The following is a 230686-nucleotide window of genomic DNA, read 5'->3' as shown; positions in this document are numbered from 1 at the left end:
GCGCACCGTGGAGCTGGTGGACACCATTCGGCAGCGCGTGCCGGGTATTGCATTGCGCACCACCCTCATTGCCGGACACCCCGGCGAAACCCAGCAGGACTTCGAGGACCTCTACAACTTTGTGGAGGAAACCCGCTTCGACCGGCTGGGCATCTTCACTTACTCCCACGAGGACAACACCCACTCCTACACCTTGGAAGACAACGTGCCCGACGAGGTGAAGCAGGACCGCGCCGACCAGATTATGGAGCTGCAGCAGGGTATTTCGATGGAGCTGAACGAGGAGCGCGTGGGCCAGACTTACAAGGTGCTCTTCGACCGCAAGGAAAGCGGCTACTTTGTGGGCCGCACCCAGTACGACTCGCCCGAGGTGGACAATGAAGTGCTGGTGCCCGCTACCAAGGATACCTACGTACGCCTCGGCGACTTCGCCCAAGTGCAGATTACGGAAGCTTCCGACTTCGACCTGTACGGCAAGCTGGTGTAGTTTTTTTAGCTGTTAGCTACTAGCTGTTGGCTGTTGGCTGGTAATAGGCGTAGGTGCCTGGCCAGTTGACAGCCAATTGCTTTTAAGGGTTTTGCCAAGTCTGGAAAGCTGTCAGCCAGTAGCTAAAAGCCAACGGCTTGAAAAAGCTCAGTTACTTTGTGGCCGCTGGCCGGTTATAGCCCGATACCTCTCCTCTCGTATGTCCGTCACGACTCTTTCGTACGCCGAAACCGGCGCGTTTTCCCCTCTACTGACCGATTATCTGGCCCAGGCTCCCGCCCTACGGCCCTTCTTTCACCGCTTTCCTACACTGTCGGCTTTTGCGGAGCAGATACAAGAGAAGCAGGCCAGCTACACCACTGAGGCCCGGCAGCGGCTGGTGCAGGAGTTGCGCGGGCAGTACGCTGCGCTGCCCACCGTGCACCCGGCGGTGCAGGCCAACCTGGACCTGTTGGAGAAGGACACAACGTTCACCATCACCACCGGCCACCAGCTTAACCTGCTCACTGGCCCGCTATACTTCATTTATAAGATTGTAACGGCCGTGAAGCTGGCCCGCCAGTTGAAGGAGCAGTATCCGCAGTACGATTTTGTGCCAGTGTACTGGATGGCTACTGAGGACCACGACTTTGCCGAAATCAACCACCTGAACCTGTTCGGGAAGAAATACGAGTGGAACGCCGCCGAAACCGGCGGCCCCGTAGGCCGGCTGCCGCTGGCCGGGCTGAAGGAAGAATTGCTCGACCAATTGCCCGCCGATGTGCCCGCCCCGTTCCGGGAAGCCTACGAGCAGTCGAGCACATTGGCGGAGGCCACCCGTCGGCTCACCCAGAGCCTGTTCGGAGAGTATGGCCTGGTGAGCTTAGATGCGGATGCGCCGGCGCTCAAACAGGTGTTGGTACCGGTGCTGGAGCAGGAAATTCAGGCTCAGGCTTCCAACCAGGCAGTGCAGGCGGCCAACGCTCAACTGGAGGCGGCCGGCTACAAGCCTCAGGTGTACTCGCGCCCACTCAACCTGTTTTTCCTTACTGATGCAGGTAAGCGGGAGCGGCTGGAGTACGACGCTGCCCAGGATTGCGTGCAGATTACGGTGCGCAACACCGGCCACTGCCATACCCAAGCCGAGCTACTGGAGCTGGCCCGCCAGCACCCTGAGCAGTTCAGCCCCAACGTGGTGCTGCGGCCCTTGTACCAGGAGCTGCTGCTGCCTAACCTGTGTTATATTGGCGGCGGGGCCGAAGTAGCGTACTGGTTTCAGCTAAAAGGTGTGTTTGCGCAGAACAACGTACCATTCCCCATTCTGCTGCCCCGCAACTCAGCCCAGTACATCGGCAAGGCCAATGTGAGCAAGCTGCGCAAGTTGGGCCTTACTTCCGTGGATGTTTTCCGGCCGCTGCCGGAGCTGAAAAAACAGGTGGGCTCCGCGTTGGGGCAGGAAGAAGTGAGTTTACAGGCTCAGCAGCAGCAAATGGCCACCGCATTTCAGCAACTGTCGGAGTTGGCCCAGCGCCTCGACCCGACGCTGGTAAAAACGGTGGCTGCCGAGCAGCAGAAAGTGGCCGGCATTGTGCAGGGGCTGGAAAAGCGCCTGAGCAAAGCCGCCGAGGCCAAACATGAAACTGCCTACAGCCAGCTCACCACCCTCAAGGACAAGCTGATGCCTGGGGGCCATTTGCAGGAGCGCGAGGATAATATCATGAGTATCCTCATCAACAACCCCGGCTTTATCGGTCAGCTTCTGGATGCTTTTGACCCGTTGGCCCTGGAGTTTACGGTGCTGGAAGAGGAGTAAGCTCGCGGCCTCATCCAGCACGAGCCTTTGCCCGCTTCATTGCACTGGATGGAATAGGCGCCGCTTCTGCCTCACCAGTGTATATGCTTGCTCGTCTTATTTCTTTATCCGGAGTTCCTGCCACCCGTGACCTGTCTTTTGGTCTGCTGAAAGACCGGAAAGTAGCTGCTGCAACCCGCTTTGCCTCGCCCATGCTGAAAGCCGACCTCCGCCGCGCCGCCCTGGCCCGCCGCCGGGCCCTGACTGAAACAGCAGTTGTCGGGCGGAGTGCTAAGCTCTGGCAACAGTTGCTCAGGGAGTTTCCGGTGCGGGACTGGCACTGGCTGCACGTGTTTCTGCCGATTTCGCAGCAGCGTGAGCCCGATACCTGGGCCCTGATTCATCGGGTGTGGCAGGAGCAGCCGCAGCTGCAGCTGGCCGTGCCCGTGGTGCAGCCGGACGGCCACACGCTCCACCATTTTCACCTGACGCCCGCAACCCAGCTAACAGAAAGCCGCTGGGGAGTGCCGGAGCCAACAGAAGCCTCGGAGGTGCAGCCGGAGCAACTGGATGCGGTATTGATTCCTCTGCTGGCCTTTGATGAAGGTGGGCACCGCGTCGGCTATGGCAAAGGTTTCTACGACCGTTTTCTGGCCCAGTGTCGTCCCAACGCCCTGCGGATTGGCGTGAGCCTGGAGCCGCCGGTGCCCCGCATAACCGACGCCTGGGAAGGGGATGCGCGCCTGCACGCTTGCCTCACGCCGGAGCGGGTGTGGTGGTTTTAAGCGGTTCGTGGTCTGGCCACCAGCTTTGTCAGGCGAATGCTCGCCCATAAAGCAGTTAGCAGCAAAATGCTGTGTAGCCCCCAGAGCATCCAGAGCACACCCGATAACGGAGCAACAGCCGTAACCGGGCTAGGGGAAAGGGGCGGATAGATGGTGAAGCGGGTGTTGACGCCTGCAATGCACAGCAGTAGTTCCAGCCCTACACTGCTCCCGGCCAGTAATACGAGCAGCGGCTTACTCTCCCTGGCCTGCCGCTTCAGGCTGCTGGCTGCCAGCACCAGCAGAAACGCGAGGGTCAGCAGCAAGATTTGGCCGGCATAACTCCCTACTACAACATACGTGTTGTGCATCTGAATATCGAGGGTGGCTTGTAGAGCCGTCTTGCCAAGCAATAGCCACAGCAATAGCACCCATAAAACCAGGCTGAAACAAAGAAGGCGGGGAAGTTTGCGCATGCAAGCGAAGGATACTCCGGTGCGGTGTACCGGTGGGGAGAATGAGGGTGAAAACGATTGCAAGAATAACCACCCGCCCGGCAGATACAATACCCGGCCAGTGTATAGCGTTGCCTGCATACAACCGTATTTACCTAACCCCAACATCGTTATGGCCAACCTCCAAACTGCCGTCCCCGCCGCCCGTGGTACCAAGCCTCGCGTCAAGAAACATGCTTTCCACCTCGATATGACCCCGATGGTAGACCTGGCCTTTCTGCTGCTCACTTTCTTCATGCTAACCACTACCTTCAGCAAGCCCACCATCATGGAAGTAGCCATGCCTGACCCGAAAGGGAAAACGGATGTGCCGGCTTCCGGGGCCATGACGGTGCTGCTGGATAAAAACCACACGGTGCATTACTTCTACGGCCTGAACTCTGAAGCCGAGCCTGCCCAGTTGCACACCACTTCATTCGGGGCTGGAGGGCTACGGCAGGCGCTGCTGTCCTTCCGCCCAAAGAACGGTATGGTACTCATCAAAGCCTCCGATAAAGCCGCTTACCAGAGCATGGTGGATGCCTTGGATGAGATGAACATCACGAATACTAAAAAGTATGCGTTAGTAGATATTAACCCCGCCGACGAACAACTGCTGGCTCAGGTGCGCTAGTTACTAGTAGAATGAAGGCGAAAGACAAAGGCCACCGGCTTTCTACAAGAGAAGCCGGTGGCCTTATTACTTTCCGTGGGGGGCACTTTCGGGGGTGGCTGCTGCTACGGGTAACTTAGCAGCAGGTTTTTTTCGGGAGGTGGCCGCTTGACCGGCGCGGCGCTGAGCCGCCAGCACCTCGCTGAGGGAGGACAACGTGACTTTCATATAAAAGCAGTGTAAGTGGATAATGCAACATGCAATAGGTAGTGTAGGAGTAGCGTAGTACCGGCAAGATACATAAACAGAGCAGAAAATCAGCAGCTTGCCCGCGAATCTGCTTGTTATTGCCGGGCAGTGGTCTCCAGTTTGATGATGCGGGCCTGCCCCCAGGGTGCCACGCTGATTTGCACGCGCATAGCCCGGCGCTGGCGTAGCTGCCGGCTCATCGTTTCGGGCACGTAGTACCGCTCCAGGCCGTAGCGCAGGCGCACGCCGCGCCGCCACACGGCCTGCACCGACCCGCGCAACACTACCTGTGACCCTTGAGTAGCCGGGCGCTCCGGGTAGATGGCTGTAGCCGCGTAGGTGCCATCAGCGGCCGGGGCCAGTAGCACGTAGGCGGCCTGCTGGCGGCGGGGGGGCGTGCTGCCCCGCCACAGCTGCCCCGGCAGCTCGTTGATTTGGTAGCGTAGGTTCAGGTAGTCGCCGTACAGCAGGTCGCGGGGGTCAACGGGCTGGGTGCTGAGCCAGAGGGTACGGCCCAGGGCGGCGGTGGCGTAGCCCGCTGCCGCCACGCCCAGCACAAACAGCACCTGGGCCGCCACCAGCCACTGCAGCCAGCGGCGGCGCTTGGGCTCGGGCAGCTCAGGCAGGGGGCTAGAGAAAGGAGTTTTCGGTATCATGGCTGGGGAGGAGTGGAGCCGGCAAACGTGCGGGCGGCCCGGCGGCGTAGTCCCCACCAGATACCCAGCAGCAGCAAGCCGCCCAGCAGGAAAAACAACGACTTATCCATGAAGCCCCAGGTGAGCTTGAAGTAGGCCACGGCTGTGGTAAGAATGAACAGCACAGTACCCAGTGTCACCCGGTCGGGGTTCTGCTCCTGGTGGGCCCGCACCAGCACCGAGCCAGAGTAGGCGTACAGCACCACCAGCGTAGCCACGGCCAGCGGCAGGCCGCCGGTAAAGTAAAAGCCGGGCAGCAGCAGTAGCCAATCGGTGAGGCTACCCAGCCGGCCCCGCTGCTGCTTGCCCACCGCCGATAACACGGCTACGCCGGCCAAAGCTGCCACGTAGGGCACCATAGGGGCCCGCAGCTGCCCAGCGTAGATATCCGACTCCCCGAATAAAGCCAGACCCAGTGTAAACAGAAAGGCCGCTACCAACGGCGGGCCCTGCAAGGCGCGGCCAGCCGGCCGGTTGGGCTGCCAGTCGCCGAGAGTATACACCAGCATGGCCGGGATAAAAAACCAGGTGATTTTGACGTGCAAATGGTTGATGAGCAGCGCCGCCTGCCACAATAAGCCCGTGGCCAGCACCCCACCCAACAGGGCATCGGGGCGGCGCCACCAGTAGTAGCCCAGGCCCAGCGCCGTGCCCACGGCCGTGAGGTAGCTGAACGCGCCCAGTTGCCCGGTGTTGTAGCCCTGCACAATGCCACTGATTACGGCCGTCATCAGAAACAGCAGGCGGCTGCGGTAAAGCCAGGTGAGCCCCATGCCCGCCACGGCCCAAGCCAGCAGCCCCGTCAGATCATACCCGATAAGCTGGTACAATTGACTGGTAAGCACGATGCTGGCCCCGAACAGCACGAGGCCCAGCGCCACCAGCCCCATACCCAAACTCAGGTTGCCGCGCCGCCGGAAATATTCGCCCCCGGCGTACGCGGCGCACAAGGCCCCGAGCAGCAGTGCCAGGCGCACCAGCTCGGGCAAGCCCTGCCAGTTGGCCGCCACAATACTCAGCGCGCTCAGGCCTACCAGCAGGCTGCCCAGCAAAGGCAACAAGCCCACGGCGGTGGCATCGGTGGGGTAAAGCGCCAGCAGCTGCTCCCGCTGCGCTTCCGAAATGAGGCCTTTCTGCACCCACTCGCGCCCGTCGGTTTCCAGTAGTTTTCGGCTCATAGGGCGGGCAACTTACGCAGGATGCCGGAAATTAAGCTAGCGCCAGATTAGTTAGGACTGATAATGTACCAGCTACTGGCCGAGTTAGGCTGGCGGTACCACGCCGCGTGCCCGGAGGTGCAAAAGCAGCCCAGGCACTGCGTATACTGCCATTGGTGCCGGCAGTTTGGGCATTGGCCCGCCGTAGAAAACGTGTCCCAGGTATGGCCGCAGCTGCACTGCCACTCCTCGCCCCCGGCGGGCTGCCAGTTGCACTTGGGGCAGGCAATGAAAAGGCGGAATCTTCGGCGGGGCATGTAAAGCAGCGGTTGCAATAAGCGGAAAATCAGGTTGGGGCAGCTGGCTTAGCTACGCTTCCAGGCCCGGGTCATTTCGCGCTTGCCAGGCGGGCCGGGTATTTTCTCCACCAGCCAACCGGCCGCCAGCAGGCTCCGCTTGAACGAGCCTTTGGCGCAGTAGCTGACCAGGCAGCCCCCCGGGGCCGCCGCCGCGTACAGCTGCTGAAACACCTCGTCCGTCCACATATCAGGCTGCTTCTCGGGGGCGAAGGCATCAAAATAGATAACGTGGTAGGTATCGTTAGGCAGGGGCGTGGTCTGGAGCTCCCCGGCCATTTTCATCAGCACAAAGTGCGGCGTCAGGGCCACCGGCCGGCCCCAGGCGGCGGCGTGCAGCTGCTGCTGATAGTCCAGCAGCTCTGGGTCGTGGAGGTAGTTCTCCGTGCCCAGTTGGCCCACTATTTCCCAGGGCAGCGGGTGCTTTTCAATGGTATCGTAGAATACCGGTTGGGGGGCTGAGTGGCTGCGTTCCAGGGTCAGTAAGGCGTTCAGGCCGGTACCGAAGCCAATTTCCAGCACCCACACCGGCTCCGTGGCCGCTTCCAGGGCCGACTCCAGCCCAGCGGCCAGGTACACGTGTCGGGCCTCCTGCACGGCGCCGTGAGTACTATGGTAATGCTCATTCAGGGCAGGAACAAAAAGGGTGCTGGAGCCATCGGCCGTAGCACGCACTTCGACGTGGGGCGTCGTCATAAAAGCAGAAGTAATACAGGCCGGAATCTACGGCATCGGTGCCCGCATACTGGCCGGGCACTATAGCCCAATATACGCCGGATTTGGTGTAAACCCGCTGCCGTTGTTGGGTGTACCTTGCCGGGCATTTCATCCAACTGCTGCTCATGGCCCGAATTAAGATTGCCCTGCCCGAATCCTTCTCCGTGACGGTGGAGTTGCCCCTGCGCATCACCGACCTGAACTACGGCGCCCACCTCGGCAATGACGCCCTGATTAGTCTGTTGCACGAGGCCCGGGTGCAGTTTCTGCGGGAGATGGAGCTTACCGAATTCGACCCGGCTACCAAGCAGGGCCTCATCATGGCCGATTTGGCGGTGGAGTACAAGGGCGAGGGGTTTTACGGGGACGTGCTGCGGGTGCAAATGGCCGCTACCGACCTGCACAAGTACGGCTTCGACGTGGTGTATCAGGTGCAGACCACCACCGGCCGCCCCATTGCCCGCGCCAAAACCGGCATGCTCTGCTTCGACTACACCGCCCGCAAGCTCACCGAATTACCAGCCGAAGCCGCCGCCCGCCTGCGGAGCGGTGAATCAGTGAATTAGTGATTTAGCGAGTTGGTTGGTCGTCTGGAACTGCTTGGGATAGATACTGCCGAACAGAAAACGCACTAAGTCACCACTTCACTAACTCACGACTCACCACCCGGCACTTTTTTCATTCTCAGCGGGTTGAGGCACGTTCCCGGCTTGAAGCGTAGGGCTTCGGCGGCCGGTGTTGTATCTTTGCAGTATGATGATTGATTTGCCCGTAGTTTCCAAGCGCGACATCCGCAAACTCACCCCCGACGAGCTCAAGGCCTTTATGGTGGAGCACGGCGAGAAGCCCTTCCGTGCCAAGCAGGTGCTGGAGTGGCTGTGGAAAAACACGGCCGGCACCTTCGAGGAGATGAACAACATCAGCCTGGCCACCCGGGAGCTGCTGGCCCGGCACTTTGTTATCAACGGGGTGCAGGTACAAAACCACCAGCTCAGCAACGACGGCACCATCAAATCGGCCTTCCGCCTCTATGATGGCAACATTGTGGAGGGCGTGCTCATTCCGCACGATACCCGCATGACGGCCTGCATCAGCTCCCAGGTGGGCTGCTCGCTCACCTGCAAGTTTTGCGCTACCGGCTATATGGACCGCAAGCGTAACCTCGATGCGGCCGAAATCTACGACCAGGTAGTACGCATTCGGGAGCAGTGCGAGGCCCAGTACGGCACGCCGCTTACCAACATTGTGTACATGGGCATGGGTGAGCCGCTGCTGAACTACGCCAACGTGGTAAAAAGCATTGAGCGCATCACCGCCCCCGACGGCCTGAACATGGCCCCGCGCCGCATCACGGTGAGTACCGCCGGCATTGCCAAGATGATCAAGAAGCTGGCCGACGACGGCGTGAAGGCCAACCTGGCCTTGAGCCTGCACGCGCCCAACGATGCCAAGCGCAACGAAATCATGCCCATCAACGAAGCCAACTCCCTGGCTTCGCTCAAGGATGCGCTCCAGCACTACCACCAGGTAACGGGCCGCAAGGTGACGTATGAGTACATCGTATTCGAGAGCTTCAACGACACGTTGCAGGACGCGGAGGAACTGTTCCAGATTTCGAAGTGGATACCCTGCAAGGTGAACCTGATCGAGTACAACCCCATCGAAAACGCCGACTACATCAACACCGCCGACGATAAGCTCACGGCCTTCCACAAGTACCTGGCCGACCGGGGCGTGCAAACCAACATCCGCCGCTCCCGGGGCAAGGATATTGACGCCGCTTGCGGGCAGCTAGCCGTGAAAGAGAAGGCAGAATCGGTGTAAAAACCAAGCCATTAAGACAGAAAGCGCGGCGACCAACTCTGGTTGCCGCGCTTTCTGTCTTAATGGCCTAGCCGTGTATTAGGTTATTTAATTCGCCCAAAGCGGTAAGCTACTTCTGCATAGGCTGGGTAGATGGAGCCTATCTCAGTACCATAGATAAACCCTAAGCTGCCACTGATGCGGCTGGCCGCTACGCGCGTACCAATTAAGCCAGCGAAGCCCCCGTCGTAAAAATAGGTTTCGTTCAGCAAAGAGAAACGGCGGGAGATGCGGGTACTACCACCGAGCATCACTATCGGAGTGGTTTCAGAGCTTTCGCCCGCGAAGCCATAGCCTAACCCCAGCGTAGCATTGTTATCGGCAGTGCCGTAGGTGGCTACACCATACCCGATACCAGCTCCGCCGCCATCGGTTCCGAAGCCAAAAGCGCGGGCATACAGTACTCCGGCTCCCACATTAAACTTCTCCGCGACAGGGATGCTCACCTTGGGCGTTACAGCCAAAAAGTTGGCTCCTAGCCCAGGAATAAGTGGAAAAAGCACGCCCACCGAAAAGTTATCGGTTATACCATAGTTGGCACCTAGCAAAATGATGTCAATGTTCTGAACGTATCCCTCGCCCTTGCGGAGGTTGCGCGCGGTAGGGCCAAAAAAGAGGCGGGTTCCATTACCCACAGGATCATAGCCTCGCTGAACCTGGCTGGCGGATAACTGTGAGAATTGCCGAATGGTAGCTCGCTGAATAGTTATCTGACCAAGATCTTTAGTTTGAAACACTAACTCAGTCGGCCGACTCTCAACCAGTATTCCAACAAAGGAAGTGCCGGAAACCAGTTCTACAGAGTAGGATTGCCCTACTATTTCGGCGGGCCCCTGCGCAGCAACAGCTCCGGTACTAGCTGCAGTGGTGCCAGAAACCGCCGCCAGCCCAAGTTCCCGGACGCGCACCTCAATGGTTTCGCGGATGGCAGCAAGTTCGGCTTTCGTAAACGGCCGCAATACGGAACGGCCGTCGCGGAACTGGGTAATAAGCGTTACAGTGCTATCAGAGCTCTGACTTTGTTCAAACCGGGCCTCTGTAAAATTATCGGCGCTGTAGTACGGAAAAAGGCCGAAAGTAATTTTTTCCTGGCGGTCAATGGTTGGGCCAACTACTGGGCTGACAACATATGTACGGCTAGTGGATTGTTGTGCGTAAATGGAACTACTGACCACACCAAGCAGGAGGGTAAGCATGGTTTTTGATGCCCGAAACATAAAAATAGGGAGGAGAAAAGAGAAGCTCTAACATACCGTTTTATCTATACAGTTAGCAAAGAGTATAGCCAAATAAAACACGCAGAATTCAGGCTTTTCAGCTGAGGCAATGATGCACCTCATAGCACAAAAAAGGCTTGCTGTATGCCTACAGCAAGCCTTTTTATGTGAACTAGGGTAGTGAAAAAATGACTTTACGCTTTCCAGCGGCCCTTGGCGCGGGGGCGGCCGGTGGCAATTTCCTCGTGGCTTTCCCCCTCGGGCACCTCCCGGGTTTCAATGCGCACGGCGTGGGCTTTAGGCTGTACCCGTTGCCCAAAGGCATCAGCAAATTCCTGGGTAAACTCGGCCCCGAAAAAAATGATGAGGGCCGAATAGTTTACCCATACCAGCAGAATAATGGCCGAGCCCGCCGCCCCGAAGGTGGAGCCTGGATTGGCTTGGGCAATGTAAAACGCAATCAGGTACTTGCCCAGCATGAACAGCAGCGCCGTGATAAACGCACCCACCCCCACGTCGCGCCAGCGGATAATGGCATCGGGCAGGAAGCGGTAGATAAGGGCAAACAGCAGGGAAGTAATGAACAGGGAAAGGCTGAAATCAATGAGCTTGAGCAGGAATACCGTTATTTCCGGCATCAGCCGCTGCAAGTAATCGGTGAAGAAGGAGAGCGTGGCGCTGATAACAAACGAAATGAGCAGGAGCAGGGCCACGCTCAAAATCAGGCCAAACGACAGGAGCCGGTCACGCACGAACTGCCAGATGCCGTTGCGCGGCTTCACCTTCAGGTTCCAGATGTCGTTGATGCTTTCTTGCAGTGTTACGAAAAAGGTAGTAGCCGCGAAAATAAGCGTTCCAACCCCAATGACGGCGGCAAACCCGCTCCGTTCCTGCTTATTAAATTCGTTGATGCTGTCCTGCATGAACTTCGCCGCGTCGGGCCCCACCAGGCCCTTCATCTGGGCGTACACCTGGCCGGTAATAGCCTCGGTACCGAATACCGTGCTGGCCGTGGTAATGACGATGATGAGTAGCGGGGGCAGCGAAAAAATAGTGTAGTACGACAACGCCGCCGCGTGCCGCAGGGAGTTGTTGGTCATAAATTCGCTGGCCGTCATCTTGAGGATGTTCAGGACGTCGGAAAGCTTGTAATGCGTAGCCATGGGCGCGGGATTCGGGGGCGAAAGGTTGCTGCTAGTACGGGCTGGGTAGGCGTGGCGTTTGGTTGAGCTCGACAGAACTTCCGCGCGTTTGGGTTGGCCAATGGCGGCGGCCCTTACTTTTGCAGGTCCCAGCGCAGGGTTTCAATGGGGGCTTTGCGCAGGGCCTGGGCCAGCTCCTCATCATCCCGAAACTGCAGCTGAGCCAGCACCGTAGCCTCCACGCTTACCGAAAAATGCGTTTCGCGGAAGGGCCAGGGCTGTACCTGCACGGGGCCGGCCTCGGCCGGGCGCAGTACCTCGTAGCGGCGGCCATTGGGGCCGTGATAAATTTCCAGGGCCCGGCCCATTTCCGGTAGCTCCTGACGGCACAAAATCAGGCTGAGCCGGTCGCACCAGTGCAGGAGCGTATAAGCTTGGTCGGCCTCGGCCTTTTTGAGCTTCAACTCGCGCCGCCAGGTTTTCTGGCAGGCTAGCTGCTCATCCAGGAAGCTGTCAATTTCCGCCTTCTGACCCCGCAGACTCTCGTACAGCGTGCTCAGGTGCAGACTGGTAAGCAAGCTCCGCCAGCGCCCCTGAAAGCGAGCGGCGCGCATCAGGCGGGTGGCCTGCTCCAGGGAAAATTCCTTCATGGTGAAGTTGGCTGGGGCCCCGGCGGGCGTGAGGCCGTAGTGCCCGGTCCAGTCGGCCTGCTCATCATCGTGCTGGGCGGCGGCGGCCAGCAGGCCCACCCACCGGTCGGGGGGCAAAAACGCGGGCCACTGATGCAGCAGCTGCGCCGCCAGTAGCGCATGAGCTTGCTGGTAGATAATCTGCCAGCCGGTAGGCACGTAGTTGACAATCATGGGGAGGGCGGTATCGGTTCTTGCTCAGAAACGCACGGCTTGCCCGGAGGTTGGCCGGGGCAGCCAAAAACGAAAACGCCCCACCGGAGAGGTAGGGCGTTTTCGTTTTTGGCCAAGACCAGGAATCAGGAAGTGGCAGAAATATCGGCTGCGGCCATACGTTGCAGGAATTGCTCAGTCCAATACGCATCCAGGCCAACTTCAACCATACCGACCTGAAATAAACCGGGTGTGTATTCGGTTTCGCTCAGGGAAGTTGCCTTAAATGGCTCTGGTTGCTGCAGCAATTCAATATGGCTGTACGGGATTCTGACCAGGGAAGAAAATCCCATGTTGTTGCGGATGACGACATCCTGCGCATCAAAGCCAATCTGCAGTACATCGTTGTACCATATCCCCCCAATAAGGGCGTAGAATGGGACCATGCGCAACATGCCATGCGAGCTTTCATACTGGTCCAGCAACTGTGCCCAGCCGGCCTGAAATGGATTGGCAGAACGCACGTTGCCGTAGTAGCGCCGGATAATGGTACGAAAAAACCAATATATCAGGTAAACAGCGCCGGCATTAAGGGCCAGTCCAACCAAGAAGCCCATAACGCCCATACTACTTCAGCACCACGGCTTCCTTCAAATGCAGCAGCATGTCGTCGGTCATTTTATCCAGCGTGAACTGGGGCTGCCAGTTCCAGTCCTGGCGGGCCTTGCTGTCGTCGATGCTGGCGGGCCAGGAGTCGGCAATCTGCTGGCGCTGGTCGGGCTGGTAGGTTACCTGGAAATCGGGGTAGTGGCGCTGGATGCTGGCGGTAATTTCCTCGGGGCTGAAGCTCATGGCGCCCAGGTTGTAGGAGCTGCGCACCTTAATGTTGTCGGCGGGGGCGTGCATCAGGTCCAGGGTGGCTTTTAGCGCGTCGGGCATGTACATCATGGGCAGGTAAGTGTCCTCCTTGAGGAAGCACTCGAAGTTCTCGCCGGCCACGGCTTTGTGGTAGATGTCCACGGCGTAGTCGGTGGTGCCGCCGCCGGGCAGGCTCTTGTAGCCGATGAGGCCGGGGTAGCGCAGGCTGCGCACATCCAGGCCGTGCTTGCGGAAGTACCACTCGCACCACTGCTCCCCGGCCAGCTTGCTGATGCCGTACACCGTGTTAGGGTTCATGATGGTGAGCTGGGGCGTGTTGTGGCGGGGGGTATCGGGCCCGAACACGGCTATGCTGCTGGGCCAGTATACCTGCTTCACGCCCAAGGCCACGGCTGCGTCCAGCACGTGAAACAGCCCGTCCATGTTCAGCTGCCAGCCAAACTTAGGGTTCTTCTCGGCCGTGGCCGAGAGCAGCGCCGCCAAGTGATACACCTGCTTGGGCTTGTACTGGCGCATCACTTCTTCCAGGCGGTTTTTATCCAGCACATCCAGCAGCTCGAAGGGGCCGGCCTGGGCGGTTTCGGCATCCTGGGGGGGGCGCACGTCGGCGGCTACCACGTTGGAGGCCCCGTACAGCTGGCGCAGCTCGTGGGTCAGCTCCAGGCCCAGCTGTCCGCCGGCGCCAATAACGAGGATGGTGTCGCCGGAGGTAGTAGCGGCGGAAGTGCTGGATGTAGCCATTCGGGAGGGTGGTGAAGAAAAAAGGGTGGTAGAGGAATGCAAAGATACGGGGCCAGAGGGCTTTCGGTAGTCCCCCAGAATGCAGGGCAAACGCACCGCACCTGGTATCTTTGGGCTCCACGGGTTATTCTCCTTTTTTGAAAGCTATGCGCTATTGGTTTCTGCTGATGTTGAGTGGGTTACTACTGCAAATTGGGCCGGTAACTGCTCAGCCGGTGGCGCGACCGGTGTACCGCAACCTGGTGATGGAGGGCGGCGGCATCCGGGGCGTAGCCTACGGCGGGGCCCTGGAGGAGCTGGAAAAGCAGGGTGTGCTGGCTGGTTTGCAGCGGGTGGGCGGCACCTCGGCCGGAGCCATTCAGGCGGCGCTGCTGGCCGTGGGCTACTCGCCCCAGGAAATTACCGCCGTAGTGAACAACACGCCTATTCAGCGTTTCAACGATGGGCGGTTCCTGTTTATCGGGGGCAGCCACCGCCTCACCAAGCAGTTTGGCTGGTACCGCGGCGACGCCCTCACCCAGCACATGCTGCAGCTGGTAGCCCGCAAAACCAACCGCCCTAACCTCACGCTGCTGGAGCTGCACCAGCTGGCCCAGCAGCAGCCCGGCCGCTTCCGCGACCTATACACCACCGGCACCAACCTTACCCAGCAGCGCGTGCAGGTGTTCAGCTACGAAACCAACCCCAGCATGCGCGTGGCCGATGCCGTGCGCATCAGCATGAGTATCCCACTCTACTTCCGGGCCGTACTGCTCGATGCGCGGGGCAACGTCATCCAGGGCAAGCCCCAAAAAGGTCAGCCCGTGCAGGTGCTGGTAGATGGGGGGCTGCTGGCCAATTACCCCGTGGAGCTGTTCGACCACCCGCGCTACCTGCCAGCCCAACTCTCGGCCTCCACCACCCCCGATGCTAGCGGCCACGTCTACAACCCCGAAACCCTGGGCCTGCGCCTAGACCGGGCCGAGCAGATTGCCTGCGACACGCTGCCCACCGGCCGCCAGGAACTAGCCCCTTATGATATCAACGGCTTTTCCAGCTATATCGGGGCCCTGTACAACCTCACCGAGGAAACCCTCAACCCCACCCGCGCCCAGGACTGGCCCCGTACTATCAGCATCAACACCGAAGGCTTCGCCCCCAAAATCAAGCGCATGCCCGACGCCGACAAGCAGCGCCTGATGGCCAGCGGCCGGCGCGGCGTGCAGGCGTTTTTCGGGCGGTGACCCCACCCCCGGCCCCTCCCCTCCGGGAGAGGGGTGCCAGACGCGAGTCCAATAGGTCTTTGAACGCACCCCTCTCCCGGAGGGGAGGGGCCGGGGGTGGGGTGAAACGGTTTACCTTTGCCACGCAACCTCCCACTCACCAAGTTACTAACTCACAACCTCACCGATGTACACCACCCTTCAGCCCGACCTGCAGCAGCAGCTCCAGGAAATCAAAGAAGCCGGCCTCTACAAGAAAGAGCGGGTAATAACCTCCCCCCAGGGCGCCGAAATTGAAACGCAGGAAGCGGGGGAGGTGCTCAACTTCTGCGCCAACAACTACCTGGGCCTGTCCTCGCACCCCGAGGTGGTGAAGGCCGCCAAGGAGGCCATTGACACCCACGGCTACGGCATGTCGTCGGTGCGCTTCATCTGCGGTACCCAGGATATTCATAAGCAGCTGGAAGCCAAGCTGGCCGAGTTCCTGGGCACCGAGGATACCATTCTGTACGCGGCCGCCTTTGATGCTAACGGCGGGGTGTTCGAGCCCTTATTCAACGAGCAAGACGCTATTATTTCCGACGCGCTGAACCACGCCAGCATCATTGATGGCGTGCGCCTGTGCAAGGCCCAGCGCTACCGCTACAATCACAACGACATGGCCGACCTGGAAAAGCAGCTCCAGGACGCCCAGGCCAAAGGTACCCGCCACCGCATCATCGTCACGGATGGTTCGTTCAGCATGGACGGCACCATCGCCCAACTCGACAAAATCTGCGACCTAGCCGATAAGTACGAGGCCCTGGTGATGATTGACGAGTGCCACTCGATGGGCTTCCTGGGCAAAACTGGCCGGGGCACCCACGAGTACCGCAACGTGCTGGGCCGCGTGGATATCATCACCGGCACGCTGGGCAAGGCGCTGGGCGGGGCCATGGGCGGCTTCACTTCGGGCCGTAAGGAAATCATCGACATGCTGCGCCAGCGCAGCCGCCCTTACCTGTTCAGCAACACCCTCGCGCCCGCCATTGTGGGTGCTAGTCTGCGGGTACTGGAGTTGCTCACGGAAAGCACTCAGCTCCGTGACCAGCTCGAAGAAAATACCAAATACTTCCGCGAGAAGATGACGGCCGCCGGCTTCGACATCAAGCCCGGGGAGCACCCCATCGTGCCCGTGATGCTCTACGATGCCAAGCTGGCCCAGGAATTCGCCGCCAAAATGCTCGATAAGGGTATCTACGTGGTGGGCTTCTACTTCCCCGTAGTGCCCAAAGGCCAGGCCCGCATCCGCGTGCAGCTAAGCGCCGCCCACACCCGCGCCCACATCGACAAGGCTATTCAGGCGTTTATTGAAGTAGGCCAGGAGTTAGGCACCCTCAAGGACCGGAGCGCGGCCCAACCCGAAGGCGGCCAGGTAGTGACGAACACGCCGTAATTCAGAGGTGTCATTCCAAAAGCAGAGGCCCCACAATCAAGATTGTGGGGCCTCTGCTTTTTATTGATTCAGGTCTCGCATAGCCTGTACAAAGCGTAGAAACCTTAGTTTATGGTTACAGGTCGGACAAACTTTATCGAGTAATGCGGTCGGCTGATTCAGCTTGGCTATATACTCAAAGTTTTCGAACTGTAGCCTTTCGCTCTTCTTGAAACCAAAGTATTTGGGAATGTAACTACTAAAGTCCACAGTACAGAAGTCACACAGCGTGAGGCTTAGTCCCTGGTAAACTGAGTAGGTGATGTACGAGTGCCGGCTCGCCTGTAGGTGTTCCAACTCAAGTGGTACCATACTGCCACAGTCGTCACAAGGAGCGCATAGGCGCACTTCTAATGGGCTAAAACATAAAGGGCATTGTTCAGTCGTAGTCCGGGCCATGGGGTTGCTATAGGGCTTGTTTACGCCGCTACTTCCTTCGTAGCACCAGCCGCAGCCGGTTTGGGAGCCATATCGAACAGGAATTCGTTGAGGCGGGCGCGCAGGTCGGCGGGGGCCAGGTTGCGGAATACTTCCCCGCCCCGCACCAATGAAATCTGGCTGGTTTCCTCGCTCACTACCAGCACAATGGCGTCAGTTACCTCAGTGAGGCCGATGGCGGCGCGGTGGCGCAGGCCCAGGGCCGCCGGCACATCGGGGTTTTCGCTCACGGGCAGAATGCAGCGCGCCGCTTTGATGCGGCCGTTGCTGATAATCACGGCTCCGTCGTGCAGGGGGCTGGTTTTGTTGAAGATGCTCAGGAGCAGACGCTTGCTCACGGCGGCATCCAGTAGGTCGCCGGAGTCGGCGAAGAACTTCAGGTCGGAGGCCATGCTGAAGGCAATCAGAGCCCCGGTTTGCTTGCTGGCCAGGCTTTTGGCGGCCTCAATAAACGGGGTGATGTTCATGCGCTCCTGCTGGGGCTCCCGCCGCCAGGAAAACATGCGCAGGCGGTTGCCGAAGCTGGTAGCCTTGCCTACGTTCAGCAAAAACCGTCGAATTTCCTGCTGAAACAGAATGATGCCGGCCAGTACGCCCACACTCATAAACTGCCCCAAAATGCTGGTGAGCAGCTCCATGCCAGCCGCCTTCACCACCAGGTAAAACAGGTACAGGGACATGAAGCCCAGAAAGACCTTCAGGGCCACGCTGCCGGTCAGCAGTTTGTAGAGCTGATAAAACAATACCGTGACCAATAGCACGTCCACGACGTCTATCCAGCCAATGCGCAGGAAGCCGATGCCGAAGGAGCCTATCACGGGAAAAGGTCAGGAAAAGTATTGAGTACCAGTTGAATGGTTTGCGCCGCTTCCGCCACATCGTGTACGCGCAACAGGCGGGCCCCGTTCAGCACGGCCATGGTGTTTACGCTCACGGTGCCGGCCAGGGCGGCCTCAGGCGTGAGGCCCAGGGGCTTGTACACCATACTTTTGCGCGAAAGGCCGGCGAGTATCGGCAAGCCTAGAATGTGCAGCTCCCGCAGCCGCCGCAGCAGTTCGTGGCCCTGAACCGGCGTTTTGGCAAACCCGAAGCCGGGATCCAGCACTACGTCGGTCACACCATGCTGGCGCAGCTCCGTGAGCTTATCCCGGAAGTAGCGCACCAGCTCCAGCACTAGGTCGCCCTCGTAGTGGGTGAGCTGGGTCATAGTGGCGGGCGTGCCGCGCATGTGCATCAGGATGTAGGGCACTCCCAGGCGGCCGGCGGTGGGCAGCATCTCGGGGTCCAGCTGGCCCCCGCTCACGTCGTTGAGGATGTCGGCCCCGGCGGCTACGGCCGCGGCGGCCACCTCGGCCCGAAAGGTATCCACGGAAATGAAGGCCTGCGGGAAGGCTTGGCGCAGGGCGGCCACGGCGGGCAGCAGGCGGCGCTTTTCCTCTTCCACTGCAATATCTTCGGCGCCGGGGCGGGTGGAGTAGGCGCCCAAATCCAAGATGGCCGCGCCGGCCTCCAGCATACGGCCGGCCCGCTGCAGCAGCTCATCCTCGGAGGCTACGCGGCTGCCTTGGTAAAACGAATCGGGAGTCAGGTTCAGGATGCCCATCACCTGCGGGCGGCGCAAATCCAGCACCCGTCCGCCGGGGCAGCGTAGCGTCAGCCTCGGGGAAAAGCACGTATCTTGCGGGGCCTGGAACATGGCAGTAAATATTAGGAAAGGCCGTCATGCTGAGCGCAGCCGAAGCATCTCTACCGCTTCGGTGCAGTAGCATTGACTACCCTCGGTAGAGATGCTTCGGCTGCGCTCAGCATGATAAAAGGGCGAAGAGCAACAAAATAGCCGCAAAAACTTGGAGAATCAAACCCAGCTTGAGTATAACCGGGTAATTGCCCAGTGCCGGACGCTGTTTCTGGCCAAAACCCACGACTACGGCACGGCCTGGCGCATCCTGCGGCTGCCCTCCGTTACCGACCAGATTTACATCAAGGCCCAGCGCATCCGCAGCATCCAGGAGAAAGGTACCCAGCTGGTGGCCGATGGCGTGGAGGAGGAGTTTGTAGCCATCATCAACTACTGTGTTATTGCCCTGATGCAGCTGCGCCTGCCCGCCGATGCTCCGCTGGAGCTGGAGCCCGCCGCCGTGGCCGAGGCCTACGATGCGCAGGTGGAGGAAAACCGCCAGCTGCTCTTCGCCAAAAACCATGACTATGGCGAGGCCTGGCGGCAGATGCGCATTGAAAGCATCACCGACATTATCCTGATGAAGCTGCACCGCACTAAGCAGATTGAGGATTTGGGCGGCCTCACCCGGGTTTCGGAAGGCGTGGAAGCCAATTACCGCGACATGCTAAACTACGCCGTGTTCGTACTGATAAAAATGGGACTTGGGATGAGTAAGGTAGCCGCCGAATAGCGGAGTAAGTAGCTTCCGACCATACATTTGCGTAGTAGCCTCAGCGCATTCATTTCAACCTGTACTCTCCATGTAGGCCGGGCGTAACCGAGCATTTCCTCCGCTACGCCGCTACTCTCGTTACTCACCGCCGTTCATGAAACTACTCACCCGCATCTGCTGGCTGCTGCTGGGCATCGTGTTTATCTTCTCGGGCCTCGTGAAGCTCAACGACCCCATCGGCACGGCCCTGAAGCTGGAAGAATACTTTGAGGTATTTGCCAAGGACTTCGGCTCCTTCTTCAGCGTGTTCGTGCCGCATTCCCGCACGCTCAGTTTGGTGCTTAGCTCCCTGGAAGTGGTGCTGGGCGTGGCCTTGCTGCTGCGCTGGATGCTGCGCAAAACCCTGTGGGTACTGCTGGCCCTGCTGGTGTTCTTTGGGTTCCTCACCTTCTACTCAGCCGCCTTCAACAAGGTAACCGACTGTGGCTGCTTCGGCGACTTTATCAAGCTCACACCCTGGGCCTCATTTACCAAGGACATGGTACTGCTGGCTCTCTGGGTGGTAGTATTCCTGAACCAGCGCTATCTGCGCCGCGTGTTTGCCAAAGGTACTACCGGCGTCATGTACATCACCATTGCCTCAGCGGTAGCGGTGGGTATTGGGGTGCGGGCACTGGGCCATTTGCCTTACTTCGATTTTCTGCCCTACAAGATGGGCAATAACATTCCCAAGCTGATGAAGCCCCAGGAACAGGCCAAGTATCAGTACGTGATGGAGCGCAACGGCGAATCCAAAACCTTTGCCGAATACCCCACCGACTCCACCTGGAAATACAAGAGTATGGAAGTGCTGAACCCCGACGTGAGCAAGCCGGTCATTACCGACTTCTCCATCTTCGACGCCGACGGCACCGACCACACCCAGGATATTCTGAAAGGCAACAAGCTGCTGCTCATCGTGCAGAGCACCCAGTCGGCCGACCGGGACCGGTTCAAGGATATCAACAAGCTGATGACGGAAGCTGCCAAGTCGCGCAAGCAGATTCAGCCGCTCATCGTCACCAGCAGCAGCCCCCAGGAGTTTGATGCCTTCCGCCACGATGTGAACCTACCCGGCACCTACTACTTCGCCGATGCCACAGTGCTCAAATCCATGATTCGCTCCAACCCCGGCTTTATTCTGCTCCAGGATGGCACCGTGAAAGGCAAGTACCACTACCACGACATCCCGGAAACCAGTAAGCTGGAAGAACTGCTCTAGACTGGTTTCTCGTTACTGGTTTTTTGTTTTTTGACTTTTAAGCTGCCTGATAAAGCAGATTGTCGGCAGAAAGCTAGTGCGAAAAACAAAAAACCATTAACCAAAAACCAATGATTGGTTTTATCCTCAGTCGGTTGTGGCAGGGCGCGCTGGTGCTGCTGGGCGTGGCTCTCACGGTGTTTTTTCTGTTTCAGGTGCTGCCCGGCGACCCGGTAGCCCTGCTGGCCGGCCAACGCTCCGATGCCGCTACCCGCGCCGCCATTGCCCAGGACCTAGGCCTCGACCAGCCGCTGCCGGTACAGCTGCTGGGCTACCTCAATGATGTGTCGCCGGTAGGCGTGCACCCGCGCGACTCAGCCGGAGTGGCGAAATACGGCGGCCTGCAAGTGCTGCCGTTGGGCGCGGAGAAGGCCCTGGTGCTGAAAACGCCCTACCTGCGCCGCTCTTTCCAAAGCAACAAGGAGGTGCTGGATATATTGCTCGACCACTTTACCGGCACGCTCTGGCTGGCGTTGGCGGCTATGCTGCTGGCGGCAGTGGTGGGCATCGGGCTGGGAATGCTGGCGGCCCTGCGGCCCCACTCCTGGCTCGATAGGGTGCTGGTGTCTACCTCGGTGCTGGGTATTTCGGTGCCGTCTTTCGTGGCCGCCATTCTCATTGCCATGACATTCGGGTTTTACTGGAGCCGCTGGACGGGCCTCAACCTCACCGGCCAACTCTTCGAAACCGACCCGTTCACTGGTCGCCATCTGGTGCTGAAAAACCTGTTGCTGCCGGCCTTTGCGCTGGGCGTACGGCCCCTGGCGGTTATCGTGCAGCTCACCCGCTCCTCCATGCTCGATGTAATGAGCCAGGACTATATCCGCACCGCTCGGGCCAAGGGTCTGTCAGGTTACCGTACTGTGCTGGGGCACGCCCTCAAAAACGCGCTGAACCCGGTTATCACGGCCGTGTCGGGGTGGCTGGCTTCCTTGATGGCCGGGGCATTTTTTATTGAGTACATCTTCAACTGGAAGGGCTTAGGCACCGTAACCCTGCGCGCCGTCGAGAATCTGGATTTTCCGGTAGTCATGGGTGCTACCATCTTCATTGCCGCCTTGTTTGTGGTGGTGAATATTGTAGTCGATGTGCTCTACGCCGTGCTAGACCCCCGCGTGAAGTTGGGGTAACTTATGAACGCGGGAAGTAATGTGAGAAATGGGAAAAATGTGAGGAATGTGGGAATTACATGCACCCTTTTTTCGCCACTTATCATTTGTCACATCCCCTCCTACATTCCTCATATTCTCCACACATTTTCTCTATGCGCCTCTACCTGATTGGCATGCCCGGTGCGGGCAAAACCACCCTGGGCCGGGCGCTGGCGGTGGCCAACGAGCTGCCCTTCCTGGACCTGGATGAGGAAATTGTGCGCCGAGAGCAGCGGAGCGTATCGGAAATATTTGCCCAGGACGGGGAGGAGTATTTCCGCCAGCGGGAGGCCGATGTGCTGCGGGACGTGGTAGCGGAGCACCCGCGCGTGGTGCTGGCTACCGGGGGCGGCACTCCCTGCTACCACCATAACCTGGACGTGCTGTTGGCTACCGGCCTCACGCTTTATCTCGCCGTGCCGGTGCTGGAACTCACGCGCCGGTTGCTGGCGGCGGCGGCCACCCGTCCGCTGCTAGCCGCCCTCCCCGATGCCGCGGCCCTACAAAACCGCCTCCACGAAACCTTGGCCGCTCGTCAGCGGTTCTACGACCGTGCACCGCTGCGCTGCACGGCCCCTACCTGCTCGGTAGAAGCCGTGCAGCAGATGCTGGCCCGGTACCAAGCCTCCGCGTAATAGAGGAGCTGTGGGGCCAGGTATTTGCGTGAGCGTGTGTATTTTTGCGTCTTCATCATTCCTGTACTGGTATGAATTCAACTTCCGAAATTCCGGAAACCCGTTCTGTTGTAACGCCGGCTAAGCCTGCCGAAGCCATCAGGCCCAAGCACAAAGGCTCGGCCCGACTGTTTGAAAACCCTGTGCTGGAGCGTCTCACGCACACGCACATTGCGGGGCCACTTAGTATTTTCTTCGCCGTGGCGGCCGTGAGCCTGTACTACAGCCTGAGCCGGGGCTTGCTGACGGGGCTGTCGGCGTTTGGCCTGTTTCTGGGTGGCTGGTTTCTGTTCACGCTGGTCGAGTACCTGATGCACCGGTTTCTCTACCACATGAATACGGACACGCCCGGTAAGGCCAAGTTTCAGTACACCATGCACGGTGTACACCACGAGTTTCCGAAGGATAAGACCCGTCTGGCCATGCCACCCATCCTGACGGTGTTCGTAGCCTCCTTGCTGTTCTTCATTTTCCGCTTTACCCTGGGTAACGCAGGCTTTGGGGTGCTGGCGGGTTTTGTGTTTGGGTACGCGCTGTATTTATTTGTGCATTACGCCATTCACGTATACGCCCCCCCGAAAAACTTCCTGAAATTCTGGTGGCACCACCACGCCATGCACCACTACCGCCAAGATGAGGTAGCATTTGGCGTGAGCACCACTATCTGGGACCATATTGTGGGTACAATGCCAAGTAAAAAATAGAATATTTCAGCGTTTTGCTGATTGTGAAAAGGGCTTCGGAAGAAGCCCTTTTTTATTTAGTGGTTTATATATACTTGATGTGAAGCTAACTAATAGCAGGTTAAAGAGGAATACAGTAGATTTGCGGTGCTGTTCTCGAATAGGACTTCAGCGGTATACCAATTCTGCTCCTTTTTCTTGCTATGAAACAACTCTACCCTTTTCTACTGGCGTTAGGTACGCTAGGCTTCGTGCAGCCTGCCGTCGGGCAAATCAATTTAGCCTCTGTGGCCCCGTACACCGAGAACTTCAACTCCCTGGCCGGTAAAACCACCTTTTCCAGTAACTCAACCATTCCCGGAGTGTACATCCAGTACGGTACGTACCAGAATGTGCCCTGCGTCGCCAACGACGGCTCTACTACCACTGCCAATTTCTATCATTTTGGAGCCTCCGGCGACGCTGACCGGGCCTTGGGGGGAGTGGCTTCCTTTGCTACTACCGGCACCGGCTACGTAGCCATGCGCTTCAAAAATACCACCGGTGCCGTCATCAAAAATCTGGGGGTATCCTTCGCCATGGAGCAGTGGTACAACTCCGGCCGGCAGGACGATGCTCAGGTTTCCTTTGATTACCGCACCAGCACCAGCGCCATCACCTCGGCCACCACGGGTACTTGGACGAATGTGCCCACCCTGAACGTGGACGCCCCCTCTACCGCTACCGTAATTGACAACAAGAACGGCAATTCCTCGGCCAACCGCCGGACCCGTACCTACACCATTCAGGATGTGAACCTGGCCGCCAATAGCGAAATAATGCTGCGGTGGCGCTACGAGTTGAACAACGATACCAACGGCAACGGCCTTTCGGTGGATGATGTGACGGTAACCCCCGAAACCAATGTGTTCTACTACAGAGGCACCGGCAACCTGAATACTCTGGCCAGCTGGGCACCCAATAAGGATGGAAAGGGCACTGCCCCTGACAACTTCACCACGGCCGGGCGCACCTATTACATCCTCTCTGAGGTAAAGAACGACCGGATTGCGGCCAACTGGACGGTAAGTGGCACAAACTCTAAAATTGTGGTGGGTGATGGCACGACGGCCGCCTACTTGCTCATTCTGAACGGCGGCGGTAATGGCATTTCCGGAACTATAGATGTACTGGATAATGCCACCCTGGATATCCAGCGCGGCGGCGGGCAGGTGCCCGCCCTGGGCCGCATAGCCAACAAGAGCACGGTGAAATATGTGCGCGACGGCGGCAAGACTGAGCTGAGCAGCCTGAACTACGGGAACCTGGTGGTGGATGGTACCAGCGAGAAGCTGCTCACCGGCAGCACCATCATCAACGGTGACCTCACGCTGAGCGGCGCCTCCTACCTCACACTGGGCGGCTACGACCTCACAATTATCCGGGGTGGTAAAATACTGGGTGGCGACAACAATACCTTTATCCGTACCGACGGCTTGGGCACCCTTAAGCAAACGGTGTTGGCCGATGGCGTTGCCGTGAAGTACCCAGTAGGCACCGGCACCACGTATACCCCCGCTTTCCTAACCCAGACGGCTGATCGGTCGGAAGACGTATTCAGCGTACAGGTGAAGAACGAAATGTTTCCTAGCTACACGGGCCGCAACGGCAATGGGGTAGCCACTCGTAACCGCAACGTAACCCGGACGTGGTTTGTGGAAGAAGAAGTAGCCGGCAACTCCGATGTAACCTTGCAGCTGCAGTGGCCCGCTTCTGCACATATGTCCAATTTTACGCCTGCCCAAGCCCGACTGGAGCACTACAGCACTACCACCAACCAGTGGGACCCTGGTATAGCTACCACGGGTGCAGTTACCAACGATAGGGGAACCACATATTCCATTAGTCGCGGCGGTATCAAAAGCTTCTCGCCCTTCGCCGTATCCTCGCGGGTTGGTGGGCCATTGCCCGTACAGTTGGTCGGCTTCTCGGCCCAGCGCGCCAGCTCAGCGGTAGTATGCAACTGGCAGACTGCCCAGGAACTCGCCAACGACCGTTTTGTGGTGGAGCGCAGTGCGGATGGTGAGAAGTTTGAATCCGTTGGCACTGTGGCCGGGCGGGGTACCACCGCTACCAGCCAACACTACCGGTTCACCGATACCCAGCCGCTGGCTACAGTGGCCTACTACCGGTTGCGGCAGGTAGATACTGATGGTACGCAAACTCTGTCGCAGGTCGTGGCCGTATCGGCGGCGGCCGGCTCCGTACAGGCCTGGATAACCCCCAACCCTGGTACCGGGCATTTTCAACTACAAGTGCCCGTGGCTGGCAGTGTCACGCAGGCTGAAGTGCTGAACGTAGTTGGGAAAACCGTGCAAATTGTGGGAGCGAACGGGCAGATTCACCTGGAGAACCAGCCCGCAGGTATATACCTGGTGCGCCTGCGCACCGCAGCCGGAACCAACGTGCTGCGCTTGCTGAAGCAGTAACCCATTACTTTTTAAAACAGCAAAGGCCGCTCACCTATTGGAAGCGGCCTTTGCTGTTTATATGGGCTAGAAATTAGGGGCGGCGGAAACGGTTGATGACAAACCATACCAGCAGAACCACCAGAAACACACCAATGATGCCCGTCCAGGCACCAGCTTTGAAAACAGTGGCAATGGCGTCGCAGCTACTAAGGGAGAAGGTGAGCAGCACCAGCAAAGCGCCAATAACGGGGAAGCGAAAGGTATTCATGGCAAGGCAGGAGAGAGGAACACGCAGCACCGGACAGCCCGGTACCACTAGTACGTACTGTGTTAGCCGGAAAAAAGTTAAAAGTTAGCTTTACCAGCCCGTCGTCACGAAATCAGTTAGCCTGCTGTCTCCCCCAATTCAATGGAGTGGGTGTATCACTTGAAGGCAACCGTAAGCGTGCGGCTCATTGTTTCATTAGGAGCATTACCTACCATAGCACTGCGCGCTGCAGAAACAAACGCAAAAAAGCCCGGTAACAGACTATTGTAAAGTCTACTACCGGGCTTGTGCGCTCCCTCCTGGGCTCGAACCAGGGACCCTCTGATTAACAGTCAGATGCTCTAACCGGCTGAGCTAAGGAAGCGGTTATGGCGGCGTTTTCTGCCGTTGCTGGTGCAATATTAGACCAAAGTTTTCGAAGGTCCAAACATGTGTTTTGAAATTTTTACGACAATTTCACTAATTGGTGATTGTCAAAGTGTTGCCGGAAAGTGCAGTTGAATATTGGCGTAAGGCCCGGGAGGCAGGGCCTCCTTGGGGCTGGCCCTGCAAGCTAAATTGAGAGTTGCAACATGCGTCATAGAGGCGCAGGAATGGCTCCACTTTCACCCGGGCGCAGGTATCCTGCGGCTGGTAGGGGCAATTCCGCTCGAAGGCCAGGTAGGTATTTGCGTTCTGCCGCACTACAATAATGCCTCGCACGCCACCTTTCACATATACTGCCCCGTTATCAAAGCGCAAGTTGCTGTTCTGTTGATCCGTCAGAAAAAGCACTTCATTCACGGCAGCTAGCGGAATCTGAGGCTGTACATCACCCGAGGATGAGCAGGCCGTGAACATACCAGCAGTAACAACCAAAGCTGCTAAGGCCAGGCCGATGCGGGAGAATGATACTAGCATACGAAACAGGAAACGGGTACGGGCAAGTAAACGAGCAGGCAACGGAAATAGTGCGGTGCCAAGGAGTCCAGAAAAACGCAAGCCGGTTGCAGGAGGTCAACTTCTGCAACCGGCTTGCGTGCCTTGGCTAGACAGTGTGCTTATTGCGCGCTTTCAAACTGGCGCAGAAAGCGGGTGTCATTTTCCGTGAACAGGCGCAGGTCTTTGATCTGATATTTGAGCATGGTGATACGCTCAATGCCCATACCCCAGGCATAACCCGAGTACCGCTCCGGGTCGATGCCGGACTGCTCAAGCACGGCGGGGTCTACCATACCGCAGCCGCCAATTTCAACCCAGCCGCTGCCTTTGCAGATGTTGCAGCCCTTGCCTTTGCAAATCAGGCAGGTAATATCAATTTCTGCGGAAGGCTCGGTGAAGGGAAAGAACGAGGGCCGGAACCGCACCTGCATATCACTACCGAACAACTCCTGCACGAAGTAGTACACTGTCTGCTTCAGGTCGGCGAAGCTCACGTTTTCATCCACGAACAAGGCCTCCACCTGATGGAACATCATGTGGGCCCGAGCCGAAATAGCTTCGTTGCGGTACACCCGGCCCGGCATGATACTGCGAATGGGCGGTTTCTGCGACTTCATCACGCGTACCTGCACGGGGCTGGTGTGGGTGCGCAATACCCACTCGGCTTCGCCCGGCTCCCGGTGCACGAAAAAGGTATCCTGCATGTCGCGGGCAGGATGGTTTTCGGGAAAGTTTAGGGCGGTGAAGTTGTGCCAGTCGTCCTCAATTTCGGGTCCCTCGGCCACATTAAAGCCGATCCGAGCCAGAATCCGCACAATTTCTTCCCGCACCAAACTCAACGGGTGACGGGTGCCCAGGGCCTGGGGTACAGTGGGCAGGGTGTAATCAAAGGTCGGGTCGGCGGGGGCGTTGGAGCTGGCTGCTTCCAGCTCTTGCTGGCGCTGCTCAAACCGGGCCTGGGCCAGCTGCTTCAGCTGGTTAAGCTCCTGGCCCACGGCCCGCCGGTCTTCCTGGGGTACGGTTTTAAGCTGATCAAACAGGTCGGCTAACTGACCTTTACGGCCGGTGTAGGCAATGCGAAACTGGTCGAGCTGCTCGGCAGTAGCAAGGTCGAAGGCATCAATTTCCGCCCGTACGCGGGCAATGGTATCCTGCATCATAGCACAAAGGTAAGTTGATTACGGGTTGTTGCTAAAAGCCCCACTGGTAGACTCGTGTTTTAGGCGTTTTACCCGCAACTAAACGTCATTTCAGGCTCAAAACAGCCCGGGCAATCATGAATTTTCCGTTCCAAGCCGGTGGCTGCAAAAGTTGGTACGGTTGCTGCAAAGTACCCAAACACAACCGGCACACAGTACTGGACGTGGGGCGCCACCCGTCAGTCGGCCGTTGGCAGTAGCCCGCGGCCAAGTGGGCACAAGTATCCACCTTTCTTGCTTTGTACTCCGATGAAACGGTTTCTCTTCGCTGCCGCTGTTGCGGCGGCCTTCCTCAGCGCGCCCCAGGCCCAGGCTCAAACAGTAAAAAAAGCGCCGGCTTCCAAAGCGGCTAACAGCAGCGCGGCGCCAGCTGCCGATGACGATTGGGGTTGGACGACGGGTGCACCGGCTCAGCAGGAAGTATCGGGGTGGGAAGTGCGGGGTGCTGAAACGCCCACCGTAGCAGCCTCCGACAGTGACCCGATGATGCAGTCATCGGGGGTGCTGGTGGCACCGGGTATGAGCTCTTCTCCCTACCGGGGTACCAGCACCGACTACCACGGCCGCCCCGTGGTGAAGGCTAAATCCAAGCGCCCCCGCTCAGTAGACGTAGCCCAAGAGGACCCCATGATGCGCTCTTCGGGGGTGATGTTAGCTCCCGGTATGAATACTGCTCCCCACCGGGGCGTGAGCACCGACTACAATGGCCGACCCCTGCGCAAAACCTCCGCTAACACCACCGTCACGTCCCAGCAGCCCACTGACAACTCAACAGTAGCGGCTGGCTGGTAACTCGCCTCCTGTCAGATAATTTGATCTAAGGTGAACCAACTGCCTGTTCCGCTTGGCTGCGAGCGGGCAGTTGGTGTGAGTAGCAGGGTACTAGCATCAGGCGAAACTGCTAAGTTTCTACTATGACCACAACCTGCTTTTCCTCGGTGGTCGTAAGTATACCGAAAGCGAATGGCCGAGCGTTAGCCCTGAAAATGTGCGTAAGCGCCGGAGAGTCTGTTGGTTGCTTTTTTGTAGCGGCTACCGGGAACTTACTACCGACGCTTACGTTTGGGCAAAATATGAAGCGGGGGTTTTGGGCCCGCGCAGGGTGCCGTACCTTTGCGGTAAGAAGCTGCTAAATATTCCGTTTACCATGACTCGACAATTCCTCCCGCTCCTGCTGCTAGGTGGCGTACTGATAGCAGCCCCAGCGGCTGCACAGAAAAAAAAGGCCGATGACGGCTGGGGTTCTTCCGATGGTTGGGGCGCTCCGGCGGCCAAACCTGCGGCCAAGAAAACCACTACTACTGCTACCAAAACGGCTACTAAAGCAGCTGTAGCGCCAGTTGCTGAGCCGGTTGCGGCCCCAACTCCGGCCGCTGCCCCAGCAGGTGGCGAATGGGGTGCCAGTGGCTCGGCCGCTGGCGGCGGAGCAGCTGCCTCTGCCCCCGAGCAGCCAATTGGCGCTAGCCTGGCTCCGGGTTTCTCGGCTGCTCCTTCGCGCCGCGTAACCACCGACTATCGGGGACGCCCCTTGGCCCCCTACATCCGTCGCTCAGTGCGCGCCTCTGACCCGGTTCCGCCTACGCCTGCTCCCGCCCCTATTGTAGCTCCCGAGCCTGAGCCCGCTCCGGTAGCCGCTACCCCTGCCCCGGCTTCCAAAGCAGCTAGTGCTAGCGCTGCCACCAAAGCAGGCGGTGCCGGCACCACGGCTACCAAAAAAACGGCTGCTCCGGTGAAGAAAGCTGCCCCCAAGAAAAAGGCTGATGACGGTTGGGGTAGCGGCGGCAGTGGCTGGTAAGCCACGGGCCTGCTCTGCTTGCTAGCTTCAGCACCTGAACATAAAATCCCCGACCGGCACTGCCGGTCGGGGATTTTATGTTCAGCTCGACTAGGAACTAAGCTTCTACTTCTTCCGCCGTTAAAACGGTTTCGGCTACGGGCTGGGCGCGGTAGTAGAGGGTGCTGCAGTTGGTGGGGCGCAACACCTCCTGGGCGGCCGCTTGCACTTGGGCGGGCGTTACGGCCTGTACCTTGGCGCTTTCTTCATTCACCAAGTTGGCGTCGCCGAGAAGCTTACTAAAGGCCAGATTCATGGCTCGGTTCAGCAGCTCTATCTCACTAAACACGATGCTGACCTCCGCTTGATTCTTTACCTTCTCCAGCTCTTCAGCCGGAACCTCAGTGGCACTTAATTCAGCCAACACGGCTTCTACGGCAGCGTCAGCTTCTTCCAGCGTAACGCCGGCATTCAGCTTGCCACTCACCACTAGCAAACCTGGCTCCAGGGAGCCCATTACCGAGGCCGACAAAGAGTTGAACAACGGCCGCTCCTTCACCAATTGCTGGTACAGGCGGCTCGATTTGCCCCGGCCCAGCACGTCAGACAGCAAATCGGCGGCGTGATAGGCGGCCTCACTCCGGCCAGGCATGTGGTACACCTTATACAGCGCCGACAGCGGAACCTCGGCGGTTATTTCCAGGAAACGGGCTTCTTCCTGACGGGGCTCCGGGGTAAGGTTCCGGTCGTAGCGGATGCCGCCCGGAATGGGCCCGAACCACTTTTCGGCCAAGCGCTGGGCTTCGGTCACTGTCACGTCGCCGGCTACTACCAGAATGGCGTTGGCGGGCGAGTAGTGCTTGGCGAAAAAGTCGCGCACCTGCTGCATGGTGGCGTCTTCGATGTGCGCTACTTCCTTGCCGATGGTGGCCCACTGATAGGGGTGGTGCTGGTAGGCCAGAGGGCGTAGCTTCAGCCAGACGTCGCCGTAGGGCTGGTTGAGGTAGTTCTGCTTGAACTCCTCCACTACCACCTTGCGCTGCACTTCCAAACCATTTTCGGAGAAAGCCAGGTTCAGCATCCTATCCGATTCCAGCCAGAAACCGGTTTCCAGGTTGGCAGCGGGTAGGGTGAGGTAGTAATTGGTAATGTCGGGGGAGGTGAAGGCGTTGTTTTCGCCACCTACCAGCTGCAACGGCTCGTCGTAGCTGGGAATATTCACTGAGCCCGAAAACATCAGGTGTTCAAAGAGGTGGGCGAAGCCGGTGTGCTCGGGGTTCTCATCGCGGGAACCTACGTTGTAGAGCACGTTGAGCACGGCCATGGGGGTGCTGTGGTCTTCGTGCACAATGCAGCGCAGGCCGTTGGCAAGGGTGAATTCTTCGAAATGAATCATGCAGGGGAAGTCGGGAAGGAAACGGCCGAATGGGCCGGCAAAGTACACAACCGGACGCCCGAAACAGAAGTTTCCGGCTTTCGGCAGCTGCTATACGAGGCTTACTTACAAAGTAGCCCGCACGCCCACCAGAAACGTGCGCGCCACTGGGTACGCGCCGACATCCAGCCCAGCCTGCTGGTTGTCGGAGCCGGCGGAGCTGACGTTGGGGTCATAACCCCGGTATTTCGACAGCACCAGCAGGTTCTGGCCACCCAGCCAGATCTGCACGTTGCGGGCCTCCTTCTCCCATACTTTGTAGCTGAACGTGAGGGCCGATAACCGCACGTGGTTGCCCGATTGCAGCGTATAGGAGCTGAATACTGGTAGATTGGTGCCCGCTACCGGCACATCCGTATCGGTATGCGTGGGCGTCCATCTGTCCAGCACCCGGCGGGAGGCATTGGTGAAGCCGCTAGTCGCATCCAGAAATTGCAGGGTAGTGTTGTACATCTGGTAGCCAAACATGCCATCGGCCTGCAACTGCGCCTCAAACCGGCCCAGCGTGAGTTGCTGGCTGAAGCTGACTAACTGCCGGGGCAAGCCGCTGCCCAACGGTTGCCGATCCAGCGGGTCGATTTGTCCATTACCGTTCACATTCTCGTAGCGCGGGCTGCCGGTAGCATCAAGGCCCTGGGTGCGGTAGCCGTAAAACGTACTGATGGGTTGCCCATCGAGGGTGCGCTGGTAGGGAAAAAAGTACGAGGTGATACTACTGGTTTCAAACCGGTTACGGTTAACGGCGGCGGCCAGCCGGCTGGTACCCTGCAGCTTGCCGGCCTGCCAGTGGCCTTGTAGCGTCAGCTCCAGCCCGGTGTTGTGCAGGTAGTCCTGAGTAGTTCTTGGCGACGTTAGCAGGCCCTGTGTGTGCACTGTGCTAGTAGTGCGACGGGCGTAAGCCTGGGCCGTTACAGTAAGGTGGCTGTTGAAAAGACCGGCTTCAACGCCTGCATCCACCTGCCGGGTAAGCTCGGGCAGAGCCAGAGGTAATATCTGTACAAGACCACCCTGGCCCGGCACTAGAATCTGAAAGTAGTTACGGCCGTAGTGGCCCGCCCCTGAAGCGCGACCCCACCCCACCCACACATCCAGTGTACTGGGAGCTGAGGTCCAGAAGTTTTCCCGGGCCGCGTGCCAGCGCACCTGGGCCCCCGGGAGCCAGGCCCACCGGTTATCCGGGGCAAAGGAGCTCGCGCCGTCGCGGCGGAGGGTGGCTTGCACCTGATACCGCTCATCAAATGTGTAGCCAGCCGTAAGCTGGTAAAAATCCTGGCGGGCCTGGACGGTGCTGACGTTTCCGCTCAGGCTGGCCGGCTGGCCCACCATAAAGTCAGCTTGCTCGGAGGTAGTATACTGGGCTTGACGCATGGCTTCCAGGCGGGCCGTAACTGCGTGCCGGTCCTCCCTAAAGCGGCGGATAAAACTGAGCGCCGGATTGAGCACCCACTGGCGATAAGAAGCAGTAAACAGGCCCTGTACAGAGCTTGAGGGCGTGCCGAAGTATGGCTGATAGGAGCGGCTGCGAAGCGTAGCGCGCTCCAGCCCAACCCGCCCATCCAACGCCAGGCCCCCGCCCAAGTCGTAGTGGGCTAGGGCCTGAAGCAGCAGCCGGCGGTGCGTGGGCGTTTGGTAGTCGGTCTGCGCTAGGCGCATCGGGTTGGTAGTGGTAGGCGTGGCGGGCTCGAAGTCGGAGGGAAGGGTAGGCAGGGCAAACAAGGTTGCTGGCACCACGTTTGTCGTTGGCACCCGCTGCTCCACCTGAGCCAGACCACCACTTGCCTCCAGGCGCAGCCGCTGGCCTATCTGCTGCGTGAAGGCAGCCCGGGTGGAGTAGCGGCGCAGCCGCGAGTTTAACACCACGCCCTGCTGGTTCAAATAGTCGGCCCCGAGAGCGTAGCGAGTAGCGGCGGTGCCGCCCGTCAGGCCTACATAATGCTCCTGCACTGCCGCCGTACGCAGTACCTCTTGTTGCCAGTCGGTGCCGGTACTCAGGGCTGCCAACTCTGCGGCCGAATAGCGGGGCGGGCGGTTGTAGCGCTGCTCGGCATCGTTGGCGAGGGTAGCAAGCTCTCGGGCATCCAGCAGCTCGTAGCGGTTACGGGCCTGCTGCACCCCGCCGTAGCCGGTGTAGCGCAGGCGCGGCTTACCGCTGGTGCCCCGCTTGGTAGTAATGCGAATCACGCCGTTGATGCCCTGGGAGCCGTACAGCGCGGTTTCGTAGGCCCCTTTCAGCACTTCCACCTGCTCGATGTCCTCACTAGGAATGCTCAGCAGCGGGTTCACATCCAGCTCCTGAGCCTCGGCCGGCACCACGCCCCCGAGCGAGTTGCTTGCATTCGGCCGGAACGTGTGCTGAAATACCGGTACCCCATCCACCACGTACAATGGCTGGGCGTTGCTGGCCAGGCTGGCCGCCCCCCGAATCCGCACCGCTACCTGCGCCCCCGGTGCGCCCGAGTATGGCGTGGCCTGCACTCCGGCTACTTGGCGGAGTTGTTCTTGGATGGGGAGGAAAGGGAGGATTCGGTGGTAGCTCGATATATATTGAACAGTTGGACAACGGTAAGTAACGCGCATTACAGAATCCGGCACAACCACTTCAGACAGCCGGACGGTATCGGTCTGCTGGGCTAGGGCGGGGAAGGAGAGCGGCAGCAACAGGCCGAAGGAGTAGAGTCGAATCATGCAGATAGGATAGGGCCGGGAATTGGGCCCCGAAGATAGATGCCGCGTGCCTGCCTATTCCACAAACCGGCGGCTATAATTTCCCATCCGGCCCAAACCCGTACTTTTGGCCCCACCCACCACACTCAGCCGATTCCCGATGCACTTCGACCGGAAAGACTACTCGAACGACACCCTGCTCCACCTCTACCAGCATCTGCTCAAGCCCCGCATGATTGAGGAGAAAATGCTCATTCTGCTCCGTCAGGGCAAGGTGAGTAAGTGGTTTTCGGGTATTGGGCAGGAGGCCATTTCGGTGGGCAGCACCCTGGCCCTAGATTCGGACGAGTACATTTTGCCCCTGCACCGCAACCTGGGCGTGTTCACGGGCCGCAACGTGCCCCTCGACCGGCTGTTTGCCCAGTGGCAGGGCAAAACATTGGGCTTCACCAAGGGCCGGGACCGGTCGTTCCACTTCGGTACCAACGAGCACCACATCGTGGGCATGATTTCGCATCTGGGGCCGCAGCTGGCCGTGGCCGGCGGCATTGCTTTGGCCGATACGCTGGAAAATCGGCCCAAAGTAACCGTGACGTATAGCGGCGACGGCGGCGCTTCGGAGGGCGACTTCCACGAGGCCCTAAACGTGGCCGCCGTGTGGCAACTGCCGGTCATCTTCATCATCGAAAACAACGGCTACGGCCTCAGCACCCCCAGCAACGAGCAGTTCCGCTTCCGCTACTTTGTGGATAAGGGCCCCGCCTACGGCATGGAGGCCGTGCAGGTAGATGGCAACAACGTGTTGGAAGTGTACGACACCGTGCGCCGCCTGGCCGAAGACCTGCGCCAGAACCCCCGCCCCGTGCTGCTGGAGGCCCTCACCTTCCGCATGCGCGGCCACGAGGAAGCCAGCGGCACTAAGTACGTGCCCCAGGAGCTGTTTGAGCAGTGGGCCCAAAAAGACCCGGTGGAGAACTTCGAAAAGTGGCTTCTGGCCGAGGGCATCCTCGATGAAGAAGCCCGCATGCGCTTCCGCGAAACCATCAAGCGCGAAATCGAGGAAGGCCTGCGCCTGGCCGACGCCGAGCCCATGCCCACGGCCTCGGAGCAGGAAGTAACGGATATGTACGCGCCAGTGGGTGAGCTGAGAGACGAGAGCTTAGAACTTAGAGCTCCGGAAACGGCTGGTGTAGCTGTTTCGCCTCTTAGTTCTAACTTCTCAACTCTAAGTTCTACAACTGACAAACGCTACGTCGATGCCATTTCGGACGGGCTGCGCCAGAGCATGGAGCGGTACCCCGAGCTGGTACTCATGGGCCAGGATATTGCCGAATACGGCGGCGTATTCAAGATTACCGATGGCTTCGTGGCGCAATTTGGCAAGGGTCGGGTGCGCAACACGCCTTTGTGCGAGTCGGCCATTGTGGGGGCTGGGCTGGGCCTGAGCATCAAGGGCAAAAAGGCCATGGTGGAAATGCAGTTTGCCGATTTCGTGACCTGCGGCTTCAACCAGATTGTGAACAACTTGGCCAAAAGCCACTACCGCTGGGGCCAGAATGCCGACGTGGTGGTGCGCATGCCCACTGGCGCCGGCACCGCCGCCGGACCCTTCCACTCCCAAAGCAACGAGGCCTGGTTTACCCACACGCCCGGCCTGAAAGTGGTATTCCCCAGCAACCCCGTGGATGCCAAGGGCCTGCTCTGCGCCGCCTTCGAAGACCCCAACCCAGTAATGTTCTTCGAGCACAAGCTCCTCTACCGCAGCCTCTCGGCGCCCGTGCCGGATGCCTACTACACCACACCCATCGGCAAGGCCGCACTGGTGCGGGAAGGTCAGGAAATGAGCATCATCACCTACGGCGCGGGCGTGCACTGGGCCCTGGCTGCGGTAGAGGAGCTGGGCGTGGATGCCGATATCCTGGACCTGCGCACTTTGCTGCCCTGGGATGAAGACGCCGTGCGCCAGACGGTGGAGAAGAACGGCCGCATCATCCTGCTGCACGAGGACACCCTGACCGGTGGCCTGGCCGGCGAAATCGGGGCCTGGATTGCCGAGCATTGCTTCCGCAGCCTTGATGCCCCCATTCTGCGCGTAGCGTCCCTGGATACGGCCGTGCCCTTCGCGCCCCCGCTGGAAAAGCAGTTCCTGCCCCAGCAGCGCCTCCGCGAAGCCATTGAGAAGCTGCGCAACTACTAATTGCTGTCATTCCGAGCGGAGCGAGGAAGCTGGATTTACGGCACCTATGAAGCAACCCAGCTTCCCCGCTCCGCCCGGAATAACAGATGGCCGGCCGGCATTCCGTACTTTGCCGCTCTAATCTGCTGCCCGGCAGAACCCTCGCGTATCATGAAATTACCCGGTACTTTTCGCCGCTTTTGTTTACTGCTGCTGGCTGCAGGATGGTTACTGGCGGCCCCGGCCTGCCACAGCTACCGGATTCCGAACCCCCAGGGACCACCGCAGCCCAAGGTAAAAAAGGCTAAAACCCCGGGCAATGAATCGGCCGATGGGCGGGCCCTGGACGTAGAGAAGGAGGCAGTAAAAACCCAAAAGAATAGCTACGACAAGAATGGCTTGCTGAAAAAGCCCAAAATGGAGCGCCGTCGCCTCAAGCATAAAGTAGGGCAGCGCAAGTTCCTGGGTTTCACGCTCCCCTTCTAACTTGGTGCTGTTCAGGTAAGTTGCTGTTACGTAGTTTGCTAATTGTTCACCGTTTCACTCAGTATATATGCGTTACTTCTTATTCTGTGTGGCAGTAGGGCTGAGCTTGGCCAGTACTCCGGCCCTGGCCCAACTGGAGTCTACCAACCCTGCTCAGCAGCGCGTGGCCAACCGCAAGGCGCTCCGGGATGCTGAAAAATTCAATGCCCGCTACAAAGACTCGCACCTGACCGTGACCAAGCCTGAGCTAAAGCATCAGGGTGGGGGCAAGCAAGAGGTAGTAGCACCGCCACCCGGCCAGGATAGCTACCGTTTCGATCGGGCCGGCGCGCCCCGCGTAAGCGAACCATCCCGCGTCAATTTGCGTCTGCGGAAGAAGCGCGCCGCCGCGCAGTAATTTTCACCGAACCACTTCCGCCCATGGCACCCTGGCAACCCCTCACCGAATCTGAGCAACTCACCGACATCGTTCGGGAGTCCTTTGAGCAACCTGTCCTGATTTTTAAGCATAGTACCACCTGTTCCATCAGCGCCATGGCCAAAGGCAAGGTGGAGCGCCAGTGGGCCGATGCCGGCCTTGATAACGCCAAGATATACTACCTGGACTTGCTGCGCTTTCGGCCCATTTCGCAGGAAATAGCTCAGAAATTCAGCATTCACCACGAGTCGCCGCAACTCCTGCTCATCCAAAACGGCGAATGCACCCTCGACTCCTCCCACATGGGCATCAAGCTCAGTGAGGTGAAGGAACTAGTGAAATAGTGAGATAGTGAGTTTAACGTTCTGTTGGCTCTCACTGCGCAAGTGGCGCAAGTAGCACCGTCAAAACGTCGAACTCACCAGTTCACTATTTCACCATTTCGCTACTCGTACAGGAACCGAACTTCCTGGTGTATTTCCGGGTTCAGGCTAAGTGCCACCGGGCAGGTACGGGCAGCATTTTCGAGGGTGGCACGCTCTTTTTCGGAGAGGGTAGCCGGCAACCGAAATGTAAGGTCAATCTGCCCGATGCGGCGCGGCTCGGCCACCATGTGCTTGGTTACTTCCCAGGTTACACTTGTTAGGTCCACCTCTTGGCGGGCGGCTACGATGCCCATTATCGTCATCATGCAGGAGCCCAGCGCCGAGCATACCAAGTCAGTGGGGGAGAAGGCCTCCCCCCGGCCGTGGTTGTCCACGGGGGCGTCGGTGAGGATGGTATTGCCCGAGGCCAGGTGAGTGGCTTCAGTGCGTAGGTTTCCGGCGTAACGGGCAGTGGCTGTGCTCATGTCAGGTTGAATTAGGTAAGCAGGGTATGCATGTAAATTTACGTACTTTCGGCAGGGTTGGCGGCTTGTTGCCGCTGAGCCGGTATTTTATTTCCCGTCCTTCTATTCCGACTCAACCTGTGCGTACTCTGCTTGTTTTCGGTGGTGGCCTGCTGGCGGCCGTATTGGGCCTCGCGCCCCAAGGCCAAGCCCAGCAACTCAAGCAAACCCTGGCTTCCAACAACGATGAGCCCTCCTACCGGAAGGAGCTGATTTACGGAGTAAACTTCAACACGCGGGGCGGCCTGATTGGCGGGGCCACGGTGCGCTCCACCAAGCTACTTAACCAGGATTGGGCCCGTTTCTGGAGCATTGATCTGGTGGAAGTAAAACACCCCAAGGAGCAAAAATCCGGTACTTTCTACGGGGGCGTTATCGTGCCTGGCAAAAGCAACTACTTCTTCGTGGCCCGGTCCTCCGTGGGCGTGCAGCGGGTCATTTTCCGTAAAGCTCCCGATTCGGGCGTGCAAGTAAACGGGTTGCTGAGTGCCGGGCCATCCATTGGCTTGCTGCTGCCCTACTATATTACCTACAACTACACCTCTGATCCGCAGGTGAACCCCACCGATTACCGGAACGAGCAGTTCGACCCGCAGATTCACGAGGAAAGACGGATTATAGATCGGGCACCGCTGTTTTCGGGCGTCAGCAATACCGATGTACAGGTAGGAGCCCACATTCGGGGGGCGCTGAGCTTTGAGTATGGCCGCTACCGCGACGCCGTGGCTGGGGTAGAAGTAGGGGCACTAGTAGAAGCCTACACCAAAGCCCCACCTATCATTCGAGCCCGAACTCTTTCGGATGAAGCTCTAAATGACCGTTTTTTGCCTTCCGTGTACCTCACGGTATACCTCGGAAGCCGCAACTAAAACAGGTACCAAGCATCAAAAGCCCCGGCCAACGTCCCTATCCGGAACTTGGGCCGGGGCTTTGGGCTGAACGAAGCATCCGGGAAACCTCTTACCGGCTGGAATTGTCTTAGCAGTGGACTATTCCGCCACGCATTCCCCTTACCTTTGCAGCATGGATGAACTGTTGCTGACTCTGCCCATCATTCAGCCCGAAGCAGTAGCCCCTGTGGCTCCTGCCAAAGCGCGTAAGCCCGACTGGCTACGTGTGAAGCTGCCCGTGGGCCCGGCCTACGCCAACGTCCGCCGCCTGGTGGACGAACACAAACTGCACACTATCTGCGAATCCGGCAACTGCCCCAACATGGGCGAGTGCTGGGGCGCGGGTACGGCTACCTTTATGATTCTGGGCAACGTGTGTACGCGCTCCTGCTCGTTCTGCGCCGTGGCCACCGGCCGGCCCAATGAGTATGACCTCGACGAGCCCCGCCGCGTGGCCGAAGCCATTCAGCTGATGGGCGTGAAGCACGCGGTACTTACCAGCGTGAACCGTGACGAGCTGAAAGACCGGGGTGCCAGCGTGTGGTATGAAACCGTGGTGCAAACCAAGCAACTCAGCCCCACCACCACCATCGAAACACTGATTCCGGACGTGAAGGCCAACTGGGCGGCGCTGGAAACCATGATTGCCGGTGGCCAGGAAGTAGTATCGCACAACATGGAAACGGTAGGCAGTCTCTACCGCCTCGTGCGCCCCCAGGCCAAGTACGACCGGAGCCTGGAGCAGATCCGGCGCACGAAGGAAGCCGGCAAGCGCACCAAATCGGGCATTATGCTGGGTTTGGGCGAAAAGCAGGACGAAATGTACCAGGCCATGGATGACCTAGTGGCTAACGGCCTCGATATTCTGACCCTGGGGCAGTATCTGCAGCCCACCAAGCGCCACATTGAGGTAGCCGAGTTCATTCACCCCGACCTGTTCGCCCACTATAAGGAAGAAGGTCTTCGCCGGGGCCTGAAATACGTGGAAAGCGGCCCGCTGGTGCGCTCCAGCTACCACGCCGAGCGTCACGTGAACGTACCCATCTAGCAGCGCGCTGGCAAGCACACGGCTTTACTACATTAACTAAGCCCCACTTCTTTCTCAGAGGTGGGGCTTTTGTGTGCCGTCAGCCTTGCCTCAGAGGCGGTGTGAGCGAACCAGTAGCTTTGAATGCAGACCGTGTGTGCCCACCGGCAAGGCGGGCACCAGATACCGCTGTACAGCTGGGACAACTATGGGCATAAGAGTTTTCTGTTCTGAGGCAGAATGCGCCGTCTTACTTTTTACGCCACCTAGCCAGACGTCCGTGCGTGAGACATAAAAAAAAAGGGACGCTGCTTTACGCAGCGTCCCTTTTTTAGATACGATAAGCTGATTCTTATCGGCTGGCCTGTTCGGCACCGGGCGGGTAGTTGCCCAGAATGCTGGTGACAATGCGCTGCACCTCGGTTTCGGAAATGGTTTGCTGGTCGACCTGAGCTTGGCCCTGGCCACGCCACGCCAACTCCTTGCGCTTCACATCCACAAAATCGAGGATAACGGTACCGGCTTTGTAGTCGGTCACGTAGCCGCCCCGGTTATAGAAGCCGCCGTAGCCGTAGTAGCCATAGGGGTAACCGAAAGGACCATACGGCGAGTTAGTGGCTCGCTGCTTATCCTCCACGCGGGCACTATAAGCTACGTACACATCGGGGTTTTTATCAGAGTACGTCAGGCCTTTCTGAGCCAGCTGCTGCTCCACGGCCGAGCGAATACGCTTATCCAGAAACGACTCGTACCCCTTGGCCGGGCCGCCTTCGGTGTCAATAGGCTGCGTTGGGTACCACGACCAGGTTTTGTAGGCCCGGAAGTTTACGGAATGATCAAAATCGGAGGTAACGCCCACGCGTGCGGTGGATGCGCAGCCGCTGACGCCCAGCAGCAAGCCCAAACCAAGCACCGAGAGGGCCAGCGGACGGGCTAAAAAACGGGAAATGCGGTTCATATGGAAAGGAATCAGAGTGAAAAACAAGCCCTTGGCAAGTCGGCAGACCAGCAGAGCGCCCGTGGTAGTTTAACGTACCCGCCGGCCTGCTCGTTCCCCTGATAAACGCTGCAAGCGTAATATTTATTGAGAATAACTAGCCAGGGAAAGTCCCTGGCATCTTAAAATCTCCCTATCTTTTGCAAAGCAAAAAACCTGCCCCTGCATTCATGAAAAAAACTTTACTCCTCCTATCTGCTCTGGGTATGCTGGCTTCCTGCAGCGCTTCCAAAGATGAAGCCCGCTCCAACCGTACCTCTACCACACCTGTAGCCCACAATGCCGTGGTCGAATGCATCCTCTACGATGGCATGACCAAAACCTCCCAACAGCTCGCCACCATCAACTCGGGTACAGAAGTGCAGGTGATGGACACAGTGGATGCCCACTTCCTGAAAGTGCGCGTAACCGCCGCCGGCAAAACCCAGAACGGCTATATGTACCGCACCTGCTTCAGTAAGTAGCAGATTAGTGCCTGTGCAGTAATTGGCGCCAGAAAATAAAGACCCAAAAAGAAAAGCCTCACCGTAACCACGGTGAGGCTTTTCTTTTTGGAATAAGGTTTACCCACTAATACGACGGGCCCTTATCAGTCGGCACCAGTTGCTCTTCAGCATCCACGTACTGCTCGATGGGCGTGCAGGCGCAGATGAGGTTCCGGTCACCGTAGGCCGAGTCGATGCGGGAAACGGCAGGCCAGAACTTGTAGGCGCGGGCGTACTCGGTGGGGTACACGGCCTGCTCGCGGGTGTAGGGGCGGGTCCAGTCGTGCACCAGTACGGTGGCAGCGGTGTGGGGCGCGTGCTTGAGCACGTTTTCCTTGGCATCGGCGCGGCCGGCTTCTACCTCGGCAATTTCCTTGCGGATGCTCACCATAGCCTCAATGAAGCGGTCCAGCTCCTCCTTGCTCTCCGATTCGGTGGGCTCAATCATGAGCGTGCCAGCTACCGGAAACGAGACGGTGGGGGCGTGGAAGCCGTAGTCCATCAGGCGCTTGGCAATGTCCTCTACCTCAATGCCGGCCTTTTTGAAGTGGCGGCATTCCAGAATCATCTCGTGGGCGCAACGGCCGTTGGCACCGGTGTACAGTACGGGGTAGTGCTCTTCCAGCTTTGCCTTCAGGTAGTTGGCGTTGAGAATAGCCGTTTCAGTGGCCTTCTTCAACCCTTCGCCACCCATCATGCTGATGTAGGCGTAGCTAATGGGCAGAATGCTGGCCGAGCCCCAGGGGGCCGCCGAAACCGCGCCGCTGGTGCGGCCGTCGGCATCTACCACCACGTGGCCGGGCAGGTAGGGAGCCAGGTCCTTCACCACGCCGATGGGGCCTACGCCGGGTCCGCCGCCGCCGTGGGGGATGCAGAAGGTTTTGTGCAGGTTCAGGTGGCACACGTCGGCCCCGATGGTGGCGGGGGAGGTGAGGCCCACTTGGGCGTTCATGTTGGCACCGTCCATGTACACGCGGCCACCGTGCTGGTGAATCGTGTCGCAGATGTCGATGATGGTTTCCTCGTACACACCGTGCGTGCTGGGGTAGGTCACCATCAGGCAGCTCAGCTTGTCGGCGTACTGGGCCGCTTTGGCCTTCAAGTCCACCACGTCGATGTTGCCTTCCTCGGTGCTCTTCACCACCACTACCGTCATGCCAGCCATTACGGCCGAGGCGGGGTTGGTGCCGTGGGCCGAAGCCGGAATCAGGGCCACGTTGCGGTGCTGGTCGCCGCGGGCATCGTGGTAGCCTTTGATGGCCAGCAGGCCAGCGTACTCGCCCTGAGCACCCGAGTTGGGCTGCAGCGAAACAGCATCAAACCCGGTTACTTCGCACAGCCAGGCTTCCAGGTTCCGGAAGATTTCGGCGTAGCCCTGGGCCTGCTCACGCGGGGCGAAGGGGTGCAGACCGCCAATTTCCGGCCAGGTCACCGGAATCATCTCGGCGGTGGCGTTGAGTTTCATGGTGCACGAACCCAGCGAAATCATGGAGTGAGCCAGGCTCAAATCCTTGTTTTCCAGCTGCTTCATGTAGCGCAGCATCTCGTGCTCCGAGTGGTGCGAGTTGAAGATGGGGTGCGTGAGGTACTCGCTCTTGCGAATGAGCGCCTCGGGCCAGGTTACTTCCACCTCAGTGGGCTGGGCTACCTGGCGCACGTCGCGGCCCAGCACTTTGCTGAACACGGCCACAATGTCCTGCACATCCTCGGCTTCGGTGTTCTGGTGCAGGCTGATGCCCACGCGGGGCGTGCCGTGCTCCTCGAAGTAGCGGAAGTTGATGCCGGCGGCTTCGGCCTCCTTGCGGATGGCGTTCTGCAGCTCCTGGCTTTCCAGCTTGATATCCAGCGTATCGAAATAAAACTGGTTGCGCTGGTCGAGGCCCAAGGCGTGCAACTCCATTTCCAAGGTGCGGGCTAGGGCGTGGATGTTGCTGGCAATCTGCCGTAGGCGCTGGGGGCCGTGGTACACGGCGTACATGCCAGCCAGCACGCTCAGTAGCACCTGCGCGGTGCAGATGTTGCTGGTGGCTTTTTCGCGGCGGATGTGCTGCTCCCGGGTCTGCAGGGCCATGCGGTAGGCCTTGTTGCCGGCCGCGTCGATGCTCTGGCCAATAATACGGCCGGGAATCACGCGCTTGAAGGCATCCTTGGTAGCCAGGAAACCAGCGTGGGGGCCGCCGTAGCCCATCGGTACGCCGAAGCGCTGAGAGTTGCCCACCACGGCATCGGCGCCCATTTCGCCGGGAGTTGTGAGCAGGGTCAAAGACAGCAAGTCGGCGGCTACGGTCACGAACAGGTTGTTGTCGTGAGCCTTGCTGATAAAGTCGGTGTAGTCGTACACGGCGCCGTCGGCGGCGGGGTACTGCAGCAGGGCCCCGAACAGCGTCTCGTCGGTGAGGTCGAAGCTGCGGTGGTCCCCGATAACAACCTCAATGCCCAGGGGCTCGGCGCGGGTGCGCACCACGTCAATGGTCTGGGGCAGTACCTGCTCGGAAATGAAGTAACGGTTGGCGTTTTTCTTCTTGCTCAGCGAGTGGAACATGTGCAGCGTTTCGGCGGCGGCGGTTCCTTCGTCGAGCAGGGAGGCGTTGGCAATTTCCAGGCCCGTGAGGTCAATTACCATCGTCTGGTAGTTGATGAGGGCTTCGAGACGGCCCTGGGCAATTTCGGCCTGGTAGGGCGTGTAAGCGGTGTACCAGCCCGGGTTTTCCAGAATGTTGCGCTGGATTACGGCCGGGAGCAGGGTATCGTGGTAGCCCAGGCCGATGTAGTTTTTGAACAGCTTATTCTGGCCGGCAATGCCCTTGAACTTCGCCAAAAAAGCCCGCTCCGTGAGGGCAGCGGGCAGGTTCAGCGGCTTTTTCAGGCGAATGGCGGCCGGCACGGTTTCATCGATGAGCTGGTCAATCGACTCCACGCCGATAACGCGCAGCATGTCGGCTACGGCAGCTTCGTCGGGGCCGTTGTGACGGTCCACAAACACATCGGCGGGCTTGGTCTTCAGCAACATAAAGGGAAGGGTGAGGGTGGCAATGCAAGCGGCCCCAACGGAGCCCCTACAAAGGTAGCGCGAAAAGGCTTCACCCTTAAACCGATAAACGGGCAAATGTTTCGCCTAAGTCGTTGAAACCCGAACTCAACAATTTTCCGCAGATTTAGCCACCGAAACCCACCCGTTCCCACCGCATGCGTCCCATTACCATTGGCCTGATCCGCGAAGGCAAAACCCCGCCTGATAAACGCGTTCCGCTCACCCCTAAGAAATGCACTGAGGCCGAGGCCCGTTTTCCCGGCCTGAAAATAGTGGCCCAGGAAAGCCCCATCCGCTGCTTCTCCGACCAGGAATACCGTAACCTGGGCCTGGAGGTGCGGCCCGACGTGTCGGACTGTGACATCCTGATGGGGGTGAAGGAAGTGCCCGTGGCCCAGCTCATTCCCAACAAAACCTACCTGTTCTTCTCGCACACCGTGAAAAAGCAGCCGGCCAACCGGGAGCTGCTGCGCCAGGTGCTGGCCAAGAATATCACCCTCATCGACTACGAAATGCTTACCAACGAGCAGGGGGAGCGAATTGTAGCCTTCGGGCGCTGGGCCGGCATTGTGGGCGCTTATAACGGCCTGCTGACTTATGGCCGCAAGCATGGCCTCTACGAGCTGAAGCCGGCTTACGAGTGCGTGGATATGGAGGATATGCAGGAGGAGTTCTTCAAGGTGAAGCGCCTGCCACCCATCAAAATTGCCGTGACCGGCACCGGCCGCGTGGGGCAGGGGGCCGTGGAAGTGCTGGATATGATGGGTATTCGGCGGGTGAGCGTGTACGATTACCTCTACCACGACTTCACGGAGCCGGTGTACTGCCAGCTGCGCAGCTCCGACTACAACCGCCGCCGCGACGGCCGGGTGTGGGACACCCCCGATTTCCACCGCAACCCCCACGAGTACGAAAGCACCTTCCAGAACTTTCTGCCCGTAACCAATTTGCTCATTGCCTGCGCCTACTGGCACCCACAAGGCCCCCGGCTGTTCTCGGAGCACGACACCCGCCGCTCCCATTTCCGCCTCGATACCATTGCCGACGTGACCTGCGACGTGGACGGCTCCATCCCGACCACCAAGCGCAGCAGTACCATTCAGGAGCCCGCCTTCGACTATAACCCCACCTCCAGCGAGCTGGAGCCTGCCTATGCCCGGCCTGATAATATCACTATCATGGCCGTGGATAACCTGCCCTGCGAGCTGCCCCGCAACGCCAGCCGGGACTTTGGCCGCCAGCTTATCGACAACGTGTTGCCCCACTTAATGCACGAGGGCGGCGACGCCGTAATTGAGCGCGCCACCATTGCCCGCAACGGCCAGCTCACGGAGCGGTACCAGTACCTGCAGGATTACGTGGCGTAGCTCTGCTTTTATCATTCGTGGCTTGAAAGCAAACAGCGCGTCTTTCTGCATAAATTGCGGAAAGACGCGCTGTTTGCTGTCGTAGGTAATCCTATACGCGAGGTAAAATGGGGTATTTAGCCTGCACCAGCATATACAGGCCGTAGCACATCAGCCCCAGGGCTACTATGCCCAACACCGCCGGGCCCATAGTAGCCAGCAGGTCGAAGGCCTCATCGGTGGTGCCCACGGCGGCGGCCTGGTGCTTACGGCCCGCTTGTAGCAGGAAATAGCCAAGGATAGCCATTACAATACCCCGGGCCGTGTACCCGAGCTGCCCGATACGATATACCGTGTTTTGCTGACCCGCCGGAATATCGGCGCTGTTCACGTGTTTGTGGAAGGAGCCGGAGTAAGCCTTTACAATCTGGTAAATGCCGACGCCAATGGTAATTAGCCCAGCCAGCATAATAATCCATTCGCCGGCGGGCCAGTTGAGGATGCGGGCAACCAAGGTTTGTTGGCTGTTGCCGCCCTCACTAGCCGAGCCTTTCAGGGCTAAATTAGCCGCGTACCAGGCCAAGCTAGCATACAACAGGCCGCTACCCGCATAAGCCAGGCGCCGCCCAATGCCCTTGGCCCCGGAGCCTTTATTTTCGGTGTCGCGCAGGGCCTGCGTAAAACGCCACACAATGTAGCCCAGCAGCCCGAAGGCAATGAGGCCAAGCAGAACGGTGCCGCCGGGTAAGCTCTGCAGAGTCTGGACGGCCTGCTTTTTATCGGCGGTTTGGCCACCCTGCTGGCCGGTAGCTGCCAGTAAGGCCAGCAGGCCCATCAGTAGATATACGGTGCCTTTGGCCGCGAAGCCAAAGCGGGCCAATGCCCGGATACCCGAGGAGGGTGAAGTAGGCAGCGCTGCCTGAACAGAGGAAGAAACAGACATAATAAGACAGGGTTAGGGGAGAGGAGTTTCTGCCTTACGAAGTTTGGGCGCTAAAGGCTGAAGCGTGCCCCGCCCAGCAAGCCCGGCGGCCGGTACAAACGGGCTCCACGACGAATAAATGGCTGATTTTCGGGTAAATTCAGCGTAAGCAGCGGCTTATTGCGCATGGTGGCATCATCCAGCAGCAGCTGCTCCAGGTTGCCGCCGGGGCGCACGTAGGGTATGAAAAACCGGTCAGCTAAATCGGCAATAAGCTGGTTGCGGATGTTGGCCGTTTCCTGCGTCACGGTCATAACGTTGGGCTCGAAAGGGGTGATAAACAGCAGGCGGCCCAACTGTATATCCCGCTCGTAATCCAGGGGCATGGAGGGTTGAATTCCCCGGCCCAGCGCATACACAATGGGCTGCTGAACGTCGCGCCGCAGAAACCGAAAAATGCTTTGTTCAAGCCGCGAATGAAAACCTGATAGCACGCAGTAGCCCAGCTGCCGCTGTTCCATCGCCCACAAATAGGCTACACGCTCAATACTAAGCGGGTAGTCGCGGGAGCACAGAAAAGCCGTTTTGGGCAGCCGCAGCAGAGCAGTATTCCCCAACGTGCGAACATCTTTTGCTAGAGTAGTCATGACAAACTGAAGTAGCCAAAGCTATGCATAACGCGGGGTTGTGTGCCGCCAGGGGCTGATAGGGGTGTAAGTACTCAAAAAAGGCCTGACACCATGCGGTACCAGGCCTTTTTTGAGTTTTTTTGGACCACTACTTTCTCAAGTAGCTTGTGCGCTTAGAAGGTGCGCTGGAACCAGTGTTTGATATCGTCAATGGTTTCGCCGGTCTTGTGCTGCAAGCGGCCGAACCACTCGTCCTGCTGGCCTTCCTGGTAATCCAGGTCGTCGTCGGTGAGGTTGCCCCACTTCTGCTTGGCTTGGCCTTTGATTTCGTTCCAGTTGCCCCGAGCGCGCAGCTCGGTCGAGTCGTTGATGCCGTTGTTATTAGCGTCCATGGTGGGTAGGGTGTAGGATGAAAGTGTACCCGTTGTACGGCGGAGCTTGGCGGCAGGTTATCAACGGCTGATGAAAGTTACATGTGATGAACACCAATTACGCTTATGATTACTACTACAAATACCACCATAGTACCGAGCCCGGCTCCAAAGCCGCCCGCTGCACTGCCAATTTTCTTGTTCTGAGCTTGGTGCCGGTAGCCTGCTACATAGTTGGGGTCTTTGAGCAGAGCGGGGTCGGGTACCCGAAAGTTCTGTTCCTTGGGCGGGGTCAGGCTCACGGCCGCACCCGTTGCCACTCCTCCTAGGCCCCCATATCCGGCGGTAACTATGGTAGCTCCATATGTACCCCAGAAAGCCCCCGGCGCCTTAAAGTAGGCGCGGGCATCGCGCCGGCCCTGGGTATACGCAGCCTCCTTGGTGAGGCCGGGCAGTGGTGGAGCAGTTGCCTGACGCTGAAATACATCCTTGGTGCCATTTGGATACCGAATCAGAAAGATCTGCGTGGCGGCTACCCGGAGCGTGTCGGCCGAGGAACTTAGGTAGGTAACCAGCTCGGGAGTGATGGTCAGCACTTTGCCGGTCAGCTCCTCCCCATTGCTCAGCAAAATTACGTCCTGGGAAGAGGCCCGCATAGTCAGCAGCAGGCCGCAAAGCACGAGTAAAAAACGGCGCATATCGTAAAAGGTAGAATGGTAGATTTGGAATGTGCGGCTGCTAGCGGGTACGGGAGTTGAACCCAAACAGCAAGCTGAACCGGGCGCCCCCGTCGCCGGGCACCACGGCAAAGTTGACCGGGAAGTTGATGCCGTTGCTGCGGAAGGAGGTGCCCACGGCCAGCGCAATGTGCGCCCCCGCCGGCGACACGTTCGGGCCTAAGCCAAACTCTACGCCCTTTGGACCTCTGATGCCAATGAGAGCATTCAGGCTAGGCAGAAATTGGCCTTGCTCCAGGCCCCCGATGAGCGGTACAACCTCCAGCAAGCCCGAGGTGCCGTTGGGCATTCGGAAAATGCGGGTTTCAAACTGCCAGCCAAACTGGGTCAGAAATGGGTTTATGTTCAGTTCCCGATTGGCTTTGTCGGCTACTCCGCCCGCCAGCACCGTAATGCCCAGGCGCGGGCCGTTGAGGTGAATATCCTCGTAGGCCGGGGCCTCGTCGCCGGGCACCATAACGGCCGTTGCCGACCCGGTAGCCGGTCCGGTAGCCGGCGCAGTGGCGGGTACGCTGGAAGGGAGGCTGCCGCCCAGCATTTCCTTGGTGCCATTGGCATAGCGAATCATAAACACGTCGTTGCGGCGCACGGTAATCAGGGGGCCATCGGGGTTATCAGTGCGCTTGTACCGTACCTCGGTGGGCGTGATTTCAAGTACCTTCACCTGCACTTCTTCGCCGGTGGTTTTGGTAAGCAAATCCTGAGCATGCGCCGCAAAGCCGGCCAACAGCAAAATCAGGGACAGGAGTAAACGGTTCATATGCATAAATAGCCGAGTGATGAAGACGTTTCGAAGGTTGCATATTCAGCGGTATTGCCCTAACCATTTTCTATATAGCTCAGACTATATGGGTGCGGTTGTGGTAGGGGTAATTGGTTCATTGATAAAGTTATAGGGGATATTATTCAGACTTATGAAGGGCTTGGCTTGGGTTCTACAAACAGCCCTTCTATATTACCGCTATGGATGACTTGCGGACCACGCTAAGCACTTTCTCGGCCGATGACCGCAAGGACTTCCGGCAGTTTATTCAGCGGCAGCGCCGCAAGCAAAAGGGCCGCATGGATGTGCGCCTCTGCGACCTGCTGCTGCACCAGAAAGAGTATGCCACCGAGGAGTTGCTGGCCCGCCTCTACCCCGAGGAGCCCAATGCCGTGGCCTATTACGCCCTGCGCAAGCGCCTGATGCGCCACCTCACCGATTTTCTGCTGCTGCGCCAGCGCCAGCAAGACCCCACGGCGGCCTCCTCGGTGCGGGGGTTGCTCACCCTGGCTCAATACCTGTTTGAGGCCGGAGTAGGCCGCCTGGCCTGGAACATGCTGCGCAAAGCCGAGAAACTGGCCCAGCAAAACGAGCAGTATGAGCTGCTGAACACGGTGTACAACCTGCAGATTGCCCAGGCCGGCAGCAAGCACGCCGACGACCTGCCGGACATTATTCGGCGGCGCAACCTCAACAAGAAAGCCGCCGATGAGGAGGAGCGCGCCAACATTGCCGATAGTCTCATCCGCCAGCGCCTGCGTGAGGCCCGGGTGAAAGGCCGGGCCGGCGAGTCGTTTGATGGGATTCTGGGGGAAGTGCTGCGCGAATACGATTTGCAGGAAGCCTTTGCCCGCCGGCCCGCGTTGCTCTACCGGCTCATGTCCATTGCCCGCGCGGCCATGCTCGTGCGCCGCGACTACCTCACCTTCGCGCCCTTCGTGATACGGTGCTACCGCCTCATGGAAAAGCGCCACGGCTTCTCGCCCGCTCACCGGGAGGCGCAACTGGGCCTGCTCTACATGATTGCCCACGCCCTGTACCGAACCCGCCGGTTTCAGGAATCAACGGAATACCTGGAGCAGCTGCGGGTACTGCTCGATGAGGGTTCCCGACTACGGGGTGCGGCTTACCGGGCCCGCTACACGTTCCTGCTGGCCGCCAACTACGCCTTCCTGCGCCGCAACGCCGAAAGCATTCGGCTACTGGAAGACGTGTTGAAAACCACGCTGCCGCCCCGTGAGCAGCTGACGGCCCGGTTGGGCCTGGGCTTCCACTATTTCGCCGAAGGCCAGTTTCAGAAGGCGAACCAAGTGCTGCTGGCCATTGGCCGCACCGACCATTGGTGTGAGCAGGAAATGGGCGTAGAGTGGGTGCTGAACCGTAACATGGGCGAAATGCTGATTCAGCTGGAGCTTGGCAACCCCGATCTGGCCCTGAACCGCCTGCGCGCCATCGAGCGGCTCATCAAGGAGCGTTTCGGGCCCGATGGCGGCGGCTACGCGGCGGTGCTGGGCTACCTGCAACTGGTGCGCGACATCATTGAAAACCCCGATGCGGCCCGCTCCCCGGAGCTGGCAACCCGCGCTACGCAGCTGCCCGCCTTCGTGCCGCTGGAGCAGGAAGACTTGCAGGCGCTGAGTTTCTACAGTTGGTTGAAGGCCCGCATTGAGCGGCGGCCCTATTACCAGGTTCTGTTGGAGCTGGCTGGGGCAACCGAAACGCCGGGAGTTGCCTTGGCCTGAGAACAGACTGCTGCGGCATGAAAAAGCCCTGCCTGTAACCAAGCGGGGCTTTTCTGTGGCCCTTACTACAGGCCGGGTACTGCGCTTACTGCTTTTGAGCAGCGTTGATTTCGGCTTTGGCGTCGCCAGCGGCTTCCTCGGTGGCGGTAGCGGCTTTGTTGGCGGCCTCTTTGGTTTCGGCGGCAGCCTTATCGGCGGCGGCTTCGGTAGTGGCGGCGGCCTGCTCACCAGCGGCTTCCATTTTCTGGCCGGCGTTTTCTACGGCATTATCGGTAGCCGTGGAGGCGTTATTGGCCTCAGCAGCAGCGGCATCAGCCGTGTTTTCGGCGGCAGCTTCAGCATTTTGCTGGCCTGACTCAGTGCAGGAGGCAACCGAGAAGGTAACGGCCGTGGCCACGAAGAGGGATTTAAACAGAGTTTTCATGAGACAGCAAAAAAGTAGGTTATGAATGTGCCACGCTAGCAAGTGGTTCGGGATTTAATAGCCGTTGTGCTTCGAAGGTAACCCGGCCGGATATACAGGATTTTGGCCTGCTTGGGGTGGCTAACTTTGCCGGCCAGCCAGCGTATGCCCGGCTACATTTCTCTGCTTACTTGCTACTTATTCATGCTGTGTATTCTGCGCCCGGCGCTGTTTTCTCTGGCGTTACTACTCCCTTTCGCTGGCTGGGCCCAGGCCAACGACGGCTTCCAGCGCCGCGACGGGGCCATGTATCTGTTGCGCAATGGGCAGGTTCGGCCCATGCCGCAGGATGTGCACCTGCCCAACGGCCGCCTCATTACCCGCGACGGATTTATAGTACAGCGGGACGGGCGCCGCACCGAATTGCGGGACGGGCAAGGGTGCACATTGCTGGGTGAACCCACCGCGGTAAGCCGCACCCCAGCGGGGCAGCTGCAGCTGGCGGGCCCACCGGCATCCATTCCGGCCCGGCAAGTAATAAGGCAATCTGGCACTAGCTGGAAAGGCTGGTGGCGGGGCCGGGGTAAGGGGCACGGCAAGCGCAAGGGTAAAAAGCACGACGATTGAGCCATCGGCTGAGCTTGCCACCCGAGTATTCGGCCCTGCCTCGGGCGTTATTCCTTCACTTCCTCACCGTTGCGGTTCAGCCAGAAGCTTCGGCCGTTCTGCACTACTCTGGCCCGTCCTTGCTCATTAAAATCGGTGGCACTGGCGTAGCGGCCGAAAGGGGAAGTGCCCTCAGTTGTGTCGGCTAAATAAGCGGGGGTGATGAAGGTGAATTGGCCGCCGGTTTTCACCCGGGCCAGCTCTTGCTGGAAGGAGTAAGCCTCCTGGAAAATAACTGGGTGGGCTGGTTCTTCGGGCCCGCTGATGTAATGCCAGCCCCGATGGTCGAGCACGGCCGCCCGGCCCTCCGCAAAGTCGCGGGCGGCGTAGTAGTAGCTGCTAAACTCCTCGCCCTCCTTGGTCAGAAACGTGTAGATGCCCCCCATTCGGGCCCGGGCATACCCATCGGCGTAGGGGTAGAGGGCATCATAAGCCGGGGGTATCACCTCTGTGCCATCTGCCTGCACAAATCCGAAAACGCCTTCCTTTTCTACTACCGCCCGCTCTTCCTGAAACGCGCCGATGCTGGTGTACTGGGCGGGCAACAGCGTGTCGCCATCAGCGGCCAACAAGCCAGTACGGCCGTTTTCGGTAAAGCTGACGGGATTTTCTGAGCGGCTGCAGCGCCACAACACCAGCATGAGCAGCACGGCAACTACCGCTCCGCCGGCCAGCAACGGCACCCGGGAGCGGCCTCCTGCTAGCGTAGGCAGGCGGGCTACCTGCTGCAGAAGCCGCCGCCGAACCACCGGCCACCACCGCAGCCACCGGGCCAAATTGCCGGCAACGGCACTGCTCGGCCGGCCAACCTGACCGCGCACTCCGGTGTTCACAGGCTCTGCCGCCCGCTTAGCGGCGGGTGTGGAAGGTGCCGGTTGTACTGGAACAGCAGGGGAGGTATGAGGCTGCGGCGGAGTGGGAGCAGTAGAAGGAGGAAAAGCAGCAGGGGCTGCCGCAGGAGTAGCCGTGGCGGCTGCGGAAGAGGCAGCCGGGGCAGTGGCCAGCCGCTGAATCAGGTTTTCGAGCTGCTGAATTTTCTGACCCAGCTCTTGGTTGCGCGTTTCCAGCTCTTGGCGGTAGGTGTGCATGGAAGATTCCAGCACATCTTTTTCGCGCTTTTCGGCGGCTAGCTGCGCCTGAATATCGGGCGCTTCGGGGGCTACGGGTGCGGCACTGAGCTGCTGCTGCAGTTGGCTGATGCGCCGCTCCCGCTCTGCTTCCCGGGTAGCCAGGGCACTAAGCTGCTGCTGCAGATCCTGCTGCATTTGGGTCCGCAGGTTTTCCAGATCCTGCTTTTCCTGATTCCGGGCATTCAAGTCGATTTCGTAGCCTGAGGAGGTGCGGTCCAAGTGGTCAAGGTCTTCGGCCCCCAGCCAGCGCCATAGCTGCCCCGCTTTCTGCCGCAGCAATCCACTGGTCCCGGGCTGTTCTGGGGTGCTGGCCGCTGCACTGGCTCCGGTAGCTGGCAGCCATTCAACTTCACTCAGCAGAGGCTCCAAGTCAGCTTCCGTCAGCTCAATTTCCGGGGTGGTCAGGCGGGCCAGGCGACGGGTAAACTGGGTAGGGTCGGGCAGCAAATGAAACTGGGAGGCGGTGGGCACCGTGGCCATATGATTCTCCACTTCCGGTCCAAACCGAACCGGCGCCCCAAACAGTACCAAGCCACTGATAAACTGTAAGTTGGCAGCGTCGGCCGGCAGGTAGTGAGCAAGCCAGTCGGCCAGGGCGGCGCGCTGCCGCTCAAACCGCCCAAATGGGTTTAGTGCCCCGTTCGGTAGCTCCAGCGGCGTGCCATCCAGGTACCACATGCCGGCGCGCAGGTCGGTCATGGTCAGCAGCCCTCCTTGCGGTATCAGTTGCACCAGGGTAATGCTGCGCGGCCGCAGAATAAGGGCATCCAGAAAGTCGGGGGTACCCAGGTCAACGTTACCAAGCAGCACGGTGAAGGCCACCGCAGTATCCGTTTGCAGGGCGGCGGCTACGGCTTCAAACTGCTGCCGACGGGTAGGGGAGGTGAACGGTGCCGAAAGGTAGGTGTGTAACATAAGGAGCGGCCCGGGCGGGCAGAAACTGGCCCGGCTGGAATGGACGGGGTTGTACGGAACGCACCGGCACAGGATGTGCCAACTTTTCCGCGCCCAGACAAGTATAGCCGTTTGCGCTTAGTCGTACCTTTTTCGTTACTCCTTGCCTTCATACTCATGGATTCTACTGCCTCCACCCCGCAGCCTACCCCCACCCCCACCATACCGCTTGATGTCACGGATCAGCAAAATTCTGCCCTCCTCGAGGACACGCTGAACCTGCTCAATGCCGGCGCCCCCGATAAAGCCGGGCAGCACGGCCTGGCCGAAATAGACCGGTGGACGGAAGTGCTGCGGGCTTCTGAGCGGCCCGGCTTGGCTAAAATCATTCAGGAGCTTGTTACCCTGCGCCGCCAGCTCGATGCTACTGACACTCAATCTCATGACCTGGCGGAAACCCTAGCCACCCTGGGGGCTGAAACCTCGAAAGTAGCCGATGAAACCTCCGATGATTACCGGGGGCCTCTCACGCAGCTGGGCAAACTACTCATCAAACTGGGCTCTTCCCTTTCCCGGTAACGTTTCCTGCGTTCCGCACAGCAAGGCCCCGGCTACCAAGCGTAGTCGGGGCCTTACTGTGCGGGCCAAAAACAAGTAGCGGGTGGTTGAGTATTTATGGCCAGGTTGCAGCGGGCGTTGCTACCCGCGCTGCCAGCCCCCTACTTTTGCAGTTCCAGCCCAGCTACTATGTCCGAAATTCAGCCCCGCGCCGCGCTTACCCTCTACGACCCATTTGAAGGCATGCAGTTCAGTATGCACCGGTGCTTTTTGTGCGGCAACCCCACAGCCCCCCCCCAGGATACCGTGCCCGTATTCGCCGATTGGCTGATGACGCGCTACGGCCTGCGGGAGCGGCAGATTAAGCTGCTGGATATGAGTATTGTGCAGTACCAAAACCTGCGCATTGCCTGCTGCCCTACCTGCCGCACGCAGCACGTAGAGCCGCTGGAAGCCCGGGTGGAAGCGGCCGCCCAACAAGGTATCCGGGGTTTCCGGCAGTTGGATGATCAGACGCTGTTTTTGTGGCTGGGCAAGATGTTCTACGGCGTACTGGTAACGGAGCTGCTCACCGAAATGGATCCTCTGGCCAAGCCTCAGTACCCGCTGGCCGAAAATGCCCAGCTACTCCGGCGCTTCCAGGCATTCTATCAGCCGCTGCAAGCCCTGCGCGTGCCTATGGAGTACGAAGATTTCGTGCCCGGCTCCCTGTTTATTCTGGAAGCCGACCCCGCCCAGGACGAGATGCCCTTCGAGTACGACGACGACCTGAGCACTATTGCCTTCAGCATCAAACTCGATGAAACGGTGCTGGTGGCCTGTCTGGTCGATAATGGCATTATTCGGCAAGCCATGCGGCGGGTGTACCAGGATGCCTACCGGCCTTTGCATCCGGTGCAGGTGGCCGAGTTTAAAGCCCGCGTGTACTACGCGGCCTATCTGCTCAATGTAGTGCCCGATTATTACCCCCGGCCCGTAAAGCCCGGCGACCAGGAGGTAGTGATGGACACCCTAATTGATGATGTTACCGGGGATATTTTTAACCCCTGGGAAAATAGCGCCTACGCCCAGTCGCTGCTGGAAATGTGGAAGCGGTGGCAAATTCCGTTGGAAGAAATTGTGCGCAATCCGGCTGAGCCGCTCACCTTCCTGTATGATGCGGAGGGGCAACCACAGGTAGTAAAGCACTACCCGGAGGCCAACAAAGCCGGAAATAAGTAGGAAAGCCGCCTGGGTTAACCAGCCTGCCAGACGGGCTCAGGAGCAAGCTTGCTGATGCGGATATCGGGCCAGCGGCCTTCGAGGCCATTTTTGCATTCCCGCTCATTCACCAGCACATCCACGCAGTGGCGGTGGCGGCGGTTCATGGTGTCATGAATAATATAGACGCCGTCGAGGTCGTCGGAAATACCGCGTACTTGCACCTTCTCGCCGTAGCGGAAGGGGCCGCCCCACTTGTCAAGTAGGTCGCGGGAAACAGCCAGCCAGCGGGTTTTGCTGGAGTGGCGGGTCGGAATGATGGAGCCATCGGCGGTTTCCATCGGGGCGTCATCCGTCTGGCCGACTTCAGGCCAGTAGGTAGTTGCGGTTACCCGGTACGATAGGGTTTTGGGAGCCTTTTTCAGGGCTACAACCGGTAGAGCAACAGATACCGGGCGGGGGCTCAAGCTGGCTACCGTGGAAGGTAAGGCCAGGGCAGGAACAGAAATAGTGCGGGGTGGGAAGAGGAAGGTCAGTAAGAATAACGCAATGGACATGACGTTTGGGTTCGTGGACTCTCGCTGATTGTCCGGAGAGAATGGACAGCCGGCCCGACTCGGCTAGTGGGTAGGGGCGCCATCCGCGTTAGCAGACTATTGAGGCCCTTTTAGGTATGGTCAGCGGCAAGAATAGCCGAAAACAGTCGTAAAAAGCAATAAACCTTGCTTGAATATAGACATATTATATAATTTATTGCACTTATAAAATGATGTCATTTTGGAGGGCTCAAAGGTACAGCTTTTTTTTAAACTGAGTTTTTACGCAATTGCTAATAATTTTAGTTGAATTAATCATAGTAATGGCAATAGTCTGGCCCCATACGCAAAGACTAGCTAGTAGGTTTTGAAGGCGGCAATGAGCGGTCAGAACTCTGCATCCGGGTACTCGTATGCCAAGCAGGCAATGCCCAACCGGCTACGCCATAGTGTTCTGTTTCTCCTGACCAACTCTTCTAATGACTTTTCCTTTCATCAGTCGCAAGCTGACCGCCACCTTGCGCAACTCGGGTTTTGTAGCCACCGTTTTGCTCGCCCAAGCCTGCAATTCGCCCTCTTCCCAAACGGCTTCAACTTCTGAAACCCCAACCGACTCCACCCAAACGGCCGCACCCGTGGCGCCAGCCAACTCGCCGCTGCAGGTAGTGGCGCAGTTCCGGGAGCCGCAGATGGTAGGCGTGGCCGTGCTACCCGATGGCCGTGTATTTGCCGACTTTCCGCGCTGGGACAACAACCCCGTAAACCCCGTGGCCGAAGTGTTGCCCGACGGTTCGGTGAAAGGCTACCCCGACGCCAACTGGTGCGCTTGGAACGAAACCGTGAAAAACGAGCCCCAGAAACACTGGATCTGCCCGCAGAGCGTGCACGCCGACAAAACCGGCATGCTGTGGGTGCTCGACCCCGCCTCACCCGGCATCAAGGGCACCGTGCCCGGTGGCCCCAAGCTGGTCAAAATTGACCCCAAAACCGACAAGGTGGTGCAGAACATCAGCATCCCGGAAAGCGTGGCCCCGCGCAAGTCCTACCTCAATGACGTGCGCATCGACACCCAGAACCAGTACGCCTACATCACCGAGTCGGGGGTGGGCAGCCTAGTGGTGGTGGATTTGAAGTCGGGGAAGGCGCGCAAGCTGCTGGCGGGCCACTCTTCGATGATGGGCGACACCACGCTCAACATCAAGGCCGATGGTAAAGAGCTGATTGATGCCACCGGCAAGCGGGCCCAGTTCAATGCCGACGGCATTGCCCTGAGCCAGGATATGCAGTACCTCTACTGGAAGCCCCTGACCAGCTACACCCTGTTCCGCATCAAGACGGCCGCCTTGCGCAACCCGGCCCTCTCGGATGCGCAACTGGCTTCGCAGATTGAGGACCTGGGCAAAGTGCCCGCCTCCGACGGTATGGAAATCGACGCGGCCAATAACTTGTATTTGAGTGCTTTCGAGGATCATTCCATCAAGCGCCGCACGCCGGCCGGCAAAATCGAAACGGTGGTGCAGGACCCCCGCCTAGAGTGGCCCGATACGTTTGCCTTCTCCGGCGACGGCAAGACGCTGTACGTGACCACCTCAGCCATCCACAAAACGCCCACCTGGAACAAAGGGGTGGGCAAGCAGGATCAGCCCTACTACATCTTCAAAATGGCGCTGAAGTAGTAGCACAGCAGTAGCGCGAACTGCACAGTTCGCGTCCCCGCACCATTACAACGGTAATCGTTCTGGGGCGCGAACTGCACAGTTCGCGCTACTGCGTGCCCGGCGCACACACTGAAAGTCGTTCCTGCTTGACGGGAGCGGCTTTTCTATTTATTTAATAGATTGGACATCGATACCGCTCATAAACAGCTAAACAGAATCATCTTGTTGATTACAAGGTTTATTTGTACATGCGCATATCAGTTTTTACTTCCTGATCAGGCTATTTACCTTTACCCCCGACACTACCAGCTCCCACCGCATGGACGCCAACTCTTATATCGCCAACGCCCACGGCGACTACCTCGACAACCTGTACCAGTCTTACAAGGCCGACCCGCAGTCGGTAGATGCGAGCTGGCAGAAATTCTTTGAAGGCTTCGACTTTGCGCAGCAGTACCCCGAGGGTGGTATTCCGCAGGCTGACGGCGAAGGTGTGCTGACTACGCCCGCCAGCACCAACCAGGCCGGTGCCATCCGGGCTGTGGATACGGTAGCGGCCGACAAGGAAACGCAGGTGCGCAACCTCATTCACGCCTACCGCAGCCGCGGCCACCTGGTGGCTAAAACCAACCCGGTGCGTGAGCGGAAGGACCGTAAGGCCCGCCTAAGTATTCAGGATTTCGGCTTGAGCGACGCTGACCTCGATACCAAATTCAAGAACGGTGAAGTGCTGGGCTTGGGCTCGGAGGCCACATTGCGCGAGATTGTAGCCGCCCTACAGAAGGTGTACACCCGCACCATCGGCTTCGAGTACATGTACATCCGCGACCCGCAGGTGCTCGACTGGTTCCGCGAGAAAGTGGAGAAGGACTCGCTGAGCTTTAACCCCAGCATCGACTATAAGAAGCGCATCCTCAGCAAGCTGAACGAGGCGGTGGTGTTCGAGAACTTCCTGCACACCAAGTTTCTGGGGCAGAAGCGTTTTTCGCTGGAAGGTGGCGAAACCACCATCCCGGCCCTCGACGCAATTATTAATAAGTCGTCGGAGCTGGGGGTGAAGGAAGTAATGATTGGCATGGCCCACCGCGGCCGACTGAACGTGCTGGCCAACATCATGGGCAAAACTTACGAGCAGATCTTCTCGGAATTCGAGGGAACTGCCGTACCGGATTTGACTATGGGCGACGGCGACGTGAAGTACCACATGGGTTACTCGTCGGAGGTGGAAACGGAGGGTGGCCGCAAGGTAAACCTGAAGCTGGCCCCCAACCCCTCCCACCTGGAGGCGGTAAACCCGGTGGTGGAAGGCTTCGTGCGCGCCAAAATCGAGCACCAGTACGGCGGCGACTACCACCAGATTCTGCCCATTCTCATCCACGGCGACGCGGCGCTGGCCGGCCAGGGTATCGGCTACGAGCTGACCCAGATGTCGTTGCTGGAAGGCTACCGCACTGGTGGCACGCTTCACTTCGTGATTAACAACCAGGTAGGCTTCACCACCGATTTTGAGGACGCCCGCTCTTCTATCTACAGCACAGACCTAGCGAAGATCATCGACGCGCCGGTGCTGCACGTGAACGGCGACGACCCCGAGGCCGTGGTGTTTGCCGTGCGCCTCGCCACCGAGTACCGCCAGCAGTTCCACGCTGATATCTTCATTGATATGGTGTGCTACCGCCGCCACGGCCACAACGAGTCGGACGAGCCCAAGTTCACGCAGCCTACGCTCTACAACCTCATCAGCAAGCACCAGAACCCCCGCGAGGTGTACAACGCTATGCTGGTGCAGCGCGGCGACGTGGATGCGCAGCTGGCCCAGCAGATGGATAAGGAGTTCCGCGACACCCTGCAGGCCCGCCTGGATATGGTGAAGCAGAAGCCGCTGCCCTACAACTACCAGCCCCTCGAAAACGAGTGGCGCACCCTGCGCCGCAGCAAGCCCGAGGACTTCGAGAAGTCGCCGGAAACCGGTATCAGCGAGGAAGTGGTAGCCAAAGTAGGCAAGGCCCTGACCACGCTGCCCGAAGGCTTTCGCCCCCTGAAGCAGATTGAAAAGCTGATGGAGGAGCGCAAGAAGATGTTCTTCGAGACGCGCATGCTGAACTGGGCCGCCGGCGAGCTGCTGGCTTACGGCTCCCTGCTCGACGAGAAGCACATTGTGCGCGTAAGCGGCCAGGACGTGCAGCGCGGCACGTTCTCGCACCGCCACGCCGTGTTGCACGATGCCGAAACCTCGGCCCCGTACAACTCGCTCAACTACATCGGCGAAGGCCAGGAGAAGCTGAGCATCTACAACTCGCTGCTGAGCGAGTACGCGGTGCTGGGTTTCGAATTCGGCTACGCCATGGCCAACCCCACAGCCCTGGTGATTTGGGAAGCCCAGTTCGGCGACTTCGCCAACGGTGCCCAAACCATGATTGACCAGTTTATCGTATCGTCGGAGAGCAAGTGGCAGCGCATGAATGGCGTGGTGCTGCAGCTGCCCCACGGCTACGAAGGCCAAGGTCCCGAGCACTCCAATGCCCGCCCCGAGCGGTTCCTGCAGCTGGCCGCCGAAAACAACATCATCGTGGCCAACATGACCACGCCGGCCAACTTCTTCCACGCCCTGCGCCGGCAGCTGACCTGGGAGTTCCGCAAGCCGCTGGTGGTGATGTCGCCGAAATCAATGCTGCGCCATCCGCTGTGTGTGTCGCCGGTAGAGGAGTTTACCTCCGGCAGCTTCCGCGAAGTGCTGGGCGACGTATACGCCGACGCCAAAAAGGTGAAGCGCGTGCTGCTGTGCTCGGGCAAAGTGTACTTCGATTTGCTGGACGAGCAGCAGCAGTCGGGCCGCACCGACGTGGCTTTGGTACGCTTAGAGCAGCTGCACCCCTTCCCCAAAAAGCAGCTCGATGCCGAACTGGCCAAGTACCCCAAAGCCAAGGTGTACTGGGTACAAGAAGAGCCCGAGAACATGGGCTACTGGAACTACCTGCTGCGCTTTATGCGTCGGGAGCTGGAAGATGTTATTTCACGTAAGCCCTCGGCCTCGCCGGCTACCGGTTACAACAAGGTGCACGTGAAAGAGCAGAAAGAGTTGGTAGCTCGTGCCTTCGATAAACCCCGGGAAGCCGTGGCCGATGACAACATCAAAGCCACCAACGAAGTAGCTAAGAAGACAGATTAGCCGTAGCGCGAACTTTGTAGTTCGCGTATCTCTGTGTTCTTTCAACAATAGTTCAGGAGCCGCGAACTACAAAGTTCGCGCTACACCCACCGAAACCCTTCAAAACTCCCACTCATGGGTCTGGAAATTAAAATCCCCGCCGTTGGTGAATCCATCACCGAGGTTACCATTGCCAAGTGGCTGAAAGCCGACGGCGACACCGTGAAGCGCGACGAAATTCTGGCCGAGCTGGAATCCGACAAAGCCACGTTTGAACTGCCCGCTGAAGCTGACGGTGTGCTGAAAATCCGGGTAGCGGAAGGTGAAACCATCGGTATTGGGACTACCATTGCAGAAATTGACGGTGCTGGTGCGGGTGCTTCGGCTCCTGCCGCTGAGGCCCCGGCTGCTCCAGCTGCCGACCCCGTGAGCAAAGGCGAGGAAAACCCCAAAGCCAGCGACCAGGCCGGCTATGGCGGCCAACCTGAGGGTGGTGCCGCCTCTGGTACTCCTGCTACCCCAGCTGCCGGTAATGGCGGTGGCGGAACCGTAGAAATGACGATTCCGGCCGTAGGCGAATCCATTACGGAAGTAACGGTGGCCAAGTGGCTGAAAGAAGACGGTGCCCAAGTGCAGCGCGACGAAATCATTGCCGAGCTGGAATCGGATAAGGCTACATTCGAGCTGCCCGCCGAAGGCACCGGCACCCTGCGTCACGCCGCCAAGGAAGGCGAAACTATTGGCATCGGCGCTACCATTGCCCGCATCGAGGGTAGTAGCGGTGCCGCTGCTCCGGCTGCGGCACCTGCTGCCGCGCCGGCCGCTAGCCAGGCTGCTCCCGCTGCTGCAGCTCCGGCCGCTTCGGCATCAACCAGCTACGCTACTGGCACGCCTTCGCCGGCTGCCGGCAAAATTCTGGGTGAGAAAGGCATCAACCCGGCCGATGTACAAGGCTCAGGTCGGGACGGCCGCATCACGAAGGAGGACGCTCAGAATGCCCAGGCCAAGCCTGCTGCGCCAGCTCAGGCCGCTGCTCCGGCTAAACCGGCTGCCCCTGCTGCAGCGCCTCAGGCTGCTCCGGTGGCCAGTGGTAACCGGGTACAGCGCCGGGAGCGGATGAGCAACCTGCGCAAGACGGTAGCCCGCCGCCTGGTGTCGGTGAAAAACGAAACGGCCATGCTCACCACCTTCAACGAGGTGAACATGCAGCCCATCATGGACCTGCGCAACAAGTTCAAGGACAAGTTCAAGGAGAAGCACAGCGTAGGCCTCGGCTTCATGTCGTTCTTCACCAAGGCCGTGTGCGTGGCCCTGAAAGAGTGGCCCGCCGTGAATGCCCAGATTGATGGCACCGACATCGTATACAACGACTTCTGCGACATCAGCATTGCCGTATCGGCCCCCAAAGGCCTAGTGGTACCGGTAATCCGCAACGCCGAGGAGTTGTCGTTTGATGGTATTGAGAAGGAAATCGTGCGCCTGGCTACCCTAGCCCGCGACAACAAGCTCACCATCGAGCAGATGACCGGTGGCACGTTCACCATCACCAACGGCGGCGTGTTCGGCTCCATGATGAGCACCCCGATCATCAACGCCCCGCAGTCGGCCATCCTGGGTATGCACAACATCGTGCAGCGCCCCATTGCCGAAAACGGCCAAGTGGTAATCCGCCCGATGATGTACCTCGCCCTGAGCTACGACCACCGCATCATCGACGGCCGTGAGTCGGTGTCGTTCCTGGTGCGCGTAAAAGAACTGCTCGAAGACCCAACCCGCCTGCTGCTGGGCGTGTAAGCGTCAAGAATTTTGACTACGCGTTTGCCGTCTTTTTCACGTGTGTTTGCACCGTGAAAAGGACGGCAAACGTGTGTTTGGGCTATCTATTTTTCACAAGTATGTACGATTTGACAGAGTTGCAGCAACACTTGCAGAATAACTGGCAAGTAGAAGCCAAACAGATGTTATGGCCAAGTGGGCCTACTGAGAAGCTGGATGCCGCTTTCCGAGTGCTGGAATTTTCGCCCGGTCCGGTGCATGCTATGTGGATATACTCAACTCTCGGTATGTCTTTGAACCAGCCGGAGGACCTTGTTGAACTGCACATATTTTCCGACAAGCAGGACGCCACGTTGGTAGAATTGCTGACAGTTGTAGCCTCCTATCATCGTAACGGTTTACCGTTAGGCTTGCACCATACCGTGAACTTTGGCCGACCTTGGCAGGATAACTCTGCTGCTTCGTTCGGCTTCGTTTCGCTGCCTTATTTGGATGGGGAAGGATTGGAAGTGTTCGAATGGGAGGACAAACACCTGCATACCCTTTGGCTGATTCCGATAACGGAAGAAGAAAGGGACTATAAAATCAACAATGGGTGGGATGCGCTGGAAGAAGCATTCGAAACTAGGCAGCTGCAATACACTAATCCGTATAGGCCTGATTGCGTGTGAAATAAAAAGCCCCTCGGATTCTGGTCCGGGGGGCTTTCTGGTATGGGTGGATGGGTGAATGAGTGAGGAGAACGGGTGGGAATTGGAGGTGGGTGAAACGGGTTGGAGCTACGCGCCGATGGAGTTGGAAGCCAGCGTGGCTACTTGGTGCATGGCTTTTTCGGCGTTGGAGCCGGAGAATTTCTCTTGTACGGTGCTGGTCAGTACTTCCGTCCAGCGCTTGAGGCACTTGGAGGGCAGCGCCGAGTGCAGCGGAATCAACTGGCCTTCCTGATATCGGGTGGTACCTAGCAGGGCACTGCTCCAATAATCATACAGCGAGGTAAGGTGGCGGGGCCAATGCACCTGCGCCACAGCCTGGCAAACGGGAGCCAGCAGCTCGTCGTTTTTTGCCTTGCTAAACGCCGTATCCACCAGCGTCATGATGTCACCTTCAGTACGCAAGTCAGGAAGAGAAGTCAAAGTAGCCATACGGAAGAGGGTCGGACGAGTGGATACGTAGCGAATTTACGCAGGTTTTGGATTTTTCGCCTATCAGCGAAAAATCTTTTTTCTCGTTACCTTTTCGCTCAGGGGCAGAGGTGGGGCTTGTACGGTCCGAAACATCCAAAGGATGCCTCGTAAGCGGGTTTTTTACAGGATGTGGTAAGGGTTGCAGGCCTGCAAAATTCGATGCTCAAATACGGCCGCAATGGTGCCGGCCCGGTAGATTGCCTCGTCGGCGACAGGTCCCTGATACTGAGCCTCCACATTTTCTACGAACAGCTTGAGCCACTGCTGAAAGTGGCTGCCGTCGATGGGCAGCGCCAGGTGCTTGGGAAAAGGCCGGCCCCGGTAGCGGCCAGTATTCAGCAGTAACCCACTCCAGAAATCATACATGGTAGCGAGGTGCTGAGGCCAACGCCCTTGCACAACGACTTCGAAAATAGGCCCCAGCAGTTCATCCGCCTGTACGCGGTGGTAAAAGGTGTCTACGAGGCGCTGTATGTCTTCCTCGGAGCGGATATCGGGCAGGGGAGTAGGTGAGTCAGCCATGAGCAAACCAGAAAAGGAGGTCGTAAGAGCGAGTTGCCGCAATTATTATACCTCCTACGAAGTCTGCCAACGGTGGCAGAGGTTTACCTCGATTTCTGGTAAGCTTGGGCTGAGGAACTGTGCATCTGCGGGGTATCAAACAAAAAGCCGGTCCTGCCAAACCCGGAGGCGAGACAATACCGACTTCCTGGTGCGGAACAGTTCTAGAAGGGTTTGTCGGGCTGGTACTTGTTGATCAGGTTGAGCAAGACACCATTAGTCCAGCCGAAACCATCTTGTAGTGGATACTCGCCGCCGCCGGCTTTGAGCTTGGTATCTACCACGTTGTACTTCTCCATCAGCTTGCCGGTTTGCTGGAATACCTCCCGGTTCAGGCCTATCCAGCGAGTAGCAATATTGCGGGCCAAGGTCGGCTGCTGGTAGCGCTCCAAGCCGCTGATGGCTATGTACTGCAGCGGGGCCCAGGCATTGGGCGCATCCCATTGCTGCCCACCCCCGCGGCGGGTGGTAGCCAGTCCCCCAGGCTTAAGGAAGTCGCGTTGCAGGCCCGCGGCTATCAGCTTGCCCTGAGGCGGGGTAGCAATACCAAACTCCAGGGGGAAAGTGCCCGCCAGGGTGAGTTGAGTGGAGCGTTGCCCGAGGCGGAAGTTATAGTCGACAAACCAATTGGCCTTGGCATCCCAGCAGTAGGCTAGAATGGCCTTTTTCCGGTTTTGAGCCTTGGTTTGGTAAGCCGTGGCCTGGGTCGAGTTGCCTTGCAGCTGGTAGGTAGTGGCGATGCTGTTTTCGAGGTAGTAGAGCAAGCAGTTCAAATCAACGGGAACCAGATCAGTGGTTTGGATGCTGCCCAGCTGCCCGTCGGGCCCAAACCATCGGGTGCTGAAGTCCCAGCCGGAAGCGGCGGCCGCCCGTATGTTGCGGTAAAACTGGGCCGGGGGCTGCTTGCTGAGCTTGGCGGCGGCTACGTCCTCAGCGTAGGATTCTTCCCGGGGCTGGTCGCTGCTGTCGTAGTAGCGGTTCAGCACCTCGCCCCCCGCCAGGCGCACGGCGCGGTTCTGGGCGGTGCCGGGCTGTAGGGTTTCGGCTCCGGCCATCCAGTAGCCGTATTCGCGCAGCAGCTGGGGCTGGTAGCGGAGCAGGGTCTGCTGGTTGCCTTCCTGCTGGGCCAGCAGGTTCACCATTAGGGCAAAAAACGGAGGCTGGGAGCGGGTGAGGTAGTAAGTGCGGTTGCCGTTGGGGATGAAGCCGTAGGTATCCAGCAGGTAGGCAAAATTGTCCACCATGTCCCGGATGACCGTGGTGCGGCGGCTTTCGGCCAGCCCGAGCATGGTGAAGTAGGAGTCCCAGTAATACACTTCCCGGAACCGCCCCCCCGGCACAATATAGGGGCGGGGCAGGGGCAGCAGGGAAGATGCCCCGGTAGGCACGGTATCGGGGTGGCGCTGCAGTACCGTCCAGAGCGTATCCAGGTGGCGACGCAGGCCGGCATCTACCTGGCTGCGGTACTGGCCGCCCACCGGGGCCGGCGGAATAAAATGCTCCGCCACAAAGGTTTTCAGATTGAAGCCGGGCGTGTCCTTCTGCTGCGCGTAAGCCCGCACGATATCGGCTGGTGGCTCCTTGGCCACGGCATCCACGAAGGTTTTATTATCCGGGTACACGCGGCCCAGCTGCACGGCTTCAAACAGGCCCGGGTACAGCTGGCGGGGCGAAGGGGGCAACTGCTGAGCGGTAGCGGGGCCGGCTACGGCCAGCAGCACCGCGAAGAATAGGTTGCGCATGGAACAGGGGATGAGAGGTGGGATTTCGTGGAACGTCATGCTGAGCTTGCCGAAGCAGCTCTACCGTTAGTAACTCACTCGTTACAACGAAGCGGTAGAGATGCTTCGGCAAGCTCAGCATGACCGTTACCATCATAACAACACTCGGGGACAAACCAACCAAGCTGCAAGGTGTCAGCGGCTGACGGAATAGGTTTTACGCTGTACGCCCACGCCCGTTATTTTCACCGACTGCCAGCCCGTGGGCAGGGTGGTTTTGCTTTGAGTGATGCCGGTAGGGGTGATGTTCAGGCCTCCGAAACCCATAAGCACCGCCTGCAGGACCCCGCCCGCGCCAGTAGCAAAATAGGGGTTGGTGCCACCTTTAGTTTCGGCAATGACGCGAAACGGAGGCAGCAGGTTGGGCTCGTAGGCATCCTTGAACCACAGCCGGGCCTTATCGGCGTTGCCGAGGTGGGCGTAAAGCAGGGCGAAGATGGCTTGCGTCATGGCCGGGGTGCCTTCGTTGGGCACGCGGGTTTCGTAGTAGGCCAAGTCCTTCCTGATCTGGGCGGGGTCGGTGATGACGTTTAGGGGGTAAGCCAGCAGGTTTACGTCGCCCTGCTTAATGCCTTCCCCTTTGTACGTAGCGTGCTCCTGGGTGGTGCCATCGGCCATTTTGAGGATAGGAATGTTCTGGGCCACGTGCAGCCAGTCGGGGTTGGGGCACAGGCCCAGCAGCTTGGCGGCGGCGGCAGCGTTGCGCAGGTTCACCTGGGCGGCGGCGTTGGTGAAGGCGTCGTTGTCCACGTTTTCGGCCCATTCATCGGAGGCCACCACATTCTTGATATCGTAGTGGCCGGGGCCGTTGCGCTCCACCCGGCTGGCCCAGAAATCGGCCGTAGTCGACAGGATGGGGTAGCCTTTTTCGCGCAGCCAGTCCCGGTCCTGAGTTACGCAGTAGTACTGCCAGGCAGCCAGGGCCACATCGGCCGAAATGTGGTGCTCAAACGGCCCGCTCAGGGCCCACACCGGTGTTTCCTCCACGCCGGTATCGGCGCTTTCCCAGGGGTACATGGCCCCCTGGTAGCCGTGGGCGAAGGCGTTGCGCCGGGCCGGCTCCAGGCGCCGGAATCGGTACTCGATGAGGGATTTGGCAATGTCGGGCTGGAGGACCAGCAGAGCCGGGAACATCCACAAATCGGTGTCCCAGAACACGTGGCCGTTGTAGCCCAGCCCTGAGAGGCCCATGGGTGAGGGCGAGTAGTCGGTGCCGGCTCGGGAAAAGCTGTAGAGGTGGTAGAGCATGCTGTGCACATCCTGTTGGGCCTGGGCGTCGCCCTGAATCTGAATGTCGCTTTTCCAGAGTTCCTCCCAGGCCTTGGCATGGAAATTCAGCAGGCGCTGTTTGCCTTCGAGGCGGGCAAAAATGGTCAGGCGCTCAGCCTCATTGAGCGGGTCGGCGTGGTGGGAGGAGGTAATGGAGGAGCCCGCTACGGCGTAGGAATACGTCTGTCCGGCCTTCAGCGGTTTGCCGAACTTGATCAGGTGCATGTTGTTGTCCCACATTTCATGAATCACCCGGGGTTCCTGGCCGTGGGGCTCCTCAAACAAAAACGTGTTGGACGCGCACAGCTGCATCTTGCCGGTGGGACTTTTGGCCGAGGACGTGAGCAGGCTCAGCACCACGTGGGGGCGGTCAATTTCGTTGTAGTAGTTCTGGGCGTCGCGCAGGGCGTCGGGGGTTTCCATCACGCTAGCCGCGCCCAACTGCAGGTCTTTTTTGGCCGTGATGCTCACATCCATGAGCACCGTAAAAGGAAGGTGGCGCAGGGAGTAGTAAGTGTAGCGAATGGTAGCCTTGTCGGCGTAGTCGAAGCTGGTGGTGAGACTGGCCCGCCGCATATCCAGCTCCTGCCGGAAGTTGGTGGCATCCTTACCAGAGAGCCGGCGGCCGTCTACCTCCAGATACATATTCAGCAGGTTGAAGCTGTTAAGGAAGTTGCTGACCCGCCCGCGCCCGTACTGGTCGTAGGCCCCGGCCAGCACCACACTCTTCACCTGAAACGGCTCGGGCGCCGACACTACGCCCAGCATACCGTTGGCCACCGTTACGCCGTAGTAGTTTTTCGGGTCGATGGTGGAGGCCGTAACGCGCCAGGGGTCGGGGGCCTGGGCGGCGGCCGGGGAACATACGCCCGTACTCAGCAGCGCCAGCGCGGCCAACAGGGTTTTCAGAGCCAGAAAAGGAAAGCGGAGCATAGTGGGTGGGAAAGGACGGTGAAACAGGAAACGGTGGAAGGCAAGACTTTTGCTGTCATGCAGAGGCGCAGCCGAAGCATCTCGCGTGCTGATGTTGCAACATTAATCAGGCATCAGCACGCGAGATGCTTCGCTACGCTCTGCATGACGTTCTGCTCTTATCCATCACAATTACTTCAAGGGCAGCACCAGTGCCTGCCAGGGCTGTAGGGCCAGCGTGGAAGCAGAGGTGAAACTAGGGTAATTGTTGAGCCAGGGGGCACCATTCAGGGTGAGGCCGGTCGGCAGGGGCCAGGTGCGGTTTTCGGAGGAGAAGTTGAGCACTACCAGCACTTTCTCGAAGCCCTGGGTGCGGGTGTAGGCGTAAATGTGGGGGTTGGGCGCGTCGAGCAACTGGTAGGCTCCATACACCAGCACCTTGTGCTGCCGGCGCAGCGCCACGGCCCGCCGGAAGTAGTTCAGCACCGAGCTGGGGTCCTGTTCCTGCGCGGCCTGGTTTACGGTGCGGTAGTTGGGGTTTACTTTCAGCCAGGGAGTGCCGGTGGTGAAGCCCGCGTTGGCCGTGCTGTCCCACTGGAAGGGCGTGCGGCTGTTGTCGCGGGAGAAACGCTGCAGGTTTTTGAGGTAGGCCGGCAGGTTGCCGCCCTGGCTTTTCACCAAGGCATAGCCGTTGAGGGCCGCCAGGTCGCGGTATTCGGTAATCTTGTCGAACCGGATGTTGGTCATGCCCAGCTCGTCGCCGTTGTAGCAGTAGGGCGTGCCGCGCATGGTGAGCAAGAAAGTGTTGAGCAGCTTGGCTGACGCCGCCCGGAACGCCGGCCGGTCGTCGCCGAATTTACTGGTCATGCGGGGCTGGTCGTGGTTGCCCAGGTCCAGGGCCTGCCAGCCGGTTTGGGCGAAGGAACTGTCCCACTTGGTAAACACGCGCTTCAGCTCCGTGAGCCGGTAGGTTTCGGAGTTGCTGCCCACACCGGTACCCTCGAAGTGGTAGGTCATGTCCAGCTCTTTGCGCTCGGGGTCCACAAACAGGTGGGCCTCCTGGGGGTTGCGGCCCGCGCCTTCGGCCACGCTCATCACGTTGTAGTGGCTGAGCACCTCCCGGTTCATTTCCTGCAGGTAATCGTGCAGGCGGGGGCCGTGGTTGTAGGCGTTGGCGTAATTCTGCTCGGTGAGGCCGGGCATGGGCGGGAAGCTGGGATCCTTGGCCACAAACTGGAACGCATCCATCCGGAACCCATCAATGCCCTTATCCAGCCAGAACTTCATGATGCCGTACACCTCCTGCCGCAGCTTGGGGTTGTTCCAGTTCAGGTCGGGCTGCTTTTTGGAGAAGATGTGCAGGTAGTAGGAGTTGGTGGGCGCACTATACTGCCAGGCGTTCTTCTTTACATCGAAGGTACTGTAGCGGGCCGGCGGGGTGCCTTTCTCGGCGGGCCACCAGTAGTAATAGTCCCGGTACGGGCTGCTACGCGAGGCACTGGCCGACTTAAACCAGGCGTGCTCATCGGAGCTGTGGTTTACCACCAAATCCATCACCAGCTTCAGGCCGCGCTGGTGCATGCCCTGGAGCAGCGCGTCGAAGTCCTGCATGGTGCCAAACTCCGGCATAATCCGGCGGTAATCGGAAATGTCGTAGCCGTTGTCGTCGTTGGGTGAGGCGTAGATGGGGTTGAGCCACACGGTACCCACGCCGGTGCTTTTCAGGTAATCGAGGCGGGAAATGATGCCTTTCAGGTCGCCCACGCCGTCGCCGTTGCTGTCCTGGAAGCTGCGTGGGTATAGCTGGTACACCACCGTTTCCTTCCACCAGCAGGGCTTTTTGGCGGTGATGCTGTCAGTAGTGGCGGTGGTAGCGGCAGCCGTAATGGCTTCTATTTTGGGGTTCTGGTTGCAGGCGGCAGTCAGCACGGCCAGCAGCGGGAGCAGGCGGGAAAGGCGGTGGATTTTCATCAGCAGGAAAAGCAATACAGCGTACACGCAGACAGGCCGCCGGCTGCCGCCAACGCGGGCGGTAACCAACGGCCTGCTGGTATCGGATTAGGGAAAAGGCTAATAACCGGGGTTCTGGGTGATGTTGCGGTTGATATCCACCTGCGTTTGCGGAATGGGGTACACCAAGCAGCGGGGGTTACTCTGGGGCTTGTCTTTACGGGCCAGCAGGAACTTGCCGAACCGAATCATATCCTGCCGCCGCCACGACTCGCCGTACAGCTCCCGGCCCCGCTCTGCCAGCAGCCCGTCCAGGGTGAGGGAGCCCAGAGCGCTGGCTCCGCGCGAAGGGTGTGTGCGCAGGGAGTTGACGATGGCCAGAGCCGTACCGCCGTAGCTGCCAGCGCTGGTGGGCGTACCGCCCCGCAGCATGGCTTCGGCCTTCATCAGCAGCACATCGGCCAGGCGGAAGCTCACATGGTCATTCTCGCATCCGTTACCGCCCTTGGCTTCGCTCACGTAGTCAACGGGGTATTTCAGGGGGCGAATACCTTTGGCTTCCAGATCGGAGCCGGTTTCCGAGAGGTTGATGTCTTTGGTGAAAATCAAGGGAGCCCCGCCCCGCGTAGTCAGGGCCGCGTCGTTGGTAAGGTTGTACTGCTGGCCCACCAAAAAGCCCACGTTGATGCGCCGGCCGGGGTTAGCCGGGCCGCCCGCTACGTCGTAAGCCTGGCCCCGGCGCTTGTCGGTGGCTTCAAACAGGTCGTAAAACTCGGCAGTGGTAGCCGGGCCGTTGTAGCCGTCCACGGGGCGCATGTTGTAGTGCGATACAAACTTCCAGAAGTCGCGCGTGGGGCCGCTGTTGCCGAAGGTGTTGGCCTGGGTGAAAATGTTTTCGGTGCCAATGGTACCGTTATTGGGCGCGAAGTTGTCGAAGAAGTTGGCCGTAAAGGAGTACTTGCCGCTGTTGATGACTTCATCGGCCAGCCGAATTACCTGGTTCATATCGGCGGCGGCGAAGGTGGGGGTGGCCCGGTTGGCGTACACGCCTTTATTGAGGTAGCACTTCATCAGTAGCACGCGGGCGGCATCCTTGGTGGCGCGGCTCACGGGGGCATCGGGCAGGGCCGCCTGCACGGCGGTAAGCTCGCTCACAATAAAATCCAGGGCCTCACTGCCCTTACGTACCCGCGCCAGCGTGCTCAGGTCTTCGCCCGGGTCCCGGTACAGCACCTGGTCGTACATATCCAGCACCAGGTAGCTGGCCCAGGCCCGCAGGAACCGGGCTTCGGCCCCTTGCTGGGCCGTGGGCGAAAAGCGAAGCAGGTCGGTGGTGGCGTAGATGATACCGTTGAGCTGGGTGTAGGTGTCGCGCACCCGCTCATTATTAGCATCCCAGGTATGGTTGAACAGCTGCCGCCACTTGCCGTTGTCGTCCCAGTCGGGGCCGCGGGTGGGCATAATGCGGGCATCGGTGGATACTTCCTGCAGGGCAAATACGCTCACGCACCCTTGTATAGGGTCGCGCTGAGCATTGTAGGCACCCGTGAGCAGGGCCGCCGGACCATCGTTGGAAACCTGGTTTTCGGTTAGCTGGCCTTCCAGCTCTTCGTTCAGCTCGCAGCTGCTGGCTAGTTGCAGCCCAGCCAGCAAGGCGGCCGTCCAGGCAAGTTTGGTATATCTCATGGTGGGAAGCGAAGTAGAGATTAGAGGGAGAAGTTGACGCCCAGCGTGAAGGTGCGGGCGCTGGGGTAGGGCAGGTAGTCGATGCCCACCGAGGGTACCTGGTTGGCCCCGCGCTTCACGGTATTCACCTCAGGGTCAAAGCCGTCGTACTTGGTAATAACGAACAGATTCTGACCCGTGATGTACACGCGGGCTCCTTTGAATACGCTGCCCACGTCGCCCACGCCGTAGGAAAGCGTGAGGTTAGACATCTTCAGGAAGTCGCCTTTTTCCAGGTAGCGGGTAGAAGCCGCCGCCGGGTTGCCAGTCGATTCTTTGGTGCCATTCTCAAAGGTGGAGAGGGCAATGTTTTTGCCGGCCCCAATCTGGCCCACGTTGCCCACGGCGTTGATGGTGTTGTTGTACACGTACTGGCCGAATACGCCCGTCATGTTGGCAATCAGCGAGAGTTTGCCGTAGCGGGCATTGGCGCTCAGGCCCAGCAGCGTGCGGGGATTGGGGCTACCCGAGTAGGCAATGGGCCCAAGCTCGTTAGACAAGCCCTGGTCGTTCAGGCCGGTGAACTGGGGCAGGAAGAAGGCATTGATAGGGTAGCCGTTGCGGATCAGCTGGGAGGTAGACCCCGACAGGCCCTGCCCGTTGATAGCCCCGGTTATAATGGCCGGACCCACCAAATCGGACACTTCATTGCGAATGAAAGTGGCGTTGGCGTTAAAGCCCACGTCCACTTTGTCCTTGCGCACCAGCACGGTGCCCAGGCTCAACTCCACCCCCTTGTTCACGATTTTTCCATCCAGGTTGGCCCAACGGATGGGGGCGTTGGAAGGCCGGGGCTCCCCGGGTACAGTCGGGAACAGCAGGTCGGTGGTGGTTTTGTAGAAGTAGTCAGCCGTGAAGGTCAGGCGGTTGTCAAACGCCCCAACATCAATACCGGCGTTGAATTGCGCATCCGACTGCCACTTCAAATCATCGTTGCGGGCATTGAGCGGGGAGCGGGCCTCGCCATTCTCGTCCAGCGTGTACCGGGCCTGAGCCGAGCCGGCCGGAAACTCTTGGTTACCGGTGCGCCCGTAGCCAGCGCGTAGTTTTAGCTGGCTGAGCCGCTCGGCCGGGAAAAAGGATTCCTGGCTCAGGTCCCAGGCCACGGCAAACGAGGGGAAGTAGCCCACCCGGTTGTTGGGCCCGAACTTGGTGCTCTCATCCCGGCGCAGGGTACCGGTAAGCACCACCCGGTCTTTGAAGTTCAGGATAACCCGCCCAAACACTGACTGCAGCTGCGAGGAAGGGTCCACGAAAGAGGAAATGCGCCGGTTGCCAGCGGCCGAGTACTGAATGTAGTTGGTGTAGTCAAGGCCGAATACTCCGAAGCCCCCACCGGTGGGGTTGCCGAAGGCATTCACGTTGGAGCCCGAGTTGGCAAACTTCGTGTACTCATAACCCAGCACCGCGTTCAGGTTCAAGCTAGTGGCTACGGCCTTGTTGAAGTTCAGCGTGTGAGTTATCTGCTGGGTTACCAGCTCGTTGTCACTGATGGAGGCAAAGCCCTTGTCAATCAGGTCGGGGAAGTTGATCAGGCGCTGGTCGATGGAAGTGCGCCGCTGCCCGGTGTTGTAGTTCACGCTGATCAGGGCCCGGTAGTTCAGCCAGGAAGTGAAATTATAGTAGGGCGAGGCGCTGGCCAGAATGGTCGTTACCCGGGAGTTGTCGTTGTAGTACTCTTGGTTGGCCAACGGGTTCACTACGTCGCCGGCCACCACGTAGAGCGAGCCATCGGGGTTGCGCAGGGGCTGCGTGGGGTTCCACTGCAGGGCCTGCCCAATGAGGGAGCCCCGGAAGCCGGCATCGGTGGTAATGGGGGCCAGCTGCTCGCGGAACTGGCTGGTGGAAATGTTCACGTCGAGCCCCAGCTTCTTGCTCTGCAAAAACTGCAGGTTGGTAGAGAGGTTGGCGCTGTACTTCTTGAAACCAGTTTTGCGCACAATGCCGTCCTGGTCGAGGTAGCCCAGGGAGAGACGGTAACGGCCGGTTTCGCCGCCGCCGCTCACGGCTACGGTATAGTTTTGCAGGTAGCCAGTACGCAGAATCTCGTCTAGGGCATTCACGTCGCCGCCCTTGTCGTTGGTGGCGGCCACGCCGTAGTAGGTAAGGGCCTGCCGGTACTGGCTGGCATCCAGAAACTCGGGCCGGCGCAGCAGGGTGGAGAAGCCGTTTGAAATTCCTACGTTCAGGGTTGGGGCACCCGATTGGCCCTTTTTGGTGGTAATCAGTACCACCCCATAAGCTGCTCGGGAGCCGTAAATAGCCGTCGCCGACGCGTCCTTTAGTACCGTAAATGACTCAATGTCATCGGGGTTGAGGAAGTTGAGCGGGTTGCTGTCGGCGCCGGCCCCAATATCGGCAGAGGCCACCAGGCCCGGCCGAGCCGAACGCCCGTCCAGTGGCACGCCATCTACCACGTACAAGGGCTGGCCGGTGCCCGTAACAGCTGAGTTGCCCCGAATACGGATAGTAGATGGTCCACCGGGCTGCCCGCTGTTGTTGCTCACTTGCACCCCCGACACGCGGCCCTGTAGCAGCTGGTCGGGAGAGGTGAACGTGCCCCGGTTGAAGTCCTTTTCGCCTACCACGGCCACGGCCCCGGTTACGTCCTGCTTGCGCGCCGTGCCGTAGCCTACCACCACCACGTCGCCCAGTACCTGAGTGTCCTCACGCAGCGTTACCTGCACCGTCGACTTATCCGCAATACTGACTTGCTGGGTAGTAAAGCCCACAAAGGAGAACGACAGCGTAGTGGCCGCCGCAGGAACATCCAGCCGGAACGAACCATCGGGACCGGTGCTAGTCCCGACAGTGGAGCCGGGCACCACTACCGTTACCCCCGGCAGCCCACCGGAGTTTGCGTCAACCACCCGGCCGCTGATGGCCCGCGTGGCCTGCGCCTGGCTCAGAAGCGGCGTGAGAATGCACAGCCCGCCAAGTGCCAGGGCCTTCAGCCACACGGGCGAGGGTTGGGCAGCCAGCCCTGGGGCCAACTGCTCCTGAGATTTGTACCGTTTGTACCAGTTGTTATTCATGAGTGAGGGAAAAAAGTGTGGGAATTCATCAGGCACTTAGCGCAGCACAAGCCCGCTGCCGCCACTCGGCAGAAAAGCAGGACAACGGACTTGGCTTTGCTACATGCAACTCATCAAAGGCGTTCTGGTGCAACCTGTTAGCCATTTGGGGGTGGCTCGTTGTGGGACGGGCGCCGCCGGGCTTATCAGGGAGTAAGGGTCAACTAGGGGTTAGGTGAAACATCACGGCAAAGAGCCCACCGTGGCTAGGGTGTCGGCTGGCTCAGGTTGGTCAGGCGTAGCTGAGTGAGTTGCACCGGCCCACCCTCGGCCCGGAGGCTGAGGCGGCCCATGTGCTGGCGCGGAAAAACCAGGTCGGTCAGGGTGGTTTCCCCGTCCTGGGCGAATACCTCCACTACCGACTTGTCCACCAGCAGGCGTAGCTTCAGCTGGCCGTTTTGCAAGGGCACCCGTGCCGTTTCCAGGGAGCTGGCAAACATCGGGTGGAAGCTCACGTTGCCGGATTGGGTGCGGTCGAGGGTCAGCTCCTGCCGGGCCACGTTGTAGCGTAGGGTGGTGCGCTCGGCCTCACTTTCCAGCACGTTCAGGCTAAACGCGGTGGCCGTGCCCGGCTTCACGGTCAGCTCCAGGTCGTAGGATTCACCACGAAAAGCCACCGGCAAGCCAGCTGCGCCGGGTTTGATGGTCTGATTTTTCAGGCTGAGAACCTCTTTGCCCAAGGTGCGCAGCTCGGCAATGGGCTGCTGCACCAGGGCCAGGCCGGCCGCCGTCTGGCGCAAGCTCAGCTCCCGGGGCACGGCGAAGTTGCCGCGCCACTCGTCGCCGGTGGGCACGTCGCGGGCGTAGGCCCAGTCGTTGGTCCAACCCACCAGCAGGCGGCGGTTGTTGGGAGCGTTGTTGAAGGTGACACCGGCGAAGTAGTCCTTGCCAAAATCCACGTAGGCTGGCTCCTCGTAGGGCTGGTCAGGCGTGAACGTCTTGCCATCAAACCGGCCCAGAAAATACTGCTGCCCCCGAAACTGCTCAGTGGGGTTGCCGGCCGAAATCAGCAACACCCAGCGGGTACCGCCACCCGGCACCGGCAGCTCAAACAAATCGGGGCATTCCCACTCTCGTACTGTGTTGCCGGCCCGGCCCCAGCGGCTCATAAAGTCCCACTTCTTCAAGTTCTTGGATTCGTAGAAGTACACCTGCTGGCGGTCGGCCTTCACCGTGGCCATCACCCATTTCTGCTGGGGCGCATACCAGAACACCTTGGGGTCCCGGAACTCCTTGCTGCCGATATCAAGCACGGGGTTGCCGGCGTAGCGCTGCCAAGTGCGGCCGCCATCCTGACTGGTGGCCAGGTTCTGGTGCTGGGCCAGTACCACGCCCGGCTTCTCCTGGTGGCCGGTATAGAAGGCCACCAGCCCATCGGTTTTGCCGGCCGGAAACAGACCCGAGGTATTGTCCTTGTCCACCACGGCGCTGCCCGAGAAAATCATGATGTTACTGCCTTCGGGGCCGGGGTATTCGGTGAGGGCCACCGGCAGATGCGTCCAGCGCAGCAGGTCGGGGCTGGTGGCGTGGCCCCAGCTCAGGTGGCCCGGCTGCGCCGATTGGGGGTTGTACTGGTAAAACAGGTGGTACTGGCCGTTGCTATACACCAGCCCGTTGGCATCATTGATCCAGTTTTTGGGCGCGGTGAAGTGGTACACCGGCCGGTAGGGGTCGGTGGGGGCAGACGTTTGCGCCGGGCAGGAAACGGCACTGAGCAGGGCAGTAGCAGCTAGTAGGATGTTCTTCATAAAACGGAAAAGCAAATCGGGTAATCAGGTGGCGGAGGTGGTCGCCAGAGCCAGCACCTGCGCCTCCGAAATGGCAGGAGTAGCGCCCTGGCAGCTGGCCACCAGGGAGCCCGCCGCACAGGCAAAAGCCAGGTAATCGGGGGGGGGGTGGCCAGCCAGCCAGCCCCGCAACAGGGCCGCCAGAAAAGCGTCCCCGCTCCCAATGGTATCCTGCACCTGCACCACCAGCCCGGGGCTGCTGTACAGCTGCTGATCCACCCACAGCACGGCCCCATCGGCCCCCTTGGTCACGCACACGGCCTGCAGCTGAAACCGCTCGGCCAACCAGCGCAGGGCCGTGGCTTCATCGGCGCTGGCCCCAAACCAGCCCATAATTTCTTCCAGCTCGTGGTGGTTGAGTTTCACTACATCGGCCTGGTTGAGCAGGTAGCTCACCACGTCGCGGGAGTAGTGCGGGGGGCGCAGGTTTACATCGAATACCTTGAGCGAGGCCTGCTGGAGCAGGCGGTACAGGGTTTCACGGGAGGGGGCGTGGCGGGCGGCCAGGCTGCCGTACACGAAGGCATCGGCCTGCTGCACCAGCTCGCTCAGGGCGGCATCGTACTGGATGTAGTCCCAGGCCACGGGCTTCACAATCTGGTAGGTTACCTCCATGCTGTTACTCACGTTGGCCTTCACCACGCCCGTCAGGTGGGTTTCCCCCTGCTGCACGTAGTGGGTGCTAATGCGCTTAGACTCCACAAACGTCAGCAGCTCGGCCCCTAAATCATCATGACCTACGCGGCTGATAATGTGCGCCTCCAGCCCAAAGTTGTGCAGGTGAACGGCCACGTTCAGGGGCGCTCCACCGGGCTGCTTGCCCGTAGGCAGCACGTCCCACAGCATTTCTCCAAAACAAGCAACTGGCATGGGATAGTAAAGGAATTAAGTACCTGAAAACACTAGTTTGTGAAACCTGCCGAAGCGGAGAAGCGGGGGTGACCGTGGGGCTATACTCACCAGCAGCGCCGGGCCTGGAGTGTGCTTGTTGCAGCAAGCAAACGGCCCCAGCTATACCCACTTCGGCAGGAATGGCAAGCTGATTTACTGTTGATTGAAGAAGGTTCTGTTAGTGCATGACCAGCCGGTTTTCCACCTGCTCTAGGCTGCTGCCCTTGGTTTCGGGCATCAGGCGGAGCACAAACAGCAGCTGGAGCACCATCATGGCGCAGAAGAAGGCGAAGGTGTGGCCTCCGCCCAGGCGCTCGGCGAAGTAGGGGAAGGTGAAGGCAATGACGGTGGCCATTACCCAGTGCGTAGAGGAGCCCAGCGCCTGGCCCTTGGCCCGCACTGCGTTGGGGAAGATTTCAGAGATAAACACCCAGATAACAGCCCCCTGCGAAAAGGCGAAAAAGCCGATGTACACAAACAGCAGCACCGGCACCAGGTAGCCATTGAACTGCTGAGTGTAGAAGGCCTGGGCCACCAGCCCCAGCGTCGCAATGAGCCCCAACGAGCCCACCAGCATCAGCTTGCGCCGCCCAAACCGGTCGATGACATTGACGCCGAGCAGGGTGAAGATGAAGTTGACCAGCCCGATACCCGCCGACGAAAGCAGGGCCGCACCCTGGCCCAGGCCCGTCATTTCGAAAATGCGCGGGGCGTAGTAAATAATGGCGTTGATGCCCGAAACTTGGTTAAAAAAAGCAAAGGCCACAGCCAGCAGCACCGGCGTGCGGTACTGGCTGGCCCATAACGATTCGCTCTGCCCGGTAACCGTCTGCGCCTGCGCCGTGAGGATGGCGGCCACGTCAGCGTCCACGGTGTCGGGGCTGATGATGCGCAGTACTTCCCGGCCCTCGTCCAGGCGGCCGTGCAACAGCAGCCAGCGCGGGCTTTCGGGCACCTGATAGAGAAACAGCAGGAAGGCTGCCGCTGGTAGGGCCTGCACCCCCAGCATCAGCCGCCAGGAAATATCCCCGGTGTTGGCCAGCAGATAGTTAGATAGGTAAGCGGCCAGAATGCCGAAGACGATGTTAAACTGAAACAGGCCGACCAGCTTGCCCCGGGAATTGGCGGGCGAAATTTCGGAGATGTACAGCGGAGCAGTTACGGAGGAAGCCCCCACACCCAAACCACCCAGAAAACGGAACACCATAAACAGCACCCAGCCCGGTGCCAGCGCCGCCCCCACCGCCGATACCAGGTAGAGCACGGCAATCCAGCGCAGCGTCTGCCGCCGCCCCAGCTTGTCGGAGGGGATGCCCCCGAACATGGCCCCCAGCACCGTCCCAATCAAGGCGATAGAAATGGTGAAGCCGTGCTCAAAAGCACTCAGGCGCCAAAGCTGCTGAATAGCTTTTTCGGCCCCCGAAATTACCGCCGTATCGAACCCGAACAGGAAGCCACCGAGGGCCGTGACGATGGACCAGAAAAAAACTTTGCGGTGAATCATGGGAGACTTGGGCTGAGCGTTTCCCAAATGTTGACTTCCCCGCCGGCTACGGCCTACTGCATTCTTTCAAATGCGTGCAGAATTCTTACAGTGTGTCTTTTTGTTAAATACATAACTGATAATCAATATATTATAATGATATTCTGTAGAACGTAAATACATTGATCTTCAAAAATCCGACACGGTCTGTAGAATTTCTGCAGGTAGAAAATTGCGCTTTACCCGTTCCGTAGGAATAAAAACAGCCCGTTGCGCAAAGCACAACGAGCCAGCCACCACCACCAACCGTCCGCGTTTACATGGCGGTGTGCAGGGCCTTAAATTCGGAAGGCGAAACCTGGTACTTGGTCTTAAACAAGGTGGCGAAGTAAGAAGGAGAGGAGAAGCCCGTTTGGTAAGCTACCTGGGCCACCGTGCTGCCCTCCTGGAGTAGCAGCTGCCGAGCCTTGGTGAGGCGCAGGTTCTGGATGCAGTCGGTAACGCCGGTGCCCAGCAAGGCCTTCACTTTGCGGTACAGCTGCATCTGCGACACCCCCAGGCTGCGGGCAATATCATCCACGCTCAGGCCAGGCCGGTCCAGGTTGGCTTCAATAATGGCCGTCAGGTCCGCTAGAAATTTCTGATCCACGCGCTGGGGCGCCACCGTAGCCGTATCCACCGACAGCTCCCGGCGGAAATGCTCCCTCTGCTGGTCCCGGTTGCGCAGCAACGTGCGCAGGCTTTCTACCAAGAAGGTAGGGTTAAAAGGCTTGGTCAGGTATAAGTCAGCACCGGCCTGCACGCCTTCAATCTGCTGCTCGGGGGCATTTTGGGCCGTGAGCAGCACCAGCGGAATATGGGAGGTGCGCCAGTCGCCTTTGAGGGCCGTTACCACGGCTAGGCCGCTTAGCTCCGGCAGGTTCACGTCGCACACAATTACGTCCGGAATGGTTTCGTGGGCCAGGCGCAGGCCGGTGGCTCCGTCGGCGGCAGTGCTTACCTGGAAGTGGGGCTGCAGCTTCTGTACCAAGAAGGCGCGCACCTCCTCATTATCTTCAACAACCAGGGCGGTAGTAGCGGTGCGGGTTACTGAGGTATCCTCCACTGCTAGAGCGGGCTCGGTATCCAGCAGATCGTCGGGCACCAGGGGGAGGTGGGGTAGCGCCTGCTCGGCATCCAGGAACGTGGCGGGCTTCTCCAGGGGCAGCGTGACCTCAAACGTGCTGCCGTGGCCGGGCTGGCTCCTAAACGACAGGGTACCCTCGTGCAAACGGGTGAGGCCATCGGCTAGGGCCAGCCCCAAGCCCGAGCCGTTGGCCGAAGGTTGGCTGCCCTGGTAGAACCAGCCCAGAATATGGGGCTGGTCCACTTCGGCAATGCCCCGGCCGTTGTCCTCCACACTAATGCGCACGGTGTTGGCAGCCGGGTTGCGCTGCATACTCACCACCACCTGGCCCCCGTCGGGGGTGTATTTGAAGGCGTTGGAGAGCAGGTTGGAAAACACCTTGTCCAGAATATCCCCATCAAACCAGAGCGTAATAACGGGCTCGGCCGGCAGAAAACGGAAGGTAATGTTGCGCCGCAGAGCCGTTTTCTCAAACACATCCATCAGCTCCCGCACAAAGGCTACCAGGTTGCCCTGAGTGGCGCGCACGGCCATTTTGCCCACGTCAATTTTGCGGAAGTCGAGCAACTGGTTCACGAGCTGCAGCAGGCGCTGGGTGTTGCGGCGTACCAACTGTAAATCCTGGCGCTGGGCTGCCGCTAGCTCGCTGGAGTTGCTGAGCAAGTCCTCCACTGGCCCCAGAATAAGGGTAAGTGGGGTGCGCAATTCGTGGGAAAAATTGGTGAAGAACCGCAGCTTGGCCTCCGACGACCGGCGAGCATCCTCCGCTAGCTCGGCAATCTGGTTGCGCTGGGCACTGATTTTGGCGTTCTGCTCTTCCAGCACTTCCCGGATGCGGCGGTTGATACGCGAAGAGCGCCACGCCAGCGCCCCCAGCAGCGTGGCTACGGCCAAACTTGCCAGCAACAGATACACGGCAACTTTCTGGCTGGCATAGCGGCGCATTTGCTCCCGCAGGCGGCGCTGCTGCACTTGCAAATCCTGACGCTGCGCAGTGAGGGCCTCCGTTTGCAGGCGCATAGTGCCCACATTGGATGAGTCAATTATCATGGTGCTCAGTACATTATCCTTGAGGTAGGGCTCGTGGCGCAAAATGCGCAGGGCCGTCCGGATGGCTTCTTCTCCCCCAGTGGGGTAGAGTAGCGTAGCCTGTAGCACCCCGTCTTCTACCAGCTGCAAGCCGTTGCCGGGCCCCGAGAGACCATCTACCCCGATAATGCGCACCTGTTCCACTCGGCCCAGCTGCCGCAGCACCTGGTGGGCGGCACGGGCCATGGGGTCGTTGTGGGCAAAAATCAAGTTGATGTCAGGATTGGCTCGTAGTACGGCTGGCAGGCGGCGGAATACCGAGGCCGGTTGCCAGTTGCCCTCTACCTGCGCTGCCAGCCTCACCTGCGGATACTCCTGGAGAGCCTGCCGAAAACCCCGGTCCCGGTCGGTGGCGGGGGAGGAGCCGGGCGTGCCGGTGATTTCCAGCACTTGCCCGCGCCCATTCAGCAACTGGGCCGCGTAGCGCCCGGCGGTGCGCCCTACCTCCTGGTTGTTGCCGCCCACGTAAGCCGTATACAGGCGAGAAGTGGTGCGCCGGTCCAGAATTACCACCGGAATACCCTGATTATACGCCGCCTCCGCCAACGCCGTAAGCGGGCCCGATTGGTTGGGCGAAATCAGCAGCAGGTCTACTTTCTGCCGAATCAGCTCCCGCACCTGCCGGCGCTGCAGGTCACTGTCGTTGTTGGCATCCAGCATCTGAAACTGCACGTTCGGGTGGAAGCTGAGCTCCTTTTCCATGCCGGCCAGCATGGCCCGACGCCAGGCGTCATTGGTGGTGCACTGCGAAAAGCCGATGCGGTACACCGGCTCTTTCGCCTCCGATGTGCAGCCCCCCAGCCAGAAGCTCAGCAGGCTGAGCGCCAACACATGAAGCCACACGGTTTTAATTCCTACAAAGCTCAACGGGGGCAGATTGGTTGAAAGGGTGGCGGCTAGGTTGGTACAGTTGCCAGGTGTGGTACTCAGAGCGGGAGGAACAAGTAAGCGAATGGTAACGGAAGTACGCTGCTTGGTAAGATAATAGTCTGTCGCCTGTTTTGTTCTGCTTGCTCTGCTGCCAAGCCTTGACTATCAGGTTACAACGCATGCTGTAAGCGGGCGGCGTAGAGGAGTGAGGCTGCTGGTATATGGAGCTGTAAGGCTCCAGAACCCCGGGCAGTAGCCAAACAACACGGTTCAGCTTGGGAAAAGTAGCAATAAACCCCCAGTTCCTGGAATCAGGTAGCTCTTCACCCTAATAAGGTAGCGGGTCTGAAAAACCGCCGCTAGTGCAGCGTTTCGCCCGGGGTGCCGTTCTTTGCTTTGTACCCAACGTGAGTATTGCCGTGCGTTTTCTTCTCAGCGTGATTTTCGCCAGCCTGCTAACCACTGCCCAGGCTCAGCTTCTGCAACCCAAAGCCGCCTACACCCGCGCCGATTCATTACGGGGCTACCAGTCGGCGCTGCGCACCTGCTATGACCTGAACTACTACCACCTGGATGTGCAGGTGGACCCGGCCCGCAAAGCCCTGCGCGGCTCCAACGAGTTCCGCTTCACGGCCACTCAGGATTTCAGCCGCCTGCAGTTTGATTTGTTTGCCAATCTGAAAGTGGAGAAGGTGGAGTACCAGAACAAGCCGCTGCCCTTCACCCGCGAGGCCAACGCTGTGTTCGTCACGTTTCCGGCGGTAATTCAGAAGGGCAGCCAAGCGGCCTTCACCGTATTCTACTCCGGCCAGCCCACCGAGGCCAAACAGGCCCCCTGGGATGGTGGCTTGGTGTACGCCCAGGATGCCAAGGGCAAGCCCTGGGTAGCTTCGGCCTGCCAGGGGGTGGGCGCCAGCATCTGGTGGCCTTGCAAAGACCAGCAGGTTGATGAGGTAGATTCCATGCTGATCAGCGTAACGGTGCCCAAGGGCCTCAAAGACATATCCAATGGCCGCCTGCGCCGCACCACGGCCCTGAAAGGCGGTGCCACCCGCTACGACTGGTTTGTGGGCAACCCCATCAATAACTACGATGTGGCCCTGAACGTGGGCGACTTCGTGCATTTCGGTGATGAGTACCAGGGGGAGCAGGGCCGCCTTACGCTGGATTATTGGGTGCTGCCCGAAAACTTGGCCAAAGCCAAAACCCAGTTTGCCGCCAACGTAAAGCCCATGCTCAAAAGCCTGGAGTCGTGGTTTGGTCCTTACCCTTTCTATAAGGATGGCTATAAGCTCATTGATGCGCCCCACCTGGGCATGGAGCACCAGAGTGCCGTAGCCTACGGCAACAAGTACCTGAACGGCTACCTGGGCCGCGACCGGTCGGGCACGGGCTGGGGCGGTAAGTGGGACTTCATCATCATTCACGAAAGCGGCCATGAGTGGTTCGGCAACAGCCTTACCAGCCAGGATATTGCCGATATGTGGATTCATGAGTCGTTTACCACCTACTCCGAGGCCCTGTTCGTGGAAAGCCAGTTTGGTAAAGAGGCGGCCCAGCAGTACATCCACGGGCAGCGCCGCAACATCCAGAACGACGCCCCCATCATTGGCACGTACGGCGTAAACCGGGAGGGCTCCTCCGATATGTATGACAAAGGCAGCAATGTGCTCAACCTAATCCGGACGGCTTATGTGCCCGATGATGCCAAGTGGCGGGAGCTGCTGCGGGGCCTCAACAGGCAGTTCTTCCATCAAACCATTACCACGGAGCAGGTCATTGGCTACTTCAACCAGCAGATCGGCCAGGACCTGACGCCGGTGTTCAACCAGTACCTGCGCCACCCAGGCCTGCCGGTACTGGAGGTGCGCTTCCCTAAAGAGGGCCCTGCCCAAGCCCGCTGGATTGCCAATGAAGCTGGGTTCAGCCTGCCTGTGCGCCTGCGGGCCAAAGGCGGTAACTACCAATTAGTGCCCGTGTCAACCAAGTTTCAAACGTTCCCTGTTCCCAATCTGACACGCGAGAATATGGAAGTGGATACGCAGAATTATTATATTGGAGTACTGGCTGAATAAATGCTGGCGAATTGTTTTATTTTGCTACTGCCCCGTTCATTATGGGAAATTTGCTAGCTGAGCTTACCGCGTTGAATTCGTGACCATAAAGAACTTTATAATTGTTGAAAATGTATATTTGGTGCGTTTTAATCATTCTTTAATCAGACGGCTGGGTTTAAATAGTTTCTCTGCTGATTTAAATGGTTAGGTAGTGCGTTGAATGAACTGTGAAGAAAAATGGTATTATTCTACAATAAAGAAAGTAAGTTAATAAGCTGTATGAAGGCTTTGCCAACTGTGCTTTCTGCAATCCTGTCACAGGTATGGTAGCGCCCTCCGTTCCGCTCACGTGTGAGGCTTGCCCCAACTTTGAACGCTCCTTGCTGGGAGCCTGCCAGCACGCGGAGCTGTCGTTGGTGGCGGGGGGCAAGCTGCACCAGGCGTACAGCAAAGGCCAGGTGATTTTCCAGCAGGGGAGCCGCGCCGTGGGGCTGTACTGCGTGTACCAGGGCAAGGTGAAGATTTCCAAGCTCAGCGCCGATGGCAAAGAGCAAATCATCAGGCTGGCCCGCGAGGGTGACGTGCTGTGTTACCGCTCCCTGATGATGGGGCAGGTGTGCACCACGGCCGCTACCGCCCTCACCGACTGCGTGGTGTGCCTGATTCCGCGCCCCGATTTTTTCAGCTTGCTGGAGCAGAACTCCCAGTTCTCCAACTCCCTGCTGCGCCTGATGGCCCGTAACCTGGGCGAGGCCGAGGAGCGCCTGCTGCACACGGCCTACAAACCCGTGCGGGAGCGGCTGGCCGAAGCTCTACTGCTCCTGTACCAAGCCTTTCAGCCCGACACCGATACGCCCTTCAGCATTCCAGTTTCGCGCGAGGACCTAGCCGCCCTAACCGGCACAACCAAGGAAACCGCCAGCCGCCTGCTTTCCGAGTTTCGGGATGAAGGCTTGGTGGCCACGCAGGGTAGCCGCATCACGGTACTTTCGCAGCCCAGGCTGAACCAGCTGGCCAGCATGTACAACTAAAAAGCAGCTTCGCCAAAACCGGGTTTTGCTCTTCTCCGTACCTCCCCAGGCAGTGAAAACTACCTGGGGAGCTTTGTTTTTGCCCAAGTTGTGAGTAAACTTGCTGAAATAGCATTATTTATATCCCAATATGGGTTCCCGCGCTGTGTGAGCCGGGAAAAGTTTGATTACAATCATTTTATTAGTTGATCTGCATCATTTCTTTTCGGAGAGGAATGGAGGAGTTTTGTAGAGCAAGTCAGCTTGTTTTTCAGTCGGTTAACCCGGCCAGACAAGTAGCTGTCTTTTGCGCTTGCACTAACTCTATATCCAGTACCTGAAGGTCAACGCGTGGGCCGGCAGAGCAGGAAGGGCAACAGCAGGCGCGAGGCAGTGGTGGCTTTTCACTTCCACACAGTTTCACTTCCCCCTGTATCATGGCTTACTCTACGAACAACACCGCTGGTAAAGTAGTACAAGAAATCATCAACGACCTGCCCGGCCTAGTGGCCGTGGCCGTGGTAGATACTACCTCCGGCATGAGCCTGGCTTCGCACACCAACTCGCCCAGCATCAACCCCGATACGGCGGCGGCTTACAACACCGAGGTGGTAAAGCAGAAGCAGAAGGCTATGGCCGCCCTCAAGCTCACCGGCGAAGTAATTGAGGACATTCTGATTACGCTGTCGAACCAGATTCACCTGCTGAAAATCACCGAAAACAACAAGTTCATCTACCTGGTGGTGAACTCGCGGGATACCAACCTGGCCATTGCCCGGGAAGTGCTGCGCAGCCACGCGCCAGCCCTGAACTAGTAAGCGGCTGCGGCTCCCTTTACCGGGGCAGCACACCCCCCTGGTGGCTGCCCCGGTAGAGCCGGGCCTGGGCCCCTGGCCCGGGCAGCCGATGCTTCGGCCATACACCGGCTCGGCCGGGAGCGGGCGGCTGGTACGCAACGCTTTTGGTGGCCTTCCTTATGCAGATTCCTTTCCTGAATCAACTTCAAACGCTTACCGGTCCGCCCATCAATAAGATTGTGGGCGTGGCCCCAACCGGGCCCGTACGCACGGCGGCTGAGCAACTGCTGCAGCACGTACTGCACGGGCTGCCTGAAATGCTGGCCGCCGCCGTGGGGCAGATATCTACGGGCCAGCTGCTGGCTTCTTATACCACGGCCCGGGAGTTTAATCCGGCCAAAATTATTGGGTTCAATGCCGAGGTAATCCGGCAGCAGCAGCAGGCCATGCGGGCCCTGCAGCTCCCCCCCGATGAACAGCTCACGGAGCTCCTGATTACCCTGCGTACCCAACTGCACTTGCTGCGGCTCCTGCCCGATGGGCAACGGTTTTTGTACGTGGCCGTGGATTGCCGAGACACCAACTTAGGTATTGCCCGGGAGGTAATGCGCACCTGCGAACCATGATGCGGTAGAGGTGGCACCCGTTCTCAGGCAGTTGTTTCTTTTCTCACCCCTTACCCACTACTGCTTGTATGAAACTTACTGCTTCTCCCTTCAACCCCACTACCGGCGAGCTGCTGCCGGTGTACCGCGACGCCTACCTGCGCGGCGACCTGAGCAAAGCCTCCGCTAAAGCCGTGGAAGCCTATCTGCACCGCGACGCCGGCCAGGCCCACGAAACCCTCACGCGCTGGCAGGACCTGCGCGCAACCGAGGAAGCCGAAACGGCCCCTACCTGGGTGCAGAAACAGCTGTTGTATATCCGCACCGAGCCCGTACGCTTCCGCCGCCGCGCTACCGGCCTGGTAGCCTCGGCCGTACTGGTGGGCACCATGGTATTTGCCGGTACGCGCCTGCCCTCCGAGCGAATCCCGCTGGCCGATAGCACCCCCGTAGAAGCCATAGCCACGCCCGTTGAGCTAGCCGAAGCCACCTTGACCAGTGCCGAAGCCAGCAGTGCCCGCACCATGGTTACCGTGCGCGGCCGCATCCTGGACGAAAACGGCGACCCGCTGATTGGGGCTACCGTATTGCAGCCCGGCAGCTACCGGGGCGCATCTACCAACGCCCAGGGTGAGTACGTGCTGCAGGTTCCGGTGGGTACTACGGCCCTGCACTATGGCTACGCGGGCTACCAGGATGCGCAAGTAGGCGTGAAAACAACTGGTAAAGCCGACGTAACGCTGCACCCCCGCGCCAAGGCCGGCAAACGCCACTGGTGGCAGTTCTAACTAGTATGTGCTCTGGCGGCTTGGCTGTCGGAACGGTGTAGAGAGAAGTGAATCCATGTCCCGTAATTGAACAACGCGGAGCTGTGCGCGCCGACCAACTTCAAATCGGCCACGCCGCTTTCCTCCCATTCTACTGGCCACTGGCTGTCAGCGACGCATTGTATTCGTTCGCCCTTTTTTACTCCGCGTGAAGCCCAAATCATACCGAAAGAAAGCTACCCGGCAACCAGCCCTGCATAAGCGCCGAAAAGCCCTGGCCCGGCAAGCAATGGAATTGGTTAACCAGCTCCGCCTGGAACTGCCGCTGGCCCTGGCGGTAACGGTAATCGATATGGCTTCGGGCGTCAGCCTGGCGGCGTATTCGGCCACTCCTGCTCTCGATTGGTCCACGGCGGCCCGCTTTCAGGTGGGACTGGTGCAGCGCAAGCACGAGGCGCTAGCGGCCCTGGGTCTGGCCAACGAGCAGATGCAGGATATTCTGATTACGCTGTCCAGCCAGCTGCACCTGCTCCGCCTCACCAGTACGGGCGAGCAGCTGATTGCCTTGGTTGTGGATGCGCAAACCACCAACCTGGCGCTGGCGCGGAACATTCTTCGCACGCTGGCCGAGCAGCTGGAAACGGCGCCGGCTCTGCGCGCAGCCTAACGCGAAGTGCTGCTGCAACGCCGCCTGGGTAGCTGCAGGGGAGCCGTTCGGGCGGCCCGGAAGTGAGGCGGCGCTTCGCTCTTTTTTCAGGGTTACGGCCCAACAAAAAATCGACAGAAAGAACCGGTAGGTTAACCACCGGCGCTGCATATCCGCATTCCGCCCGCAACGGAAGCCGGTTTTTTGCGCTGCTCTGTTGTTACAACGGCTCCCCCGCCGGCCCCGGCCGGTAGAGGGAGCCGTTTGGCGTGTGCGCGAATGAGTGAGAAGGCCTCAGAGCGGTTCCGGTCCGGCGGGCGCAGCCCGTCGGGCCGGTTGTCGTCCGGCCCACCCGCACCACGGCGTAGCAACGAGCCCACGCAAATAGCGTCATCCGGAGCCGCACCAAGGATCCTACCACAGCTGTGCGACCCAGGCAAATACGAAAGGGCCTTTCGCTTCACTAAAGATGGTAGGCAGGGTATGCCCCGCCGACTTCCTAGGCAGTTCCACCGTCAGCACGCGGCAACCGGCCCGACGGCTTGCAGCCGCCGGACCGGAACAACTTCACAATTTCCCCACTTCACAACTTCACCATCCGTACCTTCGCGCTTAGTTGATTCTCACCGAATTCACCCTAGCATGAACCAATACGACGTTACCGTTATCGGCTCCGGCCCCGGCGGTTATGTGGCGGCCATCCGCTGCTCCCAGCTCGGCCTCAAAACGGCCCTCATCGAGAAATACGATACCCTGGGAGGAACCTGCCTCAACGTGGGCTGCATTCCCAGCAAAGCTCTGCTCGATTCGACGGAGCATTTCCACAATGCCGGCCACACCTTCAAGGAGCACGGCATTGAGCTGAGCGACCTGCAGATCAACATGAACCAGCTCATCGACCGCAAAAACGGGGTGGTGAAGGCCAATACCGACGGCATCCAGTTCCTGATGAAGAAGAACAAAATCGACGTCATCCACGGCGTTGGTTCGTTTGTCGATAAGAACCACATCAGCATTGCGCCCACGGCCGGCGGCGAGGCCCAGCAGATTGAGACCAAAAACGTCATCATTGCTACCGGCTCCAAGCCCACCGTGCTGCCCTTCATCCAGCAGGACAAGCAGCGCATCATCACCAGCACCGAAGCCCTGAACATCCGCGAGGTACCCAAGCACATGATTGTGATTGGCGGCGGCGTAATCGGGCTGGAAATGGCTTCCGTGTACGCCCGTCTCGGCGCGAAAGTGTCGGTGGTGGAGTTCATGGACTCGCTCATCCCGACTATGGACCGCGGCCTGGGCAAGGAGCTGAAGCGCATCCTGGGCAAAATCGGCATCGAGTTCTTCCTGAGCCACAAGGTAACCGGCGCTACCCGCGAGGGCGACGCCGTGACGGTAACCGCTACCAACCCCAAGGGCGAGGAAGTGAAGTTTGAGGGCGACTACTGCCTAGTGGCCGTGGGCCGCGTGCCCTACACCGCGGGCCTGAACCTGGAAGCTGCCGGCGTGCAGATGGAAGAGCGGGGCCGCATTAAGGTGGATGAGCACCTGCAAACCAACGTGCCCGGCATCTACGCCATCGGCGACGTGGTGCGCGGGGCCATGCTGGCCCATAAGGCCGAGGAAGAAGGCGTGTTCGTGGCTGAAACCATTGTGGGCCAGAAGCCGCACATCAACTACCTGCTCATCCCCGGCGTGGTGTACACCTGGCCCGAAGTGGCCGGCGTGGGCTATACCGAAGAGCAACTAAAGGAGCAGGGCAAAGCCTACAAAACCGGCTCGTTCCCGTTCCGCGCCTCGGGCCGCGCCCGCGCCTCCATGGACCTCGACGGCTTCGTGAAAGTGCTGGCCGACAAGGAAACCGACGAAATCCTGGGCGTGCACATGATTGGCCCCCGCATTGCCGACCTCATTGCCGAAGCCGTAACGGCCATGGAGTTCCGCGCCTCCGCCGAGGATGTAGCCCGCATGAGCCACGCCCACCCCACCTACGCCGAAGCCATGAAGGAAGCATGCTTGGCGGCTACTGAGAATCGGGCGATTCACATGTAATTTCGGCGCTTATGCTAGAAACCAAAGCGGCTGCAGCTCTTATGAGTTGCAGCCGTTTCTATGTCTATTTCGTTAGCTTCATTGAAACGTGCGGCTGATACCACACATAGAGCAGCTTTTCTAATTCTTGCGTAGAAATAGACTTCCCAGTTTCATCGTATGCTTTCGTACTGCGCAACACCTTACGTTTCCTATAGTCTGTAACCAGCTCCGTTGGGTTGAGCACAGTTGCTTGCTGTGTATATCTTACTTGACCATTCGGATAATAAGAAGTTACAGTTTGCCTAAGGCTGTCTGTTTTACTAGCAGTCCACTTTTCAAATAAGTAAGGCCCAATAGCATCTTGGTTTTCGTCGAGATATTCTTCCCTGTATAGTATGTTGCCGTGGTCGTCATATACAATTGAGTCTGTGACAATACCACGCCATCCTTTGGCTGCCTGCCCTACATATTTATGCCGCCAAACTCCTGTTTCTATGAAAGTAAAAAGGCCTAAAGTGTCCTTGATTATTATCAGTTTACCTAGTGTTGAATCCCCGTTTTTATTTGTGCCATGCCAATCTTTACTGATTTGTTTCTGAACTTCTATCATCTCTTTCTCAGAAGCACTTAGACTATTGTAGTACCAATAATCCCGTGTGTTTTTGTACGGGCTGAAAACTGTGCATCCTGAGGTAATCAGTAATACACACGCACTGTAGGAGAAAAGCCGCATTAGTCAGAGGAAATGATAATTGCTATATGTACTGTGACGCAAAGTAATATAGAAATGCTGCTGCTGCCCCAACCAAACACTCTCATCATCAGCATATACATCCATCCGGCACAACCGAGCGAGTACATAAGCACTGCTAGGCTCCAAGCACCCCAATACCATTCCCACTGCTCAATTCTGGCGCGGAAGTAGCCGCCCTCACTCGGCACAGCCAAGCGAATGCAAAATTCAGAACGAAAGTGAATCTCACGTCTTCTGCACCAGCTTAAACCCGTCCTTCGTCACTTGGTACTGCTGGCCCTGGATGGTGATGGTTTCGCCTTCCAGCAGCTTGCTCAGGTTCTCGATGTCGCCCTCGATGGTGTGGAGGGTGAAGCCGTGCTTGCGGGCTAGGGCGAGGTAGCGCGGGTTGATGTAGTCGCGGACCCCACAGAGGATGATGCAGACGTGGGCGGTGGTGTTTTTGAGCAGCTTGGCGTCGCGGGGGAAGGTGTAGTTGTCGGCTAGCAGGATGAGCTCGGCCGAGTCGGGGGCGGCGGCCAGCTGTTGGGCGTAGAGCAGGGCCTCAGCGTCGTTTTCGGGCGCGTCGCCGCCGCCGCCGGCCTTCATGGTTTCAATGAGCTTGTTCTTGATGGCCTCGTAGCTGTCGGTGCGCACATGGTAGAGGCCGCCGGTTTTGCCCACGCGCTTGTCTTTGTCGGGCTGGTCGTTGCCGTCGTTGAAGAACACGAAGGTTTTCTCGTCTTCAAGGGCGCTAAGCTGCAGCCAGGCCAGCAAATCGTAGGTGTAGGGGAACATGCTGCCGGTTACGTCCGTCACCACCACTTCCTTGTTCCACTCGGGGTGGCGCTGCAGCACCCGGCTTACCACGTTGGCATCGGGCGGCAGGGCCAGTTCCTCGGAGGCGGTATCGGCGGCGGCCAATAGCTCGCCTTTCTTGGTGATACGCGCGTCGCAGTAGTCCTGCTTGTGCTGCTTGTTCTTGTGCTTGAGAAATACCCGGTATAGCCGGGCAGCCGAGTCGGGCAGGGCGAAGTGGGTGAAGCCCATATCGGCCGGGCCCAGCAGCTGCAGCGGCCCAATGGGCAGCCGAATGGCCCCGGTAGCCAGAAACGGAAACATCTTCCTATCAATCGGGAAGCCGGTGGTAAAGGCCACGCTTTGCCGAATGGCGTCTTCCAGCTCGGCCACGCACACGGGCCGGGCGGTGGGCAGGAGTTTCACCTTCTGCACGGTGCCGCGGGCGTCCACTGTCAGCTGAAACTTCACTAGTTGGGCCTCACGCTGGGGGCACTTATACAGGCGGCGCAGGCTGCGGGCCATCTGCCGGTTGGTGTAGCGGGAGCCGGGCAGGTTGCAGGCCACCTTCTTGCCCTGGGACTTCTTACTGGCTTTGGGCCGCTTCTTATCCAGCACCCGTAGCTTGCGGGTGAGGCTGTCGAGGTCGGCACGGCTGGTGGCGGCGGTGGCGTGCCGGGCCACGTACACCACAAACCCGTGGAAAAACGGCTGGCACTCGGCAGGGCTATTGCAGCCAGTCTGTTCCACCAGCGTCCACGTCACCGATTCATCCTGCAACAGCCCCGGCACGGCGGCAGCCAGGTTACGGATGCGGCTCAGGTTAAGCTGGCGCTGGTTGAAGCTGGGGTTGAGCCGAAAAGCGGTATATACCAGGTCAATGCGTACAATATGGCGCTCCTGCAGGCGCAGGGCCTTCAGTTCAGCCCCCGAAAAGGTAGCCGGCAGTTGCAGGGCTTCCAGGTCGGGAAGGGGCTGGTAGCGGGCCGTGCGATAGGCGTTCAGCTGGTCATAAAAGGCGCTCAGGTCGGGCTCGGGCGGCGCTGTTTGGGCGCGGGCCACAGCGGATAACAGGTAAAGCAGGAAGCCACAGAGAAAAGCCCGGAACGATAGAGGAAGCATGAAATAAACTATTGCATTGCACTAGCACGCAAAATAGGGGTTTGCCAACAACCGGCCCACTGCGCACGCAGACAGCAGCGCAAAACTCAAACAAGCCATGTGCGCCACGCTCAATTGCTGCCAGGTAAGGGCGCAAGTCACTGGGCTGGGCGCCACCCGCCGCCACTAAAAAAGACGACGGCCACTCTATCCAGAGCGGCCGTCGTCTTGCTATACAAGCGGAATGTAGCGGTAGAGCTTATGCGGTAGGGGCTAGTTTCACACCCACGGCGCTAGGGCCTTTCTGACCCATCTCCACCTCGAAAACTACTTTGTCGTTTTCTTTGAGAGGAGCCGAGGTTTGCACCTGGTTCACGTGCACGAATACACTCTCGCCGGTAGCCTTGTCCTTAATAAAGCCGTAGCCCTTCGATTCGTTGAAGAACGTAACCGTACCAGTCCGGATAGGGTCCTCGTCCGACTCCACCACGCGGGCGGCGCCCAGCTGAATATCCTCCAGCTTAATCTCCTGCTTTTTCCGGTTTGGATCGGGAGGAGTGGAGCTGATGTTGCCAAACTCATCTACGTAGGCCATCATCTCGTCGAGGCCCTGGCCTTTCTTGGCGTTGGCCTGGCGCTCTTCTTTCTTCTCTTCCTTGTCCTGACGTTTTTTCAGGCGTTTCTTTTCATTTTCCCTCTTGCCGAAGGTGGCTTGTGATCTACCCATTCGAGTGTTTTAGTCAAAGTAAGTGGCCGCCCTAACAAACAGGTACGGTCAGCGGAGTATAATGGAGCGTAACCAGAATAGGACAATCCGGAGCCCGACAAGGTTCCGGGCGGATACTATTCTGTTGGTACGGGCCGCTGGGTGCAGCAGCCGGGTACTACCAAAGCAGAGAATCGCCGGCTTAGAGAAAGTGCCGGAGTGGGTGGCCGGTGCTGAAAGCAGTAGCAGATGTGCTAAGAAAGGCAGTAAAGGTACTCTAAAAACGGCAATATTTCTGCTTGTTCAGCGCCCATTGTTAGGGGGGTGCGCCGTCGTATTCATTACCGGAAATTCCGCTACCTCCCGCACTTCGCCGGGTTGCATATCCGTGAGCCAGATGTTACCCACCCGTACCCGCACCAAACGCAAGGTAGGGTAGCCCGCGGCGGCCGTCATCTTGCGCACCTGCCGGAATTTGCCCTCCGTTACAATGATGCTGACCCAGCTGGTAGGGCCATGCCGCTCGTCGCGGATTTTCTGGCCCCGGGCCGGTAGGTTTGGGTCGGTGGCCAGGCGCCGCACCCGGGCTGGCAAAGTGTGGTAGAGCACGCTACGGTGCGCAATTTCAATGCCGGCCTCCAGCTGCATGATGGCCTCGTCGGTGGGAATGCCGTCTACCTGAGCATAGTATTCTTTCTCCACGTCCTTACGGCGAATTTGCTCACTTACCCGGCCATCGGTGGTAAGCAGCAGCAGGCCCTCGCTGTGCTCATCGAGGCGGCCCACGGCCATGGTTTCCGCCGGAAAATCGTGGAGGGTTCCCAGGAATTTCTTCTTGCGGGCCTCCCGGGCACAGTTGCTCATAAACTGGCTGAGGTAGCCGTAGGGCTTGTATAGCAGGAAGTGGCGGTGCGCAGTCATGGGGGCAAAGGTACCGCGTTCCGGCTGGGCCGCTTCCTGGCTCCCACGAAAAAGGCCCGGCAGATCAGTCTGCCGGGCCTTTGCAAGAAGGAAATGGTGACTACCGGGTGAGGCGGGGTTTGCCTTTGTAATGCACGTCGCTGGCACCGGAAGCGCGGCTTTGCAGCTCGTCGGTTACGGCTACGTAGGCATCGGAGGCGCCACTGGCCTGTACGCTGGCCGTGCGGCTCTGCAACTCGTAGCCCTTGTAGTCGCTGCTGCCGCTGATGGTAATCTGCTGGCGCTCGGCCTGGCCTGTCAGGCGCAGGTCGCTGGCCCCGCTGGCGGTGGCCGTGAGGGTTTTCACGTTCAGGCGCATGGTTACATCGGAGGCCCCGCTGGCCCGGATGGTGAAGGTATCGGCCGTAAAGGTGGTTTCACTTTTCACGTCGCTAGCCCCGCTTACTTCCACGCCGGTAAGGGTGGGGCAGGTGATGTACACGCTTACTTTCTTGTTGGACAGCAACGACGACAGGCCCTGGTCGCGGTACATGAGCAGGGTAGCGCCCTTCACCTCCGTGTGTACGTGCGTAAGCACATCGGGCTCCGCCTCTACCCGTACTTCGGTGGTGCTGCCTTGCTTGATATATACATCAATGGCGCCGCTGGCTTTCAACTGCTGAAACCCGCTAACCGGGCGCAGCTGCTGGGCCTGGGCCTCCGGGCCGGCTGCCAGGAGGGTAATGGTACTGGCAAAAGCGGAGAGGAAGAACGTTTTCATGGGAAAGATGGGAAGAAGTGGAGGATGAAAGCCCTGATATCGGGCAGATGCTGGGGCTGGACCAACCGTTGCCTGGGCAGCTACTTTTTATAGCCAACTCAGCCGTAACCCTCACCGAAGCTGCGCCGTATCAGCCCCCAAGCCTTTGCAATCTGCTATATAGGGCGGGTTGCTGCGTATTTTACTCTGACAAGCACATGAATAAGTCCCTGCTCTTTCTTTCTGCCGCCGCTACCCTGGCGGTAGCTTCCTGTACCCAGGATAAGCCCGCCGCCGTAGATGCCGCCACTACCCCCGCCGCCGATACGGCCGTGGTAGTGAACGATGCCAACATGGCCACCGACACGGCCGCTTACCGCACCGAGGCCGACCACCTCGCCGCCCGCATTGCCGACGACCTGAAACTGACCGATACGGTGGTAGTAACCCAGGTAACCAACACCTACTACACCCGGGGCCGCCGCCTCAACGAAGTAAATACCCGCTACACCACCGACACGACCGGCCGCTACGCTGCCCTGCGCCAGGTAAACGACGAAACCGACCGCCAGGTAAAGACCTACGTCTCGGAGCCCCAGTACAATACCTACGCCTCCAACCGCGGCACCTACTACGATGGCACGCCCTACACCACTACTACAGTAGTTACTAGCCGCGAAACCACGCCCGCCCGCCCCAAAGGCCCGGCCATTGTGAAGTACGACAAGAAGAAAAACGGCGAAACCAAGATTGAGTACGCCAACGGCAAAACCGTGAAAATTGACAAAGACGGCGACACGAAAGTGGAGTACCCCAACGGTACCAAAGTGAAGCGCGACGCCGACGACGGACAGGTGAAAGTGAAGAAATAAGCTTCCTGCCATTACCACTTACCACAACGGCCCCACCTGGACTTTCCGGGTGGGGCCGTTTAGCATTTTCAGAGTAGCTGCCGGCTACTGGCGGGTGAACAGGAAGTGGTTAGCTCCCTGGTGCAGTGTAAAGGTGTGGGCCACCGCATCAAACTCCATCGTAATGCCGGCGGTGCTGTACACGAATGTGGTTTTGGATTTGGCCGTGAGCGGGAAGGGACTCTGGCCGGTAGCCTGGGCCATGAGGGTATTCTGGGCGGCCGTGATGCTGATTTTTAGGGGCATTTGGGCACTGGTGTACTCGCCCACAAAGGCGCTAAGCTCGGCCGCCGTGAGGGTAAGTCCATTAAAATCGGGTAGGGGGTAGGGCTTGTTGAAGTAAATAGCCAGAGCCCCGATTACCAGATCATTCACGCTATAGCCACTGGCCACTCCGTTCCCGCAGTAGGCAATGGTGAGCTTATCGGCAGGGAAGTAGGTGAGGGCCGAGCGGTACCCATCAATGCTGCCGAAGTGGCCATAGCCCTGCTTGTTGCTGAACGGTATCAGACTCAGACCTTTGCCGTAGCCATCCTGCAGCGTCTGCATGAGCTGTAGCGTGGCCGGCTTTACCAGCTTGCCCGCATATAGGCCTTCAATAAAGCGCGTGAGGTCGGCGGGGGTGGAGGTAATGGCCCCGGCCCCACTGGGAATGCTCATATCGGTTTCCCGCTGTACCTGCCAAGTAGCCCCATCCCACATAAACGAGGCCGCTTCGTGCTTTTTGCTATCAATGCGGCCGCCATAGTAGGTGTCCCGCAGGGCCAGCTTACCGGTAATGCGCTTTTGCAAGGCCTGGGCGTAGGGCTGCTTGGTAAGCTTTTCCACCAGGTAGCTCAGCACCACATAGTTGGAGTTGTTATACGCATACTTGGTTCCGGGCGCAAACTCTACGGGCCGGGCACTGATGATGGCCAGCAGCTCGGCCTGGGTTTTGGGCTGGGTCATGTACTGCCCATAGGCCGGGTCGCGCGTGAAATCGAAGAGGCCGCTGCGGTGGTGCAGCAGGTGGTCGACGGTGATGGTGGTGGCGTTGGGCAGCATCGGAAACCAAGTGGCAATAGGGGCATTCAGCTTCAGCTTGCCTTCTTCCACCAGCTGCATCACCATAGTGGCCGTGAACGTTTTGCTGATGCTGCCAATGCGGTAGCGCGTGGTGGTGGTGGCCGGCACGCCCGGCTGCTCGGGCCCGATGGCACGGCTATACACCACCTGGCCGTTCTGGGTCAGCTGCAGGCTACCAGCCAGCTTGTGGTTGGTATCCAGAATGGTGAGCAGGCTGTCGAGCTTGGCCTTGTTGAACGTGGGTGCCGGGGCCGTCTGGGCCGAGGCGGTGACGGCCCAGAGCAGAGGCAGCGCCAGCAGGGAAAGGGATTTACGCAGCATATAAGTAGGGAATAAGTAGGAGACAATAGGAAAGCAAAAGAGACACTATTTCTTGAAATAGGCCAGCAAATCGGCCCGGTGCGAGTTGCCGATGGGCAGCAGCGTATTGTCCAGCAGCAGCACGTTATCGGGCTGGAGCATGCGAATGTGGGCGGCGGCCACAATAAAGGAGCGGTGCACCCGCAGAAACGGCTGGCCCAGCACTTCCACCATTTCCTTCATGGTGTGGTGCAGCAGGTAGCTTTTGGTGGCCGTGGTAATTTTCACGTAGTCCTTGCAGCCCTCTACGTACACAATGTCGCGGTGCGGGACTTTCAGCAGGCCCTGGCGCTCCTTTACCAGCAGGTATTTCTCGGTGGTGCTATCGGCGGGCGGGGCGGGTTGGGTGGCGGGCAGGCGGGCTACGGCTTTCATGAACCGCTCGTAGCTGAAGGGTTTGAGCAGGTAGTCCAGCACATCCAGCTCGTAGCCCTCGTAGGCGTACTCCCGGTAGGCGGTGGTCAGCACGGTTTTGGGCGGGTGGGTGAGGCTTTTCAGGAAGTTCAGGCCCGTTACCAGCGGCATTTCAATATCCAGGAACAGTAGGTCTACCGGGTGCTGGGCTAGGTGCTCGTAGGCTTCCATGGCGTTGCGGCACTTACCCGTGAGCGTGAGGCCCGGCGTCTGGCCAATAAACTGGGTGAGCACCTGGTGGGCCAGGGGCTCATCATCCACAATCAGGCAACGGACGGGAGCAGGCGTAGTAGTCATACTTGAGGAAGTAAGTAATGGGTGGTAATCGAAGGAAGTAAGCTTGCCATGCTAAGCAGAGCTGAAGCCTGACGGACGGTTAAATTTGGAGTGTGAGCTCGGCGCGGTAGCGGCCGTTGTGCTCAGTGAGGTGCAGCTCGTGGGCGTTGGGGTAATACAGGTTCAGGCGCTGACGAATGTTCACAAGGCCAATACCGCCGCTGCGTTTGGCCGAGGTGGCCGGCGCTTCGGGCAGTAGGTCATTTTCGATGAGGAAGTGCAGACGGCCGGGCGTGGTGGTTAGGGTGGCCTCCACGGCGGCAGCATCAGTGAAGTGGTGGCGGCCGTGCTTGAAGCTGTTTTCTACCAGCGGCAGCAGCAGCAGGGGAGGTACCTGCACGCCCGCAGCCTCGCCCACAGCCCTGAACGTGACCCGGGCTCCGGCGTACTTGCGCTGCTCCAGCTCAAAGTAGTTCTCCAGAAACGCCACCTCCTCGGGCAGCGGAATGCGGGCCTTGCCACTATCATAGAGCACGTAGCGCATCAGCTCCGAGAGCAGCAGAATAAAGCGGGGCGTTTCCGGGGAGCCCGCCAGGCTGAGGCCGTAGATGCTGTTGAGCGTGTTGAAGAGAAAGTGGGGCTGCAGCTGGGCCTTGAGCTGCTCCATTTGCAGGGCCAAATGGTCTTTTTCGAGGTGGCGGCGGCGGTATTCCTGTTCAAAAGCGGCCCGCATAAACGCCACGCAGCTGAACGTAAGCAAATCAGTGAACAGCAGGCTGATATAGGGCTGGGCCCGCGTGAGTAGGCTGGTGGTTGCCTCCAGGTAGCCCGCGTGGTAGTAAGCGGCCAGCTCGGGCGGGCTGGCCATGTGCTGAAACGTGCCGTGGGCCAGCGCCATGTTCAGCTTGATGCCCCACCACAGATACGCTACCGAGCCCAGAGCCAGCAGCAGGTAGCGCCGCCGGCGCAGCAGGGCTGGCACCAGCCCCCGGTAGTACGGAATGATATAGAGCGTGGCCGCTACCGCAAACAGCATCAGCTGCGGATGCGGCAAGTTGGACTCCGGGTTGGGCCTGGCCTGCATAGACACCACCATGAACCCATTGTACTTGTACAGGCCCACGTACAGCGCCCACACCAGCCCCTCAAATATAAGCGGGAAGCGGCTGGGCCGGTCGGAGGCAGACGTGAAGGAGGGGAGTTGCATGGGGCCAAGTTGGCGGATTTTCCGACCGTCCGCTGCATGCCTGGGTCCGGATTTCGACCAACGGGGGTGTTTTTTTCGACCAAAAAACCGGCCCGTCCGCTTCGTCGCTTCGCGGCCCGCCGTGGTCTAAAAAAGCTTCTTTCCGCCGGCTCAGGGCTATTCCTTTGTGTCGTTGCCAGTCGCTGAACGGCCGGCCTTTCCCCCGCCACCTCCTTTCTCCGGTTCCCATGAAAACCATTCTCCGCTCCCTGTTTGCTGCCGCTTTGCTGACTTCCACCGCTGCCACGGCCCAGACTGCACCCGCTGCACCAGTTGCTGCCCCCGACACGGCTCGCATCATCCTCGATGCTTCAGTCGTGAATGCCCTGAATACTCAGAGCTATTTCCTCTTCCGCCAGAGCGTGCAGCCGCTCATCAAGCAAATGCGGGGCAAAAAAGTGGTGGCGTTAGGCGAAGGCACCCACGGCACGGCCGAGTTCTACAAGCTGCGGTTCTGGCTTACCCGCATCCTGATGGAAGAAGAAGGCTTCAACCAGGTTGCTCTCGAAAATACCTACGCCGACTGTTTCCGCCTCAACCAGGCCGTGCACTCCGCTGCCATCGACGACCTGAAGCCGCTCATGAAAAAGCACCTGCTAAGCATGTGGCAAAACCGTGAAACCGAGGAAATGCTCAACTGGATGCACGCGTACAATACCACTCACCTGCGCAAAGTGGAGCTTAGGGGCATTGACGCCATGTTTGGTACCACGGCCGCCGAGCTGCTGCGCGAACAGCTAGCCTACTCAACGCCCGAGATAAAAGCCCTGGCCGAGCAACTGGTGCAGCACACGCAGTACCAAGACAAGGTGTGGCAGAACCTCAATGACCGGAGCATTCCTTTTAAGCGCCCCGAAATGCTGGCCAACGGCTGGGCCGGTTACGAAGCCACTGCCAAGCTGGAGAAGGCCCTGGCCGGGGTCAAGCTTACCCGGCATCAGCAGCCGGTAGTGGCCGGAGCCCTCCAGAACCTGCACCACTACTTCGATACTTTCTACCAGCCCAAAATAAACAAGCACGAGTCGTCGCGCGACAGCCTGATGGCCGAAATGACCCGGTTTCTGGTGCGCGACAAAGGCAGCAAAGTCATTGTGTGGGCGCACAATGCGCATATGTCGCGCCGCCTGGCCGTACCCGGCGACAACAACGGCGGCGGTACCGGCAAGTTTCTGGAGCGCATGTTTCCCGGGCAGTACTATGTGCTGGCTACCTCCACGGCTACGGGCTCGGTAGCCGCTACAACGCACAATTTTATTTCGCCGCTTAGCCCCATGACCTCCTACCCGCTCGAAGCACCTATAGCCGGTTCCTGGGAAGCCAGTCTGCAGGCCCTCACGCCCCCAGTACTGTACGTGACCACCAAACAGCTGCAGGCGCAGGATGTGCGCCGTCCGCACCGGCTGGTTGGCTATAGCTCCGACAGCGGTAAGAATTCCTATTATCCCTTTAAGCTGTCAGAAGCCTACGACGCCCTGCTGTTTGTGCGCACTACTACGGCCGCCACACCCCTGTAGTCCTATTTATTGTATTATCTGGATCAAGGTGTAGATATCAATTAGCTTACGATGTATACAAAAGCCTCCGGTGGTTATACACTGGAGGTTTTTTCCTTTCAAACCAACCACAACCCCTGTTACCGCAGCACGCCGTATCCCCGCAGCTCCGCATCAATGCGGCGGTTCCAGCGCTCCTGGGCGGCTGCGTCGATGCCGCCGTGGGTTTCCTGGTCGTATTGGTCCTGCAGGTGGTTCATTTCGGTGAAGGACTTGAGATATTGCCAGCCCAGGATGCTGTTGAAATCATCCACCGTGAGGCTGTCAGGGGAGGCTTTGCGCCGGAATCGTTCTACCACCAAGCGCACAATATCGAAGTGGCGCTGCTCGTGGTTAAGGTTGTAGGCCGTACGCTGCTCGGGCGCCACCCAAGAAGAGCTGCGCACCATAAACACCTTCAGCCGAATGTTCAGGTCAATTACTCCGTTGTTAAGCCGAGGCCAGCCCTGGTACGCAAAGCTGGAGTACACGGCCGCCGCGTATTTGCCCTTCGAGCGGGGTGTCCCGGTAAAGTCGTTCCAAGAAAGCGGGCGGTTTGGGTCGTAAAAAACCGTGTCCTGCTCCGTTTGGTGGGTGTCGTAGCTAAAAGTGGGGCGCACGGCCGTAGCCAGCCGGGCATCCTGCTGCACGGCCTTCGTCAGCCACTGCTGCAGATACCCAAATGCGCCCTGCAGGTTTTGCTGTAGGGCCGCCTCCACGGCGGTGCGGTCGGTGAGGGGGCGCTGGTAACGCGCCCCGCTGCGGTACTCGGTAAGTGTGTGGGTGCGGCCTTCCGGGTTCTGCCAGTCGAAGGCCAGCCGCACGGTAAGTTGCCCGGCCGCCTGCCGGTTGGCAGTCGGCACTTCCTGCACCCGGCATTCCAGCACCCGTATTGCTACCCGGTACCGTGCCGACGCCGCAGGTAAGCTGCGCGCCGCAAACTGCCGCAGCGCCGCTTCCGTGCCGCCCTGCAGCTCCACGGGCTGCACCGTGGCGGAAGTGGGCGTCAGCAACCAGGCCACCGCCGGCCGCCCCGGCCGTTCGTCGCGCACGGCCCCCACCGAAAATAGCGGGTTAGCCACCGGAAACGGGGCAGCTTGCAGCACCAACGGTTTTTCGGGCGCGGCAGGCAGCAGCCGTTGCAGGGAGAAAAAGAACGTGAACAGGAAAGCCAGCATCTACCCGGGTAGACACTGGCTTTTCCTTGCTTGTTCCCTCGTGCCCCACACTTCCGGCTCTACTTGCCCATGCGCTGGCGGCGGTACTCGGTGGGGCTTTGGCCGGTGAACTTGCGGAAGGTTTTGTTGAAGTGGGACAGGTTGTTAAACCCACAGGAGTAGCACACTTCCGTCACGGCCAAATCATCATCCAGGAGCAGGCGGCAGGCCTGGCCCACCCGGTATTCCTGCAGGAAATCGGTGAGCGTATGGCGGGTCATCTTTTTGAAGTACCGGCAGAAGGCTGGTACCGAGAGGTAGGCCACATCGGCTACTTCCTGCACCGAGAGGTTGGCGCGCTGGTAGTGCTGCTCCACAAATTGGTACACCCGGCTCAGGCGCTGCTGTTCCTTGCCACTCAGGCCCTGACCCCCGGCACCGGCATGCAGCGGCTGAATATCGGTGGCCGGGGCCTGGGCCAGCTGCTGCAACACTTGCAGCAGCAGCAGCAGCCGCATGAATGGCGGCGCGCCCAGCAGCTGCCGTAGCGTGGGGCCCACGGCCGTGCGCGTGGCGCCCCCAAACGACAACCCCTCGTGGGAGCGGGCCAGCAGTTGCCGGATGGCGGCCAGCTCCGGCTTCTCCCAGAAATCGGGGCCCAGGAAGTCGCCGCGCAGCTGTACCACGATTTCCTCGAAGGGTGCCCCTACCGGCTGGCCGTAGCTGAAGGTAAGGTGGGGCAAATCGGGCCCGATGAGCACCAACTCGCCTTCCTCGAAGCGGGAAATGTGCTGCCCGATATGGCGGCGGCCGTGCCCCTGCGGGATGTACACCAGCTCATACTCAGGATGATAATGCCAGAGCAGCTCGGCCTTGCTGACCTCAGTGTAGTGCAGGAGAGTAAAAGAGCTGTCAACCGTTGGGTGGATGGGTTCAAATTGGAGTTTCACGGAGCGGTAATGCCTCAATGGCTTGGTGGGAACGTGAAATTAACACATTTGGTCAATAAGGCACCAAAAAAGGCGAACCGGGCAGTGGTTTTTCGCGTATTTCACCCTGACCTTTGAAAAACTGAATCACGCTGCCCATATGAAACTTCTAACCACTTGTCTGCTGACCCTTACGCTGTTGGCCCTGTTGGTAGTTGGCTCCCATGTGGCCAAAGCCCAAACGGCTGCCAGTACCCCGGCCGCCGTGGAAGTTCGCAGCAAGCAGGTAGCGCGTTACCTGGCCGCAGCGCTGCAGCTTTCGGGCAAGCAGCAAAAAGCCGTGGAGCGTAGTAGCCGCACGTATTTTCAGCAGCTGAGCACTCTGGGTGAAAGCCCGGAGCGGCCCGGGCTGGTTGCCGCCTCCGCATCGGAGCGCACCTTACCCAGCCCGGCGGCCTTGCAGGCTGAGCAAACCTATGAACAAACGCTGGCGCGGATTTTTACGCCCGGTCAGTACAACGCATATAGCTGGCTTACCCGCCAGCCCGTAACCAGCCGCTAGGCCGGTTTTTCGGAACAGACATCCAGCGGCTTTGGGTGGGAATTTTAGCCGCTGGCCGTTTCCTGAGGGCTTTTGGCACTTGGTAAACGCTAAAGAGGTTGAGGCTGTGGGAGCTTCAGCCTCTTTTTTTTGTTTCGGCACGTATGATAGGTCGCGTCTCCCGCCCGAATCCTGTATACTAGAAGCTCCAAGCTGTACTTATGCGTCTCTTTTTGCTCGGCTGTCTGATGCTCTTCGCCCTTACGGCGCAGGCGCAGCAGCCCGATACTGCCCGCTCCTCCCGGCAAATTGACCTTTCTAACATAGACGTAGCGCCGGCTGCCGTTGATATTTCGGGCTGGCTGTTGCTGGACAAGGATATCCAGACAGAACTCGAAGGAGCAGTATTCAACATCTACAACTTCAAGCACGACCGGGCCGAGCGGCAGTTCCGCAGCTTACGCCGCCGCTATTCCAGCCACCCCATGCCCTACTTTTTGCTGGGCCTGACTACGTGGTGGAAAATCATGCCCAGCAACCTCACCAACGAGCAGTACGACAAGGTATTTCTGGCCTACATGGATACGGCCATTACCAAAGGTGAGGCCCTGTACAAAGCGGATAAAAAGAACTACGAAGCCTGTTTTTTCCTGTCGGCGGCCTATGGGTTTTCGGCCCGCCTGCACTCGGAGCGGCACAACTGGCGCAAGGCCACTTTTGCCAGCAAAAATGCCCTCGATTACCTGGATAAAAGCAAGGAAGCCAACGGCCTGAGTCCGGAATTTCTGTTTGGCCAGGCCCTGATCAACTACTATGCACCCTGGATTTCCGAGAACTATCCGCTGCTGAAACCGGTGCTCATCTTCTTCCCCAAAGGCAATAAAAAGCTGGGGTTGAGCCAGCTGCGCGGCGTGGCCGCCAATGGGTTTTATACCGCGCCGGAGGCCAAGGTGTTCCTGATGAAGATCTTGCAGAATCAGGAAAATAAGCCGCAGGAGGCATTGCCGCTGGCCCAGGCTATGGCCACCACCTACCCCGACAACGGGTACTTGCAACGCTTCTATGCTCTAATGAGCTACCAGGTAGGCGACTTGCGCGAGTGTGAGCGCACCAGCCGCGACATTCTGGACAAAATTAACCGGGGGCTGCCGGGCTACGAGGGTATTAGTGGGCGCTACGCCACGTTCTTTCTGGGTAGCCTGATGCAGAACCAGTACAAGGACCTCGTGAAGGCCAAGGAGTATTACCAGCGGTGCGTAGTGTTTTCGGAAAGCACCGGCGACACCAAGCAGGGCTTCTACTTATACGCTTTGCTCAATCTGGCCCGCATAGCCGACAAGCAGCAAGTGCCGGCCGAGGCTAGCCGCTACTACAAAGAGGTGCAGCAGAAAGCGGAGCGCAAATCGGAAGCGTACAACGAGGCGCAAGCGTATTTCAGGAAGAAAAAGAAGAAGTAGAAAATGCCGTTTAGGCCGGTAATCTGCGGCGGTTACAGGGTGCGCCGGGCGCTTGGTCGACAAACAGCCTTGGCTAAGCCAAAGAGCTGACTGGCTGATGGGAAGAAGCGTATCTTCGGGTATACGCACATTTTCGACCTGCCCATGAAAACGGCTCAGATGGACGCTACCCGCGCGGTTGTCCGCTACAACAGCCGGCACCGCCTGCTCCGGCTGTGGCGCCCGGCTGGGATGGGGGGCGCGCATCTGGCGGCTTCACTGGAGGTGTTGCTGGTAGCAGTAGGCCGCTACCAGGCCCGGCAGCTGCTACTCAATATGCAGCAGCTGCCCCCCATCAGCCCCGACATGCAAACCTGGCTTCAAACTAACTGGCTGCCCCGCCTGCGACAGACGGAGTTGCGGCGGCTGGCAGTGCTGCTGCCCGCTGAAGTGTACAACCGCATGGTGGTGGAAGGGCTGCTGCTGGCTTCTGCCCACCGGGTGCTGCCCTACGAAGTGCAATACTTTTCGGAGTTGTCGGCCACGCTGGATTGGCTGATGAACGCGGAGCTGCCCAGTAAGGAGCAAGATTGGCGCTTGTTCCGGCAAACGCCCGCGCTGGTGCGGTGCCGCCGGTTGCGCTGGAGCCGACAATCTGCCTAGGCATTTCCGGTTTGCTATTTTGGCGTGTCTTTGAGCTTGAACACACTTGCGTATTGCCAGATAAAGAAGGTGCGCTGTGCGGCTACAGTGCAGGGAACGGGAGAGAACAGGTTGCTAGCTGCGGGCGTCCTGCTTTCTGCCTAGCATAAAACCCTGGCCGGCCTCAGCGCCGCCCGGCTGCAGTGGTCTGGCTTGGCACCGGGGCCGGCTTGCGGTGAACGGGGGCTTTAAGCTGCTGCTGCGTGCGTTCCAGCAAAGCCAGGCTGCCCACCGGGCCGTGGGCCGGTACCACCACGCGGGCCCGCTGGTAGCGCCCCGCCAGGTTGCGGATGGTAGCCGCCCACTGCTTGCGGGCAGTTGGATCGGTGGGTAAGGGAGTTGCGGGCGGCTGCGCCAGTACCAGCTCGCCCCCGTACAGCACTTTATACTTCGGCAGCCAGGCCACTACATTATCGGGGCTGAAGCCGGGACCAGGGAAGAACAGCTCCAGCCGGGTGCGCCCCGCCCGAATAACGGTATACGGCTGCAGGGCTGGGGTAAGTGCCGGCGCCTGCGGATGCCCCAGTTGCCAGCGCCGGGCCGTGAGCGGACTACTATACACCCGCACCCGATGCTGCCGGAATACGGCCAGGGCCTCAGGGGTGGCGGCCTGAGCATGGGTAAGTACCAGCAGGCGTATGCGTTGGTGCAGGCTGTCGGTAGCCCACCGGATGAGCTGTTCGGCCTGCCCGGCGCTACTGGCCGCATCTACGGCCAGCAGGCCCTGGTGCGTTTGCACCAGCAGGCCATTGCTGGGCCCCTGGCCACCAAGGGTGCTGGGCACAAACACATGGGGCGCTACCGGGCGTACGCGCAGGCGGGGGTGAAGCGGGGTGGGGGCAACCGGCAAACCGTGGCCCGGTAAACTCAGCAGAACAAGGCCAATTACCAGCGTACAATACCGCTGGGCACTACTTAGGGGTACTTTCAACATGCACACTTCAAACGACGAAGCTCCCCTAACGAGCTACCGCCCCAAAATAGTGCCCGCTCTAGCGGAGCGTCCGGGCCAGTAGCTGCTGTACATGGTGTTCCAGATGCACCGTGTAATCTTCCATCAGCCAGCGCAGCGTTACGGTGTAGCCACTTTCGTACGTGCACCGGAACGCGTGAGCCTCAGGCGGAACCCGCGCAATCAGCCGGATCAGTTGTTGGTTGTAGACTGTCCAGAGAGTCAGCAAATCAGCCAGCGGCGTATGCTGGTAATGGGCGCAGCGCACCCAGGCATCTTGGTCGTAGGGCTCAATAAGCAGGGGCTCCGGCTGCGTGAGGGCCAGCACAAAGCGCCGGTGGTTGTTGGCGGCTGAATCAATGAGGTGCCCCAGAATCTCGTGGCGCGACCATTTTCCCGGGGCAGAGGGCTCCAAAAGCTCCGAGCTGGAAAAAGTGGGCAACACTTCATTCAGTAGCTGGAGCAGCTCCTGCACCCGGTGACACACCTGTAGCATAGCAGAAGTTCAAAAAGGAGGCGTTGGCGGAGAGGGAGGTACTTGCCAAACAAGTGGACAAAGATGGTGGTATGCGGTTGGAACTTGGCAGCAGTGTGGTACTTTTTATCCGCTTTTCTTTCTACTGTTCAGCTTATTGCTCATGCCCGATACCCCGGCTTTTGCTCCCTCATCCTTCCAGCCCCCCATTGCGGAGCTCTTCAGCCGGCAGCGGGGCCGGGCCGAAGCCCTGCGCCAGCAGCCCGTTGAAAGCCGGGCCGCCCGCCTGCGCAAGCTGGGCGCCTGGATTGCCGACAACCGCGCCGCCATTCAGCAGGCCCTGTACGCCGATTTTCGCAAGCCTACCGCCGAAACGGACGTGACCGAAATCTGGTCTTCGCAGACGGAGCTGAAGCATACGTTACGCCACCTCAAGCAGTGGGCCGCCCCGCGCAAAGTAGGCACGCCCCTGGCTCTGGTAGGCACGCGCGGGTGGGTGCAGGCCGAGCCCAAAGGAGTCTGCCTCATTATCGCGCCCTGGAACTACCCGTTTTACCTGGCCATCGACCCGCTGATTTCGGCATTGGCGGCCGGTAATTGCGTTATCATCAAGCCCTCCGAAATGACGCCCACGGTGGCCAGCCTGCTCAGCCGCATGTGCCGGGAGTTGTTTGACCCCGCCGAGGTAGCGGTGGTGGAAGGCGACAAGGAAGTAGCTACCCAGTTGCTGGCTCTGCCCTTCGACCACATCTTCTTCACGGGCAGCCCCCAGGTGGGTAAAGTGATAATGCGCGCCGCCGCCGAGCACCTCACCAGCGTGACCCTGGAGCTGGGCGGCAAAAGCCCCGCCGTGGTGGACGACAGCGCCGACCTGCGCGACGCGGCCGAGAAAATTGTGTGGGGCAAGGGCATCAACGCCGGCCAAACCTGCGTGGCCCCCGATTATGTGCTCGTGCACGAACAGGTACGCGACCAACTGGTGGAGGAAATTCGTCAGGTGATTGGGCGGTTTTACGCTCCCGGTGGGCAGCCGGTAGCAGCCTCGGCCTCATTTGCGCGTATTGTAAACGATGGTCATTTTGCCCGCCTGGCCAGCTTACTGGCTGAGGCCCGGGAGCAGGGCGCCACGGTAGCCGTGGGTGGCGCTTCGGATGCAGAAGTGCGCTTTCTGGAACCTACCGTGCTGGTAGATGTGCCCCTGGAAAGCCGGGTAATGCAGGAGGAAATATTCGGGCCGCTGCTGCCTATCCGCACGTTCCGGACGCTCATGCAGGCCGTGGATGAGGTGAACTCCCGGCCGCGGCCCTTGGCGCTCTACGTTTTCACCCAAAGCCAGGAAAACCAGCAGTACCTGTTGCAGCACATTCCGGCGGGCGGGGCCTGCGTCAATGAAACCATTCTGCACCTGGGCCACCCCGAGTTGCCCTTCGGTGGCTTTGGCAACAGCGGCCTGGGCCGGGCCCACGGCCACGCGGGTTTTCTGGCCTTCAGCAACGAAAAATCGGTGCTGAAGCAGCGCGTGGGGCGCACGGGCCTCAAACCCATCTACCCGCCCTACACGCCCCAGGTGAAAAAAATGATTAACTGGCTGGTAAAATGGCTGTAGCGGTGAATTTGTGAAGTGGTGAATTTGTGTGGTGGGTAGACGAAACCGCACTATCTACATTATACGACGGGCGAAAAGCCGTGCGACGGTGCCTTGGGATGATGGAAGCTGTGTATAAAGTCGGTGCTTTTATAATTTGACTGTCCTCCTGAGTGCAGCGAAGGATCTTATCAAGCCAGAACAGCTCGTTCAGAAGTAATAAGATCCTTCGCTGCACTCAGGAGGACAGTTTCTCCCCAGCTTCATGATCCGGGTGGTAAGCTCATGAAATCACCATCCTTCTATTTCGTATGCAAGCCGAATACTTTCGGGAAAAATGACGAACTTTTAGAGCCCGGTTTAGCGCTAGGGCTGCCTGTTAGTTTGCCGTTGTTTGTTCCCGCCCGTTATGCAGTTTACTGCCGCCCAATGCGCTACCCTGCGCGCCCTTGCTGATACGTTTATCCCGAGCCTGCCCCCACCTGTCAACGCTCCCGATGCGGCGTACTGGACCCGCCGCGGCTCCGAGGGTATAGACTTGGATAAGCTGGCGGCGGCCATTGCCGCGCAGCCGGCTGGGGCTCAGCGGGAGTTTCGGCAGCTCCTGCTCTTGCTTGATACGCCGGCGCTCGGGCTAGCCTGGCTGGGTCCGTTGCGGCCTTTTGCGCGCCTGGAGCCGGAGCAGCGAGAAAAGCTGCTGCAGAGCTGGGAGGCCTCACCGCTGCCCCAGCTGCGCAAGGGGTTTCAGGCCCTGCGCAAGCTGTGCATGTTTCTGTATTACGGCGGCTCTACGCCCGAGCAGGGCCGGTTTGTGTGGGAGCACATCGGCTACCCCGGCCCCCAGGCCACCGATGAGCCGGTAATGGCCGAGAAGCCCCTGCATGTGCTGCGCCCCACCCACGACGTGCGCTACGACTGCGACGTGCTGGTAATTGGCAGCGGGGCGGGCGGCGGGGTAGTGGCCGGGGAGCTGGCGGCGGCCGGCCACAGCGTGCTGGTGCTGGAAAAAGGTCCCTACTTCCACGGCCCCGATTTCACGCAGAGCGAGGTAGACATGCTGGGAGCCCTCTACGATGCCCGCGGCACGCTCACTACGCAGGATGGCAGCATTGGCCTGCTGGCCGGCTCCTGCCTGGGCGGCGGTACCACCATCAACTGGGCCGGCTCCTTCCGCACCCCCGAATACGTGCTGGAGGAGTGGGCCCGGGAGCACGGGGTGCCGCATTTTATGGCTGCCTCGTTTCGGGATAGTCTGGATGCCGTGAGCAGGGTGCTAGGGGTGAATACCGACTACCCGCGCCACAATGGCCAGAACCAGGCCCTGCTGGAAGGCTCTCGGCGGCTGGGGCAGGAGGTAAAGCTGATTCCGCGTAATGAGCGCCACCCCACTGATTCCGACCAGCATTTTCGGGGGTTGGGCTACAGCTGTTTTGGTGACCGGTACGGCGTAAAGCAGGGCACGCTCAACACCTATCTGCAAACTGCCTTCGCGCACGGGGCCCGCCTCCTGTGCGATACGCAGGTGGAGCGCGTGACTGTTACCCAAGGCCAGGCCACCGGCGCCGAAGCCATGTACACCGGCCCCGATGGCCGCCGGGTGCAGATAACGGTGCGGGCGCGGCGAGTGGTAGTGGCGGGCGGAGCGGTCCAAACGCCGGCCCTGCTGCTGCGCAGTGGCCTGCGGCACCCGCATTTGGGTCAGCACCTGCATCTGCACCCTACGGTAATAGTTTCTGGCCTGTATCAGCAGCCTATTGAGCCCTGGCACGGTCCCATGATGTCGGTGGTGAATGATACGTTTACCCGCCTAGATGGCTCCAACTTTGGGGTAAAGCTGGAAACGCCGCCCGCCCACCCCGGCCTGATGAGCATGGTGCTGCCCTGGCGCTCGGGCCGGCAACACAAGGAGCTGATGCGCCAGGCCGCGCACCTGGGCTCCTTTATTGTGCTGACCAGGGACCGGAACGGCGGCCGCATAACCGTAGACCGCCAAGGTGTCCCGCTCATTCAGTACACGCTCAGCGACTTTGACCGCCGCCATCTGCTGCGGGGCGTGGCGGCGGCAGCCGACATTCATGTGGCGGCCGGGGCCCACACGGTGCTGCTGCCCCACGGCTCCTTACCCATTGTGCGGGCCGAAAACGGCCAGGTGCTGAACCCGGAAGTACTCAGTAGCCTGCCGCACCTGAGCTGGAAAGCCAACCAGTTCGGTCTGTACAGCGCCCACCAAATGAGCACCTGCCGCATGGGGGGCAGCGCGGCTACGCACCCAACCAGCCCTACCGGGGAGCTGTACGAAGTGCGCAACCTATTTGTGGCCGATGCCTCAGCGTTTCCGGCCTGCAGCGGCGTGAACCCGATGCTCACGGTTATGGCCCTGGCTCACCACACGGCCCAGCATTTGAAAAGCAGTATGCTAACCGGGGCCGGAGCAGGGGCCGTGGCGGCAGTAAACTAAGTGCCGGTCTGTACCCGTTGGCCGGGTTTTCGCGTAGGGGAGGGCACACTGCTTTCCTCTACTCCCATGTACACCTCCCGCTTTCCCCTGGCCGTGTTGCTGGCCGCCAGCTTACTGGCCGGCTGCGCCCGTCGTAACAAGGCCAATATTCCGGTGGCCTCAACGCCGGCCCCGGCCCCCGTGGTGGCCCCCACCGCCGCCCGCGACCTGACCGATGTGCTGACGGAAGAGTTGAACCTCACCACCGAGCAGCGCACCAAAGTGCGGGCCGTATTCACGAGCACCACCGAGCAGGCCAATGCCGCCAAGCAGCGCCTGGGCAGCAACCGGCCGGCGCTACTGGCAGAGCTCAAGCGCATCAACACCTCCTCCGAGCAGGACCTTAAAACCATTCTGACGCCTACGCAGTACCAGCAGCTCAAAACCAAGCAGCGCCAGGTGCAGGCCCAGATGCAGGCGCGCCGGGCTCAGTAGCTCAACCGCAGGCAACCCTTTCAGCACGAGCATCATCTGAACCAGCAAGGCCTGCCGAAAGACGGTGGGCCGAGTTGGTCTTTTTATGTTGGATGCAGATGAAAACCAGTGTATTTGTCCTGCTGATGGGACTGCCGGCCGTTGGGTGGGCGCAAGCAACCCCCTCGTCGGCCGCGTTGGCCCAGCGGATTAACCAGCTCATGCGCGACCCCAAAGAGCCGGATACGGAGGTGCGCGTAGCTTTTTCTGATTGCCACTTCACCCAGATTATTCGGAAATACCGCTCCCAACCGGCCAACACTACTACCACGGTGCAGGTAAGCCACCAGAAAAACGGCGGCGAATGGGCTGTACGCTCAGATGAAAAGGTGGAGTTTGAGCTGAAGCTGGGCTCCGACTGGCAGCAGATAACGGAGCTAACCTACGCACCCGCTCACCGCAAGAACACCAACGAGCTGTACTATCAACTCAAAATCAAGCGGGAACGCAAGGAAAAAGGCAGCTCCAACATCACCAATTTTGAGCTGCCCCTGTACACCACCAGCGAGGCCACGGTGCAGACTCTGGTGCGGCAGCTCAACCAGCTGCGGAGCAACTGCAGCGGGCAGTAGCCTCAACTTTTTGCGGGTAGCTGCGTTGCGGGCACACTAGCGTTTATCTATCTCCTGCCATGCGTACCCAACCCTATACTCTCCACTTCAACCCCAAGCTCAGCCTGAACGAAGCGGGCAAACACGTACGCGACGGCCTCTCCACAGTGCTGCGCACCGGCGACAACCTGTGGGTCAGCTGCGACGAACGGACCTCTATTGAGCGGTTGCGCCTTACCGGAGCCCGTGAGTTTGGGCAGCATTGCCGCTACCAGCTGGCCGACTTGCTGGACCTGACCAATGAAGCCGCCGACGTGGAAATTGACATTGAGGGCCTGGGCGAGAGTGACCATTACCTCTGGATTATTGGTTCCCATAGCCTCAAGCGCAAACAGCCCAAGCCCGATGATGCTGATGTAGCCAAGCAGATTGCCCGGCTGGCGAAGGTGGAGGAGGAACCCAGCCGCTACCTGCTGGCGCGGGTGCCCCTGCTGCTCAACCCCACCACCGGCGACTATGAGCTGCACAAGGAAGCGCCCCATCCCACGCAGGTGGGCCAGGTGCTGCGGGCTGCCCAGCTTCGTGCCTCCGATACCACCAACGACCTGCTGGATTTATTGGCCCAGGATATCCACCTGAAATTGTTCATGCAGATTCCGGGCAAGGACAATGGGTTTGATATTGAGGGACTGGCCGTAGCGCCCGATGGGCGGCTGTTTATTGGCCTGCGCGGGCCGGTGCTACGGGGCTGGGCCGTAGTGCTGGAGGTGCTGCCCCGCGAAGACAAGCACGGCCGCTTGCGGCTAGCGGAGCTGGAAGGCGCCACCGAGAAATTCTACAAGAAACACTTCCTCGACCTGGGCGGCATGGGCCTGCGGGAACTACGCCAGCAGGGCCCCGACCTGCTGCTGCTGGCCGGTCCCACCATGGACCTGGATGGCACCATTGCCGTGTACCGCTGGCCCGATGCACTCCGCTGCCCCCAGGATAGCCTCATTGGCCCCACTAAGCTGCAGCGGCTCTTTGATGTGCCCCACGGTAGCGGCCCCACCGCCGGCCAGGATAAAGCCGAGGGTATGGCCCTGCTCGATGCAGAACACGTGCTGCTGGTATTCGATAGCCCCACTGACGCCCGCAAGCCCGCGCCCCACCAGGTAACGGCCGACGCGGTGAAGCTGCCGCCGGCGCCTTCGCAACCATAGCGCTACCTTGGCGGTTGACGTTTTTTCTTTTGGCCTGACCTTTCTGCCGCATCTATGGCTGCTCCCCTATTAAAAACCCCTGAAACGCTGCACCGTGTGCGGTTTCAGGAATGTGATATGCTGGGCCACCTCAACAACGCCCGCTACCTCGATTACTTTCTGAATGCCCGCGAAGAGCATGCCCTCCAGCACTACGCCCTCAACCTAGGCGCCCTGGCCCAGGAAGCGCGGGCCACCTGGGTAATTACCAAGCACCAACTGGCTTATCTGCGGCCGGCTAACCACGGCGAGCAGGTGCGCATCCGTACCCAAATCATCCACTTCGACAACTCCAACCTAGTAGTGGAAATGCTGATGCTGAGCGAGGACGGCCTGCGCCTGAAGGCTGTGCTATGGTCGGAAATGGCGTTTGTGAAGGTGCCCGGCGGCACCCGCACCGAGCACTCCGATGCCCTAATGGATTTGCTGGAGCAGTTAGACGTAGAGGAAATTGACTATGACCCGGATGGCTTTGATGAGCGGGTGAAGCGCCTGCGCAAGGAGTTAAAGCGGGAGCGGCAGGAGCAGGACTAGCTCGGCCGGAATGCCATAATTCTGCGTCAACCGCCCTGCTTAAAACTCGTTAAAGAAGAACCGGAAGCGCCTCAGGCCTTCCGGTTTTTTTATTCCTGACCCGCTACATTTTAATTCCCTGAACACATGAGCATTTTTGGCAGCGACGACCTGAAAGGCAAGAAAATAGCCATTGTAGCCACCGACGGTTTCGAGCAGTCGGAGCTGGAGAAACCCAAGAAGTACTTGGAAGGCGAAGGCGCCGAAACCCACGTCATCTCCCTGAAAAGCGGCTCCATTAAGGGCTGGGACGAAAAAGATTGGGGTGAAAAAGTGGACGTGGATAAAGTAATTGGCGACGTGAAAGTGGCCGACTACGACGCCTTGGTACTGCCCGGCGGCCAAATGAACCCCGATGTGCTGCGTACCAAGCCGGAGGTAGTAAGCTTCGTGAGCGAGTTTGCGCGCTCGGGCAAGCCCGTAGCCGCCATCTGCCACGGCCCCTGGGTGCTGATTGAGGCCGACGCCGTGCGCGGCAAGCAGGTAACCAGCTGGCCCAGCCTGCAAACCGACGTGAAAAACGCCGGCGGCCGCTGGATCGACGAAACTGTGGTAGTAGATGGTAATATCATCACCAGCCGCAACCCCCAGGATATCCCGAACTTCAACGAGAAAATTAAGGAAGCTCTGGTAGGCAAGAAGTAAGTCCTGGACTGCCCTCTGGGCAAGCCCCTGGCAAAGCGGCCCCACCGACCTTGGTTGTCGGTGGGGCCGCTTTTTGCGTCTTAGTTAGCGGTTTAGCTAGGTATTCAGGGCCAGTAGCTGGGCCGCATACCGGTGATACACGGCGTAAAAGCCCAGGTCGAAAAACAGCAGGAAACCACCTTGTAGCAACACCGAGCGGCTGTAGCCTGCCATGCGCTCCGGGCGGGCGGCGGTGGCAGCCCGCCCGCGCAGCCATTGTCCAAGGCCTATATAGCCCACATCGAGAGCCGCGTTCAGCAGCAGTATGTTCTCGAAGTGAGTTTGCGCCGCCAGGCTTTCGGGGAGGGTGAGGCCGGCTACTTGTTGAGGATGGGCACTCAGGATGCCCCACACGGCCAGCAGCGCATTTACCACGTTCCAGGCCACATTCATCAGGTGGAAGTGGTGTGCGGCCGTTCGTGTATCGGTGCGGGCTACGTGGTACCCACTCACTACCAGGTTCAGCAAGGCCCAGGCTCCCAGCACCCCCATGCCCCGCTCGGCCAGCAGCTCACGGGCGTGGTTGATGAGGGGCAGTTCAGCGGCAGTCAGCATAAGTAAGGTGAGCAGGAAGGTGGACACACAAAAAAAGGAAGCCCCGGAAGGCTTCCTTTTCTGTAACCAGATACCAGCAGCTTAGTTGGAAATACCAATGCCCAGGTACACCTGGAACATACCGTTTTTGATGTTGCTGATGGCTGTTTGGCCAGTCCGTGACAGGTTCTGGTCCTTGATAATATCGGCGAAGCCAGCAGTGTAGCGGCCACCCAAGCGCGCCGGCCCGATGCGGGCTTCCAAACCAGCCGCCACGCCATAGTCGAGGCTGCTGTAGCTGTAGCCGTACACGTTGTTTTCGTCGGCAATTTTGCGCTCCGTACCACCTTCCTTCACCTTCGTGAGCAAAGAAACCTGGGGGCCTACGTGCACGCTCACATTGTCGAGAAAGTTGTATACGAGCAGTACGGGTACCTGCACGTAATCGAGGCGGGTGGTATAGGTGCCGGTAGGAGCCGTGGAGGCTGGGCTGTCACCCTTGAAGCCCTGACGGCTATAGAGTACTTCCGGCTGCACCGAAAACTTCTCGGTAACGCCAAACTGCGCGTATGCGCCGACGTGGAAGGTGTTATAAACCGCCTCGTTGCTGAAGTTTTTCTTATCGTCGCCGCGGAAGTTGGAGGCCGTAAAGCCGCCTTTGATACCGAAACCGTTGTTGCGGGAATCGGAGGTGCCGGGTGAGTAATCGGTGGAAGAGCGGACGCCGCTGGGGCCGTTGGTTTGGGCCATAGCCGTGGCGCTAAGCGCGCAACCAGCCAACAGGAGTGCAAAGTGTTTCATAAGGGGTGGAAACGGTGGTTCGGGAGGAGAGAAAGTCAGTGCTAACCAACAAACCCGGCAGCATCTGTAAGGCGCTATACTTACCCGCGCTCAGAAGGTTACAGCCGCTTCCGGGTAAAAGACAAAATTTTATGTAGCTGCCAGCGTGCTTATCAGGCCCGGAAAAGTATCTTTGGCCCTTTACGGCCGCCGCCAGCCGGTTTTGTGCGGGGTGTTAGCTCAGCTGGTTCAGAGCACTACCTCGACAAGGTAGGGGTCATCGGTTCGAGCCCGATACGCCCCACCAGCAAAACCACCCGAATCCGAAAATAACCGCCCCTATGGCGGTTATTTTTGTGTGAGCCTGGCCGTAGCCGCCGGCCTTGCGTAGGTGTGCGCTGTATGCTCTCCATTGCCTGGGCGCCCCTCTATGCCCACCCACTGCCCGACAACCACCGCTTCCCCATGCTCAAGTATGAGCTGCTGCCCGAGCAGTTGCTGCGGGAAGACATAGTGCCGGAAAGTGCTTTTTTTACCCCGGTTTCGCCCCCAGTTGAGGATGTGCTGCGCGTGCACGAGGCCGACTACTACCACTGCCTGCACAACGGGCACCTGACCCGGCACGAGGAGCGGGCCACTGGTTTTCCCTGGAGCCCCGAGCTGATTGCGCGCGAAACCACCATTCTGGGTGGTACGCTGGAGTGCGCCCGCCGAGCCTTACAGGGTGGAGTGGCCCTGAACATTGCGGGTGGCACCCACCACGCCTTCCGGGACCGGGGTGAGGGTTTCTGCTTGCTAAACGACCAGGCGGCAGCGGCGGCTTACCTACTGGCGGACCCCGCCCTGGGCGTGCGCCGGGTGCTGATTGTGGATCTGGATGTGCACCAGGGTAATGGGACGGCCAGCATTTTTGCCCAGGAGCCGCGGGTATTCACCTTCAGCATGCACGGGGCCCGCAACTACCCCCACCGCAAGGAACACTCCGACCTGGACCTGGCACTGCCCGACGGTACCGACGATACCACTTATCTGGCTCTGCTCCAAACCACCCTGCCCCGTCTGCTTGAGGAGCACCAGCCCGACGTTGTGTTCTACCTGAGCGGCGTGGATGTACTGGCTACCGATAAGCTGGGCCACCTGAGCCTGAGCCCCGAGGGCTGCCGCCAGCGCGACGCCTACGTGCTGGGCCTGTGCCACCAGCACCGGCTGCCGGTAGTGGTGTGCATGGGTGGGGGCTACTCCCCCCGCATTGCCGATATCGTGAATGCCCACGCCGCTACCTTCCGCGTAGCCGCCGACTTATGGCTGTGAATGGTGAGTTAGTGATTTACGAGTTGATAGTGTGTGGAAACTGCTTGGAACGTCATGCTGAGCTTGCCGAAGCATCTCTACCGCTGACCAACTCCTGATTTGGGAGAACGAATCAGTAGAGATGCTTAAGCCAGCTCAGCATGACGTTCTTTTTGTGTGCTGTTTACCTAACTCAGGTAAGATCCACATAGGCTGTGAGTTATTGCCGATGCAACGTGCAAGAAGCCTATTCTGTAAACCTGCTGTATTACCCAAGTACCACCTGCCAGCGGAACGCCCAGCGCCAGTGCAGCTCGTAGCGCGTGATGCCGGCCGCTGCTAGTAGCTGCTGCCAGTCAGTGCGGGTGAAGGCGCGGGCTACGGACAGGGGCGCATCGTGGCGTACCAAGCGGGAGCCGCCCAGCAGCCGCGTGAGGGTCTGAATGCTGTAGTAGGCCAGCGGGTGGCGGTGCAAATCGTTGATGATGACGGCCAGACCGGCTTGCTGCTGCCACTGCGCCAGCATGCGGGCTAGTTCTGCATCCGGGAAATGGTGGCAGAACAGGCTGGCTGTCAGAATATCAAATGGCTGCTGCCGGAACTCCGGGGAGAAAATATCGGCTTGCACAAACCGGATTTCGGGATAGTCCTGGCACTTCTGGCGGGCGTATTCCAGCATGAAAGCGTTGGCATCAACTCCCGTCAGCTCCACGGCAAGGCCTTGCTGCCGCGCCCAGCGCGCAATCTGGCGCAGGGTGTCGCCGCCGCCGCTGCCCAGGTCGGCAATGCGCAGAGGACGGTCGGTGGGGTAGTGTGGGCGCAGCCGCGCCAGGGCGTTCAGGACCGGCGCGTAGCCGCCTAGCCAGGTGTTAATGGTTTCCAGTTCATCCAGGTTTTGCCGGAGCTCATCCGAGGCCAGGGTCAGGTCGTCCATCAGCTCCGGCTGGGTGGCACGCCGGCTAAAATCGGGCATGAGTGAGTGTGAAAAATGTGAAGGATGAGGAAACCGGGGCAGTTATTCCAACCCCGGCGGGCATTGAGCACGGAAGAAGGATGTTAGCTGGAACGATAATCCCGCTAGTGCATCGGTGTGCTGTCAGAAGGTCATTCATTTGCACTCCATGCACGCCAAACTCAGGATGAGGGCACCACCACGTTGTTTACCTTTTCCACACTCACTATATCCTCCACATTTTTCGCGTTTACCTCATAGGCCACCGTAAGCAGCATGGCTTCCAGCGTGAGGCCTGGCCCGAAAGCAAAGCTGAGCACTGGCTCCCCGGCGTCGGCGGGCGTGAGGGTGCGCATCAGCTCCCGCAGTACATACAGCACCGTAGCCGACGACATATTGCCATACTCGCGCAACACCTGGTAGGCAAAGCGGTTGTCGTGGGCGGTGAGGCCCAGCGCCTGCTCAATAGCCTCCAGAATTTTGCGCCCGCCGGGGTGGATGGCGAATGAGCGGATATCCACCAGCTGCACCGGCAAATCCTGCAGCAGTTGGCGGGTGAGCTGCCCGATACCCTGCTGAATCATGCGGGGTACGTAGGACGAGAGCGTCATCTCAAACCCGAAGTCGTTGATGTGCCAGGCCATATCGGTGTGGCCTTCGGGCTCCAAACCGCAATGAAATCCTGCCAGAGCCAGGCTGGGACCCGTGGCCGCCGGCTGACTCTGCACCAGCACGGCCGCCGCGCCATCCCCGAACAGGGCGTTGGATACTAAGTGGTCATCCTCGTGGCTTTTCTGAAAATGCAGGGTGCAAAGCTCGGTGCACACCACCAGCACCCGCGCCCCAGGTGTGGAACGGCAAAAGGCGTCGGCCAGCTTGAGGGCATTCACGGCCGCGTAGCACCCCATAAAGTTCACGCAGGTCCGCTGCACGTTGCCTGGCAAGCCCAGTGCCGCCACCAGTTCAATATCGAGGCCCGGCGCGTACATGCCCGTGCAGCTCACCGTAATCAGGTGGGTAACGGAGGCTATTTCTACCTCGGGAAGCTGCTCCAGACAATCCTTCACGGCCCGCACCGACAAGGGCAACGCGTGCTGGCGGTACTGGCTCATGCGCTGGCCTACTCCCGGAAACGGCTCTAGGCCCGGTGTGTTCGGGAAAAACTCAAACTCGCCGGGAGGCCGCCCGTAATCCGGCAACACCGTGTAGCGCTGCCCAATGCCCGATACCCGATACAGTGCCCGTAGCTTGCGCGTGCCGGCTTCGTCCAGCTCCAGGGCGCTGGCCATAAAATCGGCAATTTGCAGTTGAGGAATACGGTGGGGCGGGTTGGCGGTGCCAATGGCACACAGGTAGCTACTCATCAGGGGCAGTTTACGTAAAAAAGCACGGGGCAGGGTTATAGGTTTTCGGGTTGGGCAAAAAAGGGCAAAAGTGCGGCGGCAACCGCATGAACAGGATGTTCAGCTGGCTTTAGTCTTAACCCATAGCTCAGCCACCGCTTGGTCCTAAAACGGGTTGCCATGCGTGCGCTTAATCAGCTGGCGCACGGCTCCGGGCCACAGACGCAACGCGTTTACTACCAGCTCACTCAGCAAAGGCTGCCCAAACAAGTGCTGCACGGCCCGGCCGGTTTGCAGGCGGCCGGCAAAATGCCGCTGCCAGTCGGCGGAATAAGCAGTTTCCAGCTGGGAGCGAGTTACCTGGCCCTGCAAAAAAGAGTGGGTGCGGGCCGCAGCCAGGCTGGCGCCGTGCATGGCCATGGCCATGCCGTTGCCGCACAGGGGCGTAATTAGGCCGGCCGCATCCCCGCACAGCAGCACGTGGTCTTCCACGCAGGACTTGGGGGCAAAGGATATTTCGTTGATGACTTCGGGCTGGGGATACAACACTTCGGCATGCTCCAGTATGTGCCGCAGCCGAGGGTTGCGGGCCAGTACGTGTTGTTCCAGCTGCGCAATGGTGCCGTGGGCTTTTAGGTTACGACGGGTAGTGAGGTAGCAGAGGCAGTACTTATCTTCCTCAATAGCCGAAATGCCCGCGTAGCCATCCGCAAAGTTATGCAGGGCAATTAGGTGGCGGGGCATGCTGGGGTAGCGTACGTGGTATTTCACGCCGATGTAAGGGGAGCGGCGCGAGAAAAACGGGCGGTTAAACTGCCGGTCCAGGGCGCTGCGTTTGCCATAGGCCCCCAGCACCACCCGCGCCGCTAGTTGCCGCCCATCGGCCAGTGTGAGGTGATGTTGATTGCTAGCCGCGTCAAACGTTACCGTAGCAACCGTGGCATTTTGCCACACTGTTACACCCGCCTCCACGGCCCGCCGAAACAGAAATTCATCCAGTAGGTAGCGGCTCACCCCAAAGCCGCCCAACGCCAGTGGGGCCCGCAGCAGGCGCCCGGCCGGGGAGCTTACCTGCAGTTCCCGGATATCGGCTGGCTGGAGCACTGCCGGATCGGCCTGAAGCCGCCGCAGATAGGGTAGTACTTCGTTGGATATATATTCACCGCACACCCGATGAAATGGATAGTGCTGCCGCTCCACCAGCGTAACGGCGTAGCCCCGCTGCCGCAAATCCAGGGCCGCGCACAGTCCGCCCAACCCTCCCCCAATAATGACAACGTCCAACTTATTTTATCGGCTAAAATGGTGAGGCAGAAGATAAAATGAGTTGTTTCATCGAAGATGAATTATATTCCGCTGGTCAACTCAATTACCAGTGTATTTTTGCAAACCTAAATCATTGCCTGCCGTTAGCACATATTCCGTTCGGGCAGCTTTTTTTCCTCCTTGTTTATTCTATGATGCAACGCTTACGCATTTTTTCCTTATTGCTATTACTCGTTACCGGCTTGCATGGCAGCCCCCGGTTGGCTACTGCGCAAGTGGCCGTGGCCCGTCCGGTAGCTAAGCCAGCCGGCGAGGAACGGGCTTTATTGGTGTACCCGAACCCCAGTACCGGTATTGTGCACGTGGCCATCAACGGTTTTGAGGGTCGCCGGATTGAGTTACGTGTGCTAAACGTAATCGGGACGGTAATGTACCGCGAAACCATGTCGGAACTCAACGACCGATACACGCGCACATTGGACCTGAGCAAATTCGCTAACGGATTGTATTACGTAAAACTAGAGTCTGAAAACTCCAGTGAGATGCGCAAACTGGTTATCCGGTAGTTAGTACCTGAATTATACGTAAAAAGAGCAATCCGTGAGGGTTGCTCTTTTTTTTATGAATCGGATGCGTTGCCTATTGAAAAAAAGCGCCTGAACCATTTCTGGTTCAGGCGCTGAAATTTCGAGGAGGAGCAACAATTAGCGGCTGTTGCGGGCTCGAACGGGAATTGGCTTCAGCGTGGCGTTGAGGTTGCGCACTGAATCAATTACCAACAGGGCCGTTGCTAAAGCAATTCCGGAAAAGATGAGCAGTGTCATACGAAAGGAAATAAAAAATGAAAAGCGGTGCGCTTGCAGCCCTAACGTGCTGCAGGCTGGAAACCGTATATACTGAGTAAACCGCCAGAGCCCCACCGAAGTTGCAGTATAATTATGTTGTTTCGGTTGAGGTTGGAAAACGTGCCGGCTTTAGGCTACTGGAAACTCAACGCGAAGCTGCCGGATAGCCTCTTCCACCAACTGCCGAACTTGCTCTACCTGTTGAGCCAGAACTGCCCAGTCGGCGGTGGCAGGGGCATAGGCAGCGGCCTCCATCTCGCGCAGGACCGGGCGCAGGGCCTGCACCTGCAAGCCATCAATGGAGCTCTTGAGGTGGTGGGCTGCTGCCCCTAAAGGCTCCAGTTCCCGCTGAGCCAAATGCTGCTCCATTTCGGCTACCACTGGCGGCGTTGTACTGATAAACAAATTAACCAGACGCCGAACAAACGCATCGTCGTTGTTGGTCATGTGCCGCAGGGAAGTCAAATCGTAGAGTTGAGCCGCGGTACTAACGGGCGCCGCCGGGGCAGGCGGAAGTGGCTCGGGGGTGGGGGCCGGGCTTGTACGCACCAGATCAGCAATGGCGCGGAGCAGCTCCTCCTGGCGGAAGGGCTTGGACACGTACCCATCCAGGCTAGCTTGGCGGTAACGTTCGGCCTCACCCTGCATAGCGTGGGCCGTGAGGGCTATAACGGGCGTGGCCGCCCGCTGGGCGTCCGGGTGCTCCCGCAGCAGGTGCGTGGTAGCCACCCCATCCATACCGGGCATCTGAATATCCATCAGTACTACATCATACTGATGCTGGCGAAACAAGGTAAGGGCCTCCTGGCCCGACGAGGCGGTATCTACCTCCAAGCCGGCTCCCTTCAGCATTACCTGCACCAACAGCTGGTTTACGGGGTTGTCTTCGGTGAGCAATATCCGCCGCCCCTGCAGCTGGTGGAAGGTAGGCGCCGGTGCGACGTGCGAAGTGGGGGCCAACGCCGAGGCCAGCGTGAGCGTAAAGCGGAAGGTACTGCCGTGGTGCAGGCGGCTCTCGGCCGTGAGCTTACCGCCCAGCAGCTCTACCAGCTCCCGCGAAATGCTCAGGCCCAGGCCCGAGCCCCCGTACTCGCGGGCTGTGCTGGCCGAGGCTTGCATAAAGGGCTCAAACAGCTGCTGCAACTGCCCACTGGAAATTCCAATGCCAGTGTCCATTACCGAAAACTGATATTTGCGGCTGGTTCCGGTGGTGGCTACTTGGCGGCACACCAGCAGCACCTGGCCCTTATCGGTGAACTTGATAGCGTTGCTCAACAAGTTCAGCAGTACCTGGCGCAGGCGGTAGGGGTCACCCAGCACCCAGATAGGCTCGGTTTCGGGTGGGAGCTGCAGGCGCAGGCTAATTCCTTTTTCGGTAGCCTTGGGTATGAGGGCCTGGCAGCTGGCCTTCAGCACTTCCTGCAACTCAAAGGGAACAGCCTCCAGCCGTACGCGCCCGGCCCCTAGCTGGGCCATGTCCAGAATATCGTTGATTACCACCAGCAGGTTATCGGCTGAGTAGCGGATGTGGTGCAAATACTGCTGCTGCTCCTCAGACAGAGGGGTTTTTGCCAGGAGTTCCGCCAGTCCCATAATGCCATTCATGGGCGTCCGGATTTCGTGGCTCATGTTGGTGAGGAAGGTTTGGCGGGCCTGGGCATTTTGCTCAGCTACCTCCTTGGCTTGCTGCAGGGCTTGCTCGGTTTGTTTGAGCTCGGTGATGTCGTTGTCAACGCCCAGTACCTGCACGGTTCCATCGGCCAGAATAAACGGGCGCTTCACCGTCCGGAACCAGCGCAACCGGTGCTGGGCATCCGTGAAGGTATCTTCCAGGTCTATTTCCTGCCGCGTCTGCAGCACTTCTTCATCCTTGAGGTTGTGGCGCTCCAAATCCGGGAAATGCTCCAGCAGCTCACGCACGGGAGTTTGCAGCAGCGCCTCATTGGACAGGTTGTAGAGCTGAGCCGTGGCTTGGTTGGCCAAAATGTAATTACCCGCCGCATCCTTTAAATAGATGAGGTTAGGCACAGTGTCGATTACTTGCCGGAACAGGCGGTTTTGCTCGGCCAAACGGCGGTTGGCGGACCGGCGCTGCTCGTCGGCAATTTTCCAGCGGGTAATATCCTCCGCCGAGCCCACTATTTGCGTAACCCGGCCCTGCTCGTCGCGGGCAAAGGGGGTGTTGCTCACGCGCAGCCACCGGCTGGAGCCATTGCGGTGATAAACGGAGTACTCCAGATGGAGAACTTCCCCTTCCTGGCAGCGCGTTACATCCTCGAAGTGACGAACCAGCCGCTGCGCTTCCTGCTCCGAGGTCAGAGTGGATATCATACCACTGCCCATGTGCTGCAATTCCTGCTCCGTGTAGCCCAGCATGGTTTCCACGAAGCGGTTGCAGTACACATTCGACTGGGTAGCCACGTCGAAGATGTAAATCAGGTTAGGCGTCGTGTCGGTTACGCGCTCCACAAACAGCCGGCTTTTACGCAGCTGCTCATCCGTTTCGCGCCGCTCGGTTACATCCGTGGCGGAGCCCACTAGCTGCCGCACCTTGCCATCAGCTTGCCGGGTAAAGCTGGTGCTTTTCATGCTGAGCCACCGCCACGAGCCGTTGCGGTGCCGAAACCGGTATTCTGAGTTCAGTACCTCCCCATCACGCATGAGCAGGCGACGGGTACTCTTCTCCTTGGAAAGCAATACGTCTTCAGGGTGAACCAGCTCGGTGGCCATATCTCTGCCCATCGAAATTACCTCATCTGCCGTGTAGCCTAAAATGCTCTCTATTTGCTTATTGCAGTATTGTAAGCTGTCCGAAATCAAATCATAGATGAAGACAATATTCGGTACGGTTTCATTGATGCGCGCCGTGAAGAGCTGGTTTTGCAGCAGCTCCGCCTCCGCGCGGCGCCGCTCCGTAATGGTGGTCAGGTACAGGTTTGCTTCGGCTTCGGCTGGTAGCGGGGCCACTGTCCAGAGGTAAAACTCCGCGCCTAATGGTTGTTCTATCGTGCGGGGGGTCCCGGTTTGCAGGGCACAGGTAATTTCCTGCTGTATCCGGCTGCGGCAGGCGGCTTCGGTGGGCTCGGCCAGCTGCGCCAGCACCGGGGCTGCCGCCGGGTTAGCGTACAATGCCTCCGCCTGCTGGTTGAAGCGAATGATGGGCTGGGGGCACTGTTCTGCCAATCGGCTGAACTCCTGCACCCGGCGCAAGGCCTGTTGTTGCTGGGTTACATCCTCATAACTCCAGATATGCAGTACGGTAAGGCCGTTTTGCACCACGGGCAGGTAATCTTGCTGCACCAGCCGACCGTCGCGCAGGGCCACCAGCACCCCGCTGCTGCGTTGCTGATCCTGTACCAACTGCCTATTCTGCTCCCGTATCCCGTCCGATTCCAGTACCGACCCGTACCCATCCCGCAGAATGTGCTGGATGGGCTGGCCCATGTAGGCGCTGGGCGTTTTGGGCAGATTGAACAGGTCACACATGCGCTGGTTGATCAGCGTGATAATGTGGTCCTGGTTTTCGGCCAGAATAGCCGTTGACATGGTGTGGAGCAGGGTGCTGGCTTGCGCGGCCGATGCCTGGGCCCTGGCGCGCAGCTCTGCCAGTTCCCCCTCCGCTTCGGTACAAGCAGCTTGCGCCTGCTGCCACATCCGCTGGGCATGGCGCATCTGCCGCTGCCAGTGGCGCTCAGAACTAGAACTCATCCCCTGACTATATAAATATGGTACTGACTAACGAATTCGAATCTCGTTGTTCTGAACCATACGATAAATAGTAGACTTCCCGATTTGCAGCTTGGCTGCTACCTGCAAAATATTGCCATTGTGCGCATCGAGGTAGCGCTGCACAATAGAGGCCGTTTGCGTGCGCAATGATTCGTTGCCCACGGTGGCCGTGTCGGTGGTAGGGGCCTGGGGGTGGCGCAGAGGCAGGTCGGCGGGCTGAATAGTGTCATTTTCGGCCAGCACGGCCGCCAGCTCTATCACGGCTTTCAGCTCCCGCACATTGCCCGGGAAGGCGTAATGCAGCAGCTTCTGCCGGGCCGGCTCCGAGAGGGTACAGGTAACCATGTTGTTCTGGGTGCAGAACTCCTGCAAAAACGCGTCGGCCAGCAACAGCACATCTTGGCCCCGCTCCCGCAGCGGCGGCAGCAGAATGGGCAGGCCCAGCAGGCGGTAGTATAAGTCTTCGCGGAAACGTCCTTCCTTTACCTCCTGGCCCAGGTCGCGGTGAGTGGCTACCATCAGGCGGGCGTCAAATGGAATGCGGGAGTTGCCGCCCAGCCGCACCACTTCCCGCTCCTGCAGCACCCGCAGCAGCTTCGCCTGCAGGCTTAGGTCCAGCTCCGAAATTTCATCCAGGAACAAGGTGCCTTTGTGGGCTTCCTCAAACCGGCCGATGCGCCGGCCCACGGCCCCCGTGAAAGCTCCCTTTTCGTGCCCAAACAACTCACTTTCCAGCAAATCGCGCGGAATGGCCGCTACGTTTACCGCCACGAAAGCCGCTTCGCGCCGCTCCGAGCGGAAATGAATGGCCTTGGCTACCAGTTCTTTGCCGGTGCCCGTTTCTCCGCTGATGGAAACGGTAATGTTGGTACGGGCGGCTTTGTCAATGAGGGTGTACAGCTGCTGAATCTGGGGGCTGTCACCGAGGATGGCGCGCTGGGGGTCAAACTTGCGCCCAATCTGCTCTTTCAAGCGAGTATTCTCCTGGCGTAGTGCCAACTGCTTGCGGATGTTGCCAACCGTATTCCAGAGTCGGTCGGCGGTTTCCTCATCCTTCACCAAGTAGTCGTAGGCACCCTGGCGGAGCAGGCCAATAGCTGTGCGCACGTCCTCCTGCCCCGAAATGACAATTACGGCTACCTCGGGCAGCCGCTCCTTTATCTGCTGCAGTACCTGGTCGCCCTTGCCATCGGGCAGGGAGTAGTCCAGGGTGATAATATCGGGCCGCTCCGAGAGGTTCTCCAAACAGGCCTGAGCCGTGGTGAACCGACGGAGCGAGTACTCTGGGTTTTGGGCCAGTTTGTATTCCAGAAGCTCGCCGTACCAGGCGTTGTCTTCCACAATAAAAATGGTGATGGGTAAGGAGGCACTCATAGCTCAAGCAGAAAGGAAAAAGCAGGACAGGAAGCAGAACAGTGTACTTAACGGGGCGAATACGAACCGCGTTGTGTTCCTCAATATCGAAAAACCCCGTAATCTGCGAGTATACAGGGCTTTTTTCAGGGATACTACTAATTCTCTATTTAGGAACAGTTGTTTCTATTTGAGACTATATAGTAAATATATATTTAAGTTAATTAACTGATTGTCAGGTATTTGATATAAAAACGAGAAAATGGCCGCCTTCTTGCCAATCAGATGGCTGGCAGTCAGCAAGTTGTCGTCTCGTTTTCCCCTAATACCTATTGCATATGAGTCAGTTCTACTTTTTTGCCTCACGGCGTGTATTTTCCGCCATGTTCGTGGCACTTTGTGCCAGTGCCCAGGCGCTGGGGCAAGGTACTACCCCGCCCATTTATTCCAATTCCGGGATATCAGGCGCTACCGCTATTCGGGACTGCAACACCCTCGCCAACATAACCACGTGTTTCGGCTCGGTAAGCAACCCGGAGTATGCCACGGATGCCAGCTTTACCACGGCGGCTACTATGAATGTGCCGGCCAGTGTGCTGGTAACCAAAACCCTGAAGCTGCGCATGGATATGGACGGCCTGGTGCCGGTTGGTCACCGTGCTGGCATAATGGTGTCGCGTAGCAGCGGAGTGTTGAACCTGCTGGGCGTAGATTTGGCCTCGGCTATTCGCATACGGACTTACCTGAGCACCAACGGTGGCCCCTCGCAGTTGCAGGAAACGAAGGTGGTTGATGCAAAAGTGGCGGCTCTGCTGCTGGGCTCCGACACGGGCCCCATGCCGCTGGAATTCACGGCTGGCAAAACCTTCGACCAGATTGAAATTGAAGCGTCCTCTCTACTCTCATTGGGCTACCAGCTGAATGTGCACTACGCCTACGGTTTGGGTACCAACACCATTACCACGGCCAAAGGATACGTGTCGCGGTTTGCAACGCCGGGCACCGGCAATTACAGCACGGCCGCCGTGGATAATGGCCTCACGGTGTGCGTGAACTCCAACGTGAGCAACCCCCTGAATGCGGTAGACACTGACCTGACCAACTTCGCCACCATGGGCGCGCTGGTTGATTTGAGCTGCCCAACCTCCCTGCAAACGCAGTTGGAAGGCACCGCCCCAGCTGGCTACTACGCGGGCTTTTTGCTGGGAAGCCGGGGCTTACTGGACGCCTCCGTGCTATCAGGGCTGCGCCTGACTACTTACTTAGGCAACACCGTGCAGGAAACTGGTACTGGTGCCGGGCTATTGAGCGTTAGTGCACTGCCCTCCGGCAAGTACAATGTGCACATGCGTACCACGCTGCCTTTCGACCGGGTTGAAATTCGGCGGGTGAGCCTGCTGGGTGTGCTGGATAACCTGCAGGTGTACTACGGCTTTGGCCTGGAGCCCCGCGTATTCCGCGACCAGAATGCGCGCATTTCCAGCTTCGCCAGCACCGCCAATAACTTCCAGCTGAACGGCAGCAGCATAGTGTGCGCAAACTGCGGCGTAACTACCCCTGAGCGCGCCGTCGACCAGGATCTGACCAACAACTATGCTTCCATCAACTCGCTGTTGGCCGTAGGCGGTAGCACCCGCCTGAAAATGAAGCTTAACAGCGCAGGACTGGGCGGCAACCGGGCCGGGGTAGTGCTGGGCCTGGGTACCGGACTATTGGATGCACAGCTGCTCACCAATGTTCGGGTAAAAACGTACGCTGGCGCTACCGGCAGCGAGTTGGTAGAAACAGTTACCGATCAGAGCTTAGTTACGCTTGAGCTGCTTTCCGGCGGAAAGGGGGAATTGTCCTTCCGTACCACCCGCAACTTTGACTGGGTGGAGTTGGAGGTGCCCGGAGGCGTTTCTGCGCTGGCCGATACCCGCGTGTACTACGCTTTTGCTGATGATGTACCCAGCGGCTTTCCTTCCACTATTACCATGCCGGTGTCCTCGCCGGTTACCCTGCAGAACCTGCGCGCCACCAACAGCGACGGCTCAGTGGATGTGAGCTGGCAGACTACGGCCGAGGCCAACAGCAGCCATTTCATTGTGGAGCGCTCATTGTCGGCCACCGGCGGTTTCCAGGCCCTGGGCCGGGTAAATGCAGCCGGTAACTCTACCGTAACCCGCCAGTACCTCTACCGCGACTTCGACGGCATCTCGCAAAACTCATCCTCACTGTACTACCGCCTGCGCATCGTGGATTTGAACGGGCAGGAGAGTTATTCCAGCGTAGTATCGGTTTCGGTACGTCCGCCGGTGGTTGTGTTTGAACTCTACCCCAACCCTGCATCTTCCTCGCAACAGGTGCGGATGCAAATGCCAGACGCCAAAGCCGGGACCAAGTATGATGTGGCCGTGTATGACCAGTTGGGTACTGAGGTAGGCCGGCACACTATAAGCAACACTGGCCGTTCGGCAATGCCTACTTCCTCGTTGCGGCCCGGCCTGTACCAGGTGGCCCTGTTCGATAAAACCGGGAAACGAGTGGCTACTCGCCGTCTGGTAATTCAGCCCTAAGGCACTTACCACCTTATTTATCCTATCCGCCCTACTTTTATCTTTCGTGAAACAAGCCCTCGTCGTTGCAGGTCGGCGGGGGCTTTTTCGTGCCCTGAAAAACCGGCCTGAATCAAGGGCACACAAGATTACGGGTATTGGTTATGTCCAGAGCTGCGGTAAGGTGGCGGAGAGAGCAGAATAACGGTAATATAGCAATGATCAGATAATAGAAAATGCAGCTTGTCAGGCAAGTGTCAGAGTGGGAAAGTAGAAAAGTATCATCTTAGTAGTGCTGCTGCGTCCTTATAAAATGATAATCATTCGGTAACATCTGATCCGAAGTGAACCGTCATTTTTGCGGCCGTTAAGCACTTTTCCTTTCCAACCAAAACACCCTACTTCCACCATGCAGCGTACCATTGCCCGCCTGTTAAGCCTGGCCCTCCTCGCCAGCATTGCCGTTTCCTGCTCCAAAGATGCCGTGGCACCTGTGAGCAACCCCAGTGCCACCCAAAGTGCCGATGCCACCGCTACCCGCGACGGTAACCTGGCCATGGGCAACCCCAGCGGTGCTACCACCAGCACCACCAATTACACCAATTACCTCATGAACAAAACCCAGTTCTCCATGTCGTATCACCGCGACCGGGGCATTCCGAACTGGGTGAGCTGGCACCTGAGCAGCGCCTGGTTGGGAAGCACTGCCCGCCAGGATAATTTTGCGGCCGATGCTGCGTTGCCCTCCGGCTGGTACCGCCCCGGTAGCACCAGCTACAGCGGTTCAGGCTTCGACCGGGGCCATAACTGCCCTTCCGCCGACCGCACTGGCTCGGTGGCCGATAATTCGGCTACGTTCTTGATGAGCAACATGATGCCGCAGGCTCCTAACAACAATCAGCGTACCTGGGCTAACCTGGAAAACTACTGCCGCACCCTGGTAAATGCCGGCAATGAGCTGTACATCATCTGCGGGAGCTACGGCAAAGGTGGCACCGGCGCTAACGGCTACTACACCACCCTGGATGCCGGCCGCGTAACAGTGCCGGCCCGCTGCTGGAAGGTAATTGTGGTGTTGCCCGTAGGCACCGGCGACGCTGCCCGCGTAACCACTGGCACCCGGGTTATTGCCATCAATACTCCCAACGACAACTCCCTGAGCACTACCTGGGGCTCTTACCGCACTACCGTGGATGCCATTGAATCGGCTACGGGGTACGACCTGCTGTCCAGCGTATCATCGTCGGTGCAGGCTGTTGTCGAAGCCCGCGTCGACAACGGTCCAACCAGCTGATTTGGCGGTTGCGTGAACGGAGAAAAAGGCCCGGCTCGTCCGGGCCTTTTTCTGTTTTGCCGCCTGTTGGTGGAGCCGATTTTCCGTTGGTCGACAATATGCGTATGCTCAACTTTACTTTTCTGTTACTTAGTAGAATAGATCCGTAGAGGCCATTGAAACGGAGTAGTTTTGCACTGTGAGTGATGTGAAAGAGGATTTGAGGTGAAAAGTAAAAAAGCCGCGCTGCAACGCGGCTTTTTTTTGTCCTATTGGGAGGAATGGCCACTTGCCAGCTACAAGGCATAACAGTTTCATAATTACTGCTTAACCACAGGCTAATATCTGTTTGGGAAGTTTGGCAAGACAGGACCTGCCCTGATGATGCGGCCCTGCATGCTGGATATGGCCTTACTTTCTAACTCTATACCTTGGTCTGCCACGCGCGCTAGTTCCCGGACCTGGCCCTCACTGCGCCCCGTGTGGCAGTGGCTAACGCAGCTGCGGGAGTTGCAGCAGTTGTATGAGCGGCACTGCCATCTGACCGGGCGGGAGTTTATTGGGCAACTGTTGCGCGACCTGCAGATTACCGTGGAGTACGAGCCAGCGGACCTGCAGCGGATTCCGGTACGCGGCGCTTTCGTGGCGCTGGCCAACCATCCTTGCGGTATGCTGGATGGCCTTGTGCTGCTGTATGTGCTGGGCGAAGTACGGCCGGACTTTGTAGCCGTAGCCAATGAAATTCTTGCTCCACTGTTACCGAATCTGCCTACTCAGCTCACGCTGGTGAGCCCCGAGCGCCAGGATGCTGGCCGCAACACGCCCAAAGTGCGGCAACTGCTGCGCTACCTGCACAACGATGTGCCGCTGGGCTTCTTTCCGGCGGGCGTAGTGGCCCACCGCACCGCTTCCCTGCGGCCCACCGTCGACTCGGAGTGGCACCCCACGGTAGGGCGGCTGCTGGACGCTGCCCGCGTACCCGTGCTGCCAGTGTGGCTGAGCGGGCAGAATAGCTTAGCGTTTAGCCTGTTGGGTGTGGTGCACCCTCTGCTGCGCACGGCCCGGTTGCCCGCCGAGTTACTGAATAAACGCGGCCAAACGGTGCGTGTGCGCATCGGGCAAGTGGTACCAGCCGCCGAGCTAGGACAGCTCCCCGCCCCCGACCGCCTGGCGTACCTGCGGGCCCGGGTGTATGCCCTTGGCTCCGCGTGGCAAGCCGCTGCCAGTCAAATTTTTCCAGTATTGCCGCCTACACCCGTAGTGTCACCCGGCTGCTCCAGCCACGTATTGGCTGATATTGAGGCACTGCGTCCCGCTAACTGCCTGCTACGCTACCAAAACTGGGAGGTGTATGTAGCCAAAAAAGCCGAACTGCCCCATGTTTTACTTGAAATAGGCCGGCTGCGGGAGTTGACGTTCCGCAAAGTGGGGGAGGGTACGGGGCAGGAAACCGACCTCGACCAGTACGATGAGTACTACCGCCATTTGTTTCTGTATGACCGCGCCGCCCAGAAATTGGTGGGGGCCTACCGCATTGGCCGGGGGCGCAGCATCGTCCGGGAGTTTGGCAAGCGGGGCTTCTACTTACACTCTTTATTCCGCATGAATAAAGCGCTGTTGCCGGTGTTGCGCGAGTCATTGGAGCTAGGCCGCTCCTTTGTGCGGCCAGAGTATCAAAAACAGCCTTTACCGCTACTGCTGCTCTGGAAGGGCATTGCCGAGTACATTGCCCGCCACCCCGAGTACCGCTACCTCATTGGGCCAGTTAGTATCAGCAGCCATTTTACCGGTGCCTCCAAGCAGGTAATGATGGGCTTCCTGCAGCAGCATTTCTCCGATGCAACCCTGGCCCCCTTGGTGAAGCCACGCAAGCAGTACCGTTACCTCCCTTTGCCCGCCTCCGACTCCGCAGCGCTGCAGCACAGCCTCCATACTTTGCAGGATTTGCAGAAGCTGGTGGCCGAGCTGGAGCCCACTGGCACGGGCATACCGGTATTGCTGCGGCACTATCTGCGCCAGAACGCCCGTATCATCGGCTTCAACCTGGACCCCGGCTTCAATAATACCCTGGATGGATTTATGGTATTGGATGCCAGGGAATTGCCGGCCCGTACCCACCAATTGCTGAGCCGCTACCAGCGCTGATACACCCCACTAAACTCACCGAAGCCGGCCCGCTCAGTATAGGTACTAAGCAGGCCGGCTTCGGCGGGTAAGGGGCCGTGAAAAAGTACGCTAGTTTTCGCCGGCTAAGCCCACGTGGCCCTCCGCAGGCTGGCTGTTCATGTAGGAGCGGAACGACATGGCGGCTTCACTGGCCATGGAGTTGGCCTGAGCCGTTAGCCGACGGTCGTTGTGGGTTTTTTCGTTGTTGCGGTCGGCTTGTAGCTCGGTCCGGTACTCATCAAACGCTACAATCTGGGAAGGCTGCTTAGCATCGGGAATTACCCGGAACGTGCCCACCGTGTACGTGTAGCTGTTGTCGGTGGCCTGAAACGTGAAATCAAACAACACTGTGACGGGCTGGTCCTTGCCTTTCCCATCCACCTGTTTTAGCGTGCCCGTGCCCGTAATGCGCAACATGCCGGCGGCTTCAGTGGCCTTCAGGCTGGAAGTGGGCTTGTACGCAAATTTGTTCTGGGCCCAGTCGAGGGCGCGGTTATACAAGGCCGTACGACCTGCGCCTTCCGTTGGCACCCGTTCTGTGTATTCTACCGGTGTCGGTGCCCCCGATTGGGCCCACGCTGCCGGTGCCAGTGCCAGCATCCCACTCACACACAAACCTAGTAGCACTTTTTTCATGGTAAAAACAGAAAAAGAAGGAAAAGCCAATGAGAAAGTCCTGAAAAGCAAAGGTACTCGTAAACCTGTGGTTTGAATAAAAATAAGGCTATTATGAATATGTTAAGACGTGCAGTAGGTAAGGGAGCTTATACACGAAAAATGTACCAACAGCAGATTGCCAGAAGAAGATGAATTTTACCGGTGCGAGTCACCTATTATTCATTATACTAATAGATGAATTCTTTTGTTTTGGATATTTCTAATAAAAGACTATATTAGGAAGCTGTGAACTAGCTAGTAAGCCTGTACGCTGTTGCCCCTATCTGCATAACATGTACAAAGGTAATTGGAATTGTGAGACGATGCAGATTGTTGATTAGCAGGTGTATAAGTATTTTTGCGAAATAGGCGAGTAATGAAGACTGCTAAAATCACGTAACATTTTAGTAACATAAAGTTAATGCTGGGTCTCTTGCATGCCTCGGGTGAAGTAGTACTTTTGCGACGTGCTTCACCTTAATCAACATAATCTGATGGAGCGCGGGACTCTTTGCCAGAGCGTCCTGCGAAATGGCCGGAAGGTCGTTTCTCCTTTTGATTCTTTGGTTTTCAATGGTTTCGTCCCTTTCGCCGCTCCGGTTTCCGAAGCGGCTTTTTTGTGCCCAGTCGGTCCGGCTGGCTCAGTCGTAACCAATAGCCGCCCACGCACCTATTAGCCTCTTTCCAACCCACTCAGATACTCGCCATGAACCACCCCACCACCCTGGCCCAGCACACAGGAGCCGCCGGGCCGGCCGCCACCCGCCCCGTGAATCTGAGCACGAATCCCAAGTGGATGGTCATTGCCGACGTAGGAAACACCATGTACTGCGGTGCCCACAACTGCATTGAGCTGGGAGGCTTCGGGGCTATTTAATCGGGCGTTTAGCTTTCACATAGTACTCACTTTCAAGTAGTAATCAGGTGCGAGTGTTTAACACCTAGTTGACCACTGACACTTACTACTAATCCAACAACGAGCAACCCGTTCCCACCCAAAACGGTAACGGGGCGGGGTGGTACAAGGAGCGGGGTGATAGAAATCAGGGGGGATTCTGACACATATGTCGGTCCGCAAATTGTCCACCCCGCGTTTTCGGGCGGGTTGATTTTTTTAGTCGCTACATAGAGTACTCACACTCATCTGATTTCCTGCCGGCAGGAAATCATAGATTTTAGAACCTATGCAACTTGGCAAACTCACGCTGCAGAATCCGGTGTGCCTGGCTGCGGCCTCTTGGCAGCTAGAAGGTACGGGCTACGAGCGGCTGGGGGCTATTTTCACCCGCACCGTTACCATGGAGCCCAAGCCCGGGCTGTACGAGGAAGGTATCTGGCAGGTGAATGAGCAAACCCTGCTCAATGCCACCCATATGCGCACCGAAAGCGCCGAGATTTTGGTGCAGGAACACTTGCCCAACCTCCGCCGCTACGGTGTGCCGGTGTTTGTGAGCATCACGGCCCCCGGCATTCCGGGCTTCCGCAAAATTGCGCGCTTCCTGGCCCGCGAGGCCGGCGACCTGATTGCGGGCGTAGAAGTGTACATAGCCCAGCCCGATACCGGCAAAGGCGAGGAGCTTAACGCCAAGTTTGTGCGCGAAGTCACCCAGGCCGTGCGCAATGAATTGGGCTCCGAGGCGGCGCTGGTAGTGAAACTACCCCCGTGGCCCGAACACATCCGGGGGCTGGCCCAGGGGGCACAAGCCGGCGGCGCCGATGCCTTGGCCGCCACTAACCTGCTTAAAGCTCTACATCTGCCCGCTAATACTACTGCTGCCCCAATGGTCGGGGGCTTGTCGGGGGAGGCCCTGCGGCCGGTGGCCTTGCGCTGCGTGTGGGAACTGGCCCACGACGAACAACTCACTCTGCCTATCTTCGGTACCGGCGGCGTATTTACCGCCAGCCACGTCACGGATTACTTGCGGTGCGGGGCTTCAGCCGTGCAAATTGCCAGCGGCGAGTGGTTGGAGCCGGGCCTGACGGCCCGCTTGGCTGCGGAGTGCGCCTATCTTACACCCGAAACTGTTTCATCCTCTGAATGGAAAAGCTAACTCAACGCGTACAGGCGGCCAACTCCCTGCTCTGCGTCGGTCTCGACCCGGTAGGCGATGATGCGCAAGTTGCGCGCCGCTTGGCTGAAGTTATTGACCAAACCAGCCAGTACGCCGCCGCTTTCAAGCCCAATCTGGCCTTTTTCCTGAGCCGGGAAGATGGCGTGAAGCTGCTGCGCGAAACCGTGCAGCGCATCCCCGAAAGTATTCCGGTCATCCTGGATGGCAAGTTCGGCGACATTGCCAACACTGCCGACCACTACGCTAAGTTCGCCTACGACGTAATTGGGGCGGATGGGGTAACGGTAAACCCGTACATGGGCGACGACGCCATTGTGCCCTTCGCCCGCCCCGGTAAGCTGGTGTTCGTACTGGCCAAAACTTCCAACAAGCCAGTTCACTCCCTGCAAGATGTGGCCCTCACTCGCGGCGGCTCCCTCTCTGATTGCGCCGCCAGCGTAGCCCGCCAATTGGATGAGCAGCACGGCGGCATCGGCCTGGTAGTAGGGGCCACCAACGCCGAAGCCGTAGCCCGCATGCGCGCCCTTTGCCCCAAGCAGTGGTTCCTGGTGCCCGGTGTAGGTGCCCAGGGCGGTGACCTGCAAGCCACGCTACGCGCCGGCCTGCGCCGCGACGGATCCGGCCTCCTTATCAATACGTCACGCGCTTTGTGGCAGGCCTCTAATGCTGGTGCGGCCGCGCGTGAGTTAGTAGAGCAAATCAATCAGTTCCGGCCGGTAGCGGTGTAGCGCGAACTTTGTAGTTCGCGTTTCTTTAAGTCTATCCCAGCATACGCGAACTGCAAAGTTCGCGCTACATCTTACCAGATCAACTCCCTTGACTTCCCCCCACACCACTTTCACTGCCGAAACCCTGGAGCAGCAACTGCTGCAGGAAGATGCGCTGTTGCGCGGGCATTTCCGCCTTTCCTCTGGTCTGCACTCTGACACGTATGTGCAATGCGCCCGTTTCCTGCGCCGGCCCGACCTAGCGGCCCCCGCCGCGGCCGAACTGGCCTGCCGGATTCAGGAGGCGGGGTTGCAGCCCGATGTAGTGGTGGGCCCGGCTATGGGCGGCGTGGTGATTGGCTACGAGCTGGCCCGGCAGCTGGGGGTGCCCGGCATCTTCACGGAGCGCGACGATACGGGGCAAATGACCCTGCGACGTGGCTTTACCATCGAGCCCGGCCAAACAATTGTTATTGCCGAAGACGTGGTAACTACCGGCAAGAGCACCAACGAAGTAGCCCGTGTGCTAGAAGGGCTGGGTGCAAAAGTTTTGGCCGTGGCAAGTTTAATTGACCGTACGGGTGGGAAAGCTGAGCTAAGTTTTCCGAACTTTGCCCTGCTGCCGGTGACGGCGGCCACCTACGCACCCGATAACTGCCCGTTGTGCCGGGCCGGTATTCCGGTGGTGAAACCCGGCAGTCGGCCGGAAAAAGCGTTTTCTTAAACCTACCGCGGCGGCAACCGGCCCGGCGGCAAGGCATTTTCGGCGTACCCTGCGCGGGTATGCTTCCTCACGCGGGCACCTGGCCTAGGCGTGGGAAACCCGAAAAATAGACAAACCTCCCTCTTTTGGAATCTACCCAAAGAACCATACAGCTTCTGCTCAAGCCCGGCCAACATGATGGCGAGGGCCAACGTGTAGCCGAAGCTGCCCAGCGCCACCTCGGCCTCGCTACCGGCCGGGTGCAAAGCACCGCCCTCTACACGGTGCGTTACCCCGTGAGCGACGAGCAACTGCGCGACTTCGCTACCTACTGCCTCCAGGACCCAGTGCTGCACGACGTAGCCCTCGACGAGTTCCGCCACGGTGCCGACTACAAAAGCTACATCCTGGTAGCCAAGCTGCCCGGCGTAACCGACGACGAAGGCATTTCGGCGCAGAACGCCCTCGGCGACTTCCTAAACCAGCCGCTGGATACCCATACCCAGCATATCTTCAGCAAACGGCTCTACTTCCTGGAGCACGAGTTGCCCGAGAGTAGTCTGCGCCGCCTGGCCGAAGACCTGCTCGGTAACAAAATGATCAACCGCTTCGAGGTCGGCCCCATAGCCCAGATTCGCGACTACACGCCGCGGCCGGGCGGTGGGGCCGAGTCCATTACGGACACCGTGCGCCTCGTAGGCCTGTCTGATGAGGAACTGGTCAAGCTGTCGAAGGACAACCTATATGCCCTGAACCTGGAGGAAATGCGCGTCGTGCGCGACCATTACACGAGCATTTCCGCTGAGCGCCAAGCTGCCGGCCTGCCCCAGGACCCCACTGACTGCGAGCTGGAAATCATTGCCCAGACCTGGTCGGAGCACTGCAAGCACAAGGAGTTCAGCGCCGTTATCAAATACCGGGATGCGGACACCGGCGAGGAGTTCGAAGTGGATTCCTTGTTCAAGACCTACATCAAAAACGCCACCGCTGAGGTAGACCGCCAGTTGCGCGCCAACGGCAACGACTGGCTGATTAAGGTGTTCTCCGACAACGCCGGCGCCGTGCGCATCAACCCGGAGTCGTTGTTCGTGTGGAAGGTCGAAACCCATAACTCTCCCTCGGCCATTGACCCGTACGGTGGAGCTATTACCGGTATCCTGGGCAACAACCGCGACCCATTAGCTACTGGCATCGGGGGCGCACGGCTGCTGTTCAACACCAACGTGCTCTGCTTCGGCAACCCGGAGTTCAACGGTACCCTACTAAGCAACCAACTGCACCCGCGCCGCATTTTTGAAGGCGTGCGCAAGGGCATCGAGGACGGCGGCAACAAGTCGGGTGTGCCCACGGTGAACGGTGCCATTGTGTTCGATGACCGGTATGCTGGCAAGCCGCTGGTGTACTGCGGCACTGGTGCCGTGATGCCCATGCAGCTGGCCGGCCTCGATTCGTGGGAGAAGAATATTGACGCTCAGGACCGCATCATCATGGCCGGTGGCCGGGTGGGCAAAGACGGTATCCACGGCGCGACCTTCAGCAGCATTGAGCTAGACGAAACTTCGCCCGCCACGGCTGTGCAGATTGGTTCGCCCATCACGCAGAAGCTGGCCATGGACTTCCTAATCCTGGCTACCCGGCGCGGCCTCATCAAGTGCAGCACTGATAACGGCGCGGGTGGCTTGTCTTCCTCCATTGGCGAACTGGCTACCATCAGCGGCGGTGCCGTGGTGGAGCTGGAAAAAGTGCCTCTGAAGTATCCTGGCCTACGCCCCTGGGAAATCTTCGTGTCGGAGTCGCAGGAGCGGTTCTCGCTGGCTGTGGAGCCGAGCAAGCTGGCTGAGCTGATGGCCATAGGCCAGGAGATGGAAGTAGAGTTGACCGATATAGGCTACTTTACTTCCGATGGCAGCCTCAACGTGCGCTTCGACGGCGAGTCGGTGGCGCGCATTGATATGGATTTCCTGCACAACGGCGTGCCGCGCAAAGTGCTGGAAGCCGAGTGGACCAAACCCACGGCCCAGGAACCCGCGTTACCCGCTGACCTCAACTATACCGACGTACTGAGCCGCCTGCTGGGCAGCCTCAACATCTGCTCCCGCGAGTCGGTGATTCGGCAGTACGACCACGAGGTGAAGGGCCGCACCATCATCAAGCCGCTGATGGGCGCGACTGGTCAGGCACCGCAGGATGCCGCCGTGGTGCGCTTCAACTTTGACTCGTGGGAAGGCGTGGCCGTGAGCAACGGTATTCTGCCCCGCTTCGGTGATTTGGACGCCTACGATATGTCAGCCGGCGCGTTTGACGAGGCCGTGCGCCAGATTGTTGCGGTGGGAGGGAAGCTTCCTAACCTGAGCTACGGCGACGGCAACTTCTGGTCGGTGAACGATAATTTCTGCGTACCTGATTCGGTTTACGACCCCACTACCAACCCAGATGGCAAGCACAAGCTGGCCAAGTTGGTGCGCATGTGCCAAGCCCTGCGCGACGCCACGGCGGCCTACTGCATCCCGCTCACTTCGGGTAAGGACTCGATGAAGAACGACTTCAAGGCCGACGGCGTGAAGATTTCTGTTCCGCCGACGGTCCTGTACTCGATGACCGCCAAAATCGAGGACGTCCGCCGCACCATCACCTCCGACTTCAAGCAAGCCGACGACGTGGTGTACCTGCTGGGCGAAACCTACGACGAGCTGGGCGGGTCGGAGTTCTACCAGCTTTTTGGCGAGCTAGGCGCCAACGTGCCTAAGGTTCGGTTCGAAGAAGCCAAGGCCCTCTACACGCTGATGGGCCAAGCTAACGACAACGGCCTCATTCAGTCTTGCCACGATCTGTCGGATGGTGGCCTAGCAGTGGCCTTGGCGGAAGCCACGTTTGGTCATGGCTTTGGGGCTGACGTAGAGCTGCCCGCTACTGGCCTAGGACTGTCGGCGCAGTTGTTCTCGGAGTCGCACTCCCGCTTTGTGGCCACGGTGGCTCCGGAAGACGTGGTGACGTTTGAGCAGCACTTCGGTACTCGCGCTACTCGCCTCGGTGTGGTAACGCAGGACGGCCAGCTCACGGTGCGCCATGGCGGCCAGACGGTCATTTCGGCCAGCACGACGGCTCTGCGTCACGAGTGGACGAATGGCCCAGTAAACAGAATTATCGGCTTCGGCCAGCACGAAGCGGCTCAGATATCATGAACGAGAAACCATTATTTCCGGATCTGAATTCGCCGCCCATGCCGCAACGCGACGAGACGGGACCAGCGCAAACCAACGCCGACGGTTCCGTGACGGTGCTCGGCTACAAGAGCATTGACGGCGGCCACGAAAGCACCGAGCCTCTAGGCCAGTCGTCGGGGGCAACCACTGCCCAGCAGCCGGTGCGCGCCCTCATCCTGACGGGCTTCGGTATCAACTGCGAAGAGGAGTTTGCCGCCGCCTACAAGCTGGCCGGGGCTGAGCCGACTATCGTGCACCTGAACCAAGTGCTGCACGGCCACATCAGCATCCACGACTACGACATCCTGAACTTCCCCGGCGGTTTCAGCTTCGGCGACGACCTGGGCTCGGGCGTGGTGCTAGCCAACAAGCTGCGTTACCGCAAAAACGCCGAGGGCCGCACCCTGCTCGACGACATCAAGCAGTTTATTGCCAACGGCAAGTTTGTGATGGGTATCTGCAACGGCTTCCAGGTGCTGGTGAAGCTGGGCCTGCTGCCTAACCTGAGCGGCAACGTGACGCCGGAAGTAACCCTGACGCACAACGCCTCGGGCCGCTACGAAGACCGGTGGGTTCGTCTGAAAGTTAACCCCAAGTCGAACTCCCCTTTCCTGAAAGGCATCGACACGCTGGAAGTGCCGGTGCGCCATGGCGAAGGCCGCCTCATCATCAAAGGCGAAGAAACACTGCGGGAAATCGAAGCCCGCGCCCTGAACTGCCTGGCCTACACCGATTTCGACGGCTCGCCGACGGACGTGTACCCCTTCAACCCCAACGGCGCCGACCTGAACTGCGCCGGCCTGACCGACACCACCGGCCAGGTATTCGGGCTGATGCCGCACCCCGAGGCCTTCCTCTCGCTGTACAACCACCCCGACTGGGCCCGGCGCAAACGCCAGAACCCCGGCCTGAGCGAGGAAGGGGATGGGTTGAAGCTGTTCAGGAATATTGTAGAACACGTGGCCTCGTTGCCTCACCCCCCGGCCCCCTCTCCTTCAGAGAGGGGGAGCCACGGCGGTTCTGATAGTGATACCTGTGTTCAGCCGCTACACTTAACTGCTAATAAGAAGGTGTGGTTTAAGGGGCTGAAAGAACATGGTGCGGAAATGCGCAAACAATCCACTGAGGCCGAAGATTTTTTGTGGCAACAACTGCGCAACCGGCAGTTAGACGGTCACAAGTTTCGGCGTCAGCACACGATTGAAAACTTTATCGTGGATTTTATTTGCCTGGAAAAGAGTCTGATTGTGGAAGTGGATGGCAGGGTGCACGGTGAAGCTGAACAAGCAGAATACGATGCTGGACGAACACATGAACTGGAAGTATTAGGGTATAAAGTTATCCGCTTCCAGAATGAGCAAGTGCTGACGCAAACCAGTCAAGTGCTCCAAGAAATCTACCAGACTCTCGGACAAAGCGTCTAACCCACTTATTGCGCTGCCTCGGCTCCCCCTCTCTGAAGGAGAGGGGGCCGGGGGGTGAGGCAACCTATATGAACACCCTCAATCAATTCGATACTCCGCAGCTCGACCTCCTGCACCGCGGCAAAGTCCGCGACTCGTACCGCGCGCCTTCCGGCCAGCGGCTCATCGTGGTAACCGACCGACTGTCGGCCTTCGACTCGGTGCTGGAAACGCCGGTGGCCCACAAAGGGGCGGTGCTGAACGGACTAGCCGCTTTCTGGTTCGATAAAACTCGGCACATTATCCCCAACCACGTTATCAGCCTGCCCGACCCGAACGTGACGCTGGCCAAGGAAGCCGAGCCGATTCGGGTGGAGATGGTGGTGCGCCACTACCTCACGGGCTCCATGTGGCGCGGCTATCAGCAAGGCCAGCGCACCTTCTCGGGCGTAACGGTACCAGACGGCCTAACCAAGCACCAGAAGTTTCCCGAGCCCATCGTAACGCCCACGACCAAGGAGGAATCGGACCGCGAGATTACGCCCGAGAATTTGGTGGCGGAAGGCTGGGTAACGGCGGAGCTGTACGAGCAGATGCGGGTGAAGGCGCTGGAGTTGTTCAATTTTGCCTCCCAATGGATGGCAGAGCGCGGCATCATTCTGGTGGATACCAAGTATGAGTTTGGCCTACTGGATGGGGAGCTGATCCTGATTGACGAAATCCACACCCCCGATTCCTCACGGTTTTGGAGCACCGAGGACTACGCCAGGAACCCCGAGGGCGTGGAGCAGATTGACAAGGAGTACGTGCGCCAGTGGCTGATTGCCAACAAGCAGGACGGCCAGTATCCCCGTGCCCTCACCCCCGAAGTTTCCGCCGAAGCTACCCGCCGCTACCTTGATATCTACGAGCGTATCACAGGCGCTCCGCTCCGCACTGGCGACGAAACAGCTGGCGACGATGTACAAAATCGGATTGTGGATAACCTGGTGCGCGCAGGCGTCATGCAGGAAGCCTAGATAAAGCCTATGGATGCTGCGAAACAGAAACAGCTGGTGCAAGACTACATCGAAGCGTACAACCGCTTTGATGTGGACGGCATGCTGCGCCATCTGCACGAGAAAGTGGTGTTCCGCAATATCTCCAACGGCGAAGTAAACCTGACCTTGACGGGCAAGGAAGCCTTCCGGCAGCAGGCTCAGCAAGCATTATCATACTTTTCCCAGCGGGAGCAGCGTGTCACGGAGTGGCAAACAGCCGACAGCCGCGTGGAAGTCCTTCTGGACTATACCGCCGTTGCTGCCGTTGACTTTCCTAGCGGCTTGCAAGCTGGCGACACAATAGAGCTGCAGGGCAAGTCCGTTTTTCAGTTCGCTGATGGACTGATTGTTTCCATCGACGACATCAGCTAGGCTTGTTCTATGGAAAAACTGCTGGAAGAATATGCGCTAAACGACGGGGAAATTCTCTCGCTGAAGTTGGACGCGGCTTATGCTTTGAACAGTGAATCCATGTTGCGCCAAGCTTTTGTGGAGCTTCTGATTCGCAAGAGAGTTGGCAATGCATGGATGCCTTGCGTGCTGCAGATTGAGTTGGGTGAAATTCTGAGTCTGCGCCTCAATGAAGATTTCACTTCCTCTCGTTACTCAGACATCGTATTCAAAAGAATTGAGGATGATCGGTGGTACCTATCCTTAGACCCATACGGTAACTCCGGCGAGCCTCACGAAAAAGATAACTTGGTAATAGTGGCCAAGTCAGTGAAAATAGATGAAGGAGTAATACAAGATAGATTTTAAGCATTGACGACCTTGGCAACTCCTAAAACCATAGTACTCCTCGGCGGCGGGGCCCGTGAACACGCCATGGCGTGGAAGCTGACCCGCGACGGGGCCACCGTGCACGTGCTGCCCGGCAACGCCGGCATTCCGAACAGCCACCCCGAAATCAGTGCCACCGACTTTCCGGCCATTCAGAGCTTCTGTGAAGTCAACGGGGTGAAGCTGATTGTGGTGGGACCTGAGGCACCTTTGGCGGCTGGCGTGACGGATTACTTTGCGGGTTCCGATATCCGCGTATTTGGTCCGGGCCGGGCGGGCGCTACGCTGGAAAGCTCCAAGGTGTGGAGCAAAGACTTCATGCGTCGCCACGGCGTGGCTACGGCCCTGTCCTGGCAGTTCCGGAGCGACAAGATGGACGCCGCCCGCGCCAAAGCCGCCGAACTGAACGGCGACGTGGTGGTGAAATTCGATGGGCTGGCCGCTGGCAAAGGCGTATACGTGTGCTCCTCAGTGGAGGAAGCCCACGCCGCGCTGGACGATTTGGCCCGCCTGCACACCGGCTGGTTTAGCTTCCTACTCGAAGAAAAGCTGACCGGCCCCGAAATCAGCATTATCGGCATCACCGACGGCAACCGCATCCGTCTGCTGACGCCTTCCCAGGACCACAAGCAGCTGCTGGCCGGCGACCAGGGCCCCAACACCGGTGGCATGGGTGCCTACTGCCCCGTCCCGTTCTGCGACGATAACGTGCTGGCTGCCATCCGCACCGACATTGTGGACCCCACGTTGCGCGGCCTGCAAAACGAGCAGTTTGATTTCAACGGCTTCCTCTACTTTGGCATCATGCTCACGCTGCAAGGCCCCAAGCTGCTGGAGTACAACACCCGCCTCGGCGACCCGGAGGCCGAAGTGCTGCTACCCGCCCTGGAAAGCAGCCTGCTGGAACTCATTGAAGCCACTCTTAGCGGTACGCTGCAGCAAACTGTGGTACGCCAGCGCCGCGGCTACTACGTGGGAGTAGTATTGGCTTCGGGCGGCTACCCCGCCGCCAACTTCCCCACTGGTTTTGCCATCACCGGCCTCGACCAGCTGCATCCCAGTATCCTGGTCTTCCACGGCGCCACCAAGCGCACCGAAACCGGCGAGCTAATCACCAACGGCGGCCGGGTGCTGGTACTGGTGGGCCACGGCGAGGAGCTGGAGGATGCGGTGAACCACGTGTACCGCGAAGCAGAAAAAGTTAACTTCAAGGATGTCTACATCCGCACTGACATCGGCCAGCGGCCGGAACCGACTCTTGCAGGAAACTGGTAACCATAGCACCCAAAAAGCGCGCCTGGCCATTTTGCTGTCGGGCCGGGGCTCCAACATGGTGGCCCTGGTAAACGCTGTGCAGCACGGTGTGCTGCGAGAGTTGGCCGAAGTGGCCGTCGTGTTCAGCAACGTACTCGATGCACCTGGCTTGGAAACTGCCGCCGCCCTAGGCTGCCCTACCGTCAGTCTGAGCAGCCAGGGCCGCAAGCGGGCCGAATTTGACGCCGACGTGGTGGAAGTGCTCAATCAGTATCAGCCCGATTACGTGGTGCTGGCGGGCTACATGCGCATTCTGTCGCCCACGTTCATCCGGGCATTTGCGGGGCGCATCCTCAACATCCACCCCGCCGATACGCACCAGCACCAAGGTCTGCACGCCTACGAATGGGCGTTTGAAAACCACCTGCCAGAAACCAAAATCACCGTGCATCTGGTTGACGAAGGCCTGGACACCGGCCCTATTCTGGCTCAGCACGCCGTGGACCTGCACGGAGCCGACACCCTGGCCGAAGTGGAGCGCCGCGGCCTGGCCGTGGAGCACCGCGTGTACGCCGAAACGCTGGCCCACTTAATCAAACAAGCACAGCCCGCTGAACACGGCTTGCACTAATACCACCCACCACCCCACCGCAGCGGCCTGACAACGGGCAACTGGCAACTGATAACTGAAATGTGCGGAATAGTAGGTTTTTACGGTCCCGATGACGTTGCCCACGACATCGTATTTGGCTTGACGGCGCTGCAGCACCGGGGCCAGGATGCGGCCGGCATAGCCACCTTCGACGACAACTTCCACCTGTGCAAAGGCAACGGCCTGATTTCCGACGTGTTCCGCCCCAAACAGCTCAAGAAGCTGAAGGGCAACATCGGCATCGGGCACGCGCGCTATACCACCCAGGGCTCCAACGATGCTGAGTTGGCACAGCCGTTCACTACCAGCTACCCCTTCGGGCTGGCCATGGTGCACAACGGCAACGTCATCAACTTCCGCTCGGCCGCCAAGCGCCTGCACGAGAAGTACCACGTACTGCCCAAAACCAGCAACGACCTGGAGCTCATCATGTACACCTTCGCCTCGGAGCTGCGCCTGAAAAACCTGGATGCGCTGTCGGTGGTGGATATTTTTGATGCCGTAGAAACCACCCAGGAGCTGGTAAAAGGTGCCTACGCCACCGTCACCATCATTGCCGGGCACGGGCTGCTGGCCTTCAACGACCCGCTGGGCATCCGGCCGTTGGTGCTGGGCCGCCGCGAAACGGAGCGCGGCCCCGTGTACGCCTTCGCCTCCGAAAGCACCTGCTTTGATTACCTGGGCTTTGAGTTCGTGGAAAATGTGGGTCCGGGCCAGGCGGTGTTCATTGATAAGGACTTCAAAGTGCACCACAAAAATCAGCAGGAAAAGCCCAAGAACTTCTGCGTGTTCGAACACATCTACTTCGCCCGCGAAGACTCCACCATCCACGGACGCCTAGTGGCCCGGGAGCGGGTACGGCTGGGCAAGATGCTGGCCAAGAAGGTTATCGAATCAGGCATTCAGCCGGATATGGTGATTGACGTGCCGTCGTCGGGTTACTTCTCGGCTTCGGGTTTGGCGGAGGCCATTGGGGTGCCCTACCGTCGGGCGCTGGTCAAGAACAACCACATGGGCCGCTCCTTTATTGTGAGCAGCCAAGCCGGGCGCGAGGACATCGTGAAGAAAAAGCTCAACCCTATCCGGGAGTTTGTAGCCGGCAAAAAGGTGGCCGTGGTGGACGACAGCATCGTGCGCGGCACCACCTCGCGGCGCATCGTGCGCATTTTGCGCGAGGCCGGAGCCGCTGAGGTATACTTCATCAGCAGCGCCCCGCCCATCATTTCGCCCTGCATCTACGGCATTGATATGGCCATGAGCACTGAGTTGATTGCCGCCAATTACACGGAGGAGGAAATCTGCCGCTATATTGAGGCCGACAAGGTCATTTATCAGTCGATTGAGGACTTGCAGGCGCTGTTTTCGGAGGAGCGGGGCCACGGCGGCTCGTGCTTCGCCTGCTTCACCGGCCAGTACCCCACTGGCGACGTGACCAAGTACCTGCGCCACATTCAGGAGGAACGCCAAAGCCACCGCTCCGATAAGGACAAGAAAGGCCAGCCCACGTCCGTCAGCGCCAAAGCTCCCGCGCCCACCGAGCATTAATAGAGAGCTTAGAAGTTAGAGCCTAGAAGCTAGAAACTAGTTCCCCTCCTTGGAAAAGAGGGGCTAGGGGTGGTTGACAATCGTTGCACAGCCGCTAGCTTCCATCTTTAGCATTGTTCTACCATCACCAACCACCCCTAGCCCCTCCTCATCTGAGGAGGGGAACTAGCTTCTAGCTTTAATCTAGCTTCCTGCATGTCCACGGATACCAACTTCAAAGCCACCGCCGGCTACTCCATCGAGGAAGGCAACGCCGCCTCCAAGAACGCCTACTACTGGGCCCAGAAAACCTTCTTGACCCGCAAGGGTAAGCCTGGTGAGCCGGCGCAAGATTTGGCCGGCGGCTTCTCCAATGAAATCCGCTTCGGTGCGGAGCGGCTGGGCATCGGCTCCGATGGTATCGGGACGAAGATTGAGGTGGCCGAGCGCCTGGACCGCTACGATACGCTAGGCCACGATTTGATTGCCATGGTGGCCGACGACCTGATTGTGGCCGGCTTCGTACCCACCAACCTGTCGAACATCATCGATGTGAACACCCTCAACTATGAGGTGGTGGACGAGTTGATGCGCGGCCTACACGACGCGGCCCAATTCAGCCAGATTGCCGTAACAGGCGGCGAAATTGCCGAGCTGGGCAACCGTATCGGTGGCTACCCCGGCGCCAAGATGAATTTCAACTGGTGCTCCACGGCTGTGGGCGTGCTGCACCCCAGCCTAGAACGCCCGCTGAGCGGGGCCAACGTGCGCGCCGGACAAGCGGTGGTGGCACTTCGCTCACCTTCCTTTCGCTCCAACGGCTACTCTTTGGCCCGCCGCGCCCTCACCAAAGCTTTTGGGGAAAAGTGGCACGAAGCGCCGTATGAGCAAAGCGGCGCCGCGCAACCAACAACCAACAACCAGCAACTGACAACCGAAAACGCCACCACCTGGGGCGAAGTGATGCTGGCACCTTCCCTCATCTTCTCGCCCGGCGTGGCAGCGGTGCTGGATGCCGGTCTGCCCCTGCACGCGGCGGCGCACATCACCGGCGGCGGCATTGCCGATAACTTCAAGCGGGTACTCAAAAACGGCGTAGGTGCGGAGCTGGACAACCTCTTTGAGCCCCTGCCCGCCATGGAGCAACTGGCCGAACTGGCCGGCATCACGCCCCAGGAAGCCTACCTCTACTGGAATATGGGCAACGGCATGCTCCTCGTAACCGACGAAGCCCAGGCCGAAGCCGTGGCTGACACTCTGCGCAGCCACGGATACCAGGCCCAGATAGCCGGCCGCATCACCCCAGAGCCCGGCGTGACGCTGCGCGTAGGAGCCGGCGAGCTGCGCTACGCGTAACCTGTGGTCCTACGAATGCCGCGCAGCGGTTCGTAGGACCACTTTCGTTGAACGATTCCGCTGGTGCGTCGGTAACGGACAGTGCCTAGCCCAGTTTACGAAAAAGGCTGCTAATGCACTTTCCCTGCGCTACTCCTTGCCTTGGTGCATTCGTAACAGCGAGAGTGGTCCTACGAACCGCTGCGCGGCATTCGTAGGACCACTTTGTGCTTAGGCGGCTACCGGCTCAATATCAAACCCGGCTTGCGACACGGATTTCATAATCAGCTCGGGAATTGGGTTTGCACCTTCCACCATCAGGATTTTGTCGGGGTCATTGGTGTCTACGCTCCACTTATCCACGCTGGCTTCGGCGTCGAGGAAGGGCGTGACAGCACGCACGCAGTTGGCGCAGTTGATGCTGGTTTTGAATTTCAGAGTGGGCATGTGGAGTGACAGATGAAGCTACCGTCAATTGATTGGCTGGTAGCAGGTGATTATGTTATAATAACGAATCAGTAACAAAAGTAGCTACGGCCTGGGTGCCACGAAGTATAGGCTTTGGCCCCGAGAGTGCGAAGTTTTGCCGTATTTCGAGGCTCAAGCTCCTTCCTTACGCACTATGGATAACACCGCATTCTGGCAGATTATTGACACTGCAAAAGCAGCCGCGCAAGGCAACCAACAGGTACAGGAAGAAACGCTGATCAATCAGTTGGCGCAGCTGGAGCCGGCGCAGATTATTGGGTTTGAATGCATCCTGCGGCAGCACCTGATGGAGGCTGACCATTTCAACATCATAGCGGCCCAGAAAATCATCGACGGCTACGTGTCTGATGACCCCTACCTGTACTTCCGGTGCTGGCTGGTAGGACAGGGCGAAGCCGTGTTTAAAGCGGCTATTAACAAGCCCGATACACTGGCGGCGGTGCTGGATGCCCCATACCAGGATTTCGAAGAGTTGCTGTACGTGGCTACTGCCGCCTTCGAGAAACGCACCGGCAAAACTGAAGAGGACGATTCTTTTCCCAGATCAGTGGCCCTGGCCCGTGGCCTAAGCTATGACTTCGGCTCCGAAACCAAAGGCGAAGACTGGACCGAAAATCAACTGCCGAAGATGCTGCCGAATTTGTGGAAGAAATTTGGGGTAGCATAACATGTCGGCGTCTTATCAACTGGAAAAATTAGTTTGGACCGAAGCTGACTTCGAGCAGATGGGCTGGCATGATGCCAGAATATACGCAGTTCGGTTTGGGGAACACATCAGCTTCGATATCGACTATATTTTTCAGTGGATGCAGGCAGACGAAGATGATTATTTCTCTTTCTGGGTAGCGCCAGCAACACTTGTATTTCATGAGGCAGTCCACGTTGCTTGGACTATTAATTTTCGGCCGAATCAAGAAATTGAAATAGAACATATTAGCCGACAGACTTCTGCAACCGGTGCCACCGTATGGCATATTGAAACTCATCAAGGGGATATACTAATAACAGCCGAAAGCTTTCGACAAGTTATTCGTCGCCATCCAACGCTGCAAATTGGCCAGCAGATTACTCCGGAAGAGCGTGGAGCTTCAAGCTTCGATATAACGCCGGATACGACATTCACCGAACCAGAAGAAGTTCGCAGGCTCAAAGAAGCTAATTTCGCTTTGCGGCAGAAGGCAACAGATGTACGGAAGCTGCGCCGTCAGTTGGGAATTTTACTGGAACAACGCAGTACCGGTGTATTGGAAGTAAAGCGGTATTTGCAGCAAAAGCGCGGTCTGGAGGAAAAGATAAAGCAGTTACGAAATGAGCTAAACTCTACCGACTGGTTGAGTGACATATAACAAAATGACGCCCCGGCTGCTGCCGGGGCGTCATTTTGGTGCCCAAACTTACGCCGGGCGCACCGGGCGCTTTTCCAGAATCAACTGGGTGCGGAAGGTGTTGAGCGACTCTTCCAGGCCCACGGGGTAGGTGTGGGGATTGAGGAAGCGGCGGATGCTGGGGTCGAGGCTGAGTACTTCGCGGTGGGCGCGGGCCCGGCTTTCCTGCAGCGTAGGCAGCTGATGCACCAACTCGCCCCTACGGAAAATGGGCTCCAGCAGCTCCCGATACGGGGCATCGGGGCGCACGGCGCGGCGGCGGGTGGCGTCCAGCGGGTCGATAAGGGTCAGTTGTTCCGGCAGGGCCTCGGCCACGTTGTAGAGCATATCAGCCCGGGGCTGGCCCTTGTCGGTTTCGTAGCGGCGCACCTGCAAGATGCCGGGGATGCTGGTTTTGGCCAGTTGCTCACTGAGCTTGATGGTGAAGTCCCAGCCGGAGTCGTCGGGTTTGCGCAAGGCCGCCAGCTTGTATACGCCACCAAGGGCCGGCTGGTCATAGGCCGTGACGAGCTGCGTGCCGATGCCCCAGGTGTCGATTTTGGCACCCTGCTGCTTGAGGCTGGTGATGAGGTTTTCCTCCAGGTCGTTGCTGGCCACGATGCGCACGTTTTCAAAACCAGCCTCGTTGAGCAACGCCCGGGCCTCGCGGCTCAGGTAGGCCAGGTCACCCGAGTCCAGGCGGATGCCGCCCAGCTCGTGGCCGTTGGCGCGCATTTCACGGGCCACCTTAATAGCGTGGCGCACGCCTTCCAGCGTGTCGTAGGTGTCTACCAGAAATACCGAATCATCCGGAAACGCCTTGGCATAGGCCGAAAAGGCTGTTTCCTCGTCCTCGAAGGCCATTACCCAGCTGTGGGCGTGGGTGCCTTTCACCGGAATATTGAAACGCTGCCCGGCCAGTACGTTGCTGGTGGCATCGGCCCCGCCCAAGTAGGCGGCGCGGCTGGCCCCCAGGCCCCCATCGGGTCCCTGTGCGCGGCGCAGGCCAAATTCCAGCACCGTGTCGGTGCCGGCGGCCTCGCGGATACGGGCGGCTTTGGTGGCAATCAGGGTCTGGAAGTTGACAAGGGTGAGTAGGGCCGTTTCCACCAACTGGGCTTGCAGCAGCGGCCCCTGCACCCGAATGAGCGGCTCGTTGCCGAATACCACGGTGCCCTCAGCCACGGCGTCCACGTCGCAGGTAAATTCCATTTCCCGCAAATACTGGACAAACTCCGGCGGAAACATGGCCGCGCCCTTGCTGCTTTTCAGGCTCCCCAGGTAAGCCAAATCATCCTCTGAGAAGCGCAGGTTCTGCAAATAATCGACGGCGTAGGCCAAACCGGCCGCTACGGCATAGCCGCCCTGAAACGGGGCCCGGCGGAAGTACAGGTGAAACACGGCCTCCCTATCCTGCAAGCCCTGCTGCCAGTAGCCGTAGGCCATGGTAACCTGGTAGAGGTCGGTGAGGAGGCTGAGGGAAGGCGCGTACAGGCCGGAAAGCGGAGCTGAATTCATGTAAGCAACGGTTGAGATGCCGTAGCTTACGCAGAATATTTCAATCTGTCGGCCTCACTGCATTTCCGTGTATACTCGTCAGCTTCCATTTTTCCAGCGGTTGGCGCTACTGCCCGCGTGGTTACGCCTTTCTGCGGGGTTGCTGCCGGCGGGGCTGTTGTACGGGGTGGTACCGGCTACCTGGCCACCTATGCTGGGGCTACTTACGGCCTGGAGTGGGTTTGCTGGTACCACGCTCCTCATTGCCTGGGCTATAATTCTTACGGCTCAGGCGGGCCATATCCGTCGCATTGCCACCCGCGAAGACCCCGGCCGGGTACTGTCATTTGGGTTTGTGCTCACGGCAGCGGTGGCTAGTCTGCTGGCGGTGGTATTGCTGCTCTCCTCCATGCACACCAGGTCCGCACCCCTGCTGGCGGCGCATGTGGCCGTGGGGGGCGCGGGGGTGTTGCTGGCGTGGCTGCTGGTGCACACCTTGTTTACGCTGCGCTACGCCCACTTGTATTATACCACTGAGAATGGCCGGCCAGAGGGTGGGCTGGAGTTTCCTGGCAACGAACCCGAGCCCGATTACCTGGATTTTGCGTATTTCTCCTTCGTGATTGGGATGACGGCCCAAACCGCCGACGTGAGCATATCCGACCGGGTTATCCGGCGGTTGGCGCTGGTGCACGGGCTGCTTTCCTTCGGATTCAACACGGCCGTGGTAGCCCTTGCCATTAATGGGCTGGCGGGCCTGCTATGAGGCCATAGCTATTGGCCGTTGCGCCAGCGGGTGAGTGTGCTGACAGTAACGTTCCGCATCCAGCAAGGAGGGTACCACCGGCGGGCACAGGGCTGTGGGCAACTTGGCCACCAGCTGATGGGCGGCATCACCGAGGTGACAAAGCACGAGCTGCACCTGTCGGCGCCGCAGCCGCCGGTAGTAGCGGGCCAGTACCCGTAGCGCCCCGAACGAGAGGGCCGGCAGTTGGCTACAATCAACCCAAATGCTGGGCTTACCGCTCCGGCTAGCCAGGCGCAAAGCATAAGAAAGCTGGGCCTCAGCGGCGGGAGCCTGTCCGTTGGTCAAAATCAGCAGGTAGCTGTTGGGCAGGATTTCACGATAGACTTCCATGGGAATTAGACGGATAAAGAACGAGCGGAAATGCCTACGCAAGGGGGAGTTGCAGGGGCAGCAGAACCAGGATGCCAAGCTAGTATACGTACCAGTCTGCGTAGGGTAACTGCGTGAACTACTGATTTATAAATAAGTAGTTATCCGGGGGATTTACGTAATTATTTAGCGTGCTTTTGCGGGAAACCCATTGGCCTGAAGCTGCGCTGTTACGTACTATTGTTGCCAGGCAGTAGCTGCTTGCGTCGTAGCCCTATGATTAAAATCTTGCTGACTGATGACCATGCCATTCTGCGTGATGGAATTCGGGCATTGCTGGCCCGGGAGGCCGATATGGAGGTAGTGGGGGAGGCCACCAACGGCCAGGCCATGCTGGAGCTGCTGGCCCATACGCCCACTGATGTCGTGCTAATGGACGTAAACATGCCCGTGTTGGATGGCTTCGCGGCCATGCCCGCGCTACGGGAGCAGTTTCCGGAAGTGCGAGTCCTGGTGCTTTCCATGCTCGACCACGAAAACTATGTGCACCGGATGATGGAGGCCGGGGCCCTGGGGTACGTGCTGAAAAACGCCGACATCACCGAAATAACTTACGCCATTCGCACGGTAGCTGCCGGACGGGAGTTTCTGTGCACTGAAATTGGCCTGAACCTGCTGCGCCGGGTGGTGCAGCGCCCCTCCGAAACCACCCTCGGTGCTTTGCCCGTCAGCAAGCGTCCGGATGCTGCCGTGGAGCTGTCGGGGCGGGAGCTGGAGGTACTGCGGCTGATTGCCGAGGGCTTCACTAACCAGGAAATCGCCGATCAGCTGTTCACCAGCAAGCGCACCATTGAAACCCACCGCCAGAACATCATCGAGAAAACTCAGGCTAAAAACACGGCGGCCCTCATCCGCTACGCCATGACGCAGGGACTCATTGAGTAGGTATTCAGCGCGCAAAGCACCGTCTTTATAAGCGCCTATCTGCCGCGGCCGCCACAGCCAGCCCCTGGCGCTCCGCCTGCGCAGGAAATTTTGTATCGGCATAAATAAAGCCCGTTTCTGTTACTGAAACGGGCTTTTTGTGGCCGCGGCGGGAATCGAACCCACATCTAAAGTTTAGGAAACCCTCATTCTATCCGTTGAACTACGCAGCCGGCTATTCTGGCCGCAAAGCTACGCTGAAAGCAGCGGCTGCCCAAACCGGCCGGCCCCGGCCCGGCGTATAGGAAGCCGGCCGGCGGCCGGGTATCTTCGTGCGGCCATCATTGATTTCGCTTTTCGGGTATATGGGTGTTTTGGATGAATTGCGGAACCAGCGCCGAGCGGCCGGTTCAGCTTCGGGTTCTGCCGCCGATGGGCAGCAACCAGCCCTGCTCCTCATTCCCGATATCAGTGGCTTCACACGCTTCATTGAGGAATCAGGCAACCCGCAGGCTCCGTTTCTGGTGGCCGATCTGCTGGAAATTCTCATCGAAGCCAATATTCTGGATTTGGAGGTAAACGAAATCCAGGGTGATGCGGTGCTGTTTTACCGCCTGGGGCCGCCGCCCACGGCCGAGGAGCTGGTGCGCCAGTGCCGCCGGATTTACCTTGATTTCCAGAACTACCTACGCCTGGTGGAGCGCGACACCGGCTCGGCCCTGGCGGCCTCTTTGCACGAGCTGGCCCTTACGCTCAAAATAGTGGTGCACTACGGCCGCGTGAGCGTGGCCCGCATCCGGGAACACACCAAACTCATGGGCCGCGACGTGATTGTGGTGCACCGCCTGCTCAAAAATAACGTGGCCGGGGCCGAGTACATTCTGCTCTCGGAGGGCTACACCAGCACCCAGCCGGTCCCCGAGCTGGCCCGGGCCTTCTCCTGGACGCGCCTGCTGCCCGGGGCCACCTACTACGAGCACATCGGCGAAACGCCCTACCACTACGCCCACCTTTCGCCGCTACGGTTGCTGCTGGCCGCCTCCAGTGCCGCCGAGCAGGAGGCCCGACCCGGCTGCGCCCTCAAAGTACGGCGCGTACTGCCCGTGCCGGCTCCGTACGCGCTGCGCGTCATCAGCAACTTTCGGCTGCGCCCCCGCTGGATGCAGGGCGCCACCGCCGTGCACTACGACGTGAGCAAGGCCGGCCGCCTGGGTACCAGCTACAAAGCCGACGTATTCAGCGGGCAGATTGATTTTCAGACGGTGCAGTGCCTGGAGGATGAAGATGGGCGCATTACTTACGTGGAAAAGATTTCCCACTTCCGCCTCTTTCCCAACGCTTTGCTGTTCTACTGCCTCGAAGCCGTGGACCTGGATAGCTGCCTGCTCACGCTGGAGCTGCGCTACGGCCACGTAGCCAGCCCCAACCGTCTTATTCGCTTCGGGCAGTTGCGCCGCCTGCACCGCTTCCTGGGGGGCTCGGTGCAGCAACTGGCCCGGCTGCTGGGGAAGAGGTGATGAAGGTCAAAGAGAGAAAGTAAAAAGTTAAAGCTCTGACGCCACCTTCATTGGAAGACGTCAGAGCTTTGACTTTTTACTTTCTCTCTTTGACTTAAATGCTTTACGCCTTATACAACAGGGCAATACCGAAGGACAGCGCCGTTAGAATAAGGCCCACCATGAAAATAGTGTAGCTCAGGCGCAGTAGGCGGTACTTTTTGGTCAGCACGTCGCCGAGGTAGTAAATGTCCGTTACCATGTTGGTGTACAAGGCATCCTTCTGGCCCATGATTTCCGTCATGCCCTGCTGGAAGTTATCGAGGCTGAGCTTGCTGAAGTTGCCAAAGAACAGCAGGTTTACGCGGCGGTTAGTGGCAATTTCCGGGCTTTTCTTCAGCCATTTAAAGCTGGTAACATCGGGCTGGGCGCAGAGAATGGCGGTAATAACCGAGCCCAGGGCCGTAGCCAGTAAAATACCCATCGGCACCGAAATAACCGGGTTCCGGATGATGCCCACGTTACTCAGGGCGGCCGTTTTGCTGCCCAGCTTTGCCCCGAAGTAGGTAATGATGAGCGACATGAGCACCGCGTTCAATGAAATCATCATGTTGGCCTTCTTGTCGGCCATGTCCGAGAGCTTCATGTGGTTGCTGTACATCGTCCGGAACATGGTTTCGATGCCGCGCTTGGGCTCGGCGAAGGTACCATTGGCTTCTTCGTCCTTTTTCTTTTTCTTCTTTTCGGCTTTCTTTAGCTGCTTGCGCTGCTCCTTGATGTTTTCCTTGAGCTGCTCCTCATACCGTTCCCGGGCCACCTTGGTGTAGTACTTGCCGCCCAGCAGGAAGGCCAGCTGGTTTTCGGCCCAGTCGGAGTTGGAATAGGCTTTGCCCTGGGTGGCTTCCCACTCAGCTCGCAGCAGCTCCCCGTTGGAAAAAAAGTCGTCGCGGCCCATGTTGCTCATGTCGGCATCCACCAGCAGCTGCTCCAGCTCCGTTTCCCGGGCCGAGTCGCGGTGCGTACCCTTGATCAGCTGCTGCACCAGGGCGGTGCGCTCGGCGGGGTAGCCCTGCTGGTTTAGCCACTCGCCGGCCAGCTCCGCGCTCCGGAACTCGTGCCCATCGTAGGTATCCAGGTAGCCCACATCATGAAACCAGGCTGCCAGTACCAGGGCTTCCAGGTCGGCCTCACTGAGTTTGGCGGCTTCACCCAGTGCGCGGGCTTCTTTTACCACCGTGGCCGTGTGCTTGGGCGAGTGGTACACCAGTTGAGCGGGCAGTTTTTCCTCCAGCAAAGCCTGCACGTAGGCTTTGGCGTTTTGTATGATTTCGGCCTTGGCCGGCTTTTGAGTAAGAATGGGCTCCATTGGGGCGAAAAAACAACGGGAAAAGCAACAACAGGCTGTGCGGCTTACAACGCGTTTCGGCGCGCCGGGTTGTTGAGGTGAAAAAGATGGGCGGAGTAAGTATAAGGTATAACGCCCAATGCCCGTTCTAGGTGCCGTACCTAACCTGGGGCGGCGCGGTAAATGAGTGTCTGGTGCCAATTTTTGGTTGACCCAACCGTAGCCCAGTAATTTGCGTACCGCACCGCACGGCCAGGTATGGCTGCTGGAAACAACCGCAACCGAGCGGTTTGCCGTATTTCTGACTATCACGCTCCCCGCGCTGGCACCGGCCGGCGGCATTGCCTTCGCGCTACTTCCCTCTCTTCTTATATGAGCAGACATTTCCTGTCCTGTTGCCTGCTGCTGGCTCTGTACGGAGCGGCCGCGCCTGCGGCCCTGGCGCAGCAGAAAACCCAAACCGCCCACCCAACCCGCCCCAACTACCGTAATGCTGGCCTGAACTGGGAATCGAAAACGCCTCCGGACAGCACCCGCATCCGCTACACGGTATTTCTGATTGGCGACGTGGGCAAGCCTGCCCCCGAGGCGGAGGGCGGTGAGCCTTCCCTGAACTACCTGCGCAAGCAGATTCTGGCCGCTGGCAGCAAAAGCACCACCATCTACCTCGGTGACAACATCTACGAGTACGGGATGCCCGAGCAGAAGGCCTACGACCGCAAGGAATCGGAGCGCCGCATTGTGGACCAGCTAAAAGTGCTGCGCGACTACCAGGGCGAGAAGTACATGATTCCGGGCAACCACGACTGGAAGCAGGGCCAGCGCGGAGCCGTGGACCAAGTGAACCGCCAGCAGTTCTTTGTGGAGAACTATCTGCAGAGCGACTCGGCCGCCTTCCCCTACACCGGCGACTTTTTCCTGCCCCGCGACGCCTGCCCCGGGCCGGTTGAAGTCCGGCTGCAGGATAACCTGGTGCTCATTGCCATCAACTCTCAGTGGTTTCTGCAAACTTCCGGGGAGCGGCCTTATGGGGCCAACAGCGGCTGCGGCGTAGCCAACGAAACCGACTTCTTCACGCAAGTAGAGGACATTATTCAGCGCAACGCGGGCAAGAACATTATGGTGGTAGCCCACCACCCGCTGTTTTCCGATGGTATTCACGGCGGCTACTTCACCTTGGGCGACCATTTCTTCCCGCTCAGCATCGTGTACAAGTATGCCTTTGTACCGTTGCCCGTTATCGGCTCCATTTACCCCTTTGCCCGCAAGTACGGCGGAGTAAGCCAGGATATTGCTCACCCGCTGTACCAGGCGTACAAGAAGGGGCTGATGGATATTTTCCAGAAGTACCCGAATGTAGTGTACGCCGCCGGGCACGAGCACAACCTACAGTATTTCAAGGAAGGCAACCTCAACCACATCGTCAGCGGCTCGGGCTGCAAAACCCAGCACGTGAAGCCCGGCTCGGGTGGTGATGCGCTGTTCTCGGATAAGGAGAAGGGTTTTGCCCGCGTGAATTACTACGACAATGGGGAAGTGTGGACGGAGTTCTATATTCCGGAAGGTACCGGCCAGACCGGCCGCCTGGTGTTCCGCACGCCCATGTATGCCCAGCAGGAAGTAGTGGCGGAAGGCCCCACCAAAATTGTGGGCCCCCGCCCTAATTTCCGCGACTCTACCGTAACCGTGGCCGTGAACCCGGGCTACGACGACCGTGGCAAGTTTCATAAATTTCTGTTCGGGGAGCACTACCGCAAGGAGTGGGCCACGCCGGTGAAGTTTCCGGTGCTGGACCTGGCCACCGAGAAAGGCGGCCTCACGCCCTATAAAATTGGGGGTGGCAAGCAAACGGCTTCCCTGAAGGTGCGCAATGAGGAAGGCCGCAACTTCACCATCCGCAGCCTCAACAAAGACCCCTCGGCAGTACTGCCCGAAGCCCTGCGCACCGGTGCGGCGGCCGATATTCTGCAGGACCAGATTTCGGCCCAGCATCCGTTCAACTCCATCGTAATTCCGCCCCTAGCCGATGCGGCCGGTATTCTGCACACCAACCCCGAGCTGCGCTACATTCCCCAAGACCCCCTGCTGGGCCAGTACCTGGAGCGGTTTGGCAATACGCCGGGCGCCATTGAGGAAGATGCCAAGGACGACCAGAGCAACGTGGAAAGCCTGGGCAACGCCAAAAACCTGGTGGGCACCGACAAGGTGTTTGAGCGCATTACCGACGACAATGACAACCGCGTCAACGAAAAAGCCTTTGCCCGTTCCCGCCTCTTCGATATGTGGATTGGCGACTGGGACCGGCACGAGGACCAGTGGCGCTGGGCCGAGAAAAAGGACAAGGATGGAGACCGGAAATTCACGGCCGTACCCGAGGACCGGGACATTGCCTTCTTCAAGGGCGACGGGCTATTTCCCTACCTGGCCTCGCGCAAGTGGGCCATCCGCAACTTCCAGAACTTCGGCAAAGATTACGCCGACTGGAAGGGCCTGAACCTGACCGCCCTCAGCAACGACCGGGTGTACCTGGCCTCCGTGACCAAGGAGCAGTGGGTGAAACAGGCCGAGGAAATGAAGGCCGGCCTCACTGATGAGGTAATTGAGAAGGCCTTCAAGGAACGGTGGCCCCAGCAGATTTATGACCTCCACGGCCCCGAAATTATTGCCAAGCTGAAAAGCCGCCGCGAGCTGCTGCCCGAGGTTGCCGCCGACTACTACGAGGTGCTCAGCAAGGTGACGGAGGTGAAAGGCTCCAAGAAGCGCGAGAAGTTTGTGGTGGAGCGCCTGCCCGATGGTAAGACGCACGTAACGGTGCAGAAAATCAATAAGGAAGGCGAGCTGACCAAAATGCTCTTTGACCGCACCTTCGATAACAAGGTAACCAAGGAGCTACGCCTCTACGGCTTCGCCGACCGGGACCTGTACGAGGTGAAAGGCGACGTGAAAAGCGGCCCGCTGGTGCGCATCATCGGCGGCCTCGACCGGGACTCCATCGTGGACAATTCCAACGTGGCCGGGTTCCGCCACCGCCTGCACATATATGATGCTGACTCGGGCAACGTGATAGTGCCCGGCAAAGACACCCGCCTGCGCCTGGAGCCTGGCATTGACGTGAGCCGCTACGACGTGCACAACCGCACCGACCGCAAGGACTATACGCTCAATTACTTCGGGCCCACGGCCTACTTCGGCTACAACATTGATGACCGCCTGTTTCTGGGAGGGGGCGCGGTGTACCGCACCTACGGCTTCCGCAAGGCTCCGTACGCCACCGAGCAAAGCCTGGCGGCCAACTATTCGCCTTCCCAGAGTGCCTACAACGTGCGCTACCTGGGCCACTTCGTGGATGTGTTCGGTAAAACGGACCTGCGCCTCACGGCCCAGCTCTATGGCCCCCAGCTGCTCTACAACTTCTTCGGCCTGGGCAACGACACCAGAAACATACTGGCTGATGGGGATGAGCGGGCCCGCAACCGGGATATCAACGACACCTACCGTGTCCGCTTTTCGCGGCTGTACGTGGCTCCTATGCTGGAAAAGGATGTATTCAGCTTCCTGAAGTTCGGTATCGGGCCGCAGTACGACCAATTTCGGATTGACCGGGCGCAGATTGGCAGTGAAATTGGGGGCGACAACCTGGACGCGGCTGGTAACGGCAAAGAAGGTACCGCCGCCGCGGGTATCCGGGCTTCTGACTTTGGGTTGAACCGCTACGTGGGTGGTAAAGCCTATTTGAACCTGGATGCGGCCAGCTCGCCCAAGAACCCCCGGATTGGCCTGCGTTGGTACAACTCGGTGGAGTACAACCACCAGCTGAACGGCGAAAAGCTGGATTACGCGCGCCTGGCTACCGAATTTCGGGCCTATCTCTCGCCTAACTTCCCCTTCCAGCTCACCTGGGCCGGCCGCATTGGGGCTAACCGCAACCTCGGCGACTACCGCTTCTACCAGGCTAACACGCTGGGCGGTACCACCAACCTGCGCGGCTACCGCCGCACCCGCTACGCCGGCCGCTCGTCGGTGTACGGCAACGCGGAGGTGCGCATTCAGCTCTTCAGCTTCAATGCTTATGTGGTGCCCGGCAAGTTCGGTATCCTGGGCCTGGCCGATGCCGCCCGCGTGTACACTTCCCGCGACACCCAAACCGGCCTGAAAGCATTCCACACCGCCGTTGGTGGAGGCGTGTGGGTAGATATTCTCAAACAGGCCGTAGTGAATGCCACCTACTCCGTAGGCGAGGAAAATCTGGTCTTTGTTGGCTTCGACTTCCTCTTTTAAAGTTGAAGTAGTGAAATTGTGAAATGGTGAGTTTGATGTTCAATCTGCGCAAATGGTGCAAACAGAACATCAAACTCACCATTTCACTATTTCACTACTTCACCTTTCCTCCGCTTATCCTTTTTCGCGAAAAGACGTTAAGGCTAGCCTGACGTCTTTTCGTCGTTTTTCCGCTCTCCTCTCATCCTTCCGTATGCCCCCATTTTCGACGCTGATTGGGCGTGTTGTTCGTCCGCTTGCTGCTGCCGTGTGCGTATTGGCGGCCGGGGCGGCGCAGGCGCAGGTAACGCCCTCCACGCCGCCCGTGTACCCGCCGCCCGCCCCGCCCGCCTCCGATACCACCACCGCCGACCAGGTAGGCCGCGACCAGGAGTTTGCCACGCCTTCCGTTATTGGCATGGGGCCCAGCAAGGGGCTGATTTTCCACTATGAGCGCATGCCCCGCTTCAACGTGGCCTCCGATGGGCAAGCCGTAGGGTTGCAGGATTATAAGTCGCAGGCCGAGAAGAACGCCCGGCTGGTGATTAAAGGCTACATCCCGTTCTGGAACCGGCCCCACCTGAAAATGCTGCTCGGCATCAACTACGAGCGGGAGGAGTTCAAATTCCGGCAGTATCCCACCGGCTACGAGCTGTACGATAACATTGAGGACAAAGGCCTCAAAACCCTGGGGGCGCAGCTGGCCATTATTCGGCCGGTGAATGCCGTGAACTGGTACATCTTCCGCCTGAAAGGAGAGCTGAGCGGCGACTACACCTCCCAGGGCGTGAACGTGGCCGATTACCTACGGGTATCCTCCGAGTTCCTGTACGGCTGGAAGCGCAGCCCCACCTTTTCCTGGGGCGTGGGTCTGCAGCTGGGCTACACCTTCGGGCGGCAAAGCATCTATCCGGCCGTGCTCTATAACCGCACCTTCAACGACCGGTGGGGCATTGAGGCCATCTTCCCGGCCCGCGTAACGGCCCGCTACAACGCCTCACCTAAGTCGTTGTTCTTTGCCGGCTACTCCGTGGATGGCTTCAACTACATCATCAAGCTACGGCAGCCCCTGCGCCGCGCCGATAACATTGCCCTGCGCACCCTGGAGTTGCGCGAAACCGAAGTGAAGTTCCGGGGCCGTTGGGAGCGGGAAATCTATGATTTTCTCTGGTTCGGGCTGGAAGGCGGCTACCGCTACAACTACGCCTTCGATGCCTTTGACCGCACCAACAACGACCGTACAAAAATCATCGACTCCAAGCTGGCCGGAGCCCCCTACGCTTCGGTGGAGCTGTTCATTGTGCCCCCGCGCAAGTTCCTGAAGAAAACGGTGAACAAGTAGCGGAAGCCACCCCCCATAACTGCCCGACTACCAAAAAGCCCCCGGTGCGTGTTGCAGCGGGGGCTTTTTGGTTGAGCCCTGCTCGGGCTACTCTTCCTTCAGCGAAGCCATGTCGATGACGTAGCGGAAGCGTACCTGCTCGTCTTTCAGCTTGTCGAAGGCCTTATTGATATCCTGCATCCGAATCATTTCTACCTCGGGCAGAATGTTGTGCTCGGCGCAGAAATCCAGCACCTCCTGGGTTTCTTGGATGCCCCCGATGAGGGAGCCGGCAATGGAGCGGCGGTGCAGGGCCACCTCCATGTTATTGAGCGCCTTTTTGTACTCGCCCAGCAGGCCCACCGTCACCAGTGCCCCGTCGCGGCGCAGCAGGGGCACGTAGTCGTTCAGCTCGAAGGCATCGGGGATGGTGACCAGGATGAAATCAAGGCTGAGGGCGTGGGCTTCCAGCTGCTTGGCGTCGGTGGTGAGCACTACATGGCTGGCCCCTAGCTGCACGGCTTCGGCCTGCTTGTCTTTGTTGGTGGTTAGCACGGTTACCTCGGCACCCAGGGCTTTAGCCAGCTTCACGGCCATGTGGCCCAGCCCGCCCAGGCCGGCAATACCCACTTTGCTACCTTCTTTCACCCCCCAATGCTTAAGGGGCGAATAGGTGGTAATGCCCGCGCACAGAATGGGTGCCACGGCTTTCACATCCAGGTTTTCGGGGATGCGCAGCACGAAGCCTTCCTTTACTACAATGGTGGTAGAGTAGCCGCCGTAGGTGTTGAAGCCGCTGCCGTCGGCTTTCATGTAGCCGTTGTAGGTGGCCGTGAAGCTCACGGGGCCTTCGCAGTAGTTTTCCTCGTGGTGCTGGCAAGGCTCGCAGCTGCCGCAGGAGTCAATCATGCAGCCCACGCCCACCAGGTCGCCTACCTTAAACTTGCTCACGGCCGCGCCGGCCCGCACTACGCGGCCCACCACCTCGTGGCCCGGCACGCAGGGGTAGAGGGTGTTGCCCCAGTCGTTTTTTACCTGGTGCAAATCGGAGTGGCAGACGCCACAATACAACACGTCAATCTGAACTTCATCCTCGGCGGGCGCTTTGCGCTCAATGTCCATTTCCGAGAGGCCATTGAAGAAGGAGCCCTTCGCGCCGTAGCCTTTGGCTTTAATCGTTTCCATGCAGGTGGGGTTGGTTGTGAAGTTGGGATAGTGCTTCCCAGTACGCGCCCCTTAACGGAGGTGTTGTTGTACCTACATACAAAGTATTGGCATTGCCCCGGCCCCACGCGGCCCGGCCAAGCGGTCCGGTCCGGCGGGCGGCAGCCCGTCGGGCCGGTTGTCGTCCGGGCCATTCGCGCCACGTGGGGCCGGGCGGGTATCAGCTACTTTCAACCGGCCCGACGGGCTGCCGCCCGCCGGACCGGACCGTGCGGGGAGGCGTGCGGGTGTCAGCTACCTTCAACCGGCCCGACGGGCTGCCGCCCGCCGGGCCGGGGCACTGTTGCGCTTACGGTAGCGGGTAAGTATCTTCCTCAATGCCTATAATCTATCCGGAGCAGCTATACCATATCTACAACCGGGGCAACAACCGGCAGCCGGTCTTTTTCACGCCGGAGCACTACTTGTTTTTCCTGCGCAAAATCCGCGCGCAGGTACTGCCACACGGCCATATCTTGGCCTATTGCCTGATGCCGAATCATTTTCACTTTCTGGTCATGGCTTCCGCCAACCCGGCGGCGCAGCATCCGTTGCTGCCAGCGTTTGGGCGGGTGCTGGGCACTTACGCGCAGGCCATCAACCGGCAAATGCAGCGCACCGGCTCCCTGTTTCAGGCCAAAACCAAAGCCCGCCTGCTACCGCTGTACGATGCCGACTACCCACGCACCTGCTTTCATTACCTGCACCAAAACCCCGTGCGGGCCGGCCTCGTGCCTCATCTGCACGACTGGCCGTACAGCTCCTACCGCGACTATGCCGGCTACCGCTCCGGCACGCTCTGCCAACAGGCCCTGGCCCACCTCTACCTGGATTTGCCCCCCACGCATACCGGCTTCCAGGCTGAGTCAGAGGGAATGATACCCGCCCACTATATTCTGCGCTAACGCCTGATCCGGTCCGGCGGGCGGCAGCCCGTCGGGCCGGTTGTCGTCCGGGCCATTCGCGCCACATGGGGCCGGGCAGGTATCAGCTACTTTCAACCGGCCCGACGGGCTGCGCCCGCCGGACCGGAACGGCCGCAACGTTGGCCGCACGGGCGTTCTGGTTGCCTGAAAAGACGAACGAGTTCGGGTCCGACCCGAACTCGTTCGTGGTTGCGGCTGGCTGGTCAGCCAGCGCGGGAAACTAGGCGTCGGACTTGCGCGGGCGTTTGGGGGTGGGGGGCGGGGGCAGCAGGGGCGCTTGCAGCTGCCGGTACTGCTCGAAGAGGAACTCCAGGCGGCTCAGCTCGGTGGGGAAGGCGGCGGGGCGGTAGCACAGGTCCACGGCCCTATCGAGCTGCTGGTGGGCTTTCACCAGGGCGGGGGGCATGGTGAGCGGGTCGTAGAGGGTGGCCAGGCTTTCCTGGGGGAACTGGGCCCGGGCCGCCAGCACCTGCTGCGCCGCCGCTTCCACCGCCGCCACCTGCTTCGCGCTGGGCGACGCCGGGAAGGGGAAGTTGTTGTAGACGAGGGTGGCCGAATATCGGAAGTCGCTCTTGATGCGCCCGCAGATTTGCCGCATCCAAGCCATATGCATTTCCGAAGTCATCACGCCGAACAAATAGGGCGTAGCATTTGGGATACTCATGCAAGAATCACCGAGAATGACATCTGGAGTAAAGAAGCCAAAGGGTACGTAACGGCGGTTTTCTGACGAGTGTCGGGGAATAAGTAGGTAGTTGTTTTTAGGCTGGCGTGTTTGGCCGAAAAGAGTCGGGTATTGGGCCATCCGTACTGTGTCAGCTTTGGAGCTATCAAGACGAAATAATCTTACCTGATTAACTCGTTGCGACACAAACGGTAAATCTTTAAGAACTGATGGGGAAATTCCTTCAAGCCATAAACTCCAACGGTTCTGGTTTCGCAGAAATTCTTGCGCCCCTAGAAATGGCTTGATGTAATCTTTCGCTTTTGGCTCATTCAGTAACAACTCATCCTTTTCAACATCATTCAAAAAGAAGAAGCCACCATCAACAGGCTTATTTCCATTGACCATTTCCGGGACGTGGCTTAACGGTTTGGTGCGTCCTAAAATAAGTGTGTTATCGGCTTCAATCAAGTAAGAGTTGATGCGCGAAACTTCTCTGCGCATAGGCTCAGCCCGTGGTGTGCTGTAATCATAAATGAAGTGCTTCGGGCTATCCTCTGGTCCAAATCCGATGATTACGCAATACACTTGCGCGTTGCCTCGCGCTTCATTATTCCATTTGAATGTGCGGTGAGCAAAATGAATTTTGACTTGCTGATTCGTGAACAATTCATTCCATAGAATGCCTACTTGTTCACCTTGAACAATTGAGTTAGTGCTTACCAATGCTGCCCGTATACTGGTGCCATTCATATACTGGGCAGCTTTGTAAAACCAAGCCGAAGCGAAGTCTAGCAGACCAGCGCCGTTTACCCCCTTAAACAGTGTCGCCATTTCAGCCTTCTGCTGTTTAGTCTGTAAGTGGTAACCAATGAACGGTGGGTTGCCGAGAATGTAGCTGAGCTGGTGTTTGGGGGCGACGGTTTCCCAGTCGGTGGTGAGGGCGTTGCCGTGCACGATGCGGGCGGTGCGGGTGAGGGGCAGACGCAGGTAGAGGTTGCCGAAGGCTTCGGAGAGGCGCAGGTTGAGCTGGTGATCCATGAGCCACATGGCCACCTCGGCAATGCGGGCCGGAAATTCTTCCACCTCAATGCCGTAGGCCTGGTCTACCTGCACGCGGGCGTAGAGGGCCAGATCCACCGTCTGGCCGGTGGCGCGGCGGTCCTGAAACAGGCGCTCCAGAATTTCCTGCTCCAGCAGGCGCAGCTCGCGGTAGGTCACCACCAGGAAGTTGCCGCAGCCGCAGCTGGGGTCCAGGAAGCGGAGCTGCTCCAGGCGGCGGTGCAGGGCATCGAGGCGGGGGCGGTTCTGGCCGGCCTGGGTTAGCTCCTGGCGCAGCTCATCCAGAAACAGGCCCTGAATCACCTTCAGAATGTTGGCCTCGGAGGTGTAGTGCGCCCCCAGGTTGCGCCGCTTCACCGGGTCCGTAACCGACTGAAACAACGACCCGAAAATGGCCGGCGAAATCCGCGACCAGTCAAAGTACGTGCACCGGATCAGCTGCTCGCGCAGGCCCGCATCGAAGGCCGGAAACGGGAAGAACTCCGTGAACAGGGAGCCATTCACGTAGGGCAGCTGCTGCAAGTGGGCGGGCAGCTGGCGCTGGCGCTCCTGGGGCGGCTGGTCGAGGATGGAAAAGAACTGGGCCAGCTGGGCCCCCACGTCGGAGCCATCGGGGCGGGTGTGGGCCTCCAGGAACTCGCGGAAGGCGTCCTTCTCGAAGATGGCCGTATCCTCGGCAAACAGGCAGAACAGGATGCGCACCAGCAGCACTTCCAGCTTGTGGCCGTGGTAGCCGCCGCGCAGCAGGGCATCGTGCAGCTCGCCCATCAGCTCGGCCGCCTTGATGTTGGCGGGGTCCTCGGCCTGGTACTGGCGCTTCTGGTAGCCCGTCAGAAACGAGAACAAATGCAGGTGCTGGTGCAGCTCCTCCAGCCCGAAATCAAAGCTGGTGCCCTCGTCGAGGTCATACAGCCGGAAGCGGGCGAAGTCGGATACCAGAATGTATTTGGGCAGCTCGTGGTCTTTGAGGCCGGGGAAGTAGTCTTTGGCCTGCTGCACGGCCTTATCCAGGTCCTTGCCCCGGCTTTTGTGCTCCACCAGCAGGGTGCCCTTCCAGAGCAAGTCAATAAAGCCCTGCTGGCCCGAGAGCTTCTTCACGGGCTCCTCGAAGGTGGCCACCCGGCGGCGGTTCACGCCGAACACGTTGAAAAAATCACCCCAGAAGGCTTTGGCTTCGGCGTGCTCCCGGGTTTCGCCCTGCCACTCCTGGGCAAAGCGAATGGCGCGGTCTTTTACTTCGGATAAGGAAAGCGGCATAGGATAGTGGGTTGGGAGGCGGAAGATAGTGGTTCGGGGCGGTAGGGGGCGTTTGGCGGGCGGTTTGCTCCGGTCTGGCGGGCGCAGCCCGTCGGGCCGGTTGTCGTTCGGGCCGTGCGCGCCGTCCGGGTATCGTGCGGGTGTCGTCCGCTGACCATACGCGCTAGGTGGGTATCGTGCGTCCTCGTGCGGGTGTCAGCTTGCGTCAACCGGCCCGACGGGCTGCGCCCGCCGGACCGGGCCGTTCAATGGCCCGGTTTCCAGGCCCGCCATCGGGCGCAAAAAAGCCCCGGCCGGGGAGGGCAGGGGCAGAAAAGGCCGGAGAAGCGGGCGGCGCGGCTACCAGAGGCGGGTATCGTGCACGCCGGCGGGCAACGGCGGGTGCTCGGAGAAGCCCAGCACGCACCAGCCCGGCTCAATGCCGAAGGTGCCGCCGGGCAGCAGGTAGCTGACCCAGCGTTCCAGGGTGCGGCCGGTGTGCCGCTCACTTTCGGGCTCGTACTCGCAGAGCAGCAGGGCGTCGCCTACCTGAAAGTTCCGGTCGTTGAGGCGCACATCAAAGGGCTTGGTACCCGCCTCCACGGCCGCGTAGCACGTGGGCCAGATTTTGAGCTCGTGAGGGTGAGCAACGGTAGGAGGCGTAAAGGCCGAGGAAGCAATGGTATGTAGCATGGGAAGGAAAGCCAAGGTGAAACAACGGGAGGCACAGGCAAAACCATGCCGTATTATCCTGAATATACGAGAAACGGAAGAATAAACAAGCAATACAGGCGGATGGTTCGGTGGCAGCTTCAAGAGCGTGGGAAGACTTTATCAACTGTCCTGCCTGGAACGTCATGCAGAGCCGGAGGCGAAGCAGCTCGCGGGCTGACGTTGCCAAACTATTCAGACGTCAGCCCGCGAGCTGCTTCGCCTCCGGCTCAAGGCGCCACATGCTCTGCATGACGTTCTCCCTACGCGACTCTCCACACAGCCTAGTGGCAAAAGTAGACGGGCCTTATTACGGCCCGATTAGCCAGCCATGATGGCCGCATTACCTCTACTGCCCAGAAGCAAACACTCAGGCCTGTACAGCCGGCTCTACGGACGGCATAGGGAAGCACAATGGCGGCTCATCATTGCTGAAGGAGGGCAACTGGCCCGGTTGCGGTGGTCCAACGGCCAGACATGGGTATACGCTTTTACCGAGCCATCATACTGCCTGGGCAATGGCTCTGGCCGGGCGTGCTGGAAAACTACCCGGTGCGCCGGAGGGACGGTCCTGCTCAATTAGGGCACACACGGCTCGGCATTGATGATGATTTGATAACCTGTAGCTGGGCGTGCGGCCTTGTACTTTTGCGCCCGGGAGCCTCCATTTCCGGCTACCCACTCCGCACTGCATGAAAGCTGCCAAGAAACTCCTGCTGGATGAGCTGACCACCGCCCTGACTCCTCACCTGCAACTGCCCCAGGGTAGCAAGTTGCCCAAGGGCATCAGCAAAACCGTGCAGCACCTCACCGACCAGATTCTGCGGCAGCGAGCCAAGCAGGAAGCGCGCACCGTTGCGCCGGCCAAGGCGGCCCGCCAACTTCTCACCGAGCAGCTGGCCGGCCTGCTGGATGCTCACCTCTACGACTCGCCGGAGCAGGAGCGAGAAGAGCCCGTGACCAAAGCCATCAGCAAAACCGCCGGGCAGCTGGCCGAAAAGGTAACCAAGCTGCGTAAGCTGGCCGCCCCCGAAGCCGTGGTACCCGAACCAGCCAAGCCGGAAAAGGTGCGCCGTACCCGCGCCCCTCGCGCCGCTAAGTCGCAGGCCTGACTACCCGTGGCAAGCAAGCAGTATAGTTGGCTGATTGCGGGGTTGCTGCTGGCATCCTCAGCCCAGGCCCAAACCCCGGAGCCGGGCGTTCTGTACACCGGCCGGGTGCAAAACCCGCTGGCGACGCCGCTGGCCGGAGCCTCAGTGCTGGTGAAAGGCACGGCCGTAGCCACCACTACCAACTCCGAGGGCGTATTCCGGTTCAGGGGGCCAGCCGGGCCGCAGGTGTTGGTGGTCAGCTACCCCCGCCACCTCACCGTGCAGCTCCCCGTATCCTCCCCCGATTCGGTGGTGATTACGCTGCACTCCACCCAACCGCGTACCACCACTCCGCGCCGCCGCCCGCAGTAGCTGTTTTATCATCCCCTGGCCGGCCCGGCGGTGCAGCCCACCGGGCCGGTTGCCGCCAACTGACACCCACCGGGCCACAGGCGGCGCGGCTGCCCCAAACGACAACCGGCCCGACGGGCTGCGCCCGCCGGACCGGCGTGGTAGGGGTGTGGCGGAACCCGGTTAGCTTTTGGGCGCGGCGGGCTTGCGCGGGCGGGCAGCGGGCTTCTTGCCCAGACTTTTAAGGTAGGCGTAGGTGTCGAACTGGGAACGGATGCGGCCCTGTTCGGCGGCTTCTTCCTGGCCCAGGAAGTTGTTCTGCCAGTCGCGGGCCTTCACGTTGTCCTGGCGCTGCAAATCCAGCAGGTGGCGCACTTCGGCCTTCAAATCGGGCTGCAGAATGGGGAAGGCCACCTCCACGCGGCGGTCCAGGTTGCGGGCCATCCAGTCGGAGGACGCCACGTACACCTTCTCTTCGCCTCCGTTGCCGAACACGTACACCCGGGCGTGTTCCAAAAACCGGTCGACCATGCCGCGCTGAGTGATGTTGCTGCTCTGGCCCGCCAAGTCGGGTATCAGGCAGGAAATACCCCGAATGAGCAACTCAACCCGCACGCCGGCCTCACTGGCCTCGTACAGTTTCAGAATCATGCGTTCATCCTGCAGGGCGTTCAGCTTGAGAATGATGTAGGCCTCCTCGCCCCGCTTGGCCCGCTCCATTTCCCCGTCGATGAGGGCGTTGAGCTTCTCGCGCAGCTCAAAAGGGGCCACCAGCAGGTGCTGAAACAGGCCGGCCTTGTCCTGGCGGTCGTGGAAGTAGCGGAACACCTCGGCCACTTCCCGCGTGATGTCGGGGTTGGCGGTGAACAGGCCGTGGTCAGCGTAAATCTCGCTGGTTTTTTCGTTGAAGTTGCCGGTGCTCAAGTAGGCGTACAGCTGGTTGTGGCCTTCCTCGGCCCGCGTAATCAGCAGCAGCTTGCTGTGCACCTTCAGCTCGGGAATGCCAAAAATGACGTTGGCGCCGGCCTTCTGCAGCTTCTCCGCCCAGAACATGTTGCTTTCCTCATCGAAGCGGGCTTTCAGCTCTACCACCACCGTTACCTGCTTGCCGTTCTTCACGGCTTTTAGCAGGGCTTTGGCTACTTCACTCTTGCCCGCCACCCGGTACAGCGTCATGCTGATGCCGCTTACCTGCGGGTCTTTGGCGGCCTCGGTGAGCAGGCGGGTTACGTAGTCGAAGGACTGATAGGGCGGATGTAGCAGATGGTCGCGCTGGGCAATGGCGGGCAGCATGGGGCCGGTGCGGGGCAGCGTGGGCTGGGGCAGCGGGGCCATGGGCGCATATTGCAGGCGGGCCAGCCCAAAATCGGGGAAGCCGAAGAAGTCGCGGAAGTTGTGGTAGCGGCTGCCTTCCACTAGCTCCTCCTTGCCAATGCCGGTTTTCTGCATAATGGCCCGCAGCACCTCTTTGGGCATGGCGGGGTCATACAGCAAGCGGGCCGGGAAGCCGGTTTCGCGCTTCTGCAGGCTGCTCTTGATTTTGGCCAGCAGGTTGCCCGATACTTCCTCCTGAATATCCAGCTCGGCGTCGCGGGAGAGTTTAATGGCGTGTACCTGCACCTTCTGGTACTTAGGAAACAGCTCCTGGGCGCAGCACCGAATCACGTCGTCCAGGAACATCACGTAGTGCTCCTCGCCCACGTCGGGCAGGCGCACAAAGCGGCCGCCGTGGCGCTTGGTGGGCAGCTCCATAGCCACTATCCGCTCGGCATCGTGCTTTTTGCGGTTCTCGGGCTGGCTGAGGAAGAACGTCAGGTACACGCTCTGGTCGCGCAGGAACAGGTGGTGCAGGTTTTCATCCAGGATAATGGGCGAGAGTAAATCCTGCACATTCTCGCGGAAGTACTGCTGCACCCACTGGTGTTGTTCCTCCGTGAGGTCGTGCTCCGAAATCAGGTGGATGTGCTCCTGGCGCAGACCCGGCAGTATCTGGTTCCGAAACGTGTCGCCAAACTCCTGCTGCTGCCGGCCCACTTCCTGCAACAGGTCGTGGAGCTGCTCGGCGGGGTCTTCGCCCAACTTGGCCCGGGTTTTCTTCTTGAGCTTTACCAAGCGGCGCAGCGTAGCCACCCGCACCTTGAAGTACTCATCCAGGTTGCTGCTGAAAATGGCCAGAAACTTAATGCGCTCCAGCAGGGGCACCTCGGGGTTCTGGGCTTCCTGGAGCACGCGGCGGTTAAACGTCAGCCAGCTTAGCTCGCGGTTCAGCAGCCGGGGCTGCGCCTGTTTGGTTTCGGACATAGCGGGTTGGGGACTTAGGGACTTGGGGACTTGGTTTTTGGCTGCTGGTTGCCAGCCACGATTCGCTGGCTATGAGTTGTCAGAACTGAGAGCTGAAAACCGACAATTGACAACGATAAACCAGCACCCAAAAACCAGGAACTGCCTATTGATTTTTGGGTTTGTCGAAGAAGTAGTATTCCGCGTTGGCACGGTCTACCCGGGCCCACTGGTCGGTGCTGAATTTCAGGCACACAATGGCGGCCGTGGGCATATCGGGGATGCTGCTGGGGGAAAGCAGGTTGGCAAACTCAGTGAGCGTATTGTTATGCCCCACCAGCAGCACCGATTCGGCCTCGTCCGGCAACTCTCGTACCACAGTCAGCAAATCGGGCACGGTGGCTTCATAAATTGCCTCTATCACCTCTATTTTATCGGCGGGATATTCCAGCTCGTGGGCTACCAAAGCCGCTGTGCTCATGGCCCGCACGGCCGGGGAGCTCACCAGCAAATCCAGGCGGATACTGCGCTTGGCCAACGCCTCGCCCATTACGGGGGCATCGTCGCGGCCCCGGTCGTTGAGGGGGCGCTGCTTGTCGCTCAACTCATCAAAGCTCCAGCTGGATTTAGCGTGGCGCATCAGATACAAGGTTTTCATAGGCAGAGAAGCAAAACAGTAGGCAGGCCTCTTTACTAAGGCCTGGGGAAAAGGTTTTACCGGAGTGAAAATCCGCTTACCCCGGCAACCAGGCACCTGGCAAGCTCAACCACAACCGGCTAAAAAAAGCCCCTTCTCCGGGTAGGAAAAGGGGCTTTCAGGTACTACAGAAAGAGTGCCCGGAGGTTATTCTTTCACGAAGCGCTGGTGCGTAACCTGCTGCCCATCAGCAATGCGCAGGGTGTATACGCCTTTGGCCAAGCTACCCACATTCAGCAGGTTGCCATCAAAGCGTACCTGTTTCATTTGGGCGCCGCGCACATCGTACACCGTTACCGAAACCGACTCGTGGTTGATGGAAGCGGGTACTTCAATGTTCAGCACGTCGGTGGCGGGGTTGGGGTAGATGCGGTACCCCGCCGACTCGGCCGTGGCCAAGCCCTGACGAGCCGTGCCGCCCGAAATGGTGATGCTGTAATCTTCGGTTTCGCCGTAGCTATAGCTGTTGCAGCTAGTGGTGGCCGAGGCGTCGCTCATTACTACGCGCAGGCGGGTTTTGCCGCTCTTGGCCGTAGTGGGCACCGTGAAGGTGCTGGTGAGGGTGCTGGCCGACGCGCTGCTGCGGCTGGCTACCAGCTCACCCGAGTCGGCGAAGTCACCATCCTGGTTGTAGTCGATGTAGATTTTCCAGTACTCGGTGTAGGCCGTAGAAGCGTAACCGGCCGAGTAGCTGATAGTCTGCGACGAACCAGCCGTTACCGTGGTGCCCAGGGCCGTACCGTCGTAATAGCCCGCGTTAGCGCCCGAGGTGCGGCTGATGGAACCGAGCTGCACAAAGTCAACCCACTCATACGATGCATTGCTGCCTTTGCTGGCGCAGTAGGTAGGCGTGGTGGGCGTAGGGGTAGTGCCGCCGGGAGCCGTGCCGCCGGTAGAGGTAGTGAGGCCCACGCGGGCACCACCGGTGGCAAACAGGGCGTTCATGCGCGAGGACTGCCCGTTGGAGAACATGTACATGCAGGCATCATCCGTGTAGTCCATGTAGTTCATGAACATATCACCGTAGCTGCCGTTGCCGGTGCAGGAACTCGTTTTGGGGTAAGAAGGGCAGCCGTAGTTCTGGCCGGCCTGGGTAGGCGTGTCGCTCACTAGGTCACTGCCGCAGTTGGCATCACCCCAGATGTGGCGCAGGTTCAGCCAGTGGCCTACCTCGTGCGTGCCCGTCCGGCCCAGGTTAAACGGAGCCGAGGCGGAACCGCCCCGCCCGAAAGCCGAGGTCAGAATTACTACGCCATCGGTAGCGGCTGTGCCGCCGGGAAACTGCGCGTAGCCCAGTACCCCACCCGAAAGGTTACACACCCACAGGTTCAGGTATTTGGCCGAGTTCCAGGCATCCAGGCCGCCAGTGCTGGCCTTCTTCATGGAATCGTCGGTACCCCAGCTGGTTTTCGTGGTGGATTTACGCTCGATACCGGTGGTAGCGGCTCCGGTTGGAGTCTGCTTGGCCAGTACAAACTGAATACCCACGTTGGCCACCGAACCGGCAAAACCCGCAGGAGTCTTGCTTACATCGGAGTTGAGTTTGTTGAAATCCTCGTTCAGTACCGTAAGCTGAGACTGAATTTGAGCATCCGAGATATTCTGGGCCGTGGTGTTGTAGAGCACGTGTACCACTACCGGGATGGTAATTACGGCCGTGGTGCGCTGGGCCACGGGATTAGCCATGAAGCTCTGCGTCTGATTTTCGATGGACGCCAGGCGCTGGGCCAGTGCCGGGTCGGCGGCTAGCTGCTGAGCCAGGTTTTCCATAGTAGAGCACTGCCGCGTCAGTTGAGCCTGCGCTGAAATTGAGGTGCCCAGGCTCAGGCCCGCAAGGGCCAGGGAGTACAAAGTTTTTCTCATATGCTGTGTGTGGTTGTGGATGGTAGGAAATGAGTGAACGAAAGGTACTGGAGGTGTGTGGTGGTTGTGGGAAAGGGAACGTGAAGGCCAAATTATTGAAAATAATTAAATTAATACCCGATAAGCAAAATGATACTTTAAAAAACGGCGCTTTAATTGCGAATTTGTTAGTAAAGTAGAAAAGCAAAACTCCCCGACCTGCTTATCAGGTCGGGGAGTTTGAAGGAAGATAGGAAGCAAATTATTGCTTCTGGAAACGCTGGTGCTGCACGTTCACGCCGTCCGTCAGGACAACCTGATAGAAGCCGGTGGGCAGGGCCGATACGTCCAGGGTACCGCTGGCCGAAGTGCGGGTCTGCTTCATTTCGAAACCACGCAGGTCGTATACCTTGGCCGTCCAGTTGCTGGCCGGGGTATCCATGGCCGTGCGGATGTTCAGCTGGTCGGTGGCGGGGTTGGGGTACAGCGTCAGGCTGGTGGCTGCAGTGGTGAGGGGAGCAGTAGCACCGTTGGAAGTAGCCAGGCCCACGCGGGCACCGCCGGTGGCAAACAGGGCGTTCATGCGCGAGGACTGCCCGTTGGAGAACATGTACATGCAGGCATCATCCGTGTAGTCCATGTAGTTCATGAACATGTCGCCGTTGGGCCCGTTGGAGCAGGTTACTTTGGGGAAGGTGGGGCAACCATAGTTGCTGGTCTGCTGGGTAGGCGTGTCGCTTACCAGGTCGTTGCCGCAGCTGGCATCACCCCAGATGTGACGCAGGTTCAGGTAATGGCCCACTTCGTGCGTGGCCGTGCGGCCTTTGTTATAAGGAGCTGCCGAGCCGCCAGGCAAAGAGGAGTACAGCACTACTACGCCATCGGTAGTGGTTGAGCCGCCGGGAAACTGCGCGTAGCCCAGCAAACCCTGACCCAGGTTACACACCCAAATGTTCAGGTACTTGGTAGCATCCCAGGCATCGTCGCCGCCGCGCTTGGAGTTCTTTACCGCGTCGTTGCTGCTCCAGGAAGTTACTTTGGTGGCTTTATGGATGATGCCGTTGGTGGTGCCGCCGGTGGGCGTGCGCTTGGCCAAAGCAAATTGCACGTTGGTATTGGCTGCCAAGCCGGCAAATGCTGCCGGAATCAGCGAGGCATCGGTGTTGGTTTTGGCGAAGTCCTGGTTCAGAACGTCAATCTGGGCCTGTACTTGGGCGTCGCTCACATTCTCGGTGCTGGTGCGGTATAGTACGTGCACAACTACCGGAATAGTAACGGCGGCCGTGGTGCGCATAGCTACGGGATTGGCTGCGTAACGAGCCGTTTGGGCCTCAATGGCCGACAGGCGCTGGGCCAATCCTGGGTTAGCGGCCAGTTGGGCATCCAGCACTTCCATAGCAGCGCAGCCCCGGTTGGCTACTTTCGTGGGGAGCTGGCCGTTGGCGGGAAGAATAGCGCGCTGGCCGGTTTGAGCAGAAGCCGAAACGGAAGCCAGGCAAGCCAAACCGAGGGAGAGGGAGTAAAAGGTTTTTTTCATGTACGCAGTGGTTGTGTGATATTTTGAATGAGTGAGAGGTGAAAGATATGTTTTTTTGAGAACTTTTCAATAAAACACGGCATCATCTACGAATGTCGAACTAAGGAGTTGGGCCTGGGAGAAGAAAAGGCACAAAAAAAGTCTGGCCACGGCCAGACTTCTCTCTCACTCAGTGCTGTAGCCCCAGACGACTACTCATCTTCCTTGACGACGGAATAGTCGGCAAAACGATCGGCGGGGTAGAGGGCCTTCACTTTGCGAACCAGCAGGTCGCGCAGCTCATCAATATTCTCCCGGTCGGTGGCCGAAATAAAGATAACCGGGTCGTGGAGCTTGGCCATGTAGGTAGCTTTCAGCTGCTCCAGCGAAGGGCGGGAAGCCAGGCCTTGCTCCTCGGCATCCTCGTCTTCTGAGTTCATGCCCTCAAAGCCGCCGTGGTGCTCCGCCTCCGCTTCGGGGTTGTACTGATCAATTTTGTTGAACACCAATAGCATGGGCTTATCAGCCGCCTGAATATCCTTGAGCGTTTCGTTTACCACGGCAATGTGCTCCTCAAACGAGGGGTGAGAAATGTCTACCACGTGCACAAGCAAATCGGCTTCCCGAATTTCATCCAAGGTGCTTTTGAAGCTCTCGATGAGGCGGGTGGGCAGCTTGCGTATAAACCCAACGGTATCGGATAGCAGGAAAGGTACCGTATCCAGCACCACCTTGCGCACAGTGGAGTCCACGGTGGCAAATAGCTTGTTTTCGGCAAACACCTCGGCTCGGCTCAGCAGGTTCATGATGGTGCTTTTGCCCACGTTGGTGTAGCCTACCAGGGCCACGCGCACCATGCCGGTGCGGGATTTGCGCTGGGTCTGGCTTTGCTTGTCCAGGTCCTTGAGGCGCTCCTTTAGAAAGCTGATCCGGTCGCGCACTACGCGGCGGTCCGTCTCAATTTCGGTTTCACCAGGTCCCCGCTGGGCCACGCCCCCACCACGCTGCTTGTCCAGGTGAGTCCAGAGGCCGGTGAGGCGGGGCAGCAGGTATTGGTACTGGGCCAGTTCCACCTGCGTCTGGGCAGTGGCCGATTTGGCCCGGCTCGCGAAGATATCGATGATGAGCAGGCTCCGGTCCACAATTTTTACCTTCAGCTCAGCCTCCAGGTTGCGGAGCTGAGAAGGCGACAAGTCGTCGTCGAAGATAACCATGCTGGCCCCGCTGTGCTGCACGTAGGCCTTGATTTCCTCCAGCTTACCCTCCCCCACAAACGTGCGGATATCGGGTTTGTCGAGGCGCTGCACGAAGCGCTTGGTGACAGTGGCGCCAGCTGTTTCGGCCAGAAAGGCCAGCTCATCCAGGTACTCCTGGGTGCGGGCGTTTAGCTGGCGCTTTTCGGGCACGGCTACCAACACGGCGGTTTCAGTTTCCGAGGTGGTGTCGTAGGTGGCGTCTTTGTTGCCTTTGGCCAGGATGCGGCCGGCCCGGCCTTTCACGGTATCAAAGTTGCCGTGATGACGCGTGCTGTTTTGGCGGGGTTTAGATTCTTTGGCCATAGCGGGAGGGAGCGGAAGGGAAGACGAAAGCCCGCCGGGCGGCAGGCTTTCGAGTGATTCATACGGTAAAGGTAGGAGAGTTGATATGTTGAGTTCCAGACCTGGCGCTGGAGTGACCGAAGTAACACGTAATGGCGGCCTGTAACTACCATCCTGCACCTGCGGCGTGCTGCACGTAGCCTGCTTACCGGAGCGTGAGCGAATACTCCACTACCTGCCGGATTTGCTCATCGGTGAGCTTGCCCTGGAATGCCGGCATCTTCTTGCTGATGCTGCCGTGGGTTACCTGGTACACGCGGCCCGCGTCGTTGAGGTTGCTTTTGGTCAGGTCGCGGGCCCCGTTGAGGCCCAGCCGCCCATCGGCCCCGTGGCAAACGGCACAATTCTGGGTGTACAGCACTTTCCCGGCCGCCAAAACCGGCGTGGCCGGTTGAGCGGTGACACTGTCCTGTTCGGCTAGTTGCGCTGAGTTGATAGTGGCTAAGTCAGCGGAAGGTATGGCGGCCGTATCCACGGGAGCAGCGGCATCGGGGGTAGCCGTAGCTTCGGCCTGGCCAAGAGGGGCAGATAGGATAGTGGCTTGGGGCTGCCGGGCAGTACGCATTGGGTAAATCAAGGAGCCAGTCAACGCGAAGGTGGCTAGCAGGCTGCCCAGGGCCAGGAAGGCCCTTTCCCGGCGTAGTGCCCACACACAAACCAGCAAAAGAGCCATTACGCCCAACTGCAGCGCCAAAGAAAACGCATCCAGGGAAGGCGCAGTGGCCCACACACTCCCGCCGCTCAGCAATACCACTCCCAGCAACACACTGTCGGCCCAACGGGTACGGGCGCGTAGGTGGCGCAACTGCTCCCGGCGGGCCGTGAGCAGCAACAGCAGCTTATAGCCGAAGAACACAAACGTTACCAGCACCACAACGGCGTGCAGGCGCAAGAGCAAAACGGGAGCAGACAAACGAGCGGGTGGTTAGGGTAAAACTAGGAGAGGCAAAAATACAGCATGCCAGCCGCCCGCCCGCCAAAAACGGGGCGGAAGCGACAAGGGCCGCCGGGAGGCCCGTATCTTTGCGGGCCCGTCCGGCTTTTCGGCCGGTTCCCCTTTTCCTTAGAGCCCCGCCCCGCATGCGCGTTGCCATTGTTATTAATACCAGCTGGAACATCTGGAATTTCCGTCGGAGCCTGGTAAAAGCCCTGCAGGCCGCTGGCCACGAGGTACTGGCCATTGCCCCCCCAGATGCCTATTCTGAGCGGCTGGAAACCGAGCTAGGCTGCCGCTTCGTGCCTATTCTGATGGAAAACAAGGGCACCAACCCAGTGAAAGATGCTGCCCTTACCCGCCGCTTCTACCAGATTTACCGCCGGGAGCGGCCCGACGTAGTGCTGCAGTACACCATCAAACCCAACATCTACGGAACCATTGCCGCTCGTATGGCTGGTATTCCCAGCGTCAACAACGTCTCGGGTCTAGGCACGGTGTTTATTGTGAAAAACCTGGTGAGCAAGGTGGCGCTGGGTCTGTACCGCTTCGCCTTCCGGTTTCCCAAACGTGTGTTTTTTCAGAACGACGACGACAGGCAGTTGTTTCTGCAGAACGGCTTGGTGGACCCGCGCATTACCGATTTGCTGCCGGGCTCCGGGGTAGATATCCACCGCTTCCGGCCCGACCTCGCCTATCAGCGCCAAGAGCCTTTCGTGTTCCTAATGATTGCCCGGGTGCTGTACGAGAAAGGGGTGGAAGAATACTTCGAGGCTGCCCGGCTGGTGCGCGAGGCCGTGCCCGGCACGCGGGTGCAGCTGCTGGGTGGCGTAGACGAAAGCGGGGGCGTGGGCGTGAAGCGCAGCGTGTTTGAGGAGTGGCTGCAGGCTGGCAACGTGGAGTACCTGGGCACCTCCGACGATGTGGCGGCCCAAATCCGGCAGGCCGACTGCGTGGTGCTGCCCTCCTATCGGGAAGGCACGCCCAAAACCTTGCTGGAAGCCGCTGCCATGGGCAAACCCATTGTCACCACTAACGTGCCCGGCTGCCGCGAAACCGTGGCAGATGGTCAGAACGGCCTCCTCTGCGAGGTGCGCAACGCTCAGGACCTAGCCGAAAAAATGCTCCGTATCGTGCGCCTGTCAACTCCCGAGCTGGAGCAAATGGGCCGCGCTGGTCGCCGCCTTGCCGAAACCAAGTTCGATGAGCAACTGGTGCTCACCAAATACCTGGATGTTGTGCGCGACGTAACAAATCAGCCGACTGCACGCCGGTAAATCTGCCTACCTTGCGGCGCGGTTGCCGCTTTGTCTCCAGCTGTTACTCTATGGAATTTACGTATTTTGATGTGCCGGGCGTGGTGGAAATCCAGCCCCGGGTGTTTGGCGATGCTCGAGGGGCATTCTTCGAGTCGTTCAGCGCCCAGAAGATGGAAGCGGCTGGTATCGTGGGTGATTGGGTGCAGGACAATCAGTCGCGCTCCGATCGGGGAGTGGTGCGGGGCTTGCACTTCCAGAAACCGCCCTATGCCCAGGCCAAGCTGGTGCGCGTGGCCGCCGGCCGTGCCCTCGATGTGGTAGTCGACATTCGCCGCGGTTCGCCCACCTACGGGCAGCACGTATCGGTAGTGCTGGATTCGGAGCGTTTTAACATGCTATACGTGCCCGTGGGCTTCGCGCACGGCTTTACGGCCCTGGAGGACAACACGCTTTTTCTCTACAAATGCACCAACTATTACGCCCCGCAGGCGGAAGGGGGCCTGTCCTGGAACGACCCGGTGCTGAATATTCAATGGGGCGTTGAAAACCCCACCATTTCCGCCAAAGACCAAGTTCAGCCCACCCTGGCCGAACTGAATAGCCCATTTTAGCAAGGGTGAAGTTGTGAAAGGTGAAATTGCGAAGAAGAGGGCCCCAATCAATACCTCCTCTTCTTCGCAATTTCACCTTTCACAACTTCACCCTACACCAGCTCCAGCAACGTTTCCAGGCCCATGCCGCGGGAGCCTTTGATGAGCACCTGACAGCCTTGCAGGCGCTGGCCACGGAGCCAGGCAGCCGCTTCGGGTTTGGTGGGGAAGTAGTGAAAGCCTGGGTGAGCGGCAGCGGCCTGCTGCATTTCCTTCCCGATGAGTACCACCGTGCCCAAGGGCTGCTCCCGGAGCAAACCGCCCAGGGCCCAGTGCTCCGCCGTGCTTTCGGGTCCCAACTCAAACATATCACCCAAAATTACCACTTTTTGCTCGGGTGTGCCGGGCCGGGCCGCAAAGCTTTGCAGGGCTGCGGCCATACTGCTGGGGTTGGCATTGTAGGCGTCCAGCAGCACCTCATTGTGGGCCGTGCGCACTAACTGGGAGCGGTTGTTGGTGGGGGCGTACTCGGTCAGGGCTTTGGCAATATCTTCGGTAGGTACTGAAAAATAAGCCCCCACAGCGGCGGCGGCAGCCAGGTTGGGGAAGTTGTAGCCGCCGGTAATCTGGGCTTCTACCAGGCTGCCATCAAACAGCCGGAACGTTACTTTGGGGGAGGTAGCCCGGAGTTCGGCCGGGTACGTATCGGTGGGGCCGGGGTAGGTGATGCGTTCAGCTACCTCCGCCGCCATGCCGGGCAGGCGGGCATCCAGGGTGTTTACGAAGGCCGTTCCGCCTACCTGGGCCAGGTAGCGAAACATTTCGCCCTTGCCTTTTACAATACCCTCCACCCCGCCAAAACCCTCCAGGTGGGCTTTGCCAATATTGGTAATAAGCCCGTGGGTGGGCTCAGCCAGGCGGCACAGCAAATCAATTTCGCCCTGGTGGTTGGCCCCCATTTCCACAATGGCCAGCTCATGCTCACCGGGCCGGATGCTGAGCAGCGTAAGGGGCACGCCAATGTGGTTGTTGAGGTTGCCCTGGGTGTACTGCACGCGGTAGCGGCGGCTGAGCACGGCGTGTACCAGCTCCTTAGTGGTGGTTTTGCCGTTGGAGCCCGTAATGGCCAGCACCGGCAGTATCAGCTGGCGGCGATGATACTGGGCCAGCTCCTGCAAAGCCACCAGCGGGTCGGGGGCGAAGGTGTAGCGGTCCGGATGCTGGGCGGCCAGCTCTTCATCATCCACCACGGCGTAGCGGGCCCCGGCAGCCAGGGCCTGGGGGGCAAAGTCACGGCCTCTAAAGGTGGGCCCATTCAGGGCGAAGAACAGCGTGCCGTTTTGGGGCTGCCGCGAGTCGGTGCTGACGGCCGTGGCCTCCCGGTACCGGGTGTAAAGCGCCGCAATGTCTACCATACTGTTTTGTGCGTAATTTGAAGGCAATAGGAACTGAACCCCAACGGCTGACGTCGCTTACTTGATGCGTAAACTAGTAGTACACGGAGTATTGACGGTGGTGTTTGGCGGAGCCGCCCTGCTGGCCGAGGCCCAGAGTACCGCCCCGTTTGGGTTTGAGTTTCGGGAGGTAGCAAAAGTAGTGCAAGGTACCGAGACGCTGCGCAATGCCTGGGCGGGGGGCCTCAACTCGCCCCAGTTTTCCAACCTCGACCTGAATGCCGACCAGCAGCCCGACCTGTTCGTGTTTGATAGGGCCACCAACCGGGTGCTGCCGTTTTTGAGCGTGGCCACGGCCACCGGGCGGGCCTGGCAGTTTGCCCCCGAGTACACGGCCCTGTTTCCGCCAGACCTGACGGGCTGGGCGCTGCTGCGCGACTACGACTGTGATAACCGCCCCGATCTGTTCACGGCCGACGCCTCGGGCAGCAACATCCGGGTGTTTCGCAACGTGGCCGATGCCCAGGGCCGGCCTTCTTTCCGGCTGGTTACCGTGCAGCTCAGCTACAATGATGCCGGCGGCCCCATCAATATTGCCACCGGGGGCTACAACACGCCCGCCATTGAGGATGTGGACGGAGACGGCCGCCTGGATGTGCTCACCTACGATTTTGCGGCCACCTCGCCCTCCATTTACTACTACCGCAACGTGACGGCCAGTGGCTGCGGGGGGCTGGAGCTGCGCGAAGCTACGGGCTATTGGGGCGGTATCATGGCCTGCCTGGCGGGGTGCAACGGGTTCACATTTGCCCCTGATTTGTGCCGCCCCCAGCCTCGGCCTCAGCACACTGGTGGCTACAATATTGCCCTGTTCGACCTGGATGGGGACGGGGACAAGGACCTGCTGACCGGCCGCGACAATTGTCCTGAACTGACAACTATCCGAAACGAGGGTACCGCTCAGACAGCCCGCTTTACGGCGGCCGGGCTTAACGCGCTGGCCCCGTTCAATGCGGCCCCGGCCCTGATACCCAACTTCCCGGCCGCCTACCCCGTGGATGTCACCTTCGATGGCCGCCCCGACCTGGTAGTGGCCCCCAACCTCTACGATAACGTGGATACCGTGGAAACCCGGCAGTCGGTGCTGCTGTACCGCAACGCGGGTACGGCGGCCGCGCCCAACCTGGTGCGGGAGCAAAACGACTTTCTGCAGCGTGATATGCTGGACGTGAGTGAGCTGGCCGCCCCTACCTTCGGGGATGTGGACGGCGACGGGCTGATAGATATGCTGGTGGGGGGCGTGAGCCGCAACAATACCCGCGGCTTCTATCGGGCCGGCCTGAGCTACTACCGCAATGTGGGCACCAGCTCAGCGCCGGTATTTCAACTTATTACCCCGGATTATTTGGGATTGATGAGCCGGAAGCTGGCCTTTGTAAAGCCCGTGCTGGTAGACTTAAACCGTGACGGAGCCCTGGACCTGGTGTACTCCGGCTTCGCCTACAACTCCGCCGATAATCCCATTAGCTACGTGCTGAATACGGCTCCGGCGGGTCGGGCGCTGGTATTTAACCTGAACTCGGCGCGTACCTTTGCCAATATGCCCCAGCGCGCATTCGATATGCCGGCCTTTGCCGACATCAACGGCGACGGGCTGGTGGATATGCTGCTGGGTACCAATGCCAACTCCCTGAGCCTGCCGGGCCAGGCGCTGCGCTACTACCGCAACACCGGCGCCCCCGACCTCAGCCAGACCTTTAGCGTGCAGGACAATGACTTTGGGCAGCTCCGGACGGGCAATGGCGGCCGGCCCAGCAACCTGAGCCCGGTGGTGGCGGACTTCGACGGGGACAGCCGCCCCGACCTGCTCACGGCTGATGCGGCCGGCGACATCCGGTTTTTCTCCGACGTACGCACGCAGGCGGGGGCTTTCCTGGGCCGCACCGATATTTTCTACAACTCCCTCACTGCCCAGTTTCAAGCCGGCCAGTGGGGCTCGGCCAATAAGTTTCACTACGCTCCCGCCGCCGCCGATGTGAACGGGGACGGGGTGCCCGAGCTATTTCTGGGCCTGGAGGGGGGCGGGGTAGCCAGCTTTGGCGTCCGTAGCCGTACGATAACGTCCAGCCCGGTTGCCAGTGCCGGGCTGTTGTTGCAGGTCTACCCCAATCCGGCCACGTTTACGGCTACCGTGGAGGCCCCCCAGCCGGTACGCGTTTCGGTGCTGGATTTAGCAGGCCGGGTGGTTCGCCCTGCCACCTTGGCCGCCCGTACCCACCAAGTAGCCGTAGCGGGCCTGCCAGCCGGAATTTACTTGCTTCGCTGCCAGGCTCTCACCGGCGAAACAGTGGTGAAGCGGCTGGAAGTGAAGTGAAATTCAGCGTACAGATACACAAAAAGCGCCCCCCGACCAAAATCGAGGGGCGCTTCTCTTGTGCAGACGTTCTAGCGGCTCGGTACCAGGCTGCGCAGCTCGAAGGCGTCACCATCCTCCAGGGCCGGAAACCTTTCCCGAAAAGCGGTTAGCTCGTCGCGGCGCAGGGTGCGGGTGATGCTGGTTTCCTGGTTGCCCACTTCCACCAGGTATTCGCCACGCATATCCAGCAGGGCCGAGTCGCCGGTGTAAGCCAGGCCGTTGCCATCTACACCCACGCAGTTCACGCCCATGGTGTAGGCCAGGTTTTCGATGGCGCGGGCGCGCAGCAGGGTTATCCAGGCGGTGCGGCGGGCGGCGGGCCAGTTGGCCATGTACAGCAGCAGGTCGTAGGGCTGCTCCTGGGGGTTGCGGCTCCACACCGGGAAGCGCAAGTCGTAGCATACCAGCGGGCAGATGTGCCAGCCACGCCATTCTTCCAGCAGCCGCTGGGTGCCAGCCGTGTACACGTGGTGCTCCCCGGCCATAGTAAACAAGTGGCGCTTGTTGTAGAAGCTCACCGTGCCATCGGGGCGTACCCACAGCAGGCGGTTGTAGTAGCGGTCCTCATCCTGCACAATCAGGCTGCCCGTCACCACGGCGTCGCGCGCCTCCGCCACCAGCTGCATCCACTCCAGCGTGGGCCCGTGCATGGGCTCGGCTAGGGCAGCAGCTTCCATGCTAAAACCCGTGGTGAACATTTCCGGCAGTACAATCAGATCCGTCGGAATCGAAATTTCATCTATGTGACGACTCATTTCCCGGCGGTTGGCCGCGGGGTCGTGCCATTGCAGGGCGGCCTGCACAAAAGAAACGGTTAAATCAGACACGGCAACAGGCGTTTAAGGGGAAGAACAATAAGGAAGTATAAGAATAATATGCTATTTCGCAAAGCAATATTTACATAAGGAATGGGTTGCGGGCCGCATAAACGGATGTAGTCCGTTTGGTATTCCCTTTATGCCATCCTGCGCTTGTACGTGTTACGCTTGAGCTTGCAAAGGGCCTTGTCACGCGTAAACAAGTCGTTAAAGGCTAATCGAAAGATAATAAGGTCTTGCACAGGGGCAGGGTGGTAGAAAAGGTGTCCGCAGTTCCTGTTTTCATCTTTCTGCCCGCAGGCGGGCCGCCGCCGTCCGCAGCGTTTCTTCCTGCTTAGCAAAGCAAAAACGTACCAGCTTATCGTCGTGGCGGTTATGGTAGAAGGCTGAGAGGGGCACCACGGCCACGCCGGTTTCCTGGGTGAGGCGGCGGGCAAACTGCTCATCCGTCAACTCCGGGGCCAGGGTGCGGAAATCGGCCACCTGGAAATAGCCGCCCGATACCGGCAACAGTCCTAGTCCCGTGCCGGCCAGCAGCTCCCGGAACAGGTCGCGCTTCTGCTGGTAAAACGTGGGCAGCTCGTCGTAGAGCTCAGTGAGCGGCAGTACATCGGCCAGGGCGTGCTGGGTGGGCGTGCTCACGCTGAAGGTCACGAACTGGTGCACCCGGCGCAGCTCCGCCGAGAGGGCCGGCGGGGCCAGGCAGTAGCCCACCTTCCAGCCGGTAGCGTGGTAGGTTTTCCCGAACGAGGACAGCACAAACGCCCGCTCCCGCAGCTCGGGGTGGGCCGCTACACTTCGGTGCGGCACTCCATCAAACACCATGTGCTCGTACACCTCGTCGCTGAGCAGCAGGGTATCGGTGTCGCGCAGCAGGCCAGCCAGGGTGTCCAGGTCTTCGGCGGTCAGCACCGCCCCGGTGGGGTTGTGGGGCGAGTTGATCATCAGGAGCCGGGTGCGGGGCGTGAGGGCAGCGGCTACCCGGTCCCAGTCGGGCCGAAAATTAGGCGCCTGTAGGGGCACGTACACCGGCACGCCGCCCTGCAGGCGTACGGCGGGGCCGTATAAATCGTAGGCCGGCTCCAGAATCAGCACCTCGTCGCCGGGACGCACCACGGCCGCCAGCACCGCGTACAGGGCTTCGGTGGCCCCGCTGGTCACGGTAATGTCGGTGGCCGCATCGGGGCGGTGGCCGTAGAGGCGGGCGGTTTTATCGGCAATGGCCTCGCGCAGGCGGGGCAGGCCGGGCATGGGCGCGTACTGCTGGTGGCCGGGCGTGAGTACGTGGCGGGCCAGGGCTTCCAGCAGGCGCCGGGGCGGGTCGTAGTCGGGGAAGCCCTGGGCCAGGTTGATAGCCCCGCTGTCCTGGGCCAGTTGGGTCATCACCGAAAAGATACTAGTGCCCACATCGGGCAATTTAGAGGAAAGCGTGGGGGTGGGCATGAAAGCAAACGGTAAAACAGCCCATACGAAAGCAGGACGCTGAAATATACTCAGCGTCCTGCTTCAGACAACCCCGTATGAAAATTACTCTTAGCCCCGGCGCTGATAGGGGAAACGCTTGGCGGCGTTGCGCATGAGGGCGTTGGTCAGGTTCTGGGCGTTGTCGGTGAGGCCCCCGCCGCCCTGGAGCTGGCAGTCGTACTTCCAGAGCAGGCGGCCGGCCTGCTGGTCGTGCAGGCTCATGGAGGCCGTAACCTCATCGGAAATAGCATAAAATGGCGTAAACACGTTGATGGCTACGGCGGCGGCCAGCGGCAGAGGCTTGTTGAGCAGCAGCTGGCCGGTTACCACGGCATCTACGCCCAGCAGCTTGGCCAGCTCCTCCCGGGGGCGGGTCTGCACATCCTCGTAGCTGAGGCCGGCCTGCTGGAGCAAAGCGTTGGTGCGGGCTACATCCTGAAACTCTACGGAGTAGCCGCCCCGTTTGCCGGAGCGGTGCAGCAGCCAGCTGAACACGTTGTTCTGCACGGCCAGGCCGGTCTGATATTCCTGCTCGGCCAACTCCTGCTGGCTGGGGCGCGGCCCCCGGCCCAGCAACTGGGGGGCAGGCTTGATGTGCACATTGAAGGGCAGGATGGCCACCGTGCGGTGGCGGGGCTGCACCTGCTGCCGGAAGTCGCGGGCGGTGTATACCCGGGGCGCGCAGGCCGCCAGGCAGAGGAGGAGCAGAAAGGGTAGAAGCTTTTTCATGGCAAGCAGAAACTGAAGGATAACCGGATAAGGCAGGCCCGCAGCGCCGGCAGCAGCCGGGGCGGGCAAGGGGTTCAGCTTCTGGCCAGAAGTGGGTAGCTAAGCGGTTTGCAAACCCGGTGCCAGTTTTTAAGAAAAAGTTCCGGAGTGGAGAAAAATTTGTGCTGAGCGGGGGGGAAGAATCAACGTATGGCGGTCATGCAGAGGCCGGAGGCCGAAGCATCTCGCGTGCTGACGTTGTAATAGTAACTCAACGTCAGCACGCGAGATGCTTCGGCCTCCGGCCTCTGCATGACGGATACTCCATCATTCCTGACCCACTACAGCGGCTTTTTCAGCAGCTGGGGGAAGGTGTGGCGCACTTTTTCCACCTTCATCATGGATATGTTCTGAATGTAGCTTTCCCGGGGGTGCAGGCGCAGGTAGCCCTGGTGGTAGCCCTCGGCGGGCCAGAACTGCCGGAACGGCTGCACCTGCGTAACCACAGGGCTGCTGTATTGCCGGCCGGCATTCACGCGGCCGATGGTTTCGTCGAGTACCTTCTTCTCCTGGGGGGTGCGGTAGAACACCGCCGAACGGTACTGCGGACCCATATCAGGACCCTGGCGGTTGGGTGTGGTGGGGTCGTGGGCGGCTTTGAAGAACACTTCGGCCAACTGCTGGTAGCTGATTTGCTTGGGGTCGTAGTATACCTGCACGGCCTCGGCGTGGCCGGTGCGCTCGGTGCCCACTTCCTCGTAGGAGGGGTTAGCCACCGTGCCCCCGCTGTACCCCGACACGGCCGCCTTCACGCCGCGCAGCTCTTCAAACACTTCCTCCGTCGCCCAGAAGCAGCCGCCCGCAAAGGTAGCCACAGCCAGACCGGCGGTGTTGGTGGGAGCCGGCGCGGCGGTGGAGCGGGTAAGCGGACCGGGCTCCGTTTGGGCTTCGGCCGGGCGGCGCTCCGAGCAGGAGGCCAACGATACGATAAGCAGGGCCGCAAGGCCGTTTTTCAGCAGGTTCATAGAAGGAAAGAGCAAAAGCCGGAACATTCGGGAAACCTACGTACGTAGCCGCGGCCGGCCCGGACGCCCCCGCTCCGCCGGGCAAAGTTGCTTTCGGGCGGGCGGGGTAGTTTCTTCGGGTAGTATAACATTGCCTGCGCCCGTGAAATTCCCTGTTCGTACGTTGTGGCCAGCCCTGGGGCTGGTGGTGTTGCCCCTGCTGGCTTCGGCCCAAACGCTGCTACTCATTGAGCAGCAGGTGCCCGCCGCCGTGCGCTGGTACGAGGTGCGCACGCCCCACTTCCGGGTGGTGTACCCCGAGGGGTTTGCGGAGCGGGCCCGGCGTACGGCGGCCCGCCTGGAGCAGGTGCACGAGCCGGCCGGGGCCTCGCTGGGGCTGGCCGCCCGGCCCGTTACGGTGGTGCTGCAAACCCGCAACACCATCGGCAACGGCTTTGTCACGCTGCTGCCCCGTCACTCGGAGTTCTTCACCACCTTCCCCCAAGACCCCTACCTGCCCGGAACCCTGGACTGGCTGGATGAGCTGACGGTGCACGAGTACCGCCACGTGGTGCAGTTCGACAAAGCCCACCAGGGCATTGGGCAATTAGGCTATTGGTTCGGCGGCTACGGGGGGCTGGGCCTCACCACGCTGGGCGTGCCCGACTGGTTTGCCGAGGGCGACGCCGTGGGCACCGAAACCGCCCTGACCCGTAGCGGTCGGGGCCGGATTCCGAACTTCGACGCCTATTTCCGGGCTAACCTGCTGGCCGGGCGGCGCTACTCCTACGCCAAAGCCGTAGCCGGCTCCTTTCGGGATAATGTGCCCAACCACTACGTGTTGGGCTATTTCCTGACTTCCCGCCTCAAGCGCACCGCCCCCGACCCCAGCGTGTGGGGCACCGTGCTGAACCGCTACTACCGCTTCCCGGTGTATCCGCTGTCCTTCTCTGACAAGCTGCGCCGCACCACCGGCCTGCGCACCGATGACCTGTACGGGCAAACCGTGCGGGAGCTGGACAGCCTCTGGCGCGCGGAAGCTGCCGCCCGCCCCCTCACGCCCGCCACCGAGCTACCGGTAGCGGCCACCGAAAAGGTATTTACCGACTATCAGTTTCCCCAGTACCTCGACGATAACACGGTAGTAGCCCTGAAAAGCGGCCTGGGCCACACGCCCCGGCTGGTGGCGCTGCGCCAGGGCCAGCCCGAGCGGGAGCTGTGGGTGATGGGCCTGCACCATAACCCCGAGCAGTTGTCGGCGGGCGGGGGCAAGGTGGCCTGGCTGGAATTCCGCTACCACCCGCGCTGGCAGCAGCAGGTGTACTCCGAGCTGCGGGTGCTGGACGTGGCTACCGGCCAGGTAAGCCGGCCCGGCCGCCGCACCCGCTACACCACCGCCGTGCTCAGCCCCGACGGCCGCCGCCTGCTGGCCGTGAGCACCGATTCCAGCTACCAGCACCGCCTGCACCTGCTGGATACCGAAACCGGCCGGGAGCTGCGCACCTTCGGGAACCCCGAAAACCTACCTTATCTGCATCCCCGCTTCGCCCCCGACGGCCATACGGCGGCCGTAGTGCGGCTGGAAGCGGCTGGCAAGCGCCTGGAACTGCTGGATACCGAAACCGGCCAGGCGCGCGTGCTACTGCCCGCCGCCAACGACAACATTGCCCAGCCCCAGCCCGGCCCCGATTTCGTGCTATTCACCTCGCCCCGCTCGGGGCAGGAGGAGGTGTACGCCGTGCGCATCAGCACCGGGGAGGTGCGGCAGGTAACCAGCCGCCCGGTGGGCAGCTACCACCCCGCCCTTAGCCCCAACGGCCAGCGCCTCGCCTTCCACGAAATCAAGGCCCAGGGTAGCCGGGTGCTGGAAATGCCCCTGAGCGCGGCGCAGTGGCAACCGGCCCCGCCCGCCACTGCCGCCCCCAACCGTTACGCCGATGAGCTAACGGCCCGGGAACCCGGGGCCCGCACCGTAGGGGCTATTCTGCCCCAGGATTCGGTGGTGGGGCCGGCGCTGGTGGCCCGGCGCTACCGCCGCCTGCCCCACGCGCCCAACCTCTACGGCTGGGGCTTGGTGCAGAGCCCGTCGGGCAACGGTCTCAACCTGGGTATCCGGGCGCAGGATGTGCTCAGTACCACCCAGGCCGTTGCGGGTGTGGGGTTTGATGGGATAGAGCGGGCCGGGCGGGTGTTTGCCGATGTTAGCTACCAGGGCCTGGGGCCGGTGCTGGATGTGAGCGTGGAGCACGGTGGCCGCCGGGCCATTGGGCCGCTGCCCACCGGCAGGCTCAGCGAGGAAACCTGGCAGTACAACCGCCTGAGCCTGGGCAGCCGTTTGCCGCTGGTGCTCACCACGTCGCGCATGCTCACCTCCCTCACCGTGGGCGCCTTCTACCAGCACGAGCAGGCCCGCAACTACCCATTCGTTCCCCGGCCTTCTCCGGTTGAGGTAACCACGCAGCCCCTTAATGTGCTGCTGGGCACCGTGAGCTTTGCCCGCACCCTGCGCCAAAGCTACCGCGACGTGGCCCCGCGCTGGGGCCAGAGCGTGCTGCTGACGGTGCGGGATACGCCGTTTGGGCGGGGGCTGGAGGCCCGGCAGCTGGGGGCGCAGGGCAGCTTGTTTCTGCCGGGCCTGGGCCAGCATCATGCTCTCCGGCTGCGGGGTGGCTACCAGTATCAGGAGCAGGCGCAGTACCGGTTCGGGGCAACTATCTTCTACCCCCGCAACCTGCCCTACCTCAGCGCCAACCACCTCACCGCCGCCAGCGCCGAGTACCGCCTGCCCCTGGCCGATGTGCACTGGGAGCTGGGCCGGGTGCTGTACGTGCAGCGCCTGAAAGCCAACGTATTTGCCGACGGGGTACAGGCCCAATCAGGTACCCTGCGCCGCAACTACTACTCCACCGGTTTCGATGTATCAGCCGTGTTCAACCCGCTGCGGCTGCGCACCCCGCTGGAGGTGGGCCTGCGCACCGTGTACAACTCTTACTACCGCGTATGGGAGCTGCAGCCTTTGGTACTGAGCGTGGGGTTTTGAGGATGTGCTACGTATCTGGCGGCAGCCAGAGTTTCGCCTTAGCACCTGTTACCCTCACCATGAAACCATGCTAAGAAGCCACTTGCGTCGTTTAAGTAATCAGCATAAATGCCCGCGGGCATTCGTTAACAGTAAGTACCTCTCAAGATGCCCATATGGGGTGGGAAACTCAGCTACTCAGCGGCTACAAACACCAGTAGGGGTTCCGCGCTGGTGTCATTATAGAGGAAAAGCTGCCGCTCCCGAATGGTGTAGCGGGCTACCCGGGGCAATAGGGTCAGGTAAAGCGTTTCCTGGTCTTGTTGAGCGCAGGTGGCGTAGGTGCTGAACTGCTCACTAAAGCGCAGCTCCGGACTACCGCCCGGTAGCGTGTAGTTGCCCCCGTACTGGTTGCAGAAGCTCTTGCCTCGGTTGGTCCCATCCACGGAGTTGAGCAGCAGCTCAGAAGCGGAAGACGGAGCTTTTCGGCCATTTAGCTCACGCAGTATCCAGCGCTGGTCCAGCAGATACACGGGAGCCGGCATGGGCTCGTTTTTTTTGGTGCAACTGCCCAGCAGCAGCGTGGCGCTCAGTAAAGTAGCGTACCGGATAGAAGCCATAAGTTTAAACGCAGTTAGATGGAAACGGTGACGTGAGCAAAGGAGCCCCTACCACTTGGAATGGTTGCAACCTAGGTGCCAATAGCTGCCACTGACTGCTGCTTACTCGTTGCGAGGTAGGTTGCTGAATACCGCAGTATGCCAAGAACACTGGCCTAAATCAATGCACGCCAGAACAGCGGGCTGTTTTGGCGTGGCATGTAATTAAAAGTCAATATATTGGAAGGCAATCAGTACAGCGCAGTGTGCGTTAAGGGGCTTGTTCACGGTATTTTACGTCTTGCCGCTTTCATTCTGTTTCTGTGGCAGAATACACATAACCAGGAGCCAAGTGCCGAATATATTCTGCGACTTTGAGCAGTGAAGCTTGCAACTGGCCGCTTCCGGCACCCCAAGCTGTACTTCGGGCACCGTGGTGAGCTACGGTTCATTTGCCAGAATAGTAACTGTGCGCGGCTTCTTCGTACCGTTTTGTGCACCGTCTCAGTGTCAATAATGACTTTATATCAGTCCCTTTCTTCTTCAGCCCGACAAGTGTTATTTGAGAGGCCGAGCGTGCTCATTTCCTTTGATGAGCTTAACCAGTGGCTGCATGTAGAGTGGCGTGGGCAACTTACCCTGGACTTGGTGCGGGAGGGCTCAGAAAAGGTGCTGGCTTTAGAGCGGAAACATCATTACAAGCTGCTCCTGAACGATAATACCCAAGTCACGGAGTTTAACCTTACAGAAGAAGAGCAGCGGAGCTACCAGATTATGCACCTGTTGTTTGAAGCAGGGCTGCACTACTTGGCTTGGGTATATGCGCCAGTGCCTCAGGGCCAGTCTTACGCCGAAAACTCGGTGGCTGTAGCCGGCTGGCCCCTTATTCTCACGTTTGAGGAGTACGGCCCCGCCGCCGAGTGGCTTCGGCAGGTATCCTTGCAGTCCTGACCGAGGTAGCAGCCAGGTTGGGCGGGCGGGCATTGGCGTTGACCGAAGCTGCTGGGCCGGACGGGAGCACGCCGCGTATTACCGGGGCTGGCCACTAATGGCCCGTCGTGTAAGGCCCGTTGGGCACCTATAGTATGTCCGAAATCCAGCTCCATACCGAGTCATACGGAGCGTTATTTTTACTGCCCCAGGTGCCGTGCCTGCTGGTGCAGTGGCACGGCTTTGCCAACAGCCGCAACTTGCGTCAGTTGCTTAACAAGGGGTTGGAGCTATACCAGCAATACACCCCCCGGTACCCGCGGTTGGGGTGGGTATCAGATGCGCGCCGGTTTGGAGCCATGCTGCCCGCCGACCAGGACTGGGCTGCCGCCGACTGGAACCGCCGGGCCTACGCGGCGGGCATCCGGCGCGCAGTATTTATCTCCCCGGATAATGTATTTGGGCGGATTGCCTTGCAGCAACTGACGGACAAAATGGAGCAGGCCGCTTACCTGCGCATTGCGCACGTTGCCTCACCGGAAGCCGCCTGGCAGCAGGTACTGGCTACCGCACAGGCGGTCGGGGCCGATGGGTGCTGAATGTTTTCCGGCGGGGCGGTGTTGGTCAGGCGTTGTTTCACTGCCTACCCTCTGCCATGCAAGTATTCCGCCACTTTGGTCTGCCCGCCGGATTTGCCCTGGCCGTCCTGCTTCCCGCCACCTGCTCGGCTGCTGGCAACTCGTCCGTCACGGTGGTAGTGTCGGCCCTGGCTTCCACCTCCTCGGCCGTGAAGGTGTACTTCTATAATGCGCAGGAAACGTTTCTGACCAAGGGCGGTTACGCCTTCATGCGGGTGGTGAAGCCTGCGGGGCAGCGGCAGGTGAGTGTGCCCGTAGAACTCCCGCCCGGCGACTGGGCCGTGGCCATCACTCAGGACGTGAACAACAATGACAAGCTGGACAAGAACCTAATGGGCATCCCGACGGAGCCTTTTGCCTTCTCCAATAACGTGCGCCCCCGCTTCGCGCCTCCGGGCTTCGATGAGTGCAAGTTTACGGTGGGTGGTCCGGCCAAAACAGTCAGCATTGCGCTTACCCAGTAGGCTTACTGCTTGCGAAAAGGGTGTGCGCCCCGTGCCAGCCGCTCTGTAAGCTCAACGGCCCGCCGCGCCCGGGTTTCAGCCTGCTTAGCGGTGCGTACGTGCTGGGCCACGGCCCGCCGCATACTGCCGGAAAGCTGACTGAACGCCGTTTCGGCTTCGGGCCAGGCCTCAAATGCCTCGGCAAGCTCACTCGGTAAGTCCACCCGGTCAGGCTCTGGGTCGGGGGCCAATGTGAGCGTAACGCGCTGGCCCATTTGCACGCCTGCAGCCTGGCAGAGGTCTTTGTTCACCATGAGGTAGCGCCCACCCCCGGTAAGGGGCAGCAGCCCCAGCCGAACGGCGTGCCCATTGAGGGTGCCCGTAACCCGCCGCGTGCTGGGGCCACCCAGGGCCTCCAGCACCAATGGGGGCACTACCACAATTTGGGTGGGCATGAAATTGGGGCCACCAGCTTCCAGGGTAGCTTCAAACTGGCAGGTAGTCATGGGCGAGGGGAAAGGCGGTAAACTTTTTGGGTGCTGACGGAATTATAGCCTCCTGAATTCGGAATTTGGAATAACGAACAAGCAACATGAAAATAGAAATCTGGTCGGACATCCTGTGTCCGTTTTGCTACATCGGCAAGCGCCGCCTGGAAAAAGCCCTGGCTTCCTTCGACCACGCCCAGGACGTGGAAATTCAGTGGCGCAGCTTTGAGCTAGACCCCCAAGCCAACCCTACGCCGGGCGAAAACCAATACGTCCGCCTCGCCAAGAAATACGGCAACACTGAGGCCTGGGCCCGGCAGATGAGCGCCAACATGGCCCAATCGGCCGCCGAGGAAGGTCTGGCTTTTAACTTTGACACGGTAGTGCCCGCCAACTCCCTGCGCGCCCACCGCCTGGTGCACCTGGCTGCCCGGCACGGCCGCCAGGATGCCGCCAAGGAGCGCCTGTTCAAAGCCTATCTGGAGGAAGGCCTCAACATCAACGATGTGCCCACCCTTATCCGCCTGGCCACCGAGTTGGAGCTGCCCACCGCTGAGGTGGAGCAACTGCTAACTTCCAACCAGTTTGAGCAGGAAGTGCGCTACGATGAGTATCAGGCCCAGCAGCTGGGTATTCGGGGAGTGCCTTATTTCGTGTTCGAGGATAAGTACGCCGTATCGGGGGCTCAACCCACTGAGCTGTTCCGGGAAGTGCTGGAAAAAGTGTGGGCCGAAGCCCGGCCTCAGCCCGTGCAGCTGGCCGGCACCGATGGGGCCGCCTGCGGCCTGGATGGCAGCGCCTGCTAAGTAGTCAGCCAAAAGTAAACGGCTACAGAGAGAACGTCATGCTGAGCGCAGCCGAAGCATCTCTACCGCTTCGTTGGATTACTACTGCAATGAAGCAGTAGAGATGCTTCGGCTGCGCTCAGCATGACGTTCATACGGTTACTTATGAACTAGCACTTAATTGCTCTGATTGATGTAGTCAGTTACAAAAAAAGCCCGCTCCTATATAAGGGCGGGCTTTTTTTGTAGGCTAAGGGCGTTATTTGGCAGCTACAAATTCCAGCAACACTTTAGTGGAGTTGGTAGCATCATACAGTTTCAGATTCTGGTTGCTGAGTTCGTAGCGCACCGTGCGGGGCAGTGCAAGGAGGTAATTGTATTCAATGTTCTGGGCCGGGCAGGTAGCGCGGGTAGAGGACTGAGGGCTAATAGTAAGCTGGCCGGCAGCCGCTCCCAGCGCGAAAGTGCCCCTAAAGGAGTTGCACGGCGCCAGACCTTCGGTAGTGCTATCCTGGGCGTTAAACTGCAGGTAAGACCGGTACGTGTCTGAGTAGCTGGAAAAGGCAATGGGCGTTTCCTCTACGGCCACCAGCATCCAGCGGCTGGCCATCAGGGCTTTTTCGGGCTCGGGCGTGTCCTCTTTGCAGCTGGTTATAGATGTCAAAGCGGCCAGAAATAGGAAGAGGGTAGCAGTACGCATAGTATTGACAGAATAGAAGGTGGAGTGTACTATAGGGGAGAGGCCACTCCGGCCCGAAAGGTTGCAAAAAGGCGCCACCCACCCTGGGCCGCGCCTTCTCTGCACCGAGTACCTGCTAGGCTGTGTGGACAGCAAGCAGAAAGCCCGTCATGCTGAGCGCAGCCGAAGTATCTCTACTGCTTCGGTGCAGTAGCATTGATTACCCTCGGTAGAGATGCTTCGGCTGCGCTCAGCATGACGGGCTGAATAGCATCAGAATGCCGTTGAGAGTTCCTGTCCACAGACTCTGGCCGGGCCTACAGCTGCGCCAGCTGCTGGCTGATGAAATCCACTTCCTGGGGCGAAAGGTTCACCTCCAGGGCGCGGGCGTTCTGCACGGCTTGCTCGGCGTTGCGCGCGCCCACCAACACCACCGAAATGCCGGGCTGCGCCAGCGTCCAGCGTAGCACCAACTGGCCCAGGGTGGCGTTCTTGCTTTCCGCCATCGGCCGGATGGTGGCTAAAAAGGCATTTACCCGCGTTACAAAATCGGGCTTAAACAGCGGGTGGGTGGCACGCAGGTCACTGGCTTCAAACTGCTGGCCGGGCTTTATCTTACCCGTAAGCAAACCCAGCTGCATGGGGCTGTAAGCCAGAATGGCCTTGTGGTGCTGCTGGCAGTAGGGGACCACATCCTGCTCAATATCCTGGCGTACCATGCTGTAGGGTACTTGATTGGAAGCAATGTTGAGCACGGTTTCGGCCTGCTGCATCTGCTCCACTGAGTAGTTGCTCACGCCAGCGGCCCGTACTTTGCCCTGCTCAATAAGGCGCTGCACGGCCTCCATAGTTTCCGGAATGGGCGTGGTGTTGTCGGGCCAGTGAATCTGGTAGAGGTCGATATAGTCGGTACCCAGGCGGCGCAGGCTATCCTCACACTCTTTAATAATGCTGGCCGGGGCGGCGTACTTGTACACATCAATGGCCTGGCCAGCGTTATTCTGGCTTTTGAAGGCAAAATCCCCCTGCGTATCATCCCAGCGCATCCCAAATTTGGTCAGAATCTGAATTTGGTCGCGGGGTAAGTCTTTGATGGCTTCGCCCACAATTTCCTCGCTCAGGCCTTGCCCATAAATGGGGGCCGTATCAATGCTGGTGACGCCCAACTCAAAGGAGGCACGGATGGCGCCCACGGCGTCGTTTTGCTCGGTGCCGCCCCACATCCAGCCCCCAGCGGCCCAACTCCCAAAAGCAATGCGCGAAGCGTGCAGGCCCGAGGTTCCTAGTTCAATCGTTTCCATACGGTAGCGTGTTCAAAAACCCTGCGGCCGGCAGTATCGCCGGGGCTAGGGGTCCGGTTAGTACCCCCAACTCAGGCCTATTGTTACAACGCAGGAGCTAAGCCAGTTAAGCGTTGAGCTAGGCTGCCGGAAGCTGAACCGGCCCGGAATAGTAGCTGAAAACTATGCGTAGTCTGAATACAACTCCTGCTAGATCAGGGGAGTATAGCTAAGAAACACGTTCCGTTCTTCTCATCCTTTCTTCCTATGAAAACTACTCTCACCTCTTTCCTGCTGCTGTTTCTGCTGCTGGCAGGTTGCTCCTCGCCGGTTGCCGTGCAGCAAAAGCCGGGCGTCGACTTCAGCCAGTACCACACCTACGATTGGGCCAAAACCGATGTGAAATCGGCCGACTCTCAAAACCCCATCTACCAAAGCTCCCTCAACGACGAGCAAATCCAAGATGCTATTAATGGGGAGCTGGCCAAGCGCGGCATCCGGATGGTGCAGGGCACGGCCAAGCCGGATTTTTACCTCACCTACCATCTTTACATTGAGGAGGCCGAGCGCACGGTAGCCAACCCGCCAGCGGCTGGCTTTGCTTATCCCTACGCCTTTTCGTACCGGGGCCGCCTGTTGCCCATCAACTACGGCTACTGGTACAGCACGCCCTACTACAACACGGGCTACCGCACCGAAACCTACCAGGAGGGCACCATGATTCTGGATATGGTGGATGCCCGCTCTCATAACCTGGTATGGCGGGGCTCCATGGCCGATGCCGTGAACAACCCGGCCCGCCTGGGCGACGAATTTGCCAAATCAGCCAAGGATATCCTCGACAAGTTTCCGGTTGAAAAGCAGTAGGTCACAGCTCCAGCCTCAACCGCAATGTCCCTACCCGTCAGACTGCGTCTGGCTTGGGTAGGGACGTTACAGTATGAAGGTGGCCGCCAGGTACACCGCAGCCCGTTGGTTACTCCTCAGAAGTAGGTTTGTCGTAGTTCAACATCCAGTTGATACCAAACTGGTCGGTGAACATGCCAAACGTAGCGCCCCAGAAGGTATCCTGCAGGGGCATGGTAACGGTGCCGCCCGCCGAGAGCTTCAGAAATTTATCGGCAATTTCCTCGGGCCCGAAGCAGTTGATGGACAATGAAACCGAATTTCCCTGCACAACCGGCTCCATTCCGGTGTCGGAGGCCATCAGCAAGAAGCCATCCGCCTTCAGAGAGGAGTGAAGCACGTTGTGCTCAGCGCCGTCGGGCATGTGCTCGGCGGCCGGAGTACCAGCAAACGTTTGGATCAGCAGCTCGCCCCCCAAACATTCGTGGTAGAACTGCATGGCTGCGCGGCAGGTGCCATTGAAGGTAAGGTAGGGAGTAAGGATGGGGGTGCTCATGGGAATGGAGAAAGAGGTGAGGGGGAGTACCAAAATGCTACCGGCGCATGCGTGGCTGCCGGCTAGCGGCGTAGTTAGCCCGAATTGGCCAGCCTACCGACAGACGAGCAGAGCCAGTTTATGGTAGATGAATTGCGACAAATATTAGTAAATATTTGCACATAATATTAGCAATATATGCTGCTGCCTTTCCTCGAACAAAAAATGGCTGCCCGCTTATAAGCGGGCAGCCATTTGCAGAGCAGAAAATTATTCCGGCTAGCCTAGTAGGTAGAGCCGTTTGAAGAATTCATGTTCTTCGTGCCCCGGGGCTTTTGCATGGATTTGTTCTTCTTGTCCATGCGGTTCGTGTTGCCCGAGCGGTTCACGCGTGTGGAGCTGCTGCTCGATGAGTTGGTAGTTTGATCCGTCATAGTGGCCGTATTTGGTGACGTACCTTTATTGGCCGTGCCCACTGTTCCCCGCGACTCGGCCGCCGATGACTGAGGAGTGGGAGTACCGGTAGTAGTAGTAGTAGTAGTAGTACCGGTACCCGTTGTGGTAGGAGTAGTTTGAGCAGAAGCGGCAGAAATACCGAGCAACAGTGCAGCAGCAGAAGCAAAAAGCAGTTTCATAGCGAGAGGATGAAAAGTGAATGCTGAAAAAATGAAAAAGATTAAAATCCTGCCCTTGTATACGCTGCGTGTCTGCTGGTAGCCGCCAACTTTTCCCGAAAGCCAAAATTATGCATCCACATACAGGAGCTTAGCTGTTCTCTTAGGTAATAGAGTACCCAGCTTCTGTCCCATTTCACTATGCGGCATGTTAGTATATTAAAATAGTTATATTTACTGTAGAGTCCAGGAACACTGGTTGCCCCAGCGTACTGCCTGAAACTAACTAGCAAGGTAACTAAGCGGCTAGGGCGGGATGCCCGCACGTTGGCGTCTTATAAGCCGAAAACTTTACAGATTGGAGAAAGCCAGGAATTGTTCTTGCCAGTAACAGCGTACGGCCTCCTGAAAAAAACCAGTATGGCTTTCCTCTACTGCTGCCAGACCATCAGTACATGCGGTATAAGGAAATAGGCTGGTAATAGGCAATAGAAAGCAAGTGGTTGAATAATAGTGAAATAACTTACAGTAGAGCTGGGCGGGCGGCCGTAAATGCTAGAAGACATACCCCGTGTCCGGTTCTGTCACAGAACAGCAACCCATCAGAATACTTCCGGCACTGATGTGCAGAATCCGGCCCCAAGGTGACTGCCGATAAGTAGGCCGCGTACTACCAAATCGGAGCCTTGTCCTGTTGGCATAGCCGAAATGGAGGTAGGCTATGGTTCAACTGTTTGGTACACGTATTTATGGAACTGCATCATATTCGGCGCGGCAGCGGACGGCCGTTGCTACTCATTCACGGCATTGGGGGCAGCTGGCGCTCCTGGAACCCCATTCTGGCGGAGCTGGCGGCCCACCGTGAGGTAATAGCCGTAGACCTGCCCGGCCACGGCCAAACGCCCCCGCTGCCCGGACCCAACGGCTTCTACGAGCTGGCCGATGCCCTCACCACTTGGCTGCAAGACCACCAGCTCACCGGCATCGACTGTGTGGGCTCCTCCATGGGCGCGCGGCTGGTGCTGGAGCTGGCCCGGCGCGGGGTGGTAGGCGCCGTGGTATCCCTGGACCCCGGCGGGTTCTGGCAAGGGTGGCAAGTGCCGTTTTTCTACTACTCGGTGGCTGGTTCGGTGCGGCTGCTGCGGGCTTTGGAGCCGGCCCTGCCCGCCCTTACCGGCCACGCGGTACCTCGTACGTTGCTGCTGGCCCAGTTTTCGGCTCGGCCCTGGCGCATCCCCGCCGAGGTAGCCCTCACCGAGCTGCGCACGTTTGCCCGCACACCCGTATTCGACGAGCTGCTGCGCAACCTGGCCTACGGACCCCGGCAGCAGGGCGCTCCGGGCGGTAGTATCCGGCACCCGCTGGTAATCGGCTGGGGCCGGCAAGACCGGGTGTGCTTCCCCAGCCAGGCCCGCCGCGCCACCGCCGCTTTTCCGGATGCGGCCCTCTATTGGTTCGACCACTGCGGCCACTTCCCCCACTGGGACCAGCCCGCCGAAACCGTGCAGCTTATCCTGTCTGTCACCAGCCAGCAAGCCAAGGCCCCGGCCACGGCACCGCAGGCCACAGCCACGGCAGCTAACTAACAACAGCATACAATGCCAAAAAGCCAGTTTCTCTCCTGCGTGAAGGAGGGAGCTGGCTTTTTGGCTATCCTCTGGTACCTGTACTTATAACGGCGCTGAGGGCTTTGTTGGTGGCATACACCCCGGCGTGCTGGTCGAGGACGGCGAGGGTGGCCTGCATCATGGTGAGGCTGGCGTGTTGCTTATCAGTCATAAAAGCATACAGGTTAAGTACCTGGGGAAGATAGGCGGCAGGCGGCATCCGCTAAGCTGAACAGGAAATATTTTCGGGCGGGGTGGCAACGGCCGCTGCCGGGCTGACAAGTACCCTTGACGAGGTGGCAAGACCCGCTGCCGAGGTGACAATAGCTAGTGGCGAGGTGACAAGGCCCGCTGACGAGGTGGCAACGCCTGCTGCCCTCATGACAAGAGCCGCTGACCGGGTGACAACGCGTAGTGGCGGAGTGACAAGCCGTGCTGACCGGGTGACAAGAGATAGTGGCGGGGGCGCAACGCCCTCCGCCCGCCGCAGAGACTGGAGCGGCGGCGCGGCTGGTTGTTGTGTGGGGTGGGTACGCTACTTCTAGCTGTTTCGTGCTTGAGTTGGCTGCTGCCAGGTAAGCAGGAATGGCAGGCACCCCAGTATCACCAACCCTGAGCCTACAATACCTAAACGCGTAGCCAGCGGCCACGCCTCAAATGGCCACCGCAGAAAAGCCAAGCCACTTTTGGCAGTATCACTTTCATAGTAGTGTGTCCAGGAGGTGACTATGGCGAGTACAAACAGTGTAACGGGAAGCATCCTACTTTCCCGCCTGTGCCACACCACCAGTGCTGACAGAGCGCAACCAGCTAGGATAGCCAGCAACCATGCATACATGGGGGCTATAATCAGTCCGCCTATATCTTCTATCGTAAAGCCCTGGGGCGAATCCTCCAGTGCCTGTATTCCTCCCTTTTGATACAGGGTTATCATCTCAGCATACGGAACCAACGCCACTTGCTGCGCACCAAGAATGAGTAGAGGTATTGACAGAAAATGCAGGAGCAGTAAGCGCCAGTTGATAGGCCGAAAATGACGAAGCATAGTAACTAGAGTGGCAGGACACAGCCGTAAAAAAAGAGGTGTAGTCAATGGGCCTGGCGAACATACTACTCACATTCTTTCAAACCCACGTATTTTGTAGCCACTACTGCTTTACCCATGCCCGACCTTCCCGCCGCTGCCGGTTTTCCTCGCCTCACTTACCTGCGCATCAAAAACTACCGTGCCCTGCGCGACGTGGAGCTGCGCGACCTGACGCCGCTGACGGTGCTCATCGGCCCCAACGGCAGCGGCAAATCCACGGTACTCGACGCACTGGCGTTTCTGGCCGAAGCGGTGAGCGGCAACCTGCAGCAAGCCTGGGAAAAGCGCAACCGCTTCGCCGGAATGCGGACGCGCGGGCAGGAGGGGCCGATTGAGTTTGAGGTTCAATTATATAGCGGATTAGGATCTATAAGCTATTATCTGATCATAGATGGATATAATGCTAAACTTGACGTTCTAGAAGAAGGCTTCTATCTGCCAGATGGCAGGATATTCGGAGAAGGTAAGTTGTTCAAAACATTCTTATCTCAAAGTGGAAATTCTACAGGTCTTACATCTGAGTTAATCCCCTCAGATTACAACGAGGAAGGCCGAGAAAAACCGTCTGATAATCGACAAATGTACTTGAGCGGTATAGGGACTTCGATGCTAGGATATGCTTTTGCATATAGTCGTAAAATCAGCCCCTATGCACATGCTATCAAAAACTTACTCCAGTCCTACCGTTATGTCCACCTCACTGACGACCACTTAAAGGGCTTTTCCGATGTAGGCCCACAGGAGACGCTGTCGGCTAACGGGGATAACCTGCCCAACGTGCTGTATTACCTGCACATCAAGCACCCGGAGGCGCTGGCCCGCATCAGCGAGCAGCTGCGGCGCTGGGTGCCGGGGCTAGCGGAGGTGGTGATGGAAAGTACCTCCGATGAGCGGCTGCTGCTGCGCTTCCGGGATGCGCCGTTTGAGAAGCCGCTGCCGGCCCAGTACATGTCGGATGGCACGATGCGGCTGGCGGCCCTACTGACGCTGCTATATGAGCCCAACGCCACCGGGCTGCTGGGGATTGAGGAGCCGGAAAACGAGCTGCACCCGCGCCTGCTGCCGCGCCTGGCCGAGGAGTTGAGCAAAGCCACCGAAACGCGGCAGCTGCTGGTGGCTACCCACTCGCCCTTCCTGCTGGATGCTCTGGAACCGAAGCAGGTCTGGATTCTGGACCGGGGCCCGGATGGCTACACCCAGGCCACGCGCACGGCCGATATTCCGCAGGTAAAGGAGCTGGTGGAGGATGGCTCGCCGCTGGGCTACCTCTGGACCAGCAACTTCTTCCGCCTCGGCGACCCGCTGGCTCCTCGCACTTCAGCCGCGCAGTAGTATGCACCTGGAGTTTCTGCTGGAGGAAGAATCGGCTAAGGCCGCACTGGACGCGCTGTTGCCGAAGCTGCTGCCGCAACATGTGACGTGGTGGTGCCATTTCCACCGTGGCAAAACCGACCTGTTTCAGCGGTTGCCCGGCCGGCTAAAAACCTACGCGCGCCAGTTGGCCGCGCAGCCTGATTTACGGGTCATCATTCTAATGGATGCCGATACGGATTGTCGGCGCCGAAAAGCGGAGCTGGAAAAAATAGTGGCCGACGCAGGTCTGCTAACCAAAACTACGGCTACCGCCGGGCAGCCTTTTTACATAATGACCCGGCTGGCCGTGCAGGAATTGGAGGCGTGGTTTTTTGGTGACCGGGAGGCTATTCAGGCGGGGTATCCGCGGGTACGCCCGCAGCATTTCAGCGGCTTGCCCCATGACTCCGACACCATTGCCAACACTTGGGAAAACCTGTTGCGGGTGTTGCAAAAAGGAGGGTACTATCCGCATTTGAGCAAGCTTCCTAAAATTGAAACTGCCGAAACCATTGCCCCGCACCTGGATATAGTGGCTAATAAGTCGCCAAGCTTTCAGTATTTCTGCCAGAGCCTGATCCAGCTATAAAACAAAAAAGCCGCGCCTCCTGAGTGGAGGCGTGGCTTTTTGTTGAAATTGAGAGCTTACACCCCCACCGTTTCCTCACTGCCCAACTCGCTCAGGATGCGTTTGGCGGCTTGGACGTTCTTCACGTCTTCGATGCTGAGGATGAGCTGTTCCTTGCGCTCCTTCATGGAGGCGGAGCGGGGGTGGGTTTGCACGTAGCTGAGGATGTTGCCGAAGGTGTCGCTCTGGAAGTACCGCTCGTTGTTGGCGGCCGGGATGAAGCCTTTCAGCAGGTTCTTCTTCAGCGTCAGCTTCTCAAAGCCCACCTGGCAGGCCTGCCAGCGCAGGCGCACAATGTCGGCCAGCTGCTCCACCTCCTGGGGTAGCGGCCCGAAGCGGTCCACCATGCCGGTGAGCACCTTGCGCAGCTCCTCGGGGCCTTTGGCGCGGTCCAGCTTGCTGTACAGCTGCAGGCGTTCCGATACGCTGCTCACGTACTGGTCGGGGATGAGGATTTGCAGGTCCGTCTCGATGTTGCACTCCTTGGGGCGGCCGGTGCCGGCGGCTTCCTGCAGGCGCTGGGTGGGGTCGCCCAGGAACAGGTCGCGGAACTCGGTTTCCTTGAGCTCCTGCACGGCCTCGTCCAGAATCTGGTGGTAGGTTTCAAAGCCCAGGTCGTTGATGAAGCCCGACTGCTCGCCGCCCAGCAGGTTGCCCGCCCCCCGGATGTCCAGGTCGCGCATGGCCACGTTGAAGCCCGCGCCCAGGTCGGAGAATTCTTCGAGGGTGCTCAGGCGCTTGCGGGCATCACTCGGCAGGCCGGCCACCGGGGGCGTGAGCAGGTAGCAGTAGGCCTTTTTGTTGGAGCGGCCCACCCGGCCCCGCATCTGGTGCAGGTCGCTGAGGCCGTGCATGTGGGCCCGGTTGATGATGATGGTATTGGCGTTGGGAATATCCAGGCCGCTTTCGATGAGGGTAGTGGCCACCAGCACGTCGTAGTCGCCATCCACGAACTTCATCATGCGCTTTTCCAGCAGGTCGCCGTCCATCTGCCCGTGCACGTAGGTCACGCGGGCATCGGGCACCAGGCGCAGAATCATGCTGGCCTGCTCCTCAATGTCCTTCACGCGGTTGTGCACGAAAAACACCTGCCCGCCCCGCTTCAGCTCCCGGGAAATGGCATCCCGAATCAGCAGCTCATCGAACACGTGCAGTTCGGTTTGTACCGGCTGGCGGTTGGGCGGGGGCGTGGCAATTACCGACAGGTCGCGGGCTCCCATGAGGGAGAAGTGCAGGGTGCGCGGAATGGGCGTGGCCGAGAGGGTGAGCGTGTCCACGTTCACCTTTAGCTCCTTGAGCTTGTCCTTGGTTTTTACCCCGAACTTCTGCTCCTCGTCAATAATCAATAATCCTAAATCCTTAAATCCGACATCCTTATTCGTGAGGCGGTGGGTGCCGATGAGAATGTCGGTTTTTCCCTCGGCCACCCGGCCCAGCGTTTCCTTGATTTGCTTGGTGGTTTTGAAGCGGTTCACGTACTCCACCGTCACGGGCAAATCGGCCAGCCGCTCCCGGAAGGTTTTGTAATGCTGCATGGCCAGGATGGTGGTGGGCACCAGAATGGCTACCTGCTTGCCATCGGCCACGGCCTTAAACGCGGCCCGGATGGCTACCTCCGTCTTGCCGAAGCCCACGTCGCCGCACACCAAGCGGTCCATGGGGTGGGGCACTTCCATGTCGCGCTTCACGTCCTCGGTGGCCTTGGCCTGGTCGGGGGTGTCCTCGTAGATAAAGCTGGATTCCAGCTCGGCCTGCATAAAGGAGTCGTGGGCGAAGGCGTGGCCGGGCGCGGTTTTGCGCTTAGCATACAGCCGAATCAGCTCGGCCGCAATGTCCTTCACCTTTTTCTTGACGCTCTTCTTCTTGTTTTCCCACTCCGGCGAGCCCAGCTTGCTCATGGTGGGCGGCGTGCCCTCGGCCCCGCTGTACTTGGCAATCTTGTGCAGGGCGTGGATGCTGACGGTCAGCACGTCGTCGTCGCGGTACACCAGCCGGATGGCCTCCTGCACCCGGTCGTTGATTTCTACCTGCGTAAGGCCCGCAAACCGCGCAATGCCGTAGTCCTGGTGCACCACGTAGTCGCCGGGTACCAGGGTGCGCAGCTCCTTGAGCGTAAGGGCCTTTTTCTTGGAGAACTTGCGGGTTTCCTGAGCCCGGTAGTAGCGCTCAAACAGCTGGTGGTCGGTGTATACTACCAGCTTCAGCGTTTCGTCAATGAACCCCTCGCGCAGGCCCAGCAGCAGGTGCTGAAACTGCACGTTGTTGTCCAGTTCATCGAAGATGGTGCGCAGGCGGTCGGCCTGGCGCACCTGCTCGGCGGCAATCACGTTGGTGTAGCCCTTCTTCTGGTTGTCGTGCAGGTTCTTCACAATGCGGTTGAAGTCCTTGCCGAAGCTCGGCTGGGGCTTGGCGCTGAACTGGAACTCCTCGGCTCCGGCCTTGTAGTGAAACCGTTTGCCGAACTCCACCACCGCAAACCCGTCCAGCAGCTTCTTCAGCGACTTGCCCGATTCAAACAAGTCGTCGGGCTTGCTCACCACCTGCGTGCCGCCCGAGGCCGCCAGCAGCTCCTTAAAGCCGTGCTCGGCCTTGTCGAAGTATTCGTCCACTACGTCCAGGGTCTGGCGCACGTCCTTGGCCCAGATGGCGGTGTTCTGCGGAATGAAGTCCAGAAACGCTTCGCGTGTTTCTTGGAGCAACTTGGTCTGCACGTTCGGGATGATGCTCACCTGCTGGCGCTTCTCCACCGAGAGCTGACTCTCCGGGTCAAACGTGCGAATCGTCTCCACCTCATCCCCGAACAGTTCAATGCGGTAGGGCAGCTCGTTGGCGTAGCTGAAAATGTCCACGATACCGCCACGCACAGCAAACTGACCGGCCTCGTACACAAAGTCGCTCCGCTCGAAGTCGTACTCCGCCAGCATGTCGCTCACGAAGTTCACGTCCAACTTGTCGCCCACCTTCACCAGGAAGGTGTTGGCCACCAGGCTCTTCTTGTTGATAACCTTCTCGAACAGGGCCTCCGGATACGTCACAATAAGCGCCCCGGCCGTTTCCTTCACGCTGGCTTTGCTGCCTTTTTTGCTCTTGCCCGCGTCGTCGCCCTCGGGTTCGGCGGGCACGTCGGCGGCTTTGGGGCCCCGGTGGCTGTTGAGCTTGTTGAGCACCTCGGCCCGCATCAGCACGTTGGCGTTTTCCGTCTCGTCGAAGGAGTAGGGCCGCTTGTAAGAAGTCGGGAACAGCAGCGGCTCCTCCTCGGGTATCAGGTGCTGCAAGTCGGCCAGGAAGAAGCCCGCCTCGTCCCGGTCGTGCAGCACAAACAAGTGGTGCTGGTCCGGAAACTCCTGGTGCAACGCGGCGGCCAGCACCGCATCCTGGCTCCCGATGAGGCCGCGCAAATGCAGGCGCACGGGTGCTGCGTCGGCGGCTTTAGCGGCCCCGCGTAGGCTGTGTTGCGTGGCCGGGTTCAGGCGGGCGCCTACTGTCAGGGTAGTGGGGTCGAGGGCGTAGAGCTTGAGAAAATCGGTGACCTTCAAAACAAGTATCGGCTAGGAGAGGAGGCAAAGGTAGAAGCCCGACCGAATGAACATCCGGTCGGGCAATAGGCAGTAACGCGGATTGTGCGGATTTTTGGATTGCGCGGATTTTGGTCAATCCTGAATGCGGTTACTACAATCAGCTACTGTCGATTTGTAGCTGACCAAAAACCATCATCTATCAACAAAACCGAGCATCCAAAATCCGCGCAATCCAAAAATCCGCATAATCCGCGCTATTCAATACCACACCCACGCCCCGAAAGTTTCCGACACTTTTCAGCGGCGCTGCCGTATCTTCCCATCCCCACCCGCGCTAGTTCCTGTCTTTTCCGGCTTTGCCTTGCTCATGACTACTTCCGCGACCAATCCTTCCCCCGATGAGTGGGATGATCTGCTCAATCACCTGCGCCACGTTCGGGAGCAAGTGCAACAACATGGCCCCCTGCCCGACCATGAAAAGGCCGAGGCCACTGATGCTTTTCGGCGGGGCCTGGCCTTGCTGGAAGGGCAGGTGCACGATATTCAGGGCAATCTGAAAGGCAGCTCCGGCAAGTGGTAACCCAGGTTGCGCTGACGGCAGGGTAGTTGAACGTCATTGTAAGTCTCGCCAGGCAGGACGTTCTATACGAATAACAAAATTTCATTGCGCCTTACGCTACCTAACTGCCGAAGAATTTACGCGGGTTACTATCCGGTATTGTTGCCGCCGCTGGTATCTTCGTTGCGTCTGTTTTTTACCTCTGTCGTTAGTGCGCGGTTCTTCTCATTTGGCCATTGGCCTGATTACCGGCGTAGCCGTGGCCGGGCTGGTGCCGGGCATTCCCTTTTCACCAGCTGGTATTGCCCTGGCCGGTTTTTCCTCCCTGGCTCCCGATCTTGACCACCCCGGCTCCCGCCTCAGCAAACGGCTCGGCTTTGCTCAGAATTACGTGCGCTGGGCCTTCATCGTAGTTGCGGCTGGCCTGGCGCTGTACACCCACTTCCAGTTGCCCCTGGGTCCCGACCGACGCATGGGTTTCACGGCGGCGCTGGCGTTTGGCCTGATTGGAGCAGCCCTGCAGGGCGACTCTACTCGCAAGCTGGCCCTTCTGTTTACTGGTCTGTGCACGGTGGTTGCGGGGTTATACACGGGGTTTGTGTGGCTGAGTATGTTGGGCCTGTTCGTGTCGGTGGCACCGTTTACCAGTCACCGCTCCTGGACGCACACCATTTGGGCCGCCGGCCTCTGGACTTACATTGGGCACCTTGCCAACCAGAGCCTGGGCTGGCACGGCGTGGCCCTGTTTGCTGGCGGCGGCTACGCGTCGCACCTCCTGGCCGATACGCTCACCAAAGCCGGCGTGAAGTGGTTTCGTCCCCTCACCGATGTCTGCCTGAAAATTCCCCTGATTCGGACCGGTTCCAAGAGTGGCAACTTACTGGAGGTAGCTATTTGTATCGGGTACGCGCTATTGGTAGTAGGAATCTGGCTGGGTAGGCTCAAATTTTAGATCTTTTCTAAAAAAGTCCATAAGTTGTACCTTTGCCGGGCCACCTACAAGGGTTATCTGTGTCCTTTGGTCTACGGATGTGTTGCATTGGGCTGTTGAATTCCTTGTTCGGACGAATACTTTCTATTCAGAATATAGTAGCCTATACATTTGAATAGCCGCTGTAGCTGGAAAGTAATCGGTTTTGGATTTTAACAGGAAGCTACTCTACGTGCGGCGCTATTGGCTTTGCTGTCAATAGCGCGAGTGAGTTAGATAAATCTCATGTAGATTGTATTCTGTTAATTTAGAGATTAAGAATAGATTTTGTTTAATATTGTAGGAATAAATGGATATGCTTATGCCCAAATAAATTGGATAATTAGCTCATTCAGAGCCCAAAATCAGCCTTCTTCATCCACGGCTCACCTGCAGATGTGTATTTGCGGCCTAAAACAGCCCAACGCGTTTTTCGCTTCGGTGCCTGTTCTCTCCCGAATCTGCTGCTTACTTTTGCCACTGGATTATTAGTATACTGCAAGCCTGCCAACGACTACCTTTGACGGGCCTCCGGATGCAACCGGACCGTACCGACCTCGCTTACCCGCTCTTACTCACACACACCTTTTTGCGCTCAAACCGTTTCTTGTATGAACCAGATGAATAGCCCTCTGATCAGGATCGGCGTCTTCTACGACGGCAATTATTTCCTGAAAATCAGTGATTACTACTACTTCCAGCATGATCGTAAGGCCCGTATCAGTTTGGAAGGCCTCCATGAATTTATCCGTCATCAGGTAGCTGAGGAGGAAGACGTAGATGTACGTCTGAGCCAGATTATTGACGCCCATTTTTTCCGTGGCCGCCTCTCCGCAACGGAAGCCCGCGATAAGGACCGCCTGTTTCATGACCGCCTGCTGGATGATATCCTGATGAACATGGGTATCCAGACGCACTACATGCCCCTGAAAACCCGTGATGGTCGTTTGCAGGAAAAAGGCATTGACGTGTGGCTGTCCCTGGAGGCCCTGGAATTAGCCATCCACAAGAGCTTTGACGTGGTGGTGCTGATTGCCGGCGACTCCGACTACGCGCCCCTGATCAAGAAGCTGAACACCGTGGGTACCCGCGTGATGCTCCTGAACTGGGACTTCAAATACACCGATTTCAAGGGCGAAAACCGCGTTACCCGCGCTTCGCAGCAGCTGTTGGATCAGGCCACCTACCCAATTCAGATGCACGAAATCATTGACCAGGGCCTGAGCACCGGCGACGAGCTGGTAGAAACCATGTTCGTGAACACGCCCGAGCCAGTAGCGTATCCGGCCGTGAAGCCGGTGCGCCCCACGGGCCCCACGGCAGCCGGGCCGGTTGGTACGATAGGCATCAGCACCATCAAAAACCTGAAAAACGGCTTTGGCTTTGTGGTGATGCCTCCCAATAACCTCTTCTTCAGCTACGCCGATATGGCGGAGGGTGACTTCAATGAGCTGCGGGAAGGCGACTGGGTAGAGTTTACCGTGGGCCGCAACCACCGCGACGAAGATTGTGCCCGCAACGTGCGCAAAGTGGAAGCCCCCGAGATAGACGAAAACGACGAGTACGACCACGACCACCACGAACACGAGTCGGCCAGCTCACCCGAACGACTATAACCTAGAAGGTTCGGTACGTTGAAAAGCCGCCGGGAGCCCATTACATAGGGCTTTCGGCGGCTTTTTGCTGGAGAAAAGAGTAGCGCCCCAACTACTTGACTGGCATTGACCATGCTCCTTACCTTGACTGAATACGCACTGCTCCTCTACTCCGGAGAAACCAGTAAATCATGGAAGTCTCGCTTGGTGGCGGGGTAGCGGTTGAACGTGCCCATGCCGCGGGCTACTACCAGGTTGTTGCGCGTGGGGCAGGTAATGGTGGCGCTGCTAACCACTAGGGTTTTGCCGCTGTGTTCTACCACGCCGTGGGCCACTAGCTGGTCGTTCAAGCGCACAGGGTGCAGGTAGTTGATTTTAAATTCCACCGTAGAAACCAACTCGCCGGCCGTAAATGCCAGGGAAAGCGCCGCTGCCCCCAGGGCCGAATCCATGAGGCCGGCCAGCACGCCCCCGTGGCACGTGCCGGGGGAGGAGAGGTGCTCGTTGCGGATGGTCATGGTATAGCGCACGTCGCCGGGCTGATTGAGCACCAACTCCATCCCGTTGGCCTGCCCGTAGTGATTAATGCGGTTATACACGGCTATGAGCGTTGCCGCGTCAAGTGAAGTAGGTTGCATGAGGTAAGCAGGCGAGGAAGTGGGAGGGTTGGAAAAGTAGCAACTTTCAGCCACACCGCTGGTGGTGTACACCGCGGGCTGCGGCCCTACGGAGTTAACTCTTTGCGCATCAGAAAATGCGGAATACTCCCGAACAGCGTGTGCGAGGGCGCTACCACGGCGTACCCAAGCCGCTCGTAAAACGGAACGGCTGCCTCCCGGGCCTGCAACACCAGCTCCCGCAGGCCCTGCGCTGCCGCTGCTGCTTCCAGAAACTCCAGCACCTGCCGGCCAATGCCTTGGCCCTGCCACGCCGGATGCACGGCCATAAACCGCAGTTGCCCCTGGGCCGGCCCGCTGGGGTGCAGGCGGCCCACGCCCGCCGCGTAGCCCTCAGGAGCCAGCAGAAGCGCATGGGTGGTGCTGGCGGCCAAGTCGTCGTCGGCACGTTCCGAGCCTTCGGGCTGCTGCCAGGGCTGGCGGAGTACCTCGTAGCGCAGGCGGTAGTAGGCGGCCCACTCGGCGGGCGTATGGGGGGCGGTAATGGTCATGGCGGCAGAAATGCAGGGTAGGTGAAACCTGGGAGAGGGTGGCTGGGTATGCTGGTATTTTAGGCCGCAGCCTACGGAGCGCAGAGCGCCTCACTATCTTTGGCCGTTGTCCTGATTTTCTCCTCTCTCAGCCCATTTCCCATGGCATCTTTTGACATCGTTAGCAAAGTAGATCCGCAAACTCTCGAAAATGCGGTAAATACAGCCAAAAAAGAACTGCAAACCCGCTACGACCTGCGCGACACCAAAGGTGGCATTGAGTTGGACAAGAAAGCCAACGTCATCACGCTGACTTCGGAAAACTCTATGCGCGTGCAGGCTTTGGAAAATATCCTGCTCACCCGTATTGTGAAGCAGGGCATCGATGGCACGGCGCTGGACTTCTCGGCGGAGGAGCAGCCCAACGGGGCGTTGGTGAAGAAAGTAGTGAAAGTACGCGCCGGCGTAGACAAGGAGGCAGGTCGCAAAATCATTAAGGCTATCAAAGATGCCAAAGTGAAGGTGGAAGCCCAAATGCAGGACGACCAGGTGCGCGTGACGGCCAAGAAGATAGATGAGCTGCAGGCGGCCATTGCGGCGGTGCGCCAGGCCAGTATTGGCCAGCCCTTGCAATTCATCAATATGAAGTCATAGCCAACCCACCCGCTGGTGATGGGCACCCTCTGGTGGCCCGTCGTTGCACCAGGTTGGTTTCTTGCCATATTGCGTGCTCCCTCATCTCATCTTCTCCCCCATGCACTTCGATTTTTCAGTTTTTTCTGACCCCCAAACCTGGGTAAGCCTGCTCACGCTTACGTTCATGGAAATTGTGCTGGGGATTGACAATATCATCTTCATCTCCATTATTGTAAACCGCCTCCCCCGCGACATGCAGAAGCGGGGCCGCAGCATTGGCCTGCTGCTGGCGCTGCTGTGCCGGATCGGGCTGCTGATGAGTATTAGCTGGATTGTGGGCCTGAAGGCGCCGCTGTTTCAGCTGGATATTCCTTGGGCCGACCACGACTTTGGCGTAACGGGCCGCGACCTGATTCTGCTGGCCGGGGGCTTGTTCCTGATTGCCAAGAGCACCACCGAAATACACACCAAGCTGCAGGGCGAGGAAGAGCACGAGGAAGGCGGCAAAGGCGGCGCTTCTTTCGGGAGCGTCATCTTCCAGATTATCCTCATTGACATCGTGTTTAGCTTCGACTCCATTCTGACGGCCGTGGGCCTGGTGGATAACGTGCTGATTATGATTCTGGCCGTAATTCTTTCGATGGGCGTAATGCTGGTCTTCTCGGGTGTGGTAGCCGATTTTGTGAACAAGAACCCCACCATCAAAATGCTGGCCTTGTCCTTCCTGATTATGATTGGGGTGATGCTGGTGATGGAAGCCTTCCACAAGGAAATTGAGAAAGGCTACATCTACTTCGCCATGTTCTTCTCCCTGATTGTGGAGGTGTTAAACATGCGTTTGCGCAAGAAAGCCGCCCCCGTACACCTGCGCGACTCCCAGTACGACTAGGTTATAAGATTGCCATTCCGCAAAAAAGGCCCGCAGCAACTGCGGGCCTTTTTTGTGATTTATGTTCTACTCAGCTACCAGTACTGCCACGGCACCGGCCTGGTCCTGCACCCGGCGGGTAGCTAGTTCCAGCAAACGCCGGTTTAGTTCAGAACGATGGAGGCCATATTCTGCCCATTCGGGGAGGGTAAACAGGCCCGTTACCAGCCCAATTATGGTGTAGCGTAGCTTCGTATTACGCGTCAGCAGCTCCGCCAGTAGGCGCTGCTGTTCCACGGCTGAGGCAGTTGCCAGCGGAATATGATGGTCCTGTACGAAACCAGCCACTACTCGCAGCAACACATCATTCTGGAGTTTCAGCACGGGCCGCAGGGTGCTGTGCAGGAAGCGGGCCGCCGTAGTGTCATCAGCGCTGAGGGTAGCGGCTACTGCGGGGCGTAGAGCCAGCAAGGCATCATTGGGGCGCGGAAAGTCAGGTGCAGGCATGAGGGCTACATAAAAAAGAACCGCCCGGCAGCTTGCCGGGCGGTTCTTATACGGGCAAGTGTCCGCCGGATTAGTGGCGCACTACTACTTTTTTGGTGATGATGCCTTCCGAGGTGGTCAGGCGCACGAGGTAGATGCCACCGGCTACTTTGCTGGTGTTTACCACCACGCCCTCCTGCTGGAGACGGGCGGCGGCAACCGTTTGCGTGCTCACGCGCTGGCCCAGCAACGACACCAGCTCTACCTGTACCGGAGCTTTGCTGCCTACCTGCGTGCGTACCATCAGCTGGTCGGTGGCAGGGTTGGGGTACACTTCCAGCAGCTGCTCATTGAGCTGCTTGGTGCTCAGGATAGAAGTGGGCAGGTCGAAAGCGGCCTTCTGGTCGCTCAGGACGTTGCTGCTGCCTTGTACGGCGCTGGCACCCATGCCCCGGCGGGCGAATACCTGCCAGATCAGGGCAGCGTTGGCGGCCTTGTTGTTGATGGAATCCGCCTTCAGAATGGCGTTACGGCCGTCCAGGAAACCAGGGTTGCAAGGTTGCAGTTTGCAGCCATCCAGCACCAGACGCAGGGCAATGTTGTTGCCGCCGGTGTTGGCGTTCAGGTCCGTGTTGTAGCCGTACTTGCCAATCAGGGCCCAGTTCAAATCCCACAGCGTGGTAGCCCAGATATAGCCAATGCTGTGGACGTACACGCGGGTCTGGCCACTGGCATCCACATAGGTGTTGTAGTTGACGTTGGCTACCGTCTTACCCACGTAATCATAGGTAGCCGGGTTGATTTGCATGTTGGTGCTGTACTGCGTAGGGCGGATGCCCAAGCCGGTAGTGGGCTCAAAGGAAGCGTACGTACCGATGCCGCGGCCGGTAGTACCCACGTCGCCGGGCTTAGTGGTCATCCACAGCGCGAAGAAGTCGCTCCAGCCTTCGCCCATCTGCTCGGCGCTGCTCAGGCAGTTGGCGTTGGCGGGGCCGCCGGTGAGGCGGCTGGAAATGCCGTGCCCGTACTCGTGAGCTACGATGCCGTTATCAAAATCACCGTCGCGGTAATAAGTAACCGGCGGAGAAACAGTTAGGTTAACCGGATTGCCGGCCTGCAGGCTGGCTTTGATGCGGTTACCGTCGGCCTGCGAAATCATAACGGCCGGAATCCGGATGCCGGTGGTATCACCCGTGAAGGCGAAGGGAATCTGGTTGCCGTTGTTGTTGATGACAATAGCCATTTTAGCCCCGGCGGCCTGGGCCTGCTGTACCTTAATGGTGAAGGCGCAGGTACCCCGGTCGATAAGAGCAATATTGCCAGCTACTGCGGCGGCATTGGTGTAGGCAGAGCAGCCCAGGTTAGGCGTGGTGGTCCCGTCATTGGCCAGTACCAAGGTACCGCTTACCGGCCCCGTGCGCGACAGACGCCGGGTAAACGTAGCCTCAACGGATTCAATGTTGCCAGCGAGGCTAGCAGGGGCTGTAATCGTCACCGGGGCCACCGACCGATCCCACAAATACATCTGCATCCGGGGGCGCATGCCGTCCACAGGAGTCTGGAAGTTGGCGTTGTTCAGGCTGACCGTGGAGGAGGTGGAAGCGTCCTGGGCTTCGGCCAACACGTTGTCGTTGCCGAGGCCGGTGCCGGAGTAGTTCTTCACCTGGAAGTTGCCGCTCACTTCGTCGAAACCCTTGCGGGCCATTACGTCGTGCATCAGGTTGTTCCAGTAGAACAGGTTAACTACGGCTGCGTTCAGGTTGCTCACGGCCGGAGCAGGTAGGCTGGCGTCGAAGGGGAAGTCGAACTCCAGATTGGCACCGCCATCGGGGCTCACGTTGGTACCAGCAGTGTACGTGTTGGTGTTCCTCCGGTCGTCGTAGGCGTGTACGTTGTTGCCCCGGGTAATTGTGTACTCGGGGCCGGCTACGCCGTCGGTGTCATGCCAGCCAAAGGGGGAGGTAACAGCATCGGCGGGGTTGGTAACCACCTGGCGGGCACCGTGCGAAGGACTTTCTACCGTAATCGGCCACACGTTGTAGCTGTTGGGAGCGGCCGGCTTGTTAGCAGTAGTGGGAGCAGCCGGCAGCGCGGCGGCCGAAGCAGCCATGGCCAGAGGGCGTGCCAGCGAGGAAATGCTGAAGCTCTCGGAAATGGTGTAATCGGTTTTATCAAGCAGCGCACCCGAAGAGGCATCTACGCGCACGTTCCAGTAATGCTCCCCATTGAGCGGAGCCAGCGTTACGTCCCAGGCCAGCTGCAGCGTACCGCTAGCCAAGGGCTGGTACATCAGCTTCACCGGAATTTTATCCAGCGAGATACCGCCGTCGTTGAACTCCATGCCTTCGGCGGCCGAGCCGGCCTTCTGCAGGCTGAGGCCACGCGGAGCACTCATGCCCAAGGCCTTGGCTGCCGCCGCTACGGCCTGCTCCGCCGTAAGCGAAGGGGCAGCGTTGCGGGCCTGGGTGGCGGCGTTGGGCAGGAAGCTGCTGTGCAGGTCGGCTACTTTGCCGCTCTGGCTCAGGTGCACGTCGGCCACGGCCCCGTACACTTCTATGCCCTGCACGCGCTGCCGCAGGTATACGTGCGTAACGCCATTGCTCTTATCCGTGTACTGGCTGGTCACGGCCGCGTCGGTGAGGTCGGCAGTCTTGAGGCCCAGTTTAGCCTGGCGGGCTTTCAGCGCCCCGAGGGCCTGGTCGAGAGGGGCATTCTGCGCGGTGGCTAAGCCGGGTAGCGCCAGCGCCGTGGCCAGCCCAAGCGTCCGCAGAAAGGGAAGTGTAAAAGTTGATTTCATCAATCGTGCGTAGTAGTTAGTAGTAGGAACGCCCAGTGCCAAAACGGGCCGCTCAGTAAGGCGGCCCGTTCAAATTTACACAACAATTGGCTGATTTTTCACTGAATTCATCAACAAATTGCAGAAATAACCAGCAATTTATTATTGCGTGTTCGGCGCGTGAGGAGGAGTAATGGGCTGCTGAGCCTGCACGAAATGCCATAGCACCACACCGGCCGCTACGCTCACATTAAGGCTGTGCTTGGTACCGAACTGCGGAATTTCCACGGCAGCATCGCAGAAGGCCAGCACTTCATCCTCCACTCCAAATACCTCGTTGCCCATTACCAGCGCGTAGGGCTGGCCGGGCGTAACGGTAAACGTGGGTAAGGGTACGCTGCCGGTAGTTTGCTCCACGGCTATTAGCTGGTAGCCCGCTGCCTTCAGCTGCTGCAAGGCCTCCAACGTCGTGGGCGCGTATTCCCAAGCTACCGACTCGGTGGAGCCCAACGCCGTTTTGGTAATTTCGCGCTGGGGTGGGCGCCCGGTAATGCCGCAGAGCCACACTTTTTCTACAGCAAAGGCATCACAGGTGCGGAAAGCCGCCCCCACGTTGTGCAGGCTCCGCACATTGTCGAGCACTAGGGTGAGGGGGAATTTTCGCGTATTTTTGAAGTCTGCCACCGTCAGCCGGTTCAGCTCTTCCATCGAAAGTTTGCGCATACCGGCAAAGGTAGGAACACCGGCGCGCCTGCGTGGCGTTGCTGACGGCAGAACCTCCTGCTTCCGGCCTCTCTTACTTCTATACTAGCCCGGCTGCCCTTTCCTGAATCCCCGCTTTCCGTGAGAACCAAATCCGCCGACTCTACCAAAAAGCCTATCCGCACGCACGGTTCCCTGGGCCCCGCGCCCGTAGCCGATACGCCCCTGATGCAGCAGTATTACCAGCTGAAGCAGACGTACCCCGGCGCGGTGCTGCTGTTCCGGGTAGGCGACTTTTACGAAACCTTCGGGGAGGATGCCGTCACGGCCTCCCGCATCCTCGATATCACCCTTACCAAGCGCGGGGCCGGTACCGCCTCCGAAACGCCCCTGGCCGGTTTCCCCCACCACGCCCTCGATAACTACCTGCCCAAGCTGGTGCGGGCCGGGCAGCGCGTGGCCATCTGCGACCAGCTCGAAGATCCCAAACAGGCCAAGGGCCTTGTGAAGCGGGGCGTAACGGAGCTGGTAACGCCCGGCGTAAGCCTGCACGACAACGTGCTGGAGCGCAAGAGCAACAACTACCTTTGCGCCGTGCATCTGGGCAAGCAGGAGGCCGGTATTTCGTTTCTGGATATCAGCACCGGCGAGTTTCTGGTGGCCCAGGGTACCATTGAATACCTGGGTAAGCTGCTCCAGAACTTCCAGCCGGCCGAGGTGCTGTTCTGCAAGAAAAGCCGCCGCGACTTTGAGGAAAATTTCGGGCCCGACTACTGCCACTTCGCGCTGGAAGAATGGGTGTTCGGCTTTGACTACGGCTACGACCTGCTCACCCGCCACTTCAATACCACTTCGCTCAAAGGTTTCGGCATTGATGGACTGCGTGAAGGCATTACGGCCGCCGGCTGTATCCTGCACTACCTGGCCGAAACCAAGCACACCGACGTGGGGCACATTGGCAGCATCGGGCGGCTGGAAGAGGATAAGTACGTGTGGCTCGACCGGTTTACAGTGCGTAACCTCGAACTCGTGCAGCCCCAGCACCCCGGCGGCGTGCCCCTTATCGACATCCTCGACCAGACGGTAACGCCCATGGGAGCCCGGCTGCTGCGTAAGTGGGTGGTGCTGCCCCTGAAGGAGCCCGCCCAAATTCAGCGCCGCCTCGATACGGTAGAGGCCCTGCTGCAAACCCCCGAGCTGCTGGAGAACCTGCTCCAGCACCTGCGCCAAATCGGAGACCTGGAGCGGCTGATTTCCAAAGTAGCCGTGCGCCGCATTAACCCGCGCGAGCTGCTGCAACTGGCCCGGGCTTTGGAGGCCATTGGCCCCATCCGGGAGCAACTGGCCGCCTCGGGCATTCGGGCCCTGCAAAAGCTAGCCGACCAACTCAACCCCTGCGCCGCCCTGCGCGACGAAATCCAAACCAAAATTCGCCCCGATGCTCCTATCCTCACCAACCAGGGTGGGGTACTGAACGATGGGGTGGACAAAGAGCTGGATGAGCTGCGCCAGATGGCCTTTTCGGGCAAGGATTACCTGTTCCAACTCCAGCAGCGGGCCATCCAGGAAACCGGTATTTCGTCGCTGAAGGTGGCCTATAATAAGGTATTCGGCTACTACCTTGAGGTAACCAACGCCCACAAGGACAAGGTACCCACCACCTGGATTCGCAAGCAGACATTAGTGAATGCGGAGCGCTACATCACGGAGGAGCTGAAGGTGTACGAGGAGAAAATTCTGCACGCCGAGGAACGCCTGTTTGTCATCGAGCAGAAAATCTACACCGACCTCGTGCTGTTTGCCGCCGAGTATGTGGCTCAGATTCAGCAGAACGCCCGCGCCATTGGGGTAGCCGACTGCCTGGCCTCCTTTGCCGCCACCGCCCGCCAGCACCGCTACGTAAAGCCGGTGGTGGACGAGTCGACCAATCTCGACATCAAGGCCGGCCGCCACCCCGTGATTGAGCGCCAGCTACCCCCCGGCGAGCAGTACATTCCCAACGATATCTGCCTCAACCAGGACGAGCAGCAGATTGTGGTGATTACCGGCCCCAACATGGCAGGTAAATCGGCCCTGCTGCGCCAAACCGCCCTGATTGTGCTGCTGGCCCAAATCGGCTCCTTCGTGCCCGCCGATGCGGCCCATGTGGGCGTCATCGACAAAATATTCACCCGCGTAGGTGCCTCCGACAACCTGAGTAAGGGCGAAAGTACCTTTATGGTGGAGATGACCGAAACCGCCTCCATCCTCAACAACCTCTCCGACCGGAGCCTAGTGCTGATGGATGAAATCGGGCGCGGCACCAGCACCTACGATGGTATCAGCATTGCCTGGGCCATTGTGGAGCACCTGCACAACTCGCCCAAGGCCCGGGCCAAAACCCTCTTCGCCACCCACTACCACGAGCTCAACCAGCTGGCCGACGACTGCCCCCGAGTACGCAACTATAATGTGGCCGTGAAAGAGGCCGACGGCCGCATCCTGTTCCTGCGCAAGCTGCGGGAAGGCGGCTCCGAGCACAGTTTCGGCATTCACGTAGCCCGCATGGCCGGTATGCCCACCTCCGTAGTGCTGCGCGCCAACGAAATTATGCACCATTTGGAACAGGAGCGCACCTCCGCCGGTATGGAAACAGGCCAGCCCACCGAGTTTGATGAGGTTTTGGCGGGATTGGATGAGCTAGGCTCCGGTGGCAAAGTAGTGCCCTTTAACAGTCAGGCTCCTGCAATGCGCGCTGAAGCTGCCACCAAAGGTCCCAGAGCGCAACCCACCGCGGCTGTGCACAATGCCCCCCGGCCTAGTGTGCAGCTTAGCATGTTTGAGCCCACCGACCCGGCTTTGGAAAAGGTGCGCGAGCTGCTGGAACGTCTCGATGTGAACACGCTTACCCCCATTGAAGCCCTGCTGAAGCTGAACGAGTTGAAGCTGGCCGTCGGCGGAAAGTAGATTTCCTCGCAGTTTACTCGTCTTCTCGCCCGGCATCATGCCGGACGAAATACACTTAAGATCAGTCTATAGATTGTAAACAGCTGATTTTTATTGAAATTTTTCTCCCTGAAAATCAGCTGACAAAGTGTTATGGCGTTACTTTTAGCTGCTTTTTTTACAGCGTGCTCTTGACTTCAAAAATTCCTGTACTACCTTTGTCACATCAAAACGCCACTACGGCGCCAAGATCAAAAGCGAGAGTAGCTCAGTTGGTAGAGCGCGACCTTGCCAAGGTCGAGGTCGCGAGTTCGAACCTCGTCTCCCGCTCCAAAGAAAAGACCCTGCCGAAACGCAGGGTCTTTTGCTTTATGGTAAGTCGCTTTTCGCATAGCTGCCCTAGAAAAGGGCCGCATATGCAGTCGGGGTTTGCCGAATTTGCCGTTACTTTGTTGCGGTAGCCAATACCAGTATTGCCAGAGTGGTGTAATGGTAGCCACGAGGGACTTAAAATCCCTTGTCTTCACGGACGTACGGGTTCGAGTCCCGTCTCTGGTACACATAGAAAAGCCCGTGCAACAATTGCACGGGCTTTTCTATGTGCTTAAATTCCTGGCATCGACTAGCTACTTATCATGAAGCAGCTTTGCTAAGAAAGAATTCGGAATTACTGGCGGTGCGGCTGATACGTGGAAAACGACTTTGTACGTACCGATGACAGAAGGCTAAAGATGCGGTAATAGCCCTGTTTTTCTACCTTTAAGCTCGTTCTACCCGTTTCGCTGTTGTATGCTGCCTCCTCAGTCTGGCCCGGCTCCCGATTATCCGCAGAAAATCAAACAGGTGTTTGCCGAAGTAGGGAAAGTGGTAGTGGGTCAGCACTACATGCTGAACCGACTGCTGATTGGCCTTTTCACCGGTGGGCACATTCTGCTGGAGGGGGTGCCTGGCTTGGCCAAAACGCTTACCATCAGTACGCTGTCCAGGGTATTGCACCTGCATTTTCAACGAGTGCAGTTCACCCCCGATTTGCTGCCTTCTGATTTGGTAGGTACCATGATTTACAACCAGGGCCAGTCGGTATTTGAGGTGAAGAAGGGTCCGATTTTCTCCAACCTGGTGCTGGCCGATGAAATCAACCGCTCCCCGGCCAAGGTGCAGAGTGCATTGCTGGAAGCTATGCAGGAAAAGCAGGTGACCATCGGGGAAACCACGTATCCGCTCGACTTGCCCTTTTTGGTGCTGGCTACCCAAAACCCGGTGGAGCAGGAAGGTACCTATCCACTGCCGGAGGCGCAGGTAGACCGTTTCATGATGAAAGTGTATGTGGACTACCTCAAGAAAGCTGATGAGCTGGAGGTAATGCGCCGCATGGCCAACATGAGCTACGTGGGCGAGGTAAACCCGGTGCTGACCAAAGAGGATATTTTCGGTATTCGTCAGCAGATCAATCAAGTACAGATTTCGGAGACGCTGGAGAAGTACATTATTGAGCTGGTGTTTGCCACCCGCCGCCCAGCCGATTACGACTTGCCCGATTTTCAGCAGTACGTGCAGTTTGGCGTGAGCCCGCGCGCCAGCATTGCCCTGCACCGCGCCGCCAAGGCCGTGGCCTACCTGGATGAGCGGGACTACGTGTTGCCCGAGGATATTAAGGAGGTGGCCACCGATGTGCTCAACCACCGCATTCTGCTCAACTACGAGGCCGAAGCCGACGGTATCCGCACCCAGGACATGATTGAGGCCATCCTGCGCAAAGTGCCAATTAGCTAAAGCATGCGGCAAGGGCTGAAAAAGTGGCTGTACCAAAGGCTGCGCCTGCGGCCCGAAATGCCGCTGAGCTTTTACGCGCTGGATGCGCTGTTTCGCAGGCTGCTGCGCCAGAATGCAGGCGTGCAGTGGGCCGTGCACCATACCAGCACCATCCGCAGTCCGCAGCGCCTTACTGTGGGCCGCGGCACGTTTCCCGGCGACTCGCCCGGGGTGTACATCAACGCGGATAACGGGGTGCACGTGGGCGACTTTACCAACCTGGGCCCGCAAGTCGGCTTGATTTCCGCCAACCATGATGCCATAGCCAACACGGAGCGGGTGGCGGCGGAGCCCCTGCGTATCGGCCGGTTCTGCTGGCTGGGGATGGGGGCCGTAGTACTGCCCGGCGTAGAGCTGGGCGACTTTACCGTGGTAGGAGCCGGAGCCGTGGTAACGCGCAGTTTCCCGGCGGGCTACTGCGTAGTGGCCGGTAACCCCGCCCGCCTCATCCGTCACCTTGACCCCGCCGCCTGTGATGCCCAAGCCCGGAGCACCTACGCGCAGCACGCTGCTGGGCACTAGCGCCTTTATCTTCCTCATTCGATTTTTTCCCACGCTGGCCAGTGTGGTGGTTCTGGTATGGCTTTCAAGGAGCATGGCACCGGCCTGGTACGGCAGTTATCAGAGCTTCTGGGTGCAGTGGCAAGTGGCGCATGTGGTGGCTTGTCTGGGTTTGCCCACGCTGTTGCTTACCTACTCGCCGCCTCAGGCACAGGCGCTGGCGCACCGGCTGCGGAACTGGCGGGGGGCATCCCTAATCGGCTGGTGGGTGCTGTGTGCCATTGCGCTGGTGTTGGCACAAGCGTATACAGGCTCCTTATTTCGAGGGTGGCAGGTAGGTTTGTTTTTGCTGCTGAACGCGCCCATAGCCGTGCTGGAAGCCTATGCGTTGCTGGGCCGCCGATTTAAGTCTGTTGCCCAGCTCAACGGTGGATACTCCCTGCTGTTTGGACTAAGCCATGTGCTGGTGCTGCCACCCGTTTCAAGCAGCACCCAGCTAATGACTATGTTGATCCTGGGCAATGGCATACGGCTTCTGGGGTTGCTTCAGGTAGTGAAGCCGCAGTTTCAGCGGCAGCCCGATACCGTTGCTTGGCCCGAGCGTATACCTCAACTGTGGGCGCACACAGCGCTGAATGAGGTAGTACAGATCTTGTTCCGGTGGGTAGATAAACTAGCCCTGAACTTTCTGCTGCCGGCCGCCCTGTTTGCCTTGTACTTCAACGGCACCCTGGATGTACCGTTTCTACCCCTGCTGCTGGGGGCAGCAGGCAGTGCCCTGCTACTGCATTTCCACGAGCCGGAAATATCGGACGCAGAGCGGGTTGAACTGCTGAAAGCCACCGCTGCGCTGCTGGGCCGACTAGTATTTCCGCTGTTTTTTCTGTTGGTGCTATTCCGGCGGGAGTTATTTGGAGTCGTGTTTGCCCACCGCTATGATGCTGCGGTGCCGCTGTTTTTGCTTTCCTCCCTCGTTATTCCGCTCCGGGCCTACAACTTCACGGCCCTGCTACAGCACAAGGGGCAGGGGCGCATTATCACTACCGGAGCTGTGCTGGATTTGCTGCTGGCTTTGCTGCTCATGTACCCGCTGTTCCGGGGGGTGGGACTGGGCGGGGTGGCGCTGGCTTTCGTTATCAGTACCTGGGGGCAGGCGGGCTACTACCTCTGGCACACGGCACGGCTCTTGGGGCAGCCGTGGTACGCGCTGCTGCCGCTCCGCTCCTGGGCAGTACAAGTAGTGGGCGCTGGCCTTGGCTTACTGCTGCTGCACGAGGCGCTGACGCGGTGGCTGCCCGAAGCCGGCGTGCTGTGGGCCGGCGCGGGTGTGGTTGGCCTGTGGCTGGCGCTGCAGCTGTGGCAGGCCCGGCGCACCGGCTGAAGCGCACAAGTGAATAAAGAACGTCATGCAGAGGCGCAGCCGAAGCATCTCGCGTGCTGACATTGTACTACTAATCAGACATCAGCATGCGAGATGCTTCGGCTATGCCGCTACATGACGGTTTACTACTCCACTAAAAAAGAGGAGGCCCGAACCAATGTCCGGGCCTCCTCTTTCCATTTATCTTTTTAAAGGCTATTTAGCTACTACGAAGCGCACCGATTGAGTGCTTTCATTGGTGGTTACCTGGGCCAAGTATACGCCGGCTTTCAGCGTGGCGGGCAGCGCTACTTTTTGAGTGCCGGCAGCCAGTTTGCCATCCGTCAGTACGGTGGCTACGGTGCGGCCGGTTACGTCCAGCACACGCACCGAGGCCGTACTGCTGCGCTTCAACTCGAAATTCAGCGAAGCCTCACCAACTGCGGGGTTCGGTGAAACCGTCAGCTGCTGCAGTTGGTCCGAAGCTGGTTTAGCTGCCAGCGTAACCCCTGGACGGTTGTAGCAGGTAGTCTGGGGGTTGAAGTTGGTCCAGCCGGCGGCCCAGTTGGTGGTACCGAAAGCGCCCCGGAACGTGCCGGTCTTTTCGAAGAAGCTGTCGGCCAGCTTGGCATCGGTGTAGGCGGCGCCGGTGCGCAGTACGGAAGCCGCGGGCAGGGTGTAGTCGGGCGTACCGTTGGCCGTGCCGTTGGCGTTGGTAGTATTGTAGTTATCGGCGTTGAGGCCCAGCGCGGCGGCAGTAGCCAGCGTCTGGTTGTTGTTGGCCGCGGCCTCCCAGAAGCCCTGCACGTTGTAGGTGCCGCCCGACTGCTGCGTGTACGGGTTGGCAATGCCCGCCATTACATTGTTTTTGAGTACCAGCGTACCGTTGGTGGCGTTGGCCTGGGCACCCGAGCCGTCCAGCGTCAGGCCCTGGGGCCAGCCCGTTACCACCGAGTTGAAGATGGAAATGCTGGTATTGCGGCGCAGGTGCATGGCCCGGGTGAAGCGGGTGGTGGCGGGCACGTTCTGCAGCAGGGCCGTTACGTTGGAGAATACTGGCGCTGTGATGGGAATAAGCGAGGAGCCGCCGGCATCATTATCTGACTCAAAAGCCGTGGAGCCCGACTGGTCATCCACGCTGGGGTTGCGCACGGCCAGGGCGTACTGTACTTTGCCCGTGTAGCCAAAGTCCGTGTCGAAGTCATCATCCACGGCCCCGATGGAAATCAGGTGCTTGGCGTTTACCGTGCCCCCGAACCACTCAAAGGAGTCGTCGCCGCAGGCGTACACCTGCACGTAGTCGATGATGGTGCCCGAGCCCACGCCGCCCATCGTCAGGCCGTTGATTTCGTTGTTTGGGGTAATGGCAATGCCGCAGTACTCAATGCGCACGTAGCGCAGAATGCCCGAGTCGTCGGCCGCGTTGGAACCGCCAAACGTGCGGCCCGGAATACCTTCGATAACCGGCGTGCCGGGCTGGTTGATGGGCGCCCGGCCCAGAATTACGATGCCGCCCCAGTCGCCGGTGTTGCGGCTGTTGGCGGGCTGGTTCGAGGTGAAGACGATGGGTTGCGTGGGGGTGCCATCGGCCACCAGCCGCGCGCCCTGCTCAATTACCAGCGTGCCCAGGCCGGTACCTTTGATGATGGTGCCGGGCTCGATGGTGAGCGTGGCACCGGCCGTTACGTACGTCCGGTCCGTCAGCAGATACACGTTATTGCGCGTCCAGGTGGTGCTGGTGCTGATGGTGGTGGGCACGCTAATGGGGGTAGGCTCGGCCGGGCACACCGTTTGGGCCTGGGCAACGGGGGCGAGGGTGGCCACCGTGGCAAAGGCCAGCGCAACAGGAAGTAGAAGCTTTTTCATAACGGGCAAAAATGAGGTAGTGAGGAAGGCGAATCGTTGACGGCACGAAGGTCCGAAAGCAAGACGCCCCTCAGGGCATGAGGGGCGTTATGCTTTCATTAGCTCTATGTTACCGTAGTATTTAGAAGTTATAAGTGAGGCCCAGCGTGGAGTAGCTGCCCCGGCGGTAGCGCCCGAACGAGCCTTTCTCATTCGCCTCAATCTTGCTGTTTCGGTTGAAGTCGTAGAACTGCTGCACCGGCTGGTTGAGCAGGTCCTGAATGCCGGCCTTCAGCTGCAGATGCTGCCCGATGCCCTTGGTTACCGACAAGTCAATCACATTCCGTGGCATCTCAATTACGGAGTAGTTCAGCGTCTTGTCGCCAATGAAGTTGAAGCGCTGGCCGATGACGTTGTACTGAGCCGATACCTGCAGCTTGGCCTCATCGTCCTGATAGAAGGCCCCCACGTTTACCACGTAAGGCGACTGACCTTGCAGCGGCCGGTTGGAAAGGGCAAAGCCCCGGTTTTCGTCCGTATCGGCCAGCGTTACGCGGCTGTAGATAACCGAGGCATTAGCCACAAAAGACAGCCGCTGTAGTACCGGATTCTCCGACAGTTCTACTAGGCCTTTGCGCACTTCCAGTTCGGCCCCTAGGTCGTAGGCCCGCTTGGCATTCTGGAACGTGCGGTACAGCTGGGTACCAGTAGTATTGAGTGTAATTTGCTCGATGGCGTTGTTGAAGTACTTGTAGAAGCCCCCGATGGAAATCAGCTCGGAGCGGGAAGGGTAGAATTCATAGCGCAGGTCACCGTTGTAAATCGTGGCCGTTTTCAGGGCCGGGTTACCCACAATGATGGAGTTGGTAGTGAAGTCGTAGTATTCGTAGGAAGCAATTTCGCGGAACTCGGGCCGGTTCACCGTTACGCTGCCCGCCAGGCGCAGCAAGGAACGCTCATTGAAGTTATAGGCCGCGTTGAAGGAGGGCATGGGAATGGCTTTGGCCTCCCGGTAATTCTCCACTGCGTTGGTGAGGCGGCGGCGGTTGTACTCTACCCGTACACCCCCCGATACGTTGAACTTATCCGAAATAGGCGCTACCAGGCCCACGTAGCCGGCTACCAGCGTGTTGGTAGCGTCGTAACGATCGGCGGGCTTGGTGCCCTCATCCACGGTAAAGCCGTTGATGGCATCCAGGTTCTCCGGGGCAAAAATCTGGTCGATGGGCAGACCAATCAAGTCAGGCCGGTTAAAGCGCAGGCCCCGAATGAAGGAGAAGTAGCGGTTTTCCAGGTTCCGCTCGCGCTGCTCGGCGTAGAAGCCAACCCGCAGCTTAAACTGGTTGGCGCGGGTGGTGTCGCGGCCCATGAACCGCCGCTCCCATTGCCCGCTGCCCATGAAGGTATTTTCCTTCAGGGTGGAGAAGAAGCGGCTGGTTTCCGTGATGTTGCCTTCCGTGGGAATATTTACCGAGAAGGGCTGGTTGAACTCCGTGTTGCGCAGGTTCTGGTAGCGGCTGTAATCGGGCTCATCCCGGAATACGTAGTTGTATCCCCCGGCCCACGTAACCGTGGTATGTTCGCCAGCGCCCATGTTGTGCGAGCCCTGCAGCTGCCCCGAGTAAATAGTGCGGCTCTGGTAATGCAGAGCGTAGTCGTCGCGCTCCACCCCATCGGCGTTGCTGCCCCGGCGGTGTACCACTTCATCGGTAGCATACTGGTTGAGGAAGTTGCGGAACTCAATCCGGTTCCGGTCGTTGATGCGAGCCTGCCAGTTATGAATCAGGCCAATACGCGTGCTGGTCAGGGCGCGCTCATCATCGTAGGTGTACTGGGCCCGGGGTAGTTGAGTCGCTTCATCACGCTCTACCAGGTAGCGGTTGCGCTCTACGTTGTACTGCTCCCGGGCGCTGGAGTATGACAGCGACGTAACGTTGCTCAGATACAAAGAGCCAATTTCAAACTTGCGCGTCAGGCCCAACGAGGCGCGCAAATCGGGCATGGCTTGCGTAATCTTTGGTAGCCAGGCCGTGCTGCGGAACGAGCGGCTGATGGCCGTGAGTTGGTCGGGCGGGGTGGCGTTCTGGCCGCTGCGCTTTACTAGGCCGTCGGGCAGGGCAGAGGGTGATTGGCGCGTATTGTCATCAAAACCCAACCAATCGGTGCTGCTCCGGCTAGTGGTCATGTAATCGTTACGGAACGTAGTGCCGCTGCGGTACCAGCCCGAAACCGTGAAGTTGGTAGTATTTTCCAGCACAGAGTTTTTGGTGTATACCTTCACCGCACCGCCGCCCATTTCACCTGGCAGCTCCGGGGAGCCGGATTTGAAAATCAGTACCCGGTCAATCACTGAGCTGGGCAGAATATCGAAGGAGAAGGAGCGAGTATCCACCTCAGCCGAGGGCGTGAGGGCATCATTCAGCAATACCGTGTTGTAGCGCTCGGCCAAGCCCCGGATTACGATGTAGTTGTTGCTCTGCACGGTAACCCCCGGAATACGCTTCACCACTTCAGCCGCGTCCCGGTCCAACGACTTCACAATCTGGTCGTTGCTCATGCCGCTCACCACCACTTCCGACTTCTTCAAGTCCTGAATCATGGCCACCTCGGTGCCGGTTTGTTTCTGGCCGGTCACCACCACTTCCTTCAGGGCCTGGGCATTTTCCTCCAGGGCTCCGTTCAGGGTCGTTTTCTGATCAGCCTGTATGCTGATAGCGCTAAATGTGAGCGGCTTGTACCCGATGGACTGAATGGTAATATTGTAGGTGCCAGCGGCCAGCTTCAGGGCGTAGCTGCCATCTATTTCTACGGGGGCCGCCTGCGTGGTCCCGGTTACCAGCACCGTGGCCCCGATGGCGCCTTCGCCAGTTTTTTTATCCGTTACTTTTCCAACCAAAGTACCCTGTTGGGCCCAGATTAAATGGCTGATTGTCAGGAAAAACAGTAAGAGAAAAGAACGCCGCATACGGGGGTCGTAAAAAGGTTTCACAAAACTAGACCGGCCCTGTTATGCTAATATTGCGGCCACGTTATGCTTGTGTTACCGCCCAGCTAAGCCCTTCAGCGTCTGCGGGAAACCAGTACTTTTGCGCCCACTTTGCCCAATTCTGCCCATGCTCCAGTCCATGACCGGCTACGGTATCGCCTCCCGCGAAACCGACCATTACGCCGCCACCGTTGAGATTAAGTCGCTCAATTCCAAAACCCTTGACCTGAGTTTGCGCCTGCCCCGCTTCCTGCAGGATCGGGAGCTGGAAATCCGCAACCTGGTCACCAAAAGCCTGCAGCGGGGCAAAGTGAACCTCAATCTGGACTTCACGCGCCCGCGCGTTACGGGTGCGCAGGGTTCAGTAGTCAACCAGGCCGCTGTTACCATTGCCTGCCAAGAGCTACTACAGGTGAGCTTGGCCACCGGCCTAAGCCTGGAGCAGGTAACGGCCGTGGCCCACGCCCTGCCCGGCGCCCTGCGCATCCCCACTGACACCACGGCCGCTACTGAGGAAGAAGAGGAAACGCCCTGGGAAGAGCTGCTACCCCTGCTGCAGCAGGCTCTGGACCGCGTCAACCAGTTCCGCCGCGACGAAGGCCAGGCCCTGACCTCCGAAATCCTGGGCTACGTAGACCGCATCCGCATTCTGCTGGCCGATGTGGAGCGCCACGACCCCACCCGCATTGAGCAGGTGCGGCAGCGCCTGGAGAGCCACCTCGCCGATATTTCCGGCAACGAAAACTTCAACCCCATTCGCTTCGAGCAGGAGGTGCTGCACTATATTGAGAAGCTGGATATTGCCGAGGAAAAGGTGCGGTTGGTCAATCATTTGCACTACTTCACCGAAACGGCCGGTTTACCCGAACCCACCGGAAAGAAATTAGCGTTTATTTCGCAGGAAATTGGTCGGGAAATCAATACCATCGGGTCCAAAGCTAACGACTCTACCATCCAGCATTTGGTGGTAAGTATGAAGGAGGAGCTCGAGAAAATCAAAGAACAAATCAACAACATTCTGTGAGTACAATCAGTACATTGGGAAAGCAAGCTCGCTTCCCAAATTGAACTTTGAGCATACCAAGCCCGATAGGGTATTCCTGATACGAAATTGGTATTTTTTAAGGTTGCACTTTCTGATTGTGAAGACCGAGGTATTTGAAAAATATTTGTTTTTGACTGAATGTGAGTGTTTTGCAAAAATAATTACTGGTTCTATATAGATGTTCCTAAATTATTTTTTTGTAAAATACTTGCAGCTTACATTTTTGTGCGTAAATTGTGTTATCCAAACAGAGCGGCTTTTCGTTCCTTGGGTACCCTTAAGCCTTTGAATCACATCTTTTTTCAGTCTAGGATTATGAAAAAAGTCTTACTCTCTGCCCCTCTCATCTGCCTGATGCTGTTGCTGATGGCTGCCCGTCCCTTCGCCGAAGTGGAGATGGTAAAAAAGCGCGTGCTGAGCGAGCGTGTGGAAATTCTCATCCCCAAAGGCTTTGAGGTGATGAGCGAACAGCAAATGGACTTTAACTATGCTAAAGCACAGAGCCGTCCGAGCGTTATCTACACCAACAACAAGGAGGCCAGCATCGCCTTCTCCTACACCGACAATACAGCCGATCAGGATATGATTGAGATGTACTCGGACAACTTCTATAAGATCTACGCCAAGCAGTTCAAGGAAGCGAAGTGGTTTAACCACGGCGTGAAAGACGTGAACGGCCGCAAAGTAGGCTACATGGAGCTGATGAAGCCTGAGTTGGGCCACGAAGTGTACCAGTTGATTTTCTTCACCGACGTGGAAGGCAAATTGCTGATGTGCACCTTCACCTGCGCCGACCGCCAGAAGCCAGAGTGGGAAAACGTAGCCAAGCAGATCATGGGCTCATTTAAAGCCAACAGCTAATACCAGCTTATCCGTAATAGTAAAGGCCGACTCTCTATCCGAGGGTCGGCCTTTACTATTACAGGCGCTACCGTCCGCAGAAAGATCAGGCCCGTGAAAGCCACTTTCTGCACAACAACTATTGAGCGGCTCCCTGCACGTTTAGGAAGTCGCGGAGGAGTTGGAACAGGTTGGGAAAGGCTGTCAAGGGCAAGGTTTCCGGGCGGTCCTGCACATCGTGGTAGGCAGTGGTGCCCCCGCGGGTGTAGAGGAAAAAAGCGGGTACGCCAAGTTCCGAGAAGTAGTAGTGGTCGGAGTTGGCGGCTTTGCCCCGGGCTGCTAATGATGGGAGATAGTGATGCTGGGCGTTGAGCTGCTGCAGTTGCTGAAATGGTTGGGCAAACACCCGCCCATTTACCACCGTGGCACCTTCGGAGCCGGTGCCCAGTAAATCGAGGTTGAGCAGAAAGCGGATACGCGGGAGCGGTACCAAGGGGTGCTCGGTGA

At 59.1% G+C, this 230686-nt stretch carries 195 protein-coding genes and 5 tRNA genes (2 of these 200 cut by a window edge); 105 read left to right on the top strand and 95 right to left on the bottom strand.

Features of this window, described 5'->3' with window-relative positions:
* From rimO to ABIB60_RS05370, 3 genes are all read left to right on the top strand, one after another.
* On the top strand, window positions 1-487 hold the 3' end of the coding sequence (rimO, locus tag ABIB60_RS05380; RefSeq protein WP_354578245.1) for a 30S ribosomal protein S12 methylthiotransferase RimO. Its footprint begins 827 nt before the window's first position; only the last 487 of its 1314 coding nucleotides appear in the window; the start codon falls outside the window, past its left edge; the stop codon is at window positions 485-487.
* Window positions 488-686: 199 nt separating this feature from the next.
* Window positions 687-2279, top strand: a complete 1593-nt coding sequence (gene bshC, locus ABIB60_RS05375; RefSeq protein ID WP_354578244.1) for a bacillithiol biosynthesis cysteine-adding enzyme BshC — start codon at window positions 687-689, stop codon at window positions 2277-2279.
* A gap of 83 nt (window positions 2280-2362) precedes the next feature.
* A complete protein-coding gene (locus ABIB60_RS05370; RefSeq protein WP_354578243.1) occupies window positions 2363-3043 on the top strand; it encodes a 5-formyltetrahydrofolate cyclo-ligase in 681 nt (226 codons plus the stop codon).
* On the opposite strand, the gene ABIB60_RS05365 is transcribed toward ABIB60_RS05370, so the two are convergent.
* A complete protein-coding gene (locus tag ABIB60_RS05365) occupies window positions 3040-3498 on the bottom strand; it encodes a hypothetical protein (RefSeq protein WP_354578242.1) in 459 nt (152 codons plus the stop codon). The two genes, ABIB60_RS05370 and ABIB60_RS05365, sit on opposite strands and share 4 nt — an antisense overlap.
* 151 nt (window positions 3499-3649) lie before the next feature.
* Here ABIB60_RS05365 and ABIB60_RS05360 point away from each other — a divergent pair, with 151 nt between their 5' ends.
* A complete protein-coding gene (locus tag ABIB60_RS05360; RefSeq protein WP_354578241.1) occupies window positions 3650-4150 on the top strand; it encodes an ExbD/TolR family protein in 501 nt (166 codons plus the stop codon).
* Between the two features lie 66 nt (window positions 4151-4216).
* On the opposite strand, the gene ABIB60_RS05355 is transcribed toward ABIB60_RS05360, so the two are convergent.
* The 4 genes from ABIB60_RS05355 to mnmC2 all read right to left on the bottom strand — a co-directional run bounded on the left by ABIB60_RS05355 (window position 4217) and on the right by mnmC2 (window position 7282).
* Window positions 4217-4357, bottom strand: a complete 141-nt coding sequence (locus ABIB60_RS05355) for a hypothetical protein (protein ID WP_354578240.1) — start codon at window positions 4355-4357, stop codon at window positions 4217-4219.
* 116 nt (window positions 4358-4473) lie between these two features.
* Window positions 4474-5034 (bottom strand): GDYXXLXY domain-containing protein, encoded by a 561-nt coding sequence (locus ABIB60_RS05350; protein WP_354578239.1) that lies wholly within the window; start codon window positions 5032-5034, stop codon window positions 4474-4476.
* Window positions 5031-6251: a DUF2157 domain-containing protein gene (locus ABIB60_RS05345; protein WP_354578238.1), complete on the bottom strand. Its 1221-nt coding sequence runs from the start codon at window positions 6249-6251 to the stop codon at window positions 5031-5033. Before ABIB60_RS05345 ends, ABIB60_RS05350 begins: the two co-directional genes overlap by 4 nt.
* Window positions 6252-6595: 344 nt before the next feature.
* Complete coding sequence (gene mnmC2 / locus ABIB60_RS05340) at window positions 6596-7282, bottom strand: tRNA (5-methylaminomethyl-2-thiouridine)(34)-methyltransferase MnmC2 (protein ID WP_354578237.1); 687 nt, start codon at window positions 7280-7282, stop codon at window positions 6596-6598.
* A 146-nt stretch (window positions 7283-7428) separates the two neighbouring features.
* Between mnmC2 and ABIB60_RS05335 the strand changes: the two genes are divergently transcribed.
* Together ABIB60_RS05335 and rlmN are read left to right on the top strand one after the other, a co-directional pair.
* The gene (locus ABIB60_RS05335; protein WP_354578236.1) at window positions 7429-7869 is read left to right on the top strand and encodes a thioesterase family protein; all 441 of its coding nucleotides are present in this window, start codon (window positions 7429-7431) and stop codon (window positions 7867-7869) included.
* Window positions 7870-8059: 190 nt separating this feature from the next.
* Window positions 8060-9127 (top strand): dual-specificity RNA methyltransferase RlmN, encoded by a 1068-nt coding sequence (gene rlmN, locus ABIB60_RS05330; protein WP_502915105.1) that lies wholly within the window; start codon window positions 8060-8062, stop codon window positions 9125-9127.
* A gap of 83 nt (window positions 9128-9210) precedes the next feature.
* Here the strand turns inward: rlmN and ABIB60_RS05325 are convergent, their stop codons facing one another.
* The 5 genes from ABIB60_RS05325 to ABIB60_RS05305 form a co-directional block, all read right to left on the bottom strand.
* The gene (locus ABIB60_RS05325; protein WP_354578233.1) at window positions 9211-10362 is read right to left on the bottom strand and encodes a hypothetical protein; all 1152 of its coding nucleotides are present in this window, start codon (window positions 10360-10362) and stop codon (window positions 9211-9213) included.
* A 215-nt stretch (window positions 10363-10577) separates the two neighbouring features.
* Window positions 10578-11546, bottom strand: a complete 969-nt coding sequence (locus tag ABIB60_RS05320) for a YihY/virulence factor BrkB family protein (RefSeq protein WP_354578231.1) — start codon at window positions 11544-11546, stop codon at window positions 10578-10580.
* A 113-nt stretch (window positions 11547-11659) separates the two neighbouring features.
* Complete coding sequence (locus tag ABIB60_RS05315) at window positions 11660-12388, bottom strand: DUF3891 family protein (protein ID WP_354578229.1); 729 nt, start codon at window positions 12386-12388, stop codon at window positions 11660-11662.
* Window positions 12389-12513: 125 nt separating this feature from the next.
* Window positions 12514-12984 carry a hypothetical protein gene (locus tag ABIB60_RS05310; protein ID WP_354578228.1) on the bottom strand — a complete coding sequence of 157 codons (471 nt, stop codon included), beginning with the start codon at window positions 12982-12984 and terminating at the stop codon, window positions 12514-12516.
* A gap of 10 nt (window positions 12985-12994) precedes the next feature.
* On the bottom strand, window positions 12995-13987 hold the full coding sequence (locus ABIB60_RS05305; protein ID WP_354578227.1) for an NAD-dependent epimerase/dehydratase family protein: 993 nt from the start codon (window positions 13985-13987) through the stop codon (window positions 12995-12997).
* Window positions 13988-14133: 146 nt separating this feature from the next.
* On the opposite strand from ABIB60_RS05305, the gene ABIB60_RS05300 reads away from it, so the two are divergent.
* Window positions 14134-15210 carry a patatin-like phospholipase family protein gene (locus ABIB60_RS05300; protein ID WP_354578225.1) on the top strand — a complete coding sequence of 359 codons (1077 nt, stop codon included), beginning with the start codon at window positions 14134-14136 and terminating at the stop codon, window positions 15208-15210.
* A 166-nt stretch (window positions 15211-15376) separates the two neighbouring features.
* Window positions 15377-16624: a glycine C-acetyltransferase gene (gene kbl, locus ABIB60_RS05295; protein WP_354578223.1), complete on the top strand. Its 1248-nt coding sequence runs from the start codon at window positions 15377-15379 to the stop codon at window positions 16622-16624.
* Window positions 16625-17082: 458 nt separating this feature from the next.
* Here kbl and cdaA read toward each other — a convergent pair whose 3' ends face one another.
* A complete protein-coding gene (cdaA, locus tag ABIB60_RS05290; RefSeq protein ID WP_354578222.1) occupies window positions 17083-17919 on the bottom strand; it encodes a diadenylate cyclase CdaA in 837 nt (278 codons plus the stop codon).
* Entirely contained in the window at window positions 17916-18797 is an 882-nt protein-coding gene (gene folP / locus ABIB60_RS05285; protein WP_354578221.1) for a dihydropteroate synthase, read from the bottom strand. The genes cdaA and folP overlap by 4 nt, the downstream gene beginning before the upstream one ends.
* Window positions 18798-18948: 151 nt before the next feature.
* Here folP and ABIB60_RS05280 point away from each other — a divergent pair, with 151 nt between their 5' ends.
* The 6 genes from ABIB60_RS05280 (at window position 18949) to ABIB60_RS05255 (ending at window position 25770) form a co-directional block, all read left to right on the top strand.
* A complete protein-coding gene (locus tag ABIB60_RS05280; protein ID WP_354578219.1) occupies window positions 18949-19512 on the top strand; it encodes a DUF1599 domain-containing protein in 564 nt (187 codons plus the stop codon).
* Between the two features lie 136 nt (window positions 19513-19648).
* Complete coding sequence (locus ABIB60_RS05275; RefSeq protein WP_354578218.1) at window positions 19649-20755, top strand: BT_3928 family protein; 1107 nt, start codon at window positions 19649-19651, stop codon at window positions 20753-20755.
* A gap of 110 nt (window positions 20756-20865) precedes the next feature.
* Window positions 20866-21924 (top strand): ABC transporter permease, encoded by a 1059-nt coding sequence (locus ABIB60_RS05270; RefSeq protein WP_354578217.1) that lies wholly within the window; start codon window positions 20866-20868, stop codon window positions 21922-21924.
* Window positions 21925-22058: 134 nt separating this feature from the next.
* Window positions 22059-22580, top strand: a complete 522-nt coding sequence (locus ABIB60_RS05265) for a shikimate kinase (protein ID WP_354578216.1) — start codon at window positions 22059-22061, stop codon at window positions 22578-22580.
* A gap of 71 nt (window positions 22581-22651) precedes the next feature.
* A complete protein-coding gene (locus ABIB60_RS05260) occupies window positions 22652-23323 on the top strand; it encodes a sterol desaturase family protein (protein ID WP_315997263.1) in 672 nt (223 codons plus the stop codon).
* A gap of 182 nt (window positions 23324-23505) precedes the next feature.
* Complete coding sequence (locus ABIB60_RS05255) at window positions 23506-25770, top strand: T9SS type A sorting domain-containing protein (protein WP_354578214.1); 2265 nt, start codon at window positions 23506-23508, stop codon at window positions 25768-25770.
* A 73-nt stretch (window positions 25771-25843) separates the two neighbouring features.
* Here the strand turns inward: ABIB60_RS05255 and ABIB60_RS05250 are convergent, their stop codons facing one another.
* The 4 genes from ABIB60_RS05250 to pheS all read right to left on the bottom strand — a co-directional run bounded on the left by ABIB60_RS05250 (window position 25844) and on the right by pheS (window position 28098).
* Window positions 25844-26020: a hypothetical protein gene (locus ABIB60_RS05250; RefSeq protein ID WP_354578213.1), complete on the bottom strand. Its 177-nt coding sequence runs from the start codon at window positions 26018-26020 to the stop codon at window positions 25844-25846.
* 290 nt (window positions 26021-26310) lie between these two features.
* Window positions 26311-26384: transfer RNA gene (locus ABIB60_RS05245), tRNA-Asn, on the bottom strand.
* Window positions 26385-26479: 95 nt separating this feature from the next.
* Entirely contained in the window at window positions 26480-26920 is a 441-nt protein-coding gene (locus ABIB60_RS05240; protein WP_354578211.1) for a Rieske (2Fe-2S) protein, read from the bottom strand.
* A 140-nt stretch (window positions 26921-27060) separates the two neighbouring features.
* The gene (gene pheS / locus ABIB60_RS05235; protein WP_354578487.1) at window positions 27061-28098 is read right to left on the bottom strand and encodes a phenylalanine--tRNA ligase subunit alpha; all 1038 of its coding nucleotides are present in this window, start codon (window positions 28096-28098) and stop codon (window positions 27061-27063) included.
* A gap of 291 nt (window positions 28099-28389) precedes the next feature.
* On the opposite strand from pheS, the gene ABIB60_RS05230 reads away from it, so the two are divergent.
* Window positions 28390-28932, top strand: a complete 543-nt coding sequence (locus ABIB60_RS05230) for a hypothetical protein (RefSeq protein ID WP_354578210.1) — start codon at window positions 28390-28392, stop codon at window positions 28930-28932.
* Between the two features lie 355 nt (window positions 28933-29287).
* Window positions 29288-29935 (top strand): hypothetical protein, encoded by a 648-nt coding sequence (locus tag ABIB60_RS05225; protein ID WP_354578209.1) that lies wholly within the window; start codon window positions 29288-29290, stop codon window positions 29933-29935.
* 97 nt (window positions 29936-30032) lie between these two features.
* Here ABIB60_RS05225 and ABIB60_RS05220 read toward each other — a convergent pair whose 3' ends face one another.
* Window positions 30033-31310 (bottom strand): M16 family metallopeptidase, encoded by a 1278-nt coding sequence (locus tag ABIB60_RS05220; RefSeq protein WP_354578208.1) that lies wholly within the window; start codon window positions 31308-31310, stop codon window positions 30033-30035.
* 105 nt (window positions 31311-31415) lie between these two features.
* Entirely contained in the window at window positions 31416-34034 is a 2619-nt protein-coding gene (locus ABIB60_RS05215) for a SusC/RagA family TonB-linked outer membrane protein (protein WP_354578206.1), read from the bottom strand.
* 139 nt (window positions 34035-34173) lie between these two features.
* Between ABIB60_RS05215 and ABIB60_RS05210 the strand changes: the two genes are divergently transcribed.
* From ABIB60_RS05210 to ytxJ, 4 genes are all read left to right on the top strand, one after another.
* Entirely contained in the window at window positions 34174-36210 is a 2037-nt protein-coding gene (locus tag ABIB60_RS05210; RefSeq protein ID WP_354578205.1) for an alpha-ketoacid dehydrogenase subunit alpha/beta, read from the top strand.
* A 150-nt stretch (window positions 36211-36360) separates the two neighbouring features.
* The gene (locus ABIB60_RS05205; protein WP_354578204.1) at window positions 36361-36675 is read left to right on the top strand and encodes a hypothetical protein; all 315 of its coding nucleotides are present in this window, start codon (window positions 36361-36363) and stop codon (window positions 36673-36675) included.
* 67 nt (window positions 36676-36742) lie between these two features.
* Window positions 36743-37072 carry a hypothetical protein gene (locus ABIB60_RS05200; protein ID WP_354578202.1) on the top strand — a complete coding sequence of 110 codons (330 nt, stop codon included), beginning with the start codon at window positions 36743-36745 and terminating at the stop codon, window positions 37070-37072.
* A gap of 23 nt (window positions 37073-37095) precedes the next feature.
* Entirely contained in the window at window positions 37096-37437 is a 342-nt protein-coding gene (gene ytxJ / locus ABIB60_RS05195) for a bacillithiol system redox-active protein YtxJ (protein ID WP_354578201.1), read from the top strand.
* A 101-nt stretch (window positions 37438-37538) separates the two neighbouring features.
* Here the strand turns inward: ytxJ and ABIB60_RS05190 are convergent, their stop codons facing one another.
* Window positions 37539-37943, bottom strand: coding sequence for an OsmC family protein (locus tag ABIB60_RS05190; protein ID WP_354578200.1), 405 nt, complete (start codon window positions 37941-37943; stop codon window positions 37539-37541).
* Between the two features lie 119 nt (window positions 37944-38062).
* On the opposite strand from ABIB60_RS05190, the gene ABIB60_RS05185 reads away from it, so the two are divergent.
* On the top strand, window positions 38063-38851 hold the full coding sequence (locus ABIB60_RS05185) for a hypothetical protein (protein WP_354578198.1): 789 nt from the start codon (window positions 38063-38065) through the stop codon (window positions 38849-38851).
* Window positions 38852-39017: 166 nt separating this feature from the next.
* Complete coding sequence (gene lipA / locus ABIB60_RS05180) at window positions 39018-39920, top strand: lipoyl synthase (RefSeq protein ID WP_502915104.1); 903 nt, start codon at window positions 39018-39020, stop codon at window positions 39918-39920.
* A 331-nt stretch (window positions 39921-40251) separates the two neighbouring features.
* Here the strand turns inward: lipA and ABIB60_RS05175 are convergent, their stop codons facing one another.
* Window positions 40252-40857, bottom strand: a complete 606-nt coding sequence (locus ABIB60_RS05175; protein ID WP_354578196.1) for a DUF4136 domain-containing protein — start codon at window positions 40855-40857, stop codon at window positions 40252-40254.
* A 209-nt stretch (window positions 40858-41066) separates the two neighbouring features.
* On the opposite strand from ABIB60_RS05175, the gene ABIB60_RS05170 reads away from it, so the two are divergent.
* Complete coding sequence (locus ABIB60_RS05170) at window positions 41067-41360, top strand: hypothetical protein (RefSeq protein WP_354578195.1); 294 nt, start codon at window positions 41067-41069, stop codon at window positions 41358-41360.
* A 106-nt stretch (window positions 41361-41466) separates the two neighbouring features.
* Here ABIB60_RS05170 and gcvP read toward each other — a convergent pair whose 3' ends face one another.
* On the bottom strand, window positions 41467-44391 hold the full coding sequence (gene gcvP / locus ABIB60_RS05165) for an aminomethyl-transferring glycine dehydrogenase (RefSeq protein ID WP_354578193.1): 2925 nt from the start codon (window positions 44389-44391) through the stop codon (window positions 41467-41469).
* A 176-nt stretch (window positions 44392-44567) separates the two neighbouring features.
* On the opposite strand from gcvP, the gene ABIB60_RS05160 reads away from it, so the two are divergent.
* Window positions 44568-45779, top strand: a complete 1212-nt coding sequence (locus ABIB60_RS05160; RefSeq protein WP_354578192.1) for an NAD(P)-dependent oxidoreductase — start codon at window positions 44568-44570, stop codon at window positions 45777-45779.
* Between the two features lie 91 nt (window positions 45780-45870).
* Here the strand turns inward: ABIB60_RS05160 and ABIB60_RS05155 are convergent, their stop codons facing one another.
* From ABIB60_RS05155 to ABIB60_RS05135, 5 genes are all read right to left on the bottom strand, one after another.
* Window positions 45871-46701, bottom strand: a complete 831-nt coding sequence (locus tag ABIB60_RS05155) for a DUF1206 domain-containing protein (protein ID WP_354578190.1) — start codon at window positions 46699-46701, stop codon at window positions 45871-45873.
* A 50-nt stretch (window positions 46702-46751) separates the two neighbouring features.
* Window positions 46752-47327 carry a DNA-binding protein gene (locus ABIB60_RS05150; protein ID WP_354578188.1) on the bottom strand — a complete coding sequence of 192 codons (576 nt, stop codon included), beginning with the start codon at window positions 47325-47327 and terminating at the stop codon, window positions 46752-46754.
* 155 nt (window positions 47328-47482) lie between these two features.
* Window positions 47483-47701 carry a CsbD family protein gene (locus ABIB60_RS05145; protein WP_354578186.1) on the bottom strand — a complete coding sequence of 73 codons (219 nt, stop codon included), beginning with the start codon at window positions 47699-47701 and terminating at the stop codon, window positions 47483-47485.
* A 77-nt stretch (window positions 47702-47778) separates the two neighbouring features.
* Window positions 47779-48378 carry a hypothetical protein gene (locus ABIB60_RS05140; protein ID WP_354578184.1) on the bottom strand — a complete coding sequence of 200 codons (600 nt, stop codon included), beginning with the start codon at window positions 48376-48378 and terminating at the stop codon, window positions 47779-47781.
* Between the two features lie 40 nt (window positions 48379-48418).
* Window positions 48419-49177: a hypothetical protein gene (locus ABIB60_RS05135; protein ID WP_354578182.1), complete on the bottom strand. Its 759-nt coding sequence runs from the start codon at window positions 49175-49177 to the stop codon at window positions 48419-48421.
* A 203-nt stretch (window positions 49178-49380) separates the two neighbouring features.
* Between ABIB60_RS05135 and ABIB60_RS05130 the strand changes: the two genes are divergently transcribed.
* Window positions 49381-50922 carry a hypothetical protein gene (locus tag ABIB60_RS05130; RefSeq protein ID WP_354578181.1) on the top strand — a complete coding sequence of 514 codons (1542 nt, stop codon included), beginning with the start codon at window positions 49381-49383 and terminating at the stop codon, window positions 50920-50922.
* An 85-nt stretch (window positions 50923-51007) separates the two neighbouring features.
* On the opposite strand, the gene ABIB60_RS05125 is transcribed toward ABIB60_RS05130, so the two are convergent.
* Window positions 51008-51346, bottom strand: coding sequence for a hypothetical protein (locus tag ABIB60_RS05125; protein WP_354578179.1), 339 nt, complete (start codon window positions 51344-51346; stop codon window positions 51008-51010).
* A gap of 183 nt (window positions 51347-51529) precedes the next feature.
* Here ABIB60_RS05125 and ABIB60_RS05120 point away from each other — a divergent pair, with 183 nt between their 5' ends.
* On the top strand, window positions 51530-51952 hold the full coding sequence (locus tag ABIB60_RS05120) for a DUF6799 domain-containing protein (protein WP_354578177.1): 423 nt from the start codon (window positions 51530-51532) through the stop codon (window positions 51950-51952).
* A 47-nt stretch (window positions 51953-51999) separates the two neighbouring features.
* Here ABIB60_RS05120 and ABIB60_RS05115 read toward each other — a convergent pair whose 3' ends face one another.
* Window positions 52000-54036 carry a WG repeat-containing protein gene (locus tag ABIB60_RS05115; RefSeq protein ID WP_354578175.1) on the bottom strand — a complete coding sequence of 679 codons (2037 nt, stop codon included), beginning with the start codon at window positions 54034-54036 and terminating at the stop codon, window positions 52000-52002.
* Between the two features lie 156 nt (window positions 54037-54192).
* Here ABIB60_RS05115 and ABIB60_RS05110 point away from each other — a divergent pair, with 156 nt between their 5' ends.
* Entirely contained in the window at window positions 54193-54594 is a 402-nt protein-coding gene (locus ABIB60_RS05110) for a hypothetical protein (protein WP_354578173.1), read from the top strand.
* A gap of 168 nt (window positions 54595-54762) precedes the next feature.
* The gene (locus ABIB60_RS05105; protein WP_354578172.1) at window positions 54763-55794 is read left to right on the top strand and encodes a hypothetical protein; all 1032 of its coding nucleotides are present in this window, start codon (window positions 54763-54765) and stop codon (window positions 55792-55794) included.
* Between the two features lie 14 nt (window positions 55795-55808).
* Here ABIB60_RS05105 and ABIB60_RS05100 read toward each other — a convergent pair whose 3' ends face one another.
* Window positions 55809-56330 carry an RlpA-like double-psi beta-barrel domain-containing protein gene (locus ABIB60_RS05100; protein ID WP_354578171.1) on the bottom strand — a complete coding sequence of 174 codons (522 nt, stop codon included), beginning with the start codon at window positions 56328-56330 and terminating at the stop codon, window positions 55809-55811.
* A 458-nt stretch (window positions 56331-56788) separates the two neighbouring features.
* Here ABIB60_RS05100 and ABIB60_RS05095 point away from each other — a divergent pair, with 458 nt between their 5' ends.
* The 4 genes from ABIB60_RS05095 to ABIB60_RS05080 all read left to right on the top strand — a co-directional run bounded on the left by ABIB60_RS05095 (window position 56789) and on the right by ABIB60_RS05080 (window position 63562).
* Entirely contained in the window at window positions 56789-57985 is a 1197-nt protein-coding gene (locus ABIB60_RS05095; protein WP_354578169.1) for an SMP-30/gluconolactonase/LRE family protein, read from the top strand.
* A gap of 301 nt (window positions 57986-58286) precedes the next feature.
* Entirely contained in the window at window positions 58287-61136 is a 2850-nt protein-coding gene (locus ABIB60_RS05090; RefSeq protein WP_354578167.1) for a 2-oxoglutarate dehydrogenase E1 component, read from the top strand.
* A gap of 114 nt (window positions 61137-61250) precedes the next feature.
* Window positions 61251-62909 carry a 2-oxoglutarate dehydrogenase complex dihydrolipoyllysine-residue succinyltransferase gene (gene odhB / locus ABIB60_RS05085; protein WP_354578166.1) on the top strand — a complete coding sequence of 553 codons (1659 nt, stop codon included), beginning with the start codon at window positions 61251-61253 and terminating at the stop codon, window positions 62907-62909.
* A gap of 101 nt (window positions 62910-63010) precedes the next feature.
* Window positions 63011-63562 (top strand): suppressor of fused domain protein, encoded by a 552-nt coding sequence (locus ABIB60_RS05080; RefSeq protein WP_354578165.1) that lies wholly within the window; start codon window positions 63011-63013, stop codon window positions 63560-63562.
* Window positions 63563-63670: 108 nt separating this feature from the next.
* Here the strand turns inward: ABIB60_RS05080 and ABIB60_RS05075 are convergent, their stop codons facing one another.
* The 11 genes from ABIB60_RS05075 to ABIB60_RS05025 all read right to left on the bottom strand — a co-directional run bounded on the left by ABIB60_RS05075 (window position 63671) and on the right by ABIB60_RS05025 (window position 82590).
* Window positions 63671-64024 carry a group III truncated hemoglobin gene (locus tag ABIB60_RS05075; protein ID WP_354578164.1) on the bottom strand — a complete coding sequence of 118 codons (354 nt, stop codon included), beginning with the start codon at window positions 64022-64024 and terminating at the stop codon, window positions 63671-63673.
* Between the two features lie 171 nt (window positions 64025-64195).
* Entirely contained in the window at window positions 64196-64597 is a 402-nt protein-coding gene (locus ABIB60_RS05070; protein ID WP_354578163.1) for a group III truncated hemoglobin, read from the bottom strand.
* A gap of 203 nt (window positions 64598-64800) precedes the next feature.
* Window positions 64801-66378, bottom strand: coding sequence for an alpha,alpha-trehalase TreA (gene treA, locus ABIB60_RS05065; RefSeq protein ID WP_354578162.1), 1578 nt, complete (start codon window positions 66376-66378; stop codon window positions 64801-64803).
* Between the two features lie 174 nt (window positions 66379-66552).
* Window positions 66553-68619, bottom strand: a complete 2067-nt coding sequence (locus tag ABIB60_RS05060) for a kojibiose hydrolase (protein WP_354578161.1) — start codon at window positions 68617-68619, stop codon at window positions 66553-66555.
* Between the two features lie 171 nt (window positions 68620-68790).
* Window positions 68791-70569 carry a glycoside hydrolase family 13 protein gene (locus tag ABIB60_RS05055; protein WP_354578159.1) on the bottom strand — a complete coding sequence of 593 codons (1779 nt, stop codon included), beginning with the start codon at window positions 70567-70569 and terminating at the stop codon, window positions 68791-68793.
* A gap of 99 nt (window positions 70570-70668) precedes the next feature.
* On the bottom strand, window positions 70669-72234 hold the full coding sequence (locus ABIB60_RS05050) for a RagB/SusD family nutrient uptake outer membrane protein (protein WP_354578158.1): 1566 nt from the start codon (window positions 72232-72234) through the stop codon (window positions 70669-70671).
* A gap of 20 nt (window positions 72235-72254) precedes the next feature.
* The gene (locus ABIB60_RS05045; RefSeq protein WP_354578156.1) at window positions 72255-75308 is read right to left on the bottom strand and encodes a SusC/RagA family TonB-linked outer membrane protein; all 3054 of its coding nucleotides are present in this window, start codon (window positions 75306-75308) and stop codon (window positions 72255-72257) included.
* 245 nt (window positions 75309-75553) lie between these two features.
* On the bottom strand, window positions 75554-77095 hold the full coding sequence (locus ABIB60_RS05040; RefSeq protein ID WP_354578154.1) for a glycoside hydrolase family 32 protein: 1542 nt from the start codon (window positions 77093-77095) through the stop codon (window positions 75554-75556).
* A 24-nt stretch (window positions 77096-77119) separates the two neighbouring features.
* On the bottom strand, window positions 77120-78004 hold the full coding sequence (locus ABIB60_RS05035) for a carbohydrate kinase family protein (protein ID WP_354578152.1): 885 nt from the start codon (window positions 78002-78004) through the stop codon (window positions 77120-77122).
* 199 nt (window positions 78005-78203) lie between these two features.
* Entirely contained in the window at window positions 78204-79529 is a 1326-nt protein-coding gene (locus ABIB60_RS05030; RefSeq protein ID WP_354578150.1) for a sugar porter family MFS transporter, read from the bottom strand.
* Window positions 79530-79824: 295 nt separating this feature from the next.
* Window positions 79825-82590 carry a substrate-binding domain-containing protein gene (locus tag ABIB60_RS05025; RefSeq protein WP_354578148.1) on the bottom strand — a complete coding sequence of 922 codons (2766 nt, stop codon included), beginning with the start codon at window positions 82588-82590 and terminating at the stop codon, window positions 79825-79827.
* Between the two features lie 422 nt (window positions 82591-83012).
* Between ABIB60_RS05025 and ABIB60_RS05020 the strand changes: the two genes are divergently transcribed.
* From ABIB60_RS05020 to lpdA, 7 genes are all read left to right on the top strand, one after another.
* Entirely contained in the window at window positions 83013-84668 is a 1656-nt protein-coding gene (locus tag ABIB60_RS05020; RefSeq protein ID WP_354578147.1) for a M1 family metallopeptidase, read from the top strand.
* Between the two features lie 305 nt (window positions 84669-84973).
* Window positions 84974-85681 carry a Crp/Fnr family transcriptional regulator gene (locus ABIB60_RS05015; RefSeq protein ID WP_354578145.1) on the top strand — a complete coding sequence of 236 codons (708 nt, stop codon included), beginning with the start codon at window positions 84974-84976 and terminating at the stop codon, window positions 85679-85681.
* 416 nt (window positions 85682-86097) lie between these two features.
* A complete protein-coding gene (locus ABIB60_RS05010; RefSeq protein WP_354578144.1) occupies window positions 86098-86475 on the top strand; it encodes a hypothetical protein in 378 nt (125 codons plus the stop codon).
* A gap of 161 nt (window positions 86476-86636) precedes the next feature.
* Window positions 86637-87083: a hypothetical protein gene (locus ABIB60_RS05005; RefSeq protein WP_354578143.1), complete on the top strand. Its 447-nt coding sequence runs from the start codon at window positions 86637-86639 to the stop codon at window positions 87081-87083.
* A gap of 68 nt (window positions 87084-87151) precedes the next feature.
* Window positions 87152-87850, top strand: coding sequence for a carboxypeptidase-like regulatory domain-containing protein (locus ABIB60_RS05000; protein ID WP_354578142.1), 699 nt, complete (start codon window positions 87152-87154; stop codon window positions 87848-87850).
* 187 nt (window positions 87851-88037) lie between these two features.
* Window positions 88038-88496 (top strand): hypothetical protein, encoded by a 459-nt coding sequence (locus tag ABIB60_RS04995; RefSeq protein WP_354578141.1) that lies wholly within the window; start codon window positions 88038-88040, stop codon window positions 88494-88496.
* Window positions 88497-89117: 621 nt separating this feature from the next.
* Window positions 89118-90524 (top strand): dihydrolipoyl dehydrogenase, encoded by a 1407-nt coding sequence (gene lpdA / locus ABIB60_RS04990; RefSeq protein WP_354578139.1) that lies wholly within the window; start codon window positions 89118-89120, stop codon window positions 90522-90524.
* A gap of 64 nt (window positions 90525-90588) precedes the next feature.
* Here the strand turns inward: lpdA and ABIB60_RS04985 are convergent, their stop codons facing one another.
* From ABIB60_RS04985 to ABIB60_RS04965, 5 genes are all read right to left on the bottom strand, one after another.
* On the bottom strand, window positions 90589-91239 hold the full coding sequence (locus tag ABIB60_RS04985; RefSeq protein WP_354578138.1) for a hypothetical protein: 651 nt from the start codon (window positions 91237-91239) through the stop codon (window positions 90589-90591).
* Window positions 91240-91485: 246 nt separating this feature from the next.
* On the bottom strand, window positions 91486-93159 hold the full coding sequence (locus ABIB60_RS04980; protein WP_354578137.1) for a hypothetical protein: 1674 nt from the start codon (window positions 93157-93159) through the stop codon (window positions 91486-91488).
* A 238-nt stretch (window positions 93160-93397) separates the two neighbouring features.
* Entirely contained in the window at window positions 93398-93865 is a 468-nt protein-coding gene (locus ABIB60_RS04975; protein ID WP_315997208.1) for a cold-shock protein, read from the bottom strand.
* Between the two features lie 282 nt (window positions 93866-94147).
* Window positions 94148-94765, bottom strand: a complete 618-nt coding sequence (locus ABIB60_RS04970) for a pseudouridine synthase (protein WP_354578135.1) — start codon at window positions 94763-94765, stop codon at window positions 94148-94150.
* A gap of 100 nt (window positions 94766-94865) precedes the next feature.
* Window positions 94866-95525, bottom strand: coding sequence for a head GIN domain-containing protein (locus ABIB60_RS04965; protein WP_354578133.1), 660 nt, complete (start codon window positions 95523-95525; stop codon window positions 94866-94868).
* A 197-nt stretch (window positions 95526-95722) separates the two neighbouring features.
* On the opposite strand from ABIB60_RS04965, the gene ABIB60_RS04960 reads away from it, so the two are divergent.
* Window positions 95723-96376, top strand: a complete 654-nt coding sequence (locus ABIB60_RS04960; RefSeq protein WP_354578131.1) for a T-complex 10 C-terminal domain-containing protein — start codon at window positions 95723-95725, stop codon at window positions 96374-96376.
* An 84-nt stretch (window positions 96377-96460) separates the two neighbouring features.
* Here the strand turns inward: ABIB60_RS04960 and ABIB60_RS04955 are convergent, their stop codons facing one another.
* From ABIB60_RS04955 to ABIB60_RS04945, 3 genes are all read right to left on the bottom strand, one after another.
* On the bottom strand, window positions 96461-97801 hold the full coding sequence (locus tag ABIB60_RS04955; protein WP_354578129.1) for a serine hydrolase domain-containing protein: 1341 nt from the start codon (window positions 97799-97801) through the stop codon (window positions 96461-96463).
* A 45-nt stretch (window positions 97802-97846) separates the two neighbouring features.
* Window positions 97847-98551, bottom strand: a complete 705-nt coding sequence (locus ABIB60_RS04950) for a LytR/AlgR family response regulator transcription factor (RefSeq protein ID WP_354578127.1) — start codon at window positions 98549-98551, stop codon at window positions 97847-97849.
* 79 nt (window positions 98552-98630) lie between these two features.
* Complete coding sequence (locus ABIB60_RS04945; protein WP_354578126.1) at window positions 98631-99737, bottom strand: sensor histidine kinase; 1107 nt, start codon at window positions 99735-99737, stop codon at window positions 98631-98633.
* 227 nt (window positions 99738-99964) lie between these two features.
* Here ABIB60_RS04945 and ABIB60_RS04940 point away from each other — a divergent pair, with 227 nt between their 5' ends.
* Window positions 99965-101290 (top strand): erythromycin esterase family protein, encoded by a 1326-nt coding sequence (locus ABIB60_RS04940; RefSeq protein ID WP_354578124.1) that lies wholly within the window; start codon window positions 99965-99967, stop codon window positions 101288-101290.
* Window positions 101291-101409: 119 nt separating this feature from the next.
* On the opposite strand, the gene ABIB60_RS04935 is transcribed toward ABIB60_RS04940, so the two are convergent.
* A complete protein-coding gene (locus ABIB60_RS04935) occupies window positions 101410-102486 on the bottom strand; it encodes a hypothetical protein (RefSeq protein WP_354578122.1) in 1077 nt (358 codons plus the stop codon).
* Between the two features lie 59 nt (window positions 102487-102545).
* On the bottom strand, window positions 102546-103415 hold the full coding sequence (locus ABIB60_RS04930) for an AraC family transcriptional regulator (protein WP_354578120.1): 870 nt from the start codon (window positions 103413-103415) through the stop codon (window positions 102546-102548).
* Between the two features lie 139 nt (window positions 103416-103554).
* On the opposite strand from ABIB60_RS04930, the gene ABIB60_RS04925 reads away from it, so the two are divergent.
* The 3 genes from ABIB60_RS04925 (at window position 103555) to ABIB60_RS04915 (ending at window position 106034) form a co-directional block, all read left to right on the top strand.
* Window positions 103555-103956: a hypothetical protein gene (locus ABIB60_RS04925; protein WP_354578119.1), complete on the top strand. Its 402-nt coding sequence runs from the start codon at window positions 103555-103557 to the stop codon at window positions 103954-103956.
* A 200-nt stretch (window positions 103957-104156) separates the two neighbouring features.
* Window positions 104157-105392 (top strand): tetratricopeptide repeat protein, encoded by a 1236-nt coding sequence (locus ABIB60_RS04920; RefSeq protein ID WP_354578117.1) that lies wholly within the window; start codon window positions 104157-104159, stop codon window positions 105390-105392.
* Window positions 105393-105536: 144 nt separating this feature from the next.
* On the top strand, window positions 105537-106034 hold the full coding sequence (locus ABIB60_RS04915; protein ID WP_354578115.1) for a hypothetical protein: 498 nt from the start codon (window positions 105537-105539) through the stop codon (window positions 106032-106034).
* 163 nt (window positions 106035-106197) lie between these two features.
* Here ABIB60_RS04915 and ABIB60_RS04910 read toward each other — a convergent pair whose 3' ends face one another.
* Both ABIB60_RS04910 and ABIB60_RS04905 read right to left on the bottom strand, forming a co-directional pair.
* A complete protein-coding gene (locus tag ABIB60_RS04910) occupies window positions 106198-106923 on the bottom strand; it encodes an MBL fold metallo-hydrolase (RefSeq protein WP_354578113.1) in 726 nt (241 codons plus the stop codon).
* A gap of 142 nt (window positions 106924-107065) precedes the next feature.
* A complete protein-coding gene (locus tag ABIB60_RS04905) occupies window positions 107066-107521 on the bottom strand; it encodes a DinB family protein (protein ID WP_354578112.1) in 456 nt (151 codons plus the stop codon).
* A 142-nt stretch (window positions 107522-107663) separates the two neighbouring features.
* Between ABIB60_RS04905 and ABIB60_RS04900 the strand changes: the two genes are divergently transcribed.
* The 7 genes from ABIB60_RS04900 (at window position 107664) to ABIB60_RS04870 (ending at window position 115066) form a co-directional block, all read left to right on the top strand.
* Window positions 107664-109106: an aldehyde dehydrogenase family protein gene (locus ABIB60_RS04900; protein WP_354578110.1), complete on the top strand. Its 1443-nt coding sequence runs from the start codon at window positions 107664-107666 to the stop codon at window positions 109104-109106.
* A 388-nt stretch (window positions 109107-109494) separates the two neighbouring features.
* Window positions 109495-111543, top strand: a complete 2049-nt coding sequence (locus tag ABIB60_RS04895) for an FAD-dependent oxidoreductase (protein WP_354578108.1) — start codon at window positions 109495-109497, stop codon at window positions 111541-111543.
* Window positions 111544-111609: 66 nt separating this feature from the next.
* Window positions 111610-112017, top strand: a complete 408-nt coding sequence (locus ABIB60_RS04890; RefSeq protein WP_354578106.1) for a hypothetical protein — start codon at window positions 111610-111612, stop codon at window positions 112015-112017.
* 98 nt (window positions 112018-112115) lie between these two features.
* Entirely contained in the window at window positions 112116-112628 is a 513-nt protein-coding gene (locus tag ABIB60_RS04885; RefSeq protein WP_354578104.1) for a hypothetical protein, read from the top strand.
* 59 nt (window positions 112629-112687) lie between these two features.
* The gene (locus ABIB60_RS04880) at window positions 112688-113809 is read left to right on the top strand and encodes a DUF3616 domain-containing protein (RefSeq protein WP_354578103.1); all 1122 of its coding nucleotides are present in this window, start codon (window positions 112688-112690) and stop codon (window positions 113807-113809) included.
* Window positions 113810-113863: 54 nt separating this feature from the next.
* Window positions 113864-114382 carry an acyl-CoA thioesterase gene (locus tag ABIB60_RS04875; RefSeq protein WP_354578101.1) on the top strand — a complete coding sequence of 173 codons (519 nt, stop codon included), beginning with the start codon at window positions 113864-113866 and terminating at the stop codon, window positions 114380-114382.
* A 126-nt stretch (window positions 114383-114508) separates the two neighbouring features.
* Complete coding sequence (locus ABIB60_RS04870) at window positions 114509-115066, top strand: type 1 glutamine amidotransferase domain-containing protein (RefSeq protein WP_354578099.1); 558 nt, start codon at window positions 114509-114511, stop codon at window positions 115064-115066.
* Window positions 115067-115162: 96 nt separating this feature from the next.
* On the opposite strand, the gene ABIB60_RS04865 is transcribed toward ABIB60_RS04870, so the two are convergent.
* Window positions 115163-115687, bottom strand: a complete 525-nt coding sequence (locus tag ABIB60_RS04865) for a DUF6992 family protein (protein WP_354578097.1) — start codon at window positions 115685-115687, stop codon at window positions 115163-115165.
* 54 nt (window positions 115688-115741) lie between these two features.
* Window positions 115742-116440, bottom strand: a complete 699-nt coding sequence (locus ABIB60_RS04860) for a porin family protein (RefSeq protein WP_354578095.1) — start codon at window positions 116438-116440, stop codon at window positions 115742-115744.
* Between the two features lie 208 nt (window positions 116441-116648).
* On the opposite strand from ABIB60_RS04860, the gene ABIB60_RS04855 reads away from it, so the two are divergent.
* Window positions 116649-116726 (top strand) — tRNA-Val (locus tag ABIB60_RS04855).
* 95 nt (window positions 116727-116821) lie between these two features.
* On the top strand, window positions 116822-117730 hold the full coding sequence (locus ABIB60_RS04850) for a histone deacetylase family protein (RefSeq protein WP_354578094.1): 909 nt from the start codon (window positions 116822-116824) through the stop codon (window positions 117728-117730).
* Window positions 117731-117977: 247 nt separating this feature from the next.
* Here the strand turns inward: ABIB60_RS04850 and ABIB60_RS04845 are convergent, their stop codons facing one another.
* The 3 genes from ABIB60_RS04845 to ABIB60_RS04835 form a co-directional block, all read right to left on the bottom strand.
* Window positions 117978-118682, bottom strand: a complete 705-nt coding sequence (locus ABIB60_RS04845; RefSeq protein ID WP_354578093.1) for a methyltransferase domain-containing protein — start codon at window positions 118680-118682, stop codon at window positions 117978-117980.
* Between the two features lie 161 nt (window positions 118683-118843).
* Window positions 118844-120025, bottom strand: coding sequence for a type III polyketide synthase (locus tag ABIB60_RS04840; protein ID WP_354578091.1), 1182 nt, complete (start codon window positions 120023-120025; stop codon window positions 118844-118846).
* Window positions 120026-120169: 144 nt separating this feature from the next.
* On the bottom strand, window positions 120170-121288 hold the full coding sequence (locus ABIB60_RS04835; RefSeq protein ID WP_354578090.1) for an NAD(P)/FAD-dependent oxidoreductase: 1119 nt from the start codon (window positions 121286-121288) through the stop codon (window positions 120170-120172).
* Between the two features lie 173 nt (window positions 121289-121461).
* Between ABIB60_RS04835 and ABIB60_RS04830 the strand changes: the two genes are divergently transcribed.
* On the top strand, window positions 121462-121836 hold the full coding sequence (locus ABIB60_RS04830; RefSeq protein WP_354578088.1) for a T9SS type A sorting domain-containing protein: 375 nt from the start codon (window positions 121462-121464) through the stop codon (window positions 121834-121836).
* Window positions 121837-122244: 408 nt separating this feature from the next.
* On the opposite strand, the gene ABIB60_RS04825 is transcribed toward ABIB60_RS04830, so the two are convergent.
* Window positions 122245-125823: a PAS domain S-box protein gene (locus tag ABIB60_RS04825; protein WP_354578087.1), complete on the bottom strand. Its 3579-nt coding sequence runs from the start codon at window positions 125821-125823 to the stop codon at window positions 122245-122247.
* A gap of 27 nt (window positions 125824-125850) precedes the next feature.
* Entirely contained in the window at window positions 125851-127218 is a 1368-nt protein-coding gene (locus ABIB60_RS04820) for a sigma-54-dependent transcriptional regulator (protein WP_354578086.1), read from the bottom strand.
* A gap of 317 nt (window positions 127219-127535) precedes the next feature.
* On the opposite strand from ABIB60_RS04820, the gene ABIB60_RS04815 reads away from it, so the two are divergent.
* The 3 genes from ABIB60_RS04815 (at window position 127536) to ABIB60_RS04805 (ending at window position 133152) form a co-directional block, all read left to right on the top strand.
* Window positions 127536-129755, top strand: coding sequence for a T9SS type A sorting domain-containing protein (locus ABIB60_RS04815; RefSeq protein WP_354578085.1), 2220 nt, complete (start codon window positions 127536-127538; stop codon window positions 129753-129755).
* Between the two features lie 388 nt (window positions 129756-130143).
* Window positions 130144-131028 (top strand): DNA/RNA non-specific endonuclease, encoded by an 885-nt coding sequence (locus tag ABIB60_RS04810; RefSeq protein ID WP_354578084.1) that lies wholly within the window; start codon window positions 130144-130146, stop codon window positions 131026-131028.
* 384 nt (window positions 131029-131412) lie between these two features.
* Window positions 131413-133152 (top strand): bifunctional lysophospholipid acyltransferase family protein/GNAT family N-acetyltransferase, encoded by a 1740-nt coding sequence (locus ABIB60_RS04805; RefSeq protein WP_354578083.1) that lies wholly within the window; start codon window positions 131413-131415, stop codon window positions 133150-133152.
* A gap of 90 nt (window positions 133153-133242) precedes the next feature.
* Here the strand turns inward: ABIB60_RS04805 and ABIB60_RS04800 are convergent, their stop codons facing one another.
* On the bottom strand, window positions 133243-133809 hold the full coding sequence (locus tag ABIB60_RS04800) for a DUF4468 domain-containing protein (protein ID WP_354578081.1): 567 nt from the start codon (window positions 133807-133809) through the stop codon (window positions 133243-133245).
* A 727-nt stretch (window positions 133810-134536) separates the two neighbouring features.
* On the opposite strand from ABIB60_RS04800, the gene ABIB60_RS04795 reads away from it, so the two are divergent.
* From ABIB60_RS04795 to ABIB60_RS04735, 13 genes are all read left to right on the top strand, one after another.
* A complete protein-coding gene (locus ABIB60_RS04795; protein WP_354578080.1) occupies window positions 134537-134707 on the top strand; it encodes a hypothetical protein in 171 nt (56 codons plus the stop codon).
* Between the two features lie 307 nt (window positions 134708-135014).
* Window positions 135015-135881 (top strand): dihydroorotate dehydrogenase, encoded by an 867-nt coding sequence (locus ABIB60_RS04790; RefSeq protein WP_354578079.1) that lies wholly within the window; start codon window positions 135015-135017, stop codon window positions 135879-135881.
* Entirely contained in the window at window positions 135869-136630 is a 762-nt protein-coding gene (gene pyrF / locus ABIB60_RS04785; RefSeq protein ID WP_354578078.1) for an orotidine-5'-phosphate decarboxylase, read from the top strand. The genes ABIB60_RS04790 and pyrF overlap by 13 nt, the downstream gene beginning before the upstream one ends.
* An 88-nt stretch (window positions 136631-136718) precedes the next feature.
* Entirely contained in the window at window positions 136719-137333 is a 615-nt protein-coding gene (gene pyrE, locus ABIB60_RS04780; protein WP_354578077.1) for an orotate phosphoribosyltransferase, read from the top strand.
* 125 nt (window positions 137334-137458) lie between these two features.
* A complete protein-coding gene (locus ABIB60_RS04775) occupies window positions 137459-140494 on the top strand; it encodes a phosphoribosylformylglycinamidine synthase subunit PurL (protein ID WP_354578075.1) in 3036 nt (1011 codons plus the stop codon).
* Window positions 140491-141939, top strand: coding sequence for a phosphoribosylformylglycinamidine synthase subunit PurQ (locus ABIB60_RS04770; RefSeq protein WP_354578074.1), 1449 nt, complete (start codon window positions 140491-140493; stop codon window positions 141937-141939). Before ABIB60_RS04775 ends, ABIB60_RS04770 begins: the two co-directional genes overlap by 4 nt.
* A gap of 68 nt (window positions 141940-142007) precedes the next feature.
* Window positions 142008-142937, top strand: a complete 930-nt coding sequence (locus ABIB60_RS04765; protein WP_354578072.1) for a phosphoribosylaminoimidazolesuccinocarboxamide synthase — start codon at window positions 142008-142010, stop codon at window positions 142935-142937.
* A 9-nt stretch (window positions 142938-142946) separates the two neighbouring features.
* On the top strand, window positions 142947-143330 hold the full coding sequence (locus ABIB60_RS04760) for a nuclear transport factor 2 family protein (RefSeq protein WP_354578070.1): 384 nt from the start codon (window positions 142947-142949) through the stop codon (window positions 143328-143330).
* 9 nt (window positions 143331-143339) lie between these two features.
* Window positions 143340-143717: a hypothetical protein gene (locus ABIB60_RS04755; RefSeq protein WP_354578069.1), complete on the top strand. Its 378-nt coding sequence runs from the start codon at window positions 143340-143342 to the stop codon at window positions 143715-143717.
* 12 nt (window positions 143718-143729) lie between these two features.
* Window positions 143730-145013: a phosphoribosylamine--glycine ligase gene (gene purD, locus ABIB60_RS04750; protein WP_354578068.1), complete on the top strand. Its 1284-nt coding sequence runs from the start codon at window positions 143730-143732 to the stop codon at window positions 145011-145013.
* On the top strand, window positions 144952-145623 hold the full coding sequence (purN, locus tag ABIB60_RS04745) for a phosphoribosylglycinamide formyltransferase (protein WP_354578067.1): 672 nt from the start codon (window positions 144952-144954) through the stop codon (window positions 145621-145623). Before purD ends, purN begins: the two co-directional genes overlap by 62 nt.
* 60 nt (window positions 145624-145683) lie before the next feature.
* A complete protein-coding gene (gene purF, locus ABIB60_RS04740) occupies window positions 145684-147189 on the top strand; it encodes an amidophosphoribosyltransferase (RefSeq protein WP_354578065.1) in 1506 nt (501 codons plus the stop codon).
* A 195-nt stretch (window positions 147190-147384) separates the two neighbouring features.
* Window positions 147385-148524: an AIR synthase-related protein gene (locus ABIB60_RS04735; protein ID WP_354578064.1), complete on the top strand. Its 1140-nt coding sequence runs from the start codon at window positions 147385-147387 to the stop codon at window positions 148522-148524.
* A gap of 210 nt (window positions 148525-148734) precedes the next feature.
* Here ABIB60_RS04735 and ABIB60_RS04730 read toward each other — a convergent pair whose 3' ends face one another.
* Window positions 148735-148950 carry a heavy-metal-associated domain-containing protein gene (locus ABIB60_RS04730; RefSeq protein ID WP_354578062.1) on the bottom strand — a complete coding sequence of 72 codons (216 nt, stop codon included), beginning with the start codon at window positions 148948-148950 and terminating at the stop codon, window positions 148735-148737.
* A 175-nt stretch (window positions 148951-149125) separates the two neighbouring features.
* Between ABIB60_RS04730 and ABIB60_RS04725 the strand changes: the two genes are divergently transcribed.
* Together ABIB60_RS04725 and ABIB60_RS04720 are read left to right on the top strand one after the other, a co-directional pair.
* Window positions 149126-149659, top strand: coding sequence for a DUF4240 domain-containing protein (locus ABIB60_RS04725; protein WP_354578060.1), 534 nt, complete (start codon window positions 149126-149128; stop codon window positions 149657-149659).
* A gap of 1 nt (window position 149660) precedes the next feature.
* Window positions 149661-150338 carry a hypothetical protein gene (locus ABIB60_RS04720; RefSeq protein WP_354578059.1) on the top strand — a complete coding sequence of 226 codons (678 nt, stop codon included), beginning with the start codon at window positions 149661-149663 and terminating at the stop codon, window positions 150336-150338.
* 48 nt (window positions 150339-150386) lie between these two features.
* On the opposite strand, the gene ABIB60_RS04715 is transcribed toward ABIB60_RS04720, so the two are convergent.
* Complete coding sequence (locus ABIB60_RS04715; protein WP_354578058.1) at window positions 150387-151874, bottom strand: nicotinate phosphoribosyltransferase; 1488 nt, start codon at window positions 151872-151874, stop codon at window positions 150387-150389.
* 190 nt (window positions 151875-152064) lie between these two features.
* Here ABIB60_RS04715 and ABIB60_RS04710 point away from each other — a divergent pair, with 190 nt between their 5' ends.
* Entirely contained in the window at window positions 152065-152619 is a 555-nt protein-coding gene (locus ABIB60_RS04710) for a DUF1345 domain-containing protein (RefSeq protein ID WP_354578057.1), read from the top strand.
* Here the strand turns inward: ABIB60_RS04710 and ABIB60_RS04705 are convergent.
* A complete protein-coding gene (locus ABIB60_RS04705; protein WP_315997155.1) occupies window positions 152614-152991 on the bottom strand; it encodes an STAS domain-containing protein in 378 nt (125 codons plus the stop codon). The genes ABIB60_RS04710 and ABIB60_RS04705 overlap by 6 nt on opposite strands.
* 255 nt (window positions 152992-153246) lie before the next feature.
* Here ABIB60_RS04705 and ABIB60_RS04700 point away from each other — a divergent pair, with 255 nt between their 5' ends.
* Complete coding sequence (locus ABIB60_RS04700) at window positions 153247-153915, top strand: response regulator (RefSeq protein ID WP_354578055.1); 669 nt, start codon at window positions 153247-153249, stop codon at window positions 153913-153915.
* Window positions 153916-154055: 140 nt separating this feature from the next.
* Here the strand turns inward: ABIB60_RS04700 and ABIB60_RS04695 are convergent.
* Window positions 154056-154127, bottom strand: a tRNA-Arg gene (locus tag ABIB60_RS04695).
* A 132-nt stretch (window positions 154128-154259) separates the two neighbouring features.
* Between ABIB60_RS04695 and ABIB60_RS04690 the strand changes: the two genes are divergently transcribed.
* Window positions 154260-155411, top strand: a complete 1152-nt coding sequence (locus tag ABIB60_RS04690; protein WP_354578053.1) for a DUF2652 domain-containing protein — start codon at window positions 154260-154262, stop codon at window positions 155409-155411.
* A 103-nt stretch (window positions 155412-155514) separates the two neighbouring features.
* Here ABIB60_RS04690 and ABIB60_RS04685 read toward each other — a convergent pair whose 3' ends face one another.
* Window positions 155515-156756 (bottom strand): Pycsar system effector family protein, encoded by a 1242-nt coding sequence (locus tag ABIB60_RS04685; protein WP_354578052.1) that lies wholly within the window; start codon window positions 156754-156756, stop codon window positions 155515-155517.
* Between the two features lie 351 nt (window positions 156757-157107).
* Between ABIB60_RS04685 and ABIB60_RS04680 the strand changes: the two genes are divergently transcribed.
* Both ABIB60_RS04680 and ABIB60_RS04675 read left to right on the top strand, forming a co-directional pair.
* The gene (locus ABIB60_RS04680) at window positions 157108-161013 is read left to right on the top strand and encodes a metallophosphoesterase (protein ID WP_354578050.1); all 3906 of its coding nucleotides are present in this window, start codon (window positions 157108-157110) and stop codon (window positions 161011-161013) included.
* A gap of 193 nt (window positions 161014-161206) precedes the next feature.
* Entirely contained in the window at window positions 161207-162334 is a 1128-nt protein-coding gene (locus tag ABIB60_RS04675) for a DUF6268 family outer membrane beta-barrel protein (RefSeq protein ID WP_354578048.1), read from the top strand.
* Window positions 162335-162421: 87 nt separating this feature from the next.
* Here the strand turns inward: ABIB60_RS04675 and ABIB60_RS04670 are convergent, their stop codons facing one another.
* Complete coding sequence (locus ABIB60_RS04670; RefSeq protein ID WP_354578046.1) at window positions 162422-163498, bottom strand: NAD(P)-dependent alcohol dehydrogenase; 1077 nt, start codon at window positions 163496-163498, stop codon at window positions 162422-162424.
* Window positions 163499-163854: 356 nt separating this feature from the next.
* Between ABIB60_RS04670 and ABIB60_RS04665 the strand changes: the two genes are divergently transcribed.
* Entirely contained in the window at window positions 163855-164421 is a 567-nt protein-coding gene (locus ABIB60_RS04665) for a transposase (protein WP_354578045.1), read from the top strand.
* A 241-nt stretch (window positions 164422-164662) separates the two neighbouring features.
* On the opposite strand, the gene ABIB60_RS04660 is transcribed toward ABIB60_RS04665, so the two are convergent.
* A complete protein-coding gene (locus ABIB60_RS04660) occupies window positions 164663-167425 on the bottom strand; it encodes a class I SAM-dependent DNA methyltransferase (RefSeq protein ID WP_354578044.1) in 2763 nt (920 codons plus the stop codon).
* Window positions 167426-167764: 339 nt separating this feature from the next.
* Window positions 167765-168097: an ASCH/PUA domain-containing protein gene (locus ABIB60_RS04655; protein WP_354578043.1), complete on the bottom strand. Its 333-nt coding sequence runs from the start codon at window positions 168095-168097 to the stop codon at window positions 167765-167767.
* A gap of 710 nt (window positions 168098-168807) precedes the next feature.
* Here ABIB60_RS04655 and ABIB60_RS04650 point away from each other — a divergent pair.
* Window positions 168808-169227: a hypothetical protein gene (locus tag ABIB60_RS04650; protein WP_354578042.1), complete on the top strand. Its 420-nt coding sequence runs from the start codon at window positions 168808-168810 to the stop codon at window positions 169225-169227.
* Between the two features lie 6 nt (window positions 169228-169233).
* Window positions 169234-169578, top strand: a complete 345-nt coding sequence (locus ABIB60_RS04645; protein ID WP_354578041.1) for a carboxypeptidase regulatory-like domain-containing protein — start codon at window positions 169234-169236, stop codon at window positions 169576-169578.
* Window positions 169579-169740: 162 nt separating this feature from the next.
* On the opposite strand, the gene ppk1 is transcribed toward ABIB60_RS04645, so the two are convergent.
* The 6 genes from ppk1 to ABIB60_RS04615 form a co-directional block, all read right to left on the bottom strand.
* Window positions 169741-171858: a polyphosphate kinase 1 gene (gene ppk1 / locus ABIB60_RS04640; RefSeq protein ID WP_354578039.1), complete on the bottom strand. Its 2118-nt coding sequence runs from the start codon at window positions 171856-171858 to the stop codon at window positions 169741-169743.
* 145 nt (window positions 171859-172003) lie between these two features.
* Window positions 172004-172495: a SixA phosphatase family protein gene (locus ABIB60_RS04635; protein WP_354578038.1), complete on the bottom strand. Its 492-nt coding sequence runs from the start codon at window positions 172493-172495 to the stop codon at window positions 172004-172006.
* 186 nt (window positions 172496-172681) lie between these two features.
* Window positions 172682-174397, bottom strand: coding sequence for a GEVED domain-containing protein (locus ABIB60_RS04630; protein WP_354578037.1), 1716 nt, complete (start codon window positions 174395-174397; stop codon window positions 172682-172684).
* Between the two features lie 241 nt (window positions 174398-174638).
* The gene (locus ABIB60_RS04625) at window positions 174639-175913 is read right to left on the bottom strand and encodes a M43 family zinc metalloprotease (protein ID WP_354578035.1); all 1275 of its coding nucleotides are present in this window, start codon (window positions 175911-175913) and stop codon (window positions 174639-174641) included.
* Between the two features lie 191 nt (window positions 175914-176104).
* Window positions 176105-177451: a GTPase HflX gene (gene hflX / locus ABIB60_RS04620; protein WP_354578034.1), complete on the bottom strand. Its 1347-nt coding sequence runs from the start codon at window positions 177449-177451 to the stop codon at window positions 176105-176107.
* Window positions 177452-177635: 184 nt separating this feature from the next.
* Window positions 177636-178403, bottom strand: a complete 768-nt coding sequence (locus ABIB60_RS04615) for a c-type cytochrome (RefSeq protein WP_354578033.1) — start codon at window positions 178401-178403, stop codon at window positions 177636-177638.
* A 167-nt stretch (window positions 178404-178570) separates the two neighbouring features.
* On the opposite strand from ABIB60_RS04615, the gene ABIB60_RS04610 reads away from it, so the two are divergent.
* On the top strand, window positions 178571-179701 hold the full coding sequence (locus tag ABIB60_RS04610; RefSeq protein WP_354578031.1) for a glycosyltransferase family 4 protein: 1131 nt from the start codon (window positions 178571-178573) through the stop codon (window positions 179699-179701).
* Between the two features lie 50 nt (window positions 179702-179751).
* On the top strand, window positions 179752-180294 hold the full coding sequence (gene rfbC / locus ABIB60_RS04605) for a dTDP-4-dehydrorhamnose 3,5-epimerase (protein ID WP_354578030.1): 543 nt from the start codon (window positions 179752-179754) through the stop codon (window positions 180292-180294).
* A 92-nt stretch (window positions 180295-180386) separates the two neighbouring features.
* Here rfbC and ABIB60_RS04600 read toward each other — a convergent pair whose 3' ends face one another.
* On the bottom strand, window positions 180387-181688 hold the full coding sequence (locus ABIB60_RS04600; protein WP_354578029.1) for a UDP-N-acetylmuramoyl-tripeptide--D-alanyl-D-alanine ligase: 1302 nt from the start codon (window positions 181686-181688) through the stop codon (window positions 180387-180389).
* 64 nt (window positions 181689-181752) lie between these two features.
* On the opposite strand from ABIB60_RS04600, the gene ABIB60_RS04595 reads away from it, so the two are divergent.
* Window positions 181753-184041: a T9SS type A sorting domain-containing protein gene (locus tag ABIB60_RS04595; RefSeq protein ID WP_354578028.1), complete on the top strand. Its 2289-nt coding sequence runs from the start codon at window positions 181753-181755 to the stop codon at window positions 184039-184041.
* A 71-nt stretch (window positions 184042-184112) separates the two neighbouring features.
* Here the strand turns inward: ABIB60_RS04595 and ABIB60_RS04590 are convergent, their stop codons facing one another.
* The 4 genes from ABIB60_RS04590 to msrA all read right to left on the bottom strand — a co-directional run bounded on the left by ABIB60_RS04590 (window position 184113) and on the right by msrA (window position 188098).
* On the bottom strand, window positions 184113-184910 hold the full coding sequence (locus ABIB60_RS04590; RefSeq protein WP_354578027.1) for an amidohydrolase: 798 nt from the start codon (window positions 184908-184910) through the stop codon (window positions 184113-184115).
* 273 nt (window positions 184911-185183) lie between these two features.
* On the bottom strand, window positions 185184-186344 hold the full coding sequence (locus tag ABIB60_RS04585; RefSeq protein ID WP_354578025.1) for a methionine aminotransferase: 1161 nt from the start codon (window positions 186342-186344) through the stop codon (window positions 185184-185186).
* Window positions 186345-186434: 90 nt separating this feature from the next.
* The gene (locus tag ABIB60_RS04580; protein ID WP_354578024.1) at window positions 186435-187094 is read right to left on the bottom strand and encodes a hypothetical protein; all 660 of its coding nucleotides are present in this window, start codon (window positions 187092-187094) and stop codon (window positions 186435-186437) included.
* A gap of 320 nt (window positions 187095-187414) precedes the next feature.
* Window positions 187415-188098, bottom strand: a complete 684-nt coding sequence (gene msrA / locus ABIB60_RS04575; RefSeq protein WP_354578022.1) for a peptide-methionine (S)-S-oxide reductase MsrA — start codon at window positions 188096-188098, stop codon at window positions 187415-187417.
* 142 nt (window positions 188099-188240) lie between these two features.
* On the opposite strand from msrA, the gene ABIB60_RS04570 reads away from it, so the two are divergent.
* Window positions 188241-191117, top strand: a complete 2877-nt coding sequence (locus ABIB60_RS04570; RefSeq protein WP_354578020.1) for a BamA/TamA family outer membrane protein — start codon at window positions 188241-188243, stop codon at window positions 191115-191117.
* Between the two features lie 173 nt (window positions 191118-191290).
* Here the strand turns inward: ABIB60_RS04570 and ABIB60_RS04565 are convergent, their stop codons facing one another.
* The gene (locus ABIB60_RS04565; RefSeq protein WP_354578019.1) at window positions 191291-191716 is read right to left on the bottom strand and encodes an META domain-containing protein; all 426 of its coding nucleotides are present in this window, start codon (window positions 191714-191716) and stop codon (window positions 191291-191293) included.
* A 555-nt stretch (window positions 191717-192271) separates the two neighbouring features.
* On the opposite strand from ABIB60_RS04565, the gene ABIB60_RS04560 reads away from it, so the two are divergent.
* From ABIB60_RS04560 to ABIB60_RS04550, 3 genes are all read left to right on the top strand, one after another.
* Complete coding sequence (locus tag ABIB60_RS04560) at window positions 192272-192646, top strand: hypothetical protein (RefSeq protein ID WP_354578018.1); 375 nt, start codon at window positions 192272-192274, stop codon at window positions 192644-192646.
* 134 nt (window positions 192647-192780) lie between these two features.
* Entirely contained in the window at window positions 192781-193224 is a 444-nt protein-coding gene (locus ABIB60_RS04555) for a hypothetical protein (RefSeq protein ID WP_354578017.1), read from the top strand.
* Window positions 193225-193280: 56 nt separating this feature from the next.
* Complete coding sequence (locus ABIB60_RS04550; protein ID WP_354578016.1) at window positions 193281-193727, top strand: DUF2141 domain-containing protein; 447 nt, start codon at window positions 193281-193283, stop codon at window positions 193725-193727.
* A 2-nt stretch (window positions 193728-193729) separates the two neighbouring features.
* On the opposite strand, the gene ABIB60_RS04545 is transcribed toward ABIB60_RS04550, so the two are convergent.
* Window positions 193730-194212, bottom strand: a complete 483-nt coding sequence (locus ABIB60_RS04545; RefSeq protein WP_354578015.1) for a YdeI/OmpD-associated family protein — start codon at window positions 194210-194212, stop codon at window positions 193730-193732.
* Window positions 194213-194298: 86 nt separating this feature from the next.
* Here ABIB60_RS04545 and ABIB60_RS04540 point away from each other — a divergent pair, with 86 nt between their 5' ends.
* Window positions 194299-195000: a DsbA family oxidoreductase gene (locus ABIB60_RS04540; protein WP_354578014.1), complete on the top strand. Its 702-nt coding sequence runs from the start codon at window positions 194299-194301 to the stop codon at window positions 194998-195000.
* A gap of 238 nt (window positions 195001-195238) precedes the next feature.
* On the opposite strand, the gene ABIB60_RS04535 is transcribed toward ABIB60_RS04540, so the two are convergent.
* Together ABIB60_RS04535 and ABIB60_RS04530 are read right to left on the bottom strand one after the other, a co-directional pair.
* On the bottom strand, window positions 195239-195679 hold the full coding sequence (locus ABIB60_RS04535; RefSeq protein WP_354578013.1) for an META domain-containing protein: 441 nt from the start codon (window positions 195677-195679) through the stop codon (window positions 195239-195241).
* A gap of 296 nt (window positions 195680-195975) precedes the next feature.
* Window positions 195976-196959, bottom strand: a complete 984-nt coding sequence (locus ABIB60_RS04530) for an aldo/keto reductase (RefSeq protein WP_354578012.1) — start codon at window positions 196957-196959, stop codon at window positions 195976-195978.
* Window positions 196960-197205: 246 nt separating this feature from the next.
* Here ABIB60_RS04530 and ABIB60_RS04525 point away from each other — a divergent pair, with 246 nt between their 5' ends.
* Window positions 197206-197805 carry a DUF4136 domain-containing protein gene (locus ABIB60_RS04525; protein WP_354578011.1) on the top strand — a complete coding sequence of 200 codons (600 nt, stop codon included), beginning with the start codon at window positions 197206-197208 and terminating at the stop codon, window positions 197803-197805.
* 109 nt (window positions 197806-197914) lie between these two features.
* On the opposite strand, the gene ABIB60_RS04520 is transcribed toward ABIB60_RS04525, so the two are convergent.
* Entirely contained in the window at window positions 197915-198340 is a 426-nt protein-coding gene (locus tag ABIB60_RS04520; protein WP_354578010.1) for a VOC family protein, read from the bottom strand.
* Between the two features lie 263 nt (window positions 198341-198603).
* Window positions 198604-198954: a hypothetical protein gene (locus ABIB60_RS04515; protein ID WP_354578009.1), complete on the bottom strand. Its 351-nt coding sequence runs from the start codon at window positions 198952-198954 to the stop codon at window positions 198604-198606.
* A 728-nt stretch (window positions 198955-199682) separates the two neighbouring features.
* Between ABIB60_RS04515 and ABIB60_RS04510 the strand changes: the two genes are divergently transcribed.
* The gene (locus tag ABIB60_RS04510; RefSeq protein ID WP_354578008.1) at window positions 199683-200519 is read left to right on the top strand and encodes an alpha/beta fold hydrolase; all 837 of its coding nucleotides are present in this window, start codon (window positions 199683-199685) and stop codon (window positions 200517-200519) included.
* A 64-nt stretch (window positions 200520-200583) separates the two neighbouring features.
* Here the strand turns inward: ABIB60_RS04510 and ABIB60_RS04505 are convergent, their stop codons facing one another.
* Window positions 200584-200712 carry a hypothetical protein gene (locus tag ABIB60_RS04505; RefSeq protein WP_354578007.1) on the bottom strand — a complete coding sequence of 43 codons (129 nt, stop codon included), beginning with the start codon at window positions 200710-200712 and terminating at the stop codon, window positions 200584-200586.
* A gap of 990 nt (window positions 200713-201702) precedes the next feature.
* Between ABIB60_RS04505 and ABIB60_RS04500 the strand changes: the two genes are divergently transcribed.
* Both ABIB60_RS04500 and ABIB60_RS04495 read left to right on the top strand, forming a co-directional pair.
* Window positions 201703-202959, top strand: coding sequence for an AAA family ATPase (locus ABIB60_RS04500; protein ID WP_354578006.1), 1257 nt, complete (start codon window positions 201703-201705; stop codon window positions 202957-202959).
* A gap of 1 nt (window position 202960) precedes the next feature.
* Entirely contained in the window at window positions 202961-203569 is a 609-nt protein-coding gene (locus ABIB60_RS04495) for a DUF4276 family protein (RefSeq protein ID WP_354578005.1), read from the top strand.
* A 56-nt stretch (window positions 203570-203625) separates the two neighbouring features.
* Here ABIB60_RS04495 and mfd read toward each other — a convergent pair whose 3' ends face one another.
* On the bottom strand, window positions 203626-207144 hold the full coding sequence (mfd, locus tag ABIB60_RS04490) for a transcription-repair coupling factor (RefSeq protein ID WP_502915100.1): 3519 nt from the start codon (window positions 207142-207144) through the stop codon (window positions 203626-203628).
* Between the two features lie 349 nt (window positions 207145-207493).
* On the opposite strand from mfd, the gene ABIB60_RS04485 reads away from it, so the two are divergent.
* The 3 genes from ABIB60_RS04485 to ABIB60_RS04475 all read left to right on the top strand — a co-directional run bounded on the left by ABIB60_RS04485 (window position 207494) and on the right by ABIB60_RS04475 (window position 210271).
* Window positions 207494-207706, top strand: a complete 213-nt coding sequence (locus tag ABIB60_RS04485; protein ID WP_315997109.1) for a hypothetical protein — start codon at window positions 207494-207496, stop codon at window positions 207704-207706.
* Window positions 207707-207896: 190 nt separating this feature from the next.
* A complete protein-coding gene (locus ABIB60_RS04480) occupies window positions 207897-208637 on the top strand; it encodes a metal-dependent hydrolase (RefSeq protein WP_354578004.1) in 741 nt (246 codons plus the stop codon).
* Window positions 208638-209275: 638 nt separating this feature from the next.
* Window positions 209276-210271 carry an NYN domain-containing protein gene (locus tag ABIB60_RS04475; protein ID WP_354578003.1) on the top strand — a complete coding sequence of 332 codons (996 nt, stop codon included), beginning with the start codon at window positions 209276-209278 and terminating at the stop codon, window positions 210269-210271.
* Window positions 210272-210417: 146 nt separating this feature from the next.
* Here the strand turns inward: ABIB60_RS04475 and ABIB60_RS04470 are convergent, their stop codons facing one another.
* Both ABIB60_RS04470 and ABIB60_RS04465 read right to left on the bottom strand, forming a co-directional pair.
* Window positions 210418-210888 (bottom strand): PaaI family thioesterase, encoded by a 471-nt coding sequence (locus ABIB60_RS04470; protein ID WP_354578002.1) that lies wholly within the window; start codon window positions 210886-210888, stop codon window positions 210418-210420.
* Window positions 210889-210974: 86 nt separating this feature from the next.
* Window positions 210975-211418, bottom strand: coding sequence for a GNAT family N-acetyltransferase (locus ABIB60_RS04465; protein WP_354578001.1), 444 nt, complete (start codon window positions 211416-211418; stop codon window positions 210975-210977).
* Between the two features lie 141 nt (window positions 211419-211559).
* Between ABIB60_RS04465 and ABIB60_RS04460 the strand changes: the two genes are divergently transcribed.
* Together ABIB60_RS04460 and ABIB60_RS04455 are read left to right on the top strand one after the other, a co-directional pair.
* Window positions 211560-212051 (top strand): YajQ family cyclic di-GMP-binding protein, encoded by a 492-nt coding sequence (locus ABIB60_RS04460; RefSeq protein WP_354578000.1) that lies wholly within the window; start codon window positions 211560-211562, stop codon window positions 212049-212051.
* A 100-nt stretch (window positions 212052-212151) separates the two neighbouring features.
* The gene (locus ABIB60_RS04455) at window positions 212152-212922 is read left to right on the top strand and encodes a TerC family protein (protein ID WP_354578483.1); all 771 of its coding nucleotides are present in this window, start codon (window positions 212152-212154) and stop codon (window positions 212920-212922) included.
* A gap of 66 nt (window positions 212923-212988) precedes the next feature.
* On the opposite strand, the gene ABIB60_RS04450 is transcribed toward ABIB60_RS04455, so the two are convergent.
* The 3 genes from ABIB60_RS04450 to ABIB60_RS04440 all read right to left on the bottom strand — a co-directional run bounded on the left by ABIB60_RS04450 (window position 212989) and on the right by ABIB60_RS04440 (window position 216886).
* Window positions 212989-213408 carry a hypothetical protein gene (locus ABIB60_RS04450; protein ID WP_354577999.1) on the bottom strand — a complete coding sequence of 140 codons (420 nt, stop codon included), beginning with the start codon at window positions 213406-213408 and terminating at the stop codon, window positions 212989-212991.
* A 70-nt stretch (window positions 213409-213478) separates the two neighbouring features.
* Window positions 213479-216184 carry a T9SS-dependent M36 family metallopeptidase gene (locus tag ABIB60_RS04445; protein WP_354577998.1) on the bottom strand — a complete coding sequence of 902 codons (2706 nt, stop codon included), beginning with the start codon at window positions 216182-216184 and terminating at the stop codon, window positions 213479-213481.
* A gap of 141 nt (window positions 216185-216325) precedes the next feature.
* Window positions 216326-216886 (bottom strand): RNA methyltransferase, encoded by a 561-nt coding sequence (locus tag ABIB60_RS04440; RefSeq protein ID WP_354577996.1) that lies wholly within the window; start codon window positions 216884-216886, stop codon window positions 216326-216328.
* Between the two features lie 207 nt (window positions 216887-217093).
* On the opposite strand from ABIB60_RS04440, the gene mutS reads away from it, so the two are divergent.
* From mutS to ABIB60_RS04410, 6 genes are all read left to right on the top strand, one after another.
* Window positions 217094-219811 carry a DNA mismatch repair protein MutS gene (mutS, locus tag ABIB60_RS04435; protein WP_354578481.1) on the top strand — a complete coding sequence of 906 codons (2718 nt, stop codon included), beginning with the start codon at window positions 217094-217096 and terminating at the stop codon, window positions 219809-219811.
* A 236-nt stretch (window positions 219812-220047) separates the two neighbouring features.
* Window positions 220048-220123, top strand: a tRNA-Gly gene (locus ABIB60_RS04430).
* 142 nt (window positions 220124-220265) lie between these two features.
* Window positions 220266-220348, top strand: a tRNA-Leu gene (locus ABIB60_RS04425).
* Between the two features lie 231 nt (window positions 220349-220579).
* Window positions 220580-221563, top strand: a complete 984-nt coding sequence (locus tag ABIB60_RS04420) for an AAA family ATPase (protein WP_354577995.1) — start codon at window positions 220580-220582, stop codon at window positions 221561-221563.
* Window positions 221564-221566: 3 nt separating this feature from the next.
* Window positions 221567-222124, top strand: a complete 558-nt coding sequence (locus ABIB60_RS04415; RefSeq protein ID WP_354577994.1) for an acyltransferase — start codon at window positions 221567-221569, stop codon at window positions 222122-222124.
* Window positions 222060-223484: a polysaccharide biosynthesis protein gene (locus ABIB60_RS04410; RefSeq protein ID WP_354577993.1), complete on the top strand. Its 1425-nt coding sequence runs from the start codon at window positions 222060-222062 to the stop codon at window positions 223482-223484. The genes ABIB60_RS04415 and ABIB60_RS04410 overlap by 65 nt, the downstream gene beginning before the upstream one ends.
* Before the next feature lie 195 nt (window positions 223485-223679).
* On the opposite strand, the gene ABIB60_RS04405 is transcribed toward ABIB60_RS04410, so the two are convergent.
* Both ABIB60_RS04405 and ABIB60_RS04400 read right to left on the bottom strand, forming a co-directional pair.
* The gene (locus tag ABIB60_RS04405) at window positions 223680-225329 is read right to left on the bottom strand and encodes a beta-helix domain-containing protein (protein ID WP_354577991.1); all 1650 of its coding nucleotides are present in this window, start codon (window positions 225327-225329) and stop codon (window positions 223680-223682) included.
* A 121-nt stretch (window positions 225330-225450) separates the two neighbouring features.
* On the bottom strand, window positions 225451-228273 hold the full coding sequence (locus tag ABIB60_RS04400) for a TonB-dependent receptor (RefSeq protein WP_354577990.1): 2823 nt from the start codon (window positions 228271-228273) through the stop codon (window positions 225451-225453).
* A 148-nt stretch (window positions 228274-228421) separates the two neighbouring features.
* Here ABIB60_RS04400 and ABIB60_RS04395 point away from each other — a divergent pair, with 148 nt between their 5' ends.
* Together ABIB60_RS04395 and ABIB60_RS04390 are read left to right on the top strand one after the other, a co-directional pair.
* On the top strand, window positions 228422-229318 hold the full coding sequence (locus tag ABIB60_RS04395; protein WP_354577988.1) for a YicC/YloC family endoribonuclease: 897 nt from the start codon (window positions 228422-228424) through the stop codon (window positions 229316-229318).
* A 336-nt stretch (window positions 229319-229654) separates the two neighbouring features.
* Complete coding sequence (locus ABIB60_RS04390; RefSeq protein WP_315997025.1) at window positions 229655-230200, top strand: hypothetical protein; 546 nt, start codon at window positions 229655-229657, stop codon at window positions 230198-230200.
* A 118-nt stretch (window positions 230201-230318) separates the two neighbouring features.
* On the opposite strand, the gene ABIB60_RS04385 is transcribed toward ABIB60_RS04390, so the two are convergent.
* Window positions 230319-230686 carry the end of a M28 family metallopeptidase gene (locus ABIB60_RS04385; protein WP_354577987.1) on the bottom strand. It continues 961 nt past the right edge of the window, so 368 of the gene's 1329 nt are visible here — the last part of the coding sequence; the start codon falls outside the window, past its right edge; it ends in the stop codon at window positions 230319-230321.

Origin of the sequence: Hymenobacter sp. UYP22 (assembly GCF_040547285.1) — a bacterium.
Taxonomy (GTDB): domain Bacteria; phylum Bacteroidota; class Bacteroidia; order Cytophagales; family Hymenobacteraceae; genus Hymenobacter.
The sequence above is the reverse complement of the archived record's forward strand: the minus strand, read 5'-3'. Positions and strand labels throughout refer to the sequence as shown.

What these genes read in the sequence shown, in the direction of transcription:
- ABIB60_RS04510 (WP_354578008.1), top strand. Translation starts at nt 199,683, where the DNA reads ATGGAACTGCATCATATTCGGCGCGGCAGCGGACGGCCGTTGCTACTC.
- ABIB60_RS04935 (WP_354578122.1), bottom strand. Translation starts at nt 102,486, where the DNA reads ATGCTGGCTTTCCTGTTCACGTTCTTTTTCTCCCTGCAACGGCTGCTG.
- ABIB60_RS04860 (WP_354578095.1), bottom strand. Translation starts at nt 116,440, where the DNA reads ATGAAACACTTTGCACTCCTGTTGGCTGGTTGCGCGCTTAGCGCCACG.
- ABIB60_RS04895 (WP_354578108.1), top strand. Translation starts at nt 109,495, where the DNA reads ATGCAGTTTACTGCCGCCCAATGCGCTACCCTGCGCGCCCTTGCTGAT.
- ABIB60_RS04975 (WP_315997208.1), bottom strand. Translation starts at nt 93,865, where the DNA reads ATGGGTAGATCACAAGCCACCTTCGGCAAGAGGGAAAATGAAAAGAAA.
- ABIB60_RS04795 (WP_354578080.1), top strand. Translation starts at nt 134,537, where the DNA reads ATGAACCACCCCACCACCCTGGCCCAGCACACAGGAGCCGCCGGGCCG.
- ABIB60_RS04470 (WP_354578002.1), bottom strand. Translation starts at nt 210,888, where the DNA reads ATGCAACCTACTTCACTTGACGCGGCAACGCTCATAGCCGTGTATAAC.
- ABIB60_RS04690 (WP_354578053.1), top strand. Translation starts at nt 154,260, where the DNA reads ATGGGTGTTTTGGATGAATTGCGGAACCAGCGCCGAGCGGCCGGTTCA.
- ABIB60_RS04985 (WP_354578138.1), bottom strand. Translation starts at nt 91,239, where the DNA reads ATGCGGCTTTTCTCCTACAGTGCGTGTGTATTACTGATTACCTCAGGA.
- ABIB60_RS05250 (WP_354578213.1), bottom strand. Translation starts at nt 26,020, where the DNA reads ATGAATACCTTTCGCTTCCCCGTTATTGGCGCTTTGCTGGTGCTGCTC.
- ABIB60_RS04915 (WP_354578115.1), top strand. Translation starts at nt 105,537, where the DNA reads ATGAAAACGGCTCAGATGGACGCTACCCGCGCGGTTGTCCGCTACAAC.
- ABIB60_RS05230 (WP_354578210.1), top strand. Translation starts at nt 28,390, where the DNA reads ATGAAACGGTTTCTCTTCGCTGCCGCTGTTGCGGCGGCCTTCCTCAGC.
- ABIB60_RS05175 (WP_354578196.1), bottom strand. Translation starts at nt 40,857, where the DNA reads ATGAACCGCATTTCCCGTTTTTTAGCCCGTCCGCTGGCCCTCTCGGTG.
- ABIB60_RS04700 (WP_354578055.1), top strand. Translation starts at nt 153,247, where the DNA reads ATGATTAAAATCTTGCTGACTGATGACCATGCCATTCTGCGTGATGGA.
- ABIB60_RS05035 (WP_354578152.1), bottom strand. Translation starts at nt 78,004, where the DNA reads ATGCCAGTTGCTTGTTTTGGAGAAATGCTGTGGGACGTGCTGCCTACG.
- ABIB60_RS05310 (WP_354578228.1), bottom strand. Translation starts at nt 12,984, where the DNA reads ATGGGCTTCTTGGTTGGACTGGCCCTTAATGCCGGCGCTGTTTACCTG.
- ABIB60_RS04980 (WP_354578137.1), bottom strand. Translation starts at nt 93,159, where the DNA reads ATGCTTCCTCTATCGTTCCGGGCTTTTCTCTGTGGCTTCCTGCTTTAC.
- ABIB60_RS04660 (WP_354578044.1), bottom strand. Translation starts at nt 167,425, where the DNA reads ATGCCGCTTTCCTTATCCGAAGTAAAAGACCGCGCCATTCGCTTTGCC.
- ABIB60_RS05350 (WP_354578239.1), bottom strand. Translation starts at nt 5,034, where the DNA reads ATGATACCGAAAACTCCTTTCTCTAGCCCCCTGCCTGAGCTGCCCGAG.
- ABIB60_RS04630 (WP_354578037.1), bottom strand. Translation starts at nt 174,397, where the DNA reads ATGAGAAAAACTTTGTACTCCCTGGCCCTTGCGGGCCTGAGCCTGGGC.
- ABIB60_RS04610 (WP_354578031.1), top strand. Translation starts at nt 178,571, where the DNA reads ATGCGCGTTGCCATTGTTATTAATACCAGCTGGAACATCTGGAATTTC.
- ABIB60_RS04540 (WP_354578014.1), top strand. Translation starts at nt 194,299, where the DNA reads ATGAAAATAGAAATCTGGTCGGACATCCTGTGTCCGTTTTGCTACATC.
- ABIB60_RS04495 (WP_354578005.1), top strand. Translation starts at nt 202,961, where the DNA reads ATGCACCTGGAGTTTCTGCTGGAGGAAGAATCGGCTAAGGCCGCACTG.
- ABIB60_RS05060 (WP_354578161.1), bottom strand. Translation starts at nt 68,619, where the DNA reads ATGCTCCGCTTTCCTTTTCTGGCTCTGAAAACCCTGTTGGCCGCGCTG.
- ABIB60_RS05215 (WP_354578206.1), bottom strand. Translation starts at nt 34,034, where the DNA reads ATGATTCGACTCTACTCCTTCGGCCTGTTGCTGCCGCTCTCCTTCCCC.
- ABIB60_RS04545 (WP_354578015.1), bottom strand. Translation starts at nt 194,212, where the DNA reads ATGACTACCTGCCAGTTTGAAGCTACCCTGGAAGCTGGTGGCCCCAAT.
- ABIB60_RS04460 (WP_354578000.1), top strand. Translation starts at nt 211,560, where the DNA reads ATGGCATCTTTTGACATCGTTAGCAAAGTAGATCCGCAAACTCTCGAA.
- ABIB60_RS04465 (WP_354578001.1), bottom strand. Translation starts at nt 211,418, where the DNA reads ATGACCATTACCGCCCCCCATACGCCCGCCGAGTGGGCCGCCTACTAC.
- ABIB60_RS05265 (WP_354578216.1), top strand. Translation starts at nt 22,059, where the DNA reads ATGCGCCTCTACCTGATTGGCATGCCCGGTGCGGGCAAAACCACCCTG.
- kbl (WP_354578223.1), top strand. Translation starts at nt 15,377, where the DNA reads ATGTACACCACCCTTCAGCCCGACCTGCAGCAGCAGCTCCAGGAAATC.
- ABIB60_RS05270 (WP_354578217.1), top strand. Translation starts at nt 20,866, where the DNA reads ATGATTGGTTTTATCCTCAGTCGGTTGTGGCAGGGCGCGCTGGTGCTG.
- ABIB60_RS04840 (WP_354578091.1), bottom strand. Translation starts at nt 120,025, where the DNA reads ATGAGTAGCTACCTGTGTGCCATTGGCACCGCCAACCCGCCCCACCGT.
- ABIB60_RS04720 (WP_354578059.1), top strand. Translation starts at nt 149,661, where the DNA reads ATGTCGGCGTCTTATCAACTGGAAAAATTAGTTTGGACCGAAGCTGAC.
- odhB (WP_354578166.1), top strand. Translation starts at nt 61,251, where the DNA reads ATGGGTCTGGAAATTAAAATCCCCGCCGTTGGTGAATCCATCACCGAG.
- ABIB60_RS04505 (WP_354578007.1), bottom strand. Translation starts at nt 200,712, where the DNA reads ATGACTGATAAGCAACACGCCAGCCTCACCATGATGCAGGCCACCCTC.
- ABIB60_RS05160 (WP_354578192.1), top strand. Translation starts at nt 44,568, where the DNA reads ATGCGTCCCATTACCATTGGCCTGATCCGCGAAGGCAAAACCCCGCCT.
- ABIB60_RS04905 (WP_354578112.1), bottom strand. Translation starts at nt 107,521, where the DNA reads ATGCTACAGGTGTGTCACCGGGTGCAGGAGCTGCTCCAGCTACTGAAT.
- ABIB60_RS04390 (WP_315997025.1), top strand. Translation starts at nt 229,655, where the DNA reads ATGAAAAAAGTCTTACTCTCTGCCCCTCTCATCTGCCTGATGCTGTTG.
- ABIB60_RS05130 (WP_354578181.1), top strand. Translation starts at nt 49,381, where the DNA reads ATGGATGACTTGCGGACCACGCTAAGCACTTTCTCGGCCGATGACCGC.
- ABIB60_RS05355 (WP_354578240.1), bottom strand. Translation starts at nt 4,357, where the DNA reads ATGAAAGTCACGTTGTCCTCCCTCAGCGAGGTGCTGGCGGCTCAGCGC.
- ABIB60_RS05275 (WP_354578218.1), top strand. Translation starts at nt 19,649, where the DNA reads ATGAAACTACTCACCCGCATCTGCTGGCTGCTGCTGGGCATCGTGTTT.
- folP (WP_354578221.1), bottom strand. Translation starts at nt 18,797, where the DNA reads ATGTTCCAGGCCCCGCAAGATACGTGCTTTTCCCCGAGGCTGACGCTA.
- ABIB60_RS04765 (WP_354578072.1), top strand. Translation starts at nt 142,008, where the DNA reads ATGAACACCCTCAATCAATTCGATACTCCGCAGCTCGACCTCCTGCAC.
- ABIB60_RS05125 (WP_354578179.1), bottom strand. Translation starts at nt 51,346, where the DNA reads ATGAAAACTCTGTTTAAATCCCTCTTCGTGGCCACGGCCGTTACCTTC.
- ABIB60_RS04500 (WP_354578006.1), top strand. Translation starts at nt 201,703, where the DNA reads ATGCCCGACCTTCCCGCCGCTGCCGGTTTTCCTCGCCTCACTTACCTG.
- ABIB60_RS05190 (WP_354578200.1), bottom strand. Translation starts at nt 37,943, where the DNA reads ATGAGCACAGCCACTGCCCGTTACGCCGGAAACCTACGCACTGAAGCC.
- ABIB60_RS05015 (WP_354578145.1), top strand. Translation starts at nt 84,974, where the DNA reads ATGGTAGCGCCCTCCGTTCCGCTCACGTGTGAGGCTTGCCCCAACTTT.
- ABIB60_RS04475 (WP_354578003.1), top strand. Translation starts at nt 209,276, where the DNA reads ATGAATAGCCCTCTGATCAGGATCGGCGTCTTCTACGACGGCAATTAT.
- ABIB60_RS05055 (WP_354578159.1), bottom strand. Translation starts at nt 70,569, where the DNA reads ATGAAAATCCACCGCCTTTCCCGCCTGCTCCCGCTGCTGGCCGTGCTG.
- ABIB60_RS04725 (WP_354578060.1), top strand. Translation starts at nt 149,126, where the DNA reads ATGGATAACACCGCATTCTGGCAGATTATTGACACTGCAAAAGCAGCC.
- ABIB60_RS04845 (WP_354578093.1), bottom strand. Translation starts at nt 118,682, where the DNA reads ATGCCCGATTTTAGCCGGCGTGCCACCCAGCCGGAGCTGATGGACGAC.
- ABIB60_RS04565 (WP_354578019.1), bottom strand. Translation starts at nt 191,716, where the DNA reads ATGGCTTCTATCCGGTACGCTACTTTACTGAGCGCCACGCTGCTGCTG.
- ABIB60_RS04900 (WP_354578110.1), top strand. Translation starts at nt 107,664, where the DNA reads ATGCCCGATACCCCGGCTTTTGCTCCCTCATCCTTCCAGCCCCCCATT.
- ABIB60_RS04555 (WP_354578017.1), top strand. Translation starts at nt 192,781, where the DNA reads ATGTCCGAAATCCAGCTCCATACCGAGTCATACGGAGCGTTATTTTTA.
- ABIB60_RS05300 (WP_354578225.1), top strand. Translation starts at nt 14,134, where the DNA reads ATGCGCTATTGGTTTCTGCTGATGTTGAGTGGGTTACTACTGCAAATT.
- ABIB60_RS05345 (WP_354578238.1), bottom strand. Translation starts at nt 6,251, where the DNA reads ATGAGCCGAAAACTACTGGAAACCGACGGGCGCGAGTGGGTGCAGAAA.
- ABIB60_RS04920 (WP_354578117.1), top strand. Translation starts at nt 104,157, where the DNA reads ATGCGTCTCTTTTTGCTCGGCTGTCTGATGCTCTTCGCCCTTACGGCG.
- ABIB60_RS04485 (WP_315997109.1), top strand. Translation starts at nt 207,494, where the DNA reads ATGACTACTTCCGCGACCAATCCTTCCCCCGATGAGTGGGATGATCTG.
- bshC (WP_354578244.1), top strand. Translation starts at nt 687, where the DNA reads ATGTCCGTCACGACTCTTTCGTACGCCGAAACCGGCGCGTTTTCCCCT.
- ABIB60_RS04940 (WP_354578124.1), top strand. Translation starts at nt 99,965, where the DNA reads ATGAAAACCATTCTCCGCTCCCTGTTTGCTGCCGCTTTGCTGACTTCC.
- treA (WP_354578162.1), bottom strand. Translation starts at nt 66,378, where the DNA reads ATGCGCAACCTATTCTTCGCGGTGCTGCTGGCCGTAGCCGGCCCCGCT.
- ABIB60_RS05120 (WP_354578177.1), top strand. Translation starts at nt 51,530, where the DNA reads ATGCTGTGTATTCTGCGCCCGGCGCTGTTTTCTCTGGCGTTACTACTC.
- ABIB60_RS04800 (WP_354578081.1), bottom strand. Translation starts at nt 133,809, where the DNA reads ATGAAAAAAGTGCTACTAGGTTTGTGTGTGAGTGGGATGCTGGCACTG.
- ABIB60_RS04705 (WP_315997155.1), bottom strand. Translation starts at nt 152,991, where the DNA reads ATGGAAGTCTATCGTGAAATCCTGCCCAACAGCTACCTGCTGATTTTG.
- ytxJ (WP_354578201.1), top strand. Translation starts at nt 37,096, where the DNA reads ATGGCACCCTGGCAACCCCTCACCGAATCTGAGCAACTCACCGACATC.
- ABIB60_RS04535 (WP_354578013.1), bottom strand. Translation starts at nt 195,679, where the DNA reads ATGCGTACTGCTACCCTCTTCCTATTTCTGGCCGCTTTGACATCTATA.
- ABIB60_RS04520 (WP_354578010.1), bottom strand. Translation starts at nt 198,340, where the DNA reads ATGAGCACCCCCATCCTTACTCCCTACCTTACCTTCAATGGCACCTGC.
- purN (WP_354578067.1), top strand. Translation starts at nt 144,952, where the DNA reads ATGTCTACATCCGCACTGACATCGGCCAGCGGCCGGAACCGACTCTTG.
- ABIB60_RS04730 (WP_354578062.1), bottom strand. Translation starts at nt 148,950, where the DNA reads ATGCCCACTCTGAAATTCAAAACCAGCATCAACTGCGCCAACTGCGTG.
- ABIB60_RS05010 (WP_354578144.1), top strand. Translation starts at nt 86,098, where the DNA reads ATGGCTTACTCTACGAACAACACCGCTGGTAAAGTAGTACAAGAAATC.
- ABIB60_RS04955 (WP_354578129.1), bottom strand. Translation starts at nt 97,801, where the DNA reads ATGCTGCGTAAATCCCTTTCCCTGCTGGCGCTGCCTCTGCTCTGGGCC.
- ABIB60_RS05220 (WP_354578208.1), bottom strand. Translation starts at nt 31,310, where the DNA reads ATGATTCATTTCGAAGAATTCACCCTTGCCAACGGCCTGCGCTGCATT.
- ABIB60_RS05080 (WP_354578165.1), top strand. Translation starts at nt 63,011, where the DNA reads ATGTACGATTTGACAGAGTTGCAGCAACACTTGCAGAATAACTGGCAA.
- ABIB60_RS05135 (WP_354578182.1), bottom strand. Translation starts at nt 49,177, where the DNA reads ATGAACCGTTTACTCCTGTCCCTGATTTTGCTGTTGGCCGGCTTTGCG.
- ABIB60_RS05205 (WP_354578204.1), top strand. Translation starts at nt 36,361, where the DNA reads ATGAAATTACCCGGTACTTTTCGCCGCTTTTGTTTACTGCTGCTGGCT.
- ABIB60_RS05145 (WP_354578186.1), bottom strand. Translation starts at nt 47,701, where the DNA reads ATGGACGCTAATAACAACGGCATCAACGACTCGACCGAGCTGCGCGCT.
- ABIB60_RS04875 (WP_354578101.1), top strand. Translation starts at nt 113,864, where the DNA reads ATGGCTGCTCCCCTATTAAAAACCCCTGAAACGCTGCACCGTGTGCGG.
- ABIB60_RS05325 (WP_354578233.1), bottom strand. Translation starts at nt 10,362, where the DNA reads ATGCTTACCCTCCTGCTTGGTGTGGTCAGTAGTTCCATTTACGCACAA.
- ABIB60_RS05365 (WP_354578242.1), bottom strand. Translation starts at nt 3,498, where the DNA reads ATGCGCAAACTTCCCCGCCTTCTTTGTTTCAGCCTGGTTTTATGGGTG.
- ABIB60_RS05140 (WP_354578184.1), bottom strand. Translation starts at nt 48,378, where the DNA reads ATGCGCCGTTTTTTACTCGTGCTTTGCGGCCTGCTGCTGACTATGCGG.
- rlmN (WP_502915105.1), top strand. Translation starts at nt 8,060, where the DNA reads ATGATTGATTTGCCCGTAGTTTCCAAGCGCGACATCCGCAAACTCACC.
- ABIB60_RS04525 (WP_354578011.1), top strand. Translation starts at nt 197,206, where the DNA reads ATGAAAACTACTCTCACCTCTTTCCTGCTGCTGTTTCTGCTGCTGGCA.
- ABIB60_RS04760 (WP_354578070.1), top strand. Translation starts at nt 142,947, where the DNA reads ATGGATGCTGCGAAACAGAAACAGCTGGTGCAAGACTACATCGAAGCG.
- ABIB60_RS04820 (WP_354578086.1), bottom strand. Translation starts at nt 127,218, where the DNA reads ATGAGTGCCTCCTTACCCATCACCATTTTTATTGTGGAAGACAACGCC.
- ABIB60_RS04530 (WP_354578012.1), bottom strand. Translation starts at nt 196,959, where the DNA reads ATGGAAACGATTGAACTAGGAACCTCGGGCCTGCACGCTTCGCGCATT.
- ABIB60_RS04710 (WP_354578057.1), top strand. Translation starts at nt 152,065, where the DNA reads ATGCTGGGGCTACTTACGGCCTGGAGTGGGTTTGCTGGTACCACGCTC.
- ABIB60_RS04405 (WP_354577991.1), bottom strand. Translation starts at nt 225,329, where the DNA reads ATGAAAAAGCTTCTACTTCCTGTTGCGCTGGCCTTTGCCACGGTGGCC.
- ABIB60_RS04665 (WP_354578045.1), top strand. Translation starts at nt 163,855, where the DNA reads ATGCCTATAATCTATCCGGAGCAGCTATACCATATCTACAACCGGGGC.
- ppk1 (WP_354578039.1), bottom strand. Translation starts at nt 171,858, where the DNA reads ATGTCCGAAACCAAACAGGCGCAGCCCCGGCTGCTGAACCGCGAGCTA.
- ABIB60_RS04950 (WP_354578127.1), bottom strand. Translation starts at nt 98,551, where the DNA reads ATGACTACTACGCCTGCTCCCGTCCGTTGCCTGATTGTGGATGATGAG.
- ABIB60_RS04680 (WP_354578050.1), top strand. Translation starts at nt 157,108, where the DNA reads ATGAGCAGACATTTCCTGTCCTGTTGCCTGCTGCTGGCTCTGTACGGA.
- ABIB60_RS04395 (WP_354577988.1), top strand. Translation starts at nt 228,422, where the DNA reads ATGCTCCAGTCCATGACCGGCTACGGTATCGCCTCCCGCGAAACCGAC.
- ABIB60_RS04655 (WP_354578043.1), bottom strand. Translation starts at nt 168,097, where the DNA reads ATGCTACATACCATTGCTTCCTCGGCCTTTACGCCTCCTACCGTTGCT.
- mutS (WP_354578481.1), top strand. Translation starts at nt 217,094, where the DNA reads ATGCAGCAGTATTACCAGCTGAAGCAGACGTACCCCGGCGCGGTGCTG.
- ABIB60_RS05095 (WP_354578169.1), top strand. Translation starts at nt 56,789, where the DNA reads ATGACTTTTCCTTTCATCAGTCGCAAGCTGACCGCCACCTTGCGCAAC.
- pyrF (WP_354578078.1), top strand. Translation starts at nt 135,869, where the DNA reads ATGGAAAAGCTAACTCAACGCGTACAGGCGGCCAACTCCCTGCTCTGC.
- ABIB60_RS05040 (WP_354578154.1), bottom strand. Translation starts at nt 77,095, where the DNA reads ATGAAGAACATCCTACTAGCTGCTACTGCCCTGCTCAGTGCCGTTTCC.
- ABIB60_RS05370 (WP_354578243.1), top strand. Translation starts at nt 2,363, where the DNA reads ATGCTTGCTCGTCTTATTTCTTTATCCGGAGTTCCTGCCACCCGTGAC.
- ABIB60_RS04945 (WP_354578126.1), bottom strand. Translation starts at nt 99,737, where the DNA reads ATGCAACTCCCCTCCTTCACGTCTGCCTCCGACCGGCCCAGCCGCTTC.
- ABIB60_RS05320 (WP_354578231.1), bottom strand. Translation starts at nt 11,546, where the DNA reads ATGGCTACGCATTACAAGCTTTCCGACGTCCTGAACATCCTCAAGATG.
- ABIB60_RS05000 (WP_354578142.1), top strand. Translation starts at nt 87,152, where the DNA reads ATGAAACTTACTGCTTCTCCCTTCAACCCCACTACCGGCGAGCTGCTG.
- ABIB60_RS05210 (WP_354578205.1), top strand. Translation starts at nt 34,174, where the DNA reads ATGCACTTCGACCGGAAAGACTACTCGAACGACACCCTGCTCCACCTC.
- ABIB60_RS04675 (WP_354578048.1), top strand. Translation starts at nt 161,207, where the DNA reads ATGCCCCCATTTTCGACGCTGATTGGGCGTGTTGTTCGTCCGCTTGCT.
- ABIB60_RS04790 (WP_354578079.1), top strand. Translation starts at nt 135,015, where the DNA reads ATGCAACTTGGCAAACTCACGCTGCAGAATCCGGTGTGCCTGGCTGCG.
- ABIB60_RS05100 (WP_354578171.1), bottom strand. Translation starts at nt 56,330, where the DNA reads ATGTCCATTGCGTTATTCTTACTGACCTTCCTCTTCCCACCCCGCACT.
- ABIB60_RS04960 (WP_354578131.1), top strand. Translation starts at nt 95,723, where the DNA reads ATGAATAAGTCCCTGCTCTTTCTTTCTGCCGCCGCTACCCTGGCGGTA.
- ABIB60_RS04890 (WP_354578106.1), top strand. Translation starts at nt 111,610, where the DNA reads ATGTACACCTCCCGCTTTCCCCTGGCCGTGTTGCTGGCCGCCAGCTTA.
- ABIB60_RS04805 (WP_354578083.1), top strand. Translation starts at nt 131,413, where the DNA reads ATGGCCTTACTTTCTAACTCTATACCTTGGTCTGCCACGCGCGCTAGT.
- ABIB60_RS05050 (WP_354578158.1), bottom strand. Translation starts at nt 72,234, where the DNA reads ATGAGATATACCAAACTTGCCTGGACGGCCGCCTTGCTGGCTGGGCTG.
- ABIB60_RS05200 (WP_354578202.1), top strand. Translation starts at nt 36,743, where the DNA reads ATGCGTTACTTCTTATTCTGTGTGGCAGTAGGGCTGAGCTTGGCCAGT.
- pheS (WP_354578487.1), bottom strand. Translation starts at nt 28,098, where the DNA reads ATGCAGGATACCATTGCCCGCGTACGGGCGGAAATTGATGCCTTCGAC.
- ABIB60_RS04550 (WP_354578016.1), top strand. Translation starts at nt 193,281, where the DNA reads ATGCAAGTATTCCGCCACTTTGGTCTGCCCGCCGGATTTGCCCTGGCC.
- ABIB60_RS05225 (WP_354578209.1), top strand. Translation starts at nt 29,288, where the DNA reads ATGACTCGACAATTCCTCCCGCTCCTGCTGCTAGGTGGCGTACTGATA.
- ABIB60_RS04925 (WP_354578119.1), top strand. Translation starts at nt 103,555, where the DNA reads ATGAAACTTCTAACCACTTGTCTGCTGACCCTTACGCTGTTGGCCCTG.
- ABIB60_RS05360 (WP_354578241.1), top strand. Translation starts at nt 3,650, where the DNA reads ATGGCCAACCTCCAAACTGCCGTCCCCGCCGCCCGTGGTACCAAGCCT.
- mnmC2 (WP_354578237.1), bottom strand. Translation starts at nt 7,282, where the DNA reads ATGACGACGCCCCACGTCGAAGTGCGTGCTACGGCCGATGGCTCCAGC.
- ABIB60_RS04830 (WP_354578088.1), top strand. Translation starts at nt 121,462, where the DNA reads ATGATGCAACGCTTACGCATTTTTTCCTTATTGCTATTACTCGTTACC.
- ABIB60_RS05150 (WP_354578188.1), bottom strand. Translation starts at nt 47,327, where the DNA reads ATGACTACTCTAGCAAAAGATGTTCGCACGTTGGGGAATACTGCTCTG.
- ABIB60_RS05110 (WP_354578173.1), top strand. Translation starts at nt 54,193, where the DNA reads ATGGATTCTACTGCCTCCACCCCGCAGCCTACCCCCACCCCCACCATA.
- ABIB60_RS04600 (WP_354578029.1), bottom strand. Translation starts at nt 181,688, where the DNA reads ATGGTAGACATTGCGGCGCTTTACACCCGGTACCGGGAGGCCACGGCC.
- ABIB60_RS04515 (WP_354578009.1), bottom strand. Translation starts at nt 198,954, where the DNA reads ATGAAACTGCTTTTTGCTTCTGCTGCTGCACTGTTGCTCGGTATTTCT.
- ABIB60_RS04670 (WP_354578046.1), bottom strand. Translation starts at nt 163,498, where the DNA reads ATGGAAACGATTAAAGCCAAAGGCTACGGCGCGAAGGGCTCCTTCTTC.
- lpdA (WP_354578139.1), top strand. Translation starts at nt 89,118, where the DNA reads ATGAACCAATACGACGTTACCGTTATCGGCTCCGGCCCCGGCGGTTAT.
- ABIB60_RS04625 (WP_354578035.1), bottom strand. Translation starts at nt 175,913, where the DNA reads ATGAAAAAAACCTTTTACTCCCTCTCCCTCGGTTTGGCTTGCCTGGCT.
- ABIB60_RS04685 (WP_354578052.1), bottom strand. Translation starts at nt 156,756, where the DNA reads ATGGAGCCCATTCTTACTCAAAAGCCGGCCAAGGCCGAAATCATACAA.
- purF (WP_354578065.1), top strand. Translation starts at nt 145,684, where the DNA reads ATGTGCGGAATAGTAGGTTTTTACGGTCCCGATGACGTTGCCCACGAC.
- ABIB60_RS05335 (WP_354578236.1), top strand. Translation starts at nt 7,429, where the DNA reads ATGGCCCGAATTAAGATTGCCCTGCCCGAATCCTTCTCCGTGACGGTG.
- ABIB60_RS05090 (WP_354578167.1), top strand. Translation starts at nt 58,287, where the DNA reads ATGGACGCCAACTCTTATATCGCCAACGCCCACGGCGACTACCTCGAC.
- ABIB60_RS05170 (WP_354578195.1), top strand. Translation starts at nt 41,067, where the DNA reads ATGAAAAAAACTTTACTCCTCCTATCTGCTCTGGGTATGCTGGCTTCC.
- ABIB60_RS04850 (WP_354578094.1), top strand. Translation starts at nt 116,822, where the DNA reads ATGCTCTCCATTGCCTGGGCGCCCCTCTATGCCCACCCACTGCCCGAC.
- ABIB60_RS05030 (WP_354578150.1), bottom strand. Translation starts at nt 79,529, where the DNA reads ATGATTCACCGCAAAGTTTTTTTCTGGTCCATCGTCACGGCCCTCGGT.
- ABIB60_RS04755 (WP_354578069.1), top strand. Translation starts at nt 143,340, where the DNA reads ATGGAAAAACTGCTGGAAGAATATGCGCTAAACGACGGGGAAATTCTC.
- ABIB60_RS05045 (WP_354578156.1), bottom strand. Translation starts at nt 75,308, where the DNA reads ATGAATAACAACTGGTACAAACGGTACAAATCTCAGGAGCAGTTGGCC.
- ABIB60_RS04415 (WP_354577994.1), top strand. Translation starts at nt 221,567, where the DNA reads ATGCGGCAAGGGCTGAAAAAGTGGCTGTACCAAAGGCTGCGCCTGCGG.
- rfbC (WP_354578030.1), top strand. Translation starts at nt 179,752, where the DNA reads ATGGAATTTACGTATTTTGATGTGCCGGGCGTGGTGGAAATCCAGCCC.
- ABIB60_RS04400 (WP_354577990.1), bottom strand. Translation starts at nt 228,273, where the DNA reads ATGCGGCGTTCTTTTCTCTTACTGTTTTTCCTGACAATCAGCCATTTA.
- hflX (WP_354578034.1), bottom strand. Translation starts at nt 177,451, where the DNA reads ATGGCCAAAGAATCTAAACCCCGCCAAAACAGCACGCGTCATCACGGC.
- ABIB60_RS04455 (WP_354578483.1), top strand. Translation starts at nt 212,152, where the DNA reads ATGCACTTCGATTTTTCAGTTTTTTCTGACCCCCAAACCTGGGTAAGC.
- ABIB60_RS04420 (WP_354577995.1), top strand. Translation starts at nt 220,580, where the DNA reads ATGCTGCCTCCTCAGTCTGGCCCGGCTCCCGATTATCCGCAGAAAATC.
- ABIB60_RS04810 (WP_354578084.1), top strand. Translation starts at nt 130,144, where the DNA reads ATGCAGCGTACCATTGCCCGCCTGTTAAGCCTGGCCCTCCTCGCCAGC.
- ABIB60_RS04825 (WP_354578087.1), bottom strand. Translation starts at nt 125,823, where the DNA reads ATGAGTTCTAGTTCTGAGCGCCACTGGCAGCGGCAGATGCGCCATGCC.
- ABIB60_RS05315 (WP_354578229.1), bottom strand. Translation starts at nt 12,388, where the DNA reads ATGATTGTCAACTACGTGCCTACCGGCTGGCAGATTATCTACCAGCAA.
- ABIB60_RS04885 (WP_354578104.1), top strand. Translation starts at nt 112,116, where the DNA reads ATGAAAACCAGTGTATTTGTCCTGCTGATGGGACTGCCGGCCGTTGGG.
- ABIB60_RS05115 (WP_354578175.1), bottom strand. Translation starts at nt 54,036, where the DNA reads ATGTTACACACCTACCTTTCGGCACCGTTCACCTCCCCTACCCGTCGG.
- ABIB60_RS04870 (WP_354578099.1), top strand. Translation starts at nt 114,509, where the DNA reads ATGAGCATTTTTGGCAGCGACGACCTGAAAGGCAAGAAAATAGCCATT.
- ABIB60_RS04595 (WP_354578028.1), top strand. Translation starts at nt 181,753, where the DNA reads ATGCGTAAACTAGTAGTACACGGAGTATTGACGGTGGTGTTTGGCGGA.
- ABIB60_RS04580 (WP_354578024.1), bottom strand. Translation starts at nt 187,094, where the DNA reads ATGAAAAAGCTTCTACCCTTTCTGCTCCTCCTCTGCCTGGCGGCCTGC.
- ABIB60_RS04880 (WP_354578103.1), top strand. Translation starts at nt 112,688, where the DNA reads ATGCGTACCCAACCCTATACTCTCCACTTCAACCCCAAGCTCAGCCTG.
- ABIB60_RS04635 (WP_354578038.1), bottom strand. Translation starts at nt 172,495, where the DNA reads ATGAAAACCTTGTATCTGATGCGCCACGCTAAATCCAGCTGGAGCTTT.
- ABIB60_RS04440 (WP_354577996.1), bottom strand. Translation starts at nt 216,886, where the DNA reads ATGCGCAAACTTTCGATGGAAGAGCTGAACCGGCTGACGGTGGCAGAC.
- ABIB60_RS05260 (WP_315997263.1), top strand. Translation starts at nt 22,652, where the DNA reads ATGAATTCAACTTCCGAAATTCCGGAAACCCGTTCTGTTGTAACGCCG.
- ABIB60_RS04965 (WP_354578133.1), bottom strand. Translation starts at nt 95,525, where the DNA reads ATGAAAACGTTCTTCCTCTCCGCTTTTGCCAGTACCATTACCCTCCTG.
- ABIB60_RS04445 (WP_354577998.1), bottom strand. Translation starts at nt 216,184, where the DNA reads ATGAAATCAACTTTTACACTTCCCTTTCTGCGGACGCTTGGGCTGGCC.
- ABIB60_RS05255 (WP_354578214.1), top strand. Translation starts at nt 23,506, where the DNA reads ATGAAACAACTCTACCCTTTTCTACTGGCGTTAGGTACGCTAGGCTTC.
- ABIB60_RS04715 (WP_354578058.1), bottom strand. Translation starts at nt 151,874, where the DNA reads ATGAATTCAGCTCCGCTTTCCGGCCTGTACGCGCCTTCCCTCAGCCTC.
- ABIB60_RS05240 (WP_354578211.1), bottom strand. Translation starts at nt 26,920, where the DNA reads ATGCTAGTATCATTCTCCCGCATCGGCCTGGCCTTAGCAGCTTTGGTT.
- ABIB60_RS04450 (WP_354577999.1), bottom strand. Translation starts at nt 213,408, where the DNA reads ATGCCTGCACCTGACTTTCCGCGCCCCAATGATGCCTTGCTGGCTCTA.
- ABIB60_RS04585 (WP_354578025.1), bottom strand. Translation starts at nt 186,344, where the DNA reads ATGCCCACCCCCACGCTTTCCTCTAAATTGCCCGATGTGGGCACTAGT.
- ABIB60_RS04650 (WP_354578042.1), top strand. Translation starts at nt 168,808, where the DNA reads ATGAAAGCTGCCAAGAAACTCCTGCTGGATGAGCTGACCACCGCCCTG.
- msrA (WP_354578022.1), bottom strand. Translation starts at nt 188,098, where the DNA reads ATGAACCTGCTGAAAAACGGCCTTGCGGCCCTGCTTATCGTATCGTTG.
- ABIB60_RS05005 (WP_354578143.1), top strand. Translation starts at nt 86,637, where the DNA reads ATGCAGATTCCTTTCCTGAATCAACTTCAAACGCTTACCGGTCCGCCC.
- gcvP (WP_354578193.1), bottom strand. Translation starts at nt 44,391, where the DNA reads ATGTTGCTGAAGACCAAGCCCGCCGATGTGTTTGTGGACCGTCACAAC.
- ABIB60_RS05155 (WP_354578190.1), bottom strand. Translation starts at nt 46,701, where the DNA reads ATGTCTGTTTCTTCCTCTGTTCAGGCAGCGCTGCCTACTTCACCCTCC.
- ABIB60_RS05105 (WP_354578172.1), top strand. Translation starts at nt 54,763, where the DNA reads ATGTCCGAAATTCAGCCCCGCGCCGCGCTTACCCTCTACGACCCATTT.
- ABIB60_RS04815 (WP_354578085.1), top strand. Translation starts at nt 127,536, where the DNA reads ATGAGTCAGTTCTACTTTTTTGCCTCACGGCGTGTATTTTCCGCCATG.
- ABIB60_RS05070 (WP_354578163.1), bottom strand. Translation starts at nt 64,597, where the DNA reads ATGGCTGACTCACCTACTCCCCTGCCCGATATCCGCTCCGAGGAAGAC.
- ABIB60_RS04970 (WP_354578135.1), bottom strand. Translation starts at nt 94,765, where the DNA reads ATGACTGCGCACCGCCACTTCCTGCTATACAAGCCCTACGGCTACCTC.
- ABIB60_RS04735 (WP_354578064.1), top strand. Translation starts at nt 147,385, where the DNA reads ATGTCCACGGATACCAACTTCAAAGCCACCGCCGGCTACTCCATCGAG.
- ABIB60_RS05305 (WP_354578227.1), bottom strand. Translation starts at nt 13,987, where the DNA reads ATGGCTACATCCAGCACTTCCGCCGCTACTACCTCCGGCGACACCATC.
- ABIB60_RS04770 (WP_354578074.1), top strand. Translation starts at nt 140,491, where the DNA reads ATGAACGAGAAACCATTATTTCCGGATCTGAATTCGCCGCCCATGCCG.